Below are 230,686 nucleotides of genomic sequence, written 5' to 3'. Positions count from 1 at the left end.
CCACAACCCATCTGTTTGAGCCACCAGATTTTCATCACCAAAAACACTAGCCCATGGGAACAGGAAAACAAGTTCGGCTTCAAATAATAAGAAAATCAATGCCACTATATAAAATCGAACATTAAACTGTCCCCACGCTGAGCCAGCAGGTTCTTCTCCAGATTCGTAAGTTGTCTGCTTCTCAGGAGTTGGTCTGTTTGGACGTAGAATTTTGCCCAGCAGTAGTGTCACCAATAGAAAGGCGATTCCTCCAACAAAGAATAGTAGAACTGTTCCAAATCCACTGATTTCGATCATGATGGGAAATTACACGGAATCTATGAGATATCTAAAGCTACAGACTTAAATCAATCGCTAAAACTTCAATGGATCCAGATGTTTGAAATGTCCATTTTGCTTTATTCGTTCCTGCGCATTTTGGGCTCGTTCTAAAGCAGGAAGGAGATTTTCTAAATGTTTCAAGGCGTATCTCAGCCTGTCATTCTCAGTTAGCATTTCCAATAGGGAATATTCCTCCTCAGGTTTCAGACCAATCTTATGTCCAATATCATAGACGGAGGTGATGGTTGAAATGTCTGGCGCATCCAATTCTCCAAGCCAAACAAATAGCTTAGCTACCATTTCTTTGAATTGATAAAGCAAACTCAAATCGGTAGCTTCATCACTTGTAGGTATGTATTCAATTTTCCCTCCGGCGTATTCATTAATACCCCACGGATTCCAAAACTCATCCACTTTGAACACACTTAAAGCTTTTGTCTTGATGTCCATGCGACCATCATCATATTTTTTTGTCACTTCAACGATTTCCAGCTCTGTACCCAGATCGATTTTGTTTAATACAAAGGAAGGAATTCCAAATGTCAATTCTTTAGACAAACAATCATTAATCAATGCCTTATATCGAGGTTCGAAAATGTGCAAGTTGACCGCTTCATTTGGGAAGGCCACAATATTTAATGGAAAAAGAGCTAACTCCCTCATAGTTGAAAAAAACTGCCAACTACGAAAATAGTTTGGTACTTTCGATCATCAGTGAAAATTATTCGAATAAATAAAGGAAAAGCAGTAAGTCTGCCTATTCGGTTTGTAGCAGTGGTGGCTACAGTGGTCCTAACTATCAAGCTGATGGATTGGTTGCCAGAGCCATGGTCAATACTTGTGGCAATGGCTATTTCGACCATTCTCCCAGCCATATGGTTTGCCACTAATGTCATTATCATCAATGAGGATAATAAAACCATTTTTGATGGTGTTTGGACCATGGGACGTAAACTAGGTAAGCCATCCAAGTATGATAGTATTGAAAAGATTTTTATCAATAAAGTAAAGACCAAGCAGACCATGTATTCGCTTTCCAACAAGCAAAACATAATCGCAAATCATGAGTACAGAGCATATTTGAAGACAGGTGAGGGAGATAAGTATTATTTATTTAGCCATCCACTAGAAGAGCGTGTGGTGGAGAAGGTGACAAAAATCAAGCATAAGCTTGAGATAAATTGACCATAAAAATTACTTTCGATGGTTAGCTTTGCTCGATTCAAAAATTCAATATGGCAAAATTTCATACACTTAAGGTAAAAGAACTAACAAGGCCCACGGAAGAATCCGTTGCTGTGACATTCGAAATCCCGGACGAACTGCAGAATGATTTTTCTTTCACTCAGGGACAACACCTTACCCTAAAGAAAGACCTCAATGGAGAAGATACCCGAAGATCCTATTCCATATGCTCATGTCCGATAGATGAAATTTTGACTGTTGCAATCAAAAAACTGGAGGGTGGTGCTTTTTCTACTTTTGCAAACGATGAACTAAAAGTGGGTGATGAAATTGAGGTAATGCCACCTCATGGTCATTTTTATGTGCCTTTAGATCCTTCAAACGCCAACTCTTACGTTGCTTTTACGAGTGGGAGTGGGATCACTCCGATTATATCAATCATTGAAACAACTTTGCGAACAGAGCCTGAAAGTGAATTCACCCTATTTTATGGAAACAGAAGAACCAGCACTATCATTTTTCAGGAAGAACTTGAAGCCTTGAAAAATCGATACATGGGTCGATTCAGCTTATATCATATTCTCAGCAAAGAACGGCAAGAATCAGATCTATTTAATGGGAGGATTGATTCAGAGAAAATACAGGCATATTCTCGTTTGTTTTTCAGCACCGAAGCAGTAGATCACTATTTCACTTGTGGTCCTGAAGAAATGATGCTTGCGGTGCAAAGTGAGCTTAAAAAATTAGGTGTCCCGGACGATCGAATTCACCTCGAACTTTTCACTTCTCCTGTTGGTAAACTGGGTGCTAAAGAAAAGGAAATAACACATGAAAAAGCACGCGCGGAAATTACGGTTGTTTTAGACGGGAATAGCATGACCTTTCCATATGATTCAGACAAGTCTATACTGGATGTTGCATTTGACAATGGAGCTGATTTACCATACGCTTGCAAGGGTGGTGTATGTAGCACATGTGTGTGTAAAATTGAAGAAGGAGAAGTAGAAATGGATGTGAATTACGCATTGGAACCCGACGAACTGGAAAGGGGTTTAGTCCTCAGCTGCCAGTCTTACCCAAAAACAAACAAAGTAAAGCTGAATTTTGATGTTTGACAGTCTAACAAAGGGTAATTCAAACGTGTTAAGTAACTTTGAAACAAAGGATTAGAAGATGGATATTAAGAGTTTAGAAGATCGATTTAATGAGAAGATAGATCAGGACGTTCGAATAGAACCAAAAGATTGGATGCCGGAGAATTATCGCAAGACATTAATTCGTCAGATTTCACAGCATGCACACTCAGAAATTGTAGGCATGCTGCCTGAAGCCAACTGGATATCACGAGCGCCTACTTTGCGAAGGAAAGCAGCGGCATTAGCTAAAGTACAGGATGAAGCTGGACATGGCCTATACTTATATAGTGCGTGCGAGACACTAGGAGTAGAAAGAGATCAGCTCCTTCAAGACTTACATTCAGGTAAAGCCAAATATTCTTCCATTTTCAATTATCCAACCTTAACCTGGGCTGACATGGGTGCCATTGGTTGGTTGGTAGATGGTGCAGCTATCATGAACCAGGTGCCGCTATGTAGAGCTTCCTATGGACCATATGCAAGAGCTATGGTGCGTGTTTGTAAGGAAGAATCTTTCCACCAAAGACAAGGCTTTGAAATAATGCTCACGTTGTGCCGAGGCTCTGAAGAGCAAAAGAAAATGGCGCAAGATGCGCTGAACAGATGGTGGTGGCCGTCATTAATGATGTTTGGACCAACCGACGAAGCATCAACGCATACAGAGCAATCTATGCGCTGGGGAATCAAGCGATTTACAAATGACGAACTACGCCAAAAGTTTGTAGATGCTACAAAGCCGCAAGCTGATCTTTTGGGAATAACCATTCCGGACGAAGATTTGAAGTGGAATGAAGAAAGAGGTCATCACGATTTTGGAAAGATCAACTGGGAGGAGTTTTTCAATGTGATTAAAGGAAATGGACCATGCAATAAGCAGCGTGTTGACGCGAGAAGAGATGCCTACGACAAAGGTGTTTGGGTAAGGGAAGCTGCTGCTGCACACGCTGAGAAAAAAGCAAAACGACAAGCCGCCGCTTAATCGCTTGTTTGATATGCTGACTCAGTTTCTATCTTAAAGAATTTTTAAAACAGACCCTGAAACAAGTTTGGGGTGATCAAATATCAAGAAAATGAAAAATTGGCCACTTTGGGAAATATTCATACGTAGCAAAGCAGGACTCAACCACAAGCATGTAGGTAGCCTCCACGCCACTGACGAAGAAATGGCAATTCAAAACGCTAGAGATGTATATACTCGGAGAAATGAGGGAGTGAGTATATGGGTTGTAAAGTCTGAATACATCACGGCTTCAGATCCAGACGATTCAGATCCATTGTACGAACCAGCAAAAGACAAGGTGTATCGTCACCCCACATTTTATGATTTGCCAGACGAAGTGAAACACATGTAAAAAAAAGTAATAAGTTGATTAGTCAGTAGTACTCAGTGTGATTGCGACAGCTAATAACTTTTATGATAGGACTAGTTACTAATTAACTAATGACTGATTTAACTAAATATAACTACGTACTGCAACACGCAGACAATTGCCTTATCCTTGGTCAGCGACTCGGTGAATGGTGTGGTCACGGACCTATCCTTGAGCAGGACATTGCAATGACAAATATCAGTTTGGATCTGATTGGGCAGGCGCGCATGCTCTATCAATATGCAGCTGAGATTCAAGGTGACGGAAAGTCTGAAGACGATATCGCATACATGAGAGATGCCTGGGGATACCGGAATGTTTTACTTGTTGAACAACCAAACGGAGATTTCGCACAGACCATATTTCGACAGTTTCTATACGATACTTATAGCTGTTTTTTTCTAGAAGCACTTATGAGCAGCTCAGATGAGAGACTTTCAGCAATTGCAGCCAAATCGCACAAAGAGGCGCTTTACCACATTAAGTGGAGTAGCGACTGGGTAATCAGATTGGGAGATGGTACCGAAGAAAGTCACAATCGTATGAAAGCGGCGGTAGAAGAACTCTGGTCGTATGCAGGAGAGCTCATCAAACCCAATGAAACAGAAATTAAAGCACTTGAAGCTGGATATGGTGTGGACCTGACTGCCTTAAAGGAAAAGAGAGAAGCTAAAATCAAAGATGTACTTACAGAAGCTACTCTTGAGGTGCCTGAAAGCACGTATGCACATGAAGGTGGTAAAGACGGGCGACATAGTGAACATTTAGGCTATATCCTTGCAGATCTTCAGTTCCTACAGAGAGCATACCCAGGATTGGAATGGTGATATTTAGTTGATTAGTAATAAGTTGTATTTGTGAAGTAGACAACAGTACAATTCAACTATTAATGCTTTAACTAATTTCTGAAGAAGGTGAAATTCGAAATTTCAAATAATTTCCACGAACACGTCTCAAGAATTCCGGATCTGGCAGAAGGGATGAAAGTCCATTGTCTACCTCATCTCACCTATATAGATAGCGGCCTATCCTGCGATACATTTAACATCATCTACATTCACCATTCCGAGCTTACTGCAAAAGAACTCAGTGAGGCCCTTATTTATTTTCAATCGAGAGAACTAGATTACTGCATCTGGGCAAATGAAGAAAGTTTAAGGCAAAACGTAAAAACTCTTTTAAGCAGCAATGCGATTACCGAGCAAGCAAGTGAAGTTGGTATGGCTTTGAAGTTTGAAAACTATCAATACGTAGAAAATGTAAATCATCTAAATATCAGACGTGTTGACGATGAAGAATCTCTGACTACCTATTCTCGCGTCATAGCGCAGAATTGGTCTCCACCAGATCAGAATGTAATTAACTACTACAGTCGAACAGCAACGCACTACCTTGACCCTAACAATAACATCAAACTGTACATATACTATCACGAAGACAAGCCAGTCTCAAGCGTAGAACTGTTTCCTTCAGATCATGAAACCGTAGGTTTTTATGGATTCGCAACGCTCGAAGCATATAGAGGGAAAGGGATTGGAACTACCCTACTGACATTTGCATTAAATATGGCAAAGGATTTAGGTTACCGAAATGCCATTCTTCAAGGAACGGAAGATGGCCATAACATTTACAAGAAGTTTGGCTTTAAGGATTATACCACCTATTATGAATTCGTTTAATGGTACTTGATAAAGATCATATTCTCGATTTACTCCAAAATGTCACCGACCCAGAAATTCCGGTCATTTCCATCATGGATTTAGGGATTGTCAGAGACGTGATTATTGAAGAAGACACACTTGAAGTTATCATCACACCAACATATTCCGGTTGCCCGGCAATGCTTGAGATTGAAAAGGAGATTAATAACGCCTTGAAAAAAGAAGGCATTAATCAGTTTAAAATTACCACTGTACTTTCTCCTGCATGGACCACTGAATGGATGACAGAAGATGGTAAACGTAAGCTCAAGGAATATGGAATAGCTCCACCAAACCCAACCAATCCAGAAGAGATTGAGTGTCCACAGTGTGGGTCACAAAACACTCAGCTACTTAGCCAATTTGGATCCACCGCCTGTAAATCACTGTTTAAGTGCAATGACTGCCTGGAGCCTTTCGATTACTTCAAGTGCCATTAGTAGTGGATTAGTTAATTAGTTTTAACCTACCACCAGCCATTTAAACACTAAACAGGCTGATAATGAAACTTACGAACCTCGAAATCTGGAAAAAGTCCAGACTATTTCGAACTGAAATTTCACAACTTACCAAATGCTTCCCTTCATACGAAAAGTTCAAACTTGTTGATCAAATAATTAGGTCATCAAGGTCTGTAACCGCTAATATTGCAGAAGGTCATGGTCGATTTCATTTTCAGGAAAATATTCAATTTTGCAGAATTGCCAGAGGAAGTCTTCTTGAAACTTTTGATCACCTGACTGTCGCATTAGATGAAAATTACATTCAGCAAGATGTTTTCAATGAACTTGTTGCATTGTATGAGGAGTTAACTAAAATGATAAATGGTTATATCAACTATTTAAAGAAACGTAAATCAGAAACCTGAACTACTAATTACCTATCAACTAATTAACCATGTCACTAATCACTGAAAAAAAAGACAACCTCGGCATCCTGACATTCAACCGGCCGGATGTATTCAACAGCTTCAATAAAGAGCTTGCATTAGCGGTTCAAAAAGCACTGGACGATTATGCCAAAGATCCTCAAGTACGAGCCATTTTGCTTACAGGAAAGGGTAAAGCATTTTGTGCCGGACAGGACCTTCAGGAAGCTATAGCTGATAATGGACTGGAAATTGAGCAAATCGTCGACGAGCATTACAATCCTATCATCAGGCAACTTAGAAGTATTGAAAAACCAATCATTGCAGCTGTAAACGGAGTGGCGGCAGGTGCTGGCGCTAACATTGCTCTGGCTTGCGATGTAGTTGTGGCTGCCGAGTCTGCCTCATTCATCCAAGCCTTCAGCAAGATTGGTTTAGTACCAGACAGTGGAGGAACCTTCACCCTACCAAGAATCATTGGCTTTGGAAAAGCATCTGCGCTGATGATGCTGGGAGATAAAGTATCAGCAACTGAAGCTGAGCGAATAGGAATGATCTACAAAGTGGTGAGTGATGATACATTCATGGAGGAGGCACAGGGTGTTGCTCAGAAATTAGCCAACATGCCTACTAAAGGATTGGCTTATACCAAGCATTTGCTCAATCAATCATTTACAAATAATCTGGATCAGCAGCTGGAAATGGAGAAAGAATGGCAGTTTAAGGCCACAGAAACTTATGATTATAAAGAAGGTGTAAATGCCTTCATAGAGAAAAGAAAACCAGAATTTAGAGGAGAATAATGCCAAAATTAAGCGTGATAGGAGCTGGTACTATGGGTACTGGCATAGCACAAGTAGCTGCTACTGCAGGATGGGATGTAGTGATCAACGACACCAACCAGGAGATATTAGAAAAATCATCTGCTAGTCTGGTGAAAGTCATGAATCGACTGGTGGAAAAAGAAAAAATAGATCAGGCCACAGCTGATAAAATTTTGGGTCGAATTGACTTTACAGACGATCAACAATATTTCGAAGACTCAGACTTAGTCATTGAGGCAATTGTAGAGAATATTGACATTAAAAGAAAAGTCTTCGCTGCAGTAGAAAAAATCGTACGTGAGGATACCATCATAGCCTCAAACACAAGTTCTCTTTCCCTTGCTTCAATCGGAGCATCTTTGGAGAATTCGTCCCGGTTTGTAGGCATTCACTTTTTCAACCCGGCACCTTTGATGCCGTTGGTAGAAATCATCCCTGCTGTGCAGACAGCAGACGAAACCACCAAGCAGGCAAAAGAATGGGTAGATAGCTGGAAGAAGTTGACCGTTTTAGCTAAAGACACACCTGGCTTTATTGTGAATCGTGTGGCACGTCCATTTTACGGCGAATCTTTGCGGATGTACGAAGAAGGCATTGCAGACTTTGCCACCATTGACTGGGCGATGAAAGAATTGGGAGGCTTTCGAATGGGTCCTTTCGAGCTGATGGACTTCATTGGCAATGACATCAACTACACGGTAACCGAAACTGTATTCCAATCCTTCTTCTACGACCCTCGATACAGACCATCCTTCACACAGAAACGTATGTCAGAAGCCGGATTCCTTGGGCGAAAGTCCGGTAGAGGCTATTACAACTATGCCGAGGGGGCAACTAAGCCAGAACCTGCAAAGGACGAGGTGCTTGGAAATAAAATCCTCAATCGTGCATTGGTCATGCTTATTAACGAAGCAGCGGATGCATTATTCCTGAACATTGCCAGTCGCGAGGATATTGATACTGCCATGACCAAAGGTGTCAACTATCCAAAAGGTTTACTTAAATGGGCGGACGAAAAAGGTATCAACTGGTGTGTAGAAAAACTAGATGCACTTTATGAGGAGTATCGGGAAGATCGTTACCGGTGCAGTCCGCTGTTGAGGAGAATGAACAAAGAAAATCAAAGATTTTATAGTTGATTAGTAAATTAGTTAACGAGTCCAGCGCACAAGCCTGAGCGACTGATTTACTAGTTAACTGTTACTAATAAAGCAATCAACAAATGACCAAGTCAGAAAAAATAGTATCCGAAATGATGACCAAGGACACATTTAGCCAATGGCTCGGTGTGGAGGTGTTGGAGGTGAAAGAAGGGTTTGCTAAAATCAAAATGACAGTACGTAATGAAATGCTAAACGGTCACCTGGTAGCGCATGGAGGCATCTCATTTTCATTGGCCGATTCAGCTTTTGCATTCGCGTCCAATTCGCATGGACAAAAAGCAGTTTCAATTGAGACATCCATTAATCACGTCAAGCCTATTTTTGAAGGAGATGAACTTATAGCAACAGCTGAAAAAGAAAGCATATCCAAGAGTTTGGGACAGTACATTGTGAGAGTTACGCGAGGAGAAGAGCTTGTCGGCTTGTTTAAAGGAGTAGTCTTTCGAAAACAAGAGAATTGGGATATTAGTTAAATAGATAATAATTAATCAGCTGACCAGTAAATGCGTTATATAGATACACTAATTCACCAATCAATTGATTAACCAAAATCGCCAATCACTAAGAATGAACATACAGATACCTGATCACATCGCCGCGATTAAAAGCTACCAGCCTGGTAAAACCATCCCTCAGCTGAAAGAGGAATATGGATGGGACAAGGTGGCCATTTTGTGGAACAACGAAAATACACTCGGCTATTCACCAAAGTCTAAGCAAGCGGTGATTGATGCCTATGAATCTATCAATTACTATCCCGATCCAGTAAGTAGAGACCTGAAGGAGGCACTTGCAAAAAAGTACGACAAGAAACCTGAACAGATCTTCGTTGGAAATGGGTCTGAATCTGTGCTCATGCAAACCATTCGGGCTGTATGCACCGGCGAAGATGAGTTTCTTACTTCCGAAGGAGGCTTTGTCATTATCTACAACTGGGCACGGATCAACAATGTGCGATGTGTAGCCATGCCTATGACTCCCAATTATGCGTTTGACCTGGAAGCCATCAAGAATAGAATTACACGAAACACCAAAGTGATTTACCTGGCTAACGTCAATAACCCTACAGGTACAATGATCACCAAGGACGAGTTGGACAACTTCATGCAGCACGTTCCTGACCACATACTTGTGATCGTCGATGAAGCCTATTTCGAATATTCGGAAGCTTTAAATCCCGACTTTCCAAACTCACTGAAGATGGATTATCCAAACATCTTGACACTCCGCACATTCAGCAAAGCTTATGGTATTGCAGGCGTGCGTCTGGGTTTTGGGATTGGACATGAAAAAATCATTGATGCATTGAATAAGGTAAAGCTCACCTTCGAGCCTACGGCAATGGCTCAGGCGGCAGGCATGGGCGCGCTAAACGACACGGCATTTCTGAAGAAAACAATAGACAACAACACCAAGCAGCTCAAGTACCTTTACAAAGAGTTCGATCGCCTGGGCATCAAGTATGTGACTTCCTATGCCAACTTCATCATGACAGTCTGGAAAGACAAGGAAGAAGTGATGCAGATTTTTGAGAAGCTCATGCAGCGCGGCGTGCTCGTCCGTCCACTCTACGACCCAATCAGCCATTGCATACGCATCTCTGTAGGCAAGCCTGAGGAAAATGAGCATTGTGTAGAGGCCTTGGGGGAGATCCTCTAATTTGTAGTCCGCACTTATATTATGATGTGTCATACCTGACTTGATCAGGTATCTTTATCTAAGAAGTATCAGGGAGATTGTACTTGAAGATGCCGTCTCGAAGAACGGCATGACATAGAGCGCACCATCCAACAATTCAGTCATACCTGACTTGATCAGGTATCTTCATCTAAGAAACATCGGGGAAGTTGTAGTGGAAGATGCCGTCTCGGAGAACGGCATGACAGAAAAATTACTTGCTGCCGCCACGCGGCTTCACTCCTCTCACCGCATCAGCCGTCCAGGGATCGTCGGGCCAGTGGTGCTTGGGGTAGCGACCTTTGAGGTCTTTACGAACTTCGAAATAGGTTTCATTCCAGAAGTTTTTCAGATCGGATGTCACCTGCACAGGTTTGAAACCTGGAGAGAGCAAATGAATGAGTAGAGGTTGTTTGTCATCATTTACTGTCGGTGTTTTGGCCATACCAAACAGCTCCTGAATGCGCGCAGCTAAAACTGGAGCTTCGCCATTGTCCCGGTACATGATTTTGATACTGGAACCACTGGGCACTTCCATTTTGGCTGGAGCCAAACGCTGCAACTCTTGCTGCTTTTCATAAGACATGGAGTGAAGCAACACATCATAGAGATTGATCTTCTTCAGGTCTCTTGGGTTCTTTACATCATCCAGATATGGAGCCAACCACTCCTCATTGGTCATCAATAAAGTTTCTGTGCTGAGATCAGGCAATTCGTTTGTAGGCTCCCATTTTTTTAAGCTTTTAACCCTGTTTTGCAATTGCTCCACGTCTTCATTCCAATCCAGAAGTGTACGCCCTTCACGCTTGATTGCCTGAACGATGGCGTCTTTCAAGTGTGACGGGTCCGGATCTGGGAGCGGTACAGACTTGAGTACAATGCTGCCGATTCGTAAATCCATGCTGGCATTCAGTCCGCCATCTTCAGTGTCCCATTCTACTACTTCCACTTCTTTCACACGTGTTGCCAAATCTTTGGGATTAAGTGGAGAAGCCATGAAGATTTTACCCATGCCATCGCGTGCATCAAGGTTTGCAATGGCTAACCATGATTCATGAGCCAGGTCGTCTTTATGTCCAGCCATAGCAATGCGTCCATTGGCTAGTTTGAATTGGGCATTGTTGCCAGGACGTGCAAAAGCAATTCGTTCAGGAAAGGCGTGTGTGAGGAGTAGGCCTGTTTCATAAGAATCAAAGGAATCATTGTCGACTTCCTCATTAAACAGCTGACGGTACGAACTTGCAATCTTTTCGATACGGTCGAAGCGTCCTCCTTTGCGATCTTCTCTACGGTGTGTTCTCAGCGCTTCAATCCGACTGTTTATATCGATGCCTGCTTCCCTGCCCAGAGGATCTCGCTCTTCGAGCAACGCAGCTACATCTGCTGCCAGGCTGACCAATCCTTCATCTTCAGCCATTAGCATCATGTGAGCCAGCCTGGGATGACAAGGCAATCGATGCACTTCTTTGCCGTGCGCTGTGATTCGTCCATTTTCCAGCGCTTCTACTTCATGCAGCGTCTGCACAGCTGCTTGCCAGGCTCCTCTTGGTGGTGGAGATAGCCACGTTAGACTCAACGGATCAGTGATCCCCCAACTGGCCAGATCCAATGCTAAGGATGAAAGGTCTGACTCTAGTATTTCAGGAGTGCGATGTTCCTGGAGTCGACCATCTGCAATTTTTGACCACATACGGTAACATACACCCGGGCTGAGTCTGCCCGCTCGCCCAGCACGTTGGTCTGCAGAGTCTTTGGATACCTGAACCGTTTCCAGACGTGAAAGTCCGGATTTTGGGTCCCACTTCATCGTTCGTCCAAAACCCGTATCTACCACCACTTTGATTCCTTCGATGGTTAAGCTGGTTTCTGCAATATTGGTAGCCAGAACCACTTTCCTTCTTCCCTCTCTATCTGGAAGTATCGCTGCCTTTTGCTTGTTGTAAGGTAGCTGCCCATACAATGGATGGATGGAAAATCCACCTAGTTTGGACTTTAAAATACCTGCACACTTGGTGATCTCGCCTTGCCCCGGCATAAATACCAATATGTCTCCTTCATGCACTTTGGAAGCTTTGACAACCGTATTTGCGGTCATCTCTGGAATCATGAACTGATCCTGATCCCCAACGTACATGATATCTACCGGATATTGCCGGCCTTTACTTTCTACGACAGGTGCTTTCAAAGATTGCGTAAGCTGCGGCATGTTTAGTGTGGCAGACATGATCATGATTTTCAGATCTGGCCGAAGTACCTGTTGCGATTCGCGACAAAGCGCCAACGCTACATCCGCGTGGATGCTGCGTTCGTGAAATTCATCGAATATCACGAGGCCTACACCCTCGAGCGTATTGTCGCCATGAAGCATACGAGTAAGTATTCCCTCAGTAACCACTTCTACTTTTGTTGCCTCACTCACCTTTGTTTCAAAACGAATGCGGTAACCAACAGTCTCTCCCACTTTCTCTCCAATGAGTTCAGAAAGCCGCATGGCAATGGAACGTGCAGCCAGCCGACGCGGCTCTAGCATGATGATTTTTTGTCCTTTCAGCCAGGCCTCCTCCATGAGCGCGATGGGGATAAGTGTACTCTTTCCAGCTCCGGGAGGTGCATGCACAATGAGGGTGTTTTCCTGCTGAAGTTGACTTTTAACTTCAGCAAGAATTTCTACAATTGGGAGGTCTATGGATTTTGGATCGAAGGACATTTGGCGAAGTTAGTATGACTCTTACTGCCAAACGCACTTGATTGAATGAAGATGCCGTGTCAAGCACGGCATGACAAGTACTACATCCAACAATTCGGCTAAACCTGACTTGATCAGGTATCTTCATTTAAGAAATATAAAGGAGGTTGTACTGGAAGATACCGTGTCGGGGCACGGCATGACACAGAGTGCATTACCCAACAGTTCGGTCATACCTGACTTGATCAGGTATCCTCAGGTCTTCAATATCAATGTGTACAATGGGTCTACCTGGCAAGTATCAAATTGATTTTCGCAGCATGATTAGCTACTTTCAAAATACAGCTTATGCTTCCCGAAGATGCCGTGTCAAGCACGGCATGACACATTAAACAGAGATGTCCTACAATACCTATTACGTTTACATCCTTACAAACTATACAAGAACGGTTTTGTACATAGGTATGACTAATGACCTTGAACGCAGAATGTCCGAACACAAACAGAAGCTCAATTTAAAATCTTTTACAAGGAAATATCAGGTGAGTTTATTGATGTGGTTTGAGACTCACAACGATGTGAATGAAGCAATTCAACGTGAGGAACTCATTAAAAAGTGGAGAAGAAAATGGAAGATAGAATTAATTGAGAATGAAAATCCTGAGTGGAGTGATTTGTCCGAGGAGTGGTACGATTAGATTATGGGGAGGTGCCGTGTCAAGCACGGCATGACAAATGAGATCAAGGCAAATCTCTTTCTACTTAGACGGGATGGGAGCGAACACGAAGTAAAGCGTACAGCGCGAATATCATTTGATGTGAAAAGTTGGATGTTCTCTACGAAAACAAAAAAGGGCACAAGCCATGCTATCTCGTACCCTAAACACAACGCGTTTGTGTGTTTCCTAATCTTCCTTGGACTCTAAATTTCTTGTGATGAAAAAGCCGGTGACAAGTCCAAGGCCTCCAAAGATGAATAGCATCGATGGAATGGTTACTTCTTCTTCCATATTTAGGCTCTCTCCAAGTAGATCGCCAATGAATATACCTGCTCCGATTCCCATAAAGAGTAGCGCGATATTGAGGATAAACTTGGCAATGGAGAATTTTGAAGCTTTTGTTTTGAATAGTGAAGCTTCTACTCCTTTTTCAATAAGTGCGAGGCGTTCTTTATTTCTGGTAGTCAAAAACACATAGGCGATACCGAAGATGGTGCCGAAGAGTGCGAGGAAAACTATTAATGGTTCCATATCTATAATTTATATTGTTACTGTTTTGCTCCTTTGACTACCACTTGTCAAAACAGGTTACAAAAAATGAAAATATTTCGTAACCTATAGTAGGCTTTGGTAGTCAAAGCTGAAAATGAACATGAAAACCGAAGCTGAACTTATCGATCGCATACTGAAAGGTGAATGGCGGAATTTTGCTATTCTGGTGGATAAGTATGAAGCTAAGGTCTTTAATTATGTGAATTACCTGATGAATAATCGGGAGGATGCGGAGGAAATGGTGCAGGACACATTTGTAAAAGCGTATCGTTCGTTGAATCAATTTCGGGGTGAGGCTTCTTTTTCGACCTGGCTGATTCGCATTGCGCATCGCAACTGTCTCACACATTTCCGAAAGAAAGTACCAATCAAGGTTTCATTGGATAATGTGACCAACTCAAGCGCTGGCAATATGGTGAATTCACCTTCAAAGAGCCTTCACCTGGATGATCGACAGCAGGTGTTAAATCGTGCGCTTGCGCAGTTGAAACCAGATGAACGATCGGCAGTCACATTGTTTTATTATCAGGAACTGTCACTACAAGAAATTTGTGATGTGACAGACCTAACGCTTTCGAATGTGAAGATCCTTTTGCACAGAAGTCGGAAGAAATTACTTGAAATATTAAAAGAGATGGGTGTTAAACAATCAACGTTATGATGGACATGAATCAAGAAGATGAATTACTAAAAGGATTGTTTGAGTCAAGTGAGGTTCAACCAAGCTCTAACATTACTGAAAAGGTGATGCATCGCATCGATGTAAACCCAAAGGCTTTTGAATATGAGCCGGTGATCAGCAAAAAGGCATGGATTGTGATGGGAAGTGCTTTTGCGATTACGATGCTCTATCTGCTTGTAAACTCCAGCGGAGTTGCGATTGAAGCCCCAATAGCCTTTCAAGTGATAAAGGATGGAATGATAAAGTTTGGTACTGGGTTCTCTTTTGAGCTGCAGCGTCCGGCTTTACCTGAAATCCCTTCTACCCTGCTGATTTCAATTGCTGCTTTGAATGTCATTGGAATTTACCTTATTGCCTATATCCGCTGGAGAAAATCGATGTTTAGGTAGCAAAAGAAACCATCTACCGATTCGATAGATGGTTCATTTATCAGATTGCACTAGAATTAAACCTGGCTCAACCCTCCGTCTACTTCCAATTCAATTCCATTAACATATGATGCATCATCTGAAGCAAGGAACAGTACAGCTTTTGCCAGTTCATCAGCTGATCCAAATCTTCCAAGGGGAACTTGCTGTGCAAACCCTTGGCCCATTTGATTTACTTCCTCTTCAGACATTCCCAACTTGCTATAAATTGGTGTCTCAATTGGTCCTGGCGCTACACTCACTGTTCTGATTTTTCGTTCCTTCAATTCACTCGCCAATACTCTGGAAAGCGATCTGAATGCAGCTTTAGTTGCTGAGTATACACTTGATCCGTCAAATCCTTTTTGTCCTACAATAGATGTATTGCCAATAATTACGGCGCCATCATTTAAATGTGGAATTGCTTCTTTAATTAAAAAAAATGGGCCTTTCACATTCGTATTGAACTGAGAATCAAAAAACTCTTCGGTAATCTCTGTGTGAGGTGCAAAGTATGCAACGCCAGCGTTAACAAATAGAATGTCAATCTTTCCGAACGCAGCAACTGTTTGCTCCACCAGCTCTTTGGTCTTTGAAATATCCGCAGCATCTGCCAGGATGGTTTTCACATCCCCACCAATTTCTTTGGCGGCTTGATCAAGAGCCTCTTCTCTTCTGCCTGTAATTACCACTTTAGCTCCTTCGTCAATGAATGTTTTGGCTGTCGCCAATCCAATACCACTATTTCCGCCTGTAATCAAGGCTACTTTTCCATCTAATTTTCCCATTTTGATTTTAATATTTAGGTTTATTTGAAATGATCAGTCCAAATAACGGATATATTGAAATGAACGTTTCAAATAAGACGAAAAAAATTATAAAACTCCTAAGATTTCTTCTGTGACTGCCTCCAGATTAGGTTCAATCATGGAGGTAAGGCGTAATCCCTGTAAACTGGAAAATAAATAAAGAGCCAATGTCTCTGCATCTTTTCTGGAATCAACCTCACCTTGTTCCTGTGCATTTTTAATGAGTGTTGCAAAAGATTCAACCACCTTGTCTTTATTCTCCACCAGAAAATCATGTATTCGTGTATCCTCAGCCCCTAGTTCGGCAGTACAGCTGGTAAACATGCATCCTTTTTGATTTCCTGAACGTATATCATCGCTTATCCCTTTAAAAAGCGAGATTATTGCTTGTTTTGGCGTTTTGGCTTGAGTAAAAGATTCTTGCAACATTTCATTCTGCTGCTCCTGGTAGGCTTTCAGGGCCTCCTCAAATAGTGAGAATTTGTCTCCAAAAGAATTATAGAAACTTGATCGATTGAGTCCCGTCACATCGACCAAATCTTGCATGGATGTTCCATTGTAGCCTTTCTTCCAGAAAAGCTCCATCACTTTTTGAATGACGTGATCCCGTTCAAATGTGACTGACTTTGGCATGAGTTCCGCTCAACTAACTAATGAGCAATTTTCATCATATTTTTATAAAATGTACCAAATAGCCGATTGATTTGCTATTTATTGAAACAAACGTTTCAGATGCAAAGATAGTTTTCGTTTGGTTTATCCCAAATGATCGTCGAGGCGATCCAGTGCATCGTCCCAAAACTTATCGTAGAAGCCAAGCCAGTCGTAGACTATTTTCAGTGGTTTTGGATCCGCCAGACAAAAACGTTCTCTTCCTTGTGCGCTGATCGTTATCAGACCGGCATCTTCCAATGTCTTGATGTGCTTTGTCACTCCCTGCCTGCTGATATCAAATTGTTCGGATATCTGTGTAATTGGCATGGCCACACTAGCCACCACGAGGGCGTGAAAAATCTCACGCCTTGTGGGATCAGCAATGGCTTTGAATATTTGGCTAATGTGCTGGTTGGCTAATTTCATTTGTTAGGTATTCTATAAGTCCCGACATACATGCATCCCATCCTTTATCAAAATGACCCAGCATCTCGGTAGCTGCTTCGGCTGGGTAATTTGATATCCCGGAATGCTCCAACGTTAACTTGGTACCGCCATCAGCTTCTTCTAACATCCAGGAAACGGTGGTGTCAACTTCTGTATCTCCTACTCTCCATGAATATTTCAATGTGTATGGAGATACACTCAATACTTTGCCTCGGATTTGCGTTCCGCCATGCTCTTCCGCGGCAGTGAAGGTATACTCATACCCAACCTCAGGTTTGAAATCAGCCTGAATAAACCATTTTGAAATTTCTTCTCCCTGAGTGATCGCTTTCCATACTTTATCGATGGAGTGTGCAAATGTTTTTTCTTTCGTTAGTGCGTCTTTCATATCAATTAATTTTAATTATGCAACCTTATAGTTGCAAATATAAATCAATGATACTAATGTGCAACTTTTTAGTTGCATTTAATTGCGTTTTACTCGAATCCTTTTTTCAAAGCCTCGATTAATTGGTCTTTTAATTCGCTGTTTTTATCAGCCAATCGCTCAAAGAGTACAATAGCCTCATTGATCAGTTTATTGCGCTCTTCCTCATTTTCAGCATTTTTTGCATTTTGCAGTAGCTCTATTGCTCCTGATTTCCCATAGTGCTCGTCAGGTTCGCTTGCAATGGCTGGTCCCGAAGGATTGAAAAAAGTCTCGAAGTTTAAATCGTTCATCTCTAGTGTTAAAAATTTGCCCAGATTAAGATTGAATTGCTCCGAAAGCTTTTGGTGGAAGTCAGGCTTGGCCTGTGTCTCATAAAAATATCCTGCAACTTTTCCGCGCTTAAAATCAAGGAGATCAGCGAGCCGCTGCTGACTTAATCCCATTTTTTTGCACATAAATCGAAGATTGTTGTTGAATATAGTCAATTTGTCGTTAATTCGTAGATACTTGTTTCAATTGTAGTTAAAAACTACATTTTGTATGAGAATCTTAGACAAATATGTCAAAATCGCTGGTAAATACACATGACCTTGTGGAATCAGACTTTAGAAAAATTCAGCAACTGCTTTATCAAAAGTATGGGACGGAGTATACGCTGGATTACATTCGGAAAGTTTGTAAGGACAAGCGAAATAATATTGACATCAAAACCATGGCCACCAAATATTCAAAGCTGATGAATGAAATGAAATCTAAAATTGATAAACTCTCAAAATAGCCATGAGCCCACTCGAACAGTTTGAATCAGATCAAAAACTACTCAATGAATTAAAAGATATGTTTCTATTTGCCTCGCCAGCACATATTCGTCGCAATCTTGAAGACCTATTTTTTACACATCTTACTTCTGAAGACCCCAGCCTTCCCGACGAAAAGGAATTGACGAAATCTATTTATTACCTCATCAATTTTCTTAATGAGGCAGAATCCCAAAAACGGTTTTAGGCATCCTATTCGTTCTTAATGGCATCCACGGGATTAGAAGAAGCAGCCTTCCAAGTGGTCCTGCTTACGGTAATGCCTCCAATAAGAAAAATAACCAGGATGGTAGCCAGGTAAACCCAAATGGGTTGATCAATTCTATAGGCAAAATCCTTAAGCCATTTGCTCATCAGAAGAAATGTGATTGGTGCAGCGATAATTGATGATATCAGCAGTATTCGAACGAAATTCCTGTTTATCAATCCAATTACCTGCCAGGAACTTGCACCCAATACCTTTCTGAGACCTATTTCTTTGAATTTTCTTTCTGTCGTGAACAATACGAAACCAAATAAGCCCAACGCTCCTAAGGTGATTGAGATCATACTGAAAATGGAGAACAGCTGCATTTCATTATCCTCCTTCTGGTACATAGCTGCCGCTTGCTGATCCAGATAACTAAAGAAAAAAGGAACACCATCACCAAATATCTGCATCCAGGTTTCTTCCAGGTGATTGATGTTTTCCTGAAAATTATCTGATGCCAGTCTTACCGAGATATAATCCAGGCGATCCCAATTTACATACATCACAAAAGGTGAAATATCATGATGAAGTGATCTGAAATGGAAATCTTTAACTACCCCGACAATCTTACCTGTCTTTTCCAGACTGATATCTGTGATTGTTTTACCAATGGCTTCTTCCGGTGTTATGCTGATAGCTTTTACTGCGCTTTCATTGAGTATAAATGCTGTCGAATCTGACTGAATGCTGCCATCAAATGCTCTTCCAGCTACGATCTCCAGATCAAAAGTGGAAATGTAATCTTGCTCCACGGTGTATCGTTCCCATAGATTCTCTGCTTCAATCCCTTCAATATCAAATTGGGTGATGTAAGTGTAATCTGTCAGCATTTCATGCGATGCGGCAGTTACATTGCTAATACCTGCAAATGAGACTAACTCATTTCGAAATGTGTTGATTTTAGGAATTACTGCTTCATCATTATGAATGGGCATGTTTACAATCACAGAATCATCGAATCCAAGTTTTTTATTTTTTAAGTATTGTAGCTGCAGGTAAACAATTCCGGTACTGATAATCAAAGCGGTAGTAATCGTAAACTGTGCTGTCACCAGGATATTTCTTATTCCACCACCACCGTCTTTTGATGCTTGCTTCATTAATTGAATTGATTCAATTCTGCTAATGTATAGCGCTGGATAAGCTCCTGATATAGCTACAACAACAAGAAGAATAAGTAGAAATGGAACATAAAATTCCGGTCTCAGCAATTCTTCCAACAGATAGGTATGAGATGTCAGTACACCTAATTTCGGCAACATTAAATACACCAGCAGGACAGATAGCAAACCGGAAATTGTAACGTAAGTCAATGTTTCAAAAATGGTTTGCTGGGCGATATTCCGTCGGTGACTACCAAGTACTTTTCGTACACCAACTTCCTTTGTACGCTGGCCTGCCTGTGCAGTAATCATGTTAGTGAAATTGAAGCAACCCAGGCAAAGGATGATCACACCAATGACTCCCATGAGCATAAGTGTTTCCTCATCATTGTGACTACTCCACTCTCCAATGTCCATTGCTTCGCCCAAATGAATGTCCGTGAGTGATTGCAGAGATGCCTCCCATGTGGAAGTAGATTCAGCGTCAAAGTATGTTGTGGTAGCCTTTTGAATTTGCTCCCTCACTTCTTGTTCGCTTCCAGGCTTCACCATTATATATGCACTGACAAACATATTCCGCCAGTTATTCAAATGATTGGAAGACCACATGATCTGGCTACAGGTTTCAATGCCCGCAATCAGGTCGAATTGAAAACTCGTATTTGATGGGAAATCCTGGAACACTCCCACGACTTCCAAATTGTACTTTTCGGCAGAACCAAACTCAACAATTTGACCGATAGGATCTTTGTCACCAAAATACTTCTTTGCGGTGGTTTCGCTTAAAACAATTGTATTCGGTCGATCGAGTATGTTCTGTCTGTTTCCGTTGATAATAGGAAGATCGAATAATTCAAAAAAATTGGCATCAGCCCAGCCCAGTCGAGGCTCGTTAAACGATCTATCACTTGCAACCACCGTAATTGGTGATGCTCGTCTGTATTTAAATATTCTTGCACCATCCAATACAGCTTCAGAATTTTCAATCAGGTGTGGAGTCATCGGGAGCGGTGCATATGCATAAGACCTTCCTGATGTGACGCTCTTGTGATTAATTCTGAAAATCTGGTCTGCTTTACTGTAGATGCGATCAAAATTGGTCTCTTTCTGAATGTACAAGTGGATCAAGCTGGCACAGGTAATACCTAACGTCAAGCTAGCAACCGAAATCGAGGTATATACCTTGTGCTTTCTGGCCGTTCGGAATAACACCCTCGCGTATTGTTTTACCATGCTTAACCTGGCAAACAAATGCCAATTTTGATATTTCTCCATAATTCCGATGTTTCTCAGATTGAATGATTGTAGTACTTCCTTCCAGAGCCTAAACTTTGCTGATCGTGGGTTGGATTCAAACCGCTCTTTGTAGACTTCTATTAGGTCACCCTCTATTTCATCAATGAGTTCTTTTTTACAAAACCATCTTAAAAATCCCAGTGGGGATCTTGGTAAATTTTCGCTCACTTTCATACCGACATCTTTGGAATTAGTGACCACAATTCCTCGCGCTGATTGCGTAGCTCTGATGCGAGTGAATATCCAGATGTAGTAATTTCATACAGGCGCTTTTTTCTTCCGCCGCGTTCAGAAGTAGGTGCAGATTCGGTAGATCTCACAAAACCCTTGGTTTCCAATCGCTTTAATACGGTATGAATCGCTGGTATTGAAATCTCCTGAGAAGTCCTTCGTGTATACTCTCTCGCGATCGAAACAGCGTATGCTTCTTCCTTCATAGCCGCAGCTATCAAAATAACCATTTCTTCTAATGCACCCATTTATACATCTATTTAATAAACATTTGTATAAGTCATACGGAAGAAAAATTCAGAAGTTTTCCACATCTATATTTTTAATTCATTGCGTCTCCTATTTTTGATGCTCATTTTCAAGATCAGAATGAGACACGACGAAAGAATTGCAGAAGAATTAGGTATAAGCGTCCGACAAGTAACAGCAACTGTTGCTCTACTAGATGAAGGAGCCACTGTGCCGTTTATTTCACGATATCGTAAAGAAGTGACCGGGAGTCTGGATGACCTGCAGGTGGCTGGTGTAAGAGACCGTATACAGCAGCTTCGAGATTTGGACGCAAGAAGGGAAGCCATACTTAAGTCAATCAAAGAACAGGAAAAGCTTACACCGGAGCTTGAGAAGAAGATCAATGCGGCTGAAACCATGACAGCTCTGGAAGATCTCTACCTTCCATATAAACCAAAGCGTAAAACCAAAGCGAGTGTAGCCAAAGAAAAAGGTTTGGAACCATTGGCACTCAAAATATTGGCACAAGGCAATTTCGATCCTCAAACAGAAGCTGCACAATTCATTGATCCAGAAAAAGGAGTCGAATCAGAGGATGAAGCATTACAAGGTGCTCGAGATATTGTCGCCGAAACCATCAATGAGGATGCTGAAACGAGACAAAAAATACGCGAGCTCTTTATGAAGAAGGGAGTGGTTTCTTCTAAAGTCTTGAAAAGCAAAGAAAAAGAAACTGACGCTCAGAAATATAAAGACTACTTTGAGTGGGACGAGCCTATCCATAAAATTCCCTCGCATAGACTACTAGCTATTCGTCGTGGCGAGAAGGAAGGCTTTCTTTCTATGAATATTTCACCTGAGGAAGAAGAAGCTGTTGAAGTCCTTGAGAAGCAATTTGTGAAGGCCAATAATGAAGCCAGTGATCATGTAAAGGACGCAATTAAAGATTGTTACAAACGCCTGATGAGTGTGAGTATCGAAACGGAGGTCAGGATGGAAAGCAAGAAAAAGGCGGATGAAGAAGCGATAATTGTTTTTGCAGAAAATCTAAAGCAACTGCTTATGGCAGCTCCATTAGGTCAAAAAGCTGTGATGGCAGTTGATCCGGGATTCCGAACTGGATGCAAAGTTGTATGTCTGGACAAACAAGGGAAACTACTCGAGTTTACCGCTATCTACCCGAACGAACCGCAAAAAGACATTACTCGAGCCGGAGAGACCGTAAAGCATCTGGTCGAGAAGCATAAAATAGAAGCAATCGCCATTGGAAATGGTACTGCAAGCAGAGAAACTGAGTCTTTTGTGAAAAAATTAGGATTGCCTGCCAGTGTGATCGTGGCCATGGTGAATGAAAGTGGCGCTTCTATTTATTCTGCATCAGAAGTTGCCCGTGATGAGTTTCCAAATGAAGATGTGACCGTAAGAGGATCAGTATCTATCGGTCGACGAATGATGGATCCTTTAGCAGAATTAGTGAAAATTGATGCTAAATCCATTGGTGTTGGTCAATATCAACATGATGTAGATCAAAATGCGTTAAAGAAATCATTGGATGATGTAGTAATGTCCTGCGTAAACAATGTAGGTGTGGAGCTGAATACCGCAAGTAAACAGCTACTAACCTACGTTTCAGGGTTAGGTCCTCAAATTGCGGACAATATTGTAAAGTACAGAAATGAAAATGGCCCCTTCAATTCTCGAGAAGCGCTTAAAAAAGTCCCTAGGCTTGGCGATAAAGCTTTTGAGCAGGCAGCTGGGTTCCTTCGTATTGACGGAGCGAAAAACCCACTGGACAAGAGTGCTGTGCACCCAGAGCGATACAAAACAGTAGAACAGATGGCGAAGGATGCTCAAGCCTCTGTTCGGGATTTGATGACGAACGCTGAAATAAGAAAGCAAATAAAGCTTAATCAATATGTCAATGATGATGTTGGGCTTCCAACTTTGAAAGACATCATGAATGAGTTGGATCGTCCAGGACGGGATCCAAGAGACCAATTTGAAGCCGTGCAGTTTCAGGAAGGTGTGAATGAAATTACAGATTTAAAAGACGGCATGAGCTTGCCAGGCGTGGTGACGAACATTACCAAGTTTGGTGCTTTTGTAGATATAGGTGTTCATCAAGACGGATTGGTTCATGTTAGCCATCTTTCTAACTCATTTGTCTCGGATCCTACACAAGTGGTGAAATTGGGACAAAAAGTAACTGTGAAAGTGCTGGAAGTAGACGTTCCAAGAAAAAGAATCTCGCTTTCAATGAAAACCGATGCCCCTCAGGTAAAAAGAAGTGAGAAAAAATCACGTCCTAGAAATCAGCAAAAAAACCACCCAAAAGAAGAAAAAGTACCAGATGGAGATCTACAAGCTAAGCTAGCCATGCTGAAAGGTAAGTTTGGGAAATAAGGAATAGATTAAATCCACTACCTTTGTACTGTGCGGAAGGAGGTATGTTCAGAGGCGAGGGCTGATCGTACGGATAAACCAGTCATCATTGATGATTCTTCATTCCATGTACGATCTCTGAATCAGAGATCTATCTGAAACAATAAAAAACCAAATAACCATGCCTTCATATCCTGTCAATCATAGTCTTTACGTACTTCTTTGGAATAAGTACAAACCAGTACTTGTTAAACTCATGAGAGATGCTGCTGAATCTCCTCAAGAATATCAATTCATACCTCACGAATTTCGTGATCTCAACCCAAAAGAACGTGGTGGACATTCATTCACACTTGAAGCCTATAAGCGAAGAGCTCAGAACAATATTAAAATGTCTGTTGTTGCTCAGGATCTTTTAGAAATACTTTTGAAATCGAATACCGCTTACGAACTCATGGAAGAAGCTATGTATGAGTTCAAAATGGACAAGCAATTTAAACTTACAGTCACCCGTCATGCGATTGAGACTGCAGAGGAGGCTTCCGAAGAGGCTCAACCTGAGAGTGAGGTGAAAGAAGTAGAAGAAATCAAAGAGGAAGAGACGAAGGAAAACGCCTAGTTTTCAAATAACATTTCTTCCTTAGCTAATGCAATCGGAATATTTCCAATAGCATTTAGTGAATCAAAGAATTCTAGCAGAACAAATGATTTGTTCTGCTTTTCTTTTTTATGAGCAAAAGCCATCATCGCATCTTCTAACAAATACTTGCCCGTGATGTAACTTGTGCCATAGCCTGGCTGCCTCAGGTACAATTGCTGCTCGAAAATAAGTAAGTCTTTTTCAGTTTTCATCCAGCCTCTTGGTGTGTATTCGGAGTGAATCATTCCGGCCTCCTCCATCGTCATTTCATTGGCATGTGCATACAGTGATCCCAAACCTCTTGCCGCTCGCTGTGCAATCATGATATAGACTATCTCGCGAACCCTTGGATTATCATCGTATAATCCCGCATCCATAAACATCTCTTCAACAGCTGTTGCCGTTCCTTCATTTCTACTATCGAAGATATTGTAGAGCAGTGGTCCTTTTCGAATTGGACTGCTATTTGGTTCTATTTCCATGCGAGCCAACTCAAACCAATGATAGAAATGAGAAAACAATGGACGCGGATCGTGATGAGCGGTAATGGCAAAGAAATTTCGTGTTTCTTTTGGTGTGAATGATCCCAAGTGTTCCCTCAATGCAGGTTCAAAATACTCTTTCACGGTAACAATTTCTTGTTCATTAAGGAAGTTCATTAAACTGGATGCCGCTTTATCAGCAAGTGCATCATAGGCTGCTTCTGATTCCACGGATTCAATTTGGGGCAAACCTCTGTTTCTGTGTTCCTCCAGTTTTAGCGCAGACCATGCTCTTGCCAACTCGCGTTTCAAAATCATCACTTCATCGTCCCAGGTCAATGGTACCAAATGCACATTTTGTAAATACCAGGTATAATTCTCTTTCCCAATTCCTGAAGGGCCATTTTTTGAATCTACTTGCGCTTCCAGCCAACTTACAAAGTCATCAGTAGAGTTCTTAGCAGACTCAATTGCATCCATTAGTTGCTGATCGTCCGATACTTCTTCTGAATCCTTTAGCATTTCCAATACTTGACTTTGAAACCTGATTGTGCGAATGCCTGTAATCCACAAATCCTTTGCATTGCCAGTTAAGTTTGTTTTCGCTTGTTCATTGAGCGGTGGAATTACTGCAAGATCTGCCAGGAGTTGTGCTTTACCATTTTCATCCAATGGAAAATTATATTGCCAAATTTCAGTAGTTCTATGATGAGTAGGCCCTTCATGAGCGGGAACATCACTGCGATATGTCCACACGGACTTGTAAAAGGCGGGATCTCGTTCCCATGGTTTTAAAATACGTCGATTAAAATCATAGCCGTTCATTTCGGCCCTAGTGATTTTCCAATCTATTTGCTGTGGAACAGTCCAGTCGGAAGTATCCATAGCTAAGAGTCGTTGTTGAAGCATCGCAAACTCAGGTTGTCTGGAATCAAAAGTAGTTTTGGTATAATCAGGAGCTCCATTTAATAAAGGAGGGATTTCAAACTCGCGCCATTCAGCAAAGAGGGTGATGAGGTCGTCATAGGTAGCTTCTACTTTTTCAACAGAAACTTTTTCGGAGGGATTGGAAGTACATGCTGTACAAAAGATGGAAATAGCTAATAAACAATATAGAACTCTCTTCATCGGATAGACCTTTAGGTTTTCCTAAAGTTAGCACAAGCGATTTACTTATAGTCTTTCCACCATTTATCCAGGTTATTACTGTCGGACAGGAAAATCATTTGTCCAACTTCCGGAGTAAAAAGTCGGACATTCTCCTCTGCTGCCCTTTGAGATAGACGCTCCACAGATTCTTTCCATGAATGCAGGCTTAAATCAAATTTGCCCCAATGGATTGGCATTAAAAGCTTTCCTTTTACATCCAAATGTGCTTGTGCAGTTTCTTCGGGGAACATGTGAATTTCACTCCATCCTTCGTTGTACGCACCACATTCCATAAAGGTCAGGTCGAATGGCCCGTATTTTTCGCCAATTTCTTTGAATCCTTCAAAATACCCACTGTCACCACTGAAATACAGCCGTTTATTTTCTCCTATAATTACCCATGATCCCCAGAGTGTTTTAAATCGATCGCCAAATCCGCGGCCTGAAAAATGTCTAGTTGGCGTAAATGCGAGTTTCAATCCTTCTAACTCAATCTCATCCCACCAGTTTAGTTCCGTAATGTTATCAGCTGACACACCCCATTCTTCAAAATGAGCGCCAACTCCAAGAGGCAAGAAGAACCGACTCACTTTGTCATTTAATGCTTTGATAGTAGGGTAATCCAAGTGGTCGTAATGATCATGGGAAAGAATAACTGCATCAATATTGGGGAGATCATTGACACTGATATGCCGAGAGTAGTCAAACCGCTCTGGTCCCATAAATGAAAACATGGAAGCTCTTTGACCTTCGATTACCGGGTCTGCCAGGATTGTGACTCCATTGATTTTCATCAGAATCGTTGAGTGTCCAAACCACGTAAAAGCTATACTGTCATCCGGAACTTGTTCAAAGGCCTGGGCATTGAAAGGTTGTACACGAATCGGCTCTTGAGGATTTTTGAATGTTTTATCTGCAAACAAGTAATGAGCTAATGTTCGGCGAACATCTTTGAAGCTCATCTCCATTTTCGTTTCCACAGTGTTTTGAAACTTCCCGCCTACATAATTTTGAGCTTTTTCCATGCGAGCTAGCCTTTCACCAGAAGCCTTTCCTCCTATCTGAGGTGCAGCTTTGAAAAAGACAATAACTGATACAATGATTAATAGGATGATGGATACCAGAAGTAACATGATTCGCTTGAAAAGTTTCATATTGCTTGGTAAGTTAGAAAGATTTTTTAGATTTGTAAGTGATCACTCACTTTTATGACTGAAAAGCAAGAGAAAATATTAGCAGCAGCGCTTTCACTATTTGCTGAAGAAGGCTATCGAAGCACATCTACAAGCAAGGTAGCTAAGCGAGCGGAAGTATCAGAAGGGTTGATTTTCCGCCATTTCGGCAATAAGGACGGTCTTCTTGAAGCAATTATCCAGCTTGGCGAAGAACAAGCGAAACTCCTATTTGCAGACATCATCATGACTACTGAGCCCAAAGAGGTGATAAGAAAGTTTATAGAGATAATCACTAAAACAAGTCAAAATAAAGAAGCAATCGCTTTTTGGAAGCTCCAATTTAAGATAAAGTGGGAATTGGAAATCTATGGTAAACATAAAACAGAAGCTGTTGAACAGGCCCTTGTTAAAGCTTTTTCTGAACTCAGATATCTTCAGCCTGAAAAAGAGGCCAATCTACTTTTAACCTTAATGGATGGAATAGCTACGCGTTTTATCCTTCAGGAGAATTTTGATCTGGATGAAACAATCGAATTTTTAAAGCAAAAATACAAAGTATAAAAATTTTACATTCAAAATAAGTGATTACTCACTTATTATTAAAACTAACAACATGGAAAAGAAAACAGCGCTCATAACAGGAGCATCTTCAGGTATTGGAAAGGAGTTTGCACAAATTCATGCTGAGCAAGGTGGGAACCTGGTCATTGTGGCTCGAAGCGCCGACAAGCTTAAAGAATTGAAAGATGAGTTGGAAAAAGTACACGGCGTGTTAGTACATGTCATTGCTAAGGACTTGTCAGAACGCAATGCAGCAAAAGAAATACACGGTGAAGTAAAAAGTAAAGGCATAGAAATAGATTACTTGATCAACAATGCCGGGTTTGGTGGTGTTGGTAGATTTCATGAACGAAATCTTCAGGAAGATATAAACATGATTAATCTAAATATCTCTGCGCTCACCTCCCTCACTCATTATTTTCTACAAGAGTTTGTAGCACGAGATGAAGGTAAGATTCTGAATGTTTCATCAACAGCAAGTTTGCTTCCTGGACCGCTTCAGACTGTCTATTATGCATCCAAAGCTTACGTTACTTCCTTTAGCAATGCATTGGCAGAAGAGTTACATGATACAAATGTGACTGTTTCCAATTTGATGCCTGGAGCCACGGAGACAGAATTTGGCAAAGTATCCGGCATGGATAAAACCGAGCTATTCAAGAATACGGCTAACGCGCGGGTTGTTGCCGAAGGTGGATACAATGCTATGCTCAAGGGTAAACTGAATGTAATATCTGGTCTGAAGTTCTCACAGAGAATTATGATGGCTATGGTTCCGCTGACACCTAAAAAGATGATTCTCAAGCAAATAAGAAAGATGCAGGAAGTGAAAAATTGATCGATTAACGGACCACATAATCTTATCGATAATCACTTTATTCATCATAACTTTTTTACCCATTAATACATACTTTGGTAGCTTTGATTCATGTCTGCTGATCAAAGCTACCGCGTGTTATTTGTGATTCCTACTCAAGTACATTTGCTTGATATCTGTGGGCCAGCTCATCTTTTTTATGAAGCAAAGCAATTTGACCCTTCAATCAATCTTCATTTCGTTGGCTTAAATTCTCAGAAAGAAGAAATAACAAGTGCTGGTTTATTTTTTAGTCGTTTAGAGGCGCTGGATAGCTTCAAACTTTCCAAAAATGATATTGTCTTTATTCCAGGCTTGGAAGCAGAGCTTATTTTTGACGAGAAGTTCAACCAAACCAACCAGCCCTTTTTTAAGTGGCTCGTAGAGCAACATTGTAATGGTGCTAAAATTTGCTCTGTATGCACAGGAGCATATTTACTTGCACAGTCTGGACTTTTAAATGATAAAAGTTGTACCACACATTGGAAATATTTGGAGGATTTTAGGAACAGATTTCCAAAAGCTGACCTAAAGCAGGATAGACTATTTGTTAAAACTGGAAATATCTACACAAGTGCTGGTGTTTCATCCGGCATTGATTTAGCATTATTTGTCATAGAAGAACATCATGGTTCAATATTCGCTGCGAAAATTGCTAAAGAGATTGTGATCTATTTGCGGCGCACGGAAGACGACCCTCAACTCAGCGTTTTTCTTATGTATAGAAATCATTTAGAGAATCGTATTCATAAGACCCAAGATTATCTAGCTCAGCACCTGGATAAAAAAATGAAAATTGAACAACTCGCAGAACTTGTTCATATGAGTCCTAGAAATCTTACACGCCAATTCAAAAAAACTACCGGGATTACAATAGGTGAGTATGTCGACAAACTGAGGGTAGAGAAAGCCATCCAATTGTTACTTGATGGTCAAAAAGTTGACGCTGTAAGTCTAAGTTGTGGACTCGCAAGTTCAAATCAATTGCGCTCACTATTAAAAAAATATAAAGGAGTACTGCCTAATACTTTGTCCTAATCCTAAGTAAGGTTGTCCTTTTTATCACCATTGGAGGCCGGTAGCTTTGTCAAAAACAAAATGATGAAAAAAGTTATTTCAATCTTCTTTTTACTCTCGTTCTCTATGGCATTCACGCAAAATCCTGAATCTACTTACATCTGTCCTCCATGTGGAAGTGATTGTGATAAATTAGAACATACAGCTTCTGGTGTTTGCACACATTGTAACATGGTTTTGATTCGAAAAGACCTCTCAAAGACTATTGCGTTTTACCTTCAAGACGGTGTTGAGATACTTGATTTCGCTGGTCCAATGGAGGTATTCTCCTATGCAGGATATAATGTATTTACTGTATCTAAAAACAAAAATCCGATCAAGTCTCAAGGCATTTTGTCAATCGTGCCTGATTATAGTTTAGAGGAAGTGCCAAAAGCTGACATCTTGGCTTTTTTTGGTGGGAATGCTTCCGAGGCATTTAATGATAAGGATGTTATTAAATGGATTGTTGATCAGAAAGAAATACAGCATTATTTTTCAGTATGCACTGGGGCATTTGTACTGGCAGAGGCGGGGATTCTTGATGGCAACACTGCCACCACTTTTCACAATGCACTTGATGGTTTAGAAAAAAATTATCCAAAAATAAATGTTAAGAGAGATGTTCGATTTGTAGATAATGGAAGTGTCATTACCACCGCAGGAATATCGGCAGGAATAGATGGCGCTCTCCATTTAGTCGCAAAACTTCAAGGGTTAAACGCTGCAAAACGTACAGCTTTTTATATGGAATATGATAATTGGGTTCCTGGAGATGGGCTAATTCTTTCAATGGAAAAACCCTATGAAACCAGAATTTCAAAAGAAGACCTAATGAACTTTGTAGGATGGTATGAATACAAGGATGGTTCACAGTTTGAATTGAAACTGGACGATTCAACGAACGATCTTTATGCAAAAATCAATTCGATAAACTATCCTATCTTCTATGAAACTGATGACATTTTTTCTGATATAAACAGTGAGCCCTTGTTTTTTCATAGGAATGAAAGACAAGAGATCATAGGCTACTCATTCGAAAAAAATGGAAGAATGTTCAAAAGGATTAGCGATTAAGCTATTTCGCGAACTTCTCCATCATCTTTCCAAACTGCTTGGCAGCAAGGCTTGGTAACCATTTCTTAAAGAAGAAAGCTTTTCTAGCCTCTTTTGGGTGAATGATATGAAATTTCCCCGTCGCGGATTGTTCCAAAATGACTTGAGCCATTTCATCTGCATTGGTGGTAGAGTACTTCATCTGCTTCTCGGCAAAATGGACGAACTGTTCGGAACCACTTGCTTCGCTCATGATATTGGTTTTGAAAAATGTAGGAGTTACCACGCTGACATGAACACCTTTAGGTTTTAACTCATGAAAAAGTGTCTCTGCCAAAGCAAACACTCCTGCTTTTGTTACATTATAAGCAGACATTCCAGGTGCATTCATAAAGCCAGCAGCACTTCCAATATTGATGATCATCCCTTTTTGATTCTCAATGAAGGGAAGTAAATAATGAGTGCCGTAGTAGGTGCCGAGTAGATTGATTCTGATCATCCGTTCCCAATGATCGACTTTATACTCTCGAAACAATTCTGCATCGCCAATTCCAGCATTATTGATAAGCAAGTCTAAGCCATCTGTTATCCTTTTTAGTTTTTCACCTACTTTTTCAAAGGCCATTTTATTGCTTACATCCAATTGATAAATGTGTATATCTACGGCATTCGATAATTCAGGCTTAATGTTTTCTAATAAGTCCAGATTGATGTCCACCAGGTGTAACGTCCATCTATTTGCTGCTAAAAGCTTCGCAAAAGCTGCTCCCAAACCTGAACCTGCTCCAGTAATAAAAGCTGTTCGATTGGGGTAGTTCTTATTTAGTTTTTTCAGCTCTTTCATTTAGCGATAGGTGATTAAATCCGGATGGTGATCTAAGTGGCTGTATTCATTATAGGTACTTAATGAAAGTCTTTTTTTTCCAACTATCACTTTGGTAATACTGCAGTTCACCAATCGTCCCTGAAGCTCTACAAATTGTTCATCCTTCAAAGATAAAAGTTGAATAAGGACTGCAGATATAGGCCCTCCAGAAGAGAAGATCCAAGCGTTTTCACCTTTGCTCAATTGATTGCTAATATCATGCAGAGCTGTCCAGACGCCTTCTTTAAACGTGCTCCAACTTATTGAATAGCTATGTTTATTATCAATCCAATCCATGATTGAAACATTGAGTGACTCCTGCAAAGCACGCATTGGATGGTCTTGTTTTTTTAGGTATTCTCCGATTGCCACATGATCCGAGAATTCTGCATTATGCTTTGCCAAAAGTTCCATGTGATCATACTCATTCCAACGATGATCAATAACACCCTCTATGTTATGCCCGAAAGCTTTCAGGCAATGCTCCATCGTTTCCTGATGACGTACCAAATCACCTCGAACTATCACAGAAGTGAGCTGCTTTCTATCTTTGAGTGACTCTCCCAGAATTTTAGACTGTCTGACCCCCAGATCTGAAAGTTTATCGTAATCACTTTTCAAAAAGCTAGCTTGTCCGTGACGTATGAGGTAGATCATGGTCATGTCTTAGTTTTTCTGCTTGATAACATTTTCACAGGTTTTAATGAGATAGATCGAAATCATCCAAAAATTTTTAAAGGTCTTATTCTTGGTAAATCCTTTCGAATATCTATAATAGATCTGTTGTGCGATTCCGGCCAAGCGAAAGAGTCCATACACACGATAAAATCGAAAATCATCAATTGCAGTGGCTGTTTTGTTCGCGTAATAGTTGATGATTTCCTGTCTCGTCATCATACCTTCCACATTGCTTGCTTGGCGTCTCATTGACTTGATAAAAGAGTTGTCATCTTCATGCACCCAATAAGCCAAACTACAGCCTAAATCCATCAATGGATCGCCTAAAGCTGCTAATTCCCAATCTAAAACTCCAATAATTTTAGAGGAATCATTGAGATCGAGAACCACATTATCTAAACGGAAATCATTGTGAATGATGCACAAGTGTTCTTTTCTGGGCATATTTCCTTCTAGCCAGTTCATTACCTTTTTCCCGGCTGGCACATTCCAGGTTTTTGCGTCGGAATATCTTTTATTCCAGCCACTTACCTGCCGTTCCACATATCCATCACCTTTACCTAAGTCGTCTAATCCATGTTTTTGATAATCAACCTGATGCAGCTCTATCAGCTTGTCCCAAAACGATTGGCAGAGGGCCCTTACATTCTCTTTCTTCCAATCAATTTCTTTTGGTAGGTTCTTGCGAGGAATCATTCCTTCCAGTCGCTCCATGAGATAAAATGTAGAACCTAATACTGCCTCATCTTCACAAACCGCTATCATCTCAGGCACGTAATCATAATGTGGTTTCAGTTTTTTTTGCAAGTGATATTCTCGTGGCATGTTGTGAGCTCCAGCAGCTTTCTTGCCTAATGGTGCTCGTCTTAAAATAATATCCTGATTATCAAACCTTAGCCTGTACGTCCAATTGGAAGCTCCGCCTGCAAATTGCGTGACAATCGGATCTCCTCTAAAGTCTAGTTCTTTAGACTCAATCCATGGGAGAAGGTTTTCAAGGTCGAGCTCTTCCCCATGACGTTGCTGCTTCTCCAGATCTTTAACGACCATTTTGCTCATTGATCAGGTTAGGTATTTTTTAAATTCCAATCGTGAAATCATTCGCATGTGAACCTCATCCGGACCATCAGCTAATCTCAGCGCACGTGCTTGTATAAAAAAACTGGTAAGCGGGAAATCGTCTGAAAGCCCGGCGCCTCCATGAATTTGCATAGCCATATCTGTGACTTCTTGCAGTACATTCGGTGCGACCACTTTGATTGCTGATATCTCAGTCATGCTATCGCGGACGCCAACCTGATCGATTTTCCAGGCTGCATAATGTGTTAATAACCTCGCTTGGTCTATATTGATTCTCGCTTTTGCAAATCGTTCTGAATTTCCACCTAGTTGGGCTAATAGCTTTCCAAATGCCTGTCTGGTACCACTTCGAATAATCGCTAATTCAAGTGCTCTTTCTGCTGCTCCAATACAACGCATGCAATGATGAATTCTCCCTGGTCCCAGCCGGCCCTGCGCAATAGCAAATCCAGCACCAAAATCCTGAATTAGATTTTCTTTTGGCACACGTACATTTTCAAAATGCACTTCTCCATGGCCCGCAGGTGGATCATACGCTCCGAATGTATTCAGCATCCTTTGGATTTTTACGCCAGGTGTATTCAAAGGGACAAGTACCATACTATGCTGTTCATGCCTGCCTTTAGACTCGTCCTTTGTTTGCCCCATCACAATGGCAATTTTCGCCTCCGGATGTCCCAATCCGGTCGACCACCATTTCTTTCCATTTATTTCAATTTCGTCTCCATCAGGAACGATGGTGGTTTCGATATTGGTGGCATCAGAAGAAGCAACATCAGGTTCTGTCATACAAAAAACAGACTTTATATCTCCACTCAGAAGTGGCTTTAGCCATTGCTCTTTTTGTTGTTCACTTCCAAAGTGATAAAGGACTTCCATGTTGCCAGTGTCTGGAGCGTTGCAGTTGAATATTTCTGCGGCGTTGTACAAGCGTCCCATTTCCTCCGCTAGTGGAGCGTATTCCAATACGCTCAATCCCTGACCTGACTCATTATCTGGTAGGAACAAATTCCATAAACCTTCTTGCTTTGCCAGAGATTTTAGTTCTTCCAATTTTGGATGCTCCTTCCAATTTTCCCAATTGCCATCCGCATTATTCTTTTTGTGATATTCGATGTAGTCTCGCTCAAATGGGAAGACGTGTCCTTTCATAAATTCTTTGAGCTTTTGGAGATACTCGAGTGAGCGCTTGGATGGTGTGAAGTCCATGGTGAGTTAAAATTTTCTAAGCATTTTTAGTGTCATAAAAGGCATGAGTAATTTGAAGAAATACCATGGCCAGAACGGAACATATGCATTGCTTTTTTCTTTGTTAATTGCTTTTACCAACAGTTTAGATCCCCTGTCTAAGGAAACCATAAAAGGTGGTGGCTTACCTATCGAGTCAGTCATTTCGGACTGGATATATCCAGGGAAGATTGAGGATATTTTGATTGGTTTGTTAAGCACGTCAATTCGAACACCTTCTGCCAAACTCTTAAGACCTGCTTTAGTTGCAGCATACACAGTCATTGCTCGAGGATAACCTCTAAATGCCGACATGGATGAAATGGCCACCAAATGGCCATGATTTTGTGCTCGAAAGATTTCCATCGCAGCTTCCATTTGACTGATTGCTCCACAAAAATTGGTCATGGCCGTCTGCATGTTCTGATCTGCATAGCCTTTTCCGAAAGAAGCTCCTTTTCCCATCCCTGCGTTTACAATTATTCTATCTAGTTGCTCTCCAACGTCATGAAAGTCTTGATTGAATCCTTTGAATACGTCAAAAACTTCCTCAGATTTTGTCACATCTAAGGATCTGAGAAAGACCTTAATGTTAGGATTTGTATCACGAAGCTCTTTTTTGAGTGCTTCAAGGTTTTCCATTCTTCGCGCACACAATGCCAAATTGCATCCTTGATTTGCAAACTCAATGGCCATGCCTCTACCCAGACCAGAGCTGGCTCCGGTAATTAGTATGTTTTTACGTTTCAATCGATTCTCTTAAGTATACCTTAAGACGTAAGATAATTGAACCGTATGAAGCTTTTGGTTTTTTTGAAACTGAATACGTTTTTAGCGGGCTTGATGCAACCGAACGGTAAAATATTCCACCCAATCTTCTGGCAAGCTTGGCGAATCCACTGCTTTTTTCAACAGAACTGTATCGAATTTTCTGGTCGTATAGAGTTGAATGGTCTCCTGCACGGTCAGGTGATGTCCATCTTGACTTATTTTTTTTATTTCATCGCCAGCTTGAATAACTCCTTCTTGAAGTACTTTAAAATAGAACCCGTTTCTTTCAGCTTTCATGAAGTCACGTACAAATCCAGGATCTTTCATTCGAATACCCAGTTTGTAGCATGGCATACGTGGACTAGTGACGCTTAGCACAATTGAGCCAACTTCAAAGACATCCCCGATGCAGGTGTTGGTTTCATCAAGCCCTGAAGCCGATAGATTCTCACCAAAAAGGCCAGGTTCAAAGTGTAAATCGCTTCGCTCCTTTTTCCAAAAATCATAATGCTCTGCTGGATATAAATAAACTGCTTTATCAATTCCGCCATGAACTGTCAGATCCGCCTGCTTATCGCCTTCAATATTAAAAGATGAAACTTTAACCGGTCCAATGACTTTGTTTTTGAAAATACCGGTAGAAATGTCTCGGCCATGGTAGTCTGCCTTTACAGGTTTTCCTACAAAAATGGATTCTAAATGCATTTGACTATATTTTGATGCCGTATCCATGGAGCATCAACAGCCTCAATCCAACATACAAGACCAATATTGCTGTCAATAGTCCAATCAAACGGGTATTAAAGGTGCGATTGGATAAATATGATCCGATCACCCCACCTATTAACACTCCAATGGTTAATCGAATGGTCAGCTGTCCGTCAAATGTGAAGGTATTTGCTGATAATAGGCCCAGCAGGCCAGATAGGGAATTGAAAAGGATGAATACGGATGCTAGTGAAGCGATCTTTCGCGCATCTTTCCAGTTGGCCATGTTTAATATCGGTGAAAGGTAGATACCTCCACCTATACCGGACAAACCGGCAAAAAAACCAATTGCACCTCCCAACCCCATTCGCTTCCATGTACCGAACTCGCGCGGTTGAAAATTTAACTTGATGAACTTAATAAGCATGGAAGCGGATGACAATACCAGCAAGCCTCCAAGGATGAGAAAGAATGTTTGCTCCGATAAGCGCATTTGTGTGCCCAGATAGGCTAGAGGAACACTGGGCAATAAAAATGGCCAGAATAACTTCCAATCAAACACTCGGTGGCGTACATACATCAATGTTCCGATCGTCACCACGGTAATATTTAACAACAGTGCAATCGATCTGATTTCATAAAAATCTGTCAGGAAAATACTCATGATCGCTAAATAGCTGGAACCGCCACCAAAACCTACTGACGAGTAAAACAAGGCTATAAAGAAAAAAAGGATTGGAAGGAGTATTTCGATCTCCATACGTCTAGATTAACAAACAATCGACTAAATCGCCTTCTGTGAGCTTTATTGGCCCTTTTACAAAAACCAGAGCATTTCCCTGTGCCATCGAGTGTATCATTGAAGATCCTTGCCCATCGAGTATGGTGACATTCTTATTCTCAATTTTAGCTTTCAAGAAAACCGGTCGGTCAAATTCTATTTCATAGCTATGACTAATTGGGATATTTACATGCATTAGCCCATCGCCCTTCCCTCCGGATAGCCTTTGTAGGAGTGGAAGTGCATACACATAAAAACATGTCAATGAAGAAGCTGGATTGCCAGGTAGTGCAAACACAAACTGATTTTCTTTTCTACCGAAATAAAGTGGTTTGCCTGGTTTTTGAAAAATCTTGTAAAAGACTTCCTGAACTCCATTTTCTTCCAACGCTTGCTTTACATAATCATAGTCACCAACAGAAATTCCGCCAGAGATTAACAGCACATCGCATTGATTAAGACTATCAGAAATTCCAGCGGTGATGGCTTCAAGATCATCTTCAATTATTTTTCTACCTCCACAGTAAAAACCTTGATTCTGAAGTGCTGAAGCCAGTGTTTGACTGTTCGATTCATAAATCTGCCCTATTTTTTTTGTTTCACCTGGCTCAACCAGCTCATTTCCTGTGGCAATGATATGAATAGAAGGCTGTTGATATACCGAAACGGTACCAAAGCCGAGTGAGCTCAAAACCCCGATCGTAGCAGGGGTAATGCGATGACCTGTTTCAAAGACTACTTGTCCAGCGGCAATCTCTACTCCCTTTTTACGAATATTTTTACCTTTAACCGGCTCATCCTCAAGCTTTAATGTCTTCCCTTCAACTTCTATCTTCTCCTGCATGATTACGGCGGTCGTGTTTTCCGGCACCTTGCCTCCAGTGAAGATACGAATGGCTTGACCTTCCTTTAAGCGTGTGTCTACAGTATTTCCTGCTGCTACTTCCCCAATTATTTCGAAGGATTTCTGCTCCCCACAAACGGCATATCCGTCCATCGCTGAATTATCAAAAGACGGCAAATCAAAAGGAGATATTATCTGATCGGAGAGGTAACAATCCAATGACTGTGCCAGTGGTAATTCATCAGGAATTAAATCTACCTGCTGGTGATTAATCAATTTTAATGCTTCTTCAATTGATACCATTAGCCTCCAATTGAAATCATTGACCGGTTTTTCTCATAATGGTTTGCATCCATTTTCAATTCCATGCCGTCACGCGAATATTTTTTTTGCTTGATTGTATTCAGGATTAATTGATCAATGGTTTCCCCATTTCTATGTGGACTAAGTAAATCAATCTCAGAATTGGCGAAAAGACAGTTCATCATTTTACCATCCGCAGTTAAGCGAATGCGATTGCAGTCGGCACAAAATGGATTGGTTATGGTGCTTATGATTCCAAAACTCCCTTGATGTCCCTGGACCTGAAAGTTATTCGAAGTACTGTGTTTTGGATTTTTTAGCGTTTTCACCTCCCCATACTTTGCACGAACAATATTCAAAATCTCTGCTTCACTCACACCTTTGCTCCAATCCCATTTATTTCCTTTGAACGGCATGAACTCAATGAACTTCACATCTATATTCTGATCTTTTGTTAGGGCAATAAAATCATTGATTTCTTTGTCATTCACGTCTTTAATCAAGACAACATTCAGCTTGATTTGGAAGCCCTTGGCTATTCCTTCCCGAATGTTTTTCATGATGCGATCGTAATAGTCTCGCTTGGTGATGAAAGCATTCTTTGCCTTATCTAGTGTGTCCAGACTTATATTGATTTTATTCAACCCAATTTCTTCAAAAAGATCATAGTGTTGGTCCAATAAAATACCATTTGTAGTAAGCTTGAGCGCGACGCCTAAATTGGTTAGTTCTCTGGCTAAAAAGTCAAAGCCCTTACGCACCAATGGTTCACCTCCGGTCAATCGGATCGTATCTACACCTAAATCAACGAAGGTTTTAGAAATTCTAATAATTTCTTCAAGCGTCATGATGCTTGGCTTCTCCATCAGCTCAATACCTTCTTCGGGCATGCAATAAAAGCATCGAAGATTGCATCGATCAGTAAGTGATATCCTCAGGTATGAATGAGGTCGGCCAAAGGTGTCTATGATTTTTGATTCCATCAGTGCCCTCCTCCTTTTAAGACGTGAAACACATGGAAAAGATGAGGGAATATCGCATGAAGGCTGTCAGACACACCACCGGTTGAACCAGGGATTGCCAATATTACATTCCCATTTTTTATTCCCGCTACCGATCGGGATAGCATTGCATATGGCATACGTTCCTGACCATACCGGCGCATTTCTTCCTCCACTCCGTGCAATGTGGCATCAAGCAATGGTCTCACCGTATCTGGTGTCAGATCACGAGGACCCACACCTGTTCCCCCTGTGAAAATGAGTAAATCTGTAGAGAGACTAGTTATCTGTTTTTGGATTATTTCTGCATCATCAGGAATAACCTGATATGCTGTTTTAAGTCCAAATTCCTCCATTTTAGACAATAGGATTTTACCTCCTCTATCTTCTTTCTCGCCTTTGTTGACTGAGTCTGAACAGACCACTATTTTACAGGTAAGTCCTTTGGCTGGCTTCTTATAAGACGACTTGCCGCCTGTTTTCTTAAGCAATTTGATATTGCTTATTTCTACCTGCTTATCTACCGGTTTAAGCATGTCATACATATTCAAAGCAACAATACTTGCTCCATGCATGGCTTCTACTTCTACTCCCGTTTTATATATCGTTTTAACAGTCATTGAAATGGTAATCTCTAGTCCTTCAATCCGATATTCCACAGCGGTATACTCAATTGGAAGTGGATGACAGTCCGGAAGTAAATCTGGTGTTTTCTTTACACCCAATAAACCAGCAGCTCTTGACATCTCAAACACATCTCCTTTTGGAATATTTCCCGCATTGATCAGGTCAATCGTCTCCTGACCTCCTACCTTAACGATGGCCTGTGCAGTGGCTTCTCTGAGTGTATTCGATTTATGTGTTATATCAACCATTCACTGATTCACTTTCCATTGATGTGTTTCATCTTCAAACAGCTCCTTTCCAAACACTGGAACTCTAGCTTTAATTTCTTCAACCAGGAAGTTGCAAGCTTCGATGGCGACTTTACGGTGTGCCGAGGATGTGAAAACAAACAAACACAACTCTCCTGTCTTGACTGTACCCAGGCTATGATAAATATGACAACAGGTCATGTCAAATTGCTCAAAGGCAGATTCTCTGATTTCATGAAATACCGTTTCCGCCATCTCTTCATATGCTGAGTATTCAATGCCCTGAACTACCTTCCCATCAACCTTATCGGCTCGAATCTGACCAAGGAAAATACTGTGTGCACCAATGTTTGTTTTGGATTGGTGATTGGCAATTGATTTGGCAATCTTATCGGGAGGTATCGCTCCCCTCATGAATACTTTTTTTGGTTTCTTCTCGCTCATTTTAACAATTCTTCTATTCCTCCTGCTTCTACCAAGTTATCAAATCCATACTCTTTCTCCAGTAAGGTGATGGCTTTTTTACTTCGTATACCTGACTGACAATATACATGCACCTTTTCATTTCTCGGGATCTCATTGTAACGGTCTTTAAGCTGGCCCAATGGAATCTCCAATACACGTTCGTTTGTTGGCTTTGGCTGTTCAAAAGGTTCACGTACATCTAAGTACAACTGATCTTGATCTTTAATTGTACAAATTGCTGTTTCAAGTTTTAATGGGAGATCTTTAACTTGTTTTATCAGTGACTTATTCAATGGAAATGCTATCAATTGCTCTTGCATTGTCAGTGTATCAATGATCTTCAACTTACCTGAAAGTGGCTGACCCATGCTCAGAATTATTTTTAGTGTTTCTGCTGCTTGCATGGTACCTATTATTCCTGGTAATACTCCGAGCACTCCTGTTTCCTCGCAGTTATTATTGTCTTTGTAATGGTGCGTTGGATATAAACATCGGTATGTAGGCCCATTTTTATAATTAAATACAGATAGTTGCCCCTGATATTTGTAAATGGATGCTCCAACGAAAGGTTTATCCATTTTAACACAGGCATCATTGATCAAATACTTTGTCTGGAAATTATCTGTCCCATCAAGCACAATATCATAATCGCGGATCAGATCAAAAATGCTATTTTCATCCAGCCGATAGTTGTACGCTTGAATCGCGATGGTCGAATTGTGTTGAATCAATACTTCTTTGGCAGCCTCTACCTTAGACTTTCCTACATCTTTTTCAGTAAATAAAACCTGTCGGTGAAGGTTTGTCTCTTCAACTATGTCGTGATCGATTAATCCGATTGTACCGACACCAGCTACGGCTAAATACAATGCTGCCGGGCAGCCCAATCCTCCAGCTCCAACAATAAGGACGCTTGCTTTTTGTAGTTTTTCTTGTCCTTCAATGCCTACCTCAGATAGCTTGATTTGGCGATCATATCGTGAAGAATTCATCATTATCCGCCAGCAAATGGGGGTAAAAAAGCTACTTCATCACCATCTTTTAAAGCATCCTTAGAAGATAGCGATTGATTGACTGCCAATTGAAATGAGAGGTCACCGATTGCTTCATATTTTGCAAGACATATTGATTTGAGCTGTTCGATGCTATCAACATCTCCCAAATCAACTTTTTCCTCTGTTATTCCTGTGGCTTCCGCAATTGCTCCAAAATATTTGATTGTTATCGGCATACTAGTTTTTCCATTTGTTTAACCGTTCTAAATCTTCTGGTGTATCAATGTCAAAATTACCATGATCAAACATTACTATTGACTGCATTTTTTCATGATCTTTTATGATTTTCTGCGCCCCCTGATCTCCATTTAGCATTAGCAGTTCATTGAAATATTTGCTCCCAAATAGCACGGGAACACCTTTCACATTGTCATATTCACAAACCACAATGCTAGATTCTGACCTATATAATTGGATCATCTCCTGTAATAGTTCCTTACTAACAAACGGTTGATCTGAAACCGAAATCAAAATTGCATTCAAATCAGGAACCGATATCAGAGATTTTTTAATACCCAACCTTAAGCTACTGGCCATTCCTTGCTCCCAATTTTCATTTGTGAAAGACTGAAAAGAATTGATTGTTACTTTGCTCAACACTTGATCAGCATTCGCGCCAACAATTAATATGCTGGACTCAAATTCGAGCTCATTCGCAGTGTCAATCGTGTGCTGAAGAAGATTCTTACCCCTGAATTGAATCAACTGTTTAGGTTGTCCTAATCTACTTGATGCTCCTGCTGCGAGCAATACAATTCCGATTTTTAAAGATTCACTCAATGATTATTCGTTTGAATTCATTATTCTTCTTCAGGTGAATCGGCCCCTCTTTTTCTTTCAACTTCCCGCCTTTTGTTCCCGCCAATACCGATTGAATTTCCGATAAGATAGATAACCCAATCTCTGCGGGGGTTTCAGCACCAATTTCTAACCCTACGGGAGCGTGAATCTTGGCAAGTTGATCTTCATTTAATTCAATGCCTTCATTTGCTAAATCATCCAACATCCGCTGATACTTCTTTTTCGGACCTAAAATTCCAATGTATGGGATTTCAGATTTATTCAAAAGTGCTTTAAGCACCGAAAGATCATATGCATAATTATGGGTCATGAGCACAAAAGCCGTTCGGTTTGTTACTTCTATCTGATGCAACACTTCTTCAGGTTTGGCCACAACAACCTGACATGAACTTGCAAATCGATCGCTACTTGCATGTGTAGGACGACCATCTGTTACGACAATATCCCAACCTAGCACTTCTGCCATTTGAGCCAGCATTTGAGCATCATTTCCAGCTCCAACCAAGACGAGCATTGTTGGTCGCGAAAACACTTCTAAAAAAACATAGTGTCGTTCCTGATCGACGGCATATTCTCGGAATAGGGAGGCATTATCCTCAAAAGCAGATTTGCAATCTGCAGTAAGTTGATTATTTAACTTTGGCTCTAGTTCTTTACCATGGATCTGAAGGTCTTCATCAATCAAAAAGGTAGTTCCAATTTGATCTTTGGATTTTTCTAAATGAAAGAAAGTACCAATAATCATCAACTTCTTTTCTCTATTTGCCTGCTTCAGCAGCTCAATCGGGTTTTCCTCATATTTAAAATCAATGGGCTCGAAGAGTACCTGAATCACTCCATTACATCCCAGTTGAGCTCCGATAACTGCATCCTCTTCATCGCTTGTATCGTAAGTGACAAGCTTATTTTTACTTTTGTGTAAAGCGTGCAAGGCTTTCCTCAAAGCATCGCCTTCAAGGCATCCTCCGCTGATCGCACCTGTCATTAGACCATTTTCGTCTATCAACATTCTTGCTCCTGCTCTTCGATAGGAAGATCCTTCCACATGAACAACAGTGGCAAGTACGCATGGCACATCAGCTGACTTGGCTGTCTCATAAGAATCGATGATTACATCAATTTCTCTCATTGCAATTGCATCCTTAATTGCTCTACTGCACCACGTATGATTTGAACAGCTTTCCTTGCTTCTACTTCTGAGGTAAACCTGCCAAGTGAAATGCGTATGGAAGAGTAAGCCAGTTGATGGCTTAACCCCATAGCTTTCAAAACATGCGAAGGCTCAATCACTGATGAGTTGCACGCAGAACCCTGAGAAACAGCAATGCCTTTGAGTGCACGAATCAGCTTACTGCCTTCCACATCTTCAAACGATACATTGGAAACATGGGGCAGTCTTTCTGATTTGGCTCCATTAATATTTACACTTCCTAATTGAAGCAATTCCTTTTCAAGCCAATCTCTTAGGCTTTGAAGTCTTTCTCTATCTTTCTCCATCAGTTCACAAGCTAATTCACAAGCTTGTCCAAATCCCACAATTCCAGGGACATTCAATGTGCCAGACCGCATTCCTTTTTCATGTCCCCCACCAAAAATTTGAGGCTGAATGCTTGATGGCCTTCGAATGTAAAGGGCACCGACTCCTTTGGGGCCATACATCTTGTGTGAAGAGAAAGCTACCATATCCGTGTTCAGTTCATTTAGATTACATGGAATTTTACCCACAGCTTGAGTGGCATCAGAAAAAAATAGAATTCCTTTTTCCTCACATACTTCACCAATTTTTTGTATCGGTTGCATGATGCCAGTCTCATTATTGGCATACATGAAACTCGCTAATAATGTCTTATTCGTTATACATGCCCGAAATTCATCTATATCAATAATGCCATCAGTATTCACTCTTAGGTAGGTGATTTTGGCACCTCTTTTCTCCAATTGATCACACGTGTCGAGTACAGCTTTATGTTCAGTTTCGCAGGTAATGATATGATTTTTGTCGCCCTTATTCGCCTCAAAAGTCCCTTGCAGTGCCAAGTTAATCGCTTCTGTAGCACCTGAAGTAAAAATGACTTCTTTGGATTTAGCACCAATGACATTTGCCACTTGATCTCTTGCACGATCAACTGCTTCCTCTGCATCCCAACCAAACGTATGATAAACACTGGAGGCATTGCCAAATTTTTCTTTGAAAAATGGGAACATAACTTCCAGCACTCTCTCATCCACAGGAGTCGTGGAATTATAATCCAGATATATAGGTTGATGGCTCATTTCTGTTAATAGACCATGAATTTATTAATAATACAATGTTACTATCACTACCACTCGCGTAAAATCCTATCTTTTGATCAGAAATGACTAACGATTGTCTTTTGATTTTAGTAATTTGAAATATACTAACTCAATCAAAATATTATGGCGGCATTTACAATCAAGGTGAACGGAAAAAAGCATCAACTCGATGTGGATTCAGATACACCTATTCTCTGGGTTCTCAGAGATCACTTAAAATTAGTTGGAACCAAGTATGGATGCGGTATCGCTCAATGTGGAGCTTGTACTATCCACCTTGATGGCAACTCTATCCGATCTTGTTCAATCCCAATTTCAGCAGTTGGGGATAAAGAAGTAACTACGATTGAAGGATTGTCTGAGAATGGCGATCATCCTGTCCAGCAAGCCTGGCTCGAGCATGACGTTCCGCAATGTGGCTATTGTCAGGCAGGACAGATCATGAATGCAGCAGCATTTCTTGATAAGAATCCTAATCCTTCGAGTGGAGAGATTGCAACCGCAATGAATGGAAACATTTGCCGCTGCGGAACTTATACACGAATCAATAAGGCCATCCAAACGGCTGCCAAAAACTCATAACCTATCTAATTATGACACTCATAAAAACAGAAATTAATCGAAGATCTTTTTTGAAAGTATCTGCTGCTGGTAGTGCCGGAATCATGATAGGTTTTAACTGGCTGGCTTCATGTACATCTCCTGGTGAAGCCATAAGTATTCCTGAAGAATGGTTTAACATCAATGCCTTCATCACTATCGCTGACAATGGAGAAGTAACGATCCTATCACCTAATCCTGAAATTGGACAAAACGTGAAAACATCCATGCCACTTATAGTCGCGGAGGAGCTGGATGTAGACTGGGGCATGGTGAAGGTGGAACAGGCAGGACTAGACACTGATAACTTTAGGAGACAGCTGGCAGGAGGAAGTCAATCCATTCGTCAGGGTTGGCAAAGTCTTCGCATGGCTGGAGCCGCTGCGAGAAGACTGCTTATGGAAGCGGCCGCCAAAAAATGGCAAGTATCAATTGCTGATCTTTCTACTGATAAAGGTCAAATCACCAATAATAAAACTGGAGATACCATTGGATATGGGGAGATAGCTACTGAAGCTGTATCGATACCTATTCCGGAGGAGATTGAACTAAAAGATCCAAAGGATTTTAAGCTCATTGGCAAAGGTGTTAAAAATGTGGATGCTCCTAAGATTGTCACCGGACAGCCCCTTTTCGGTATAGACTATATGGAAGATGGAGCAACCATCGCGATGATAGAACATCCCCCTGCATTTGGCATGAAATTAAAGTCATTGGATGCTGAAGAAGCCAAAGCAATGCCGGGTATCAAGGATGTTTTCACTATTGATACAACTGTTGGTGAGCCTCAATGGTCGGATGTAAACGCATTTAATGAATTGGTAGTCATCACTGGCGAAAGTACCTGGCAAGTGATGAAGGCTAAGAAAAAATTGAAAATTCTATGGGAACAGGATACTCCAGCGGAAAGCAGTGCAGATCATGCCAAAAAATTAGTAGATGCCATGTCGCAAAAAGGAGAAGTGGCAAGAGAGGATGGAAACCCTGCCAAAGCTTCACAGTCAGCAGCCAAAGTAGTAGACCGAACGTTTAGTGCACCATTTCTCGCACACAACACCTTGGAACCAATGAATTTCTTTGCCAATGTAACCGCTGAGAAAGCAACACTGGTTGGCCCGATTCAAACTCCGGAATATCTAAGAAAGTCTGTTTCTTCATTGCTCGGAATGGCGGAAGAAAATATCACTATTGATATGACACGAATGGGTGGAGGCTTTGGAAGAAGACTATATGGTCATTTCGGAGTTGAAGCAGTGGCAATTTCTAAAAAGATAGGAGGACCAGTAAAACTGATGTACAAAAGAGAAGATGACCTTACTCAAGGCACCTATCGTCCGGCGTATCGTGTAAACTACAAGGCGGCTTTAGATGATAGTGGTCAGTTGATTGCATTTCAGGCAAAAGGTGCTGGCATCCCGGGAAGTCCCTTGTTCCAGGATAGATTCCCTGCCGGTACGGTCGACAACTTCAAAGTCGAAAATATCAACATAGATACCAACATATCTACCGGCGCGTGGCGAGCACCAAGATCAAATTTTGTTGCTGGTGCCGAACAAGCATTTTTGGATGAAGTAGCAGAAGCTGCCGGTAAAGATCCGATTGATTTTAGGCTGGAACTTTTTGATCGAGCACTCAGCAATCCTGTTGGCGATCGTAATGATTACGACGCAGCTAGATATGCTGGTGTTTTGAAACTTGTGAGAGAGAAATCCGGATGGGATAATAAACCGGCAGGTGTGTTTAGAGGCGTATCTGCCTACTACTGTCACAATTCATATGTGGCACAAGTTGTAGATGTGGTGAAAGACGGGAATGACCTGAAGCTGCAAAAAGTATGGTGTGCGGTGGATTGCGGAATAGTTGTGAACAAGGAGGGTGCAATCAATCAAATTGAAGGAGGCATCGTAGATGGCATTGGTCATACGATGTACAGCCAGGTTAACTTTAACCAAGGCGCTCCGGTTCAAAACAATTTTGATCAATACAGACTGATCAGACATACGGAAGCACCTCCTGAAATTGAAGTGTTTTTCGTTGAGAATGGGATTGACCCAACTGGTTTAGGAGAGCCTTCACTTCCTCCAATCGCTGCTGCTGTGGCTAATGCCATGTATCAGGCTACTGGTAAGCGCTGGTATCACCAGCCGTTTATGTTAGCAGAGCAGGAAGAAATGATTGAGGTAGGATGATATAATTGACCCAAAAAGGAAGTTAGCGCAAGCTGGCTTCCTTGCTTTCAAAAGAATAGGATTGGCTTTTCGGTTTTTAAAATAATTCTGATTAAGAAATGAAACAGTTTATATGGCCCCTTATGCTATTATTATCCATCGTAAGTTATGGACAAGAGAGCACCAAAAAATCATCATTCCTTTCGCGGAATAAACCCGTAGTGTTATTTCCAGAGATTTCATCAAATGATGCCATACCAAGAACGTTTCAACTGAAACTGCCTACTGAGGCTGCACTCAATCAACCGTATCAATCAGATTTTAAAAGCTTTATGGCAAATGATACTCGCTTGATGAACTATCCGGTGGGTGAATTGGGCCAGTTGAATAATGTTGTTTTTGGCAACTATATGAACACCTCCCTGAATCTAGGGAACAGCACTTTCAATACCGTTTACATCTTTGATCAGACCGGAAGATTTGTAAATAGCAGAACTAGCTTTTCTTTCGGCAGGAGGAACTGAAGAATTGATCACAATGTTATGATGCGCCAGTCATGATATTAACCATTCAATAGCATTTTCTCTAGTCTCGAATAGTTTCACATTTTTGATTCGTGTGATTGCCATTGTTGCATTTACAACCACACGTTTCAGCGTACTGTCAATTCCTAAGATTGCAACTCTTACTGAGACACTATCCTCGTAGAATTCCTTCCCATACCCTTTCAATAATTTATTAAACTCGGGGCATTTTGGTGTGCTGCTAAAATCAGATAGAATGTTTAGTTTATTTCCAGAGGTTTTACCGAGATTAACTGCTTTTATCAATAAGGAAATCATTTCTTGCTCACTTGATTTGCTATAGTCACACCACATTATTTTATGGTTATTGTGATCAAAGAAGTGTAAACGTTGTTCGTGCGTTAGGGTGGTTGTGGTCATTCACCTAAATTATCAAATGATAATTTATTTATTGATTTAAATCGATCAATCTCACCTAAAATAGGTTATAAATAATGATTTATTATCAATAGCTAATTACTACACATCAAGATCCATATTCAGAAATACCAAAGACCAATTTGCTGATTTCAAATTGAATCAATAATCTGATTCAAGGTCACACTTGCTCGCATAGCTGCAGTGGCCATTTTTTCATCTGGCTGATAATACCCTCCAATATTCACAGGTGCTCCTTGAGCTGCAATCAATTCCTCAGTGATCTTAGCTTCATTAGCTGCTAATTTGTGAGCCATAGTTTCAAACGTAGATTTTAATTCAACATCTTCATCCTGATCGGCTAGCATCTCTGCCCAATACATTGCAAGGTAGAAATGGCTGCCTCGGTTATCGATCTCGTTTACTTTTCTTGAAGGCGATTTATTCTCTTCCAAGAGCTTTGAAGTTGCATTATCAAGTGCCTCGCCAAGGACTTTTGCCCGCTTATTATTGTACTTTTCACCTAAGTGATCCAGTGAAACCGCCAAGGCTAGAAACTCGCCCAGAGAATCCCATCTCAAATGCCCTTCTTCTACAAATTGCTGAACATGCTTTGGTGCGGATCCCCCAGCGCCTGTTTCAAACAACCCTCCTCCGTTCATCAATGGAACGATTGAAAGCATCTTAGCACTGGTTCCAACTTCCAATATTGGAAATAAATCAGTTAGATAGTCTCTAAGCACATTGCCCGTTACAGAGATTGTGTCTTGACCTTTTCGAATTCTGTCTACTGAAAATTGGGTGGCCTCTATTGGAGACATGATGTGAATTTCCAATCCTGAAGTTTCATAATCTTGCAGGTATTTTTCAACTTTCTTGATCAACTCCGAATCGTGAGCTCGATTCTTATCTAACCAGAAAACAGCCGGCACGCCAGAGGCTTTGGCACGGTTCACTGCAAGTTTTACCCAATCCTGTACCGGTGCATCTTTCACCTGACACATTCGAAAGATATCGCCAGACTCCACGATTTGCTCTAAAAGAACATTTCCATCCGCATCCACCACCTGAACTTTTCCTGGTGTATCCAACTGGTAGGTTTTATCATGTGATCCATATTCCTCTGCTTTTTGAGCCATTAGACCTACGTTTGGCACACTCCCCATTGTAGTAGGATCATACGCACCATTTTTCTTACAATCTTCGATCACTGTTTGATACACACCTGAGTATGATCTGTCCGGTATCACTGCCTTAGTGTCTTGTGTCTTATTGTCTTTGTCCCACATCTGACCTGAGGTTCGAATCATTGCTGGCATGGAAGCATCAATGATTACATCACTCGGTACATGAAGGTTAGTGATGCCTTTATCGGAGTTGACCATGGCTAACGCTGGTCGTGTCTCGTAGACTTTTTCGATATCGGCTTCAACCTCTTTTCGCTTAGCTTCATCCAGTGACTGAATCTTATTGTAAACATCACCGATACCACTCGTGGCATCTACACCAAGCTCAACAAAAAGTGCTGCATGCTTCTCAAAAACATCGCTGTAGTAAACCTCAACAGCTGCACCAAAAATGATTGGATCAGATACTTTCATCATGGTTGCCTTCATATGTAATGAAAACAAAACATTCTTTTCTTTTGCATCTTCAATTTCAGCAGCTATGAAAGATTTTAACTTTCCCATATTCATCACTGAAGTATCAATAACTTCATCAGTCTGTATTGGGAAGCTATCTTTCAATAGTTTGGAACTACCATCTGCAGCTACAAAATTGATCTTCACTTGCGTCTTTTCCGAAACTGTGGCTGATTTCTCACTTCCATAAAAATCACCCTCACTCATGCTTGAGACATGTGATTTAGAACTTGAACTCCACTTTCCCATACTATGTGGAAACTTTTTAGCAAAGTTTTTCACCGCCTTGGGTGCTCTGCGATCTGAGTTTCCCTCGCGTAGTACAGGGTTTACAGCACTACCTTTTATTTTGTCATAGCGAGCCTTAATGTCTTTTTCTTTATCACTTGATGGCTCAACTGGATAATCTGGCAATGCGTAACCCAATAATTGAAGCTCCTTTATCGCTTCCATTAACTGAGGAATTGAAGCACTGATATTTGGCAGCTTAATGATGTTTGCTTCTGGAGTTTTGGCAATTTCTCCTAGTTCAGTAAGCGAATCACCAATGCGTTGATCTTCTGAAAGAAAATCTGGGAAAACTGCAATGATTCTTCCAGCAAGTGAAATATCTCTTGTTTCGACATTCACTCCAGCTTTTCCCGCAAATGCTTTTATGATTGGAAGTAGTGATTTGGTAGCTAAAGCTGGTGCTTCATCTGTGTGTGTGTAAATAATCTTCGCCATTTGAATCAGTGTAAGTTTTGCTTATTTAGTTTAATTCACGTTAATAGTTTCTACAACCTACGTTGTTAGTAACTCTCTTTTTTGTTGGGGAATTTTTGGGATTTAATGTCGGAAACGTAGTTTTCGAAAGCATCTTTCATGATGGTATTAAGATCAGCATACTGTCGAAGAAAACGTGGTTTAAAATCTTGGGTAATGCCTAACATATCATGAACTACCAGCACCTGACCGTCAGCATCTGGGCCAGCTCCAATTCCGATCGTAGGGATGGAAATAGATTCGGATACTTTCTTTGCCAATTCGGAAGGGATTTTTTCCAGTACAATGGCAAAACATCCAAGTTCTTCAAGGATTTTGGCATCCTCAATAAGTTTCTTAGCCTCCACTTCTTCTTTTGCTCGAACTGTATATGTTCCAAATTTATATATCGACTGTGGGGTCAGCCCTAAATGTCCCATCACCGGAATTCCGGCCGATAACACACGTGATACGCTTTCTTTGATTTCCACTCCACCTTCCATTTTCACAGCATGGCCGCCGGATTCCTTCATGATCCTGATGCACGAACGAAGTGCTTCAGACGAGCTTCCCTGATAGCTTCCGAAAGGAACATCCACAACGACAAGTGCACGGTTAACCGCTTTTACAACAGAGGTGGCATGCCAAATCATGTGATCCAGTGTAATTGGTAGGGTTGTTTCATTACCTGCCATGACGTTGGAGGCGCTATCACCAACCAGAATGACATCTACACCAGCTTGATCAATGATCTTAGCCATGGAATAATCATAGGCTGTAAGCATGGATATTTTCTCCCCCTTCGCCTTCATTTCCTGAAGCTGATGGGTAGTTACTATTTTAATGTTTCCGTGTATACTCATGGCATAAAATGGATGCGCAATTTACATAATTGGAACTTGACCATAAAATGATCGTGGAAGCCCTTTGGCATTTGATTTGATTGTAAATTGCTTTGAGCAATGATTTAAGGTATGAAACTGATTTCGCTAACGTTTGTGTTAATTTCTGTCTTAATTTCTAACTGTCAAGAGGAAGTGCAAAGTTCAGATATAGAAAAAATAGTCTTTGGAACAAGCTTTGGAATGTGTGCCGGCTATTGTACACAAACACTTGAAATATCCGATGGACAAGTCATCAAGACCGTTATCCCTAGATTGAATCCAGAGTTGGAAGAAAGAAGCTGTGAAAAGTCTTTCGACTCTTATGAGTCAATTGTTTCCAGCGTTGACTTAGTTGCCTTTGCTGAATTGGAGGAAACTATTGGTTGTCCAGACTGTACAGATGGAGGTGCTGAGTGGATTGAAATAACTACACCAGAGGGCTCTAAAAGAGTGACTTATGAGTTTGGCAAGGAACCCAGCGCTGTGAAGTCATTCATAAAAGACCTAAGAAAGCTATACGATGAAATGGGAGAATGTGGCTAATCACTTCCATTTAATGCTACATCCTATGCTAGGTTTTTGATCCTCAGCTTGGGGTTCATCTTCGAGATGTGCTTCCAGGGCATTTATTAAATCGTCACCAGTAACAGGTTCTGGATTTCCGGGGGTACTTGCGTCAAACCTGCCACGATAAATACATTTTAACTCCTCATCAAATAAATAAAATTCAGGTGTACACGCCGCCTGATAAGCTTTTGCTACCTCCTGAGATTCGTCAAATAAGTATGGAAAACAAAATTCAAACTCTTCTGCTTGTGCTTTAAGACCTTCCGGCGCATCGTCTGGGTATGCACTCGAATCATTTGAACTGATTGCTACAAAACCAATTTTTTGCTCTGTATACTGTCTAGCTACAACCGCTATCTCCTCTTCAATATTTTTTACATACGGGCAATGCGCACAGATAAACATTACAACAAGACCATATTCAAGCTGGACATCCTCTAATGTCTTATTTTCTCCCGAAACCACATCAGGTAAGTCAAAGTCTGGAGCTACCGTTCCTAAGGGCATCATATTAGATTCTACTGCGGCCATACTGTCGAATTGATTATTTTTAAATCTGAGCTAAAAGTTAATACATCACAAAACATGAAAAAATTCTTAACCACTCTTTTCGTTTTTTTTGTCTTAGACGTTTCAATGGCACAAATCACTCCTGCCCCATCAAGAACTGCTGGTGACGGTCCATTCGACATGACAATCATTCGGGGAGCTACTCTTATAAATGGTAATGGTGCTCCTCCAATTGGACCTGTCGATATTGTTATCGAAAAAAATAGGATTACGAAAGTTCAGGTTGTTGGTTACCCTGGAGTTGAAATAAATCCTGAAAGACGTCCCAAACTCGTAGGAAATGGAACAGAAATAGACGCAGAAGGAATGTATGTGCTACCCGGGTTTGTAGATATGCATGGGCACATAGGTGGAAGCAGCCAGGGCACTCCAGCAGAATATGTATTTAAGCTTTGGTTAGCTCATGGAATTACAACAGTAAGAGATCCTTCTGCCGGCAATGGACTCGATTGGGTGTTGTCACATAAAAATAGAAGTACAAATAATGAAATAACGGCGCCAAGGATTCTGGCCTATACCTCATTTGGTCAAAATCTTGAAGATGTTAAAATAACACGAAACTTGCCGGGCGAACGCTCAGTCTCTAGCGAAGTATTAAAGGGACCAATCATCAATGCAGAAGAAGCAATTTCATGGGTTAGAGCTAATTATCGTAGAGGAGCTGATGGTATTAAATTTTTTGGAGCTTCTCCTGAAGTAATGGAAGCTGCCCTCAAAGAAAATAAGCGTCTGGGCCTACGCTCGGCCTGCCATCATGCTCAGCTTAATGTAGGGTGGTGGAATGTCCTCAATTCTGCCGAAGCAGGATTAACATCCATGGAACATTGGTATGGTTTGCCGGAAGCCATGTTTGACGATCGGGTAGTTCAGGATTACCCAGTGGATTACAACTACCAGAATGAACAAGATCGATTTGGAGAAGCGGGAAGGCTCTGGCAGCAGGCTGCAAAGCCCTATTCTGAAAAATGGAATGAGGTTATGAATAGGTTGTTGGAATTGGATTTCACTTTAGATCCTACATTTAATATATATGAAGCTAGCCGTGACCTGATGCGATCGAGAAATGCCGATTGGCATCAAGATTATACGCTACCCTCACTTTGGAAATTTTATCAGCCAAGCAAAGTTTCCCATGGGTCTTACTGGCACTTTTGGGGGACTGAAGAGGAAGTGGCCTGGAAAGAAAACTACAAGCTGTGGATGACTTTCGTCAACGAATACAAGAATCGTGGCGGGCGAGTGACCACAGGATCTGACTCTGGCTTCATTTTCCAGCTTTATGGATTTGCCTACATCCGTGAACTCGAACTCCTCCGAGAAGCTGGCTTTCATCCGTTAGAGGTGATTCGATCGGCTACATTGATGGGCGCTCAAGCGTTAGGAATGGAAAAAGAAATTGGCACTGTGGAGGTAGGGAAAATGGCCGACTTAATCGTTTTAGAAGAGAACCCATTGGCTAATCTTAAGGTGCTCTATGGTACTGGAGCTATCAAGCTTACTGAAGATAATGAGATCACCCGTGTCGGTGGTGTGAGATACACGATCAAAGATGGCGTGATTTATGATGCCAAAGAGCTATTGAAAGAGGTGAGAGACATGGTGAAAGAAGCTAAAAATGGCGAAGAACTAAAACAACCTGGATATCCAAACTGGAAAGAATAAACCAATGAAAACAATCCACCTAATCTTAATCGCAGCACTATTTTTTCAATGTCAATCCGGCGGCAATTCATCAAATCATGAATCAATTGCCTCAGAAGTGAAAACTGAGAAAGATCCCACTAAGGTTTACAACTTCATGGGTGAGGAACTTCCTGAAAAACAACTCTCCGAAAGTGCTAAAAAGCAACTAGAAGTGAATCTTCAAGAGGCAAAAACAAGCCTTGATGCCAATCCTGATAGCCTTGAATTAATCATTTGGTATGGCCGAAGGCTAGCATACTTGGGAAGATATCTTGACGCTATTGCAGTATATACTGCTGGATTGGAAAAATTTCCTACATCGTATAAGTTAAGAAGGCACAGAGGTCACAGGTACATTTCAACGCGGCAACTGGATAAAGCCATTGAAGATTTTGAAATGGCCGCTTTTTACAGTGTTGGAGCACCTAATGCAATCGAACCAGATGGCATTCCAAATAAACTTAATAAGCCATTGGGTAATGATAAATTCAATATATGGTATCATTACGGGCTGGCACATTACCTAAATGGCAGGTTTGACAAAGCCATCTCTGCATACAAAAAATGCATGGAGTATAGTGACAATGACGATTTATTGGCAGCCACTTCTTATTGGCTTTACATGACTTATAAGAAAATTGGAAATGCTGAATTGGCCCAAGGACTTCTAGAAACCATTAGTAGCAAAATGACAATGGTAGAAAACGATGCTTACCTGGATTTGCTATTACTTTTTAAAGGTGAAAAAAATGATCAGAATTTATTGACAAAAGCATTTCCTGAAGGTGGCGATATCAATCCTACGTTAGGATACGGCATAGGTAATTGGTATCAGCAACAAGGGAATGTGGACAAAGCCAACGAAGTTTTCTTGAAAATTTTAGAAAGTCCGAGTTGGGATGCGTTTGGCTACATTGCAGCTGAAGCAGAATTAACTACTGCTTTTCCTGTCCCAGTCTCATAATCTCATTGCGAAGCTGAATTGCTACGTTGGGGAAATCTGTGATAATTCCATCAACACCGGCATTCAACATTTTGATCATATCCTCTCGTGTATTTACCGGGTATGCATGCACTTCATAACCTTTAGCGTGCATCTGAAAAACACGCCTTGGAGAAAGCGTCTCCCATTGAGGATTGATAGCCTTCATTCGGTTACTCTCTTTGGCTCTTCCCATGTGAATCCTTGTTTCTACATAAAAAGCTATAAGTGGAGCAGAATCTTCCCCGATAATAAGTGCCTTTGTCTGAATAAGAGGGTCAAGTTCATGTACCTCATCCAGGTATTTTGGTTCATACGACTGCAGGATAATCCAATCCTCACCATTCTCTTCACTTAGAACCACATCCACCAACTTCTCGGCAAAATCGTGATAATGTGGATGATCCATGTGCTTGATTTCTATCAACACCGTGACTTTGCCATCTACAAAATCTAATACTTCCTGAAGGGTAGGGATTTTTTCGTTTTTGTACTGAGAGTCAAACCATGAGCCTACCTCAAATTGCTTGATCTCTTCAAGTGTGTAATCATGGATGTCACCCGTCACCGGGTTGCCCAGAGAATCTCTCGTTACCCGATCTAACCTTTGATCATGAAATACCACGATTTCTTCATCTTTAGTATGGCGAACATCTAGCTCAATTTGATCTACACCAAGCTCGATTGCTTTTTTGAATGAAGCCATTGTATTCTCTGGTGCCAATCCAGAAGCTCCTTTGTGAGCAATCACTTGAAATTCTTTACCAGCTAAACGATCTATGTCTGTGCTTGCAAATAAATGTCGATACAAATACGGCTCGAAGAGCGATAATGCTCCGAATAGGATAAAAAACGGCGCGGAATAAAGTAAAAACTTCTTAGTCATTAGGGTGATTTTAGACTGGAAAAGTTAGTAAAAAAAGTACCAAAAGCTACGATTTTGTTGGTTCTACTAGTTTTAATCCTAACTCATCAAGTTGTGCATTGGAGATTTTAGATGGAGAATCGATCATCACATCTCTTCCGGCATTATTTTTTGGGAAGGCTATAAAATCCCTAATGCTTTGCTCACCTGCCATAATTGCACACAATCGATCAAATCCAAAAGCAACTCCGCCATGTGGTGGTGCTCCATATTCGAATGCGCCCATTAGAAACCCAAACTGAGCTTCTGCCTCTTCCTTACTGAAACCCAATATTTCGAACATTTTGGCTTGCATCTCTCGATCATGGATTCGAATAGATCCACCACCTGCCTCCACACCATTGATTACCATATCATAGGCATTGGCTTTAACAGCACCGGGATCTGATGTTAGCTTTTCTACATCTTCAGGTTTTGGTGCAGTAAATGGATGATGCATCGCGTGATATCTATTTGTTTCTTCATCCCACTCTAAAAGTGGGAAATCTAATACCCAAGCAGCAGCCACTTTGTTCTTATCTCTGAGACCTAATCGCTCGCCCATCTCTAAACGAAGCTCATTGAGTGCTTTTCTTGTTTGATTTGTTTCTCCGGCGAGAACTAATAACAAGTCTCCAGGCTTGGCATCAAATTTATCAGCCCAGCTCTTCAGTGCTGTTTGATCAAAGAATTTATCTACAGAGGACTTGAATGTCCCGTCCTCATTGCATTTCACATAAACAAGTCCCTTAGCCCCAATTTGAGGCTTCTTCACAAAATCAGTAAGTCCGTCCAGTTGTTTTCGGGTATATTCAGAACATCCTGGAGCATTGATTCCCACGACTAGTTCAGCGCTATCAAAAACTACAAAGCCTTTCCCTTGAGTCAAATCATTCAGCTCATGAAATTCCATTCCAAAACGCAAATCAGGTTTGTCAGAGCCATACTTTATCATTGCCTCATCATAGCTGATACGCTGGAAATCGTGTAATTCAATTCCTTTAATTTCCTTGTACAAATACTTCGTCATTCCTTCGAACGTCTGTAACACATCTTCCTGCTCTACAAAAGTCATTTCACAATCTATTTGCGTGAACTCAGGCTGACGATCTGCACGTAAATCTTCGTCTCGGAAACACTTTACAATTTGGAAATATCGATCCATCCCAGCCACCATAAGCAGCTGTTTGAATGTTTGTGGAGATTGTGGTAGTGCATAAAACTCATTTTCATTCATGCGAGATGGCACCACAAAATCACGTGCGCCCTCAGGAGTCGATTTTATCAGGTACGGAGTTTCCACCTCAAAAAATGCTTCTGTATTCAGGTACTCTCTCACTTTCTGCATCATGGTATGCCGCAGCTGGAGTTTTTCCCTGATGGGATTTCTTCTGATGTCGAGGTATCGATACTTCATCCGCAAATCTTCACCACCATCTGTCTCATCTTCAATAGTAAATGGAGGCACTTTTGATGCATTAAGTAATTCCAACTTACTCACTCGAATCTCAACATCTCCCGTCAGCATTTTGTCATTCTTTGAGTAGCGTTCTACTACTTCACCGGTAGCTTTTACAACAAACTCTCTCCCCATCTTCTTTGCCTGATCAATAATTGACGGTTCGGTCACACCCTCTTCAAAGATCAATTGAGTGATTCCGTATCGGTCTCGAAGATCAATCCATACCACACCACCTTTGTCTCTTTGCTTTTGCACCCATCCGCAAAGTGTCACGGTTTGTCCAACATGTTCTGAACGTAATTCTCCACAAGTATGTGTGCGTAGCATAAATCTCTTAAATTGATGAATTTGAAAATAAAGGCGCAAAGGTAGGATCATCGTCCCAAAATACCCGTCAAGTTTTTAGCTTTGAGCTCATGAAAAATTTCGCACTATTCTTATTTGGCATTTTACCACTGGTTGTCGCATCACAAGATAAGATGGTCAAGCACCAGATCAACGATGAAATATCTTATGAAGTCCCTTCTACATTCACTTTGATGAGTACAAGTGATCGGATGCAAAAATTTGTTTCTGCACGTGAACCACTGGCTATGCACTCAACCATGGACAGAGAAGTAGATCTCGGCATCAACTGGAACCCTATGCGATGGACTTCCAAAGATGATGAGATCGTTTATGGCTTTTACAAAGCCTCCATTCAGTCCATGTTTGATGATGTTGAATTTATTCAAGATGCGATTAAAGAAGTCAACGGTAAAAAATTCATAGTCTTTGAGTTTGTGTCTTCGTTGAAAAGCGAAAATGCTTTTTCTGGACCAAAATCTTCACGATACTACACTTATATCCAGTACACTTCATACAACAAGCAGGTGTTATTGTTCAATTTTGGATGCAAAGCCCGTCTAATGAACACATATCAGCCAATAGCCAAACAGATAATGAATAGCGTGAAAGTGGAGGAGAAATAATGAGCCTAAGTATCTACAGTGATGAGCACTTCATGAAACAAGCACTCAATGAAGCGCAAAATGCATATGAAGAGGGTGAAATTCCAGTGGGTGCAGTAATCGTATGTGAAAATAAGATCATTGCAAAAGATCACAACCGGACTGAGCGATTGAATGATGCCACTGCACATGCGGAAATGTTAGCGATAACAGCAGCGCAAAATCATTTAGGATCCAAATACCTAAACGAATGCTCCATGTTTGTCACACTGGAACCGTGCAGCATGTGTGCTGGGGGACTTTTTTGGACACAGATCGGCCGTATAGTAATTGGGGCTCTGGACAAAGAACGGGGCTTTTCCAACTTCAGCAAAGCCATTATTCACCCAAAAACTCAGCTAAAACTTGGAGTGATGGCAAGCGAAAGTGAAGTTTTACTAAAAGACTTCTTTAAAAAGCTTAGAGGCAACTAAACATGCCATACTCTTGTTATCTTCACAAATCATTTTTTTAAGGAACTATAAAATCACATAATTATGGCTTTTGAATTACCAAACCTACCGTATGCACACGATGCATTGGAACCACATATAGATGCAAAAACAATGGAGATTCACCATGGCAAGCATCACGCAGGATACGTTGCAAAACTGAACGGAGCAATAGAAGGAACTGATCTGGAGGGAAAGTCTCTGGAAGATCTGGTAAAAAATCATTCAGACAATGGAGCAGTAAGAAACAATGGCGGCGGTCACTGGAATCACTCCTTATTCTGGGAAGTGATGAGTCCTAATGGTGGCGGTGAACCTTCAGGTGCTTTAGCTGATGCTATCAACAGTGCATTTGGCTCTTTTGATAAGTTCAAAGAAGAATTCAGCAATGCTGCAGCTACTCGATTCGGTAGTGGTTGGGCGTGGCTTTGCAAGAATAATGATGGCACTGTTTCAGTTTGCTCAACACCAAACCAAGACAATCCATTGATGCCAAATGCTGGATGCGCTGGTACGCCAATCCTAGGACTTGATGTCTGGGAGCACGCCTATTATCTGAATTACCAAAACAGAAGGCCAGATTATATCAACGCATTTTTTAATGTGGTAAACTGGGATGCAGTAAGTCAAAGATTTGCTGGATAATCCTCAATAAAAAAATCGATATATATTTGCGATAGAAATGAGAACAAATACTCTACAGCATCATGTACATCATTACAACTTCACTCGAAGGAGGTGAGAAGATGATGCTATAGTATATAAAAAATAAATACAAAGGCCTGTCGGATTACCGACAGGCCTTTTTTTGTTACTACGGACAGAAAACCATTGAGTATGGTTAGCATTTCAAAAACAAAATAGAAGTCAAAGAACTAATTAATCAAAACAACCTCCACTTGGGAAGGTTCGGGAAAAGCAAAACGATCAAAGCATATGGATCAAATTCTAAAAATCGCAGTACAGAAAAACGGACGCCTGAATGAGAAAAGCATGGGTTTGCTAAAAGAATGCGGTATTAAAATAAACAATGGTGGCAAATTGATGTCTACCGCCTCCAATTTTCCTTTGGAGATCTTCTATCTCAGAGATGATGATATTCCGCAATATGTTGCCGAAGGTGTTGCCGATATAGGGATCGTTGGGGAGAATGAATACCTGGAAAAACAGCAGCCAGTAGAAATCATTAACCGAACCGGATTTTCTAAATGTCGCCTGTCACTGGCCATTCGAAGAGAAGAAGAATACCTCGGATTGGCTTGGTTTTCTGGCAAAAGAATAGCTACAAGCTATCCGGTAATTCTTAGGAATTTCTTAGAAAGGAATAAAATAGAAGCTACAGTTGAGGTGATAAGTGGTAGCGTAGAAATTGCTCCAGGCATTGGCCTTGCTGACGCTGTTTTTGACATTGTCAGCACTGGTAGTACCCTATTAGCAAATGGGCTTAAAGAAGTGGAAGTGGCACTGAAAAGCGAAGCGATATTGGTTGCCAATACCACGTTGACTTCTGAGAAAAAACAAATCCTGGATAAACTGTTATTCAGAATAGAAGCAGCAAAATCAGCAAAACAAAACAAATACATTCTACTGAATGCTCCAAACGAGAATTTAAAGTCAATTATTGAGCTACTACCCGGCATGAGAAGCCCGACTGTTCTTCCGCTCGCGGATGAAGGATGGAGTAGTGTTCACAGCGTAATCAAAGAAGATGACTTCTGGGAAGTGATTGATCAACTAAAAGAAAAGGGAGCAGAAGGTATTCTGGTTTGTCCTATTGAAAAAATGATTGTATAAATCGATTGAATTTAGAGATGAAGAAATACACATATCCTGACAAGTCCCAATGGCCTCAACTTTGCAAAAGGCCTGCCTTCGATCCAGCTGAGTTGGAGAATAAAGTAGCTTCTATTTTGAAAACAGTGCAAGTCAATGGAGATCAGGCGCTACTAAACTACAGTAGGGAATTTGATAAAGTTGAACTTGACAGCTTGTCCATTAGTCTAACTGACAAAACGTTTACAATTGACTCTAAATTGGCTGAGGCGATTAAGGTAGCCAAATCCAATATTGAAAAATTCCACGGCTCCCAAAAGGAAGAGACTCGAGTAATTGAGACAATGCAGGGCGTTGCCTGCTGGCGAAAAAGTATAGCTATACAAAAAGTCGGTCTTTATATACCTGGAGGCTCAGCTCCTTTGTTTTCAACGTTATTGATGTTAGTAATACCTGCACAAATTGCTGGATGCAATGAAATTGTGGTGTGTACTCCAGCTGATAAATCTGGAGGATTGAACGAAGTAATTGGCTGGACATGTAAACTCTTGGGAATCAAAAAAATATTCTTAACAGGCGGAGCTCAGGCTATTGCGGCGATGACTTTCGGCACAGCATCCATTCCAAAAGTAGATAAGATCTTTGGCCCTGGAAATCAATATGTAACAGCTGCCAAACAAATGGCACAAAAGATTGGAGTAGCAATTGATATGCCTGCCGGCCCTAGCGAGGTGTTGATTATTGCTGATGATTCTGCTTATCCAGCGTTTGTTTCAGCAGACCTACTCTCTCAGGCAGAGCATGGATCGGATAGTCAGGTTGTATTGGTAAGTGATTCTGAAAAATTGATTGCTGAAGTTGGGATAGAGCTTCAAAAACAAATTGAAGACCTCCCACGAAAAGAAATAGCAGAACAAGCAGTGGCAAGCAGCCGATCTATTCTTTTAGAGTCGCTCGATGTAGCTGTAGAATTCAGCAATGAATATGCACCAGAGCACTTGATTATTGCCACAGAAAATGTCGATGCAATTGCTGAAAAGGTCACTGTAGCAGGAAGTGTATTCCTAGGAAACTGGAGTTGTGAAAGTGCCGGTGATTATGCAAGTGGAACCAATCATACATTACCAACTAATGGTTATGCCAAGAACTACAGTGGAGTTTCTGTGGATAGTTTCGTAAAAAAAATAACCTTTCAAAAATTGACAGAAGAGGGCATAAAAAACCTAGGCCCACATCTAGAGAAAATGGCAGAAGCTGAGCAGTTAAAAGGGCACAAAAATGCAGTAAGCTTGAGATTAGAGAAGTTGAAACCTTCCTGAAATTCAAGTGATGGAGAAAATAATGCTGAACAATTCTCCCTCCAAAGAGGGAAATAAAGACGAAAAGAATGTTTGATATCAACAAAATTACCCGGCCAAATGTATTGGCAATGAAACCATACAGCAGTGCACGAGATGAATTCGATGGACTTGCTGATGTATCCCTGGATGCCAATGAGAATCCGTTTGGCTTTGGACTCAACCGCTATCCAGACAGATCACTAATTGATTTAAAGAAAGCATTTGCTGCTTTTCGAAATACGGATTCTAGCCAATTGATTTTTGGAAATGGAAGTGATGAGCTCATTGATCTCTTGATTCGTGCTTTTTGCGAGCCGGGGAAAGATAAGATTCTCACATTCACACCTTCTTTCAGCATGTATGCTGTTTGCGCTCAAATCAACAATGTGACGGAAATTCAAAAGTCTCTCAATGAAGATTTTCAAATTGACCCTGAATCAATAAAAGATGAACTTTCAAACCCAACCCTTAAGCTGATCTTCATCTGCTCTCCAAACAACCCAACGGGAAACAAAATTGATACCCAAACCATACTCTCTCTAGCTGACAATTTTAATGGTCTGGTTGTGGTAGATGAAGCTTATGTTGATTTCAGTGATGAGACACTTGTAGGGAACAATACACCCAACTTATTCATTCTGCAGACCTTCAGCAAAGCATTTGGACTAGCAGGAGCAAGACTCGGAGTTGGTATTGGAAGTAAGGAAGTAGTCGATATACTTAATAAAATCAAACCTCCCTATAATGTAAACTCCATTACTCAACAGCAAGCAATAGCAGCATTGGAGCGACCGGAGGAAATAAAAAAACAAGTATCTATTCTCATAGAAGAACGAACGAAACTGATCTCCGCTTTGAGAGAAATAGCAGCAATAAAAAAGGTTTACCCTTCAGCCGCTAACTTTCTTTTGGTAGAATTTAATGATTCAAAAAAGGCTTACGACGATCTTTTAGCAAAAGGTATTGTAGTAAGGAATCGCTCAAGATTAGTCGCGAACTGCCTAAGGATAACTGTAGGTACGCCTTCAGAAAATTTAAAGCTTATCGCAGCGCTGCAAAAACAAGAATATAAGTCTCACGGACGAATCGGACAGTGTATGCGCTCAACTTCAGAAACTAAAATCAAAATTGAAGTCAATCTGGATGACGCCAAAAGCAGCTCGATATCAACAGGAATAGCTTTCTTCGATCACATGCTGGATCAAATTGCCAGGCATGGATCCATAGGATTGAATGTTCTGGTAAAAGGAGATCTCAACATTGATTCACATCACACTATTGAAGACACAGCTTTGGCATTGGGCGCTGCTTTTAATGACGCGCTCAGGGAACGGAAAGGAATCGAGCGCTATGGATTCTTACTGCCAATGGATGATTGTCTTGCTCAAGTAGCTATTGACTTTGGAGGACGTCCATGGTTAGCGTGGAATGCTGAATTCAAGGCAACACATCTGGGAGAATTGCCCACTGAAATGGTTTCTCATTTCTTCAAATCATTTTCTGATACCGCAAGATGCAACCTCAATATCAAAGCAGAAGGTGACAATGATCATCATAAGGTTGAGTCTATCTTCAAGGCATTTGCCCGTGCAATAAAGATGGCTGTGAGGGCGAATGAGTCTGGCATTCTACCAAGTACAAAGGGAATTTTATGAATGGAAACAACATCCCCTTCCCCCCTTCAAAGGGGGATTTACTACTTATTCTATTCAGAGGAAATATCCCCTTGAGGGGACCGTGTGGGTGTTACGTTACAAATCACAATTATGATCGCAATAGTTAAATACAATGCTGGCAATATCCGATCGGTGAAAAATGCACTGGATCGTATTGGCGTAAAATCAAAACTTACAGATGATCCCGCTGAGCTACAAGCCGCTGAAAAAGTGATTTTCCCCGGAGTTGGTGAAGCTAAATCTGCTATGAGTTACCTCAAGGAACGAAAACTTGATCAGGTACTTCTTTCTCTTAAGCAACCTTTCCTGGGAATCTGCCTTGGCATGCAATTGATGTGTTCCTATTCGGAAGAAAGAGATACTGACTGTCTTGGAATCTTTGATGAGAAAGTGAAGAAGTTTCCGCCCAAAGGACTTGTTCCACATATGGGCTGGAATGACTTCAATGAAACAAAAGGTCCACTTTTCAAAGACATTGGAAATGATGAAAACATGTACTTTGTTCATAGCTACTATGTCGAAGTTGGACCAGATACGGTTGGCGAAACTGAATATTTAATCCCGTTCACCTCTGCTCTTCAGAAAGGTAACTTTTATGGTGTGCAATTTCACCCTGAAAAATCAGCAGATAGTGGAAGAAGATTGATTGAGAACTTTTTGAGAATATGAACCCAACTATAACTGTAATTTCTGCTCACGGAGTAATCTCATTAACTAAAGGAATTCCTGATTTAACCGCGCTGAAACAGGAATGACAATACCAAATAACAAGAACATATGCGAATAATACCAGCCATAGATATCCTTGAAGGAAAATGTGTACGCTTATCCAAAGGTGATTATAATACTAAAAAGATATACAATGAAGATCCACTTGAGGTGGCTAAATCATTTGAAGACGCAGGCTTGCAATACTTACACTTGGTTGATCTGGATGGTGCTAAAGCTGAGCACATTGTGAATTGGAAGGTATTGGAAAAATTAGCGACCAAGACGAAATTGAAAATCGATTTTGGAGGTGGCGTGAAGTCTGACCAAGATCTTCGAATCGTATTTGAATGTGGTGCATGCCAGATAACAGGAGGAAGCATTGCGGTAAAAGAACCTGTACTTTTTTCCTCTTGGATCACAGCATATGGAGCAAATAAAATCATTTTAGGAGCAGATGCGATGGAAGGCAAGATTGCAGTATCAGGATGGCAAGAAGGTACTGATCAAGAAATCGAAGCATTTATTTCTGCGTATGTTGAAAAAGGAATCGAATACGTCATATCAACCGATATCTCCAAAGATGGCATGCTGGAAGGACCTTCATTCGCACTCTATAATTCTATTCTAAAGAAAATACCAGATCTTAAGCTCATTGCAAGTGGTGGTGTTAGTTCTATTGATGACTTAATCAAATTGAAGGAAAATGGACTAGAGGGAGCGATCGTAGGCAAAGCCATTTATGAAAATAGAGTTACCCTAAAAGAATTATCCGAAATCAATGCTTAAAAAACGAATCATACCGTGTCTGGACATCAAAGACGGACAAACTGTGAAGGGCGTCAATTTTGTAGATATTCGTAATGCTGGCGACCCAATTGAGCTTGCAAAACGATACGTCAGCGAAGGAGCTGACGAGCTTGTTTTTCTTGACATTACAGCCACTGTGGATGGCAGGAAAACTTTCGCCGAGCTTGTAGAACAAATCGCATATGAAGTGAACATCCCATTTACTGTGGGCGGTGGGATATCCTCTATAGAAGATGTAAGTATTCTTCTCAATGCTGGTGCAGACAAAGTAAGTATCAACTCTGCAGCGGTTCGAAATCCTAATTTGGTAAAAGAAATAGCCGATGAGTTTGGCAGCCAGTTCGTGGTAATTGCTATCGATGCTGGTATGGTTGATGATGAGTGGAAAGTCTTCGTCAAAGGAGGAAGAGAAGCAACTGAATTGAACGTGGGTGAATGGGCGAAAAAAGTAGAAAAATTGGGTGCAGGCGAAATATTACTTACCTCCATGCTACACGATGGTACCAAAGCAGGCTTTGCTATCGAGCTCACCAATAAGCTTTCTCTAACTCTGAGTATTCCTGTAATTGCCTCAGGAGGTGCGGGAAGAAATGAGCACTTCAAGGAGGTATTTGAAAAAACCAACGCAACAGGAGCGCTTGCCGCAAGTGTGTTTCACTTTGGAGAGATTCCGATACCTACCTTAAAATCATTCTTAAAAGATCAAAACATATCAGTACGATGAATTTAATTCCAACAATCATCCAGCACGCACAAACCAACCAGGTACTTATGCTTGGCTATATGAATGATGAGTCTTTAGCAAAAACCAAAGCGAAAGGTAAAGTCACCTTTTACAGTCGAAGTAAGGATAGACTATGGACCAAAGGGGAAACATCCGGAAACTTCCTGAATGTGGTAAGCATCGCTGAAGACTGTGACAATGACACCTATCTCATCAAAGTAATACCAGAAGGTGAGACATGTCATAAGGGAACCTATACCTGCTTTGGCGACAAAGAACCAACAGGATTCTTGCATGAATTACAAGGTGTGATTCAATCGCGAAAAGAAAATCCATCGGAGAAGTCTTATACCACCGAACTCTTCAAAAAAGGTACAAAAAAGATTGCCCAAAAAGTAGGTGAAGAAGCTACTGAAGTGATTCTTGAAGCCATGGATGGTAAAAAAGATCTGCTAGTAGAAGAATCTTCAGATTTACTTTATCACCTCCTTGTTCTGTTATCAGATCAGGGATTAAATCTCGAAGATGTGGAAGCAAAACTGATGGAGAGGCATCTTAGAAAATAAAAAAAACTGCCCTCCCAGAGCCAGTATCGATGGTAAATATTTCTAGTATCTATGCCCAATATTGGATTTTAGATTGATCTATTAATCAATCGGATAGGGCACAAATACGAAATTCGTAAACTCATGATCTATTACGAAGAGGCAGCAAAATTCATCCGGATCTTTAAAATTTTCTTTGAAGATTTTTTCATCTGCAATTAAACCCCGTTGTGTAAACTCCTCCAAAAAAGAAGCATAGTAATGCCAGTCATTTTCTGCTTGAAACGCTTCAACTAAAACTTGCCCTATTGGCTGGCTCACCTGACACATAGGAAATATTGGATATTTGGAATAGTCTTGCTTCCGGATTGCATATGAGGCTTCTCTTAGTGGCTCAGCTACTTTCACAAAATCGGAAGAGACCCGGCCAAGCTGTTTTGGGTCTAATTCTGGATCATTTTGCATCTTCTTTCAATTTTAATAATACCACATTTCTACGCACTGAGTTTTTTTGGCCGCAACTTTTCCAACTAGTCTTTGAGAAAATTTTGACGTAGCGTATCTAAAGTGCAAAGATCAGACAAACTCGTGTGAGTTTCTCAGGTTTTTCTCATTTTAAAAGAGAAAAACTTATAAAGTAACTCTTGCTATTTAGAAACTGATGAAACAACCATCAAGTGGTTCCATATCAAAAAAACAGGTTAAAATTGACTGGCTGATAGTTTCTACTAATTTGGATTGGGCTATCTATCCTTTGTACTCCTTGTTCTTGTTATAAGCTGCGGCAATAATGTGTTCCAGAGTTTCGATATTCACATCGGCAAGCTTATTTATATAAAGACATATGTTCCCCGTTTTATGTTTACCCAAATCATTCAATAGCTCTTCTTGACTTTTAAATCCATTGAGCACGTATAAAACCAAATGTTGCTTTCTAGGCGAAAAGGAAATTAAAGGCAATCTTGTTTCCCTTCCACTTTCATATCTATGGACATAGCTACCGAAACCAATTATTGATGGTCCCCATCTGGCAGGTTCCAACTCAGTTATTCTTTGCATCATCTTAGTCAATTCAAATCCATCCTTTTGCCTGGTCTCATTTTGACGTGATCTAATGAATTCAATTACGTCGCTACTTTTTTCTTCCATATCGTGTATGATTTAATTCCAAATGCTCAATTTGTCACCCATCCTTCAATTTTCTATTAGCAATAAAAAATATCCAATCCTTTGCCCGTAAAAGAATTGTGTTTAAATTGAAACCCTAAGGTATCATTTTGATAGTTATAATTATCATAATGACACTATAATGTTACATAATTAATTAATTACAATGAGTAATCACAAAACTTCGAGTGCTGATAAGGTTGATACTTATCGACGACTGATATTTCTAACAATGTTGTTGCTGTCATTGATTTTTGCAGTGAAAACAGGATTTTACCTCGTTGAAAATGAGGTTAAAAGCATCTTGGAGATCATTGCTAAGGGCTTATTCGCATCGTTCGTCATAGTTCTTTTAGCCGCCATCTTTGTGAAGTGGAGATATATACTACCTGGTGAACGATCCGTTTTATCTGACACTGATAGTTATTCTTATCAGAAAATGAATGAAGCCTGTAAAGTATCTTGGATTCTAACTCTTTTATTGCTTGCTTTTATAACAACAATGACTACTAAACTCAGCTCAGCATTTCCTACTGAGTTTTACTTAAATCTTACACTCTTCTTCATGATGGCTGTTTTTAGCATTAGCTTTTTTATTTTGTTTCAGTGGCAGAATGAAGGTGAGTCATCAAATACAGATGTATGAATGTGAAACTCGAAAATCGCATCCATGTGTTTCGGGCAGAACATCGTCTGAGTCAAAGTGAGTTAGCAAACCATATTGGTGTATCTCGTAAAACCATCAGCACTATTGAAATTGGGAAATTCATTCCATCGACTATGATTGCACTAAAGATCGCGCGATATTTTCAGGTTCCAGTCGAAGAGATTTTTACACTGAAGGACATAGAGTGATCGATATCCATTTTACCTTTTAGAACAGTGAATCCAGATTGAAAAGAGAAATCTATATTATTCGAATATTACAAATAACTACCAACCAAAAAAGAGAAATACAGAATGAAGACTTTAGTACAGTGCATCAAAGCGTTAGGAGTTGCCATAGGCACATTGGCAATCACCGTCATTGCAAGCTATCCAATGGTAGCTTTCTATGCATACATTATTAATCCGGGACATGATAGGAAGTTTTATGAAGATGCTGCTCAATGGATCGCCCCTTGGTCTTCTTACCTTTTAGGACCGATTGTTTTTTTCGGATTCAATTACTGGCTTTCTAAACGAACTTCCAAAAGAAATGCCATGGCTTTCGCAATAATGAGCATCAGTTTTTATATTATTATTGAGATTGCTTTGTTATCCGCAATGTCCATCGATATTCAAGAAAAATTATTCAATCTGAGCGGTATAGCCTGGCTCTCGGTTAAGCTTGTTGGCGCATTGTTGGGTGCTTACTTAGGACAGCGAAGTGTCAAAACAGCTAATTAACGAATTACAAAAGCCTGTAGATTGTGAATAAATATTAGAAAATGATGCAACAGGTAAAATGGTTTGATAGAGTTTTTGATTTTACAACGGAACACAACATCCTTCCATCAATTATTGAGAGACTTGAAGGTACTCCATTGCGACTCGCGCATAAAATTACTGAGCTTCCCACCGAACAATTGACCATTAAGCACGATAATAAATGGTCCATTCAAGAAAATATTGGCCACCTTATTGACCTGGAGCCAATCTGGCATGGTAGGCTGGAAGATATACTGACCAATAAGAAATTTTTAAGATCCGCAGATTTAGAAAATAAAAAAACAGACTTGGCAGGTCATAACAATAGGGAAATTAACGACCTGCTAATGGAATTCAGAAACACCCGAAAAGCAACTATTAGTAAACTTAGATCTATATCAGAAAAGGAAGTTTATAAGTATGCTTTGCACCCTAGATTGAAAACTCCTATGCGTACAATGGATCTATTTCTTTTTGTTGCAGAACATGATGATCATCACCTCGCTCAGGTTAGCAGATTAATAGAACAGTTTAGCTGAAATTGTCAGTACTGACAACTATGATTCATTTCCGACAATTTGAAAAAAAGCAGGACATCTTCCATACTTTTAAGATTATCTAAATTACTAGGAAACTAAAGTTCTTATGAGCCAATGAGGTCAACTTCCTTCTTAAATCCCCTGAAAGGTATTGTGTTATTATTCAACCTAATATTCTTCAACCCACAGCCTATTAATGCACAAACTCAGTCATCTGAGATATCCTTTGAGGATAGAAAATCATTATTCAGTTATGACAAGTCGATTGACTTAGGCATTAAGGACATTGCGCTAGAACAAAGAGAGTCTGTAATTATTCGTGATATAACCTTCGTAGGAGTGCCTGGTACCGACTCAGTTGAAGCTTACATCGTTGAACCGAATGGTTCGGGCGTATTTGCAGGAATTTTGTGGGGACATTGGCTTGGTCATCATACATCAAATCGGGAGCAGTATCTGGCCGAAGCAGTAGCCCTGGCTTCCAGAGGAGTTATTTCAGTGTTAATCAATACTATGTGGTCAGACCCTGCTTGGTATGAGAGCCGGGTATTGGAAGAAGATTATGGAAATTCAATCCGGCAAGTCATTGAATTTCGACGCGCCATGGATCTGCTGATGTCTCATGAGAATGTTGACACTGCACGCATTGCATTTGTAGGACATGATTATTCAGGCATGTATGGTGCTATTGCAGCCGGCGTTGAACCCAGAGCCAAAACCTATGTTTTTATTGCCGTAACATCCAGTCTTTATGATTGGGCTTTTCTTGCCAATCAACCAAAATCAAAGTATGAGTATGTAAGACAGAATGCGGTTTTCGAATTGACTGATTTTGTAAGTCAGCTTAAGGGTAGCGTGTTTTGCCAGTTTTCTAATAGTGATCCATTCATATCAAAAATTGATGGAAATATTTTCTTTAATGCACTGACACCAAATGCTAAAGAAAAAAAGAGATATGACGCTGGCCATTTTATGAAAGGTGAAGACATTATCTCCGACCGTACTGCCTGGTTAATTAGGGAATTGAACCTAAATTAACTTGGTATATTATATCCGTATAAGAAAGATTACCAAATTAAGGTTGATATTGAATGTTTATCAATAGACTCTTATCACGTCTACAACCGCTTGTAGGGTTTTGACGAAGCTTATTATCTTAGAAATATGAGTGATGAATCTATTTCAGGAATCGAAGAAAGTAGCATTCTTCTTTTTTATGGGTGGTGGCAAATGGCTGTATGCTTTTTTGCCTTCCTGGGCTTGCTTGCAATCTGGTTTCACCTTGGAAGGAAACAAAAAGATTTTGGACAGGTTTGGCTGGCTTTATCAATTTTAGCGTGGAGCTTTTCAGGCACTTGTGAAATTATTTTCTCATTAGTGGAAAATGAAAATAAAGAGCTCTATCTAAATGGGACCAGAAGTATTTTCTCTCTTTTCAACAGTTTATTTATTCTACTTGCTCTGCCCTGGTTTCGTTATCTACCTTCTTTGCTCAAACCCTTGATTCAATCCAGATTTTGGAAACTATTTGTTGGCTTACCTTTCCTGTTTTCGCTACTACCCACACTCAATAGAATGTCAAGCTCCAACGAGCAATCGTTCATAAATGAGCTGGATGTCTATTATGCCGTTCTGACATTGATTTTTCTTGGCTATGTCCTTTGGGAATCATTTGCCAAACGTAGGCTGAAAATGCTTGCATGGCTATCTGTAGTGTGTATTTTGACGACATTAATTGCTCAGGGATACAAATTGATCGGTTCTGACATTAACCAGACACTCTTTTCTGCAATTTTTAAAACCTCTTTGATTATGCTCTTCTTCGCTCTGGCTTTAAGTTGGGTAAGGGAACTTTCATTCCAAATAATTCCAGAAGTAGAGAAATTATCACTATCACTTACTCGAGTCCGGAAGGTTGGTGGAAAATTTGATCATATTGTAAAGCTCTCTGGAATTGCTGGAAATAGTACATTTCCATTATCTCAAGCACTTTTTAATCTATTGCTAAAATTTGCCATGAGTAGAAAGAGTGGGAAGGACTGGCTGGAGATAAAACCCAAGAATGACCAACGAACCGATAAGCAATATGACATTAATGACCATAATGAAATAAGGCGTCTGAACATCGCAATTTTAGAAGGAGTTTTTGGGAAAGGGAACTGGACCAAAGACCTTCATGAAATACCGCTGAAATCCACGCTCTTTGAGACTGCTGATGATGAAGCTAGAAAAGTGCGCTTGTCCGTTTCTCCAGATCACATCCGGCTCTCTGAAGATTTGACAGTTCAGACAAACAAGATTGTCTGAATAATTTCTTCTGACCATTTCATAATTACTTTAGACAAATAACCGAATCAATTTCCAATAATTCTGAGATTGGCAACTCATAAAATTGTTGTCAAAATGAATAAAAGAGGAAACTTTTCGAATCGGTTGGGATTCATAGCTGCGACCGCAGGAGCTGCTGTTGGTTTGGGAAACATATGGGGATTTCCATACGAAGTAAGTCAAGGTGGTGGAGGTGCCTTTCTTTTCATATATCTCTTTTTTTGTTTCACCATCTGTATCCCAGTTATGCTAACTGAGTTGGCAATTGGAAGAAAGACAGGCCGCAATGCCGTCGGAGCCTTTAAGGCTCTTGGTTTTAAAAATTGGAAATTTGCCGGGCTACTTGGCATCCTGAGTAGTATCTTGATTCTATCATATTATAATGTGATAGCGGCCTGGGCATTCGGATACATCTTCGAAATAGCAACTTTCAATTTCAACATTCACCATGAATTCCAGAGCTATACTTCTGATCTTTTTAAGGTGGTTTCCTATGCCATAATTTTCATGGCACTAACCAGTTTTTTTGTTTCAAAAGGTGTCTCCGGAGGCATCGAAAAGCTGGCTAAAGTGCTAATGCCTGCTTTGATCATTATGATCATTTCGGTTTCCATCTATGCAATGACTCTTCCCAATGCAATCCAAGGGCTTGAATTTTATATTATTCCTGATTTCAATGAAGTTACATTAAGTACTGTGTTCAATGCGATGGGGCAGGCCTTTTTTTCTCTTTCACTAGGAATGGGAGCTTTAATAACTTACGGGAGCTATGTAAGCAAAAAGGAAAACTTAGTGAAAAGTGCTGTCATCGTTACTCTAGCTGATGTTGGGATAGCCTTTTTAGCAGGACTGATGATTTTTCCCCTACTTGGATTTATGTCAGAAGGACATTTAGACAATGTGGCCAATGGGCCTGACTTGATTTTTGTTTCATTGCCTGAGATTTTTGCCGAAATTGGGGGTAGTACTGGAGCGTTTATCGGTGCATTCTTTTTCCTCCTTTTATGCTTTGCTGCGCTTACCTCTACTGTTTCCATGATGGAAGTTCCTGTAGCTTTTCTGGTCGATGAATTTAACATAACCAGAAAGAAGGCCGTACTCACCACTGCTCTGGTAGTATTTTCAACTGGGATACCTTCTCTTCTTGGAAACGGGTATTCAGATCAACTGACTTCTTTTGTTAAATATATCGGATCAGATCAACCCATTAGCTTTTTAACATTCGTAATCAATCTGGCTAATGACACACTCCTTCCCCTGGTAGGCTTATTGATCACCTTATTTGCTGCTTATGCCTGGAAAAAAGCCAACCTCGATCAGGAGCTAGCTATTGGTTCTGATTATAAGGCCTCATTCCTTCAACGATATATGACAATAGCGCTGAAATATATATTGCCTATCGTGTTAACTACCATACTGATTATGAAATTACTGGTGACATTTTTTGGAGTGTAGCTAAGCAAGGTGTGATTCTTTCAATTTTTTCACGATTTACTCTCTTGGCGAGTTAAGGCCTACTTAGAAATTCTCCATAGATAGTATTAGCAATAGAAAGAATGAAAGCGAGAAACAAAGACAGTACGAAAATTCATTTAGTCTAGATTTTCTTAGTTTTCATTTCAGCCCTCCGTTAAGGTACATTTCAATTGCTCTACTTTAGTAGATGTTATATAAACACAGATGGACTGTCATCTTCAAATACCTGGTTTGCAACCCATGGATAACGACATACCAAAAAATGATGTACCCTCAGATTTTGAAAAGGCTGCTGGAAGGCCGCATAAGTCAGCTTTGGAATTATTAAGAACTTTAAAATGATAAAAAAGTGAACTTAGAAAAAAACAAAGAAAATGCCATTGCATACTACAAAATGGCCTACGAGGGAGATCCTCGCATCGCTATTGAATTGTACGTTGGGGATCAATACATTCAACACAATCCAGATGTAGCTGACGGGTTAAATGGATTTATCAATTATTTCGAACGGATGCAAAAAGAGTATCCTGAAAAAAGCATTGAATTTGTTAGATGCATTGCTGAAGGCGACTTAGTAGCCATGCACACTCATCAGATATGGCCTGACAATGATCAATACGTTACCATGGATTTCTTCAGGTTCGACGATAAAGGAAAAATTTGCGAGCATTGGGACTCCATTCAAAAAATCCCTGAGACGTCTGCAAATCCCAATTCGATGTATTGAAGGATTTTTAGTCGGTCAGGATTCTGCGCGCTCAAAATTCTAGCAAAACATGTATGTTTTCTTCAGATCTCTTGAACTTAGAATAGAAAAGGGCAGCTCCTCGAGCCGCCCATAATCGCTCCCCGACTGACCCAATCTCGTTGGATCAAGATCGGGGGCTGCCTTAGTTTGTCTTTACGATTCGTTTGTGAATTTTATGATTTCCGCTAGTAATTTCTATTAAATAGACACCTGGAATGATGTTCCTAACATCCATTTTTCCTGGTTGAGCAAGCTCATTCTTGAGTAGTTTCCCCCTTAGATCGAACAATTGTGCCGAGACTGCTTCATTGCTCTCGATGAAAATGAAATCTGAGACTGGATTTGGATAAATCTTAACTTCGATCAGCTTATTATCAATCGCAAGGGCAGTTTCTTCTGTAACCTCAAAAGTGATCGATTCGGAGGCAGCATTGTAGTTGCTATCACCTTCCTGACTGACTGTCACTGTTATGGTTCCTGCTGTTCCATCGAGTGTTACAGTTGCTCCTGCGATGGATGCTAGTCCAATTACCTCATATGAAAGTTGCAGCCCGGAATTCGTAGTTGCTGTGACATCAAAAGGGTCGTCAGTTGTCAGTTTATCAGCGACTGGATCTATCGAAATAATTTGATTTGCTTTGGTAATAGTAAATGACTGAGTGACTTCACTTGCAGCATTGTAATCATCATCACCAGTTTGGCTAGCTGCAAGAGTTACATCCCCTGCTCCATTGAGCGATACAGTTGATCCACTAATAGAAACGGGTCCACTGATGACCGACAACTGAACACTTAGTCCAGAGGAAGCTGAAGTTACCAACTCAAAAGAAGGATCACCATACGTTTTGTTTGCAATTGGATCGAAAGTGATTGTTTGATCCATTTTAGATGGATTGATGACATCAAATGAGATGGATTGCGAAGTTGAATGGTAGTTTTCATTCCCTAGTTGGCTAACGGTAACTGTCACCACACCACTTGACCCATCCAGTGAGATGGTTGTGCCACTGATTGAGGCTGGCCCGATGACCTCATAGGTGAGTTCCAGGCCAGTATCAACGCTGGCTGAAATATCAAATGGGTCATCTATAATCAGCTTGTCAGCCACAGGATTGATCGAAATGGTCTGATTTGCCTTGCCGATTGTGAAAGATTGAGTTACTTCATCGGCGGGCAGATAGTTTTCATTCCCAGCTTGATTAACAGCGATCGTAGCAACCCCAGCTCCGCTGATTGTAACCGTGGCGCCACTTACAGAGACAGGGCCGCTCACCACGCCGTATGTCACAGGCTGACCTGAAGATGCGCTTGCATTAATCGTAAAAGGATCATCATCAAAAATCTTGTCGGCAATCTCATTAAAAGAAATTGACTGAACGGCTTTGTTAATGATAAACGTTTGAGTCACTTCAGGGGCAGGATTAAATGTCCCATCCCCTGATTGATTTGCAGAAATAATTGCCGTTCCAGCTCCTGTAATCATCACCTCATTTCCAGTAATGCTAATCGGTCCGCTTACCACACTTAAGTCAACTGCAAGAGCGGAAGTGGCACTTGCCACTAAACCGAAGGAAGTGTCACCAAACGTTTTGTCTGCAATCGCGTCAAAGGAAATGGTTTGATCCGTTTTGGCTGGATCGGAAATATTGAAAGAAATGGATTCACTTGTGCCGTTGTAATTGACGTTACCAGCCTGGCTTACTTCAAGAATTACCATTCCGGAAACCGCATCGAGGGTAACAGTTGTACCAGAGATAGAAGCCGGCCCGCTTGCGATGGAATATTCGAGTGTTAATCCAGAGGTGGTTTGAGCATTGACAGTGAAGGGTCCATCCGTAGTTAGTTTGTCCGGTACCGGATCGATCGTTACCAGCTGATCAGCTTTAAGTACCGTCAGCACCTGCATCACATCTATGGCTGGATTGTATGTTGCATCGCCACTTTGAGAAGTGGTAATGTTTGTCGTTCCTGCACCGTGAATCGTAACGGTACTGCCAATAATGGTGGCAACCGATGGATTCAAACTCATGTAGCTTACTGCCAAACCTGACGAAGCAGTTGCTGATAAATTGAAGTCAGAATCTCCAAAAATTTTGTCATCCAGTAAATTAAAAGTGATGGTCTGATCCAGTTTCTCTTTGGTTGTGAAACTCCAGGAAGATTCATCGGTCCCTGCAAACGAATTCCCTGCCAGATCTTCGATTCCTCCTGAGATAATGAAGTAAACATCCGTGCTGCTAGGGAGGTCGATGGGGATATCATATGTCACTTGATTACCGGCTACTACTGCATTTCCAATGAATGACCAAGTGGCTCCAATCTGAGAATCATCCGATGCATCAAACATCTCAAACGTGCCAGAACTACCCAGCTGAACGTCTTCATCGAAAGTCAGCACTAAATCTGTATCAATAGCCACGCCCGTAGCTCCATGTGATGGATTTAGCGAGGTGATCGCAGGAGGGGTTGTATCAGGAGCTTCTTCCGTTGTAAAGTCCCAATCATCTTTTGAATGGCCGACAAATGGGTTGCCAGTCAAGTCTTCAAACGCACCATCTTCTATAGCGATGTAATACCTCGTTTCATGATTCAAACTAGCAGCATCCAGTGAGCCAAGGGCATTGAAATCGATGGTGGCCACATTCCCGCTGATTGAGACATGCTGCACGATATTTCCAAAAGCAAATGTTCCATCCGTGGAATACTGCTTTAAAATGACATTTTCACTGCCAGTCTGAATAGGTTCATCGAACGTCACAACATATACCCAATTGTCAACCGCAATATCCGATGCATCATCTACCGGATTCAATGACACGATAGAGGGAGCGGTATCATCAGCGACCGTTGTAAAACTCCAATCGAGCTTTGCTATTCCTTCTAGCTCATCACCCGAAAGATCTTCAAGCCTACCTTCAGCAATTTCTATGTAGTATTCAGTGGAGACATCCAGTGATGTCGCATCGAGGCTGGCATCTGCATTAAAATCAATGAGAACCTGAGAACCAGTGACGATCACTTTGGAGCCAAGAACATCGGCTGAAGCAAACACTTGATCATTGTCTATTCTTTTCAGATTTATTAAGCCATTGCCAACCTGAACAGGATTATCGTAATCGATAGTATAGCTCCATTGAGAGGTAGAGACATTGGTCGCATCATCAGCAGGGTATAAAGAAGAGATCATTGGGGTCGGTGGTTTAGTGGTAAAATCCCAATCATCTTTTGAGTGACCTGTGTAGGCATTGCCAGCCAGGTCTTCAAAAGTACCGTCTTCAACTTCTATGTAATACCTCGTCTCATTGTTTAGGCTAAAAGCGTTCAGATTTCCCAGGGCATTGAAATCAATGGTAGCTGTGTTCCCGGAGATTGATACATGCTGAGCAAGGCTACCAGTCGTGAAGGTCCCATCTGAGGAATAAATCTTCAACCGAACAGTGCCGCTACCGGCTTGAACCGCCTCGTCAAATGTGATGGTGTACACCCAATTGTCAACCGGAACGTCTGTTGCATCATCGAGTGGATCCAGGCTTGAAATAGCAGGCGCAGTTACATCTGCAGCTTCTGTTGTAAAGCTCCAGTCTGGTTTAGCTATTCCTGTAAACCCATTTCCTGACAGGTCTTCAATTGCTCCAGATGGAATTTCCAAATAGTGATCTGTGTCCATATCCATCTCCGAAGTTCCCTGGCTACCATCTGCATTGAAGTCAATACTTAACTGAGAACCAGAAATAATCGCTCTCGCAGAGCCTGGAGTAGCCACACCATAAACGGCATCATCGCTGCTCCTTTTTAGATAGATAAGGCCGCTACCTGCCTGGATATCTTCATCGAAATCAACAGTGTACATCCAATTCGTTACCGAAATATCAGTGGCGTCATCAAGTGGAGTGAGTAGCGTTACTGTTGGAGGCGTTACGTCGCCACCAGCTTCAGTAGTGAAATCCCAATCATCTTTGCTGTGACCTGTGAAAGCATTGCCTGCCATGTCTTCAAAAACACCGTCTTCAATCTCGATGTAGTATTGTGTACTTTCCGACATACTGATTGCATCTAAACTGCCAAGCGCATTGAAATCGATGGTTGCGGTGCTCCCGGAAACTGAAATATGCTGGGTGAGGTTCGCCGTAGCAAAAGCACCATCGTTTGAGTAGATTCTAAGCCTCACAAACCCGGTACCCTTAACCACCGCTTCATCAAAAGTGACTTCATAGAGCCAATTGTCCACTGAAATATCAGAAGCATTGTCTGTGGGGTTCAAAGTAGAAATGGATGGAGGCGTTAGATCAGCAGTCGATGCTGTGGTGAAACTCCAATCAGGCTTGACAATACCTGGGAACTTATTGCCCAACAGATCTTCAAAGGCATTTGGTCCAATCTCAATGTGATATTCTGTAAGTTCATCCAAACTAAAACCATTCAGACTGCCATCAAAATTGTAGTCGATCGTCACAACATTATCCACTATGGATACCTTATCTGTGTTAAAGGAGCCAGTAGAGAGTAGCGTTAAATCATCGGAAGATCTAATCAACTCCACGTTTCGAGTTCCCGAAGTACCGGTACTTACCTGAACATCCTCATCAAATGTTATGGTAAAAACAAAATTGTCCACCGCAATGTCGATGGCATTGTCTACAGGTAAAAGACTGCTGACTACAGGCGGATCTGTTTCTGCTGCCGCAGTGGTAAAATTCCAGTCAAAAGTGGAAGTAAGCCCCGCATGACTACTACCAGTGGCATCTACAAAAGATCCCGAAGCCACCGTAATGTAATGACCCGTTGAATTGTTCATTGTTACGGTGGGAGTAAATGAAGCTGTATTCCCTGAAATTGTGACGTCACTTGACGTAAAGGCTTCCAACAAAGTTGAAGGTGATTCGTAGAGTTCAATATCAATGTTGTGGGCGAAAATGGACTCGTCAAAAGTCACGGAGAATGTTTGGCCGCTGGCTTGCACGTCGACAGCTTCGTCGAGCGGTGACAAACTAGTTACCACAGGAGGTGTATTGGAACCTGTTGTAAAATTCCAGGTGTCTTTGTCACCAAGATTTCCAAACGCATTTCCTGCCAGGTCTGAAATAAGGCCTGAAGGAATTTCCACATAGTACTGTGTGTCGAACAAAATGCTTCCCGCTACGGCCTCCAGATCTATGATCAACTGATGTCCGCTATATGTTGCAGCCGACGAAGGGGTCGTGATGTCCACTACTTTCACAGTCGCATTGTTATCGTAACGTTTTACCACCAAAGAGCCAGAACCCGAGGGTTGGATGTCTTCATCGAATGTTAGGGTTAGGCCTGTAAGAATACTAATTCCGGTAGCATCATCTGACGGGAAAAATGATGAAACAATAGGTGGATCTGTGTCAAGAATGTCACCTGTGCTAAAATCCCATGTGTCTACATCTCCATTTGAAATTCCAGAAGCTTCATTTCCAGCATAGTCGATAAACATGCCGTCATCGAACCATACATACAGGTGTGTATCATCCGGCAGGTCGGCGGTGAGGTCGATTGTGATATCATTACCGGAAAAGGACACCTCACTGCTGTACACATTCACGTCCACCACAGATGAGTTGTCCGCTTTTTTACGAATGTGTAACTGCTTGTTTAGAGACGCAGAATTTGAAAGAGGGCGTACGGGCTCATCAAATGTTAGGACCAGATCAGCACCAACTGCTATGTGATCCGTGCCATCTGCTGGTGAAAAAGAGGTGAAGGAAGGTGCATTTGAATCTGTTGACGTATTGTATACAGCCAAAAATCGATCATCCGTGCTGCCATCTCGTGTTTTGTTGAAAATCCCAGCCCCAAAGTCAAAGTCCTCCGCTGCGCTACCGAGTGTCCCACCTACATAGACATTGTCACCAGCATCGATGAACAGATTGCTGGCTTTCAGGTTTTCGTCAATGACAAGGGAACCTGTCGAGCCATTGTATTTTTGAAAACTCCCCAGCCCTTCATCTACCACATAGATGTCGCTATTTGAATCCAGTGCGAAATCATCATTATTTACAGAAATACTGATGGCTGATTTCACACCTCCAGACGACCATTTTTCGATAGCACCTGATCCAGAAACCCAGGCGTTTCCATCAGAAGCAATTTTTAATTGTGAATTGACCGAATTGCCATCATCTGCCCACTGAAGGGCATAGCTGCTGTTGTACTTGGCGATAAAGAGACTACCGCCAGCACCTCCGTCAATTTGCGTTGATCCGGCACTCGGGTCAAACTCTGTGTTATTGAAAAATCTTCCGGTGAGATAAATATTGTCTGAGCCGTCCACGTCGATGGAAAAAGCTTCATTGTGATTAACTGATGAAGCAACTATTGCAGTAACGACTCGCTCAGAAGAAGAAAGGCTACCTGTTCCCTGATCGAAGGCAGCCACAAAGGTGTTGTGATTGTCTACGGTGGCCGGGCTGTTTGCAGGCAGGTTCATGGGAGTTCCGTTGGCATATCTTCCGGTAATCAACACATCTGATGACGAAAGAGCTAGATCATGAACGTTCACCTGTGTGACGGATGTAACAGGATTACTTGTCCAGACTTCCTGTCCGTTTGTGTCAATCTTAGTTATGAATGGAGACCGGTAATCATTGCCAAGGCTACTTGATCCTTGCACGCTTTGACTACCACTTGCAGCAAAATGGATCGTAGCACCCGGGATTCCATCCACATGGCCAACTAAGTAGATGTTTCCAGATGCATCGAGTTCAATTCCTGCAGCTCCAAGTTGTGGATCGACACCCGTGGAGTAGATGCCTACTACCCATTGGTAATTTCCAGCTGCATCATACTTTGCAAGAAAAACATCTGTCCAAGCATCAGTCGTAGGAGTGCCAGGTAGAGAGCTGGCCCCAGCAGATGGATCGAAATCTACACTTTCCGAGGCATCAAAGTGACCCAAAACATAGACGTTCCCACTTGCGTCTGCTAAAATTTGCTGAATAGACAAACCACTTGTGTTTGTTTGAGCAATGTTGTTGATAAACTCTAGATTTTGAGATTTGGCGGATACACCTAAAATGAGAAGGATCAGAAAAATAATGAATTCAATGACCCTCTGCTTATTTTTAAACTGTTTGAAAGACTGATCGTCTGTGCGAAATGTTTTCATGGCTTTAGCGATTTGTTTGATTCGAAATTCAGAATTGAACCAATGAAATCGCCCACCTACCCTGGGTAGAATTGGCTACCCGCCCCGGATAGTTTTCTAAGATGTGCCTTTATGACTTGGAAAGAAGCTTTTCAAGTGCCTCGCTTCGGTTGGAGACGCCTAACTTTTCGTAGATTTTTCTTAAATGAAATTTGACCGTATTGATAGAAACAAAAACCAAATCAGCAATTTCCCGATTGGTCTTGTCTGTAATCGCGTGTTGGAGTATCTCAAATTCTCGTTGCGACAGTGGTTTGATCAGTCCTTCGTTGAGCTGATGCAGGCTGATGTTCACCTCAGGAGGAAGGATTGTTTGGATGCGAACTCGTAAGGTGTCAATCTCTTGAGAGAGGAGTGCTTTCTTTAGTCGGAACTTTTGAAGTTGAACAAAAATGATGATCGCAGCAAAAACAACTACCAAAATAATCCCTGTGAGGAGGACTCGAGATTCCCTTCTTCGTCTTTCAATTTCACTTTCCTTCAGTCTGTTTTCCAGTTGCAACAATTCCACTTCTTTCTCATTTTGCTCGGTTATAAACTTTAATTCAAGGTTACTGACCTTTTGAAGTTGCTCATTTCTGCTTAGGGAATCTATGTAAATCTGATTCTGTTTGAGGTACCTAAAGGCTTCTTGAACATTATTCTGACGTTCATAAATTGCAATTAAATCAGCATGTGCTTTAATCAAATCTTCAAGTAAACCAGCCGACTTGCAAACCTGTATAACTGACTTTAGCTCGTTGAGAGCTCTTTCATATTCGCCTCCTTTTTCAAAGGCTTTTGCCAGATGAATCCTTGCTTTCACTTCAAAGAAGGCATTGTTCTTTTTCTTGAAAAATGCTACTGCTACTTGTCCGTTACGTTTCGCTTGGCCTAGTCGGTCCATCCGCGTGTACAATTGACACAGACCAATAGCTCGCTGCATCATTTTAATCGAATCTTTCAAACTAGCATGAAGTTCATAGGATTTTAGAATGTGGCTCTCTGCCTCTTCAAAGAGTGAAAGTTCCATTTCCATGGATCCAAGATTGTTGTATCTGACCGCCAGCCTACGGGTGTCTTTCTTGGTCACAAATGATAAGGACTGAGTGTAATAATCCAGCGCTTTCGTGTAGTCTTTCTTTGAGGCAAATAGATAACCAAGGGTATTTAGATCGGAAGAAATGGCCAGGGAATCTCCAGATTCCAAGTCTAAATCGTAGGCAAGTTGTATGTAATGGATACCACTGTCGTAATTCGTTAATCTCACATGATTAGTTGATAGGTTGAAATAACTCGCCGCTGTTTCTTCTTTATCGTTGGCAGCAATAGCTAGTTTCCTTGCAGCATGTTGAAATTTGTTTGCTTTTTCGAACAACCCTAACTGTGCGTAACACCAACCTATTTCCGAATATGACTTCATTTTTAGCTTAGAGTCCCTGATTTCACCAAATTCCAACTGTTCTATTACGTTTTTATAAAGCCCGATGGCTTCCAGGAATTGATTCTGATAAGAAATGATGTCGGCCTTAAGTTTTAATATCGGAGCAGGATAAGAGGGGGAGTTCTCCAAAGCCTTATCCACATAAAGAAGCGCACTATCGTAGTTTTCATCATCATAGAACATTTGGGCTTTTCGGGCATTATCCTGGGCAATAGCCACGAAGCAGTTCAGTATGAACAAAAGTTGCAGTGTATATTTTGCAACCATTTGATGAACACTAATAAACTGTTTTAGATCAGTAAATTTCATAATGGAATTTGTAGTGCAAATCTGGTTTTCCTGGACTTATTCACTCATATGAAGTTAAGGATATATTCACAATCGGCAGAAACTTGAATCACTTCGCTTTATTGACTTCTACCGATGTTTGAAAAAAACGGTGGTTTAATGTTTTTTTTTGCACTGAACACTTTCCCACGCTACACAGTCATTTTCTATCGATCAATATTTTAATTGTCAGCGAGGGATCGACTAAGGTTTGGAGTCTAAAGAGGAAATCAAAATTTAGAATCCAAATGAAAACACTTCAAAGCATCCTGTTTATCCTCTTTATCGGCCTTTCACTTTCTGCACTCGCACAACCTCCAGGAGGAAGAAGACCCGGTGGAAGTACCGACCAAATGATCGAACGGGAGAAACAAACCCTTTACAGTAAAGTCGAAAATCTGACAGATGATCAGAAATTGTTACTGGATGGCATCTATAAGGAGTTTGCTGTCACACTTCAGGAAACGATGGAAGAGATGCGACAAAGTAATGACAGAGCGGGCATCAGAGAGAAAATGGAGACTTTGAGAAAGGAGAAAGATGAGCTGATTGCCGATGTGTTGGACGAAGATCAATTTAAAATCTACCAAAGCATCACACAGACCAAAAGGGAGCGGAAAAGTGAAGATGATGGTAAAGGTCAAAACTAAGTAGATATGAAAGCAGCATTACTAACGTTGATCACTTTCTTATTCAGCATTTATTTTGCTTTTGCTCAGGAGCAAAACCTATCTGTATCCGGTGCGGTGGTGGATGCTACAGACAAATCTCCACTGATTGGGGCTACTGTCCTGCTGGTAAACGTCAAAGACTCCACACGATCCAGGTTTGCAGTGGCAGACGGAGATGGGCGGTTTACCATCACTGATCTTGAGCGCGCATTTTATCGGTTGCGAATATCGAATATAGGCTATAAACTATCTACTAAAATCCTGAGAGTCACTGTACCGGATCAGGCGCTGGGTGTCATCTCCATGGAACCTGAAATAACCAATTTAGATGAAGTGGTGGTGGAGGGCGAGGTGATCGCCGTTCAGCAAATAGGTGACACCACACAGTACAATGCGGTAGCCTACAAAACCAACCCGGACGCTTCCGCTAAGGACCTGGTGAGCAAAATGCCTGGTATTGTAGTGGATAGTGATGGAGTGAGCGCTAATGGCGAAAGCATTGAGCAAGTGCTCTTGGATGGAAAACGATTTTTTGGGCAGGATCCGCTGCTTTCACTCAATACCATACCGGCTGATATCGTGGATAAAGTGCAGGTGTATGATGAAGATAGTGATCAGTCCCAGTTCACAGGATTTGATGATGGAAACACCACCTGGACCATGAATGTGGTGACCAAAGTAGACAAACGAAACGGTCAATTTGGAAAAGTCTATGCCGGGTATGGTGAAAATGACTTGTACAAGGCAGGAGCAACGATCAACTCTTTCAACAAAGATCAGCGACTCACCTTTCTGGGCATGACCAACAACATCAACCAGCAAAACTTTGGCAGTGAAGATCTGATAGGTGTCAGTGGAGGTGGCGGCCGTGGTGGATTTCGCGGTGGAGGCAATCAGACGTTTATAACGGGTACACAGGGTGGCATCACTCGAACCAATTCGGTGGGGTTAAATCTGACCGATGACTGGGGAAGTAATACCTCATTTGAAGGGAGCTACTTCTTCAATCAGACACAAAACAACAACGACCAACTGCTGAATCGCGAATCATTTTTAAGGGGAGCAACCCAGTTTTATTCAGAGGACCTCCAGTCGGTTACAGACAACTCTAATCATCGATTGAACCTTCGTGCCAATCACAAAATTGATGAGAACAACAACCTTTTGGTACGGTCTTCATTTAGCTACCAGGACAATGAAAGTACAGAAGTAACTCTGGGTGCGACCACCAATCAAAGCGGTGAACTGCTCAGTGAGACATTCAATAATTACTCAAGTTCAAACACGTCGTTCAATTTCAGCAACAATCTTATTTTCCAGCATCAATTCAATAAGGTAGGCAGGACAATATCATTCGACCTCAATACACGAATCAACCCGACGACGAGAGAAAATTTATATGAGGACCTGTCACTTGATTCGCTCATCGAATACAATACCGATGAGGTAAATTATACGCTGGGGTCTAGGGTGACTTACACGGAGCCAGTAGGCACGTCTGGTCAGGTGTCGATGAGCTATGAGGTGAGCAATGCCGTAAGTAAATCTGATAAAGAGACGTTTGTGATCACAGAAGCCACAGGAGCTGAAACATTTAGTGAAGAGTTATCCAACAATTTTGAAAGTCGATACACGAAACACCTTCCGGGCATCCGCTATTCGAATAATAAGTTCGGAAACATCTTTGATGTATCCTTAAACTATCAGTATGCGACACTTGCAAACGAACAAGTGCTTCCCCTCACAGAGGATACTAAACGGAGTTTCAGCAATTTTCTCCCATCTGTCTTAGGGAGGATCGATCTGGGCGAGGGTAGTAATTTTTTTGCAAGGTATTCAACCTCTACCACTGAACCATCTGCTAGTCAGTTGCAGAATGTGATTAACAACAGCAATCCACTTTTCCTTTCGATAGGTAATCCAAACCTGAACCAAACCTATTCACATGCGTTGCAGATGCGTTTTCAGAAAAACTATTTTGATGCAAACGCCACTATTTCCAATCAGACTAGCGTAACAGCAAGGACGGATTATATAGGAAACAGTACTTCCATTATCGAGGCTGACTCTGTTACCAGTGGTGGTATCTCTCTGGCGGAAGGCGCACAATTGACTACACCGGTTAACCTAAACGGTTATTGGTCTGTCCGCAATAACACCACCTATGGCATATTAATCTCACCCATTAAAAATAACCTGAACGTATCTACAGGGGTGAGTTATACCCGACTTCCTGGGTTAACCAACGATGTGTTGAACATCGCAAAAACCTATTCAGCTGATGTTAAGGTTGCTTTGGTAAGCAATATCAGTGAAAATATCGACTACAATGTATACTATCAGCTTTCGGGAAGCAGGGTGTATAATTCCATCCAGGCAGAGACGAACAGTCAATACTATACTCAGACTGTTGGGTCTACCGTTAATTTGATTTTCCCCAAAGGATTTGTTTTCCGCAACGAAACTTTGTTTCAAAAGTACAATGGGGTGAACGATTCGTTTGATACGCAATACACCTTATGGAATATGGGCGTTGCCAAGAAATTCATGAAGGATAGTCGTGGTGAGCTGGAACTGTCAGTGTTCGATCTGCTAGGTGAAAATCAAAGCTTTAATCAGACGGTCACTGCGCAATATGTACAGGAGAGTCAGACACAGGTGCTGCAGCGTTATTTCATGCTGACGTTTACCTATCAGCTGAGGAGTTTTAAACAGTAGAGGTGCCTGTTCATTCGGGCCTTTTTCTGGTCGTAAGTCTGTTGGAAGCATTGACAAGCCTGGGAATGACGTCAGCCATTACCTCGTCAAATTTTGCAAGTTGTTCCTCATTACAAAGTGATTTGAGCTCTTCAAAATGATTGTAAGTGAGCACAATTTTATCCTCTTTCAGCTTCATAATTTGCTGAAGGAGCACTTGCCTTTCTTCGACGCTTGCCGTTGCTGAAAGTTGCTCAAAATAGGACTGAACCAACGTTCTTTCTTCATTTATGAGCGCTCGCACAGCTTTCCGATGGGTAGCTACCATTTCTCCGAACTGCTTTTCCTGCGCTTCGGTTAATGCCAGCTTCTTACTTATTTGCTCTCGTGCGCCCTTTTCTCGGATGGGAGGCTTAGGTCTGAAGACAAAAAGTGCCACTAGTCCAATATTGATTGCCAGCAAAACAAAAAACCCAATTTTATACAGCTTACTATTCATAGTCGTAAAGGTTAAAGTCCGTCATTAGTTGAGGGTAGCTACTAGAATCCTCAGTTGCCACACTTTCTGAAGTCCAGTAATTTGAAACGGCCCATACGTTTGAACAAATCACCAGTGCCACTACGGCAGCTACTTTCATCCAGCTACCCACAGGATGCTGTTCCTTCTGCATTCGGTGGTTGGCCAGTTTTTGCTGGATTTTCGCAAAGCCATCGGCAGGGGCTTTCGCTCCCTGTATGCCGTCCAGGCTATTCATTGCTTCGGTTATCCGGTTTTCTTGTTCCATATCCATTTTGACGTTTTTTAACATTATTTCCCTCGCTCAGGATAAAATTTTTCTAATTCCTTTTTCAAGTTGGCTTTGGCTCGTTGTACCAGAGACTCCACAGACTTTCTGCTTTGCTTCATAATATCAGCTACTTCCATCTGCGGGAGCCCTTCAATCTGCGTAAGTATAAACGCTGTTTTCTGGTTTTCAGAGAGCTTGTCAATTGTCCTAAAAAGGAGCTTTGCCTCCTCTTTGTTTTCCAATTTTACACCCGGATGAACAAAATCTGTAGATTCATATTTTACCTCAGCTGAGTCTTTCACATACAGCGAAGTAAAAAACCCCTTTCTTTTTTGACTATTTTTTTTTCTAAGAAAATCTAATGATTTATTTACTGCAATGCGATAAATCCAGGTGCTGATTGAAGAGTTGAATTTGAAACTTTTGGCTGTCTTGTAAACAGTCACAAAAACATCTTGAAGAAGTTCATCCGCATCCTCTGAATTTTTAGTATAACTGAGAATTGTATTATATACCTTATCACAATAATGATTGTAAACCTTCTCCAACGCCTGCTCGCTTCCATGGGCAATAGACTTAAGACAGTTTTCTTCGTCAATCATTTGCGTTAACTCGGTTTTGATAGGAGTTATTGGTGTAAAGATAGCCATTGCAAATTGTGGTGAGTAAAATCCTCTGCAAGGATTTAGCTATGACAAAACTTTTAGATTCTGCCTCTTTGGAAGAGATAGTTTTTAATGAAACTCACCAATTCATTCGAATTATTTCTGTTTAGTCCAATAAACTCGTCTCATTAATGAGTCTCATGAAATGATGTTTAATAACAATTGTTGTTAATCAGTGGATTCAAAAACTAACTTGAAACATTGGCAACATCTGAAAAATGAAAAAACTTCTAAAGTATGTTTTAAGAAGCTTTTCCTAATTCATGTCAGATATTTTTTGTTTGATTTCGACTCTATTTCTTCAACTCCAGCAGCACAACATTTTCTACATGCTGTGTTTGTTTGATCTAAAAATCGCCTTCATTGGAGCTGTGACGTTATTCGGCAAATATTTTTGGATCGGATCATCTAAGTTCATCTTGGCTTTGATCACTTAATCCGCTAGTATTATCCCAGTAAAGGATTTAGAAATGGATCCTATTTCAAAAACAGAGTTTTCATCTACGGGATCATTGGTGTTCAAAGACTTGACACCATAGCTAAAGTAGGTCGTGCCTCCTTCCTCTATAATTCCGATTACTATTCCGGTATTTTGCCCATTCAGTATTCTCAAACTTACATTGCTTTGACTTCATCCTGAGATGATGGTTTGAGCTGCGCAGCAAATCAAGGTTGCTGCCAGCATTAATATTGTTGTTATGAACTTTGACATCATTGTCGTTTTTAAAGTTTTACTGAATTGGTTTTAGTTTTTGACTCTTGGGTGCCGATGGTTTTTTTCTTCCAGTGTATTGATAAGCTCATTGACTTTGTTCAGTTTTGGTTCTACTACTTTCTTCGCAGATCGCCTGTTCAGAAAGTAAATCATATATCCAATGAATAAGCAGTAAACACCACCTCCTACGATGAGCTTCGTAGCTTCTGGATTTTCAAGAAAGAAACCAAGAGCGAAAACATAGCTAAATGTCATACACGGAAGTACATACCAAGTAAAAATACTTAGTCGCAATTTTATTTGCAGTTGCAGGTATTCTTTGGTCTTAAGTAGATACTGCAGATAGTTTTCGCTTAATTCCGCTGGCTTTTTCTTTTTTGTTCGCTTGATGACAAGTAAAATGTAAGTGGCCCAAAGCACCATCAATAAAGCGCCAATTTTAGTAAGCAGATAAGGAGCAGTGAATCCAAAGTATCCAAATATGGGTATAGCGATGATTGCTCCCAAAGCTTCGCGCAGGTGTAACCATTTTGTCTCCCCGTGAAATCGATCCAGATTAGAGTCGACTTCAAGTATGAGACGTGATTTCTTAAACTTCACCTGTTCCTGATGTGGTGAAGATTGCCAGATTTTAGATAATTCTTTTTCAATCATGACCTTTCATTTATACAATTCAACAATTTGTTTTTGATGCGTTTGATTTTTACAGCTACATGATTTTCCGTGATACCCGTAACCTCTGCGATTTCCTTATAAGGCAACTCCTCCAGAGCAAGGGTAATCAGCGCTTTGTCAGCTTCGTTTAACTTCTTGATGCAGCTGCGCAAATAGATGAGCTGTTGACTTTCCTCTTCTGGTGGTGGGGGTCCTTCGTATTGCAACAATTCAACACTATCCATATTGACGAATTGCTTCTTCTTTTTTGTCAACTTGGTTTGTGCATTGATGCATACATTAAGTGTCACTCGGAACATCCAGGTGCTCAGCGAAGAATTGGCTTTGAATGACGGCATGGATTTCCAGATGTTGATCACCACCTCCTGAAAAAGGTCCTTCTTGTCTTCGTCATCCGCAGCATACACTGAGCAGACACGAAGTAACTTCTGTTTGTTTTGTTCGAGCCCTTCTAAAAAGGCAGTTTCAAGCTCTCTGTCCATAGGAATTTTGTTAACTCTACTTATTTAGTCAAATGAGCATTCTCAATATGACAATTCCCTTAAATTATTTTAGAAGTTTCGTTGGACGAAATATTGAATCCTTATAGAATGGCTTTTGGTTAAGCTTTAACCTATTAACCTTTCAGCACTAATAAAACTACATTTTCTACATGCTGTGTTTGAGGAAACATATCTACAGGTTGGATTTTTACTACATCATAAACCTTGCCCAGCACTTCTAAATCGCGGGCTTGAGTTGCAGGATTGCAGCTCACATACACAATCCGATCTGCCTTTAGGTCTGCAAGTAATTGTGTCACTCTTGGGTGCATGCCTGCTCGCGGAGGATCTGTAATGATTACATCCGGTTTGCCATGCTTGCTAATGAATTCATTACCTAATAAGTCTTTCATGTCTCCTGCATAAAAGTCTGTATTAGTAATGCCATTGATCTCACTATTAACTTTTGCATCCGCAATGGCCTCTTCTACATATTCTATTCCAATTACTTTCTTGGCTGATCGCGCTACAAAATTTGCAATCGTTCCAGTCCCTGTGTATAGATCGTAAACCAATTCACTGCCATTTAATCCGGCAAAGGCTGCCGCAACCTTATACAACTCATGTGCTTGCTCCGAATTTGTTTGGTAGAAAGATTTTGGACCGATCTTAAATTTGAGATCTCCCATCTGCTCCATGATATGATCGTTTCCTGCAAAGAGTTCTACATCCAAATCACTGAATGAATCATTCCCTTTTTCATTTACCACATACATCAATGAAGTAATCTGCGGGAATTCCTTTTTAAGAAAATTCATCAGTAAATCAATCAGCTCCTGGTCTCGATAAAAGACTTGAAGGATAACCATCAGATCGCCTGTAGTAGTAGTGCGGATAATCAGGTTTCTCAATAATCCCACTTGTTTTTTCACATCGTAAAAAGGAAGCCCATGTGCATCTGCAAAGTCTTTTACCTTTAATCGAATTTCATTGGACGGATCAGCCTGCAGATGGCATTTATTCACATTGATAATCTTGTTGTATTGCTTTGGTATGTGGAAACCAAGCCCTGTCCGAACATGCTCTTCACCGGAATCAATTTCCTCTTTGGTGAGCCATCTAAAATTGGAAAAGGTGAATTCTAACTTATTCCTGTAAAAACTAGTCTGATCAGATCCAACTATTGGATTCATTGCAGGAAGTTCCAGACCACTCAGTTTGCTGAGATTGTCTTCTACATGACCCAGCTTATACTTGAGTTGAGCTTCGTAACTCATATGTTGCCACTTACACCCACCACACAATCCGAAATGCTCACAAAATGGCTCTGATCGTTCGTTCGATTTCGTAAGAATCTCTTCTGCATAAGCCTCTAGAAATTTCTTCTTTTTCCCAATCACCTTAGCTCTCACTACATCACCTGGCACTGTTTCTTTTACAAAAACTACCTGTCCATTTGTTCTGCCTACACCTTTTCCTTCAGATGAGATACCCGTGATCTCCAATGAATCTATCGTTGCTCCCTTTTTCATCGGCGCAAAATTACATCCACACCTTTGGTTTACAGGGTTTTTAGTAGTTTCATTGTTGTAGTATTTATTAGATGAAGAAGTTTCTACTCACCGGTTGCCTAATCTTGACTTTAGGGATATCTAATGCTTTCCACATTGTGGGAGGTGAAATTGAGTTTATCTACCTAAGCGATGGACTTTACCGCATCAATTTGATACAATACTTTGATGAAGCACAGAATGATAACCCGGGTCCTGATCCATTTGTCACAGTGTATATATTCAGGAATGGTGATAACCAGCTCATGTCTACGCAAGTGCTTCCACTCCTGCAAATTGAAAATGTGGAGTATACCAATATTGAATGCGCAAGAGATGAGCTTCAGACCTCTCGGGTTCTTTACTCCGCAGATGTGCAGTTAAGTCCAGAACAATACGATAACATTGATGGCTATTACATTCAATGGGAAAGATGCTGCAGAAATGCTGCCATTGATAACATTGTGAACCCTTCGGGCACAGGAATGAATTATGTATTAGAAATACCCCCACTAATGCGCAATGGTGAGATATTCGTAAACTCATCTCCGATATTGTTTAAACCTCTTAGTGACTATGCATGTATCAATCAACTATACTATGTAGAATTTACTGGTACTGATCCCGATGGAGATTCGCTAGTGTACTCACTTGCAACACCATTAAACAGTTCATCAGCAATAGCCCTTCCGCTTCCACAGCCCAAACCACATTTTGGAATCAACTTTCTTAGCGGGTTTTCCGAAAGCAATATGGTAGGAGGAACGCGACCATTAAAAATTAGCAGCAAAGGACTCTTGACAGTGACGCCAGACCAAACTGGACTCTATGTTTTTGCAGTCAGGGTTGAAGAGTTCAGAGATGGAGAGAAAATAGGTGAAGTAAGAAGAGACTTTCAAATGCTGGTCGTAGATGGATGTAACCCACCTGATCCACCCGTTGTTGATATCGATATACCGAGTAATCCCACATTCAATTCAGAAACTGACATCCTAACTTATGTAGCAAGTGATGTTGAAAAATGTTTTGATTTTATTGTTTCCAATGTGACTGTCGGTGAGACTATTTCATTGAAAGCCGAAGGAGTAAATTTTGATGAAACGTTTGATGAAATATTCTCTATCAATCAGATTCCAGTAGGTGATGGCACCAGTCAATTGCAAATTGAAGTATGTATTCCAGATTGCCCACCTATTAGAGATGCTCCTTTTATTTTAGACCTGATCGCCGCAGATAATGCATGTCCACTACCTCAGCTAGACACTTTAAGGCTTACCATTCAGGTAGAACCTCCCCCTAATAATGTGCCAGATGGTTCCACAAGCACTAATACAATTTCGCTTGCTGAGGACAGCCCACCATATTCACAAGTGGTCACCGCGACTGATAGTGATGGAGATGAATTAGAGATGACACTTTTTATTGAGGGAATAGAAGATCCGACATTAGCTGGTTTCGACCTTATTGATGTGAGTGGATCTTCAGGAAACATTCAGGGCACAGTGACTTGGGACACAGACTGTGAAGTTTATGATTTTTCAGATATTCAAAATTTCAAAGTAGGTGTCATTATAAATGATGCCGACATATGTGATGTGCCTGGGGATACCGTTTTTATCGATGCCACCGTGATCTTACCAGCAAACAGTGACCCTCAAGTTTCCTTTGCTTCTGCCCTTCCATCTCAAATCGATCTTGGCACTAACATCAATGTAGACGTCCTTGCGACGGATGCCGACGGTGATGATATTTCACTTTCATTTATAGCGGCAAACTTCGACGCTGGCTCTTATGGCGCCATGTTTACACCCGTTACCGGCAACACGAGCGTTAGTTCAAATTTTGCCTGGGATCTCAGCTGTGATGCCAATCGATTTAGTGATGGGCAGCAATTTGAATTAATTTTTGTAGCCGATGATGATGACAAATGCAAGGTGAAAAATTTTGATACACTCAGGCACTTCATACAAGTAAACTATCCGGAAAACTCTGGACCACAGTTTGATCCGATCGAACGAAATCAATCCTTGAGAGTCAATGAATACGCAGAGATTGAGGTTGGAGCCTTTGACCTGGATCCAAACGATGAGATCACTGTTCAGTTTGCACAAGGCATTCGACAGCCTGCCTCAGGATCACTGGAATTTGTACCGGTTACCGGCCAGGGTAGAGTGACCGCAATTTTGAAATGGCAACCGGAATGCTCATTACTCAGATTGGGTGAAACATCTACGCTACAGGATATAGTGTTTCAGGTTTCGGACAATGCTTGCCCAACACCAAATATTGATACACTCAAAATTACAGTCGAGGTATTTGATGATAGTGAACGCCAGGAAGAATTTTTACCACCTAATATCTTCACTCCAAATGGAGATGGGAAAAATGACACGTTTAGCCTTACTGGTCACTTTGACCCAAACCAAAATTTACCACCCGATAACTGCGACAATACTTTTGAAAATATCGTGATCACCAATAGGGCAGGTACACCAGTATTTCGTTCAACTACACGTGATTTTACCTGGACCGGAGGCCAGTTCCCGAGTGGGATTTACTATTATGCCATAACGTACACTAACACCGAATTTAAAGGTTTCGTGCATCTAATACGCTGATTAGTTAACATTGCCAAATCGGTATTGCAACCCCAAAGCAACAGCTACCTTACTAAAATGCGGGTGGACTCTTTTTACTGAATACGTCCCCTCCGGAAAATAGGAATATGAGAGTCTGGCATTAATCAAAAACCTACCCAGTTCATTATTCATTTCAATAAACGGATCCAGCGTTAAGGTTTGAAAGGCATCTGAAATCAAGTCTTTGTTTGTCTCGTAGTAGTATTTTTCAAAATCAATACTTCGAACTCGCATTCCTATAGATAATTCGGCATTGTCAGATTGATCGTAAAGATTGTAATTCACTTGACCACTTATTGTCTCGAATTCAGTATCTATAATAAACTCATCTTCAAATAAACTCAGATAGATTCGCCCAGTAGGATCTCCACCAAGTCTTGCTTCCGGGTTATGCTCCCCTCTTACAATACCAAATCCATAGCTTAGACTAAACTCAAGTCCAGAGCGATTTTCCATAGGAATGTAGTAGATGATAGAACTATTTAATGCGGTAAGCTTATCGAATGATCTCTTACTATTGAACAAATTCATTCGCCCCGAATATTCAAGATCCAGACCGATACGCTGAATCGGCGACCATGTTCCACCGATTTGAATGACTTGGTCTTTGCCTTTAAAATCTGAGCCAAGTCCCGCTCGAATGCTAGCATCACCAGCCTCCTTCAAACCGGACGATCTTGGAACGTTATTTACATAAGAAATTGGCGCCGAACAAGAGCTTATAATAAGAAGGAGAAAGAATGGATTGTATTTCATTGGATCAGGTTTATGCAAGTAAGTAGAACTCACTTACAAAAACCCCTAAAAACCTACACCAATCCTGAAACCACTTGCAACGAAATCACGATTTCTGAAGGCCCAGTAGTAATCCACCCGCATGAATTTAAAGATGTGCTCAATACCCGCACCCAACTCTACGTAATTACCTATCGTTTCTGTAGTGAGGTAATTAGCAGAGGCAACTGCCTGGAGGTTTAATTTCTTTACAAGCGGGATTTTATTGAAAATAAATTCATTGAAGTGATGCTCATAATGTGCCTCCAGATAAGGTTTTGTGGTACTGAACTGGTAAAATGGTAGTAGCTCAAATTTGAATGACTTGCCAACCTGACTCAATGAAGTTTGGTTACCTGCGAAATGCTTAAAATCAACAAATGAGAGTGCATCGTCATTTAAAAAAGCGCCCGCTCCTATTGCATATGTACTTGTTCCAACCAACCCAAGCTTCATATCATCCGTCACTCTTACCTGAACAAAGTCAAAATTTACATCACTTCCCAATGCTTCAACTCCTTTCTTATACGTCACGAATACTTCCGGGTATTTGGAGCTATAAATAAACTTCCGATCAGGTCGTGTGGCATATGTTTGTTTAAACCTAAATCGAAAAGTCGCTTGTAAAATCAAAGCTTGATGTGAGGGAAACCCTGTTTCTGCCAGCTCCATATTTGGGGGTTGATTGCTAGTGAAATCCGTACCATCACTTGCGTCCCAGGTAAAGTCAGAGGTATTCGTGAGTGTGTCCCTGGAAGCATACTCCATTCGTGTATTAAGTAGAATACCATTCTTCACTTCTTGCTGAAACCGGACATACCCAAATGACTTCTGAAAAATCTTGAGATAATTTTCACCATCTACTAATGTCACGTAGCTATTAATAAATGGCGTAATGGATTCATTCTCATCGAACTGAGAAATGTAGCGACCCCCACCTGCATAAAACCGAGTAAACTTATTGTCCAATTTTCGATAGCTGCCTTCCAGCTTCGCATTGAATTTTTCATTTGAAAACCCATACCTAAGTGATGGTCGTACCCAATATTTAGTTCTTCCATCCACTTGCTTCCACAAGGTCGGTTGAATTTCCGGGACAAATCCTTCTACTGTATTGAATTGAAAGATGCTAATGATTGCTGGTATTGACCAATACTTTTCTTCTACACTATTGGAATGAGTATAACCGCTCAGGAATATATTTCCAATCGTAAGTTTATTGGTTTCATTATCAACGGAATCTTTGTAAGGCACACTTTCTTTGACCAGTCTTATGCTATCTTTTGTGTGATAGTCTGCGACCTCAATTTCTGTAAGAGGCACCGGGCGTATGTTTTTCCAGTAAATACTATCTCGTTCGTTTGATCCTTCCTCGACTACTAAAACCTCTGCTGTAAAATCTGTTGGCTGAAACAAGTCTGCCTCTTCTTTTACACCAAATTTTTGCTCATAGAGATTTGCCTTACGATACGCTTCATAGTTTGGCTCTACCTTATAGTTTGAATAAACGCCGATGTAGTATCCGCTCCCTTTAAATCCAAAAGCCCCAAATTTGAATGAATACTTTTGAGAAATTGGCATCCAAATATCATACTCTGACGGAGCAAAGACCTGGTTAATCTTAAGAGAATCGATGAACTCCAATCCTCTTGCTTTGGTCACAAATAGATCTATCGTATGGAAGCGCCATTCATCCTCAACAATGTAAACGATCCCTTCAAAAACCGGATCAGTGGCACGCTTTGGCAGCACCTTTATTTTGTTAATTAGCTTCTCACCTTCTTCAAAAAAACCTAGCCATTCAAAATCATAAAATAGAAAAGCTTGTGGTGAAATTGGAGAGACGTATTCACGTTCCATGTCCAGATCAATAAACTTGCTGTAGGCATTAATGTTAAAATCTGAAGCCTTATTGAAACTGAAGCCTTGCTCATTACCACTCACTTTTGAGCTGATCATTCGCTCAGAAACTTTGTCTGGAAGTTCGAAAGAAAACTCCGAAACCGACTCTGAGAGATATAGGATGCCCGTGTCAATAGTGATTTTTTGGCCAAGAATTTTCTCAGGTTTATCATCCAGCCTGAAAAGTCCCTTTAAATAGGCGTCGGTTTTGAATGCACTAACCTCATTTTCATAAAACTTTCGCTTCTTGATGGCTTCTCGAATCACACGATAGGCAGGATCTTCGTCTCCCGCGGTGACTACTACTTCTTGCAACCTTAAGGCTTGTTCTTTTAGCTCAAAATCAAAACGAACAGACTGCCCCGCGCTAAGTGTTATCTGCTTTTCATAAACTTTAAATCCCACATGCTGTGCAAGAATAGTATGCGTGCCTGCTGGAGTCTTTAAAAAGAAATAACCTTCACTATTAGAGGTAGTTCCATTAGTTGTTCCTTTGATATATACGGTTGAAAAAGGGAGAATTTCTCCAGATGTACTTTTAGTAATCCCACGTATGCCTGTTTGGCTTAAAGACGAAAGTGACAGAAAAATGATGAAGGTGAAGGTGAATAATCTCATTAGGCTAGTGAAAAGGTTTTTATGTTAATGCATGACCGACTGATTAGGTTGCATCATGTTCATTTTTATCGAAAGTTTTTCAATGTGAGCTATCTTGGCAAAAGTTATACCAATTCATTTTCGTTTGTATGCAAAAGGTCGCAATTATTACTGGAGGTTCCTCTGGCATTGGTAAATCATTAGTGTTAAAGTACGCCAATGAAGGCTATGCAGTAGCATTTACCGGAAGGAACGGTGAGCGCATGGCACAAGTGGTATCAGAATTGGGCGAACGGCCACATCTAGCGCTTGAGTTAGATGCCGCGGACAAAGATCACAATCAGCAGATGGTAGAGGAAACCGTGAAAAAGTTTGGACGCATTGACGTGCTGATTTGTAATGCCGGTATCTCCATGCGTGCACTCTTCGAGGAAGTGGATTTGGAAGTCTTCAAGCAACTCATGAATATCAATTTTTACGGTTCAATCTATGCTACCAAGTTTGCCTTACCGTTTCTCTTAGAATCAAAAGGCACCATCATTGCAATCTCTTCAATAAACGGGTGGAGGTCTACTCCTGCTCGTACAGCATATTCATCGTCCAAGTTTGCGATGCAGGGCTTCTTCGAAGCATTGCGCACAGAAGTGATGACACGTGGTGTAAATGTGCTGGTGGTGTGCCCGGGGTTCACTAGCTCCAATATCAGGAATGCGGCATTAACTGCTGATGGAAAGGCTCAAGGTGAATCGCCTCGAGATGAGAAAAAAATGATGACTTCTGACGAAGTGGCCGAACGAACCTTCAAGGCAGCTAAGAAAAATAAACGCGATTTGATTTTGACATTTGAGGGTAAGATGGCAGTCATGCTAAACAAGATCATCCCTTCCCGCTTAGATAAGATGATTTACAGGATGATGAAGAAAGAGGCAGACAATCCGCTTAAATAAGTCTCAACTTTCCATTTCTTACGTACACTTCCCTTCCATCCCAAAGAATCTGCGTCCAAACTTCATCTCGTTTCAGAACTTTGACTTTATGACCCTTGGAAAGCATATCTATCGGCTCAGCACCAGCTGAAGGACCTGAGCGAAGTAAGGTGTTATTTGATACCACAATAGCCTTTGGAGGAGCCTTCATATTAAGAACCGCAAATAAACAAAGGATCACAATCAGCTGGATGATACCTGCGGCTATTGGCTTTTCTTTATCTTTTGACTTTTGGAAAATGTAAACACTGAGCATAATCATAATCGCGGATAGCAGTAGCGTGAAATGCAGTTGGTACTTCTCCAGTAGGGCAAGGAAGTAATCTGTATCATCATAGCTGTAGCCAGATAAATCATTAGCTTCAGAAAGCTCTCCAATCTTGCCGACTACATTTCTATCGGCAGACATCCGATAATATTTATCTAAAAAATATAGAGCTTCAGTATAATTACCCAACCCATCTTGTATAAAAGCCATCTTTAACAACATGGCGGCCGATGCCTGATCATTTTGAAACAAAGCACGATATTTATCATACGCCTCTGTATACTTTTGCTCAAGAAACAAAGAATCACCCTCAGCCAGATCAGTGTTTTGGGCCATTAAGCTGCCAAAAAAGCAGCTGAATAAAATTCCTAGAAATAATCTCACCTTTATTCTGTCAATCATGTGGTAAAATTGATTAAGATTTTTATTTTTGCATCCGCAATTTAAGACAGAGGTCTTGAATTGCACTTCTTTTTATACGAAAGGAAAATTTAAATGACTGGCTAGCTCAGTTGGTAGAGCAACGCCCTTTTAAGGCGTGGGTCCTGGGTTCGAGCCCCAGGCCAGTCACTCAAAAAAGCCTCAACAAATGTTGAGGCTTTTTTATTAGACTGATTTTGGAATTTTAATTTCAAACCGCGTCCCTTTATCCACCTCACTAACAACAGATATATTACAGTTATTCTTTTCAAGTAGCCCCAGACTTAAACTTAGCCCAAGTCCTGCACCCATTTCCTTATCTGTTCCGGCCGTAGATTTTTGAATTTCCTTTTTGATTATCGATTGAATTTGTTCTGTACTCATTCCGATTCCGGAATCTTCAATGCTCACAATGGTCTCTTTCTCTGTTTGATTACCTGTTACATGCACATGCCCTCCTCCATTGGTATACTTTATTGCATTATGTATTAAATTTCTAATAGCCACCTTAAAATGATTTTCATCAATCCAGGCTTCCATTTCTGAAGGCGCGTCAATTTTAAAGTCGATATTTTTTCGTTGGATTAAGGTGTGAAATAAATCGGCATTTTCACGTACCACAGAGCTTACATTAACCCTGGCAGGGTAAGCACTAATTCCACCAAGTTGCATTCTTGCCCATTCTAATAGCTCATTTACTGTTCCGGTAAGTGCTTCTAATCTTTGCTTTAAGCTATTTTGATAATCAATGAATTGCTCCTTCGAGATGACATCATCATGATTTAGGTTGAGAATGCTATGGAATAGGTTAAGTGGGCTTTTGATATCATGAGCAATGATTGAGAACAATTTATCCTTTGTTTCATTGGCTACTTTTAACGCTTTGTGCGCGCGTACCAGCTCCGTTACATCATCTACACAGATGGCTACAGATTCGACTACCCCATCGCTGCTTAAGATTGGCTCATACTTACCATTTGCAGAAATCATTGAGCCATCGGGAAGACTGGTTTCTTCTAAGAACGCAACTTGTTTACCAGATAATAAGGCATCCTGAAACATTGGCTCATGTTTTTCAAAAATAGATTCCGGCAAAACCTCTTTTCTATTTCTCCCTATCAAGTCACGCCTTTTATATCCAAATCGATTTGCGTAGTTCTGGTTTACTAAAATAAAATTTCCGTCTTTATCGACCAATGCCATGAGGATTGGTGTGTTATCCAGCAATGACCTCAGTGTTTGTTCATGTTGATCTGATCTGTCAAAGGCCTTAATTAGAATTGATCGGAAAACAAAAAGGAAAAGGTAGAGGATGGATGCAACAACTAGGTTATTCAGTAATGTCAAGGTATAGACAGTCCCTAATTCAACACCTTGTGCATTGAGTAAGTCAATTTTAATTGCAACAAAAATTAGAAATATCAACCAGTATGTAAGGTGCTTTTGCATTCCATCAATCAGCAGCATAGATATGGCCATGCCAATTACCAACATGTTTTCGGTATCAACATAAATTTCCTGATTGGTAAAGGTTAATGTAGCTGCTGAAACTAATGCAACTCCAGTCCAGATGAAGTAGCTTTTAGAAATTGGAATTTTTCCCCGTCTATTAAGAAACAATGAGAAGGACAGCAAAATAGCTGAGGTGAGACATAATCTTGCCTGAAGGTTTAAACCCATAGTTAGGGTTATAACACCAAGCACTAAACACATTGATACACTAAAAAGGATCAAATAATTGAATAGCGCTACCCTTCGTTTATCTAATGGACTCGTGGCATAATGCATGCCTGTCCTTAGTAAGTTTTTAACAAAAACAGATTTCATGGGGAATTAGGTGACGCTGATTTCAATAGTTAAATAAGACTTAGGATAAAAAAGTAACCTTCAAAACGAATGTTTATTGAATTTCTTACTTTATAGATTCATTTGCTTTTCAATTGAAGTGGAATAGATATTTTGATTTCTGTTCCGCGATTTGGTGCACTGTTTATCTCCACATCGCAATTATTTTTTTCCAAGAGTGCCAGGCTTAGACTTAAACCCAGACCGGTTCCCATCTCCCCAGAGGTTCCACTTCTGGAATTCTGAAGTTCCTTTTTCATAATGGAATGAATCTTATCCAAATCCATACCAACACCATTATCCTTTATTTTCATTGAAATATGATCTTCAACTTTCACTACAGATGTAGTCACTTGACCACCCTCAGGAGTAAACTTTAATGCATTATGAATCATGTTCCGGGTAGCAATTTTAAAATGGTTTTCATCAATCCATACCTCCAACCCTTCTGGGACTTCTACTTTTAGTTGGATATTTTTCCTTTTAATGAGATCCTCATATAATATTGAATTACTGCTAACTATCTTGCCAACATTAACTAAAGAAGGATTGGCATTTATACCATCAAGCTGTGTTCGAGCCCAATCCAGCAAGGTGTTTACCGTTTCTTTTAAGCCTCCCAACTTCCTCCTAACACTTTCCTGATGCTTTAAAAAATCTGTCTGTGAAATAGTCCCATCAGAAGAAACATTCAATAAACCTTCAAATAAATCAAGAGGCCCCCTGATATCATGTGAAACGATGGAAAAGAGTCTATCTTTTGTCTTATTCGCTTCCTCCAGCTTCTTTTTAGCTGATTCTAACTTTGTTACATCATTTACAAATACAGCTGCGCCTACAACCTCACCTTGATCAGATGTTATGGGTATATACTTCCCTCCTGCATAAAAAGAGCTTCCATCTGGCATTTCAGCCAATTCCAAAAATTCCTGAATTTCTCCACCAAGCGCTTTCTCAGCTAAGGGAAGCTGCATCTCTAATAGATTAGGAGCAAGAACGTCTTTCAAATGCGACCCAATAATATCCTCTCTTTTGATCCCAAAAGCTTTTTCATAATTAACATTGACCATCTTGTACCTTAAATCTTTATCAATAAGCCCTATAAAGAGGGGTACGTTATCAATCATTGAGTAGAGGACTTCATCTTTCTCCTGCAGGTTAAACATTGCTTTCATTAAAGATTTCCTAAAAGCATCAATGGTAAAGAACAAAATGAGACAAAGGATCGAAATATTTTGAAGGGTCAACCAAAAAGTAAAATCCAGAGTCCCTCCCAAATACTGTTGCTTTAGGAACTTAAAGCCAATTAATATTACAAACCCAAACCAGTAACCAATTACTTTCAGTCTATCCTGAAGTAATAGATACGATACAGTCATTAAGGCAATTATCACATTTTCTGTTTCATTGAATCTGCCTTCTTCATAGGCCACAACGGTGACCATTAAAAGTGCAAGAAGCGAGAAAAGCAGAAACAATCCACCTGCTATTTGATATCTACCCTTCTTATTTAGAAAAAGGATGAGGGTATAAAGCAGAAAGCACGTAAAGGTGACTCCTGACTGTAGGTATAAGTTCTCAAAGAATAGTAAGACACTATCAATCAAAGAGATTGTAACGCCTAATAATGAAAGTATGTTGATAAAAAATACTCTTTGAAAACTGAGAGGGTCACCCAATTTTTCAGTACCTACGTATGCTAGTTTTGAGAAAGGTATCTTCATAACAACAGGGATAATTCCCTGCTGATTCTTAATTACCTATTAATTTAAGGCATTTGTGAACAGCATTTACAAGTTGTTCAGCATTTTTCAGTGGTTTTTGGATAAATGCGACGTAATCAACTTCATAGTTCTCCATTACATCTTCCGGATGACTTGAAATAACGATGGTCATTGGCTTATGATCACTCAACTCAAGAACTTCAGGACCTTCTAATCCTGATATATTAATGTCCAGCAACAAAACATCAGGTTTATCTAAATCAATGCGTTTGGCAGCATCTAGTGTATTATCAGAATTTCCAATGAGTTTCATTTGCGGCACCTTGGACATAACCACTTTCAGGATTTCAACAAAGGCTGGGTCATCCTCTATGATTAAGTATCGGTACTCTCTATTGCTCAATTTATTTCTGTCTTAGTTTTAGTAAAGGACTTTAAAAATAGAACTTTTTAATTGATAGGAAAAAGCATTCCGTCTGTATCAAACGCTGCATGAGTTTTTAATTCAATTAAGCTATCTTAATAAATATTTTACAATGAAATGAAGCAACCTCTCGCATTAAGATTTGACCGCATAGTTAAAGAGAATTTACCTAAAAGGAAGAAGATGATGGAGGTGCTACGAGATAGCGCCCTGTCGGCTGAATTATTCAACAAAAAAGCGTTTGGGCTAAAATCAATACTTGATCTGACGGGTAGAATTACGGACTTTAAAGGCATTTATGGATTTATTGAAAATGATAAACTTGTATACATTGATGAGTCCTCGTATGTAATCAGAAGAATCATCCGTCAGTTTAAAGGAACCAGTAAGTATCAGAAAAAGCTTGCCAATACTATGGTTGAGTTACACTCCGCTGAACGACCTTTCTATACAATAAGTGATGCGTTGAACGCAATGGCCGAAATGAACATCATATTCATGGATTTACCAGATGACCTGGAACGTCAAATAACTACACTTTATTTACAATGCCAATTTGAATGCATATACAATCGTTTTGACTAAGCCTATATTTTGAATTTGCCTTTTACTTTCTCCAGCAAGCTTATTTCAGGCTGAGGCTTAACCTCAGTTATTCGATCTCCGATTAACGAAGCGACTGGCTCTAGCTCCACAAAGTGACTACATATCACTTTAAACATAGCGACCAGTGGCAAGAATAGAATCATACCCGCAATACCCCACAGAACACTCCCTGCAATCAGCGAAAAAATTGAAAATAGCGCGTTGATTTGCATATTCCCCCCTACAATCTTAGGATTCAGAAAATTGCCCTCAAGAAATTGTATAAACCAGAAAATAGCTATCACTCCCACTGGGTACCAATAGCTTTCAAAAGTCACAAAAGCGTATATCGTAGGAATCAAACCCCCGAGAGTTGTTCCGACATAAGGTATAATAGCGAGCAAAGCGGCCAGAAACCCAAAGAAAAAGGCATAATCTATACCCAAAATCAACAGTCCTACAGTATTCAAAACGCCGAGAACCAAAATCAAGAGAAGCATACCTGTGAAATATTGCTGGCCAACTTGCTGAACCTCCCTCAGCATCTGGATAAAAGATTCCTTCTTAGAGTTTGTCGTAAACCTGGCTATCGCCTCGGTGAGGTGTTCGCTGTAAAAAAGAAGCAAAAAAGTGTAGATAGAGGCAAGCATCACGAATGAAAGAAAGGAGCCTGTGACACTTACAGTATCCGAAATAATTAAAAAACTACTATCGGAAAACAAGTGAGAAAGTCTATCCAAAATTGTTTGCGACTCAATGTCAGGAATAATCTGAACTTTATTATTGAGAAAGGTGATTGAAGTCTCAAGCGTTGCTTTGAGTTTTTCGAGAAAGTTGGAGTATTGACTGGCCATATCAATAATCTGAGCTGAGAACAGAATAAGAACACCAGCCGCGAGAATAAATACACTTCCCATTGTCATAATTATTCCGAATACTTTTCGAACACCTTTTTTCTTTAGCCATTTAACTACAGGGTATAGGATAAAAGCAAAAAGCATGGCAAAGCAAATGGGTAAAAGCAATACTTTTCCAAAGTACATGATAGCTACAATACCAATGATTGATGCCAAGACATAAAAAAGTTTGCTGAAGGATAGGTTCATACTTTTTGATTAAACATTAAAGTTAGTTCCTCATCATCTTATTCTGCTGGTTAATAACAAAAAAAGCCTCTCAATGTTGAGAGGCTTTCGTACCTGAGGCCGGAGTATGCCGTTTTCTAAACCTACTTGACCTTTCTTTTTCTTATCTTAATTAGCTTATTATTGAACCCTGAAGCGGATTTAAATAGGTTTGAATCCGCTTTAACAAAATTTCTGACACCATTCTTGCCACCTGGCAACAGAGAGTATGATCAATATAAGCTTCTATTTAAACACCCAAAAGATAGATAAAAATGGGCAAAGTCCGGTCTATATGCTCCTTACCTACAAGGGTCAGCGAATACGAAAAGCCGTCAAGAATGTCAAAGTAAGTCCAGGGCTTTGGAATGATAAGAAAGGGAGAGTTAAACCGGCAAAAGACGATGCGCTTCGAATCCATGAGTCATTCAATAGCAAACTTGAATCCCTGGAGGAAGCAGCTCACAAAATAAATAAGGTGTCACTGAGGTATGAGATCCCATTGACAAAAGAATACATTTTAACCAGGCTTGAAAATCCGGAAAGCATTGAGCTAACCGGCCGAAATTTCTTCACCGTCTTTCAAGAATATATCAGTACACTATCAGGTCATAGAGCAAAGAGAACATTAACCGGAATAACCACGGTCATGAACTTTCTCAAAGCATTCCAAAACGAAACCAAATACTCCATATCATTCGCATCGATCGATCTAAGATTTTTTGAAGAGTTAAGAAGTTATGCATTTGAAAAAAGAGGAATTGCCAATAACTACTTTCTGAAAATTATCATGGTACTGAAAGCTTTTATGAACTGGGCTGCTGAAAGAGAGTATCATTCTACAGTTGCCTATAAGAAATTTAAAGTTCAGGAAGTTGAAAGAGAAGTGATCTACCTCACCATCAATGAGCTGACGGATCTGTTTAATTATAAATTCGACTCTAAAAGGTTATCGCATGTCCGAGACATCTATTGCTTTTCTTGTTATACGGGTCTTCGGTTTTCAGATGTGATCTCATTGAATGAATCTCACATTCAAGATGGTTATGTAGTAAAGACGATTGTAAAGACTGGCCAGGTCAATAACAAAATCCCGCTGAACAAACAGGCAAAAGCTATACTCGACAAATATCGAGACACTATTCATTATCCACTTCCCAAAATATCAAATCAAAAATTCAACTCCTATATAAAAGAGTGCTGTGAGAAAGTTGGTATTGATACCCCAATATCTATCGTCAGGTTCTCCGGAGGAAAAAGAGTAGAAACAACTCACCCAAAGTATGAGCTTATAACAAGTCACACGGCCAGGAAAACATTTGTCACCAACTCGCTGATCCTGGGCATGAAAGAAATGATAGTCCGAAATATTACAGGACACAAAAAGGAGGAGTCATTTAAAAAATATGTCAAAGTAGCAGAAGATGTTAAAAGAAAAGAAATGGAATCAACATGGGATTCGATTTAAGGGGGAAGAAAGTTTGTTTTCATCCATATCTAAGGAGCATTTATATGTTCTGGTAGAAAGAGGCTCCGACAAAGAGGTAATTAATCATTTAAGAGATTACCAAAAAAATTTCTTTGACCTCTTCATTGCGGAGCTCGAACTTATGTGTGCCAAAGATGAAACAGCATACTCAGCTGAAGAAACGCTTTCTTTTTTGAGACTTCACGCTTATTGCGCTCTACTCGAATTGTATCATAGGGCAAACGATCTACTTAAATTAGAGCAACTTCCAAGATCTCAAAGCCAAGATTCAATACTACTAGGGAAAAATTACCATTGTTTTTACCTGGACATTCTAGGCGATTACAAAGAAGAAAAAGTAGACCCAGCTCTCTTCTATCTTAACAGGAAATACCCTTCCTTATTCACTGATGAACTCTTTACCTCAGATGTAACAACTCAAGGTATCTCATCGATGCAATATGAGATTGCACTTGGCTTGAAAGAAAATGAAAGCTTAATTGGCTTATTAACTAAAGTCATAGAATTCAAAGAAAAGTTAGACTCTTGGAAAAGGTTTGCTAAGTCCATAAACGAAGGCTTTGGCAAGCTTGCTGAAAAATACTTGGGCATTAAATATGAGGATGTTTCGAACATACCAAAGATTCTGATGCATGATGCCATGCTAACTCGTCCTGGATCCAGATCTTTTGATGAAGTCATCAATGGCCTTGATAAATTCAAAAACATTCGTATTTATCATTCTGAAGAAGGCTCTCCAATCTCTATGAATAAACCTATAATTGTTAAAAAGTCCCTTGAGCTATTCAGAGATAAGGGGTTGATTGCAATTGATGATAAAGACATTCTCAAACTCATAAGGTGCATGTTCATGATACCTAAGAAATATTATGCTCAGTATCCTGATGGAATACCTGAGTTTACAATTACCTCAAATAAATTCAGTATTAACCTTAAGGCCTTACTTAAAGAGCTGAGAAACCAACGATTGATTGAAGGTGATCCATCCGATATCGGCATGGTGATAAACAAAATATTTCCTCATGAAGGCCTAAATCCAATTACAGTAAAGAACTCCTTAAAGCCAAGCTCTGACATACTATTCAATGGAATTTCCAGACCTGAGATAATTCGGGTTTTAAGTGGTGTTTAACTGGCTTTAATATTCAGCCTCTATCAACTCCGATTCATGGTCGCGTCGGCATAAATAGTTAAAATATTTATTCCTTTAATTGGTGTCAAGGGTCAGCATATTACGATTTATTATGGTCGTTCTTATGATTGTAGTTACTCGAATATTTCCATTCCAATCAATTTCGTAATCGAACAAACTGATTTAAATGGAATGGAACGAGCTGTAACAATTAGCCTTTCCCTAAAGGAATTCAAGGAGATCATAAGGGAATCAATTCAGGAACATCAAACTGGCACGGTGGAAGTCTCGGAAGATTCAGAGATTCTGAACCAGAAAGAGGCGGCTGAATTCTTAGGCATTAGTCAAACGACTATCATCAAATGGAAGAAGGAAGGTAAAATTCCTTACCAACAGATTCCTGGAAGTTCTAAAGTGAGATTCTACAAATCTCAACTACGGAGGACAGTCCAAAGGAACCCTCATTTACTTCAGGCGGCAAGAAACTAAAAAGCAACTCATTGCAGTGAGTTGCTTTTGATAGAAACATATATAAAATGCTCCTTAGTGTTCTTTCAAGACATCTAAGGTAGCCATTGTGAAACCTAATTACAAATCAATCAATGGAATCTACCCTACTTACCAATCAAAAAATTTACGAAATGAATATCTCACTAAGAGAGGCATTTCTAAACCTAAAATCTTTCAAAAACCAATTTAGAGGAAAAACCAAACTTAGAGGTCAACACCAATTACTTGCCAGGTACATCATGAAGCTATTCATAGAAGAGTGGAACTCTAGGAATATTGAAAAACGTCAGCAGGGTTTCTATCTGAACTCAAACCATACCTCACTTTCGACCCTTTGTGACTGCTCAAGTCGGAGTATTCGTAACCAGCTAAATAGGCTGATTGAATGTGGTATTATTCTGGAAACACAAAGAACCAGGAGGGGTATTCAAATTTGGATTAATCCGAAATCCATCATTGATTTTTCGACGTTAGATAGGAAAGATTTTCAGGGTTTAGTTCTTGAACCTTCTGTAAAAGAAGAAAGAACTAAGAATGTGGATTCGTTAGTAACTCAAAGAACTGACGAAAAGAACACTAAGGAGCAACATAGCACCGGGTCAAAACCAAATACAAGCTGGTTCTTAATGAGTGGCCCGGTGTGTTGTTCTGATTTGGCATCCAACCTTTGGGCGCATGCCAAGAAATACATCTACTCGGACAAGGAGTTTTCCGAATCTCGTGATCAGGCGATAGTTGATCTAATTTCTAGTTGCTATCAAAAGCGGCTGAAAAAAGAACACAGAGAACCGGCTAATCTACATAACGAGGTTTTGGCAAACCTGGAGCAAGCGAGAAAGTGGTTTAAGGATCACCCAAAGGTCAATCCCCCCGATCCTTACCACTTTTTTTCCAATGAGACTAGCGGGTTCCGATTCTGGAGGCTGTGGGATATGGGAAAACAAAAGTCGAAAAGCAAGCTCTTACAATTTGCACGAAGACGGATAAGATGGGACTGCTTTAGGTTTTCAAATGGCCAACTGACCCTTTCCAAACTTAAACTACTCGATAAACATCTGGATTGGATAAAATCTATTCAGGATAAAGAGCTGGCCACCTGGTTTGCAATCAATAGCCACAAACTCTATTCGATATGAGCATCCAGTTTTCAGAGAAAATGAAAGTCCAGGCACAGACAAAGCTTTGGGTGAAATGGAAGTACACGATCAATGGATATACTGACATGGTCTACTACAGCTTTGAAACTTCCAAATCATTGAGGGATAAAGATCTATCCTACGGATTGAAGAAGCTTCTCAAGCTAGCAGAGCATGAGCTGGTAGGTAAGTATGAAATAGCGATCATATACGACAATGTATCTGGTCAGGAGCTAAGAAGATACAAGGAAGGAAGAATGATCAATAATGTCCCTTAATCTCATTTAATAATCACATTAACCACATTATCAGACATTAAAAGACATTAATCAAATGGCAATAACAATCAGTATTTTAAATGAAAAGGGAGGCGTAGGAAAAACCACAACCTGCAGCTCATTGGGAAGCATTCTATCAAGCATGAGCTACAAGGTCGTGATGCTCGACTTAGACCCACAGAACGACCTAACACTATGTTCACCCATTGATCCAAACCCTGACATCAACTTATTTTCCTCATTGTTTGTGCATCACAAACCAAAAGGTGTCAAAATCAATGATCACTTAATCATGATCCCTGGGAGCAACCAGCTTCAGCCTCTCAACTTTGTTGACAAACTTAAACTTGATCTGGAGTATCAATTTGAAAATCCCAGATTGATCCTGCATCAATTCCTACAACCTCTCCAAGAGAAATGCGACTTCATTTTTATGGACTGCCCACCTAATCAGGAAATTGTAGTTCAGAATGCATTGGCAGCCTCTGATTACGCACTAATACCAACTGTACCGCACTCCTTTAGCCTCAATGGAATCAATTCCATTTTGCAGCTTATCCAACGATTCAGGAAGCTCAATAGCACCATCGAACCTTTGGGGATCTTAATGAACTGTTACGACCAACGAAACAGCATTGATCAAGCCGTTTGGGAGATGTGCCAGGAAGAGTATCCAAATCTCATTTTCAACACACCTATCCGGATCAATACTAAGATGAAAGAGCATACTCACTTAGGTATTGAAATAACCGAGTATGCTAAACAGCTCCAGGAGAAACGGATTCCACAGAAATTTTCGGGATATGAAGATTTCAAAGAGGTAATCAAAGAGATGTTGAACCGCTTAAAACTTGAAGTCCATGTCTGATAAGAATCAATTTAAAAATCCAAAAGCTCGGCATACTGGCGAGAGTTTGCGAGGGAAAGACAGGAACCTGGTTGACGAAATGGATTCAATCGGAAAAGAACGAACGATTGAAGAACCAAAAACTCATTCGCTAACAATCCTCCCTAGTCATATCGAGATGATTAGAAACTATGTCCATTTCAAGAAATTGAATGGAGATCCCTATTACACACAGGGTAAGATGCTCCAGGAAGCAATTGATCTCTTTCTGTCAACAATTAAGGAGGAGATCCCGGAGCGTCCGGAAGAAGTGAAGCGGTCAGAGCGAAAGAGGAAAGGGCGCACGCCAAAAGGAAAAGCCAATACATCACCAGATTTTAATTTCTGATATCCCTGATGAGAAAAATACAAAGTATAAACCTACTACGCTTTGCACATTTTATTCGCCCCAAAAGGCGAACAAAATGTGCAAAGCGAGTAGGCCCTTCGGGGATTCCATTGCAAAGATCCTCCACCAATTAAAGTTTGATATTTCAAAATGAGTTACGCAGTAATAAGAGTCGAGAAAAGAAAAAGTTTTGGAGGTATTGGTCGACATATTGACCGAACGGATTCAGAAGGTCATGCCCATATCCCAGAGAATGCACAATCAGACAAAGACAGTCTAAATATACACTGGGGACAAGATGGTAAATCCTATTCTCAGGACGAGTGGAGAGAAATAGTAAAAAAATCCACCCTGGGCAAAAGAGTAAATGACCGGATAAAAGAAGGTTATCAACTGACCAAAGCAATCCGAAAAGATGCGGTGAAAGGTTTGGAATATATACTCACTTCAGATCAAAAGAAAATGACCGATTTAGAAAGGAGTCCAGAGGCATTTAAGCAATGGATTATGGAAAACCGAAAGTTTATTGAAGATCGACACGGCAAGGAAAACATTGTTTCCTTTTCACTGCACAGGGATGAGACGACACCTCATCTTCATGTTGTGGTTGTCCCTTTAACCAAAGACGGAAGGCTATCTGCAAAAGATTTCATTGGAACACCAAGGCATCTTAGAAATCTCAACACAGAGTACGCACAACAAATGGCAATCTTCGGAATGAAAAGAGGAGAACCTGGTAGTAAAAGAGAACACGAAAGACCAAGCTTAAACAAAAAAAATGATATAGAAAGATGATGAAATTACTATTTAGAATTGTGCTAGCATCCATGTTTATCGGGTGGGCATGGGACGGAATTATGTTTGTCTACTACTTCCTTTTTGCATCGGAAGAACATTCTCTCTGGTATCAATACTTCCCAAGTATCAATCCGCAAATTCTAATCCTACTATTGATCATTCCTGGAGTGTTACTTTTTCTATTCATAAAAAAAAAGTTCGCGCCAAGAGAAAGGACACCAACGACTGGATCTTTTAGGTTTCCATTGATGGTCTTTAATCAAAAAAAGAAAATGTGGGTTGATGATAAGCCTCTTTATCTAAGGAACATAGATAATGGAGTGCTTATCATTGGACAACCAGGATCTGGTAAAACCAAGTCTATCATCACACCACTTTTACACCAACTTGTAAAACAGAGATGTACCGGCCTTGTGTATGATTTGAAAGGCAAACTCTGTGAAGATGTTCTATCAGCTTACCAGCAGTCCTCAGATAGTGATGTCACCCCATATTTTGTCAATTTTTTCAAGCCAGAATGTTCTCATCGGCTGAATCCAATTAGCCCTCGCTACATGAAAAACAAGGCTGAAACAATGGAATTTATGAGTTCCATGCTTTCCAACTTTATGAATGCCGAAGAAGGAGTAAAGGGATCTGATCCATTCTGGTTCAATACTGGCAAAACTGTATTGACAGCAATAACTTGGTTTCTTAAATTGAAGTATCCTCAGTATTGTACTCTCCCACATTTAATTGCATTCGTGCTAGCCAACGAACCGGAAAGAATCATTGATATTATAGATCAAGAGCCGGAAAGTTCAAGAATGCTAAATGTACTTAAAGCCTCTTCACAAGCAAAGGACAAAACTCTATTCATAAACATTCTTTCAACCCTATACGCATACCTTACGATACTTGATCTACCAGAGCTATTTTGGGTGCTATCAAAGGATGAAGTGGATCTTAATGTCAATGATCCGGGTCATCCAGCCTTACTAACCATCGCAAATCATGAGCCCCTGCAAAAGGTTTACTCTCCTATTGTTAGTCTTATTTGTTCTGTGGTACTTCAGCGAATGAATCAGGAAAACCGAAGGAGAGGAGCTGTTGTATTTGATGAGTTTGCTTCTATCAAGATCCCTGGCTTTCAACGGACACCTGAAACCATAAGATCCAGGAATGTTTCTACAGTTGTAGCTATTCATGACAAGCAGCAGCTCGTAACACAGTATGGCCAATCTATTGCCGAGACTATTTATAGCACGCTGGCCACAAAGTTTTTCTTTCGATCTACGAACAGAAAAACAGTTGAAGATGCAGTGGCTCTATTTGGCAAACGGGATCAATACTTTACATCAGTTACAGAAAGTAATTCATCCGGAGGGAGCTCCCGGGGTTTCTCTGAATCTTCGAATAAAGGAGTTTCTCAATCGATCCAGCAGAGAGACTACCTTAAAGTTGAAGAGATAACCAACTATCAAAGGGGTGAGTTTGCAGGGATCTTCAGTGATGCCAATTTTCTATATACAAAAGGTAGTAGGGTAAAACTATTTCCTATTGAAGGTGTCAAGCTTCCCGATAAGGGGATTTCAGGCGATCTCATAAGCTCTAATTATCTAAGTATATACAGAGACATTCAAAATATAGCTGATGGCATAAGTAACGCACCAAAGCCCTCAGCTAGGGAATTGAAAATAGACTTTTAAATAAAATTAATATGGACAGCAAAATCTATTACAACTTGGAAAGAGAGTTAAAAAATGCTTTGATAACTCCAAACAAAGAAGGTGAAACAATCCTAGAAAAGAAAATTCTAAGAGCGGTCATTAATGGGACAATAAATAACTGCTCTATTTATCAGGAGTTTGAAATTGACGAGACGAGAGCTGATATTCTAGCTATTTGTGAAGTTGAATACTACCGTAAAAAGTCGATTGAAATCCACATTATTGAACTGAAAAGAGGTGACATCAATATGGAGGCAGTGGGTCAGGTAATGAATTATAAGAGCCAGGTTGAAAAATACCTGGAGAGAGATGAGATCTTGAATCACGTTTCATCTTCAATTCCATCAAAAATTGTAGGCCACTTAATTGGATCAGAAACATCATGTTTTGATGATGAGTATTTCAGTATAATGGAACGTCTCATAAATACGAATCAAGAATTATTCGTTCATCAGTACAATTTCAATCCGCACTCCGGATTAGAATTTGAAAGTTATGGTAGATGTATTGCCGGGGAAACCAAAGCCAGTTCATGTATGCGAGAGGTTTTTGAAAATCTAGGAAAAAGATTAATAAAAGAAATTTGAACCTTTTCATTTCATATTCGTTTTATGTACTATGAGCAAAGAGATCTATTCTTTGGATGCCGGCATTAATGATCAACATCTGACAAGATTATTGACTGATAAGGTTTTAATAGAAAATACAATTGAAATCCTTGACAGAGTGGTTGATCCGGACTCAATTACTCGAGACTCACAACCTGATATTGATTATTCAATCTATCATGAAGGTGTTGAATATCAGAGTTATCAAATAAAACTACTTGTAGATAGCTTCTCACAATTGCATGGAGATCCAGATGGGATCACAAGATATTCAACGGATCTACTCACCCCTTGTTTAAAAACCTTTTTCTCCCGAGAGCCCGGCTTTTGTTATAGTGAGCAATCATTAAAAGCAATTAGGATAGCCTATGTCGAATATCTAAAAAAACTATTAAATAGGGTAGGTAGAAGAATTAAAGTAATCGAAAGATTAAAAAATGCACTCATTAAAAGTTCATTAACTGAATACAGTTTATTACCTAGATCAGTACGAAATAGGGCCGTTAGACATAGATCCAAAAAGTCTTCTGACGATGAGGTTGTTATTGAAAAAAGTATCATATCAAAACTTTTTTTAACAATAACAAACTTCAATAATGAAAACGAAAGACACAATACAAAGCGAGCTGCATAAAAGGATTGTAGATTTAAATATTCCAATTAATAAAAAAAGAGAGCTACTTGTTCTGCTAGATTTATATGAGAACCAAGTATCGAATGAGATCAAAAATCAGCATAAGAAAAACAAGGGAAAAATCGATAGCTGGAAGATGCTAAAAGAAATAATTAGATGGTTAATTCACTATGAAGATTGGTAGATCAATCAAGGTTATAAGAGAAAAAAGAGGAATGCTTCAGCAAGATCTTGCTGAGAAAGCAAACCTTGCTCAAAATGTAATTTCAAGAATAGAACGAGATGTTCATCAACCAAAGCACGAAACATTGGCTCGGATCGCTGATGCGTTAGAAGTTCCTCAAGACGTATTTTACTATTATGAACTATTGAATAGTTCAAGAGATGAACCAAAATTCAGAAAAGTCCATCCGGAATTATCGAAATTAATATCCAATGAAATCGATAAAATTTTTGATCTTTCATAGGTTATGAATCAAGCGGATATTCTGAGATTTGATAAAGTGACTAGGCTAGAAGGAATTTGTGTTGAAGAGCTTTTTCTTAATACCTTCCTAAGAAATAACGATCTGAAAATTTCAAATAGTTGGTGGGCTTCAAAGAAGATGAATTCATTTCACATTGTTAAGCATGTCCTTAACAAGCTCACAGAATTGGACGTGGAAGTTGCAACCAAGTTTGCCAAATACGCCGAGGTATATTTTGTAAAAAAAATTGATGATCAATTCAGATTCCATCACTTTTTACCGAATGATGAGATTCCAGATATTAATAATGGAATTTCCAACGGCAGATTACTTCCAATTCAAAGGAGTCAATTATCCAAGAAAATAGTTAGCAAAGAGCATGAGGAAAGAATGACAAAAGTATTATCCTTTCTAAAATCAATTGATGCTGATCTATCCAAAATTGTTGAGTCAAGAGAACTTGCTAATTATTACGGTAGTAATATCATGTGGGATATTGACTACTTTGTAAAATTTGAAGATCGATTAATTGCATTTGAGGTCAAACAAAAGTATCCTTCAACAAAAGAGACCTTTGGGTTAAACAAAGGATCATATAGTATTCTAAAATTCTTGTATGACATTGGATTCAATGTTCAGCATATCATTTTAACAAAGCCAATCAGAAACAGACATCATTCAGCAATAGAACTGTTAGAAGGAAGCTTTAGATCTCAATCCAAATGGCTGGCTCATACTTTCAATGAGACATCATTCAAATCAAATATTTCTAGTTCTCCAAAATATACAAGCTTTAGTCAAAAACGACCTCTGAATTATTACTCTGAAAGCAGTTCTAATTTTGTTGAGTTGGGATCCATTGATGACTCCAGTCCTAAAACTTTAAATGAGTACTTAGAGAGTCATTAACCTGACTGTATCTCTTTTAGAAAGGAGAGAAAATCTTCCAAATTGAATAACCATGATTTTTGCGCCTCTGAATACGTTTCATGAATTTTTTTGGGTAATACCAGTTGAAGGTTATTAAACTTCATTTCATCAGTTTGACTTTCGGTTATTCCAGGCTCTAATGTTAGTAGATGTTTGTTTTCAATTCTCTTAGCTTCTGAAAGAACTTGTCTCCATCTATCCTTACAACTTGTCTTCACCCCTAACATAGCTAGCTTTTCGGCATTATAGATCGGATTATGATATTCTTCCGAATTAGGAAATATAAAATCAGGGGATGAATTATTTTCAGTTTTTGCTCCTCTTTCAAATGCGATAGAATGAGATAACAAGATTGGCTCAAGATGATTTTCCAATGAAAGTCCAGCTCGCGATTTTCGCCTGTTCTGTACAGAAAGACTGAATTTGATAAAGCCATCTACATCTGTTTCCTCATTATCTACAAAGCCCTTTTCTATTCTTTCCGCTACAATATGCCTTTCTAATCTTCTAAATAAAGATTCCTCAAATTCCAGCCATGCCATTAATGTTGTGTCTGGTTCTTCAATTGAATTAACCTCGATACTAAGGTTATTTCGGGCGAATTCAGAAAACTCTCTAGTGCTCGGAAAAGCTGTTCCAAATTGCTGCAGTAAATCATCCAACCTGTCTGTCTCAGGTTCCTCAATGTCTATACCAAGTTCATCGAGTATAAACCTCACAGTAAAGTCTACTTCAACATCATCCTCTTCTACAAATTCCTGTAATGAAAAATTGAAGTTTTCCTGCTTGGATAAAGCAAAAAGCCAATGAAGTTGATTTTCAAGTGTTGTCCCTGAAGCTGTAATAATTAAGAGAAGGGTATCATCCGTCCTTCTTGCTATGAATAGTGAATCACCTGCTTGAGCCAAACTCATAACCTCATTGGAAGGAAAGTACAGCCTATACTCCGATCTTGTTGGGTGATTAAGCCTAGAATCATACCATGTTACATATCCGTCAGAAACAATCCCTTCGTTTTCACCACCAAACCATATAAATCTAGTTTCAAAAACTACTCTTTCACCAGTTCCAGTCCCTAGCACTCCTTTAAGTTCTGAAGAACCATTAAATTCATGTTGATGGGACCTTTCTAGATCCGTTTCGACGGCACTAAGCTTTTTAGCGGCTACTGATACAAAATATTGTGAGAGAAATCCCTGATTCAAGTTTATTTACCTGCTATTTCCAAAAAACGGTTTTTCGATTTTAACCAATTATCTGTAGTTTTCAAAATATCGATAAGTTCAATGCTCTTTTTACCTCTCAAAGCACACTCCCAAATAATAGCAATACGCCATCCCATCTTTGCAAGAATTTCCATATTCTTCTTATCATTAGATGTATTACTTTCAAACTTTTTCTCCCAAAAGGCACTTCGAGTCAAGGGCATTTTAAAAAGGTGGCAGTCATGCTTATGCCAGAAGCATCCATGAACAAAAACAACTGCATTATACTTCGTGAATTTTAAATCAGGCTTTCCTGGAAGAGCTCTATCATGCAGCTTGTACCGAAACCCTAAATTATGAAGACCAGATCTTATCATCATTTCTGGCTTGGTATCCTTACCACGAATACCTGACATCATTTCACTTCGTTTTTCAGGTGAAACAATATCACCCATTAGCAGCAATTTTAGACTCTATTTCATGCAAGGGAATTTCCAGTTGATTGTCTGGAATATTAATCGCTGCTTGAATATATGGCAACATCATTTCAGCAATTGACTTTGCAACAGGTACAACAACAGCGTTTCCAAATTGTCGATACGCCTGTGTATCAGAAACTGGAATTTTAAAATTTGATTCTCCAAAATTGTCAAACCCCATAAGCCTAGCGCATTCTCTTGGCGTCAATCGTCTTGGCCTTTTACCCTTTTGATCAATCAGTATTTCCGATCCATCTTTATAATATCTAGCAGATAGAGTCCTCGATACACCTTTTTCATTTGTAAGGCTGAACCCAAAACCATTTCCCTTTGCTCTATGCTTTGCTTTATAAGAAACAAGATAATCCCATAATTTAGGTGTTAAAGTATATTTGTCAGCGACATTTCCATCAATAAAAAAGGGAAGCTCGTCTTCTTCATTAGGATTATGAAGAATTGTCTCAAGTAAAGGGTTAAAGTCAGGTACTGAGAAATTATCAAAACCAAATCCAAGATCCTTCTTAAACCCAACAATGAATATTCTCTCTCTATGTTGAGGAACCCAGTACCTAGCATCAATTACTTTATGACTAATAAAATAACCAAGTTCCTCTTCTAAAGTTCTCTTGATTACTTTGAAAGTATTTCCTTTATCATGCGATACCAAGTTCTTAACATTTTCTAATAGAAAAGCTTTCGGTTCGTGGTATTCTATTATTTGAGCAAGATCAAAAAAAAGAGTACCCTGTGTATCGCATTTAAAGCCATGTGCTTTCCCAAGAGAATTCTTTTTTGAGACTCCTGCAATGGAAAACGGTTGACATGGAAAGCCAGCCACAAGAACGTCATGTTCTGGAATCAATTTTAAAGACTCTTCATCCTGAGTGAACCCTCTAATATCTCCAACCAAATCATGGTCACATTGATAGTTTGCTTGGTATGTGATTCGACTATTCTTATCCCATTCACTAGTAAATACACAATGCCCACCAATGCTGTCAAATGCCTTTCTAAACCCCCCTATTCCAGCGAACAAATCAATATACTTGAATTCGGCTTTTCTTTTTACGGATAGGGTATTGGCTTTTTCAGATAAGTCCTTAACTAATTTACAAGCTAATGACTTTGGTTTGCTATCACCATTAATCCACCTATAAATTGTTCTTTCACTAACATCAAGGATTTCAGATGCCTCTTTAGGAGATAAACCTGATTTCTCAAGTAGTTCGTTAAAGTTAGATTTCACTGGGTAGGTTTTTGACATTTTGTCAAAAATATAAGATCGTAATTCAACATCAAAGTAAATGCTAAAATTTTTAGCTAAACATTATTTGCTAAAATCGATGGAGACTATAACTTCAGCAACTAAAAATTCCAGCTGATTAACAAGTGTCTTTAGATCCTCTTGAATCAATATTCTTTGATTCTCTTCTTTATGAATGATTGTCCTATAGTTGTGAACCAATTGATTCCTGAGCTCATATAGGAGGTTACTCAGATCACTCTTTGAATTTATCAATTCAGAAAAATGCTTCTCAAAAAAAGCATAAATTTCAGCACCAATGTGGTAGTCAGATTCGAATTGATACGTGCAGTAGTGATTCAAAACCTTGTTTATCCTATATGATTCCTTACTAATTTCATAAACGGTATTCTTGATTTGATATCCAGTTCTGGAGCTAGATTCATTACATATTTTATTCTTAAGCTCGACACCCAAGAGTTTTCCAATAAGAATTTCCAAACATTGATATAGAGTGATGAATTTTTGAAAGAAATTCTGATCCTTGTTTATTAGGTTCTTTAAATAAATATTCAAGTATGGTTCGTCTTGTAAAAGAGCATCCAACTTCCTAACAGCTAATGTGGAGTAGTTATCTTGCAATAGGATATTGAGTGCATCAGATTGGTATCTAATATCCGGGGGGTTAAAATCTAGATTGCTTGTATTTAATTTGATAGAAGCCATATACATTCAGATTCACATAAATAGAGAGAAGAAACTCATCATTTAATTCATAACCCCTATCTTTTGAGAGAACGCATATAATTAAATCCTCATCATAAAAATCTGCAAGTTGATAATCATTTTGAGCATTTAAAGAGACTTCTCTATATGGAAAATATTCCTCATTGTTAAGTAGCCTTATCAATGCTCTTAGGGCAAAATGTTTCTTTACTGGGCTATCAAATTCATTATTTTCATCAAATATTGAATTTAAAGTGAACACAAATCCAATAGACTTACCTTCATATTGAACTTCGACAATTCGACTTTGAGGAAAGTGTTTATTTCGAAGTAGAAAGGCCACCTCTAAATCAGCTTTAGGATCAAAAAGTTTGGCTGGAAACTTTGAAAGAGACCAATCCAAATCAACTCTAACATTGGTAAGAGTAAAATTGTCTTTTACCTCTAAATAGTTATTCACCGTGCTGAATGAAAAAGCATCTAAATCTATTATTCCAGATGGTGATGTTATCCTCAAGGACATTGCCTAAAACTCTAGTCTTTCCTGAATTCTTGTATATGCTTTTTTAAGAGACTGATTTATATTGAGATTGCTTTCACTATCAGGGTCGAATAAAAATTGATAAAAATTTTTAAAGTAGTACCTCTGATCATTCCCCACCTTTTTAGACTTATTTCGGATATAGTCGAAGTGCTTATTCAATAAATAAATATCAACGTCAATTTCTACTTTTATCTCAGGTAGAGCCTCATCTATTTTCTGAAATCCAACACCCCTATTTCTCTTCAAGAAACTACAAGCAGCTCCGAACCCAGTAAAAGATTGCGATTTCCCAAAAATTCTAGAAACTGAGGTGCCAAATGAACTACTCCTATATTGAAGCTCCGGAGGTATTTCTCCTTCGTTGAATTCAAAAGATTTGTATTTCTCCTTCAGTGAAATGAGTAATTTTTGAAAGAGCTTAACGAAATGGCGAAAGCCTTCTTTATCATCATCTGTCTTTTCAAGATTATTAATAGTCTCCATATTTTGAAGGATATCCGCACGTTGAATTGGGACTTCTTTTCCCTCTATGAAAGAGTTATACCCTTCTATGGTGTCCTGAAACTTGAATTGTGAATATGGATCCTCAATCTTTTTTTCATCTTTATCTGCTACAAGCTCAATCCCATCTGTCTTAACATTGAGATAGTCATAATACAAAATTTCTAACAAATGTCTAGTTGACATAGTGGTCTGTCCTGTATTCAGGGTCAACATTCTGTAAAGAATACCTAGCTTATTGAGACCAATAAAGACTTCACATCTTAATTTTTGATTAATCCAATCACCCTCAGGGTCTTCTTCAAATAGTTCGAGTAGCACAAAGGTTCTCTGTAATCCATCCAGGATTATCAAATCTTTATGTTTAAAATACGATAGCAGCTTTTCTTCATCATTAAACTCCGCAAAGTGAAAGTCATCTGGAATGGCCTGATTTTTAATACCCAAAACGATGGCAGGTATTGTACACTTTTTTTTAAGATCCTCTTTCAGAGTTTTCTTTATAATAGAACTAATAACTTTTTTGCGTTGAAATTCATTTTTGTCAATTATTGAACCAGCAATTTCTAAATATTCTGATGTGGTTAATTCAACGCTAGCGTTGCAAGCTGCAATTCTCCAATCAGTGATAAATGACAGTATCTTCATAATCTTTAGTAATTCTACTGAATAAAGGTAATTGTAATTTTTATTCAAGTGCTATCAATTGACTTTGAGGATCGAAATTGTAAATTTTCATAGCATCTTCATTAGCTCCAACAATCCTAAGAAAAACAATTTTGCCATCCATCTTGCCACCTAAAAATCAAAAGCCCCTGAAAATCAAATGATTAACAGGGGCTTAAGTACCTGAGGCCGGAATCGAACCGGCACTCCTTGCGGAACACGAGTTTGAGTCGTGCGCGTCTACCAGTTCCGCCACTCAGGCAGCTTTCCGTAAACGGTGGGCAAAAGTATCTAAAGAAATATAAGATTGCAATGGATTCAACTAAAACAGCCAGACCTGGTATAAAACAAAAAAGCCCCCAACTGGAGGCTACTTAAACGTATGTTTATTAATTATTTAATTGGAAAATATATTTCAGTTCTCCATTGAGCTGTGTCTGGAACAAGGGTAGGATCAGTTGGGTAAACTTCCCAAGGATTTCCATTCGCCTCGTATCCATAGTAGCTCATGTAATCTACAAGATTCTCATACGCACTTTCCATCAAAGCATAATCTCCCATGTGTATGGTCTTTAACGCCTTGCCAGCATACGTCATTTCACTTATAATGTTGTCATCCTGAACTTCAATCACACTTTCTGTAGGTATACCACAGATCATCTCAGTTTCCTGTTCATCATAACTTAAAACTATCGATATGGGTGCTCCTGCCATAGCAACTTTATTGTTAGCCATATAGGCTCCAATTTGACCATATGCTTGCCCCATTACTTCACCAATTTCTGCCGGATCGCTAGACGAACTTGCTTTTACACCGATGTAAGGTTGAGCGGTTGTCTCCACCTCCTCAATATCATAAGTAAAATCAGGTCTTGATTCCACCCTGGTTTTCAATTTCTGCAATGTCTCATCATACATTGGTGAAAGCATACTCTCTGTTCCAAGTGCAAATAGTTTCATAATCCCAGAGATATCTGTTTCGTCGTAGGTATAAATAACTTTTGTTTTACCATCCTCCTCAGACAAAATCCATGAGGCGGTAGGCTCCCCAGGATACCCTTCAAATCTCATTTTAGATTTTATCATCATATTTTGATCTGACTCTATGATCTCAATACTTCCAGTCCCTAAATCAGGATTATCGCTTTGCCAGCTATAGCTAGCACCAACCCCTGCGGTTGGACCTTCAATGATGATTTTTGCGGTGGTGTCTACCGCAGACCAGGCAGAAAACTGATCGAAGGTTTTAAATCCATTAACTTCATCGAATACAGCCTCTACAGGAGCATCAATGGTTATACTTCTTTCCATGTGGGTCTCAGACGGGCCAAATATGACAACACCGGCTCCCAGAATAACAATCACCAAAATGATGATTCCAATAATTTTAAGAACTTTCATAATTAGAGTTGATTTTTGTGATGTTTAAAGTTAACAGTTTGATAGATATTAATACCAAATATGCCGGTTTCTGGCCAAGGCTTTTAGCTCATAACATTGACCTACTGCCCATCTTGCTCCTTTTCTATTTATTCTCATTTATTGTCCCACGAACTGACTTTGATTACCTAATGATTGGCGGCATTTATTTTGGGTATCACATTTTATTTGAGTGGATGTGGCAGGCAACTCCTGGTAAAAGGTGGGCTAAAATAAAGGTCAAAACAGTGCAAAATAGTAGGGTCCATTTTTTTCAATGCGTATTAAGGAATTTAGCAAAAATCATCTCGCTTATCATTTTTTTTGGTGGATTCGTAATGATCTTCTTTAATCGACAAAAAAGAGGACTTCATGACATAATCGGAGGTACTTTGGTATTATTTGATGAAGATTAACTTAATTTCGATTATTGACGGGTCATCCTATAAATTATCTTTTATATTTCAGGTCTAATTCTAAATTGGTCAGCAAATTATGAGTAACGAGAATTCACCCATAAATCGATTCGAAAGTTTTTTCGAAGGCTTTATATTCTGGAGTAGATGGGTTCAAGCTCCTCTTTATACAGGGTTAATAGTTGCCTCTTTCCTTTACCTCTATAAGTTCTTCCAGGAACTTCTTTACATGGTAAAATACATCAGCATCTGGGATGAAACAGAGGTAATGATCAAAGTTTTGGGCCTTGTGGATGTTTCGATGGTAATGAACTTAGTTGTTATGGTGACAATTGGGGGTTACTCCATTTTTACCAGTCGAATAGACGTAGACATGCATGAGGATAAGCCTTTGTGGCTGGAGGGACTAGATGCCGGTCAATTGAAAATTAAGTTAGCGACATCTTTAGCTTCCATCTCTGGGGTATACCTACTTAAAACTTTCATGAACTACAGAAATGAAGTTGAGAAAACCAGTACGGAAGGAGTAATTATTGAAATCGTAATTCACATGGTATTCATTGTTTCAGCCTTACTATTATCTCAAACAGAAAAAATCACGCATAGCTACCATTCTTCTCACACGCTTCCTGCCGGTGATGAGGAAGAAGAAGGAGAACACGGACATCATTAATAGCAAATCGAAAACGATTAAAGCCGGAATAAATATTCCGGCTTTTTTATTTCTATTCCGATTGGAATTATACTCAAAAAGTTATTTTTACCATCCCTTGCGCATGTGGTGGAATTGGTAGACACGCCATCTTGAGGGGGTGGTGGGAGCAATCCCGTGGAAGTTCGAATCTTCTCATGCGCACTTTTTATTTCCCGGTAGCGACCCACTTTTTTGGATTATTTTTCTTTTTCCCAAAGAATATCAGCAAACCATGATTCTTGATCATGAAATCCATTTAATGGCTTGAAACCAGATTTTTCTGCGAGTTCTTCCAGTTGGACTGCATCATATTTTTTTGATATTTCCATGAAAATAGCTTCCCATGCCCTAAAATGAATCTTTTCACCAGCAACAACAACCTCCTGCTCAACCTTACTTATTAAGTAACTACGACACTCGCCTGTGTGGGGGTTATAGTAAGGATAATGCTGAAATTGGTCACGCTCAAAATTTGCTTCCAATTCATCGTTAATTCGATCGAGTAAATTCAGATTAAACTCTTTTGTCACTCCTTCATGGTCATTGTAAGCATTGAGAATAATTGATGGATCCTTTTTTAAGTCAACACCGAGAAATAACATATCACTAGGCTTTAAAAAGCCTCTCAACTTTGACATAAAACCAATAGCTTCTTCTTCAGTAAAGTTGCCAATGGTGGACCCAAGAAAGAAAACAACGTCTTTCTCCGGATTAGTAGATATCTGAGCCAATGCATCAAAGTAATCACCTTGAAAAGATTCCATTTTCAAGTCAGGCATTTCCGCTTTCAGATTGGTCTCTAATATTTCCAAGACATTGCCAGAAATATCTACTGGCGTGTAGGTAAAGTCAATGCCCTGCTTTAAAAAATGCTTAAGTAAAATCTTAGTTTTAGAACCATCTCCTGCCCCCAATTCAATAATACGAAATGTCTCGCCATCGTATATCGACTGAAGGATGGCCTCCTTATGAGTGGTAAATATTTCGTGCTCTTTGCGAGTTAGATAATACTCATCCAGCTTCATAATCTGCTGGAATAATTCATCCCCCCTAGCATCATAAAAGTACTTAGAGGACAAAAATTTATTTCTGGCTTTTAATCCATTTAATATTTCTTCCTCGAAAATCGTTGTTGCTTCTGTCTGTGTCATTCAATATGTTTTGCCAGACGGATACCAGAAAACATCCATCTCAAATGTGGGTGAAAAAAATTACGATATGTGGGACGAATATGACTTTCTGGTGTTCCATAGGATCCTCCTCGAAGCACCATCTGGTTGACCATAAATTTTCCATTATATTCTCCGAGCGCACCTGCCGGAGGTTTGTAGTATGGATATGGTGTGTAAGGACTTGAGGTCCACTCCCACACATTTCCAAGGAAACTATAATCAACTAAACTGATTGCTTTGAAATTACGAGCTTCAACAAAGTTCATCTCCTTGGACACCTGGAATGAGAATGTGTTACAAGCTACCTCCCATTCTTGTTCGGTAGGTAGCCGGCATCCTTTCCATCGGGCAAATGCATCAGCTTCGTAATAGGACACGTGACAAACAGGCTCATCAGGATTGATTGGCTCATATCCACCAAGAGTATAGTGCCACCAATCTCCACCATCCTCATGTTTCCAGTATCTTGGAGCATTTACCTTATTTTCATTCACCCAATCCCACGCCTCTGAAAGCCACAGCATATGGTTTTCATATCCTCCGTCTTTGATAAATTCAATGAACTCACCATTTGTAACAAGTCCGGATGCTATTTGATACTCATGTAGATAAACTTTATGAAGACCCTCCTCATTATCAAAATGAAATCCTTCACCCTGAAATCCAATTTCATAGATACCTTCTTCAATGTTCAGCCAATTCTTTTTAGTGTTAGAACCACTTATTGGCTTTGGGGTTTCTCTATAGATTGGGTACAAAGGATTGTCCCCTAAAATTCGTTTGATATCGTATAAAAACAATTCCTGATGTTGTTGTTCATGATTGCATCCAAGAATAACCGCCTCACTTGTTTGGTCATCGATCTGACGGACACCCAGGTAATTATTCATATGATCGTCCACATAACTCCGATACTCAAACACTTCTTTAACTGTTGGTCGTGTCAACTGACCTCTATTTTCTCTACTCCACCGATCTCCAGCAGATATATAATAGCTGTTGAATAAGTACGGATACTTCGGATGAAATTCCTTATATCCTTTAACATTAGGTTTCAAAACGAAGGTTTCAAAAAACCAGGTGGTATGTCCCAAATGCCATTTAAGAGGACTCACATCCATAACTGGCTGAACCACAAAATCTTCTATTTCAAGAGGCTCACACAAAAATTGAGTCTGTGCTCTTACCTCTTCGTAAATTTTTAATATGTCTTTCTTAGCTGATATTGTCGAATGCAAAACAAAAAAGAGATTTTTTTCAATTTATAAATCTTAAACGACACAATCGACAAAAAAAGGACGTTAATTGAAAAAAGAAACCCTATCCGCCGGCTGGCAGACAGGGCTCTCAACTAACCAAAAAAGTCTAGAACAATATTTGTTCTATGCTATTACCGTAAGGGAATCAAATTTCCTGCCAGTTAGTTAATAAGCCTGTAAATCTTCATATATGATGCAAATTCTACCCTCAGATGGCGGTCCTATTTATGCAGAGACTGATCTAACAACCTTTATAGCAGAGCCATGGAATGCACTTTCTTCCCTGGCCATTGTGCTACCACCACTGTATTGGGCTTTCAAACTGAAATGGGATTTTAAGAACTACGCGTTTATTTATTTCCTCATTCCGCTTCTGGTATTAGGAGGTATAGGCAGCTTCCTATATCATGCGTTCAGGACTTCAAACTTTCTTTTATGGATGGATGTGCTTCCCACCGCCATCGTTACAGTGGCAGTTAGTATCTACTTCTGGGATAGGATATTACCAAAAAGATGGCTAGCTATTTCGATAGTAGTTCCCTTCATATTCATCCGATTTGCCATTTTAGCGTATTATGGTGGACAGCTCGCAATCAACATCAACTATTTCTTAACGGGGTTCATTATATTCTCTCCTATTCTCTTTTACCTTTCCAGACATCAATACAAGCACTTAAGCAGCATTGTCTTATCTGTCTTTTTTTTAATCCTGAGCCTCCTATTTCGACGACTAGATTTTTCAATTGCTGAATTTTTATCGATGGGCTCCCATTTTCTATGGCACATATTTAGTGGAATTGGAGCTTTTTATCTTGCGGAGTATCTTTATCTAATCAGGAACGATGAACTTCAGACAAACCAGCTATGAAAATCACATTATTCTTCTTGAGCCTAATTCTACTTGCCCCAGTCTCAGAAACAGAACCTCAGACAGCATTATCTGAGGAAGAAATCGAAATAATTTTGGAAAGACACAACTACTGGAGGGCAGATGTTGGGGTTTTAGAAAAACTTGAATGGTCTGATGAAATGGCTGAATTGGCTGCTGATTGGGCTAAGCAGCTTAAGGCAAATGACTGTGGTTGGGAACATAGGCCAAATAACAAATTTGGAGAAAACCTTTTTAAAGGCACTACCGGAGCATTTGATGCAAAGTATGTAGTTGATGCCTGGGCCAGTGAAAAGGAAGATTACAACTATAACAGAAACAAATGTAAGCCTGGAAAAATGTGTGGTCATTACACACAAATTGTATGGCAAACCACTAAAAAAGTCGGATGTGCCAAAATAAGTTGTGGTGGGATGGATATTTGGGTCTGTAATTATGACCCTCCCGGCAATTGGGTGGGTGAAAAACCATATTAAGTTTTTCCAATTATTAAGACGGCATGTTTATTGGTAAATTTGATTTAAACCATTTTACCAATGAAAAACATCTTCACACAACTTATCCTCCTTCTTTTTCTCGCGGGCGCTTGTTCAAGCGGAAGAAGAACCGTATCAATCAATTCTTCACGTCCGGCTGACATCACTGTAGATCAATCCATTCAATCGCTGGTAATACTTAATCGGACCAAATACTCAAAAGAGGCAGTTAATGTCCTTGAAGGTATTTTGACAGGAGAACTTCCCGAAGAAGATAAGGCTGCAATTCAGTCATTTATCATTGGTTTTCAAAAGCGATTGGCTAATTCCGGAAGGTTTGAAACCCGAGTAGCCAACGAGACCTTTATAGGTAATAGTTTGACACAGGCATTTCCTGATCCTTTACCATGGAGCACTATTCGAGTGGTTTGCGAGAACTATGATGCAGATGCTGTGATAGCAATCGAAATGTTTGATTCTGACTTTATTGTTACAGATGGGAAAAGTAAGAAAACTGTGAAAAATGAGGATGGAGAAGAAATTGAAATAGATGAATTCAGTACTTCCGGAGTAGCAAACATCACCATAGGCGTTCGTATTTACGACCCCATTTCCGAAAAAATTATTGATCAGGACCTATATCGTAGGACTAACGAATGGAATGCTCAAGCAGATACAAAATCAGGGGCTATTGCTGCTCTTATTAATAAAACAGATGCTACTCGTCACTTGACCAATCAAGTGGGATCCAACTATGCCTACAAAATCGCCCCAATGCCTGTGCAGATTACCCGTTCTTTTGTTGGGAAATCGAAAAAGTCACCGGCACTTGAGCAAGGATCAAGATACGCAGATGTAGGTAATTGGAAAGAAGCGGCCAGAATTTGGGAAAATGGATTAACATCTGTTCCAAGCAAAGAGGGAGGTTATTTAACCTACAATTTGGCAGTTGCAAATGAAATACTTGGTAACCTCAATGAAGCTAGAAAATGGGCCGAACGATCTTACACTCAGTATGGAAATAATGATGCCCGAAATTACATTCAGGCATTGGAACAACGAATAGAGAATGAACAATTAGCCGAAGAACAAATGGGTAATTAATTTCAATAGCTCATTTAATGCAACCTTTTTGTGCTAATCAAGTCTTTAAATAAAAAGCTTATGAAGACCTTACTTACTCTACTACTGGCCGCTATCGTAATCATACCATCAAACGCACAAAAAAGAAGTGTTGATGTTGGAAGTTTTTCAGAATTATCTCTTGGCATATCTGCTACATTGTACGTCAAGCAAGGATCAGATGACAAGATTGAGATTGAATGTGATGACGACATCTTTGAAAAGATTGAGTTTGAGATGAGGGGAGATAAACTTGTCATAAAGAAAGAAGGTAAATGGAATTGGAACGATGGATGGAGACGCTCTGCAGTGGATATTTATGTGACGATGCGTAAAATAGAAGGATTATCTGTGAGTGGAAGTGGGCTTATTGAAAGCGATGGTCAATTAGATACAGAAGACATTCGACTCTCGGTAAGCGGATCAGGTGACATGGATCTGGACATTAATAGTGACGAAATGGATTTACGCATTTCAGGATCTGGCAGTATTCGACTGGATGGAGAGGCTAATGAAGCAGAGGCTAAAATCAGTGGATCGGGTCGGGTGAAAGCAGAAGATTTAACCGTAAAATCGTTTGAAGCATCCATCAGTGGATCTGGGAGTTGTTACATCACTGCGACTGAAGAAGTGAGCGCCAAGATCTCAGGTAGCGGAAGCGTGTATTATGCTGGCGATCCAAAACGAATCAACTCAAACTCCTCAGGGAGTGGTAAGATCAGAAAGATGTGATGCAAGAAAGCATTACTATTAAAAAGGTCGGAATAATCCGACCTTTTTAATTTGATCTAGTTCTTATAGATTTTGCCCTCCTTCATCACAAACTTCACATCTTTCATTACCTCAATATCTTCTAATGGATTCCCGGGAACGGCTACAATATCTGCGATAAAACCAGCTTTAATCGTTCCAATCTGTTCTCCCATTCCAAGAAGTTCTGCGTTGTTTGAGGTAGCGCAAATAATTGCTTCAATCTCCGGCATACCTGCTTCTACCATATAGGTGAATTCTCTTGCATTTTCTCCATGTTTAAATACTCCTGCATCTGTACCAAAAGCGATAGGCACTCCTCTTTTATAAGCTCTTGCAAAAGTTCCCTGAATTTTTGGCCCGATAACCCGGGCTTTCTCCGCCACTACTTTTGGATAGTAGCCTGGCTTTTTAGCATTTTCTGCTACTTCCATCCCAGCTGTAATAGTAGGAACAAGATAGGCATCCTTCTGTATCATTAAATCCATTGTGGCATCACTCATGTATGTGCCATGCTCTATGGTCTTTACACCATTAGCTACTGCGCGTCTCATCCCTTCATCTCCATGGGCATGGGCTGCAACATGAAACCCTAAATCGTTAGCAGCATCCACAATGGCTTTGATTTCTTCCTCCTGAAAGTGAGCTCCCTGCCCATCTTTTGCTACACTCAAAACTCCTCCCGTTGCAGTAATCTTAATTAAATCAGCTCCATTCTTATATCGTTGACGTACGGCCTTTTTCGCATCGTCCACTCCGTTGACCACTCCACTTTCAGGCCCTGGATCTCCCATAAGATCATCTCGGAATCCATTGGTAGGATCTCCATGACCACCGGTTATAGATAGCCCCTTCTCAGAAGTGAAAATTCTTGGTCCATCAATTGTTCCCTTATTAATTGCATCTCGCAGAGACACATTGACTCCACTACCTCCAACATCTCTGACTGTAGTAAATCCAGCCATTAGGGTTCTTTTAGCTATGTCAACTGAAGCAAAAGCCTTATCTGCCGGGTTGTCGGTGAAGACACGAATATATCTATCAGGACTTGTTTCGCCTTCGATGTGCACATGCATATCAATCCATCCGGGCATGACCGAATGATTCTTGAGATCAATTATATTATCTTCTTCTTTTGCACTGATATATCCGTTTTCAATCGAGACAATTTTCTTACCTACTACAATGATTGATCTCTCAGCCACTGGCTTCTTAGATACACCGTCAATCAAAGTACCGGCGTAGATAATTGTTCGCTGCGCAAAAAGGGAGGCAGCAAACATGATTGTAAATAAGATTAGGGTTAGTTTCTTCATGGCTTAAATTAATTTCTTGTATTTGATACGTTTTGGAGTTTCATCTCCCAATCGTTTTTTCCTATTTTCCTCATACTCGCTGAAGTTTCCTTCAAACCAGTAGGCTTGCGAGTTACCTTCAAAAGCCAATATGTGAGTGGCAATGCGGTCTAAAAACCACCTATCGTGACTAATAACAACTGCACAACCTCCAAAATTCTCCAATGCTTCCTCAAGTGCTCTTAAGGTGTTGACATCCAAATCATTTGTTGGCTCATCCAATAGGATCAAGTTTGCGCCTCGTTTAAGGGTAAGAGCCAGATGTACCCTATTTCTTTCACCGCCTGAAAGGGTTCCTACTTTTTTTCCCTGATCCTGACCGGAAAAATTGAATTTGCTTACATAGGCGCGCGCATTCATCTCTTTCCCACCCAGGTCGATTATTTCGTTTCCTTCCGAAATGACCTCAAAAACTGATTTATTTCCATCTAGTTGATCATGCTCCTGATCTACATAGCTCATGACCACTGTTTCACCGACTTCAAAAGTTCCTTTATCAGGTGTTTCTTTGCCGGTAATCATCTTAAATAAGGTAGACTTACCTGCACCATTTGGTCCAATTACTCCTACTATACCCCCCTGAGGCAGACTAAATGACAAATCTTCATAAAGCAATTTATCTCCATACCCTTTAGCCACACCCTTTGCTTCTATCACTTTAGCACCTAATCGAGGACCGGGCGGGATATATAATTCAAGATTTTTTTCCTTTTCCTTTGCATCCTCTCCCAGCAGTTTATCATATGCACTCAATCTGGCTTTCGCTTTTGCCTGCCGTCCTTTTGGACTCATTCGTACCCATTCCAACTCCCGCTGTAAGGTCTTTTGTCTTTTGGATTCTTGTTTGTCTTCTTTTGCCAGTCTCTTCTCTTTTTGCTCAAGCCAGCTGCTGTAATTCCCTTTCCAGGGAATTCCTTCTCCTCTATCAAGTTCTAAAATCCATCCAGCTACATTATCAAGGAAATAGCGATCATGAGTGACGGCTATAACTGTACCTTCATACTGCTGGAGGTGTTGCTCCAACCAAAGGACTGATTCCGCATCCAGGTGGTTGGTAGGCTCATCCAGTAGCAATACATCTGGCTGTTCCAATAATAGTCTGCAAAGCGCAACTCGTCTTTTTTCTCCACCCGATAAATTTTTTATTACAGCATCTTCAGGGGGAGTGCGTAGCGCATCCATGGCGCGTTCCAATTTATGATCAATCTCCCAGGCCCCCGTAGCATCAAGTTTTTCTTGGATCTCTCCTTGCCTTTCAATCAACTTATTCATCTTATCGGGATCTTCTAAGATCTCCGGTTCAGAAAATTTGGCATTGACTTCCTCGTATTCTTTAAGAAGATCATTGACTTCTTTAACCCCTTCCCTAACAACTTCAATCACCGTTTTTTCTGCATCAAGCTCGGGCTCCTGTTCTAGCATCCCTACCGAATATCCGGGTGAAAACACGACTTCACCCTGATAATCCGTATCTTTTCCTGCAATTATTCGAAGTAATGAGGATTTTCCGGCTCCATTAAGGCCTAAGACTCCTATTTTAGCACCATAAAAAAATGATAAATATATATTCTTAAGTACTTGTTTCTGTGGAGGGTGAATCTTATTTACACCCGACATTGAGAAGATGATCTTTTCGTCTGACATGCTTAAGTTTGATTAGAAATCGAATATACCACGCATTTAAGAATTACACTCACCCTTGGACATCATACAGGTACCATTTGGATTTATAAAAGGCGATAAAGTCTTTCAGAGCGGCTGGGACGGAAACCCGGATCGAGAAATCGGAGAAGTTCGTGATGAAGATCATGAAAAGTCTACCCAGTTCTTTCAAGAACGATTTTCAGATTTAGAGAAAAAAATTACTGAAGTAACAGAAAAAATTGATGCTACAGAAAATAAAGGCTCTTTTCTGATGAAACTGGTGCACCTCCGTGAGCACCTACCACAACATGATGGATTAGGTGATTATCAGGCATTGCAAGATAAGATTTTGCAATATGAATCTCTTGTTCGTGATATCATCCAAAAAAATCGTGTCAGAAATACGGAAATCAAAAACGCACTTATTGAGGAAGCAAAACAGATTGTTGAAATTATCAACTGGAAGGAAGCCACCGAAAAAGTGAATGACATTAAGGGGAGATGGATAAAGACCGGAAGTGCAGAAGAAGATAAAAATGAACAATTAGAAACATCTTTTTGGGATATTATTAAGGAATTTTTTGATCGTAAAAAGCAATTTTTTGAGGATAAGCAAAAATTGACTGATCATCGAAAAAGGCAATATGAGGAACTCGTTGAAGAAGCAAAAAAGCTAGCAGACATTCATGGTCAGGAACGGTTTAATAAAGTGAAGGCTCTAAAAGAACAATGGCAAGAAGTTGGAGGAATTCCCGCTGAATTTTACAAACCACTTAATAACCAATTCAACCAGCAACTAAAAGGAAAAAGATTTATACCCCCTACTGACTACTCAGAAACGCTGAAAAGACTCATTGCAATAAAAAAGGGAAATGAATCCTTTAATAAGGAGGAATTAGATAAAACCAAAAAGGCACTTTTCAGAGATAGAAGTAGAAATCAGGAAAAGCAACAATGCCTTGAGCTTATTCAATTGCTAAACGAACGAGAGTTTGTAAAAAAATTATCCCTCAAACGGTTTCCTGATTTTTCAAAACTGGATTTAGAAAAGAAGAAGACCATCCGAAAGGGTATTATCAATGACCTAATCTCGAGAGATAGGGAAGACCTCAAGATTTATGAAGAAAATTCAGCAAATTTTTCATCCCCTGATGGAAAAATGAATAAAATGGTTGAGAGTAAGATTAGAGGTCAGAAACGAAAGATTGAGGTAAAATCAAAACTTCTGGAATGGGTTGATTCTGGAGAATTTTAATTTTTTGGCAACTTTTCCTTGAGTTTTCGTGTAAGAAAATTACCTTTCTATAAAGGATTATTTTAATTAAGTGCGTATACGATATAATAATATATATTTGCGCGCATTATTAAAACAGGACTTATAAACAGAGGCTAGATTATGTATTGGACACTAGAACTTGCATCGTATTTAGAAGACGCTCCTTGGCCCGCCACCAAAGATGAGCTAATCGATTATTCAATCAGATCGGGAGCTCCACTAGAAGTAGTGGAAAATCTGCAGGAACTAGAAGATGATGGACAACCATTTGAGAATATTGAAGAAATTTGGCCTGATTATCCTACAAAAGAAGACTTTTTCTTTAATGAGGACGAATATTAGTCTAATAAAAAAGATTTTATAAAAAAGCTTCAATCGAAAGGTTGAAGCTTTTTTTGTCATTTATCAAGAAAATTATCAACTGATAAAAATACCCCGAATCCAGTCTTGACTTTAAAGGTTTCCCTTACTAGGTTAGAGTAAATCAACTTTAACTTTCAGACATGAAGAAACTTTACCTTACCATTTCAATTTTTCTAATTGGCTTTGCAGCTTATTCTCAAAAATTACCATTTCAAGGTCGATTACTAGATGGTGGAAAACCGTTTACAGGAACGGCAACCATAGTGTTCGATATTGCAAGTCCTGCTTGGTCTGAAACTATTAGTAACGTGGCTGTTAATGATGGCTATTATGCGGTAGTGCTAGGTGAAATAACTCCATTACCTGACACTTTATTTCAAGACAATCCCGAGGTTCAAATGAATATCACGGTCAATGGGCAAGCGTTAAGCCCTGTAACACTTTATTCACCATTTCTCCCTTATTCTGATGGACCAGTGAATTTAGACTCACTGACTTCTAATTCCATCCAGGCTCTGGGACTAAATAATGATCTCAAAGTCAACATTTTTGCTGATAATAACGGATATGATGGAGCAATTGTCTTAAAAGATTCATTAAATCGAACGGGCGCCTTTATAACAACAGACCGAGGAACAGGTACAGGTGGATACCTTCAATTAAATGGAAGAGAGAATGCTGATGGCACACTCAAAAGTGCTATTGTAGCCGGAACGATTACTGATACACGACAAAACAGTTTTATGAATTTATATGGAGGTAATTCAATCGATGATGGAGCTCAATTGCTGGCTAACCTGTATGCTTCTGATCAAGACATAACAGGTACACTATTACCTGATGGGTATAGAAGAGGTGGTTTAGACCTGTATAATTATTATGGCAACACTACACATAATATATTCTCAGAGCATACAGGTACCTCAACAATCAGTAATATCAATTTAAATGCATCCCAGGATGGAGGAGGACCGCAATTCACTTTAAATCTAAATAGTGGAGATGGGGTCTCAACCGGCGGAAATATTTCGCTGAGAGATGCAGGAGAAACTGAAACCATTTTTTTGGACGGGTCGACCGGCACAATCGATGCACAACAGATTCTAATCAATGGATCGCCAATTGAAGGATCCGGAGGCGGCACGCTTGAACCAGATTCAGTGCGATCAAAGAGTGTCATTGTTGTAGGAAATTCCGGGGAAACGAAAGCAGATCTGAACTTTTTTGATCCAAATAATGCTGGTAGTCTCGTTCTATACGGTGCTAATGATTCCACCAAAGTAATTCTAGGTAGTTCCTCAGGAGGTTATGGTGGCTTTTTAGGCTTGTACGATTCCTTGAGAAATATTGGTGCACAACTGCGCGTAACTAACAAAGGGACAGGCAATCTCTATACAAGAAATGATGCGCATAATTCTGCTGGCTGGTTCGGAGGTCTGGGCAATGATGGATTTGTTCAGTTAATTTCTTACGATGATACCGAAACAGCTACAGGAGCGGCACTTATTGGATCTTTTGTTGATGGAAGCCTTCCGGAATATTATATTGAAGGATCCGCTCAATCAAACTTTGGTCTGGGTAGATTTAGAGTTACCCCTTTAGGAAATTCTACAGAAGAAACAGCGATGCTTGAAATCAACCGAAGCAATGGCGGTGGCCAAGCCGTAATGACTATCGCTCAAGATGATGCTGGTTCAGATCCTACAGGGACCAATGGTATGGTTGAGTTATGGGGTGATAGCAGCATTAATATTCAATTAGGATCAGAAGGGTATGAAGATCATGATATGGCATCCATTAATGTATATGGATCGATCGATGATGGTGGTGGATGGTGGTATAACTCTGGTCAACTGGCAACCAGAAGAACGAGTAGTGGTACCGATGAATTTGGAAACATTTCGCTTTTCAATAATTCAATTGGTAACAACATTCATACGATTGAATTAACAGGAAATATATTTGAATCTGGTTCAGGAGGTCTTATCATTCGCGATTCAACAGGAGTAGATCAAATTCTCCTCAATGGTGATGGTACGATAGATGCACAGCAGATATTTATTCAAGGCCAGCCATTAGCACAAGCTTCCGGAGGAAATATCTCACCTGATACGATTACTACTAGTTCCATTAGAGCACTGAATGGAGCAGGGAATGAAGGAGTTTATCTTCAAGGAAATACAGAAGGCGGAACTCTGCAAATAAGCAGCCCTGATGTCACGAACACCTTTAACAGAGCCACTTTCTTTGCAGGAACAACCAGTAATGGTGAAAATTCATTTGCCAGCCTATATGGCATGAATCCTACAGCAGACGGCCAAGAACTCTTGATTAGTAATTACAATACGGTGACTGATGTTTTTGGAGCTACGTTTTCGGGGGGTTATCGTAGGGGTGGCACAGACTACTTTGATAATGAAGGAACCTTCCTGGCTGCAATTGGATCAAATAGAAACGAAGCAGGTGGCGATCCAACAGGAAAAAGCGGTTTAGTTATGGTTAATGGCCCTGTCACTAGAAATGTTTATGTGTCAGGCCAATGGTGGACCAATTCAGAACTTGGAATCGTTCAGGTTTTCGGTCAGAATGATGATGGAGCTGGAGATTTCAGCTCGAATGTAGAGATCGTTGCTGATGACCAATCCGGAGAAACCTCAGGAAGAATTTCGGTCTTCAATACAGCTAATGGAGGAATAGTTGATGAGACAATCTATATCTCTTCACGCTCGGCATCAGGAGGTGGAATTATGGAAGTCAGGGATAGTATCTCGGCAACAACTATCACTTTAGATGGTGATCCCGGGAATCTGACTGCTTCAGGAACGATTGCTGCTGACATCCTTCAATCTACCTCTGGAGGTGTTCAAACCTCAGATAGAAGATTAAAGAAAAATATCAAGAACCTGGAGAAACCACTCGAGAATACCTTAAAAATGAGAGGGGTATCTTATCAGTGGAAGGATGAGTCTAAATCTCAGGCAAATCAAATTGGTGTCATTGCTCAAGAAGTCGAAGCGATCTTCCCAGAATTTGTTCATACAAATGAGCAAGGCATGAAAGCTGTTAATTATGCACAGATGACTGCCATTCTTATTGAGGCGATCAAGGAATTAAATGCAAAGGTTGAAAAACTTGAAAATGAAAATTCTTCGTTAAAAGCTTCATTGTCAGAAGTTGAGACTCTTCGAAAAGAGATGGACCTTTTAATGAAGATGTTAGGTTCAAGTAAAGCAGCAAGCAAATGAAAAAGCTAATGCAGAAAATAATAGCTTTTGGCTTTGCATTAGCTCTGTGCTTGACTTTACAGGCACAGCTAACCTTGCAGAGCTATGCAACAAATACGGCTGGTGGATCCATATCAGGAGGCAATCTTTCTACTGAAGTTGCTACCTCTACCTTTGGTAAGATTGGCAGAAGCAATACATTCAGTATACTGAATGGACTTCCTTCATTCAACCTTCAAAGTTCGGTGGTAAGTGTACAGACATTTGCCAATCAGAATCCGGTAACAGATGAAGTTGAAGCTATATTGTTAAGAGTTCGACCTTCAGGTAAGTATGACACAATGGACATAGTTACTAGTGCAGGTGGTGATTTCGCTTTTGATCCTGTTTTTCACTCGAACTATTTAGTCAATATTGATTCAGATCCTGAAAAATATGTGGCGACCTATTATGGCGATGCTTTTTTATGGCAAGAGGCCGAAACTCTTGAACTATCAAGCGATTCGTTGGTGCAGGTCCAATTGACTGCAGCACCGCCGGAAACATCTGGTGAAGGAGTGGTGAGAGGGACTATCGAAGAAGACCTAACGAGCGACGAGGGAAGGGTCACTGCCAGAAGACGTGCCGCCAATCGAAAGTGTGGACTTAGAAGAAAGCGTAGTGGAGGAAGAATAGGTCAGGACAATGATGAGTTCGAATTGATTGCCTATGGCGAAACAAATGAAAATGGAGAGTTTGAATATGGCTTCTTACCACAGGGGACTTACCGTTTCTTTGTTGAATACCCAGGAATACCGTTAGATGAATCCTCGTTTGTTGAGTTTGAAATAGGTGAAGCGGGAGTGTCTGATGATGAATTTGTACTTGCAGCTACCGTGACGGACGATGGAATTGTTGTCGAATTGGTATTGGGAATTACCGACGTGATATTTACCAATTTCAACATTTATCCTAACCCTACTGTTGGTACAGTTACTATTTCCTATGATAAAATCAGAGGAAATAATATGCACATGCAGCTAATGGATGCTAAAGGCAACACTTTACTGACCAAAGAAATAAACAAAAGAAACGGTTCAGAAGAGAAGGTTAGTCTGGAAGACTATCCGGATGGCCTTTACTTTTTAAAGTTCATCGATGAAAGATCTAAGAAAAATACGCTAACATTCAGAGTGATAAAACAATAATTCACTACCAAAATCATGAAAAATCCGCTCCTAAGGGGTGGATTTTTCTATTTAAGATCTTCGGGAGTGGTGATTTTGATGTTGTCATAAGTGCCATCTACCAAATTCACTGAGAATCCAGCTGCCTCATAAACACTGGCGTCATCCGTAAACAAGCCAGCTCCCGCTTTTTCATAAGCAAGTTTTAGTTCACTAACCCTAAATGTTTGAGGTGTTTGAACAAGCACATAGTTTGTACGATCTCTGGCAATTGACTCATCATTAATCAATTCACGAATAGAGTCTTTTAACGAAACCACAGCTACTCCTGAACCGTGCTTATCAGCTGATTTGAATGATTGCGTTATCGTCTCTTTAGAAACAAAAGGCCTTACCGCATCATGAACGGCAACCAAACCATCCTCATTGATTAATGCAAGTCCCGATAACACAGAAGCACTTCTGGTCATCCCACCAGTCGTAACCCTTATTTCAGTATCCGGGAAATATTGAAATTTTATTGCCTCCCATTGGGTGACATGAACCTCCGGAAGAACAACGATGACCTGAGTCTTATCATCGTATGTCAAGAATCTGTTTATGGATTGAACAATTATCGGCACACCATTAAGCAAAAGGAATTGCTTTGGCACAGCGCTTTTCATGCGTGTACCTATCCCTCCTGCCACTATGATGGCGTATTTTTTCAAGCGCTATTCTTAGATAATCAGCATTGCATCTCCATAACTGAAGAATCGATACTTTTCTTTAATTGCCAATTGATATGCTTCCTGAATTAAATCATACCCCCCAAAAGCAGAGGCCATCATTAATAAAGTAGATTCTGGTAAGTGGAAATTTGTGATTAGTGCATCGCAAATTTTGAACTCGTAAGGAGGGAAAATGAATTTATCAGTCCATCCTGAATTTTCCTTAAGTAGACCATTTGCAGAAACAGAAGATTCCAGGGTCTTCATTGCTGTTGTCCCTACAGCACAAATTTTAGATTTCTCAGAGAGGGCTCTGTTTACTCTATCTGCTGTAGGTTTTTCAACCCAGTAATTTTCAGAATCCATTTTATGCTTGGTCAGGTCTTCAACGTCTACTGGCCTGAAAGTACCTAAGCCCACATGAAGTGTAATCGGGGCAGTATCAATTCCGATCAACTCCATTTTCTTCATTAACTGTGGAGTGAAGTGCATTCCTGCAGTAGGAGCTGCAACAGCACCAATATTTTTGGCGTATATCGTTTGAAATCTTTCACGATCTTCAGGCTCAGCAGTTCGCTGTATTTCTTTTGGTAGAGGAGTCTCTCCCAGGGCGTCAATCATTTTGTAGAATTGTTCCTGATCGCCATCAAATAAGAATCTGATGGTTCTTCCTCTGCTTGTCGTGTTGTCTATAACCTCTGCAACAAGTTCACCTTCTCCAAAATAGAGTTTATTTCCTACTCGAATTTTCCGTGCAGGATCTACTAGTACGTCCCACAGTTTCATTTCAGTATTTAACTCCCTAAGAAGGAAGACTTCAATTTTGGCACCCGTTTTTTCCTTATTGCCATACAGACGAGCAGGAAACACCTTGGTGTCGTTTACTACGAAAACATCATCTTCTTTGAAATAGTCAACTACATCTTTGAAAACTTTATGCTCAATCTCTCCTGTGTCTTTATGAATGACCATTAGACGAGAATCGTCACGGTTGTCTGTTGGGTGAAGGGCAATAAGACTTGATGGTAAATCGAATTTGAATTCGGATAATTTCATTCCCATAGGAAAAAGGATCTATTTTAATGATCAAAAGTCCGCAAAATTAGCAAATATGTTTCACGTTTGTAACGTAAAAGCAGTTAAACTCGTCAACTTAATCAATTGACCGCTTGAAATACCCATTTGCCGATCGCTATTTATTTGGAAAAGCAGCAATGGTATTGGCTACATTTGTTTAATTAAAATACATACGTGAAAGTATTCAAATTAATTATTGAGAGTTTTCGATTCGCATGGGGAGCCCTACGGACCAACCTATTGAGAACTACACTTTCTTTACTCGGGGTAACAGTTGGGATTTTCTCAATCATTGCCGTATTTACGGCGGTTGATTCGCTGGAAAAAAGCATTAAAGACAGCTTGAACTTTCTGGGCACCAATAATATCAATGTTGAAAAATGGCCCTATGGTTTTGGTGGACCCTATCCATGGTGGACATACTTACGAAGGCCTTATGTCACTTTCGATGAATATCGATTCATAAAAGATAATGTTAACAATGCTCAGGCAGTTTCTATTTTCACCGTTAGGGGTGGTGTGCTGGCTAAGTATGAAAGTAGTAGTGTCGCCGACCTATCCTTGCTTGGAATCGTTTATGAGCACAAGGATGTCTATGAAATCCCAATAGAAAAAGGAAGGTACTTCACCAGAGAGGAGGCAAGTGGTGGTACCAATGTAGTAATCATCGGTCACCGGACGGAGAAAGAATTATTCCCTAACACATCCGCCCTGGGGAAAGACATAAAAATCAAAGGCCTCAAATACTATGTAATTGGAGTCATCAAAGAGGAAGGAGATAGCTTTCTGGGTGCACCAAGTAATGACGATAACATTTACATGCCATACAAATCCTTCCAGAAAATCTATTACTCAGGCAGGAGAAGTGGTGTTGAGCCAAGGATTACGGCCAAAGGTCTTACGACAGATGTCGGCTTGGTAGAACTTGAGGCAGAACTGAGAGGATTGATGAGAAAGAAACGATCGCTCAAACCAAAAGAGGACGACAACTTCGCGCTTAATAGACCGGAAGCTATAAGCAACTTCATTGGATCCACTTTCGATGCAATAGGCGTAGCAGGAGCAATTATCGGTGGCTTTGCAATTTTGGTAGGCGGTTTTGGTATCGCAAACATCATGTTTGTGTCTGTGCGTGAACGAACCAATATCATCGGTATTCAAAAATCTCTTGGAGCAAAGAACTATTTCATTCTTTTCCAATTCTTATTTGAGGCTGTATTTTTAAGTCTTATTGGAGGAGGTGTTGGTGTCATACTTGTTTATTTGATATCCTTTGCCAGCCTTGGGAGTCTTGATTTAGTGCTTACGACCGGGAATGTTATTCTTGGCTTAGGTATTTCGGCTATAATAGGAGTTTTATCAGGAATTGTGCCAGCACTCATGGCTGCAAGACTTGATCCTGTAATCGCCATTCGAACAACAGGCTAATAATACATACGAAGTGAAACTATTTAAATTAATCATTGAGAGTTTTCGATTTGCTTGGGGCGCATTACGAATGAATCTACTGCGAACGACCTTATCACTACTTGGTGTAACAATAGGAATTTTTGCCATCATCGCCGTATTTACACTTGTTGATTCTCTGGAACGGAGCATTAAGGATAGCCTAAGCTTTCTCGATGCAAACAATTTAGATGTAGGCAGATTTCCTTATGAATTTGGCCCCAACATCCCATGGTGGGAATATATAAAGCGACCGTATTCTAACTATGAGGAGTATGAGTACTTATATGCCAATCTCAAGAATGCAGAATCTGCTACTATTTTTGCTAGTGCGCGTACTACTGTCAAATATGAAAGTAGCAGTTTTAATAGTGCTGCGATAGTCGGTGTGGCCCAAAGTCATAATGAGGTGTACGATATGAGCGCCGATGTAGAAAAAGGTAGATACTTCACGCCTGCTGAGTCCTATACTGCAAAAAATGTAGCCATGATTGGATATAAGATTGCAAATGACCTTTTTCCGCGTGGAGACGCAATTGGCAAAGAAATAAAAATTAAAGGATTGAAATACGTAGTAATTGCGGTCTTTGAAGAAGAAGGGGAAGGGATTTTTGGTGATACAGGAAATGATCAGGTTGTGGTGATTCCATTCAAATCATTTCAAAAGATCTACTACATGGGACGAAATAGAGGCGTTGAGCCTCGTATCAGTGTCAAAGGAAAAGAAACAGATTTTGGTCTTGTTGAATTAGAAGCTGAAATTACTGGTCTCTTGCGTTCTAAAAGGGGATTAGGTCCGAAGGATAAAAACAACTTTTCGGTCAATAGACAAGATGCCATTATGAACATCATCGGATCAACATTTGACGTCATTGGTGTCGCTGGCTGGGCCATTGGAGGATTCTCGATTCTGGTTGGTGGTTTTGGCATTGCAAACATCATGTTTGTTTCTGTACGGGAGCGGACCAATATCATCGGTATTCAAAAATCACTCGGAGCAAAGAATTTCTTTATTCTATTTCAGTTCCTTTTTGAAGCAATCTTTCTGAGCCTGATTGGAGGAGGCGTAGGGCTTTTACTTGTCTGGCTTCTCTCACTCGTCAGCTTGGGCAACCTTGACCTGGTGCTTTCATTTAGCAATGTCGTATTAGGTTTAGGAGTCGCTGGAATAATCGGAGTGATTTCTGGCATTGTGCCTGCCTTGATGGCCGCACGATTAGATCCGGTTATTGCCATTCGAACCACAGGATAAAGTCCGAGATTATAATTCCTAATAACAAAAAAGGGAGAGCAAATGCTCCCCCTTTTTGTTATGATTAGGATTGAACTTCTAGCCGTTCAACTTTTCTTTGATACGTTTTTCCAACTCCTCCATCAGTTCTGGATTATCTTCTATCAGGGCCTTTACTGAATCCCTTCCCTGACCTAACTTGTTGCCATCATAGGAGAACCATGAGCCCGATTTCTGAATAACATCAAGCTCTACCCCTATATCCACTATCTCTCCGCTTTTACTGATTCCACGTCCATACATGATGTCGAACTCAACCACTTTGAATGGAGGCGCAACTTTGTTCTTCACTACTTTCACTCGCGTTCTATTACCCATCACATTATCTGCCGACTCCTTGATCTGCCCGATTCTACGAATATCTAATCTGATTGAGGCATAAAATTTCAATGCATTACCACCGGTGGTAGTTTCGGGATTACCAAACATCACCCCAATCTTCTCTCTCAGTTGGTTAATGAATATGCATGAGCACCCCGTCTTGCTAATGGTTCCTGTTAGTTTTCTTAATGCCTGCGACATCAAACGAGCTTGTAGCCCCATTTTACTATCACCCATCTCTCCTTCCAACTCACCTCTTGGTACCAAAGCAGCTACAGAATCTATTACAATAATATCCAGGGCTCCTGAGCGAATAAGATGCTCGGCTATCTCCAGCGCCTGTTCTCCATTATCCGGCTGGGAGATCAGCAGATTTTCTGTGTCTATCCCTAGCTTCTCAGCATAAAGCTTATCAAACGCGTGTTCAGCATCGATAATGGCAGCCATACCTCCGGCTTTTTGAGCTTCAGCAATGCAGTGCATGGCCAACGTTGTTTTACCAGAAGATTCCGGGCCATATACCTCAATGATTCTACCTCGAGGTATTCCCCCCACTCCAAGCGCCATATCCAGGCTTAAAGAACCTGTAGAAATCGTTGGAACGTCCATCACTTTCTCATCACTGAGCTTCATAACGGTACCTTTTCCGTAGGTCTTTTCTAGTTTATCGATAGTAATCTGGAGAGCCTTTAATTTTTCTTGTGCGTCAGCCATATGGAGTTGTCTATTTTTTTGAAATCAGACAAAAATAGTTCTTTCAATTCGAAGAAAAATGAATTTAACTAAAAATATTAGTAAAAATTTTCAACCCTTGAAATGGTTTTGGCTATAAAAGACAAAGAGTGCTTTTTACTGGATGAATTCTAAATTATATTGTCATTTTAACTAAGCCCCCTTTTATGGATAACTCCGGTTATGAAATGATCTATGGTCAACTGAAGCACCTGAAAACAATCATCACATTCAAAAAATTGATGACTGAATCGGATATTAATGTGGTGTATCATGGTAATGTGACCCAAGCCACCATTGAAGGTGTGACAGATATGATCTCCGAAGACCTAAGCGTCAGAAATGAAGATCGAAAAGTGACAAAACGAGTATATCATGTCATGATGGAATCGCTACAAAACATCTGTAAGCACGCAGATAGTCAATCTGATGAAGAATCAAACTCGCTGGAAAGCGGACTAGTCAAGCAAGGTATTTTCCTAATTGGCCATAACCAAAATGAATACTTCATCACAACAGGTAATAATATTGAAATAAAGAATGCGGTTATGCTAAGGGATATTTTAGATAAAATAAACTCCCTTGATGCCGATGGAGTAAAACAAATGTATCGGGATGCCATGATGAATTCCGAGCTTGGTGATACCGGCGGAGCTGGGCTCGGCTTTATTGATATGGCGAAGAAAACCGGAACAAAATATGAATACTATTTTGAACCGGACAATGAGTCATCCTGCTTCTTTATTCTTACCATGAGAGTATCAAAGGAAAAATAGTATTAGGCTAATTCATCACCATTAACTACTTGATCTTGTTTTGGAACATGGTGAATTGCATAGATCATATAGCCACCTAGTGCCGTTCCAATTGGAAATTTAAATAACAACAAAACCGCTGGTACGATTGCAAACTTCTTTCCCCAATCCTTTCGCATTGCCAACCCATAACCTGAGATTAAGAATACGATTGATGAAACCGTTTGCAAGATTGGGAACATATAAAGTAGGTTTTGAGGAGGGCGTATTTCGAGAAATAACACATCAAAATCTTTCATATCCATCCAAAAGTCACTGTGACTTACCATATCTACAAAAAAGAAGGTAGATAATGAGATGGGTACCAGAATTAGCCCAATCACAATAAATATCTTACCTATAATACGCAGGTTGTTGTCATGATCCTTTAAATCCATATCAATAGAGGTTAGTTATTACTATGTATTACAAGGTATCTTACGATAAACAATAAATAAAGTTGTAGCATGATTCGAAAAGCGATCTGGATTGTTCTGGCGATTATTTGCTTAATCATTATTACCAATTGGAGTCTGGTAGTTTATGGATTGAAGCAAGCAAAAGGCCAATTGACAATTACATTCAATACTGAACCAGTGAAATCCCTACTCAATGATTCAACCATTGCTGACAGTGTAAAGCAGAAAATAAAGATCATAGAAGAAGCCAGGGTCTTTTCCTTCGATCAACTCGGGCTAAAGCACTCAGATAATTACACCACTTTCTATGATCAAAAAGGAGCGGTTGCTTTATGGAATTTATCCGCATGTCAGGAATTTTCATTTGAGCCGAAGCTCTGGTCTTTTCCTCTTTTAGGATCTTTTCCATATAAAGGATTTTTTGACCTTGAAAGCGCGAAAAGTGAAATGGGGCAACTACAACAGGCTGGATATGATGCACGGATTCGACCAGTCAACGGCTGGTCAACACTTGGCTGGACAACAGACCCAATCCTTTCTAATATGCTAGCGCGTGAAGAAGGAGCTCTGGCAGAACTCATTATTCATGAGCTAACGCATTCAACGCTTTTTGTGAAAAATGACATTGAGTTCAATGAAAATCTGGCATCATTCATCGGTGAAAAGGGAGCAATTTTATTTCTAACCCAGAAATATGGGAAGAACTCTGAACCTTATTTTGATTATATACTTGCCGAAGAGGACAGCCGAACATTTAGAAATCAAATGCTGCTGGGGACGGGTAAGTTGGATTCGCTCTATCAGTCAATTGTGGATCTTCCGGACTCACTTAAGTCCATTCAAAAACACCTGATGATTGACCGGATTACCAGCTCAATAGATACGCTGCACTTTCACAACTCCAGGCATTACAGTGCCTTTAGCAAAGCCCGCCCAAACAATGCGTACTTTATGTCTTATTTAAGATATTATTCTTCAAAAGATTCTCTCGGAGAAATTTTTACAACTAAATATCAAGGTGATATGGAGTTATTCATTAAAGGAATGATAAGTTATCATAAATAAAAAAACGCCAAGGCAGTACCCTGACGCTTTTTGGTGAGTGAGAATTAATAATCTTTAATGATTCACTGCAGCTGCAGCATCCAAAGTTCCCCATCCAAATGAAGAGCTCCTGCCTGGATACAAATCCGCTGTTTGTTTCATTTTATTTAGGACCTGATCTCGGCTCATATTTGGGTTTTTAGCCCAGACCAGTGCGGCGATTCCAGCAGCTGTAGCTGTAGCCACCGAGGAGCCTCCAACTGTCGATGGTTGGTTCCCGCTCATTGCGAGTGACAATGGGTGATTTTCCGTGCCATTTCTTTCCATGATAACAGTGAAATCTACTTTACTGCCGGAATGACAAATATCACATCGCGTGTATCCGCTTTCTTTAATTCCTGTCACTGCCACTGTTTCATTCATAGATGCAGGGAAGATTACACCAAACCAATTGGTCCATGAGGTTGAGGTACCTGCAGCAGCGAATATCAATTTGCCTCGTCCATAAGCATAGCGAATGGCATCTGCCACTTTGGAATTCGAAAAAACATCCCCAATGGACATACTGATAATTTTCACATCACTTCTGTTTCCAAGATAAACCAGTGCATCTGCTACCCCTGTTTTTTCTTTTCCGCCATTAATCACCACATCACCAGTCCCTCTGACAGATACCAGATTTGCATTGTACGCGACCCCTACTGAAGAACCATCATTACTTCTTGGAGCTGCCATCACCCCTGCCATCGCCGTGCCATGCCCACAATCGTCATTCGGACCATCCGGGCTGGCCCACCACCACCAAGAGCTTACATAAAAGCCGTACTTGTTCACATATCTTCCGTTTGAATATCCGGAGTTGAAATTACTGTTTAGGTTATCCTGGTTTGGTGAGATACCAGTATCAATCAAACCAATACCAATTCCTTGCCCTGTACTGGAGTTCCAGGCGTTCACCACATTGTTTGCATAAAGATGCCACGACGCTTTAGCTCCAGGACTTATGTTGGTATAATCACTTGATGGAATGCTGTAATCAGGATCGTTACTGCACCCCGAATTACTTTCTATTCTTCCCCCGTCTGCTGCGGGAAAATCTACTTCATATCCCAGTGGTTCTACATATCTGACTGTTTCCAAAGATCTCAGATACCTGACCACCTCCAGACTACTTACTTTCATATCTATAAACGGTAGAACCTGATGTTTTTGAACATTCAGGTCTTGCTCCTGAATGGACTCATCAGCATTTTGCATGATGGATATGGTCTCATCCACTATACTTTCTGAAACCGCCATCCAGGCTTCTTGTGCAATATCAATTTCCGAGATTCTTCCATTAATGTTAGATTCATTTGCCGGTTGGTATCCGATAGTCAATACTGAGTCACTATGAATAAGTGCACTCCATATCATTTCATCAGATACTGATCCCCAATTAAATTCATCATTATTCTGTAGTGAGCCGATAATGGTTTCATCAATTTTAGATTTTGCGATTGGATCTGGTTGTTGAAATTCAGGTGTAATGTTGGTTTCATCATTACATGCTAGCAATAAGGCAGCCAGCAGTACCAAGCTGATTTTTGTGTACTTCATTAGGGTTAGGTTAAGTTGAAAATAAAACAAATTACTCAGCAAATATTTAGTATGCATGCAGAGTAATTGATTCCTAAATTAATTAAAAATTTATAAACGCTCCTAATATCATTTGGCGTACAAACCACTATCCAATAGATGTTGTAGATTTAATTAAAGTTTTACCAAATTGTTACTTTTTTCACTTAGCGTTGATTTCTGAGTAATTTTGAATAATGTTGAATCAATTGAGTTAAAAGGGATTATTTGACAGAGTAATGCATAGCATTATCATATTTATAAACTAGAAGATTAAGAGAACGTTATCGATTCAACCCTCTGAAAATGGCAAAAAACAATCAAAAAGTTCTTATTGTAGATGACGAAGCAGACATCCTTGAATTGCTGAAATATAATTTAAGCAAAGAGGGTTATGAGGTAAAGACTGCCAGTGATGGTATAAAGGGAGTAGAGGTTGCCAAAAGTTTTGTACCTGATCTGATCCTTTTAGATATCATGATGCCAAAACAGGATGGAGTTGAGACCTGTCGACAGATCCGGGAGCTACCCGAAATGGCTAATACTTTCGTTATTTTTCTTACCGCACGATCAGAGGAATACTCTGAAGTAGCTGCATTCGATATGGGGGCGGATGACTACATCACTAAACCGATTAAGCCCAGAGCGCTTGTTAGCCGAATTAATGCGCTATTCAGAAGAGAATCGAAGAAAAAGAAAGAGTCTAACACCATCACGATTGGCGATTTAACAGTTGATAGAACCAGTTACACCGTTAAAAATGGGGAGGAAAAAATTTCATTGCCGAAAAAAGAATTTGAACTACTCTATTTCTTAGCACAACATCCCGGGAAGGTTTTTAGCAGAGATGAGCTACTTCAAAACATTTGGGGTACCGACGTTTATGTGCTTGCGCGGACAGTTGACGTTCATATCAGGAAAGTGAGAGAAAAGATTGGAAACGATCACATAACTACGGTGAAAGGTGTCGGTTACAAGTACGACGCTAATTAATTACAATTAGCTATCATGCAATTTAACTCTCGAGCCATAGCGCTACTACTTGCATTTTGTATCGGTGCAATCACCACTGCGTTCCTTTACCTGGTGCCTAGTATTACCAAGACGGCAATTGTCATTGCCTTCTTACTATCATTCTCCTCATCCTACATCTTAGTAAGACTCGTGCTTGAGTTTCTGTTTTTCCGTCAAATCGAAACAATTTACGACTCCCTCAAACGAATCCGGGATAGTGAAATCATGCTGAAAGGAAGATTTTCATCTGTCAATCCCCTTAAACGAATCAATAAAGAGATTTCAAATTTTGCACTAAGCAAGGAAAAAGAAATTGAAGAACTGAAAGAAAGAGAAAATTTCAGAAGAGAGTTTATAGCAGACGTATCTCATGAATTAAAAACTCCCATATTCTCGGCACAAGGGTTTGTTCACACCTTGCTTGATGGTGCTATAAATGATAAAGAAGTACGCAAAAAATTTCTCAAGAAGGCAGCAAGAAGCCTGGATGCACTCGACCTTCTTGTACAGGATATATTGACCATATCTCAAATCGAGTCAGGAGAAATAAAGATGCATTTCGAAAATTTTGACATGAGAGGCATGTGTCGGGAAATTTTAGACCAGCTGGAGGATAAAGCAGAAAAAAAAGGTGTGGAGCTAAAGATGTCTAAGAAATATAAGGAGCCCATCATTGTTCGGGGTGATTACCGAAGGATATACCAGGTCATGTTAAACCTTATTTCAAACGCAATCAAATACACGAAAAAAGATGGACAGGCAAAAATTAGTTTCAAAGAAATTGAAGGCAGCAAAATTCGCATAACTGTTAGCGATAATGGTCGTGGAATTCCCGAATCGGATATTTCTCGTATTTTCGAGCGCTTTTATCGGGTAGATAAAAGTAGATCCAGAGAAAAAGGGGGTACCGGATTGGGACTTTCAATCGTAAAACACATCCTTGAAAGTCACAATTCTGAAATAATGGTTGAGAGTGAATATAAAGTTGGCTCGCAATTTTATTTCGATCTCAATAAAGCCACATTCATTGATAAGGTAGAGGAAGGCTTGGAAGAGGAAGAAGATTATGCATAAAAAACTTAAAAAGATTTCATTTAAAGATCTGATTATCTTAGATACCGATGATTATAGTGTAATCAATAAACCTTCATTTATTGCAAGTCTTGATGATCGTGCAGAAAGCAAAAATCTACTTAGTTTGGCTAAAGAGGTCGATGACGAATATCAAATTTGCCATCGTTTAGATAAGGAAACCTCAGGAATCCTTGTATTTGCTAAAAACCCTGAAGCCTACAGAAGCTTCGCCATGCAGCTAGAAAACCGAGAAGTAAAAAAAGTGTATCATGCCGTCATTCATGGGTTACACAAGTTTGAGGACTTTGAAGCTGATGAGCCCTTGCATACAACTTCAACAAAGTCTCGAGTTGACTTTCGGGCTGGCAAACCTGCATTCACACTTGTGAGTACACTAGAAGTTTTCAAAAGGCATTCCTTAGTTAAATGTTTTCCCGTAACAGGTCGCATGCATCAGATAAGAGCTCATCTCGCTTATCATGAAGCTCCTCTTATAAATGACCCTGGATATGGTGGAAAGCCTGCGCTACTCTCGGAGCTGAAAAGAAATTATAATTATAAAAAGTGGGAAGAGGAAAATCCCATAATTAATAGAGTAGCTTTGCATTCTCATCAGATCGCCTTTAAAGACTTATCAGGCGAGGTGGTTGAGGCTGAAGCTGAATATCCAAAAGATTTCTCGGTGCTAATCAAGCTCTTAAGAAAATTTAATTAGAGTCTTCAGTTTGTTTTCTAAAATGAAACTTCTATTTTTGTGTCCCTTTTTCAAGGGGATAGATTTTGACATTATAAAATCAATATAAAATTGGATACTAATAGCTTTAAAACTGTATCATTAAACAGTGCAACTGTAGAAAAGAATTGGGTCATCGTAGACGCTGATTCTCAGATACTTGGAAGAATGGCAAGTGAAGTTGCTAAAATGATACGTGGCAAACACAAGCCATCGTATACACCACATGTAGATTGTGGAGATAACGTAATTGTGATCAATGCTGATAAAATCAGATTGACCGGAAACAAATGGAGCGATAAGCAATATGTGCGTCACACGGGATATCCTGGTGGTCAGCGAATTGAAACTCCTAATAGCATTAAGGCTAAGTCCTCAACTATTTTAGTAGAAAAAGCAGTAAAAGGTATGCTTCCGATCAACAGACTTGGAAGACAGCTTTTTAAAAATTTATATGTATATGAGGGTGCAGAGCATCCACATGCAGCTCAAAAACCAAAAGAAGTTAAACTATAAACCTGAATGGATAGAATCAATACCATAGGAAGGCGAAAGACCTCAGTAGCTCGTATTTATATGACGAGTGGGAAAGGTGCAATAACCGTAAACGATAAAGAACTTAACGTTTACTTCCCTTCCGAAATTCTTCAAACAATCGTCAAGCAACCATTAGTAAAGGTGGAGCAAGACGGAAATTTCGACATTAATGTGAATGTGACCGGTGGTGGCCCTGCCGGACAAGCTGAAGCAGTTAGACTGGCAATTTCTCGCGCGCTCACTGAAGTAGATGCAGAGTTCAGAAGTCCACTTAAGTCTGAAGGTTTCTTAACCAGAGACTCAAGAATGGTGGAACGTAAGAAGCCAGGTCGAAGAAAAGCAAGAAGAAGATTCCAGTTCAGTAAACGATAATTTGAGATGCAAAAACTAGAACATAAAGATCTATTGGATGCAGGTGTACACTTTGGACACCTTACCAGAAAGTGGAACCCAGCCATGGCTCCTTACATATTCATGGAGAAAAATGGCATCCACATTATCGACCTTCACAAAACGCTGGCTTGTCTTGATGATGCTACAGAGGCAATGAAAGCCGTTGTAAGATCAGGAAGAAAAGTGATGTTCGTTGCTACCAAAAAGCAAGCGAAAGAAGTTGTGGAGCAAGAAGCACAGCGATTGAACATGCCATATGTCACTGAAAGGTGGCAAGGTGGAATGCTAACCAATTTCGCAACCATCAGAAAGTCATTGAAGAAAATGGCCGGTATGGAGAAGTTGATGAAAGAAGAAGCATACCAAAACATGGCGAAGCGTGAGCGATTGATGGTTAGCCGTGCGAAGGACAAGTTAGAAAAAGTATTGGGCGGAATTTCTGACCTTAACAGACTTCCTGCTGCTCTATTCGTAGTAGATATTAAGCGTGAGCACATTGCAATCGCTGAAGCTCAGAAATTAAACATTCCTGTTTTTGGAATTGTGGATACAAACTCTGATCCTTCAAAAATCGACTACCCTATCCCTGGCAATGACGATGCATTCAAATCAATCAAATTGATTACGAATTACATCGGTAAATCTTTGGAGGAGGGATTAGCCGAGCGCAAGAAAGATAAAGAAGATCAAGCTCAAACTGAAGAGCAGGCTGCTAAGAAAGCGGCTGACGAAAAGTCAGAAGTAGCAGAATAAATTTAACGACCATAGAATCTTAATATAAAGATTGAACATTGATATTATCGGTGTTCAATTTTTGTTTGTAGAAAATTAAAAATCAAGAAATAAAATGGCTATTACAGCACAAGACGTAAACAAACTAAGGCAAATGACGGGTGCCGGCATGATGGATTGCAAAAAGGCACTTACCGAAGCGGAAGGTGATTTTGATAAAGCAGTAGAGCTTTTAAGAAAAAAAGGTCAAAAAGTATCTGCTTCAAGAGCCGACAGAGAAACTTCTGAAGGTGTTGTTTTCGCAAAAACGAACGAGGCAGGAACTGAAGGAGCTCTTATTGCATTCACATGCGAGACTGATTTTGTAGCTAAGAATGATGAATTTGTTCAGCTTGGAAATCAAATCGCTGAGCTTGCTTTTGCTGAAAAGCCTGCGAATATTGAAGCGCTTAACGGAATGAAGCTTGGAGACCTTACCGTAGGCGAAAAGATCGTAGAACTTACAGGTAAGATCGGTGAAAAATTAGAGGTTAAAGCATTCGAAGTTGTGACTGGTGAGGCTGTTGTTCCATATATCCACTCTAATGGAAAACTAGGAGTTATGGTATCTCTTGCAAATACCAATGGAACAAGCGTTGAAGATGCTGGAAAGAACGTAGCGATGCAGATTGCAGCAATGAATCCTGTAGCTGTTGATAAGGATGGTGTAGATCCGGCTGTAGTTGAGAAAGAAATAGAGATTGGTAAAGAGCAGGCTAAAGCTGAAGGTAAGCCAGAAAACATCATCGAGAAAATTGCGATGGGTAAGCTTAACAAATTCTACAAAGAGAACACTTTGCTTAGCCAGTCATTTGTGAAAGACAGCTCTCAATCTGTTTCTCAATACCTTGATTCTATATCTAAAGGACTTACAGTAGCAGAATTTAAAAGAGTATCTATCGGTTAATAACCAAATAGTATTAAATAATATGAAAGCCACCTCTTAATTGAAGTGGCTTTTTTTTATGTGATAGAACATCAATATAAGTAAGCATAATGCTTATTCATATCTAGGAGTTACTCCTAAAAAGAAAAACCATAGGAAATATTGACTTTTACAAGAAAAACAATGGAAAAACAGGTGAACTATATCGATCCAGCCATACTAACTAGAAAGTTTGTGAAAACTGGAACTTTAGTAAGGATTGCATCGCTAGCACTTGCTTACCTTGCGATTATCGCAATGTCAATATAAAATCAAGGGTCTTTTCAACCAGCAAGACCTGACGAGCCAAGGATAATTATGCCTTGGCTTTTTTTATGCCCCTTTATCAATCTTTTTACTTCTAATCACTTCTTCGACAGGCCTGTCGTAAATTTTGCTTTCCAGCCATGATACAAGATCAAGGTAAAGCATAGGTCTTCTTTCAAATTTATCCTGTATTACTACAAGTAATTCCTCCCGCAACTCCTTGAAGTATGGTATCAAAGATTTTCTATCCATGTAAATTGATTTTCTCAAAAACTTGAAAATTGCTGCATGGACTTTCTGAAAATCTTTCAACTTAAGCATGAAGCGGTAGGTGGATTTAATCTGAAAGTAAACAAGATCATCATTGCCCAACTCATAGTGGACAATAAGACTTAAAAAACGAGCGTAAGATTGAATGTCTTCTTTAAGCGTGGATACTGGATTATTGACGATGATATTTAGATGCTTTAATGATCCGTGAAAATCACCACCCCCAAATTTTAGGCTTGCCATCTTGTATTGAAAAACCATTTTTCTGTGAATATCAATTCTAGATTCATAGGCTTTGAGCTTGTTTTCAAATACATCACAATACTTGGCTCCCTCTGTAAATTTCCCTTCTAAAAAAAATAGATTCAACTTTCCGGTTTCAAGGTATGTGAAAGCTTGAATCAATTGATTTTCATTAAATGAATCTTTCCTCAAATCAACAAACACCTCAAGCCTACGCAGCTCTTCACGAAATCTTTTCACATCATCGCAAAAGAACAAGGAAGAGAGCACATTGTGATACCCCCTAATATACATCTCAGGCTCGTCTTCAAGCAGTATTTTATTTTGATCAAATAGATTGCACCAGAGTTTAGCATACTTGTAGCATAGTGGAAAATTCTGAATGATATGATAATACCAAACATAGCTTTGATAATAAAAAATAGTGTCCCCGCCTAGTGCATTCTCTTGCATTGGAGCATTTTCAATAAACAGTGAAGTGACTTGCTCTTGTTGCTCTTTGCCTTTGACAGGGCCAAATTTTAGATAGTAGTCATATAGCTTGAGAGCTAAATCAGACCATGAACCACTGAAATAGAATTGATGCCTGAGCTCCTGTGATTCTTTAGTCAACTCGATGGCTCGATCAGGTGTGCTTCCTGTTACATACCTTGTCTCAATCTTCTTTTCAAGCTCAATTATTTCAAGCTTAAGAATATCCATCTTGTTTTTACTTGCAAGTTGCTTTGCCCTAGAAAGCTGTATTAAACTTTGCTCATAAAGTCCCTTATTGTGTAACACATCTGCATAGCTTATTAGCTCTTTTATTCGAATGCTTGGATCATCGTTGTGCAATAGTCGAATACTCGACAACAGCTGCTCATACAAGTGTGCTCGATGGTTAGAAAGTGTATTAGGTTTTAAATCAGAAAATACCTTGCTTATTTTTTCTTCATCAAACTCATTCTGTTTGTCAAAAGCATCAAACATTTTCACAATAATGGGCTCTTTCTCCGAACTATTTCTCTTGACATATAGCTTGAAGTGTCTCTTTTCGGCTTTAGTTAACCTTTTGATCAGGTGATAAAGTTGATATGAAAGCTGTTTGGACAAGTGTTTCTAGTAAATTTTAATAGCCTGATAATTAATTACTTACAAAAGAAGAAGTGAGATTGAACTAGTGAATAAAAAAAAATATAGATTTCAAGCTCTTATCTTTAAACCTCACTTTTGTCTATCACAAATAAAAATGTGATTGACGAATATGGACAAACTTTTTGTATTTGATACTACCCTCAGAGATGGAGAACAGGTGCCAGGGTGTCAATTAAAAAGCGATGAAAAGCTTGAGATTGCCTTTGGACTAGAGAGTCTCGGAGTTGATATTATTGAAGCAGGTTTTCCTATTTCAAGTCCTGAAGATTTCAAGTCAGTTTCACTTATTTCAAAGCACATTAGAAATACAACAATCTGTGGTTTATCCAGAGCTGTTGAGGAAGATATAGATGTGGCAGCTGAAGCTTTGAAAGCTGCAGCAATGGGAAGAATACACACAGGAATTGGAACCTCAGACTCTCATATAAAATACAAACTGAATGCTACCCAAGATGAAATTTTAGCGCGTGCAACACATGCTGTCAAATACGCAAGAAACAAAGTGGCAGAGGTAGAGTTCTACGCAGAAGATGCTGGAAGAACAGACAATGAATTTTTAGCCAGAATAGTTGAGGCCGCTATTAGTGCTGGAGCGACAATAATCAATATACCGGATACAACAGGATATTGCCTACCTGAGCAATTTGGAGAAAAAATTAGCTTCCTTGTAAACAATGTGCCAAACATTGATAAGGCGATAATATCAACTCATTGCCATAACGATCTAGGCTTAGCAACTGCAAATTCTATTGCTGGAGTATTGGCAGGTGCAAGACAAGTAGAGTGCACAATTAATGGCATAGGTGAGCGGGCCGGAAATACTTCTTTGGAAGAGGTAGTAATGATTATCAACCAGCACGAGCATATTCCAGTATCTCATAATATTGATACCAAGAAAATAATTCCGATAAGCACCACAGTATCAGAAATGATGAACATGCCAGTTCAGCCAAATAAGGCAATAGTAGGTGCAAATGCTTTTGCCCACTCATCTGGAATTCATCAAGATGGCGTAATTAAAAACAGGGAAACCTACGAAATTATTGACCCGGAAGAAGTTGGTGCTACGGGTTCTGAAATTATACTTACAGCAAGGAGCGGAAAAGCAGCATTAAATTTTCACGCAAAAAAACTTGGCTATGAGCTTGACAAAGAAGCTTTAAAGGCAGCATACAAAAACTTCCTCGAAGTAGCTGATAATGTCCGATGCATCGAGGAATCGCATCTGCATGATATTTTAAAAAAAGTAAAAGTATATGCCTGATGGGAAAGACACTATTTCATAAAGTATGGGATTTCCATGTGGTGAAAAATATCGCTGATGGTTTAGATGTGCTCTTCATTGATCAGCATTTTTTACATGAAGTCACAAGTCCACAAGCCTTCGATGGTCTAAGAAACCGTGACATAAAAGTGTTAATGCCTAATAGATGTGTAGCAACTGCAGATCACAACGTACCAACAGTTAATCAATCAAAGCCTATTAGAGATCCGCTCTCAGCAGCTCAAGTAGCTTCTTTGAAAACAAATTGTGAAGAATTTGGAATTGAACTGTTCGGGATTGGTCATGAAAATCAAGGCATTGTTCACATCATAGGACCAGATTTAGGAATTACACAACCGGGTATGACGATTGTTTGTGGAGACAGCCATACGTCAACACATGGAGCTTTTGGAACGATCGCTTTTGGTATTGGCACCTCTCAGGTTGAACAAGTTTTGGCTTCTCAAAGCCTGGTACTTAGCAAACCTAAGACAATGAAAATTGAAGTAAATGGAACACTGCCATTCGGATCTACTTCTAAGGATGTAATCCTGTACATCATATCTAAGTTGGGCACAGAAGGTGCAACAGGACACTTTGTAGAATATACTGGCGATGTATTTGAAAAAATGTCTATGGAAGAGCGAATGACGGTATGTAACATGAGCATTGAAATGGGTGCCCGTGGCGGCCTTATTGGAGTTGATCAAACCACAATCGATTACGTTTTAGAACGAAAAGAAATAAGTGAGGAAAAGATATCCTGGTGGACATCATTAAATACAGATCCAGACGCAAAATTTGATAAATCTGTGACCTATAGTGCAGAAAATATTTTTCCGATGGTGACCACAGGAACGGCTCCCGATACGGGTATTAGGTTAAATGAACGAATTGGAGCCGCTCCTCACCTATCGGAAAAATCCTTGAAATACATGCAATTCAGCTCAGATGAAAATGTAGCAGACCAAGCGGTTGACTATGTATTTATAGGCAGCTGTACAAATGGACGAATTGAAGATCTTAGAGCAGTTGCCAACCTCATTCGAGGCAAGAAAAAAGCAGATAGCGTAAATGCATGGGTAGTTCCTGGATCAATGAAAGTACGCTCTCAGGCAATAGAAGAGAATCTTGATCAAATATTTCGAGATAGTGGATTCGAATTTCGTGAGCCTGGTTGCTCAGCTTGTTTGGCAATGAACGACGACAAAATTCCTTCGGGTTCATTATGTGTTTCAACCTCTAATAGAAATTTTGAAGGAAGACAAGGAGATGGTGCTCGCACTGTATTGGCAAGTCCGCTGACTGCAGCTGCTTCGGCTTTAACTGGAAAAATCACGGACCCAACCATATTTCTCGATGCAAATTAGCTCAAAAGCCATACCGCTACCTATCAGTAATATCGATACAGATCAGATAATACCTGCTAAGTTTTTGAAACAAGTGGATAAGCTCGGCTATGGTAAAAATCTATTCTACAGCTGGAGATATTTGGACAATGGAGATTCTAATCCAGAATTTATTCTAAACCAGCCTGAAAGATCCTCAGCACAAATCTTAATCGCCGGTAACAATTTTGGTTGTGGCTCAAGTCGTGAACATGCTGCATGGGCTGTGGCCGACTATGGCATTAAAGCAATCATATCTACCCAGTTTGCTGATATTTTTAAAGGAAATGCCTATAACAATGGCATTCTGCCAATTGAGTTAGATAAGACCTCCGTAGATCAGCTGATGCAGAAGTCATTGGATTCCGCCAATGTGACGATAGAAATTGACCTGGAAAGTCAGGAGGTATCGTGCGATGATATTAACCTCAGACAAATTTTTGACATTCACCCATTCAAAAAACAATGCTTGATGCAAGGAATGGATGAAACAGAATTCTTAATCAATCTCAGGCCTGAAATACAAGCCTACGAAAACCAAAGAAGCATTCCTGTTTAAGCTCATGAAGAAGAAAATAACAATATTGCCCGGAGACGGCATTGGACCTGAAGTTGTAGATCAAGGATTGAAAGTAATCAATGCAATCAATCAATCATTTGATCATAAATTCGAATTAAAAGAAGCTGATTTTGGTGCAATTAGTATTGACAAGCATGGAACCCCACTGACTGACAAAACTCTTAAAGAGTGCCTATCCAGTGATGCCATATTTCTTGGAGCCATTGGCGATCCAAAATATGACAATAATCCGAATCTTCCTGTTCGCCCCGAACAAGGGCTATTGAAGTTGAGGAAATCTCTGGAATTATTTTCAAACATTCGTCCAATTAGTACCTATGATCTGCTTTTCAATGTTTCACCTCTCAAAAGCACCCTGCTGAAAGATGTTGATTTTGTAATCTATCGAGAGCTTACAGGTGGTATCTATTTCGGGGAGAAGAAGTTGTCCGAGGATAAGACGATTGCATCAGATCTCTGCGAGTATTCAGACAAAGAAATTAGCAGAATTGCATATCAGGCCTTTGAAGCTGCTGCTGCCAGGAGAAAAAAGTTAACCCTTGTTGATAAAGCCAATGTACTCGAAACCTCAAGACTCTGGAGGAGAGTTATCCAAGAGATTAGCCAGGAATATCCGGACGTTGAAGTCGATTATTTGTTTGTGGACAATGCCGCTATGCAAATTGTTCTCAACCCAGGCCAATTTGATGTAATACTTACTGAAAATATGTTCGGAGATATCATTTCAGACCTTGCGAGTGTTATCACGGGATCGTTAGGTATGCTTCCTTCTGCTTCAGTTGGAAAGAAAGTTGCCTTGTTTGAACCCATTCATGGCTCTTATCCACAAGCTCAAGGTCTGGACATTGCTAATCCTATGGCTGCCATACTTTCTGTGGCAATGATGTATGAGCATTTTGGTCTATTTCAAGAAGCCGACATGATAAAGAATGGGATTAAATGGGCACTGGCCAATGATGTTGTGACACAAGATCTCAGTGCAGATAAAGAAGCAAGTCCATGTTCTAAAATTGGAGATGTACTAGCGTGGTACATCGAAGAAAAAGGAGAACTTAAGATTAAAACTGATCCAGCCAACGTGTCTCTAAATTGTATCATCTAAACCAAACATTTTTCCATGCGCAGGCAATCAATAAATATTATCCTCTTCTACGTCATTATTATTCAAATATGAATTGAGAAGTGTATTGATATATAATCAAAACCCTTCTCAGAAAAGAGAAGGGTTTTTTCATACTTTTTTATGAAAGAACTAAACAAATACAGCAAAGTAGTAACACAGGATCCCTCACAACCAGCAGCACAGGCCATGTTGCATGCTATTGGTTTGAGCAAGGACGATCTTAAAAAACCATTGGTAGGTATTGGAAGCACAGGTTTCGAAGGGAATCCATGCAATATGCACTTAAATGATCTTGCTCTTCATGTAAAAAAAGGAGTAAATACATCTGGTGGAAATGGATTGATCTTCAACACAATTGGTGTAAGTGATGGAATATCAATGGGAACCCCCGGCATGCGCTATTCTCTCCCTTCTCGTGATCTGATAGCCGACTCGATGGAAACTGTTGTGAGAGGTATGAGCTATGATGGCCTGGTCACCGTAGTTGGTTGTGATAAGAATATGCCAGGAGCATTGATGTCAATGCTAAGATTAAATCGCCCATCAATATTAGTTTACGGAGGAACGATTGCTTCCGGCTGTGTAAATGATAAAAAGCTAGATGTAGTTTCAGCATTTGAAGCCTGGGGTGAGAAAGTATCGGGAAAAATTGAGGAAGAGGAATTCCAACAGGTAATTGAAAATGCCTGCCCTGGAGCTGGAGCCTGCGGAGGTATGTATACAGCAAATACGATGGCTTCTGCCATTGAAGCTCTGGGAATGTCCTTGCCTTACAATTCTTCTAATCCTGCTGTAGGGAAGGAAAAAATTAGTGAAAGTGAAAAGGCCGGTGAATGTATAATGACGCTTCTCGAAAGAGATTTGAAACCGTCAGATATAGTTTCAAAAACATCCATAGAAAATGCCGTGACCCTACTAACAGTCCTCGGCGGTTCCACAAATGCCGTATTACATTTTCTAGCTATTGCCGATGCAGCCGGAGTAGACTTTAGTCTTTCTGATTTTCAAAGAATAAGTGATCTTACGCCTTTTTTAGCTGACCTAAAGCCAAGCGGTAAATACCTGATGGAGGACATTCATAAAATGGGTGGAATGCCTGTCGTTCTAAAATATCTTATTGAGCTAGGTATGATAGATGGTAGCTGTATGACAGTGACAGGAAATACGCTCAGAGAGAATGTTTCTACAGTTCCTGACCTTTCTTTTGACCAGAAGATTATTCACCCTATAGATCAACCAATAAAATCTTCAGGTCACATCCAGATTCTGCATGGTAACCTGGCTGAAGAAGGAGCTGTCGCCAAGATCACCGGAAAAGAAGGCCTACAATTTACGGGTAAGGCGAAAGTATATGACGGGGAGTATTCGGCAAATGATAGCATCCAGAATGGAGATATAGAGAAAGGCGATGTGATAGTTATTCGGTATGAAGGTCCTAAAGGAGGTCCAGGTATGCCTGAAATGCTAAAACCCACTGCTGCCATTATGGGAGCGGGTCTAGGTAAAGAAGTAGCTCTAATTACTGATGGTAGATTTTCAGGAGGAACACACGGATTCGTCGTGGGTCACATCTCACCTGAAGCTCAAGAAGGAGGAGCCATTGCGCTTGTAAATACCGGTGACACCATTACCATAGATGCCGAAAAAAGAAGTATTCGATTGGAAATAAGTGATGAAGAGTTAGCGAAAAGGAAAGCCAACTGGAAAGCCCCTTCATTAAAAGTAGATAGAGGAGTCTTGTACAAATACGCCAAGGTGGTTTCATCCGCATCTCAAGGGTGCATAACAGATTATTGATATGGAAGTACTAGTAAAAAACTCAAAAAAGAAAGTAGAATCAGAAAGACTATCAGGCTCTGAAGCGATTCTGAGATGCCTTATCAATGAGGGAGTAAATACAATTTTTGGTTACCCAGGTGGTGCGATTATGCCTGTTTACGATGCACTTTATGATTATGAAGCTCAACTGAAGCACGTACTTGTGCGACACGAGCAAGGAGCCATCCATTCGGCTCAGGGGTTTGCTAGAAGCTCCGGGGAGGTGGGTGTTTGCCTTGCAACATCTGGCCCTGGTGCTACAAACCTCATTACAGGAATAACTGATGCTCAAATTGATTCAACACCAATTGTTTGTATCACAGGACAAGTAGCGAGTCACCTGCTTGGCAGTGATGCATTTCAAGAAACGGATATCATAGGTATATCTATGCCCGTCACAAAGTGGAATTTTCAGGTAACAAGACCAGAAGAAATCCCAGAGGCACTTGCCAAAGCTTTCTATATCGCTCAATCCGGACGCCCGGGACCTGTATTGATCGATATCACAAAAGATGCACAGCAAGCTTTTTTTGACTTTACTTACGAACCATGCGAGAGAATTAGAAGCTACCAGCCATATCCAGAGTTAAACGAAGAACCACTGAGAGCTGCTGCAGAGCTAATAAATAAAGCAAAGAAACCTTATCTCCTCTTTGGCCAAGGAGTGATTCTGTCAGGAGCTGAAAAAGAGCTTAAAGCGTTCATAGAAAAAACAGGTATTCCTGCAGCTTCTACCCTACTTGGTCTATCTGCTTTTTCAACTAGGCACCCACTCTATGTAGGCTATACCGGAATGCATGGAAACTATGGACCCAATCTAAAAACCAATGAATGTGATGTTTTTATCGCGATTGGAATGCGATTCGATGATCGAGTAACCGGAGATGTGAATACTTATGCCAAGCAAGCAAAAGTGATTCATATTGAATTGGACCCAGCAGAGATTAACAAGAACATTCCCGCTGATGTGGCCATCAATGGAGATGCCAAGCAAGCTCTTCAATCACTACTTCCTTTAGTAGACAAAAAATCTCACGATGAGTGGCTTAAAGAATTCCGCGAATGTGATATGGTTGAAATGGATAAGGCAATTAGGAAATCAATTCAGCCTAAATCCAAATTGATGACCATGGCAGAGGTGATTCATAAGCTATCTGAAAAAACTCATGGAAAATCAGTTGTGGTAACGGATGTGGGTCAGCATCAAATGATGGCGGGTAGATATTACAAGTTTGATCAAGTCAAAAGTCACATCACTTCAGGTGGATTAGGAACTATGGGGTTTTGTTTACCTGCTGCAATTGGTGCCAAAATAGGCAAACCAAATCGTGAAGTAATCGCAATCATAGGAGATGGTGGATTTCAGATGACCATACAAGAATTGGGAGTAATCATGCAATATCAAATAGGAGTAAAAATTCTAATTCTCAACAATAGTTTTCTAGGAATGGTACGTCAGTGGCAACAACTCTTTTTTGATAGAAGATATTCATTTACTGAGATGGATAACCCTGACTTTATAAAGATTGCTGAGGGCTATCGAATTCCTTCGCAACGAGTACACGAAAGAGAAGATTTGGATGACGCATTTAATCAGTGGCTAAATCCAGAAGGCGCGAGTCTCTTGGAAGTTGTGGTAGAAAAAGAGGAAAATGTATTTCCCATGGTCCCTTCAGGAAGTTGTGTATCCAAAATAAGACTGGACTAATGGAGCCTATAGAATATACCATATCTGTTTTGACAGAGAATAAACCAGGTCTTTTGAATAAGCTCACAATCATTCTGAGCCGAAGAAAGATCAACATAAATAGCCTCAATGTTTCAACTACTGAAGTTGAGGGCGTGAGTAGATATACCATAGCAGCCACGGCTAGCAAATCAGATTTAGAAAAAGTTATCAAACAGATTCGCAAGCTAGTAGATGTATTGGGTGCCTTCCTATATGATGAAGATCAGATCTACTATCAGGAAATAGCCCTATATAAACTTTCCCTTGAGGTATTTCAGAGAAACGGGCTTTTAGAGAAACTCATAAGACAGTATGGAGCTAAGATTATTGCAATTGAGGAAAATCAGATTGTAATAGAAAAGACAGGCACCAAGCAAGAAACACATGAATTGTATGAAATCCTGAAGCCTTATGACATCCTGGAATTTGCACGCTCTGGTAGAGTGGCAATTTCTAAATCTAAAAGGCGAACTGAGGCATTCATTCAAGAATTGGAAACCTCACAGTCTAACACTTTAAGTATCAAAGAATTTTAACACGAATAAAAATAGAGACATGGCAAAAATTGATTTTGGAGGAACACTAGAAGAAGTAGTTACCCGGGAAGAATTTCCCCTGGAAAAGGCAAGAGAAGTATTAAAAGATGAGACCATCGCTATTATAGGTTATGGAGTGCAAGGTCCCGGTCAGGCACTCAATCTGAAAGACAATGGCTTTAACGTTATCATAGGTCAAAGAAAAGGAGGTCAATCATGGGAAAAAGCTAAAAAAGATGGATTCAAAGAAGGTGTAGATCTATTTGAAATTGGAGAAGCCTGTGAAAAAGGTAGTATCATCCAATACCTCCTCTCAGATGCAGGACAAATTGCACAGTGGGAAACAGTCAAAAAAAATCTTACTCCAGGAAAAGCGCTCTACTTCTCTCACGGATTTGGCATTACTTATAAAGATCAGACTGGCATCATTCCTCCTCATGATGTAGATGTGATTCTTGTAGCTCCAAAAGGATCTGGCACTTCGCTCAGGAGACTGTTCGTTGCGGGAAAGGGTTTGAATTCTTCTTTCGCGATCCATCAGGATGCTACAGGTAAAGCTAGAGATCGGGTAATAGCTCTGGGAATTGGAGTAGGTTCAGGGTACCTGTTTGAGACTGATTTCAAAAGGGAAGTATATAGTGATTTAACCGGTGAGCGAGGTAGTCTTATGGGGGCAATCCAAGGATTATTTGCTGCTCAGTACGATTTACTTAGAAAAAAAGGCCACTCTCCTTCTGAGGCTTTTAATGAAACTGTAGAAGAAGCCACACAATCCTTATATCCGCTTATTGCAGAAAATGGAATGGATTGGATGTATGCCAACTGCTCCACCACTGCTCAAAGAGGAGCACTAGACTGGTGGAAAAAATTCCGAGATGCCGTATATCCGGTTTTTGATGATCTCTATGAAAGTGTGGCCACTGCAAATGAAGCAAAGATCACAATTGAGGCTAATGAGAGAGATGATTATCGTGTGGGACTTGAGAGAGAACTCAAAGAACTTAGTGAATCAGAAATGTGGAAGGCTGGTGCAGCTGTCCGCAAGCTTAGACCTGAAAACAAATAATTAGTGCAAGCAACCACTCAACACATCTCTCTTCATGAAGTGCAAAAGGCGGCCGGCTACTTAAAAGAAGTAGCTAGCCTTACACCTTTGTTGCCTAACCTCAATTACTCAGAGCAATATGAGGCTACTATTTTGCTGAAGCGTGAGGATTTGCAATCTGTGAGATCTTACAAGATCAGGGGAGCTTATAATAAAATGCGTTCATTATCGTCAAAAGAATTGGCTTCTGGAGTGGTGTGTGCGAGTGCAGGAAATCATGCTCAGGGAGTAGCGCTTTCCTGTCAAAAACTTAAAGTGCATGGCGTGATATTTATGCCTTCAACCACTCCTTTGCAAAAAGTGCAACAGGTTAGAATGTTTGGTAAGGAGTACGTTGAAATCCGGCTAATAGGAGACACTTTCGATCAATCCAAAGAAAACGCTCTTACATTTTGCGGAAAAAGTAATACTACATTCATTCATCCATTTGATGATCCAAAAGTGATCGAAGGACAAGGCACAATAGGCCTTGAATTAATAGAACAATCACATGAAGCAATCGATTATTTACTACTACCAGTTGGAGGTGGTGGACTTGCGGCTGGTGTGGGTAGTGTAATCAAAACACTTTCTCCTGCCACTAAAATAATCGGTGTAGAACCTGCGGGAGCTCCTTCTATGAAAACATCCCTGGAGAATGGTGAAAATATCGCTTTAGATCACATTGAAAAATTTGTGGATGGAGCGGCAGTTCAAAAAGTGGGTGATCTCACTTTTGAAATATGTAAAGAAGTGATTGATGAGATGTTGATCGTGCATGAAGGAAAGATTTGTGAAACCATGCTCGAATTGTACAACAGAGATGCGATTGTTGTCGAGCCAGCAGGAGCACTTACACTCTCAGCGCTTGATCAACTTTCCGATAGAATCAAAGGGAAGAATGTAGTATGCCTGGTAAGCGGTAGCAATAATGACATCACCCGCATGGAAGAAATCAAAGAACGGGCGTTACTCTACAAGGGGTTAAAGCATTACTTTGTTGTACGATTTCCACAGCGAGCAGGTGCACTTAAAGAATTTGTAGCGGACATACTCGGTCCTAAAGATGATATCACTCATTTCGAGTACACCAAAAAGAACTCCAGAGAAACAGGTGCTGCTGTGGTGGGTATAGAGCTAAAGGATAAACGAGACCTCTCGGTGCTCATGGAACGAATGAAAGAGAAACAGTTTTTTGGGGAGTATTTAAATGATCGATCGGATCTTCTTAACCTAATTGTCTAGGTCAATTATTTATTCCAGCTTCATGATTTCTTAGTTTAACCTCTGGTCTCACCACAAACACTGAGTCTTGAAGCTCTATACCATTCATGATTTGACCTAGATCCGGTTGCCCTGCCTTAACCCAACACGTAAACCAGAAGTCGCCAACCATTTTTATTGAAGCCCTCATTCTTCTTTCGACCATCCCATTCAATCTTCTGTGATAATCGGAAGAGAAATCAAATGTGTAGGTTCTGATTGTCGCATTACCTCTTTCTTCATATCCATATTTTTTTGATTCAGGATAGCGCCTTGTAAGTTGTTTCTCAAACATAAAAACAGAATCCAGCGCTTCATGAGCTTTCACTACCGCATCCCATGCATATAATTGCAAATTCTCAACGTATTCAGCTTTGCCGGAAAGCAAATCATAATTCTCAAAAAAAAGCTCTGGAAGCCTCGACTCCCAAAATCCATGGATTCCGTATTGATTGGTTAACTGACCATTATAATTTTCGGTAGTGTGCAACGGAACATTCGCATCCGCTATGTAATGGCCCACATCAGAAGAAAGTCTCAGAATTTGAGCCGCATCTTTATTCTGAAATGCTTTAATCAACCAAAAAGACATTCTATTTATATGATAGGGCACGATACCGTATGCTTGTAAGGTATCCTCTGAGTATTTTTCAACAGCCTCACTCCAGTAACGCGGCATCTTATAAACCGCTGAATCCCCATAGACATCTACATCTATGTAATGTCTGGCCGCCTCTTCCTTCACGGCATATCGCCTCATATCCGGATTTACTGCTTTTTCCGTGATGTACTGAATATTCTCCTTATAAAACCCAATCAATTCCGGAGGTAAGGTGAATACTGCTAGCCTATTGATTTTTTGATGAGCGAAAAAACCCCAGCTTTGTGAAAGAATGGGCATTATGATTAAAGCTGAAAGTAGCAAGATTCGCATGGGTGAAAGGTAGAAAAAATATTATTTCTCTCCTTGGGAATCAAATCATAAACTCTACCAGAATGGCAAGCAATGCTCCCGAAATACTTATCAGTATCTTATTTAATCCAAAATGATGCTCAGGGCTCGCTTCCACAAAAATGGTGGTAGAAATATGGAGAAAACTCCCACAAACGACTGCAAAAACTATGAGAACAGCTTCTTGTGATAACAACACAAAGTCACTTAATAAGAGACCAATTGGAGATGCCAGGCTAAATAGAATCAGCAGGTAAACCGCTCTTTTCCCTAAGCCCTGCATAGTTGCCATTAAAGCGAAGGCAGCTGGCATTTTATGCAATACGATTCCAAGCAATAAAGAATACGACTCGTGTTTTTCATGAAATGGTGAATCATGTGTTAGTAAAGTTCCTTCTAAAAGTGAATGAATCATTAAGGCAGTGATAATTGAAAATCTTCCGCTAGTCGATACCGCCTTATTCGTATGCACATGTCCATGTTCTACTCCGGAAGAAAAATATTCGAGAAACTGCTGCATAAAAAATCCCACCAAAACAAACAATCCGATTTTAGATGGATTTGCACTTACAGAAAACAGTTCGGGAATAATGTGAATGATGGTAATAGCAAATAAGTAGGAACCGGCAAAAATGAGTGGTAGCCTCAGGTTCTTTCGCATTCCGGGGATGAGGTTCAAGCTCAAGCCCCCTATAAGTGTGCATGCGATTAGAATGATTATTGTAAGAAGCATGTAGGGTTTAGGTTGTCAACTTTACAAGGGTTCTAACTACTTATTTACTTTTTTAATTCCCTGTAGCGGTGTTCATCTCCAAAAATGGTCGAATCCCCTCTGAAACAAAACTTTCAATACCATTTTTTGATCGATAGATTAATATAGCGTCCAAACCTTCAGCGGAAATTACCTCTTTTGAATACTCTAGTCCAAGTACCATAAAAGCCGTTGCATATGCATCTGCGGTCATGCAATTATTCGCAAAAACTGATGCACTCAGCAAATTATGTTTAGCTGTATACCCAGTCCGAGGGTCTATGATATGAGCATAAACCTCTCCGTCCTTTTCATAATAATTTCGATAATTACCTGAAGTTGCTAAAGATAAATTTCTAAGTCTCACAATAGCCATCAATTGCTGTTCTGATTGCGAGACTGTAGGATCTTCTATACCCAGCGACCATGGTTTATCATCTTCATTTCGACCCCTGCAGCGTACCTCTCCTCCTATTTCGACCAGGTAATCATCAATCCCTTTTGATTCTAATAATTCGCTAACAACATCTACAGCATATCCCTTCGCTATCGCACTGAAATCTATTTGAAAATTGGAAGGTAATTCTACTTGTTGCTCATCAAAACTCACTTTATCAAAGCCAATTATTGACTTCAGCGAATCAATTTGCGCAGAATCAAGATTAGGAAGCTGCTTGTTGGGGCCAAAGCCCCAGGCTTGAACCAAAGGACCAATACTCGGATCGAATGTACCATCTGTTGCTTCAAAAATTTCTTTGCTTTTTTCAAGCACGGGCCAGAAATACTTAGACTCATACCGCAACGTACCACTTTCATTAAGTCTTGAAATTTCAGATGAAGGGATGTAGGTGGAAAGCGATTCATTAAACGAAACCAACTCCTCTGCGATTTCTTCATCCAATCCCTCTTGCAGTGAGCCAATGTACTTGACATTGTAAATGATCGCACCCATGGTTTGCCCGGCAATATGATGTTGCCGAGGAGCATCTTTCCTGAGGTATGAGACAATTACAAATATGATGGCCAGTCCTATGCCAAAAATGAGTAGTCGCTTTTTATTCATTCGTCTTTATCTAATCACAAAACTAATTCAATCGCACTTCAATCGCTTTGTGAGTTATATTTGAGGCTCATGAGAGAAGACTATCTACAGGCAGACGGTGAGGGAATGGAATCCTCAGAAAAAGAATTTGAAAAGGCATTAAGACCCCTTTCATTTTCAGACTTCACTGGTCAGCATAAAGTAGTTGAAAACTTGAAAATATTCGTTGAAGCTGCAAAACAGCGAACAGAACCACTCGATCATGTTCTACTACATGGTCCTCCTGGATTGGGCAAAACAACGCTTTCATTCATTATCGCAAATGAACTGCAATCAAACATTAAAGTAACCTCCGGCCCTGTCCTCGATAAGGCTAGCGAACTGGCAGGTTTGCTGACCAACCTTGAACCGCACGATGTGCTTTTCATTGATGAAATTCACCGACTCAACCCGGTAGTAGAAGAATATTTGTATTCCGCAATGGAGGATTACCGGATAGATATCATGCTTGACTCAGGACCTAATGCGCGTTCTGTACAAATCGAATTAAATCCATTTACACTAATTGGCGCTACGACACGATCCGGGCTGTTAACCTCTCCTTTAAGAGCCAGGTTTGGAATCAATTCAAGGCTGGAGTATTATGATTCCAAGTTGCTAACAACAATTGTTGGCAGGTCTGCTGACATACTCAATTCAGTAATTGACCAGGAGGCTGCATATGAAATTGCCCGCAGAAGCAGGGGAACCCCTCGAATTGCAAATAATCTACTAAGGAGGACCAGAGATTTTGCACAAATTAAAGGAGATGGAGCCATAACATTGGATATTTCAAAAATGGCCCTTAAAGCACTGGATGTAGATGATCATGGTCTCGATGAGATGGATAATCGAATTCTCTCCACTATTATCAATAAATTCAAAGGTGGTCCTGTCGGGTTAAGTACAATTGCTACAGCATGCGGGGAAGAATCCGAGACCATAGAAGAAGTTTATGAACCTTTTCTGATACAAGAAGGATACATCAAACGTACTTCTCGGGGACGGGAAGCTACAGAACTTGCTTACAAACACTTGGATATTTTACCTCCTTCACAAACCGGATCATTGTTTTAATGGTTTAATTTTTATGAATTGTTAATCATAAAAGATTTTCAAATGAAATTAACGCGTATTCTGCTGTTACTGATTCTGACATCTATTGGTTGCAAAAGTGATGATCCGGCACCCGAGCCTGGACCCTTGGTTTTAGCTAATGCAGCTATATTCTGGGTAGACTCTGAAGACGGTGTAACCTATGAATCAGGCGAGCAAATGGGATTTGCAACATTCGCTTATCAGGATGGAATAACCACCTTTGAACTAAGAGTAAATGATATGGAGCCCAATACAGCCCATGCAATGCATCTTCATATGGGCACGCTAGAAGCGCCAGACCGACATTGGAATCAAGGCAAATTTGTTGCCTTTTGTGAAGTCGAGAGTATGGGTAGAGTATGGTTAAAACCATTTGCAGGCGATGTTGGGAACATTCAGGTTGATGAAAATGGTAATGGTGAGTTTGAGCTACAAACAGATTTATGGAGTGTGGGCACTCAGAATGAAACTGATATCTTAGGAACTGTTCTATTTATCCATCATAAATCACAAGATTTCGCTAACGAATGTGATCCCAATCATACACACAACCCGGGATCACACACCAATGCCAAGATTGCAGGCGGAACAGTTACACTTGCTCCAACTTTCGGGGTTCAGGAAACACCAAAGTGAGGAAGTATAAAATTGCGACTAAATAAACGTAGAAAGAACTAAAACTATCACGTAAAGCGCAATTATTAATACCTTACCCATATGATGTTCAGTTGTCCTGTGCATGGTTTTATTATTTTTATTTCAAAGATCTGAAAGCAATACTTAGCATTCTTGTCGAAATACTTATAATATCCGCATTATTCTATCTCAAATTTGTTGATTAACAGAGATCAAATAGTAATAAATCGAAGAGTATGGCCATAAACAAAGCTATAAGGTCACTTTTAATGATTGTTTGTATACTATCAGCCAGTCTGGCAAATAGTCAAGATTTTTCTGTGGCTCCTAGCTTCACGTTCGAGTCATTTTTTAAATCCGATGGATTAAATCAAAGCAGCACAAATAAGATTTTCCAGGATAGTGAGGATATGGTTTGGATTGCCAATTTTGGTGGGATCAATCGATTTGATGGATATGATTTTGAGTCTTTCACTCATCAATTTGGTGATTCCACAACCATTCCGGATAATTCTGTTTGGACATTTTTTGAGGATAACAGCAACCGTTTGTGGGTTGGAACGAAGGCAAGCCTGAGCTTATTCAATCGAAGTAGCAACAGCTTTGAAAATTACATTCTTAAAGAAGGGGCCTCTACCCTGGCTATCAAGACAATTGTTGAAACAGAAAGAGAAAAATTATTGGTTGGTACTGAAGGGGATGGCATCTATGAGTTTGATGCTAAAACTAAGGTTTTCAAAAAAATTAGCGCATTCCCCAATAGTAAAGTGATGGATATTGAGATTGACCCTAATGGATATCTATGGGTAGCTACTGAAGACAAGGGTGTGTTTCGATGGAATCAAAAACATTCTAAAGCTGAAAAGGTGCTAGCAGCAATAAATTCAGCATGGGACATTCTGGTGGATAGCAATGGGAATATCTGGTTGGGTACTGACGAAAATGGTCTATGGTTTAAAGAAAAAAATGAGGATTCTTTTCAGGAAATTAAAAACCTACACCCTTCCTATAGGGCTGGAGACCGAATTAAGTCTGTGACAGAAGCTAAAGATGGAAAAATATGGATTGGAAGCGCCACCGAAGGCATTTCCATTTTTGATCCTGACCAACGATTTTTTCATCATTATTTGCACGATCCTAATACGCAATTCAGCATTTCAGATAATGATGTTAGCACTGTTTTTCATGGCTCCAATGGCGTCACATATGTAGGGTATTATATGAAGGGTTTTCAAAAACTTGTAAGAAGTCCTTTTCACTTTATCAAAAATAATCCAGGTGATGAAGGCTCTTTGTCAAATAACAATGTCTACTGTATGTATAGGGACAAATCTGACAATTTATGGATGGGAACATTTGGTGGGGGATTAAACCTGATGGAGTCAAATAACCCGGCCAAGTTCAAACGATATGTACACGATCCTGATAACCCTCAAAGTGTCAGTCACAACTGGATAAGGATACTGTATGAGGATTCGAAAGGCCGGTTTTGGGTAGGAACCTGGGGTGGAGGTCTCAATATCTTCGATCGAAATAATGGAATATTTAAACGATATAAATCTTCGCTGTATGGCAATAAGTTAAGCATGAATATTATTACAGCTATTTTTGAGGATAGTAAAGGAACAATCTGGATTGGTACTTATGGAGAAGGTATTAATATTTATCAGCCAGAAACTGATGACTTCAAACACATACGAAGTATACCTGGAGATACTACCTCGCTTTCTGACAATCACATTACATCCTTCATAGAAGATGAAAGTGGATTATGGGTATGCACCTATGGTGGGGGACTAAATAGGTATAATTATGATACTAAAACATTTGAATCATTTGTTCCGGACGCTAAAAAAAAATCAAGCCTAAACAATTTCAAGGTACTTCATCTATATCCTGATGGCGATAATTACTGGTTAACCACCTTAGGAGGAGGACTTAATTACTTTAACCCTGCATCAAAAAGCTTTTCCCACTGGACAGAATCTGATGGGCTAAGTAATAATTCAACCATGGGGATGCTAAAAACAAAAGCAGGCACATATTGGATCTCCACGAATAATGGGTTAAGCCACTTCAACCCTGTAAACAATTCATTCAAAAACTACACAATGAAAGATGGATTAGGTAGTGATGATTATAACCTGGAGGCTTACATGGAGGATACGGACGGGTATTTCTACTTCGGGGGCAAAAACGGCATCACCTTTTTCAATCCAAATGAAGTAAAAGTGCAAGCTACTTTCCCTAGGTTGGTCTTAAGAAATATCCTGATAGAAGATAGGAAGCATGAATCTTTAGAAAAGGAAATAGTGCTTCCGTATGACCAGCGCCTGACCTTTCAATTCGCTGCAATAAATCCGGCAAGAAAATCTAATGTCTCATATTCTTACATGCTAGATGATGACCAAAATTGGCATCAGCTGAATAATCAAAACAGTTTGGAGTTTTTTGCTTTAGATCACGGCAGTCATATCCTCAAAGTTCGGAGTACTAATAGTGACAAAATATGGAATCCCGACGCTATAACAATAAACTTCTTTATCCCGCCCCCATGGTACGAAACATGGACATTTAGAATATCCTCCATTTTGCTGATCCTACTCGTTGGTATTCTTTATTACAAATCTCGGGTGAACGCTCTTAAGAGGAATCAATTGATTCTTGAGAAAAAAGTGGCAGACAGAACAAATACTATTGCACAGAAAAATAAGGATCTTCAAAAGGCCTACAATAAACAAAAAGAACTGGAGCATTTCAAAGAATCAATGGTAAGTATGATCGCACATGATCTTAAAAATCCTCTTGTCTCGATTATCAGAAGAGCGGATCGAGACAAGAACGATGACATCAAACAAATTGATCGTTCAGGCAAACACATGCTCAATCTGATAGAAAACATGCTCGATGTTCTTCGTTTTGAAAAATCAAAAATGAAGTTAGATATCACCGATTTTGAAATATCAGAAACCATCAATGAGGTTATAGATGAGCTAAAGCCCGTTGCAGAAGAACGAAATATTCAAATAATGAACAAAATGAATCGGAAATACAGGGTACAGGCCGATCAGCAACTCATTCATCGTGTGCTAAACAACCTGATATCGAATGCCATCAAATATTCTCATTTCAATTCCCCTGTTGAAATCCAGACAAGTGAATCCATTGCAGGAATCAAAGTATCTGTAAAAGATTATGGTGATGGCATCCCAACACAGGATCTAAAAAAAATATTTGAACAATTTGAACAATCTGAAGCTCGATCCTTTGGAGGAGCTTCTTCTACTGGACTGGGTCTATCATTTTGCAAGCTTGCCATTCATGCACATGGACAAAAAATGGAGGTAGATTCTACCAAAGGCAAGGGCAGTGTTTTTTCTTTTACACTACCTATAGTGAGTAAGGGCGCAAGCATGATCAGCGATCAATTAAACGATCAAACATTCTTTAATTTCAAAGATGAAGATTATCTTGTTTGGGAAGGAATAGCAGGAAAAATAAACGAATTAGAAGTTTATGAGGCAGGTAAGTGGTCAGAGTTAGTCGACTCACTTTTAGAAAAGAGCAGTAGCACTAAATCAATATGTGATCAACTCATGCAGCTGGTAACTGAATATGATCAAAACGGAATAGCTGTGTTTAAACAAAAGTTAGCTGAATTTTTAACCACCACATCGGCGCATGAATCAAACTGAGTTAAATACAAATATTCTGGTCATCGATGACAACCCTGACAATCTCAAGATTATTATCGATGAGCTAAAAGAATTAGGATTGCATAAACATGCACTCACGGCTCCAAATGGCAAAATTGGGCTGAAATTAGCCGAAAAATACATTCCTCAACTTATCCTGACAGACTGGGAAATGCCAGAGATGGATGGTTACCAACTGGTAGAAGCTGTAAAAGCCGATGAAGCTCTAGCTCATATACCCATCATTATGATCACAGCCATAATGAAAAAACCGGAAGATCTATCGGAATCTTTCAAAGCAGGCGTTCACGATTTCTTATCCAAGCCCTTCAGTAAACTCGAGTTTCAGGCGCGTATAAAAAATGTACTTCGCTTATCGGAGACAGAAAAAAACTTACGGGCTAGCTATGAAAAATTGCTCACACTGGATAAAGCAAAATCCACTTTTTTCGCGAATGTTTCACACGATCTAAAAAACCCCATCGCTATCATTTTAGGATTAACAGATATGTTGTTGGTAGAGCATGAAGACGTTTTACCCATAGATACGATTGATAAATTAAAAGCGATCCAACGATTCAGTCATAGTTTAAATAATCTTTCAAGTGAAATTCGAGAATTAATTAGGCTTGATGAGGGCTTGCTAAAACTTAACAAATCGAAATGCTATCTTAATGAATTCATTGATGAGTTCATTACTATTTTCAAACCAACAGCGGAAGCAAAAGGTGTTGCACTTGAAATGAAATCGTCATTGGACGATACTGAATGGATCATGCTGGATACCTGGCACTTTGAAAAAGTCCTTTTCAATCTCGTTTCAAATGCACTGGATTTTGCCGAAACTGATTCTAAAATTGAAATTGAATGTAAAAGAGACGAAGAGGATATCTGTATCCTGGTATCTGATGAAGGGCCAGGAATTGATCCTTCAAAGACTGAGCAAATGTTTAATCGCTTTTATACAAGTGATGAACTGAATACCAAAAGAGAGGGACTCGGCATTGGTCTTGCAATAGCCAAGGAAATTGTGACGCTTCATGAAGGTACCATTTCCGCTTATAACCGAAGCAAGAAGGGGGCTACATTCGAAGTGAGAATTCCCGTGCTTAAAAAAAACGGTAATCATGAAGTATTGAAAGATAGTTGGATAAAGGATCAACTTAAGCTCAATGAAGCATCAGAAGTACAAGCAGAGACATTGCCATCTGAGAATCAGAGCTCGGTTCTTATCGTAGATGATAATCCGGACATTAGATTACTTATTTCGGAAATATTAAGAAAGGATTTTCGAATTTATGAAGCTGCTGATGGCAGGCAGGCACTTGAAAAATTAAAGGAACGTGACATCAATTTGATCATCATTGACCTGGCTATGCCAGTGATGGACGGGTTTGAGTTAATTGAAAAAATGCAAGAGACTAAATACAAAGACATCCCTTGTCTTATTGTTTCTAGCAGAGTAGGCAAAGAGCAACTTAAGAGAGCATTAGACCATGACGTAGAACATGTTCTTCCTAAACCTTTTGACACAAAAGAGCTCAAAATCCGAGTACATCACCTATTAAAAAAGAAAGGCGAGGAAAACAGTGTTGCTAGAACATTCTCCCATTTTGACCCGGAAAATACCAGAAAGGAGATGATCAGGCAGTTAGAAACATTAGTGATAAAAAACATTGACAACACCCTGTTTGGAATTCAGGATCTGGCAAGTGAAATAGCAGTAAGCCAAAGGAAACTCTTTCAGGTATTCAAAGTAGCATTGAATATTACTCCTCTTGAGTTCGTAAAAAAAATCAAATACCAATATGCAGCTCAACTAATCAATCTGAATAAAGTTGGGACACTAACAGATGCTGCAAAAGCAATTGGTATGACCAATGTAACCATGTTCAAAAAGCAGTATGAAAAATATATTGGTGAAGAGCCGGTTTTGAATAAATAAAAAAGTCCCGACACACCACTGTCGGGACACCATCGCGCAAGTTTACTTGCTTACTCACCATTATTATCTTTCTAATAAAGCACCTGGGTCCCCAAACCCAAGGTGCTAAGAGCTTAACGCTCCTTTACTCGCCTAAATAATTAGTCTTATGTCTTTAGGAAGTTCAAAATTGACGGAATCATACTTTATAATTTTGCATTAATACTTCAATATTTTGCATTAATATATAAGAATTGATTGCTTCTAATTGAACAGATTAAGCTCCTATTTCAAGCTTTCAGATAGTCTTAAATGGATTGAATTAAGGTATGTAAAGCAAAAGTAACCAGTGTGTAGTAGGCGAGTACAGCTGCATTTGCTATTAGTATATCCATTTTTGATAGGGTAATTTCTGCTTCCTTAATTTTTGATATGTATTTCATCTCTAATTATTTAATTATCGATGCAAACATCCGGCACTCAAGATTACTGATCCCGCATAGATACTTCAATTTCCTGCAACAGAATATTAGCGAGCAACCATGCTGAAGTCTAGCATATAGATTTAAAAAAAACCTATCATTTCCGACAGGCTTTTTTGTAATCCTATAAAATCACTTTTTGAGTAAATCTCTGATTTCACCTAGCAAAACCTCCTCATTGGATGGTGCCGGAGGCGCAGCAGGAGCTTCTTCTTTTTTCTTCTGCATGGAATTATAAGCCTTTAATACCATGAAGATCACAAAAGCGATGATTAGAAAATCAATCAATGTCTGTGTAAAAGCTCCATAATTAATAGCTACTGCTTCCACACCGTCCGATGCTTCCTGTATGGTATATCTTAGATCAGAAAAATCCACGCCCCCTAGCGCCATCCCAATTGGAGGCATTAAAATATCATTGACAAATGAGCTTATAACGGTTTTGAAGGCAGCTCCAATAATAACAGCAACAGCCAAATCAAGGATGTTGCCTTTCATGATAAATTCTTTAAATTCTTTTAACATAATTATTAGGTTTAATTTGATTATCAATTTAACTACGAGGATATTTCCATAAATGGCTTATTAGATGAACAGTTCGTCATTCACGCCAGACACACAAAAGGTTAAGGTGTGGGCAAAAGAAATTGGATTTAGCTTTTGTGGAATTTCCAAAGCGGAATTCTTAGAAGAAGAAGCGGATAAGGTAGAAGAATGGCTGAAGCGTGGCTATCAGGGAAAGATGAGTTACCTGGAAAATCATTTTGACAAACGACTGGATCCTACTAAGCTCGTGCCTGGAGCAAAATCTGTAGTCTCATTAATCTATAATTATTATCCTCAAAAAGAACGGTCAGATAATTCTCCTAAGATCGCCAAGTACGCTTACGGTCAAGATTACCATTTTATAATGAAGGATAAGCTGAAGGCTTTCATGAATAAAATTCAGGAGGAGATTGGAGAAGTAAATGGCCGGGTCTTTGTGGATTCTGCCCCGGTGCATGAACGTGCATGGGCAGCTAAAAGTGGGTTAGGATGGGTTGGTAAAAATTCATTACTCCTAAATCGGGAGATGGGAAGCTTCTTTTTTTTGGCTGAACTCATCATTGATCTGGAATTGGAACCAGATGGACCAATGAAAGATTACTGCGGTACTTGTACGGCATGCCAGGATGCGTGCCCCACGGACGCAATACCAGAACCCTATGTTGTAGATGGCAGCCGTTGTATTTCTTATCTAACAATAGAGCTGAAGGAAGAAATACCTCTTGAGTTTAAAAACAAAATGGAAGGATGGGCTTTTGGTTGTGATATTTGCCAGGATGTATGTCCATGGAATCGGTTTTCAAAACCACACTCAGAACCTGCATTTCAGCCACAAGGCTGGGAAGATTTCTCGAAAAAGGACTGGCAGGAAATGACAAAAGAAGTCTTTCAAAAAGTCTTTAAGAAGTCCGCAGTAAAGCGGACAAAGTTTGAGGGTTTGAAAAGGAATATTAGGTTTTTGGACTAACGAACTAAATAATATCGTATTTAATTCAATTTGATAAAATCACCCAATAGTATGAGTCCATTAAGGAAACATTGTACGATAATTGAGTCCTAATCAAATTATTAAGCAAATGGATTTAGGACAATTCTCTTTAAGTCTTCCAGTTAAAAATATGGAAGTAAGTCTAGGTTTTTACCAAAAACTAGGATTTAAGGTCATTGACGGAGGTCATATGAATGAAGGGTTTCCGGATGGGGAAAGTACCTCGTGGAGAATTCTAAAATCAGATAGCGTAGTAGTTGGGCTCTTTCAGGGCATGTTTGAAGAATCTATTATGACTTTTAATCCGAAAGATGTTCGAAGCATTCAAAAAGAGCTGAAAGCAAATGGGATAAAGTTGACCAAAGAGGCAGATGAATCAACTAAAGGGCCCGAACATATTATTATGATGGACCCAGATGGCAACCAAATTATGATGGATCAGCATAACTAGAATTTTGAAAGTAGCTACTTTTGCCATGTGACTATTCTCTATTTCATAGACATTGTCGGAACAATGGTATTTGCCATCTCAGGAGCTCTTGCCGGGAGAGACAAGAAACTTGATTTCTTCGGAATTGCTGCCGTTGGTTTAATAACTGCTATTGGAGGTGGTACTGTCAGAGATGTATTGCTGGGAAGCACTCCCGTTGGCTGGATGGAAGACCTTATATATATCACCATGATCGGTTCTGGCATCCTAATCTCCTTACTATTTGGCAAAGTAGTGTTGAAATTGAGAAGAACCTTCTTCATGTTTGATACCGTCGGGATTGCAGTCTTCACCGTCTTAGGTCTTCAAAAAGCATTAACACTTGGCGTTCATCCCATCATTGCTATTCTGATGGGGATGGTATCCGCCGTTTTTGGTGGTGTTCTACGGGATATTGTCTGCAACGAAATACCACTTATTTTCAGAAAAGAAATATATGCACTTACGTGTCTTTGTGGCGGCATTCTGTATGTAATCATGCAAAAAATAGGGCTAGAACAAGGATGGAATATTCTAATAACTGTCGTATTTATTGGTTCATTCCGAATACTTGCAGTCAAGTTTAAGTGGCAATTACCTGATATTTCCTAACTTCCCACTCTACCTATTACCAATTTCAATTTTCTATGAAAAAGCTATTTATAGTTCTTTTAGGAACGTTATTTCTAATTACTTCTTGTCAAAAAAGACAAGAAACTCAGGTTTCACAGGATGCCAGATTTATGGATTACGTTGTGGGGTTCACCACAGGCATTATTTCTAAAAAAGATAACATAACCATCCAGTTGGCCAATGATGTTGTTTTCCCTCAGGAAGTAGCTGATAGTTGGATATCAATCTCCCCATCTGTTAAAGGTGAAGTTGTACGATCGGGTCAATCATTGGTTTTTAGCCCAAGTATTCCGCTAAAATCCGGTCAGGAATACGCAGTTAAATTAAGTCTATCATCCATGGTAGAAGTTCCTGAGGCACTCAACGAATTTGTTTTTAAGGTACAAACCATTCCTATGGACTTTGAGGTAGACTATGAAGGCCTGCGCACGACTGACAATGAAAATCCGAAGGTGCTGGAACTCAACGGTGAGCTAAGCACCTCAGACTTTGTAGCAAATGAGGAAGTAGAAAAAATGATCAATGCCGGAGGCAAAAAGGTAGAGTGGGTTCACCGAACCAGCACCTCGCATAGATTTACTGTAAAAAACATTGAACGAACAGACGATGGATATGACTTAAAAGTGGCTGTTTCAGGACAAGCAATTGGAATTGAGAAAAAAGACGAAGAAACGCTATCTATCCCTTCTACCAAAAATTTTTCATTGACCTCCACAAGCGTACAAAAAACGGGCACTCCATATGTTTCTCTACTGTTCTCCGATCCGCTACAACCTAACCAGAACCTAAAAGGACTAATCACCATAGATGGAGAACCTAATCCCAAATTTGTAATAGATGGAAATCAAGTACAGGTTTATTTGACCCGTATGCTGGCGGGAAGCAGGCCGATTAAGATAGAGAGTGGAGTTAAAAATGTTTTTGGTCATCCGCTTCAAGAAACACTCAATCGCTACCTCGCTTTTGATCCTGAAAATCCCAAAGTCAGATTAATTGGGAAAGGAAGTATCCTGCCATCTACTGATGGCTTGGTATTGCCTTTTGAATCCATCAATCTCAAAAGTGTTCAGGTAGATATAATTCAGGTCTTTGAACAAAACATCCCGCAATTCTTACAAGCCAACTCGATCAATGGCAGTAACCAAATGCTAAGAACAGGTAGGCATATTATGTCTAAATCAATTGACCTTTCTGAGTATTCAAATGACCTTTCTAATTGGAATCGATTCACACTTGATTTGGCTTCACTTTTTGAAACTGAAAAAGGAGCGATCTATCAGGTTCAATTAGGTTTTGGACCTGAGGATTCAGTCTTTCCATGTGAGGACATCCCTACAGGTAGCATAAAATCTACCCCAAACGACTCGTGGAGCATTTATGATAATGATGGCTTCAATAATTACTATTCTAACTACTACTACCCTCGAGGGTATCGATGGAACGAAAGAGATAATCCATGTCATATTTCTTATTACCACAGTGATCGGTTTGCCACACGAAATCTAATCGCTTCAGATATTGGGTTGATAACCAAGATCGGTGGCGATAATTCGCTAAATGTGTACGCAACAAATATGATATCAGCTTCTCCAGTAGAAGCTTCGGTCAAGGTACTCGACTTTCAACTTCAACTTTTGGATGAAGCAAAAACAGATGCTAATGGAATGGTCACCTTCAATCCTGTAAGAAGGCCATTTCTGATCATAGCAGAGGCAAACAATCAAAAGTCCTATCTCAAGCTCGATGATGGGTCATCTCTCACCATGAGCAATTTTGATGTTTCAGGAAATAGAGTTAGAAATGGCATTAAAGGATTTATTTATGGGGAAAGAGGCGTGTGGAGACCAGGAAATGACATCTTTCTTTCATTCATGCTGGAAGATACCGATGATCGTGTGCCAGCGGATCAACCGGTTATTTTTGAATTAAGAGATCCACAGGGAAACCTAAAAGATCGACAGGTAGCAAATGCCAGCGTGGAAAACCTGTATTCTTTCATTACCAAAACCGACCCTACAGACATTACTGGTAATTGGAATGCTACCATTAAAGTCGGAAATGCCTCTTTTAACAAGCAGGTAAAAGTGGAGACAATCAAACCGAACCGATTAAAAATCAATTTGGATTTTGGGGCTGATAAAATTGCATTCGATAAACGAACACTATCTCCTAATATGTCAGTGAACTGGCTAACGGGAATCAAAGGAAATAATCTAAAAGTAGAAACATCGATAAGCTACCGCCCAGTCAAAACCACGTTTGATGGATTGGCAAATTTCACGTTTGATGATCCGGTAAAAAATGTAATCCGTGAGAAAAAAATTGCTTTTACCGGACGAACCGACGCAAGCGGAAGCACCACATTTAATTACACGCTTCCTAAACAAAAAGAAGCAGGAGGTGCTGTCAGAGCAACTTTCGAAACTAAAGCATTTGAACCAGGAGGAGATTTCAGCATCAACACCCAATCATTAATCTATTACCCGTTTGAGTCTTTTGTTGGACTTCAACTACCCGAAGGGGACAATTGGGGTAGGTTACAGCGTGACGTAGATCACAAGGTCAACATCGCATCTGTCGATAGTGAAGGTAACCCAATTGCCTCCAAAAGAATTAAAATGAAAATCTACGAAGTGAACTGGCGTTGGTGGTGGGACGAATCGGAGGATAACTCAGTAAACTACATCCGCAGTTCCAATAGAAATCTGGTCACAGAAAAGTGGGTGGACATTACCAATGGACGAGGAGTGGGAACATTTAATATTGGTAATTGGGGAAGATACCTAATGGTGCTTGAGGATCCCATATCGGGTCATACTTCGGGCGACTATTTTTATATGAGCTGGAGAGGTGGAGAACAAGGTGAGCTGGGAGCTACTTTCATGTCCGTCTCAACGAATAAAACAGCGTTCGAGGTGGGTGAGGAAATTGAACTCACTATTCCTGGCACTTCTGGTGCCCAGGCATTAGTTAGTATTGAAAATGGCAGCAAGGTATTGGAGCATTTCTGGACTAAAACTGCTGACGGAAATACGACGATTAGAATAAAAGCCACTGCCGAGATGGCACCAAATATTTATGCACATGTAACATTGCTTCAGCCGCATGCTCAAACCAAAAATGACTTACCGATCAGACTCTACGGCATTGCCCCAATCAAAGTCGTAGACAATGAGACCATCCTTGAACCTGAAATTGCCATGAATGATGAGCTTGCACCCAGTAAAGAGGTGACTATCAAGGTTTCTGAGAAAAATGGTAAGGCTATGGCTTATACAATTGCAGTGGTCGACGAAGGACTTTTAGATATTACCAACTTTAAAACCCCTGATGCCTGGAATCATTTCTACAGCAGGGAAGCAATAGGAGTAAAAACCTGGGACCTGTACGATGAAGTCATTGGAGCTTACGGGGGTAGATTAGAAAAGGTACTTACAGTAGGTGGAGATGGTGAGGGCTCAGATGGTGAAAAAGGAAAGAAGCCTGATGAACGCTTCAAACCGGTAGTTCAGTTCATGGGGCCTTTTTTTACCACGGGAAAAGCACAATCTCATACGTTCACCATGCCGCAGTACATTGGCTCAGTTAAAACAATGGTTGTAGCAGGGATGAATGGAGCGTACGGAAAAGCTGATAAAGCTACTCCGGTTATTAAACCTTTGATGGTCTTGGGTACACTTCCTCGAGTGACCGGTCCCGGTGAAAAAATCAAGCTGCCTGTAAATGTTTTTCGATATAAAGAAAATATTAAAAATGCTACAATTACCATTGAAACAGAAGGATTATTATCCGTCTCCGGTAATAAATCTGCATCAGTTGATTTGTCCTCCTCGGAGAATGTAATTCAATATTTTGATCTGGAGGTGGCAAAAAGACTAGGAAGTGGTAAAGTCAAAATCATTGCGAAATCAGGAAAAGAAGTTGCTACCCATGAAATATATCTGGAAAGTAGAGCGCCGAATGCCGAGCAAACACAGGTAGAGCTCTTCACGCTTGAAAAAGGAAAGACGTATGAAGCAGAGCTAGCCACCTTTGGCATGGAAGGGACCAATACGGCCACTCTTGAAATAGCAACCGTACCATCATTGAACCTGGAGAAAAGATTACAGTACCTCATCCGATATCCCCATGGATGTATAGAGCAGACTGTTTCTGCTATATTTCCTCAGCTATTTCTGGGTGACATCACTGAGCTTACAACCACACAAAAGATTAGAATTGAGCAAAATGTAAAATCAGCCATTGAAAGACTGAAAAAGTTCCAGGCTATTGAGGGTGGATTGGCCTACTGGCCAGGACAGAGTGAGGTAAACGACTGGGGGACTAATTACGGCTATCACTTTCTTCTTGAAGCAGAAGCTAAAGGCTATTTTGTTCCAAAAGAGCTGATGAACAGTATAAAAAAATATCAAAGTAGACGTGCGAAAAACTGGAGCAAAGGGGACACCCGGTATAATGATGATCTCATTCAAGCCTACCGATTGTTTACTCTTGCATTAAGCGGAAACGCTTCCCTTAGCAGTATGAACCGCATGTTGAATACTCCAAATCTTAAGAGTCAGTCGCTTTGGAAATTGGGAGCAGCGTATAGTCTAATCGGAAAGAAACAAATCGCCCTCGATTTGCTAAAAAAAGCGGGGACGCAACCTTCACGTTATAATTATTGGTATTCCTATGGCTCATCTATGAGGGACAAAGCCTTGCTTTTAGAAAGCTATACGTACCTGGATCAAAAAAAAGAAGGCTTCAAATTACTGAGAGAGCTTGCAGACAATTTGGCTAGCAAAAACTGGTATAGCACACAAACGACCGCCTATACCCTACTTGCAATCAGTAAATATCTGGGACAAATGGCTGCCTCTGACCTGACAGCTAAAGTTACGTACGCAGGCAAATCAGAAAACTGGGAGAGTGAGCTGCCGATTATTCGATCCTCTATCAATGCAGAATCTAAAGACAAAAAGCTATCCATAAGCAATGAAGGGGATGGAATGTTATTCATCACACTGACCACTACCGGAACCCCTTATCCGGGAGAAGAACCAGCCACCAGTTCCGGTTTGAAGATGAATATCAATTATTTCAATCAGCGTGGAGAGAGTGTCAGTGTGACAGATATTAAGCAAGGGCAAACCTTCACGGCAGAAGTAAAGATTGCAAATGAATCAACCTCTGCGGTAAGAGATGTGGCACTGACTCAAATCTTTCCTTCAGGATGGGAGATCAATAATGACCGTCTAAATGATACAGACGCTTTCAGTAATTCTCGTTTTGATTATCAGGATATCAAAGATGATCGGATATACACGTATTTCTTTCTGAAAAGAGGTGAATCAAAGACCTTTAAAGTCAATTTGACTGCCACTTATGGAGGAGAATTCTATTTACCCGGCCCTTATTGTGAAGCCATGTATGATGCAAGTATCAATGCAAAAGGCAAAGGTCAGTGGATCATTGTTGAGTAGAAGAAATATGAGTTGAGAAATTGTCTCTGAGCTCTTTACTACATTTACCTATTCAACCTAAAGACTCTATACTATGAGAAAACTACTTTTTGTCCTGGCTGGAGGAGTACTATTCAGCTGCCAAACTCAATCAGAAAATACCGAAATGCAAACAGAAAATCCATTCTATAAGGAATGGGATACACCCTATGAAGTACCTCCATTTGAACTGATCAAAGACGAGCATTACACGCAGGCTTTTGAAGATGGAATGGCCGAACAAATTGCGGAGGTTGAGGCAATTGCCAATAATGAAGAGGCTCCAACCTTCGAAAATACCATTACCGCTTTCGAAAAGTCCGGAGACTTGCTAAATAAAGTAAGCAACGTATTCTTCAATTTGACTTCCGCACATACCAATGATTCGCTACAGGGAATTTCAAGAGTCATTAGTCCAAAGTTATCTGCCCATGGAGATAATATTTTCCTCAATGCAAATTTCTACGAGCGCGTTAAGACGCTTTACGACCAAAGATCAGAATTGGATCTTACGATTGAGCAGAATAAGCTTTTAGAAGATTATCATACCGGATTCGTACGGGCGGGTGCTGCATTATCTGATGAAGAAAAAACAAAAATGCGAGAACTGAATGAGCAGCTTTCTTCCCTCTCAGTAGCATTTGGTGAAAATGTGCTGGCAGAGACGAATAAGTTTGAGATGGTGCTGGAAGAAAGCGACTTAGATGGTCTCCCAGAAAGCCTCATCAATGCGGGAGCAGATGCTGCTGCAGAAAGGGGCTATGAAGGGAAATATGTTTTTACCACTCATCGCCCAAGCCTCTACCCTTTCATTACTTACTCGACTAGAAGAGACTTGAGAGAAACGTTGAAAAAAGGATACATCAATCGAGGCAATAATGATGATGAGAACGACAATAAAGATCTGGCTGTACAATTAGCCAATGTAAGACTAGAAAAAGCAAAACTTTTAGGCTACAACACTTGGGCGGATTATGTTTTAGCAGAGCGTATGCTTGACACTCCTGATAAAGTTTACAACTTATTAGATAAAGTCTGGCCAGCTGCTATTGAAGCTGCAAAGAATGAGCGAGACATGATGAAAGAAATGGCTGTCAAGGAAGGCTTTGACATTGACATCATGCCGTGGGACTGGTGGCACTATGCTGAAAAAATTAAGATAGAAAAGTATAACCTGGATGAAAATGAAATCCGACCATACTTAAAAGTGGATAATGTAATCAATGGCACTTTCACCCTTGCAAACAAATTATTTGGAATGACATTCGAGGAACAAACCGATATTCCGAAGTATCATGAAGATGTCAGAGCATATACAGTTAAGAATGAAAAAGGTGAACTGATTGGTATCTATCTGTCTGACTGGTTTTACAGAGGAAGCAAAAGAGGTGGTGCATGGATGAATACCTACAGAAGTCAAAGCAATATGGATGGCAACCGTATCATTCCAATTGTTACCAATGTAGGAAACTTTACCAAACCATCAGGGGATACACCATCACTTCTTTCACAGGGTGAGGCAACAACACTTTTTCATGAATTTGGCCATGCGCTCCATGGCTTACTTTCCGATTGTACCTATCCATCTATTTCAGGAACGTCAACACCTCGAGATTTTGTAGAATTCCCCTCTCAGGTTATGGAAAATTGGGTTTTTGAACCTAAAATGCTGGAGCTCTATGCTTTCCACTACGAAACAGGTGATGTAATGCCAACTGATCTGGTTGAAAAAATAAAAAATGCAGGTCAATTCAATCAGGGTTTTGGTACTGTTGAATACATGGCTGCCTCCTATTTGGACATGGCCTACCATACGATTTCCGAACCAATCACCATAGGAGCAGATGAATTTGAAGAAGCTGAAATGAATCGAATTGGCATGATTGACGCGATTGTACCTCGTTACAGAACCGGTTATTTTTCGCATGCATTCTCAAGCCCGGAAGGATATTCGGCTGGGTATTATAGCTACTTAAACTCTGAAGTGATGGATGCAGATGCATTTGGTGCTTTCAAAGAAAATGGTCTCTTTGATAAGGAAACGGCCAATGCATATCGTGAGCATATACTATCTAAAGGAGGTACACGAGATGCCATGGAAATGTACGTGAATTTCCGGGGAAGAGAACCAAAATTCGAAGCTATCCTGGAAAGAAGAGGTTTTAATTAATCACCACTTCATAACAAGTATGAGCAGGCTTTTCAAACTCAATCGAACGAAGAAAAGCCTGCTTTTTTTATTTCTGGGGATTGGTTTCCTATTTTTTATCTATCCCTTGAATGAGCCTGCTTATTCATATTCCACGGTTCTAAATGATCGAAATGGCAATCTTTTAGCCGCCACCATTGCGAAAGACGGACAGTGGCGGTTTCCCGAACCGGATTCTATTGCTCAAAAACTAAAACTTTGTATTCAATACTTTGAGGATCGCCATTTTTATAAACACCCGGGGGTGAATCCACTCGCGATTGGAAGAGCTACTATTCAAAATATCCGGGCAGGAAAGGTCGTTAGTGGAGCCAGTACGCTGACCATGCAGATTGCCAGAATGATGAGAGGTCGGGATCGAACGGTCTGGCAAAAACTCATCGAGATAGGTCTGGCGATTAAGCTTGAGTTGAAATATTCGAAAAAAGAGCTCATGACCAAATACCTATCCATGGCTCCATTTGGGGGGAATGTAGTTGGGATTGAAGCCGCAAGCTGGCGATATTTCAACAGACCACCATACCTATTAAGTTGGGGAGAATCCGCAGCACTGGCAGTCTTACCTAATAATCCTGGGGCCATATACCCGGGTCGATCCAATGCGCAATACCTGGCTAAAAGAAATCGACTGCTTGAAACCTTAAAAGAGCATCAGATAATCGATCAAAGAACCTACGAATTAAGCCTCTTAGAGGAGCTGCCCGAAAAGCCTTATCCTATTCCACAAAAAGCTCCGCATTTGCTAACTACCATTCAGGAAACTAACCCTGAATCCATTGTTCAATCTACACTGGATCCTTTTTGGCAATCGAGAGCAACACAAATTTTGGAGCGCCATCATGCGCAACAAATGGGAAATGGTGTCGACAATTTAGCTACAATTGTTATTGATCTTCAAACTGCCAAAGTGCTGGCTTATATAGGAAATACCTCCGATCCCAATGCCGAGGGCTATCAGGTAGACATTATTCAGAAATCGAGAAGTCCCGGCAGTAGCTTGAAGCCCATCCTTTACGCTCATGCACTTTCCGAGGGTGGAATTTTACCTGAAACTCTACTTCCCGATATCCCTACCTTTTTTGGAGGCTTCAGTCCAAAGAATTTTTCCGGGGGCTATGAAGGTGCTATTCCGGCAAATCAGGCACTGGCCAAATCACTCAATATTCCATTCACTTACATGTTAAGAGATCATTCCTATGAAAAATTTCATTTCGACCTTAAAAAATTAGGGATATCTACATTGGATAAACCACCTGGACATTATGGATTGTCTATGATACTTGGAGGAGCAGATGTGAAGATGTGGGACCTGGCGAACGTTTATGTAAAGATGTATCAGCGCTTGGCTGGTGTTTCAGCGCAAGACATCTCATATACAAGCAGTTCAATTCAATCTCAAAAAGTGAACCTGGATCCAGCTGCCATTTGGCACACTTTTGACGCAATGACAGAATTATCACGCCCATCGGAAGAACAGGAATGGAGGTCATTTTCGTCTTCCCAGCTTATCTCATGGAAAACCGGTACGAGTTTCGGATTTAGAGATGCTTGGGCTGTCGGGTTAAATGGAAATGTGTTTGTGGGGGTTTGGGTCGGTAATGCAGATGGTGAAGGACGGGCAGGATTGACGGGCATCAATGCAGCTGCTCCCGTTTTGCTTGAATTGATACGGCTGGCTTATCACGATACAAATTGGCTTGAAAAATTGAAGCCACGCATGAAACAAAGGATGATTTGCACAAAATCAGGAATGATCGCCAATGCCCTCTGTCCATCAGAGCAAAAAATGGTGCCTCTCAATGCGGAAAATAGTGGAGTATGCACCTACCATCAGGAGTTTCAAATGGATAAAAGCCTAACCTTCCGAGTAAACAGCTCTTGTTATTCATTGGCAGAGTCGGTTCCTCAAACCCATTTTGTTTTACCTCCATCTATGGGCTATTATTATTCAAAAAACCATGCTGATTACAATGGTATTCCGCCATTATTCCCATCCTGCAAAGCAGGAACCAGAAACCCCATCGAAATTATCTATCCAAATGCTAACAGTAGGGTGTTTATTCCAGTAACACTCGATGGTGAAAAAGGCAGAGTCGTGTTAGAGGCTTCTCATCAGAATGCGTCTTCAACCTTATTTTGGAGTATTGGAGAAGAATTTTATGGAAAAACCAGCTCCGATCATCAGTTAGAAGTCTTTCTCTCAAAAGGCATGCATGTCCTGCGACTTACAGATGAAAAGGGAAATGAAAGAAGAGTGACATTTGAGGTGATAAGTGAATCCTGATAGCTACCGCTCACATAAAACCAAATCCTTTTCACACACTTGGTGGTTAAGTTGCCAATAAATTTAACCCCAATAGTATGAGACAACTATTTACACTCATGTTGGCTTTGGTTTTTGTAGGATTTTCTATAGAGACTCAAGCTCAAAAAAAGAAAAAAAAGAAAGGTGATGATACCGAACAGGCAGCACCCAAGAAAAAGAAGAATGGCCTGAAGGATTACTCGGAGGTAATAACCGATGAGGCCATTTCTGATGAAGGCTTAATTACTTCACATCAAGTTGCTGACGATTTCTATTTTGAAATTCCTTCAGATCTTTTGGAAAAGGAAATACTGATTGTTTCAAGAATTGCAGGACATGTCAAAGGGCTCAATTTCGGTGGGGCAGGCATGAAATCAAGACCACAACAAGTGATCAGATTTCAAAAAATGGGAGGCAAAATTCTTATGCGTTCCGTTTCATTCAACAATGTAGCTGATGAAGATGAGCCTATTTACACCTCAGTAAAGAACAACAACTTTGAACCAATTATAGAGACTTTTTCATTAGAAACGATGAAAGAAGACTCTTCAGCCTATGTAATCAAAGTAACCGATTTCTTTTCCAGCGACATCCCGATGATCGGCGGATTGAGAGACTTTGAAAGAAAGCGATTCAAAATCAAAGGAATCGATAAATCAAGATCACTAATCACCTCAGTAAAGTCGTTTCCGGAAAATGTGGAAGTACGTCACATACTTACGTACAGAGGTGATGAACTACCGGCAAATGGCCTAACTGAAACATTGTCGATAGAAATGAATCAGTCCATGATTCTTCTACCAGATGATCCGATGGTTCCCAGGTATCATGACGAACGAGTTGGTTTTTTCTCCCTTAGACAAATTGACTACAGCTCTGATGAACAAAAGGCTGCTCAACGCAGATTTATTACTAAGTGGAGATTAGAACCTAGTGATTGGGATGCATTTAACAATGGCGAATTAGTTGAACCCGTAAAACCTATTGTTTATTACATTGATCCTGCTACTCCTGAGAAATGGAGAAAATATATCAAACAAGGAGTTGAAGATTGGCAAGTTGCATTTGAAGCTGCCGGATTTAAAAACGCCATTCTTGCGAAAGACCCTCCCAGTAAGGAAGAAGATCCGGAATGGAGCCCGGAAGACGTTAGATATTCGGTAATTCGATACATCGCTACAGACATTCAAAATGCACAAGGTCCTCACGTGCACGATCCTCGTACAGGAGAAATTCTCGAAAGCGACATCTTATGGTATCACAACGTAATGAACCTACTTAGGAATTGGTATTTCGTACAAACAGCTGCGGTAAATCCTGAGGCTCAACGAGTGAAATTTGACGATGATTTAATGGGTGAACTCATTCGATTCGTTGCTGCACACGAGGTAGGTCATACACTAGGATACCCTCATAACATGGGGTCTTCTCCAGCCTATACGGTGGATCAACTTCGTAACAAGGAATTTACGGACACTCATGGGGTAGCGCCTTCCATTATGGATTATGCACGATTCAATTACGTGGCACAGCCGGAGGATGGAATTACTAATTTCTTCCCAAGAATCGGGGAATACGATCTATGGGTTACTCAGTATGGCTACCAACCTATAGCTAATGTGAGTTCGCCGGATGATGAGGAAGACATCCTAAATACGTGGATCAAAGAAAAATCCGATGAACTTATTTACAGGTATGGCCAAGCCAACGGAGTAGATCCAACATCCCAAACGGAAGATATTGGGCATGATGCGATGATTGCTAGTGAATTGGGCATTAGAAACCTGAAACGGATTACCGACAGGTTAATGGAATGGACTACAGAAGACGGTAAAAACTATGATAACCTGGAAGAACTTTATGGAAATGTCGTAAATCAATTCAACAGGTATAATGGTCATGTTGTCACGAATGTGGGTGGTGTTTATCAATACTTCAAAACCTCAGATCAGGATGGGGCAGTATATACCCATGTTGAGAAAGACAAACAGCAACGAGCTGTAAAGTTCTTAAATGAGCAACTTTTCGCCACTCCTAATTGGCTGGTCGATGCTGAAATCCTCAGCAGAATACAGCAGGATGGTTTGGTTGATCGAATGCGAGGCATCCAGGTTCGAATACTAAATCGATTGACCAGAGAAGAGATGCTTATGAGAATGATCGAAAATGAGGCATTAAATGGGAATGAGGCATACACCATCACCAGTCTTTTCACCGACATGCGTCAGGGAATCTGGAGTGAGTTGTACAATGGCAGAACCATCGACACTTACAGAAGAAACCTTCAAAAAGAGCATGTAGATCGATTAGGTGAGTTGATGAATTTAGACAATGATGAATTTTCAAATTCAGATATTCCATCTATTGCCAGAGCTACATTAAGTAGGTTGGAGAGAGACGTAAGAAGTGGGCTGGCAAGGCAAAACAATGCAACCTCGCGTTTCCACCTCCAGGATATTCAGAAACGCATCGATGCAATTTTGAATCCGAAATAAGTAGATAAGAAGATTCAAGGTGTCATTCTGAGTGAAGTAAAGATTTTTTAAAACTCACTCAGGATGACATTTTTTAATTAAATTCCTATATGAAAAAGCTACTTCTTACTACCCTTCTTTTCGTTTTTGCCTTAATCACTTTTGCTCAAGATCCAACCACATTTATTTTGGTCCGACATGCAGAAAAGGCTGATGATGGCACACGAAACCCTCCACTAAATGAAGAAGGGGTGAGCAGATCCGCCGACCTGGCTGAAATGCTTTCCAAGCAAGAAATTACCGCACTCTACTCCACCCCATTTAAGCGCACACAGGAAACACTGCAACCGATAGCTGACTTGAAAGGATTGGATGTTCTGGATTACGATCCTTATGCCAAAGGTGAATGGCTAAGCTCTCTAGCAGAAAAGCATGCAGGTGGAACAGTAGTAATATCTGGTCATTCTAACACCATTCCCTTATTAGCAAATGCGTTACTAGGCAATGAAACTTTTGCGCAATTTGATGAAAGCGACTACACTAACCTGATCATCATCGTGACAGATGAAGTAGGAAAAGGAAAGTTGGTCAGGTTGAAATTTTAATACAATTCATATTTGCAGAAATCGCATTCAAGCTTACCATTGTAAAGCTTGATTCTTTCGGAATCTTTCAGTCCGATTTGTTTCAATGCCTGCTTATTAGAACTGATCAGCCAGGCGTCATATCCAGTAAAATTTTGCTTAAATGCATCTCCCAGGGTTTTATAGAATTCCAGAATATCATCACCAATTCGTTCTCCATATGGAGGATTTGTGATAATCATGCCCTTATCATTGATCGGTTTAAACTCTCTGAAATCCATTGTTTTGATTTTCACTTCACGTCGCAAGCCAATCTTCCCTAATGCTTTTCGTGCCAGAGTTATTGCACTATCATCGATATCAATTCCGGTGATATCCATACTTGGCTTACGCATCTTGTTCAATTCCTCCGTTTTAACATTATTGAACAGGATGGGACTGTATTCCGGCCAGGTTCTGAATCCGAACTCTTTACGTTTCAAATTAGGCCCCATATTCATGGCAAGCATAGCAGCCTCGGTTAGAATTGTACCGCTACCACACATTGGGTCAACCAATGGTGACTTCTTATCCCATCCGGACAAAATAACCATTCCGGCAGCCAGCACTTCGTTCATCGGAGCTCGGTGACCCTCCTCACGATATCCCCGCTGATTTAAAGCAGCACCTGAGCTATCCATGGAGATCGTGAAAAAATCATTAGCACAATGTACATTGAATAGTACATCCGGTTTATCCGTATCGATTGATGGTCGCCTTCTATACTTGTTGCGATACTGATCAACCATTGCATCTTTTGCTTTCAGACCTACATATTTGGAATGGGTAAATACCTCAGAAAAAATAACAGGATCAATGGCAAACGTTTGGTCTACATCCAAAAAATTGGACCAATCAAATTCCATCATTTTGTTGTACAACTGCTTCTCATCCCGAGCATGAAATGTATAGATCGGTACAAGTATTTTTAATGCTGTTCGTAGAGATAGGTTTGCTCGGTATAAAAAAGCAGGATTCCCTTCGCATTTTACACCCCTCGTGATTTTTTCAACTTTTTCTCCGCCCAGAGCTTTGACCTCCTCCGCAAGTATATCTTCAAATCCGAAAAGTGTTTTGATGGTTAGTTTCACGCCTCTGTATCTTATTTATGCTCGCAAAGATGCGCTAAAAATCATGCCTGATAGAAATAATTAGCCATTGATTTGAATTCGCTTTATGGAAAGTAGACGGAAAGAATTCTAGTAAAAAAGCTCTCAAATTCCTCCATATTAGGTTAATTTAAGTATGCTATGGAGGTTAATTGGAGGATTAATTCTCATATTTTCTTATGAGTTTTGTTTTGGGCAAGCACCAAAGTCAGGACAATTAAACCTAATCAGTCATGATTTTCAACGTCAGGAATCATTGAGCCTCAATGGCGAGTGGAAATTTTATCAATCACAATTTATAGATCCGAAAACAGGAATTGGGGAGAATCCCATCCTCATTCAAGTACCTAAAAGATGGGATCAAAGTGGCTTATCCGCGATGGGGTATGGATCGTACTCCCTTACAATTATCAAGGATACTGACATTCCACTAGCACTAAAAGTTCCTGATCTCTTTAGTGCATATCAGCTATACATAAATGGTCAACTTTTAGCTAACATGGGTGTCCCGGGCATCAGTAAGGAAGATGAACAGCCCGGACGAAAACACAACATGGTAGCATTCGGTCATATTAAAAGTGATACGCTGCACCTGGTCATTCACATTTCAAATTTTGTCCATAGTAAGGGCGGTCTTGGATCCACAATCACACTCGGCACGCTAGACTATATGATGAATGAAAAGTTCATCAACGACGTATACGATGTGTTTATGGCGGGGTGTTTAATCATGGGCGCATTCTTTTTTCTAGGCCTCTACCTGTACGGTAGACATGAAAAAATGGTGCTGTACTTTGCACTCTTTTGCCTGGTATATGCTTATCGGATTATTGGTTGGGGCAACTACGTTTTGCATGACCTGATAGACATTCCTTATCGACTTGGAATGACCATCGAGTACAGTACTTTTTACCTCACCGCCTTCTTTTTCTGCTTGTATCTGAAGCACCTGTTTCCTGAAGAAACCCCAAGGAAAGTTGCGAATTTTTTCATTTACCTATCCTTGATTTGGGCTTTGATGACACTTTTGCCAGTGCGAATCTTTACTCGATTGAATGAGCCTTTTTTACTGCTCGTTTTGCTGGGAATGTTTTTCGCTGGGTCTGTTTTCTTTAGAGCCATAATCAGAGGCAAAAAGGGAGCAAGATATTCCATTTACAGTACCATCGGCATCTTAGTGGTCTTCTGCATGAAGTCCATGGCCTACCTCAATATCGTGGAAGAGATATTGTGGGTATCCATGATCGGACAACTCATTTTCTTCCTCTTCCAATCACTTATACTTTCTCAACACTTTACTGAATCCTGGAGACTGGCACAACGTGAAGCTGAAAATGCCGCAAAAGCAAAAACGGACTTTTTATCCATTATGAGTCATGAGATACGTACCCCTCTAAACTCCATCATTGGAACCACATATCACCTCATTGAAGAGAAGCCAAGAAAAGATCAGCAAGTAGACCTGAACAACTTAAGAAATTCCTCCGAATACCTACTTACACTTATTAACAACGTGTTAGACTACAGTAAGATTGATGCCGGTAAGCTTGAATTAGAGCTTGTAAACGTAGATTTAAGACAATTTTGTTCTAATATTCATAACGTCTTTAAATCCATTGCAGAAACCAGAAACATAACGCTCAATTTCAATTATGATGACAGTCTGCCGGCAATTGTTGAAATGGATAAGACACGAGTCAATCAGATTCTCACCAACCTAATTGGAAATGCAATAAAATTTACGGAACAAGGAAGTGTGAATTTCATTGTCTCAAAAGGAATACTTGAAGATTCAACAATCGAGGTAATCTTTAAAATTGAGGATACGGGGATTGGAATCAGTGAAGGCCTAAGAGAGAGGATTTTTCAGTCGTTTCAGCAAGCCAGCTCATCAACAACAAGAAAATATGGAGGCACTGGCTTAGGTCTTTCTATCACCAAACAGCTTGTTGAGCAAATGGGATCCAAAATTTATCTGAAAAGTGAACTCAATAAAGGGTCCGTATTTTACTTCTCACTAAACCTTGAAATAAAAGATGAATTGGAGGTAAGTGAAAAAAGAGATGCGCTAAAACTTACTGATCATAAAGTCCTTTTGGTAGAGGATAATCAGATGAATGTACTTATTGCCAAGAGACTACTTGAGAAATGGGAAATGCAAGTCGATATAGCCAGCAATGGCAAAGAAGCAATAAGCATGGTAGAATCGTCAGATTATGACATTATTTTGATGGACCTTCAGATGCCAATTATGGATGGATATGAGGCTACCCGGATTCTTCGAAAGAAAGGCTATAAAGTACCTATTCTCGCACTAACCGCTTCTGCCATGTTTGAAAAAGCGACCAAAACAAGCAAAGCCGGACTTGATGGCGTGGTGACCAAACCTTTTAATCCGCATGATCTTTTCGATGCGATCAGCGGTCAGCTGAAAAAATAAGCGAATATGAGAGATTGTTTGGTTTAGGTTCAGATCCTTCACTGCGTTCAGGATGACACTTCGATTTTAATTCAATTTAAGACCTTAATCAATCCGCAATCAAGCCCTGTGCTGTCATGCTGAGGTACGAAGCATCTCAAAAAACCCTCCCCGATTTCTCAGAGAGGACCTATCACTACCTAAATTAAAACTGCTTCTAAATGATCTTGTTTAGATTGTTGATAGGTTTTTCGTTCTATCACAAATAGATTTCCATAGTGCTGTCATTATGTGATTAAACTATGAAGTCGGCGAAATACGTCTTTGTTCTATTTACGAAAACAAAACATCCCAATAGATTATGGATCAAAACCATAAAGTCAAGCTATATTCCCCTGAGAGGATGACCAAAGGAGAATCTGAATCATGGGAATCTTTGAGTGAAAGTTTTTGGCTTTGAGATCCCCAAGTCGCGCTCCTCCGTCGCATCGCAAGGGGATATGGATGGAACATAAAAAAACCCTCCCCGATTTCTCGAGAAGGGCATAATCTATATCCAGGGTAAAATCAGAGCCAAAAGCTAATCGCTAAAGGCCAATAGCCAACGGCTATTTTTTCTCCTCTTCTACCTCTTCGAATTCTACATCAGACACATCATCTGCAGAACCATTTTCTGAAGCTCCGGCTCCCGGATCAGCTCCTTCTGCGCCAGCGTCAGCTCCTCCGGCTTCCTGCTGTGCTGCATACATTTCCTGAGAAGCTGCCTGCCATGCTGCATTTAGTGCTTCCATTGCAGAGTCAATCTCAGCAAGATCTTGCTTACCATGCGCTTCCTTTAGCTTTGTTAACGCACCTTCAATGGCCGTTTTATTGCCTTCCGAAAGTTTGTCCCCAAACTCTTTCAGCTGCTTCTCCGTTTGGAAAACCAATGAATCTGCCTGGTTGATTTTCTCTACTTTCTCTTTGGCTTGCTTATCCGCTTCAGCGTTTGCTTCAGCTTCCTGCTTCATTTTTTCGATTTCCGCATCAGTCAATCCTGAAGATGCCTCGATTCTGATTTTCTGTTCTTTACCAGTGCCTTTATCTTTTGCACTCACATTCAGGATACCATTCGCATCGATATCAAATGTTACCTCAATCTGAGGAACACCTCTAGGCGCTGGTGGTATTCCATCCAGGTGGAACTTACCGATTGACTTGTTGTCTTTCGCCATTGGTCGCTCACCTTGTAGTACATGAATCTCCACAGATGGCTGATTGTCTGCAGCAGTCGAGAATGTTTCAGACTTCTTCGTAGGAATCGTCGTATTTGACTCGATCAGCTTCGTAGACACACCACCCATGGTTTCGATACCAAGTGATAGTGGAGTCACGTCAAGAAGAAGTACATCCTTCACTTCCCCAGTCAATACACCACCCTGAATTGCAGCACCAATTGCTACAACCTCATCCGGGTTAACTCCTTTTGAAGGCTTCTTACCGAAGAACTTTTCAACCTCCTCCTGGATCTTAGGGATTCGCGTAGAACCACCCACCAAGATCACCTCGTCGATATCAGAAGTAGAAAGACCTGCATCTTTCAAAGCTGCCTCTACCGGCTTCATTGATCTTCTTACCAGGTCATCTGCCAACTGCTCAAACTTTGCTCGCGTCAATTTTCTTACCAAGTGCTTTGGTACTCCGTCTACCGGCATAATGTATGGCAAGTTGATCTCTGTTTCAGAAGAACTGGAAAGTTCAATTTTAGCTTTCTCTGCAGCCTCTTTCAATCGCTGAAGTGCCATCGGATCTTTTCTAAGATCGATGTTCTCATCACTCAAAAACTCCTCTGCCAACCAGTTGATGATCACACCATCAAAATCGTCTCCACCTAAGTGAACGTCTCCGTTTGTAGACTTCACTTCAAATACACCTTCTCCAAGTTCTAATATTGAAATATCGAATGTACCACCTCCAAGGTCATACACTGCGATCTTCATGTCCCGATCTTTCTTGTCCAACCCATAAGCCAAAGCAGCTGCTGTTGGCTCGTTGATGATTCGTTTCACATCAAGGCCGGCTATCTGTCCCGCTTCTTTAGTAGCCTGACGCTCTGCATCGTTGAAGTATGCAGGTACAGTTACTACTGCCTCTTTCACTTCCTGTCCAAGGAAATCCTCAGCAGTTGATTTCATTTTTTGAAGAATCATCGCAGAAATCTCCTGAGGAGTATATGTTCTGTCACCGATCTTCACTCGAACTGTGTCGTTACTTCCAGACTCTAGCCCGTAAGACACATTCTTCATTTCAGCTTTAACCTCAGAAAATTTCTTACCCATGAATCGCTTCACTGAGCTTACTGTGTTCTGTGGGTTGGTAATCGCCTGTCTTTTGGCTGAATCACCTACTTTTCTTTCACCCTTACCGCCATCGAGAAACGCTACGATGGATGGGGTCGTTCTTCTTCCTTCACTATTCTGGATCACTACCGGCTCATTCCCCTCCATTACCGAGACGCAAGAGTTGGTAGTTCCTAAGTCGATACCTATGATTTTTCCCATTTCTATGATTTATCTGTTATTCGTTAATTCAAATTTCACTTTTGAATTATCAATGGATGTGCCAAAGGAAAAATTATGACACATTGACAGGGATAAATAGTTAGTCTGGATTATTTCTTGCCAAAATGCTGGGAAATTAACGTTTTCAGAAAGATATGGCAGTTAAACAGCGCATCTTGAGGTCATTCCTCTCCTCTATTATCGTATCTATTTTTGATAATACGGACTATCAGAAGGAGAATAAAAACAATCACCATCCCGATGATTAAAGTGGTTTTCACTTCCGAATGTGTAAATCCTGTTTCTCCTGAATCAATGATTTGGTAGATCAAAAATCCGATAACTATGTAAAGAACATATCTGAATGGCGCTCTCATTACTCGAAAGTAAGAAACACCAACCACATTAGGCCAGGTTTCCATAAAATCATTGACGCCTGCCGGAGACAGATCTATCCAACTGATAGAATACGATCTTATCTTCCAGGATCTTTAATTTGGCAGAGTTTTCACCATAAGGCAATCCATCGAGGTAATACAAGTTATTTCCAAGTGGATATGCCAGCATTGACAACTTATTATCTAGCTCATACTTCCCATGCTCAAAGATTCCCTGAATCAGACCCTCCGAATCAAAGTAAACGATTAGGTCAAGAATCCTTTCCGTACCTTTCATACGTAGCAACCCATGACTTTCATCTACATAGTAGGGTATAATGTTCGTCATTTTTCCCACCTGATTCATCATCATTCTCATGCCTATAGACATCATCCCTGAGTACATAACAAACTTCATTTCTCCATCACAATGACCTGCCAGACTCCAATATTTTCCTTTTTCGAGAAAGCGTGCAATCTCAACCATTTTCAAGGACTGTTGATCATTTGCCTCCAAAGTAGTGTTGATAATAATTCTTGAAGGCGGCATTTCAGATGTTGAAACCCAAAGACTTGTGTCATTTTCGCTTACTTCTACACTTATCTCATCTATGGTAAAGCTCCCGGTTGTCAATGGCCATCGCGCCAACGCTGGTAACACTTCAATATCTTCCCCTTTAATCGAGCTCCAGGATTTGGTTACTAGCTCTCTTACATAATCTGCACTTTTACCAAACATGGTGATATCCTCGAAACTTCGATTGGTCAGAACAACAATGTGATCTTTTGTTTTTGGATGAAAGCTTAGAAAACTAATGAAACCTGCGTTTCCTCCATCGTGTTGAATATATGCCCCATCAAACTGCCATCCATACCCGTAACCTAAAGGAATATGTGGCTTTAAAAACAAAGCTCTCAGCTCTTCATTTAAAAACTCATATGATGTAATTATTTCAACCCATTTAGAAAGATCACCGACTGTAGAATAAACACCTCCTGCTCCTTTGAACCATGAATAATGGTAAATAGGTGCATTTTTTAATAAATCACTACGATATCCATAAAACGGAAAAGCTGAATCGGAATCTCGTGAAAAAGAAGTCTCCTGCAATTCATACTTGCTAAACATTTCAAGCATATAATCCTGATAGGTAAGTCCTGATACTTGTTCGATGATGGCAGCAAGTAGAATATATCCGGAATTGCTGTAGCTAAATTCTTCCCCTGGAGAGAAGAGTAACTTTGCTTCCCTAAATCTTGAGATTAATTCGTCCAGCGATATCTCTTTTGATTCAGGAAAAAATACTTCCAGTCCCTGCTCCGTTTGATACAGGCTTGATATACCAGAGGTATGTGTGAGAAGTTGATGTATTGTAACCTTCTTCCATCGCTCGGAACGGTACTCTCCTAAATGTGGATTAATAAAATCATGCAACTTAATTTTATTATCCATTACCAAATGGAGAATTGCTGCTGCTGTAAACTGCTTGGTGATTGAGCCAATATCAAATCGGGTATGTAACTCGTTTGGCACCTGACCATCAGAAGTCCCATAACATTCTGCCATCCTAATGCTATCATCAGATTGGATTAGGACTACTCCGTTGAAGTGTTGATAAGCAGCCTCCCGACCATATAGTTTTTTTAGTTGTCCATGGCATATGGTAGTCCAAGCCATCATTAAAATTAATATTGTCTTTTTCATTTAGTTAATTTTTGACTGTGCAACATTCGTGATAATGATGCACGCAAATAAGCTTGCGGACCAGGGTTGTGACAAACAACCGAAATTTGTATATGATCGACTATTATTGCGATAAATGAAGCTGAATAACTTATTTCCCATTCTATCAGCTAAGGAGAAAAAAGTGCATGCCATCATTTGGTTGGTGGGGCTGATCATGATTAACATACCCGATTGGCGTGTGACTATGGGTCCTTTTCACAGTGATGATTATTCACTGCTTATCCCAAGTTTTTATGGAGTAATCCTAAACATTTATCTGTTTTATAACAGTAGCACTCATATTAGGGATAACGCCAGAGAGGACCTTTCAAAAGCATTAAAAAAATCATCAATCACCTTGCTGAAGGTAAGTCTTATTGAAGCTGTTCTTGACATTATTTTCTATGCGCTATTCTACTGGAGTTTATCAAAAGAACTTTCGATGGAGATTCTTTGGGGTCAGATTTTGATGAACGGAATTTTCTTTTATCTCCCTTCCATTATGTTCGGACTTATTAAGGCCTGGCAAAAGGAAGAGCCTGAAAAGCAATCGGAAGCTAAAATAATCCTGAAAGATGGGGCGCAGACCATTCACCTCAATCCGAATGAATTGACTCATGTAGAGAGCAATGGAAATTATTGCATTTACCATGCTGAGAAAAAACATCTTATTCGTCAAAGCCTTTCTCAAGCAGAAGTTTTACTTCCGCATTATTTTGCAAGATCTCATAAATCCTTCATTGTGAATTTAAGAATGGTAGAGAAGCACACTTATAATGACCTGATAGTAGGAGGTTTTATCATTCCGATTGGAAGGAAATACCGAAAGGAATTGAAAGCTATTTTAGATAATTGATACTGACAGTCGCCAATTCTGAATTTGGAAATTTATACCGATACCTGGGATCTATTGAGAGACCTGCTTCATTTATCACCTTATCGAAACTATCGATTTCCAGGATATATTGATCCGAAAAACCATGTGTTGCTTCATATGCAGTACTCGCAGTTTTACCAAGGTTTGCAGCAGTCAGCTTTGGATCTAGCCCGTGCAATTCGATTACAATCAATCCAAATTTTTGAATATAAGGCTTCCATTTATTCAAATGGTTTCTGAGATTTGATTCAACAACATTGTTGCTAAGCAACCTACCCTTTGTTGCAAATGCTCCGGTGGAAATACTTGCATTATCAACTTGCTCATCAGCTTCTTCCCACATGCGGTTATGATCTAAAAAGGTTCGTACATTCAATAAATCAGCCAGATTCATTTCGAAATTCGAATTTAGATCCCTGTCCAGTTGCTGAGGATTTCCAATATCACCCCAGACTACTTTAGCCCACACGTCAGCATTAATTAAGTTTTCTCTGGTCACCTTAAGCGCGGCTTCATTATAGTCTGCTCCAACTAGAAAGAGTGGATATTCTTCCAGTAGCTTACCTCGCTTGGTTTTATGATAAACCACATCAAAAATATGAATAAGAAATGCGCCATTGCCACAGCCCATATCCAATATTCCTTTTGGCTGCTCATCAATCGGCTTGTTAAACAAGTCAATGATGATATCATCGACTTTTTCAAAATAAGCAACATGAGCTCCCCCACTTCCCCATACATTCATTTCTCGATCTACCCCTTTCTCTTTTTCCCCTTTGCCAACCTTCAAAACTTCAGGATTTCCAAAGATGAGTTCATCCAGACTTCTGAATGTAGGGATGTAAGAAACCGTCACTCCGTAAGCGGGAGATCGCTTGGCAAAAAACAGACCTTTTTCAGTGAATTTATAGGTATTTGTTTTTTTCTGAAACCATCCCAAATGAGTGAAAAAATCCAATATATGTTCAAAGCTTTCTGGATCCTGATGATACTCAGACGGACTAAAGGACATATCCATAAAGTACTTATGAAACATCCCACCCATACCCAGTTGTACAGTACTTGGACCTACCAATACACCCTCTATGTGTTTAAGAACCTGTTCTTGAATGACTTTCGTGCTTTGATTATCAGAGATTGGGAAATGGCCATGCATAAGTTTCTTTGCTATTCCATTCCAAACTTCAAACGGCTCTTTTTCAAACTTTCTGGTATGGAAGCTGGCTGAAAACTTCATTAAGTCTACAACTTCCTTGTAATGAATGGCCAAGTTGAAAGCACTCTCGCTTTGCTCATTTGTTTCAATGGTAATTGTTTTCTCGGGATTGTTTACGCTGTAGCTCAGCCAACCCTGAGAAGCCAAAAGTCTAAGTGCGACATTTAAATAACCGTCATTCGCGTTGAATTTTGATACTAGATCTTGAATGGGTAAAGCTTTTACTTCAAGTAAATGAGACAATACCCCATGATCATGCAGTTCATGGGCTACCGGAGCTATTGCTATTCCATCCAGATGTCTAAAAAGCTCCTCACGGTAAATTTTGTTTCTCTCTTTTATTGAATCCATAGGTGACATTTAGTAAGTGAAATATATTTCAATTCTTACACATAAGGATCATTCTTTTAGTGAGTGATGCGATGCTGGTACCTATTGGCTAATTTTGCGGTTCAATTTGATCAATATGACACTGGAGCAGGAAATTGGTAGACGTAGAACTTTCGGAATCATTGCCCACCCGGATGCGGGAAAAACAACATTGACAGAAAAGCTTCTATTGTTTGGAGGGGCTATTCAAACTGCCGGAGCAGTGAAATCAAACAAAATCGATATGGGCACTCGCTCAGATTGGATGGATATTGAAAAACAAAGGGGTATCTCGGTTGCGACCTCTGTCATGGGATTTGAATACAAAGATCTTAAGATCAACATTCTCGATACTCCTGGCCACAAGGACTTTGCGGAAGATACTTACAGGACACTTACTGCCGTAGATAGTGTAATCATGGTGATCGATTGTGTGAAAGGTGTGGAGGAACAGACAGAAAAACTCGTGGAGGTGTGTCGGATGAGAAATACTCCGGTGATCTGTTTTATCAATAAGCTCGATCGGGAAGGTCAGGATGCCTTCACGTTACTTGATGAAATTGAAGAAAAGCTTGCCATTAAGGTTAGACCCATGAGTTGGCCAATAGGAATGGGAAAATCACTGAGAGGTGTTTACAACATTTACGAAAATAACCTAAACCTCTATGAGCCCAACAAGCAAAAGCGAGTGGACGATGTGGTCGAGATTAAAGGGGTTGATGATCCTGAATTAGATAAAAGATTGCCTGAATCCTTGGTGAAAGAGCTGAGAGAGGAAATAGAGTTGGTGAATGGGGTTTATGATGAATTTAATGCTGAAACGTATTTAAAAGGTGAGGTTGCACCTGTATTCTTTGGTAGTGCTGTTAACAACTTCGGGGTTCGCGAACTTCTTGACTGCTTTACCGATATCGCTCCCCCTCCTAAACCAAGAGAAACCGAAGAGCGAGAAATTACTCCTGACGAAAAGAAATTTTCCGGCTTCATTTTTAAGATTCACGCAAACATGGATCCGAAGCATAGAAACCGAATTGCCTTTGTGCGGGTTTGCTCGGGGAAGTTTGAACGAGGAAGTAACTATTATCATGTAAGAGACGATAAGAAGATTCGATTTTCAAATGCCACTGCATTTATGGCTCAGCAAAAAGAAACGGTGGAAGAAGCTTTTCCCGGAGATATAGTTGGGCTTTATGACACAGGTAATCTTAAAATCGGAGATACACTAAGTGAAGGTGAAAAAGGATTGTACAAAGGAATCCCATCCTTCTCTCCGGAAATGTTCCGTGAAGTGATAAACATGGATGCAATGAAATCCAAGCAGCTGGATAAGGGATTGAACCAACTAATGGATGAAGGTTTGGCGCAGTTATTCACCTTTGAGCTCGGCTCTAGAAAAGTAGTCGGTACTGTGGGTGCCCTCCAATTTGAGGTATTACAGCATAGGCTGCTGAATGAGTATGGGGCAAATGCCAAATTTGAATCCGTCAATATTTACAAGGCATGCTGGATAAGCTCTGCTGATCCATCTAAGTTAGATGCATTTATCAAGGACAAACAGCGTCATATAGCCAAAGACAAGGAAGGTAAACTGGTTTTTATGGCAGAGTCTAAAGCATGGCTTCAAATGGTAGAGGACAATTTCCCGGATATTGAGTTCCACTTTATCAGCGAGTTTTAACCTCTCAATCTTCTGATCGTTTATGGATGGAATGACTAAGAAAAAAATCTTTTGGTTTTTAGCATCTATCCTCATTTCCTTTTTTTTGGTACTGATAGCAGTTGGTATTCTATTTATAGTAAATGATTTTTCAATTTCTGAATACCTCGATAGAATGCCTTCTATGTTAAAGCAGTTTATATCCGCGCCGCTTTTCTGGATTTTTCTTTGCCTACCCTACCTAATCATTCGTTTGATAGGTTTTTGGGTACAAGGCTACAAAAAAGGGAGATTTAGCGGATTAGCTAAGCGTTTTGGCTACTCTTTCATACTTCCTGTAACCATCATTTTTCTGCTTGTCAGGTGGTCAACCTGGTATCAGAATAGTGAACAATTCGAATACAAATGGGATGAAGCTGCATACAATACATCCGACATCAGCAATCGTTATCACCTTGAAGATCAAAAGGTCCGAGGAATACACGTATTTGGAAGAATCGACTCTGTCCATTTACAAAAACTGAATTCAGCTAATATTGAACACATCATTTTGGTGCCTTATGCCTATCAGGAAGATTATAACTCACCTGATGTAGTATACAATAGCACAAATTCACGCAGAGACTCTGCTTATGCTGAATTTATTTCAGCCAGTAAAAGCTTGGGATTGGAGGTGATCATTAAACCCCACATCTGGATTTCAAATCCGAGTGATGGAAAATGGCGGGCAGATATAGCGATGGCAACAGAATCAGAGTGGCAGCAGTGGGAAAAAAGCTACACGGAATTTATTCTACATTATGCTCGACTGAGCGATGAACATCATTTGCCGTACTTCTGCATGGGAAACGAATTTTATATTTCCACTACAAAACGTCCTCAATTCTGGGTTTCGCTGATTGATACAGTCAGAAGTGTATATTCTGGAAAGATCACCTATGGAGCCAACTGGGACAAAGAGTTCAAGGAGATCACTTTCTGGGATAAGTTGGACTACATAGGAATTCAGGCCTATTTTCCAGTAGCTAATACAAATTATCCTAAATACAATGAAGTGCTTTCCGGATGGGATCCACACCTTTCTGAAATTGATTCAATCAGCAAAGCATTTGACAAAAAAGTCATTTTCACAGAGCTGGGTTATAAAAGCACACCGGATGCTGCACGATATCCATGGGGATGGGAGAATTTTACTGAGAATATTTTTCAACAGATATCTACAAGAACCCAAGCCTACTGTTATCAAGCTTTCTTCGAAAAACCTTGGAAGCAAGAATGGATGGCTGGGGTCATGATATGGCAGTGGCAAACAAGTGAGCGAGACGATGATGGTAATCATAATTTTACGCCCGAGGGTAAACCCGCCATAAATGAGCTTGCAAAAGGTTTTAAATCCAATTAGCCATATCCATAGGATTGATTAATTTGATTGATCCTTTTAAGATGAAATACATAGCCATCATTTTTATACTGATCTGCTTTTCGGCATTTGGTCAGAATTCTACATTGATTGACAGCCTTAAACTGCGCCTAAAGACCAGCACTTTAGATCAACAACATTCCATTCTTATTGACCTTTCCTGGGAGTATTCCTATTCTGATATTGATTCCGCAGAATACTACGCTGTGAGAGCACTGGAGCTCGGGGAGGAGAGAAATATCGCTTTGGAAATCACTCGGGCTAAGAGTATGCTGGCGATCGTTTATGACATAAAAGGCGAAGTAGAAAAAGCTGCGGAAACGTACTTAGAAGTTGCTACATTTTACGAATCCTCTGGAAATAAGTCTGAACTCAGTCGCGTGTATAATAACCTTGGCGTGCTATTCTTTTATAACGGAGATATGGATCAATCCTGGAAATATTATAGAAAAAGCATCACCCTCGATAGCATATTAGGTGATTCAATTGGAGTAGCTGCCTCACTTATTAATCTGGCTGCCATTTCAAATAAATGGGAAAAGCTGGACAAAGCCCATCAATACCTAAAACGCGGAGAGCGAATCGCTGAAAAGAGCGGTGATGAATGGATTATACGATCAATCTATGAAGGTCTCGCCAACAATTATTTGTATAAAGGGGAATACGATAGCAGCTTAAAATACATTAACAAAGCACTACCACTCTTCAAAAAAATAAGTGATCATCACAGTACGCTCACCAACCTCAATGGGCTTACAATAGCATACATTGGACTAGAAGATTACGGAAAGGCTGAAGCCGCCTTATTAGAAGCTCAAAAACTGGCTAAAGTTTATGATGATATAAATATTCGAAGCAAGAGAAATAGTACAGCTGCTCGACTATATGCTGTCCAAAATAATTTTCAAAAAGCCTATAAGTATCAGAAATTATATCAAGCAGATCATGATTCAATTACAAATCAAGAGCGATTGCGTATAACAAGTGATTTGGAGAAGAAATATCAAACGGAACAAAAGGAAAATGAAATTGTAAAACTTCAAATCCAGCAGCAGCAATCGCAAAACCAACGAAATATATTGTTACTTATATCAGCACTTGTCATTCTTGGATCAGTCATGTTATTCATTTTATTTAGATCTAAAGCCAAAGCCAACGCAATTATTTCTAAGTCTTTGTCTGAAAAAGAAACGTTGCTTAAGGAAATTCATCATCGTGTGAAAAATAATCTACAAGTTGTATCCAGTCTACTCAGCATGCAATCCAGATTCATCACAGACGAAAGTGCACTGGGTGCGGTGAATGAAGGGCAAACACGGGTTGAGTCCATGGCCCTTATTCATCAAAAGCTCTACCAGGAAAACAACCTGTCGGGTGTCAATGCCAAGGAATACATCGAAGATTTGGCTGAGATACTCAAGCAATCTTACGCCACAGATACCAACGTAGAGTTCGAGTACGATGTGGACGAGTTGATGATTGATGTAGATACAATCATCCCAATCGGATTGATCTTGAATGAATTGATTTGCAACTCGCTGAAGCATGCCTTCCCCGAGTCAGAAGAAGGATTAATTAAGGTTGGTTTGAAGGAGGTTGATAATGAGTTGAAACTTGAAATCAGTGATAATGGTATAGGCTCAAAAAGTGCACCATCTGAAAAATCTTTTGGAATGGTCCTGATCGATTCGCTGGCAATGAAGCTAAAAGCAACACTGCAAATAAATACTCAAAGCGGTACTTCAGTGATGCTTAATATTAGCAAGTATAAACTGGTCTAGATGGATAGAAAGATACTTATTGTCGAAGATGAGCCATTAATTGCCAAGGACCTGAGTTTCATTTTGGAAGATTTAGGTATCGATACCATCGAGTTTGCCATGAGCTATGAGGATGCTCAACAAGCGCTTGAAAAAAGAGAATTTGATTTGATTCTCCTGGACATTAATCTTTCCAGTGAAAAAGATGGAATTGACCTGGCTCATGAGATCAATGAGTCTCAGAAGACACCATTTATTTTCATCACCTCCTATTACAATCCTACAACAGTAACTCGGGCAAAAGTCACCAATCCATTGGCCTATTTGCTCAAACCATTCAACCAGCATGATATAAGAATCAATGTGGAAATGGCTCTTTACAAGTCGGATCAAAGCAAGGAAAACTCAACCATATATATACGTGAAAAAAGTGGAACCATCCAGCTAGAGTTGCCTTCTGTGATATTCCTGGAAGCCCAGGACAATTACACAAAAATTGTATGCTCAGATAAAGCGTTATTAATTAGCCAGACATTAAAATCTATGTTGGAGAAGCTTCCCGAATCGGATTTTGTACGAACTCATAAATCCTTCGCGGCTCGAATTGATCATATCACTATGATCAAAGGCGGGTATGTTTTTTTAGGAGATGAAAAAATACCTATCGGAAGGACATACAAAACAGAGTTTCAAGAACGAATAGCTATCCTCTAATGTCGTTCACTCACAATTTCGGTTGTTCACTTAAAATATTATTAATCTAATTTTTAATTGGATAATTTGGTTAGATAGTCTCTAAAAGTTCTTAGAAATGAAACACCAAATCATACGCTATTTAGGAGTAGCACTGCTATTTCTATGCATAAAATCCTATTCTCAATCCGTTGGCATAGGAACTGAAACCCCCAATTCAAATGCCATATTGGAACTCGCAGCACCTGACGCGAATCAGGGTCTTCTTGTTCCGCGACTAAGCACTTCAGAAAGAACGGCTGCTACGTTCACGAGTAATCTTGCAGCTACGGACAATGGCTTGCTTGTATATGATTCGGACGAGCAAAAGTTTTACTTCTGGATGACGGATCAGTGGGTTGAAATTGCCTCTGGAAACTTGGATGCACTTCCAGATCAAATCGGACAGGCAAACAGATTCCTGACCACAGATGGCACAAATGCTCAATGGTCAGATATTGATTTTACTAGTCTTGCAAATGTCCCGGCTGACCTTGCAGATGGCGATGATGACACTCAGTTGTCCGACGCAGACATTACAGCTCTTGGTTATATAAAAAGTGCAGATGATGCAGATGCAGATGCATCCAACGAATTTCAGGATCTTACGCTTTCAGGTAATACACTTTCACTCACTAGTAGTGCTATTGAAATCGATCTATCTCCCTTATCAGGTACCAATACTGACAACCAAACTTTAAGTCTTTCAGCTAATGATCTCTCCATTTCTGGAGGTAATACCATTGATATTTCTAGTATTAATACAAATCTGACAGAAGTTGAAGTAGATGCATTTGTAAGTGATAATGGATATTTAACTTTTGAGGTGGATGGAAGCATATCCAATGAAATCCAGGACATCAGTACGGATGGAACAGCAGGAGACATTACACTCTCAAATGGATCATCACTCACCTTGAACGTCGACGATGCAGATTCGGATCCAACTAATGAAAATCAGACGGTTTCAGCAGGAACCGGCATCTCTATCAATAATGTGGGTGAGGATTTTGAAGTAACCAATACAGCTCCCGACCAAACAGTATCACTTACTAATGGTGGAAATGTAACTGTAACAGGCACCTATCCTAATTTCACTCTGTCTGTCTCTGACAACCTGGACAATGATCCTACCAACGAAAATCAGACCGTTACAGCAGGAACCGGCATCTCCGTAAATAATGTAGGCAAGGATTTTGAGGTAATTAACACTGCACCCGACCAAACAGTATCACTCACGAATGGTGGAAATGTAACCGTAACAGGTACCTATCCTAATTTCACTCTGGCTGTCCCTGACAACCTGGACAATGATCCTACCAACGAAAATCAGACCGTTACAGCAGGAACCGGCATCTCTGTAAATAATATAGGCGTGGATTTTGAGGTAACTAACACTGCACCCGACCAAACAGTATCACTCACTAACGGTGGAAATGTAACCGTTACAGGAACTTACCCCAACTTCACCCTAACAGTCCCCGACAATCTGGACAATGATCCAAACAATGAAATTGAACTTCCCACTCAAACAAGTCAAAGCGGCAACTTCTTAACAACAGATGGCTCCACCCCTAGCTGGTCAGCCATTAACGAAACTCAATGGAACACCAATGGCTCAAGTATTAATTATACAACCGGAAATGTAAACATTGGAGCAGGAACTATTCCTTCTTCAAAATTGCAGCTTAGCACAAATAATGCCAGTAGTACTTCGCCTCAACTGACCATACTAGAATCAGATGCTACTTCTGATGCTTCCCTCTACTTTAACAGATCTGGTACGAATATTACCATGGGTATCGATGCTACTGACGGGTTTTTCAAAATAAGTGGTGCGAGTTCCCTGGGCAGCAACGATCGAATCATCGTGGACAATCAGGGAACGCTCGGTATAGGAGTTTCACCTAATGCTCAATTTCATGTACAAACTAATTCAATAGAATCAACCACGGCGAGGTTAACCAATACTACAACCAGTGCTGCATCCAAAATTGGGATTATGAATGAGCTCGACAATCAAGGAACTGCCAACAAAACGGGTCTATGGAATGATATTGATGGTACGGCAAGTGAAACCGGAGATGTAAAAGGGATTTACAACATAATAACTCCTACGGACGGAACTACTTATGGTGTCCACTCTCAAGTTAATTCAGCTGGAACAGGCGTGAGATACGGTACTTTTTCCGATGTAAGAGGGGCCGGAGGCAATAGTTCCATCATCTATGGTTTCAGAGCCAATGTTGATCATGATGGCTCAGGAGATGCTTTTGGACTTCAGCTCAATATGCTTGGTACCACCTCTGGCCGACAATACGGCCTTTATTCTTCAGGAGAAGATTTCAATTATTTTTCTGGAAATGTTGGTATTGGAGATGTAGAATCTGACGTGGAATTAACCATTCAGTCATTTAATATTAATTCAATTTTACCATTACTAAGGCTCAACTCAGGTGCAGCAACAAGCGATGCAGGTGTTAGCTTTAGTATTCCCGGTGGTAATGAATTTGTTGTTGGTGTGGATGCTACAGATAATTCTTTTAAAATCAGCGATAATGCTTCCTTAGGGTTTGGCAATCGTCTAACAATTGATGCAACTGGTAATATGGGTGTGGCCCAGCCTTCCCCAAGTGCTCGTTTGGATGTGGTAGGTACTACTGAATTAAACGGTGCAGTAGATGTGCAAAGTTCCATGGATGTTACCGGGCTTCTAACTGTAACAAATGACATAGAAATACCAGAAACAAATGCCTATACTTATGCATCAGCTCAAACACGCTACATCACGTATCATCCAACAGATTTTAAGTTGATGAAATTTGACGGTGGATCTGTTGATTTGGTTGTTGGAAATTTCACAAATCCATATACGTATTACTCGGGAGGTGGTGGAAGCCTAGGGTACGCAACAGCACCAGTTAAACTTCCAAATGATGCAGTCGTCACGGAAGTTGAAGCGTGGATCCTAGACAATGATGCTACCGCAAGCAACTTTGCCAGAGTGAACCTTTACAGAAGTCAAATTGGAGTAATAAACTCGAACAATAATATGGCTCAGATGGAGACCTCTACTGAAAGTGCTACTGTACAGGCGCTCAATGACAATACTGTATTTTCTCAAACTATAGACAATAATAATTACACTTATCGATTGCTTTTTACCGCCAGGGATAACTCTTCTACGTTGCAACTCCATGGGGTTAGAATCACTTACACTGTACTTCAGGTAGACTAGGAACATGAAAAGATTTAAAATCCTTCTTCTGCTCATTATGGCTTGCTTTTTTAAGCTAAGTGCACAAAACCTTTTGACTAATGATAACAGCCTAGTAGTAGTGAATACCGGTGTTCCCTTCACAATTGAGGGTGATTTATCAAATAGCGGTATAATCCGAAACGAAGGAGCAATGAGACTACACGGAAACTGGGCAAATAGTGGTGACTATAGCTCAGTTTCTGGCTCCTTCTACCTAATCGGTCAAAATCAATTATTTGCGCCTGGAGAATCAACTTATAGCCAACTATCCGTAAAATCAGGTGGGGTGGTAATATTGAGCGATTTACATATTACTGAATCATTGGAATTGATTGATGGAATTGTATCTATTGTTGCAGGTTCGAAAGTTTTACTTCAGTCTAATGCACGTATTTCTGGTGGTGATGTAAATAGCTACATAGACGGATCACTATTCACAACAACTCAGGGAGACTTTACTTTTACCATAGGAACAGAAGCTGAATATCTTCCAGTAACGCTAAAAAACATTCGGACAACTGATTCTGTCGGCGTAAAAGCATTTAATTCATCCTTAAATGCAAGTATTTCTTCTGAATTGGATGCTTTCTCAGAGACCCGGTACTGGGAAGTAATGGGGGGTAGTTCATTTGAGGCACAAAGTATAGGTCTGCCGCTATTGAATGAGTCATTCATTGAAAGTGAAGATGAAGCTGTCATTGCATTTACAACAATAGATGACCAAATTCTTAATGTTCTTGGCATTCCGGAAATAGTCGGATCTCTGGAATCAGGCACTATAAATACTCCTGGAAATATTTTAGCGGGTTATTATGTCTTAGGAGACCAAAGTATGATTGGACCTCCTATTACAGTAATCAATGTAGTCACTTCCCTTCAGGATGGTAAACATGATTTTCTAAGAATTGATAACATTGAATTCTATGAAAATAATCTAGTCGAGATATTTGATAGACAAGGTGTCAAAGTATTTGAAATGACCAGATACAACAATTCCGATCGGGTATTCAAAGGCAGTGCCAATGTCGGTTCCAGAGGAGTCTTACAAACAGGTAATTACTATTACACTGTAAAGCTTACCAATAGCAAGCGAGAGTCGGGTTTTGTTTACATAAAAAATTGATGCCATGAAAAAAACCTTAGTCATTTTACTTGCGTGTTTTTCACTGGCATCTTATGCTCAGCAAGATCCTTTATACAGTCAGTACCAATTCAACCAGCTAATGGTAAATCCGGCCTATGCAGGTATATACAATCGACTTTCAGTTGGCGTCATCAGTCGATTTCAATGGGCAGGAATTGAAGGTTCTCCAAAAACAAATACGATCACAGCACAATCCGCTCTTGCTGATGGGAAAATTGGACTGGGTACTATGATTTTAAATGATCGATTTGGTGTAAGTAACAATTACGAATTGCAGATCGCTTCTTCCTACAATATCAAATTCAACAATACTACGAGGCTAGCAATGGGAATACAGGGTGGTTTCGTTCAATTTGCCTATGACTTCAGTAAAGTCGATTTAGATTTCTTTGATGACGCTGAGCTAATCAATGGCCATGATAATATCACAAAGCCTAATTTCGGTGTAGGTTTTATGCTCATGAATCCAAACTTCTTCATCGGAGCATCTGTCCCTCGCATTCTTAATGTGTCAGTTACTGATGGATCTACACAGTCCCAACGCTACCGAAGGCATTATTACCTAACTGCAGGTGTTGCCGCAGAAATCCAAGGAACACCGGTAAAAGCCACAACTTTGATCCGATCCATGGCGGGCGAAACCTACTCATTTGACATCACGATGAGTACTTTTTTAGATGATGTTTTGTGGGCTGGTGTAACCTTAAGGGATTTTAAACACTTTGGTGTCCTTGGTATTTTTGAAATTGGGGAGAGCTTGAAGCTAGGGTATTCGTTTGAACTACCAACTAATAATCTAGTCTATGGGAATTATGGCACGCATGAGGTATCCGTATCATACAGCTTGAGGTATGGATATGGGAGACAAGAACCGATATTCTTTTAAGCTTTTCTACTAAGACATGTATGGCACGACGCAATGGTTTAATTTTGCGGCTTTATGGCAAAGCCGATTATAATACATGAAGACAATCACCTGCTGATTGTGGAAAAACCGACGGGATGGTTGGTACAAGGAGATGAAACCGGGGATGGCACGCTTACAGGTTGGGCCACCGAATACATTCGTAGGAAATACAATAAACCTGGAAACGTTTTTTGTCAACCGTGCCACAGACTGGATCGACCGGTAGGAGGACTTGTGATCTTTGCCAGAACATCAAAGGCACTTGAGCGGATGAACAAGCTCTTCAGGGACAGAACCATTAAAAAAAGTTACTTAGCTATAGTGGAAGGTGTCCCGGAAAACCCAGAGAAAACCCTCAAACATTGGCTGGATAAAGACTTTCAGAAAAATAAGGCTCACGCCTATACTAAGCCCAAAGGCAATGCAAAAGAGGCTATTTTGTCCTACCGTATGATCGCCACTCACAGCAAGATTTCATTGTTGGAAGTAAACCCGGAGACAGGCAGACCTCATCAGATACGTATCCAAATGCGGGAGAACAAAACCTCCATTAGAGGTGATTTAAAGTATGGCAACTCAAAAGCAAAACAGGATAAAAGCATTGACTTATACGCCTATAAGCTGGAGTTTGAGCATCCGGTAAAAAAAGAGCCGATTAAAGTAATTTCAAAACCTAAATGGCCAGATTTTCAGGCCTTTATTAATGAGTTGGATTGAGCGATTAAAAGAAAAGTGGGAGCTTGAGAATAACTGGCAGTTTCTGATTATCATGGTTGTTTTTGCATGTACAGGAACCACCGTAGTTTTAATTAAGAAGCCACTAATTAATTTACTGTTTGAAGATGGCGTTCGTCCACTCTGGTTCCAGATTGCATACTGGGTGTTGATACTCCCATTTTACAATATCATTCTGCTTTTCTACGGATTCCTATTTCGTCAATTTGACTTCTTCTGGAAATACGAACAAAAAATGTTGCGGAGATTCGGTATTAAGATGAATGCTGACAAAGAGTGAAGCGATATCGAAGATAAATAATCTTGGGGCGGCTGGTAAGCCGTTTTCTTTTTATTGCGATTTTTTAGGAGAGGAGTGGTGTGTTGAGACAGGTAGCCAGCCAAATAAATTTCAACTTGAAATCTCAGAAAGTAATTCTAATAATCAGTCGACAATTGACAGTCGACGGCTATTTTTCAAAAAGAACCCTATCTCTATTACTGATTTTAAATCAGCTTATAATTATGTCATTCATCAAATCAATATCGGCAACTCCTTTTTGACTAACCTCACCTTTGAAACTCCTATTGAAACAGACCTTTCGCTCGAAGAAATATTTCAACATTCTTCAGCTAAATACAGACTCTTAGTTCCAAATCAGTTCGTGGTTTTTTCTCCTGAGACGTTTGTGAAAATTCAAGATAATCACATCTACTCTTACCCCATGAAGGGGACCATCGATGCGGATATTTTGAATGCTGAAAAAATAATATTAGAAGACGTCAAAGAAAAAGCGGAACATGTCACCATTGTGGACTTAATCCGAAACGACTTGAGTCAAGTAGCTGAAAAAGTAGAAGTGGTCAAATTCCGCTACATCGATGAGTTAGAAACCAATGATAAAAGGCTTTTACAGATAAGCTCAGAGGTAAAAGGGATTCTAAATCCGGATTGGAAATCTGAGCTAGGAACAATTCTTTCCCAACTAATACCTGCGGGCTCAATTTCCGGAGCTCCGAAACCTGAAACGATAAAAATTATCCAAAAAGTTGAGAACTACAATCGTGGGTTTTACACAGGAATTTGCGGTCACTTTGATGGTGAATCACTGAATACTGGGGTAATGATTCGGTTCATCAAGAAAGAAAATGATCAACTATTCTATTGCAGCGGTGGAGGTATTACTTTCTTTAGCAAACCTGAAAAAGAATATTATGAGATGGTGGATAAGGTGTATTTATCCTTGTAAAAGGAATAAAAAGGCATATCCCAATCCAAGTTCAGCCTATTTATTCGCCCCCGTTCCACCTTGGATGTTTACCATTTCCCAAAACTCGCACTAGTATAAAAAAGTGGAACGTCACTTTCAATTTTCAAAAACAATATTTAGTACCTAATCCTACATCAAAATGAAAAATTCAATTCCCATTTTATTAGCTATTGTGTTATTTGTCACAGGCTGCCAATTGAACGAAAAAAAATTGGACCTAATTGTTGATTCTGGTCCTGCTATTCTTAATTTCCAATCAGAACAAGAAGCTGATGATTATCTAAATCGTGTTCAAAATCTCAGTTTGCAAGAATTGATTGCGTTTGAAGAAGCTCGTGGTTTCACATCGCTTCAGAGAAAAGCAGATATGGTTATGGACAAACTGGCCGATACAGATTTTAGCACAGAAGAAGAGCTTGAAAGCTTTATTTCGAAAAATTCGAAATTTATAAAAATCATTGAAGAAAATGGTGAGAGGAGAATCGTACGTGCCATTGATGAAACATCTATTCATTTGCTGGCAAACGAAGAAGGCTTATTTCAAATTGAAGATCAGAGATACAAACTATTCAATAATGGAATTATAAGTTCACCCATATCAAAAGCAGATCAACTCGATCAAATAATTAGTATTCCTACTTCTAGTAATGATGAAATTAACATTGTATTTCAAAAAGACAATTCAATTACTCCAAACACGGAATCAGTAGATTGTTTGAATATCAACACTGCTGTAGATGTTAGCTACAACAATAGAACAACCACTTCCTTATATACAAAAACAGAATACGCTATCAATCCATGGAGACAGACACTAATATCACAAAGTCATGTTTACTCTGAATACAAAGTTTTAGGTCTTGTATGGAAACCTGTTAAAAGAAGTTTGACAGGTTTCTTCAAATACAATGTATCGTACTCAATCGATTTAGGTCCAAAAACAACCGTCCCAAAAAGATCATATAGACCTGTTGGTGTTCTGGATTATAGATGGATAAATAAAGTCACGCTAGCTAGCACTACTCAACAACTAACATTTTATACTTCTAATTATGAAAACCTTTGGGCTTGGGGCGACAGCCCTTCCACCGGCACCAAGTATTTGAGCTGTAACGCAGATGAAATTTGTACCAATTCAGATTGTGAAGGACCATCCGAAAACAGATGTGCCTGGGTAGCGTGTCCATCAGGTCAATACTGCAGTGGAGGCCAATGTATTCCAATCCCTCCTGATCCGTGTTTTGGAGTAATCTGTTCTGGAGGGGAAACATGCATAGATGGGACATGTCAAGATGACCCTACAATTTGTGGAGTAATTATTTGTGATGGAATTTGCGTAGATGGTGTGTGTGTTTCAAACTAATATGCTGAACAAATAATAAAGAGGCCAGCTTTTCAAAGGCTGGCCTCTTTTTTTTCCATTCTATCTTATTGTCCTTCAATCCAGGAGCCTCCTGCAACTTTGACCTGCTCAGCCAAGCTTGAAGCCTTCGCTCTTTGAGCTTGAAGTTTCGTATTCATCGCGCCCAGTTGATCTTTAATGATCTGCATGGTTGCCTTATGAGTTTCTGTTGGTCCATAGGTTGAAATTGAAATTCCTCGATTCAGAGCAAATAGACGTCCACCTATATTTGGCTTACTACGTTCACCAATTTGGTTTTTGGCCGGATGACCGTTAAGCTCGGTATCCAGTTTGTCAAGCTCCATTTTCATGGTCACAATTTCGCTCATCACATCATTTCCAACATTAGCTTTCCTAGCAGCTATAAATAGTTTTTCTGCCGTTTTACGTGCATTAGAAAGCTGAATGGCTGCTGTTCCAACATCTCGCCCCAAATTTTCATAGGCTCTCCAAAAAGCGACTACCTCATTCATCGGACTACCTTCGAGTGTTCCATCCCTCAATGGTGTAACCTCTACATCTACTGGGCCGGCAAGCTGAGAAAAGGTTCCTCGCTCATATTTGTTGAGTGTAGCGGTATACATCCCGGGGGCGCAAAGCAATCCATTAAGTTCCTGCGTATTTCCATTCAGTGTGAGTGCCTCTGTACCACCTATTCTCAGGTTCCAGGCTACCCTATTAAATCCTTTCTTATTCGGTGCTTGTACTCGATTCACCACATTGCCCTGCTGATCTTTGATCTCGACATAGACAAACGGATCAATCTCACGGGTTTCATTTTCCAGTGCATCCCATCCCGGAAATGGAATATTCCCATTTTGGCCTTTCTCTCTTGCCTGACGTTGATCTTCCAGACTCTTGAGTTCCTCCTTCAAATAGTAGGTAAAAACAGCTCCGAAATCCGGGTTAGGCGCAAGGTATAGTTGAGAACCCTGCGACCCTCTTGCATCATCAAAATCCAATGTTGAACGCTCAATGTACCACCAGGCTTTTCTTGGTGTAAATAGTGTCGCAGATTCGTTGATCTGATTCTTATTGACATTTCGTAGCGCAGTATAATCATCCAAGACATAAAACCCTCTACCAAAGGAAGCTGCTACTAAGTCATTTTCTCTTCGCTGAATAGCTAAATCTCTAAAGGAGATAGTTGGAATACCGGCCGCTAGTTTAGTCCAACTGGCAGCACCATCAACCGTTACATATACCCCAAATTCTGTCGCCGCGAACATCAGGTCTTTGTTCACGTGATCCTGTACAATTCGCCATACCAGATTCTGAGTACCAAAACCATTTTCTATGCGAGTCCAGGTTGCTCCCTTATCTGTACTCTTTACCAGGTATGGCCGATAATCACCTTCTTTGTGATTGTCTAATGCTACATATAGCGTATTTTCATTAAATAAGTCCGCTTTGACATCATTTACATAACACCTTGAAGGAACACCCATTGCGCTCACTTCTATTTTCTTCCATGTTTGACCTTCATCACTCGTGACCTGAATGAGTCCATCATCTGTGCCTATGAAAATTACTTGTTCATTTTGTGGAGAAACCGCGATGGATGTGATCGTGTTGAAGTTGGACATGGCACCTACATCCCATGGTGAATCCCAACTTTGAGTGCGTCCCATAATTGGTAGCGTTAAACGCTCCTGATCTCTGGTCAAATCGTCTGAGAGAGCAGTCCAGCTATCTCCCCGATTGGTTGACTTCCATAGTCGTTGTGAACCGTGATAAATAGTGGCAGGATCATGTGGCGAAACTAAAATAGGTGCATCCCAATTATAGCGTTCATAGTCATCGTCAGCTCCCGGTTGCGGCATCACATCAGTCACCTCTCCTGTAGCCAAATCAATTCTTGATAGCGTTCCTTGCTGGCGCTGGCCATACATGATATTCGGATTGCCAGGTTCGGTGGCTGGCTGGTGTCCATCCCAATTTAGCACTACTTTCCAATCTGCGTTTCTAATGCCGTGATGGTTATCCGTTCGCACCGGTCCACCTTCGGTGCTGTTGTCCTGAGTACCTCCATACGCATTGTAAAATGGCTCAGCATCATCTACTGCCACCTTATAGAATTGAGTTAGCGGCAGATTTTCCATAAATCTCCAGCTGGCACCCAAATCAAAAGTCTCATAAACTCCTCCATCTGTTCCTACCAGCACATAATTTGGATCAGAATTTTTGAAAGCAATAGCATGATTGTCTCCATGCTTTGCGGTCTCATCCATATTTTCGAAGGTCTTTCCACCATCTTCAGATTTCATGAGGCGATTGTTCATCATGTACAGACGATCAAACTTATGAGGAGACGCGTATATCTCTTGGTAATAATGTGGCCCTGTAGCTCCAGCAACTGCATCAGACATCTTTGTCCAGCTGCCTCCGCGATTTTCCGACCTCCACAGGCCTCCTGTGGTTCTGTTTAGCTCAATTGCAGCATAAAGCACATCCGGGTTAATTGGAGAAATTGCTAAACCAGTTTTTCCCCATTTTCCTTCCGGCAATCCGGTTTTTAGCTGCTTCCATGTGTCCCCCGCATCGTCACTGACATAGAGTCTGGATTTTTCACCCCCACCCATCCAGGCAGCTATGGTTCTATGATGCTCCCATGTCACAGCATATATTCTGTCAGGATTTCTCGGATCTACAACCATATCAGTCACTCCAGTGTACTGATCATCTCCCAGGGTTTTTTTCCAGGTCCTACCGCCATCGGAAGATTTGAAGAATCCTCTTTCACCTCCCGGGCTCCACAATGGCCCTTGCGACGCGACCATAATCACATCAGAATTTCTGGGATGCACAATGACTTTTGAAATGTGTTCGGAATCTTTCAATCCCATATTGGTCCAACTGGCACCTCCATCGTCACTGCGATAAATACCATCTCCAAATCCTGCATGCCTGCCACCTACATTTTCTCCTGTTCCTACCCAAACGGTGTAGGGGTTGTTTGGGTCCAGATTGACACAGCCAATGGAATAAACTGGTTGATCATCGAATATCGGTTCGAAAGTCGTGCCTGCATTGTTTGTTTTCCAAACGCCTCCAGATCCTACAGCCACATACCATACATTTTCATTGGTAGGGTCTATTGCTAAATCTGCTATTCGACCAGACATAAAAGCAGGACCGATATTTCGGAATTTAAAATTTGAAAACAGCTTAGAATCGATAGGTAGAACGGTACTTGAATTTCTTCTTTGTGCAGCAACATGCACTGCAAGCATCAACAATACCAGACTGAATAAGGTGAGGAATAAACGTTTCATGATGTTAGGATTTAGGTTTCTTCTAAATTTAGTCAAGAAAATAATTAATTATTTATCTCCATTGATGGAAGGTGACTCTGCTTTTAGAGCGGTCAATACTCGTTATATCTTCAATTTGCTCCGATGTATCAGGTTGGCGCTCAGATCTTTTGTTGGTAACTTTGCGGTTTCAATTAAAACCCTCTTGGGATTAGGGGTGTTGTAATGAAAATGAAACAATAAGAGCATGATCAGATACAAATTTGAAAATAAGCTTGACAGAGAATTTGCGGCCGCTATGAGGAAGCGGGTGAATGATTATTTTCAGGATAATGAGATTCAGCGAAATGCAAATTCTAAAATGATCGTAAAAACCATCGTAATATTATCGATGTATTTGATTCCTTTCTTCCTGTTAATATCTGCAGGATTTACCAATCTATTTCTGCTAATGGGGCTCTGGATGATTATGGGGATTGGGAAGGCTTTTATAGGCACTACCATCATGCATGACTCCATACATGGATCTTATTTTAAGAAAAAATCCATGAACGCCATTATGGAGTTTTCGGCTGCTATCATAGGAGTAGATAGATTGATTTGGCACATTCAGCACAATGTACTTCATCATACATACACCAATATTGAAGAAACAGACGAAGACATCCTACCTCGATTCGTATTCAGGTATTCTAAGAACCAGCCCCATAAGTGGTTTCATCGCTTTCAGCATATTTATGCTCCTATTTTCTATTGTGTGCCACTTTTGGAGTGGATTACCACCAAAGATTTTATAAAAGCTTTTGACTACAGGAGAGAAGGCTTAATAAAAAAGGCTGACTTCCCTAAAGAGTTTACATTGATTGTTCTTCGAAAGGTTTTTTATTGGGTAGTCTTTTTGGCAGTTCCTGTTTTATTGATTCCAATTCCAGCCTGGATTACCATACTGATGATTTTTGTATCCCATTGTATTACGGGTATCATGCTTGCCATGATTTTCCAAACTGCACATGTGGTGGAGCCAGCCGAATTTTTCAAAGGGGAGTCTGAGCATGTTAAGCATAGTTGGGTAGTACATCAACTAAGAACCACTTGTAATTATGGCATGGATCACAAAGTCCTTTCCTGGTTTTTAGGAGGCCTCAATTTCCAGATTGAGCATCACCTATTTCCAGATGTATGCCACGTTCACTATCCTGCTATTTCCAAATTCGTTCAAGAAACTGTGAAAGAATTTGATTTACCATATTATGCATTTCCTTCTTTCGGAGCTGCAGTAGCAAGCCACTTTAAGCATATGAAAGAGATGGGGAGTGCAAAAGACCTTAAGGTTGGAACTGTTCAGGCAGCTTAGTTTAGCATTACAAAAGCACCCCAATAATACGGCTCAGGGAATGACTCTCTGAGCTTTTTTTGTGCTACAAAGAATGCTTCTTCTTTGGGTTTACCTCCCATCCATTCCTTATAGAAATTAGTCATAAGCTGCATGGTTGCTTCATCGCTTACCTTCCACAAGCTCATAATTACTGATTCAGCGCCCGCCACCTGAAAAGCTCGCTGCAAGCCATAGACGCCCTCCCCGGCTTTGATTTCACCGAGTCCGGTTTCGCAGGCGCTCAAAACCACCAAATCCGTGTTTTTCAAATCTAATGTGATTACTTCGTAGGCAGTCAATACACCATTGTTAGCTGTATTCACCTCAGTACCTTTAGTAGCTGCCCCCATCGTCTGCTCAGCGTCTGCCAACATCAGCCCAGAGCGTAGTAGTGGATTATCTTTTGCCTGGTTCACTTCCACACCAAATACCTTTTCTCCGGAGGCTTTGCTTTCAGGCAAGAAAAATCCATGTGTGGCGATATGCAAAAGCGAAGGAGATGTAATTTCCTTGAACTTGGCTTCTGTGGCCTGGCTTTGCATGTAGATATTCGTCGCAAACCCCTTCGTTCTGGTGATTTGACTTGCTGCTTCTATCTCAGCTTTAGTGCCTGGAAGAGCTGCTAACAATCCTTTAGCACCAAAATCCGGGTAGCCGAAAAAATCGGCTTTCTTTGATGCGAATCCAGCGCTCTTTGGTTTAACTAAATCTCTGGTGCTTGTATAAAGATGTAGGTCAAATGCATCCGAAACAAACGAACCATCCGGTCGCTGAAGTGCTCCCACATTTACCTGAAAGTAGATGCCATCCAGGCTTAAGTAAACATTTTGCTTACCACTCAATTCTATATCTACTGATTTCCAAAATTTATCATAAGTAATCCGGTCCTGGGCCTTCAATCTGACCATATTTAAGTATGCCTTGGCATACTTTGTATCCAAATCTTGACCTCCCTCGATAACGACCAATTTTGGATGGATTGAACTTGGATCAGCAATTAAAAAAGCATAATTCTTATCTGCTGTGAAGCTTCTGTCAAAAACCGGATATCCAATTATTTCTATGGCAGCATCAGTGGGTCTTAATTTTGACTTAGCATCAGCAAGTGTAGTGGTCGGCAACTTATTAGAATTTGCAAATGCAGCCGATAGTGAATTAAGTTTTTTCTCTAGCTGATTTGCTTCTGATTCAAGTTTTTCCAGATCTATTTTCTGTTCGCTAAGCTGCTCTTTTGAAAAGGAGTAATAATGAATCAGGCTTTCTTTTGCTTCTACCCATTTTTTATAAGTAGTTTTCAATTGCTCATCATTGCTGTTCAAAATCTGCTCTCTTACTTTAGTGGAGGCACTTAGCAGTATTCCTTTGGTCTTTAAGTGAATATTGTACATTTCAGTTAAGAGGGCAGGGTTTTCGGTCCCATTCTCAACAGCAAAGGAGAAAAACTTCAATAAAGATGGTCTTACCTTAGCCCAATATTGACCTTTCTCATATTCGCTCATTGCTCCAAAATAGTCTTCAACCAATTGCAGGTTTGAAGCTATTACCTGTTCAAATCTAGTCGTAGCTTGAGCAACATTATTCTGTTTCCATGCGACAACTGCCAGGTCCTCGACTGAACTTAGATAGTCTGGATGCTTTTCTCCAAAAAGTTGCTCATACTTGAGATTGACTTCTTTGAGTAGCCTTTCTGCTTCTGGTAGGTTACCAACAAAGAGTTGATACCTGGCCAGGTTATGAGCGGTCTTGATGTATGCAGGGTGATCTGTATTGTATTTTTTCTCGAAAATTCTTAATGCATCTGAAAGAAGTTCAGCCACTTCGGACGGCTTACCAGACTCCATCAACGTTGATGCTAGATAATTTTTAACATTTCCCACATCCGTTTGATTTTTTGCAAACCGCTTCTCTTTCAATTCAATGATCCCTCTGAAGATTTGCTCAGAGGTTTCATATTCTCCTGCACTGTAGTGAATAAGACCCTGATTGATTTGAAAACTCACATTATCTCTACCTTTGCTCCGCAATTCTCCTGAAGCCATATCTATGGCTTTTGTAATTGCCGATTTTGCCTCTTCATATTGACCGACTTCATTGTAAAGTAAGGCACGATTGCTGGTGATTATTGCATGCGATATGGATCCAACTCGTTCATTTGACCGTATTATTTCCTCTGATTGATCAAAGTAGTTTTCAGCTTCAGTGTAGCGCCCCTGTGATTGCGCAATTACTCCATGATTATTGTAAAGTGAAGCTAATGCGATGCTTCTTTCCCCAATCTCTTCTTGAAAGTATTTTGTTGTTTGATTTATAAAAGCTTCTGATAAATCATACTTTCCCTCTGCATGAATCACAATAGAGATATTTGCTATGGTTTTTCCGAGTGCATACTTCTCTGGCAGATTTAGCGTGTCCATGTTGACAAGCTTTGTAATATCAAAAGCTGAATCCAATAATGCTTCAGACACCCCGAATTCATTCGTTAGTAAACTCAATGCCTCAATGAAGTTGGTATTGGCCACAAATGGATTTATGTAAATGGACATTTCGCCTGCTCGGTTGGCATCAAATGCCTGCTCATATATTTCCAGGTCAACAGCTTCAACGCCCTCTTCTTCATCTTCATAATTTTTTGCGAATGTGAGTAGTAGACTTTCCTTTCCTTCTCTGTTAGCAAAAAAAGAGGCTCTATTTCCCTGAGAAAATATGTAGTTATAATTAGAGGTGTCTTTTTCGAGCTGTTTTGCCCGAAATTCTGCCATCCGATCATCTTTATTCATCAATGATTCAGCGTCAACTTCCTCTACCTGCTCCTCTACTGCTTCTTTCAACTTCTTAAGGAACCCTTGAGAATAGGTGGTAAATGATATTGATAGCAGAACCAAAAGAAATACAATACGAATCATGTCAATTAGGAATATTTTTATATAAAGTTAGAGTTTTGCAGGGAGACAGAAAACTATGAGATTCATTGAAAGCATACTTTTTAAAAATGGAGAGTACCACAACTTGCCACTGCACCAAAATAGGATGAATGGGGCCTTTAGTCACCATGGTTTAGCTGATCATTCTCATGATCTCAAGCGCATACTTCCTGACTTAAAAATGAAGGGTACTTTTAAGGTTAGACTTGTCTATGACATGGATTCTGAGGATGCAGAATATGACATTGAGTTTTCAGAATATCACCCTCGTAAAATTCAGACACTGGAAATAGTACGCTCACCACCATTCGATTACTCAATGAAATTTGAGGATCGGTCAGAAATAAATAAATTGGTCAAATCTTCAATGGCAGATGACATCATCATTGGAATAGACAACCACCTGACTGATGGGTCATACTTTAATCTGGCTTTCTGGGATGGGGATAATTGGCTTACTCCAAATACTCCGCTGCTCAAAGGAGTAAGAAGAATTAAACTATTGTCAGAGCAAAAAATAAGAGAAGCTTCTATTCAGATTTCTGATCTGAGTTCTTTTGAAAAAGTAAGCTTGATCAATGCGATGCTTGATTTGGGTGAGCTAGAAATACCATGTAGTGCTATTGGTATTTCCAAAAACGACGATTAATCTTGAATACCTCTTTTCTTCTTTCTTTAGAAAAAAGATTTTTAACTACCCCATGATAGACTTCTAAAGAATCTCCAGAAAGAGCGATAACGATCATTGCCAGTGTAAAATCAGCTTTATAATTAAAAACCAACAGCAGATAGATCATCAAGGTGGCAAGTCCTGCAACTTCAATCAATTGAAAGATCTTAGTAATTCCATCATACCATCTGGGCATAGCTCCATAAATGATTTTGAAGAGGAAAACATTGAACAGACAGAAAAATATAGCAAGGGCTATTTGAGCTTTTTCAGACATCTGATCAATGGGTTCATCGTCCAAAATCTGAGAGACAATATTGGCATGAACGACTCCCCCGAACATATCATTTTTAGCCTTCCCAACATAATTTTCATTCATAGGGGTGAAGTAAAAATCCTCAGTAGTTTCTGTGTCACCAATGTATTTCCCTAAAAAACACATAATGACAATTTTGTCTTTAAAAAGATCCTCAGTGAAGTTTTCATCAATCACATCATATACATCTAGTGCGAAATACTTCATTCCATATTGGGCTGAAGAAAAGCTGATAATGTTTCCTTTATAATTAACGACTTCTAAATCGTTTCCTCTAGCTAAGAATTTCTCTGTCATTGCTGAATCATACGCATACGCCAATCGTACCGGGAAAGAATATCGTGTCTCTCCTGCTACCATTTCATAAGGAGTAAACTCCCGACACATCTTTAAATCTTCTTGAGTTCTTGCATCTGTAATCATATTGACATACCCTAATGCTGACTCTTGTACGATATGGTCTTCAGGCTTGATGGTCGTTTCAAACTCTCCCAATACCTCATTGTAGTTAATTAGTTTCTCCCCAATGATAATATTTGGTGTTTCAGATAAAACCCGTGTGAGCGCGCTATCCTCAGGCCATTCCTTCGGAGCATCCAGCATAACATCCAGTCCTATAACTTTCGGATTGTATTTATTAATTATCTCAATTTGACGTGCTATTCCTTCTCTGGGTATTTCACCAATATTCACTATCACGATTCGCTCATCTGCAATAGGATCATCCTGTAGCTGAGAAAAGACAATATCAGTCAATTCAAAATCTGAGAACATTTCACCTATTGGATCAAATGCATCAAATATTTTCAAAAAAGTAAGCGAAGCAAATGCCCCCATAATTCCGAAAATGAATAGGGAGCACAAGATGGTGTCGGTGATGAATCGTTTCATCCACTAAAAATAATTCATCACTGCATTTTTCAGAAATAGATTAAAACGACAAACCAAATTTCAGCGCTGGAATTACTTGCTTAAAGTCATCTGTGAAAATAAGTTCAGGGGTGAAGTTGATCTTTGAGTCTCTGCGCTCAGTATAAAGCGAGACCTTATATGTATTTCCTTTATAAAAATTCCCGTTTTGTTGAATTAAAGCTCCAATACCTGCTCCTATTTTGTATTGATCAGAAAACTCAATAGAAAAGAATCCCGTGAGAAATCCATTGATATCCAAATCGTATTCTTGCTCAGGTTTTCTCTCAAAGAAGTATTGTTGTGTGTACAAGAAGCCAAATTGAAGATCTTTATTTCCTAATCTATCGGGAAAATTAACCGCTAGCTTGAAGCTGAGATCCGGTACGAATCGATCTCTATAAAAACCAATTCCTACTCCTGCCGAAAGCTCCAGGTTGTCAAGTTTTATAGGACCACCTTTCGTCGGATCCAAATTGGCATTGCCGTATTTAAATACTCCGGTTCCCGTGTATAGATTCCTTTTACCTTCATTTTCAAATTTCTTATCTATTTGGTCCCATACTGACTCAACACTAAGCTCTTTGATTGACTGTAATTCTGATAGATCATTTATTGAAAAAGTGATAGACATTTTAGGTTGATAAATCACAAAGTCTATTCGATTAGAAAGCACCTCCTTCATCCCATCATTTCCAATTAAGTAAACATCCGCTTTACTTTTTAAAGGTTCAACACTCACTTGTGCAAGTTCCTCATCTTCCTTTTTAACCTTTTGATAGGAAACAACAATCCCGCTTTGATTAGATGAAGATTCAACAGCTGACTCCATCACATTTAATATTGATGCCCAGAGGTCATCTGTCAAGTAATCTTCTTTGTTACTCATGCGATAAAAAGAGAAAATAACCTCAACTTGAGCATCCGTCTTCATCCTAAGCGTATCCGGATATGGATTTTCTACATGCTGTGCTTTTGTTAAAAAAGTACTGAGTAGGAGCATCCCTACGACTAATATTTTATTCGTTTTCATAGTCTATTTTATTTAATCTTTGAAATCAATAGTGACTATACCACACTAATTATTTGAACCTTCAAAGAGTTTGATTTTTACAGATTGATTATTGAATTGTAAAGGCTGAGAAGAGGTGTGCAACTGAGCTCTCACTGTAATGTTCTTCTCTTTTTCAATCGAAGGCCTCCCGAGACTGGCTTGAATGATCGAAATATCTTTTGATGAAAAAACGGACTTATTTCTTTCATTTTGAACTGGCTTGATAATTGGCTTCAGTAATAATTTAACTGAAGCCACTTCGGCCAATGCTGGTGAAACACCTTTCCGACTCACACGATTGGGAACTATTGCTGTCCTTTTCTCATGACTCTGCACCGGTATTTCAACAACTTTTTTCTCAATCACCACAGGTTCCAAATCATTTATAATCGCTCCTGTGTCAGTGATCATTGACGGATAGGTGCTGGTTTCTTTTAAAAGACCAATAGGTAATATGGTAAATCCTATCAGAAAACATGCTGCAGCTATCCACCAGTTCGCGTATGCCCTCTTAGAGCCAAGTCGTTGATCCAGCGCTGACCACACAGCAGCATCATCAAATTCAAATCCCAAATCATGCTGGGAGATATTATCCAATTTTTCTGAAAGTTTACTACGAACCATAATCCTGATTTTTTTCAATTAAATGATCTCTCAAAAGCTTCTTCGCCTTAAATAACTGCGACTTGGAGGTGCCAATGGATACACCTAGTTTATCCGATATTTCCTGATGAGAATAGCCTTCTATTTCGAACAGATTAAAAACCGTCCTATATCCAACCGGAATTGACCGAATCAATTTCAATAAATCTCTAGTCTCCAACTCTTCCAAAGGAGAAACATCTACTTCCTTATCTAAATCTTCATTGATGGCTAAGATTTGAATCTCTTTATTCTTTCTTAGCTTCATCAGTGCCTCGTTAATCATAATTCGCTTCACCCACCCGAAAAATGCATGCTCATTTTCATAAGTAAATTTTTTCAAATTCTTAAATACCTTATGGAACCCTTCCAATAACACATCTTCCGCATCTTCCGTATTTTTCATATACCTAATGCAGACTCCCATCATAGGCGCATTAAGCCTCGTATAAAGTTTCTGCTGAGATACACGATCCCCCGATTTGCTTTTATCTATTAAGTCTTTGGTGTTCAAGTGAAGCATTTGGTAGTAGAATGCGATTAAATAGCAGAAGGTTGTCCGCAGCTAAATTTTATTGAATAATAAGTTAGATCAGCTTTTCAGGAAAATCTGAATTTATCAGTTAAAGCTTGTTAAACAAAAAAAGCCATCCGCTGTTAGCAGATGGCTTTTAAAACTCTTTGTTCTATTTCTTATTCGGAAATAATTTTTTCGACAAGTACATTCACTTTGTTATTCATTACCTCAACTACTCCTCCTTCAACAAGTATATGAACTTCCTTCTCCTTTTCTTGCTGATAACGAATATCCCCTTTGCCCAGTGTAGAGACCATTGGAGCGTGATTGTTTAAAAGCTGGAACGAACCATCGCTTCCGGGAAATGATGCGCTGACCACTTCTCCTTCAAATACTTTCTCGTCTGGTGTTACTATTTCTAGAAACATAATTTTATTTTATTTCCTCTCTTAACCCCTCCAAAGGGTGATGATAAATTTATCCTTGAGATGAACTGTATATAGAAATCAATCCGTCTCAAATATTTCCTACCACGTAGTGGTTAGGCGTTTGCTTCAGCCATCAGCTTTTCACCTTTCTCGATCGCTTGCTCTATTGTACCCACAAGGTTAAAGGCTGCTTCCGGCAGGTGGTCTAACTCACCATCCATGATCATATTAAATCCTTTGATTGTGTCTTTGATATCAACCAATACTCCTTGAAGCCCTGTAAACTGCTCAGCCACATGGAAAGGCTGTGAAAGGAATCTTTGTACCCTTCTAGCTCTATGTACTACTTCCTTATCCTCGTCAGAAAGTTCATCCATTCCAAGAATAGCAATGATATCCTGAAGCTCTTTATATCGCTGAAGAATTTCTTTTACTTGTTGTGCGCAATCATAGTGCTCATCACCAAGGATATCTGCACTCAAAATTCTTGAAGTAGAATCCAATGGATCCACTGCTGGGTAAATACCTAGCTCAGCAATCTTCCTTGAAAGTACAGTCGTAGCATCCAAGTGAGAGAATGTTGTAGCTGGTGCCGGGTCAGTCAAGTCATCCGCTGGTACATAAACCGCCTGTACAGAGGTAATTGATCCTCTCTTAGTGGAAGTAATACGCTCCTGCATCAGCCCCATTTCTGTAGCCAATGTTGGCTGGTAACCTACCGCTGAAGGCATACGACCAAGAAGGGCCGATACCTCAGAACCCGCTTGGGTAAATCGGAAGATGTTATCTACGAAGAAAAGAATGTCTTTCCCTTTTCCCTCGCCATCACCATCTCTATAATGTTCAGCAACTGTAAGTCCTGACAATGCTACCCGCGCTCTTGCCCCAGGAGGTTCGTTCATCTGACCGAATACGAAGGTTGCTTTAGAACCTTTCAGTTTTTCTTTATCTACTTTAGACAGATCCCATCCGCCTGCTTCCATGGATTCTTTAAATTCTTCACCGTAATCAACAATACCGGCTTCAATCATCTCACGGAGAAGGTCATTACCTTCTCTTGTTCGCTCACCAACACCTGCAAATACAGACAAACCACCGTGCCCTTTTGCAATGTTGTTGATCAATTCCTGAATCAATACGGTTTTACCAACACCTGCACCACCAAATAGACCAATTTTACCTCCTTTGGCGTATGGCTCAATCAGGTCAATTACTTTAATACCTGTAAATAGTACTTCAGTTGCTGTAGATAGATCTTCAAATGGCGGAGCATCTCTGTGAATAGACATACCA

The 230,686-nt window shown here is 40.1% G+C and carries 210 protein-coding genes, 3 tRNA genes and 2 pseudogenes (2 of these 215 only partly in view); 126 read left to right on the top strand and 89 right to left on the bottom strand.

Annotation, left to right across the window (positions count from 1 at the left end; genetic code table 11):
• On the bottom strand, positions 1–297 hold the 5' portion of the coding sequence (locus tag ABJG98_RS15005) for an NADH-quinone oxidoreductase subunit A (protein ID WP_348280355.1). The gene continues 162 nt to the left of window position 1, outside the view; only the first 297 of its 459 coding nucleotides appear in the window; it begins with the start codon at positions 295–297; its stop codon lies beyond the left edge, outside the window.
• 57 nt (positions 298–354) lie between these two features.
• The gene (locus ABJG98_RS15000; protein ID WP_348280354.1) at positions 355–984 is read right to left on the bottom strand and encodes an LON peptidase substrate-binding domain-containing protein; all 630 of its coding nucleotides are present in this window, start codon (positions 982–984) and stop codon (positions 355–357) included.
• 51 nt (positions 985–1,035) lie between these two features.
• Between ABJG98_RS15000 and ABJG98_RS14995 the strand changes: the two genes are divergently transcribed.
• From ABJG98_RS14995 to hisC (ABJG98_RS14940), 12 genes are all read left to right on the top strand, one after another.
• On the top strand, positions 1,036–1,506 hold the full coding sequence (locus tag ABJG98_RS14995) for a hypothetical protein (protein ID WP_348280353.1): 471 nt from the start codon (positions 1,036–1,038) through the stop codon (positions 1,504–1,506).
• 50 nt (positions 1,507–1,556) lie between these two features.
• Complete coding sequence (gene paaE, locus ABJG98_RS14990) at positions 1,557–2,621, top strand: 1,2-phenylacetyl-CoA epoxidase subunit PaaE (protein WP_348280352.1); 1,065 nt, start codon at positions 1,557–1,559, stop codon at positions 2,619–2,621.
• A gap of 58 nt (positions 2,622–2,679) precedes the next feature.
• Positions 2,680–3,621, top strand: a complete 942-nt coding sequence (gene paaA, locus ABJG98_RS14985) for a 1,2-phenylacetyl-CoA epoxidase subunit PaaA (RefSeq protein ID WP_348280351.1) — start codon at positions 2,680–2,682, stop codon at positions 3,619–3,621.
• A gap of 91 nt (positions 3,622–3,712) precedes the next feature.
• Positions 3,713–3,994 (top strand): 1,2-phenylacetyl-CoA epoxidase subunit PaaB, encoded by a 282-nt coding sequence (gene paaB / locus ABJG98_RS14980; RefSeq protein ID WP_348280350.1) that lies wholly within the window; start codon positions 3,713–3,715, stop codon positions 3,992–3,994.
• Positions 3,995–4,083: 89 nt separating this feature from the next.
• Positions 4,084–4,839, top strand: a complete 756-nt coding sequence (paaC, locus tag ABJG98_RS14975; RefSeq protein ID WP_348280349.1) for a 1,2-phenylacetyl-CoA epoxidase subunit PaaC — start codon at positions 4,084–4,086, stop codon at positions 4,837–4,839.
• Between the two features lie 87 nt (positions 4,840–4,926).
• Complete coding sequence (locus tag ABJG98_RS14970; RefSeq protein WP_348280348.1) at positions 4,927–5,691, top strand: GNAT family N-acetyltransferase; 765 nt, start codon at positions 4,927–4,929, stop codon at positions 5,689–5,691.
• The gene (gene paaD / locus ABJG98_RS14965) at positions 5,691–6,152 is read left to right on the top strand and encodes a 1,2-phenylacetyl-CoA epoxidase subunit PaaD (RefSeq protein WP_348280347.1); all 462 of its coding nucleotides are present in this window, start codon (positions 5,691–5,693) and stop codon (positions 6,150–6,152) included. The genes ABJG98_RS14970 and paaD overlap by 1 nt, the downstream gene beginning before the upstream one ends.
• A 62-nt stretch (positions 6,153–6,214) precedes the next feature.
• Complete coding sequence (locus ABJG98_RS14960) at positions 6,215–6,580, top strand: four helix bundle protein (protein WP_348280346.1); 366 nt, start codon at positions 6,215–6,217, stop codon at positions 6,578–6,580.
• A gap of 29 nt (positions 6,581–6,609) precedes the next feature.
• A complete protein-coding gene (locus ABJG98_RS14955) occupies positions 6,610–7,383 on the top strand; it encodes an enoyl-CoA hydratase-related protein (protein WP_348280345.1) in 774 nt (257 codons plus the stop codon).
• A complete protein-coding gene (locus ABJG98_RS14950; protein ID WP_348280344.1) occupies positions 7,383–8,543 on the top strand; it encodes a 3-hydroxyacyl-CoA dehydrogenase NAD-binding domain-containing protein in 1,161 nt (386 codons plus the stop codon). The genes ABJG98_RS14955 and ABJG98_RS14950 overlap by 1 nt, the downstream gene beginning before the upstream one ends.
• Before the next feature lie 83 nt (positions 8,544–8,626).
• Positions 8,627–9,040, top strand: coding sequence for a hotdog fold thioesterase (locus tag ABJG98_RS14945; protein WP_348280343.1), 414 nt, complete (start codon positions 8,627–8,629; stop codon positions 9,038–9,040).
• A gap of 94 nt (positions 9,041–9,134) precedes the next feature.
• The gene (gene hisC / locus ABJG98_RS14940) at positions 9,135–10,226 is read left to right on the top strand and encodes a histidinol-phosphate transaminase (RefSeq protein ID WP_348280342.1); all 1,092 of its coding nucleotides are present in this window, start codon (positions 9,135–9,137) and stop codon (positions 10,224–10,226) included.
• A 232-nt stretch (positions 10,227–10,458) separates the two neighbouring features.
• Here the strand turns inward: hisC (ABJG98_RS14940) and hrpB are convergent, their stop codons facing one another.
• Positions 10,459–12,951: an ATP-dependent helicase HrpB gene (gene hrpB / locus ABJG98_RS14935; protein ID WP_348280341.1), complete on the bottom strand. Its 2,493-nt coding sequence runs from the start codon at positions 12,949–12,951 to the stop codon at positions 10,459–10,461.
• 70 nt (positions 12,952–13,021) lie between these two features.
• On the opposite strand from hrpB, the gene ABJG98_RS14930 reads away from it, so the two are divergent.
• Positions 13,022–13,240, top strand: a complete 219-nt coding sequence (locus tag ABJG98_RS14930; protein WP_348280340.1) for a hypothetical protein — start codon at positions 13,022–13,024, stop codon at positions 13,238–13,240.
• An 88-nt stretch (positions 13,241–13,328) separates the two neighbouring features.
• Positions 13,329–13,628, top strand: coding sequence for a GIY-YIG nuclease family protein (locus ABJG98_RS14925; protein ID WP_348280339.1), 300 nt, complete (start codon positions 13,329–13,331; stop codon positions 13,626–13,628).
• 207 nt (positions 13,629–13,835) lie between these two features.
• Here the strand turns inward: ABJG98_RS14925 and ABJG98_RS14920 are convergent, their stop codons facing one another.
• A complete protein-coding gene (locus ABJG98_RS14920; protein WP_348280338.1) occupies positions 13,836–14,180 on the bottom strand; it encodes a DUF6249 domain-containing protein in 345 nt (114 codons plus the stop codon).
• A gap of 121 nt (positions 14,181–14,301) precedes the next feature.
• On the opposite strand from ABJG98_RS14920, the gene ABJG98_RS14915 reads away from it, so the two are divergent.
• Together ABJG98_RS14915 and ABJG98_RS14910 are read left to right on the top strand one after the other, a co-directional pair.
• Positions 14,302–14,862 carry an RNA polymerase sigma factor gene (locus ABJG98_RS14915; RefSeq protein ID WP_348280337.1) on the top strand — a complete coding sequence of 187 codons (561 nt, stop codon included), beginning with the start codon at positions 14,302–14,304 and terminating at the stop codon, positions 14,860–14,862.
• Positions 14,859–15,272, top strand: a complete 414-nt coding sequence (locus tag ABJG98_RS14910) for a hypothetical protein (RefSeq protein ID WP_348280589.1) — start codon at positions 14,859–14,861, stop codon at positions 15,270–15,272. Before ABJG98_RS14915 ends, ABJG98_RS14910 begins: the two co-directional genes overlap by 4 nt.
• A 56-nt stretch (positions 15,273–15,328) precedes the next feature.
• Here ABJG98_RS14910 and ABJG98_RS14905 read toward each other — a convergent pair whose 3' ends face one another.
• From ABJG98_RS14905 to ABJG98_RS14885, 5 genes are all read right to left on the bottom strand, one after another.
• Complete coding sequence (locus ABJG98_RS14905; protein WP_348280336.1) at positions 15,329–16,078, bottom strand: glucose 1-dehydrogenase; 750 nt, start codon at positions 16,076–16,078, stop codon at positions 15,329–15,331.
• Between the two features lie 87 nt (positions 16,079–16,165).
• Complete coding sequence (locus ABJG98_RS14900) at positions 16,166–16,732, bottom strand: TetR/AcrR family transcriptional regulator (protein ID WP_348280335.1); 567 nt, start codon at positions 16,730–16,732, stop codon at positions 16,166–16,168.
• A gap of 123 nt (positions 16,733–16,855) precedes the next feature.
• Complete coding sequence (locus ABJG98_RS14895; RefSeq protein WP_348280334.1) at positions 16,856–17,179, bottom strand: metalloregulator ArsR/SmtB family transcription factor; 324 nt, start codon at positions 17,177–17,179, stop codon at positions 16,856–16,858.
• Positions 17,154–17,588: an SRPBCC domain-containing protein gene (locus tag ABJG98_RS14890; protein WP_348280333.1), complete on the bottom strand. Its 435-nt coding sequence runs from the start codon at positions 17,586–17,588 to the stop codon at positions 17,154–17,156. Before ABJG98_RS14890 ends, ABJG98_RS14895 begins: the two co-directional genes overlap by 26 nt.
• A gap of 89 nt (positions 17,589–17,677) precedes the next feature.
• Positions 17,678–18,085, bottom strand: a complete 408-nt coding sequence (locus tag ABJG98_RS14885; protein WP_348280332.1) for a hypothetical protein — start codon at positions 18,083–18,085, stop codon at positions 17,678–17,680.
• 104 nt (positions 18,086–18,189) lie between these two features.
• Here ABJG98_RS14885 and ABJG98_RS14880 point away from each other — a divergent pair, with 104 nt between their 5' ends.
• The gene (locus tag ABJG98_RS14880; RefSeq protein WP_348280331.1) at positions 18,190–18,408 is read left to right on the top strand and encodes a hypothetical protein; all 219 of its coding nucleotides are present in this window, start codon (positions 18,190–18,192) and stop codon (positions 18,406–18,408) included.
• Between the two features lie 2 nt (positions 18,409–18,410).
• Complete coding sequence (locus ABJG98_RS14875; RefSeq protein ID WP_348280330.1) at positions 18,411–18,635, top strand: hypothetical protein; 225 nt, start codon at positions 18,411–18,413, stop codon at positions 18,633–18,635.
• Positions 18,636–18,640: 5 nt separating this feature from the next.
• Here the strand turns inward: ABJG98_RS14875 and ABJG98_RS14870 are convergent, their stop codons facing one another.
• Together ABJG98_RS14870 and ABJG98_RS14865 are read right to left on the bottom strand one after the other, a co-directional pair.
• Positions 18,641–21,271, bottom strand: a complete 2,631-nt coding sequence (locus ABJG98_RS14870) for an ABC transporter permease (protein WP_348280329.1) — start codon at positions 21,269–21,271, stop codon at positions 18,641–18,643.
• The gene (locus ABJG98_RS14865) at positions 21,268–21,576 is read right to left on the bottom strand and encodes a helix-turn-helix transcriptional regulator (RefSeq protein WP_348280328.1); all 309 of its coding nucleotides are present in this window, start codon (positions 21,574–21,576) and stop codon (positions 21,268–21,270) included. Before ABJG98_RS14865 ends, ABJG98_RS14870 begins: the two co-directional genes overlap by 4 nt.
• Before the next feature lie 121 nt (positions 21,577–21,697).
• Between ABJG98_RS14865 and ABJG98_RS14860 the strand changes: the two genes are divergently transcribed.
• Positions 21,698–23,962, top strand: a complete 2,265-nt coding sequence (locus ABJG98_RS14860; RefSeq protein WP_348280327.1) for a Tex family protein — start codon at positions 21,698–21,700, stop codon at positions 23,960–23,962.
• A gap of 160 nt (positions 23,963–24,122) precedes the next feature.
• Positions 24,123–24,560, top strand: coding sequence for a hypothetical protein (locus ABJG98_RS14855; protein ID WP_348280326.1), 438 nt, complete (start codon positions 24,123–24,125; stop codon positions 24,558–24,560).
• Here ABJG98_RS14855 and ABJG98_RS14850 read toward each other — a convergent pair.
• Entirely contained in the window at positions 24,557–26,191 is a 1,635-nt protein-coding gene (locus ABJG98_RS14850; RefSeq protein WP_348280325.1) for a hypothetical protein, read from the bottom strand. The genes ABJG98_RS14855 and ABJG98_RS14850 overlap by 4 nt on opposite strands.
• Before the next feature lie 41 nt (positions 26,192–26,232).
• The gene (locus ABJG98_RS14845; RefSeq protein WP_348280324.1) at positions 26,233–27,366 is read right to left on the bottom strand and encodes an MBL fold metallo-hydrolase; all 1,134 of its coding nucleotides are present in this window, start codon (positions 27,364–27,366) and stop codon (positions 26,233–26,235) included.
• Positions 27,367–27,420: 54 nt separating this feature from the next.
• Between ABJG98_RS14845 and ABJG98_RS14840 the strand changes: the two genes are divergently transcribed.
• From ABJG98_RS14840 to ABJG98_RS14825, 4 genes are all read left to right on the top strand, one after another.
• Positions 27,421–27,948 (top strand): TetR/AcrR family transcriptional regulator, encoded by a 528-nt coding sequence (locus ABJG98_RS14840; protein WP_348280323.1) that lies wholly within the window; start codon positions 27,421–27,423, stop codon positions 27,946–27,948.
• 52 nt (positions 27,949–28,000) lie between these two features.
• Positions 28,001–28,786 carry an SDR family oxidoreductase gene (locus ABJG98_RS14835; RefSeq protein ID WP_348280322.1) on the top strand — a complete coding sequence of 262 codons (786 nt, stop codon included), beginning with the start codon at positions 28,001–28,003 and terminating at the stop codon, positions 28,784–28,786.
• Between the two features lie 90 nt (positions 28,787–28,876).
• Positions 28,877–29,842: a helix-turn-helix domain-containing protein gene (locus ABJG98_RS14830; RefSeq protein WP_348280321.1), complete on the top strand. Its 966-nt coding sequence runs from the start codon at positions 28,877–28,879 to the stop codon at positions 29,840–29,842.
• Positions 29,843–29,905: 63 nt separating this feature from the next.
• On the top strand, positions 29,906–30,937 hold the full coding sequence (locus ABJG98_RS14825) for a DJ-1/PfpI family protein (RefSeq protein WP_348280320.1): 1,032 nt from the start codon (positions 29,906–29,908) through the stop codon (positions 30,935–30,937).
• 1 nt (position 30,938) lies between these two features.
• Here the strand turns inward: ABJG98_RS14825 and ABJG98_RS14820 are convergent, their stop codons facing one another.
• From ABJG98_RS14820 to ABJG98_RS14745, 16 genes are all read right to left on the bottom strand, one after another.
• The gene (locus tag ABJG98_RS14820) at positions 30,939–31,760 is read right to left on the bottom strand and encodes an SDR family NAD(P)-dependent oxidoreductase (protein WP_348280319.1); all 822 of its coding nucleotides are present in this window, start codon (positions 31,758–31,760) and stop codon (positions 30,939–30,941) included.
• Complete coding sequence (locus ABJG98_RS14815) at positions 31,761–32,438, bottom strand: histidine phosphatase family protein (protein WP_348280318.1); 678 nt, start codon at positions 32,436–32,438, stop codon at positions 31,761–31,763. It lies immediately after the preceding gene.
• 9 nt (positions 32,439–32,447) lie between these two features.
• Positions 32,448–33,518: a phosphotransferase family protein gene (locus ABJG98_RS14810; protein WP_348280317.1), complete on the bottom strand. Its 1,071-nt coding sequence runs from the start codon at positions 33,516–33,518 to the stop codon at positions 32,448–32,450.
• A 3-nt stretch (positions 33,519–33,521) separates the two neighbouring features.
• On the bottom strand, positions 33,522–34,748 hold the full coding sequence (locus tag ABJG98_RS14805; protein ID WP_348280316.1) for an acyl-CoA dehydrogenase family protein: 1,227 nt from the start codon (positions 34,746–34,748) through the stop codon (positions 33,522–33,524).
• Between the two features lie 6 nt (positions 34,749–34,754).
• Positions 34,755–35,516, bottom strand: a complete 762-nt coding sequence (locus ABJG98_RS14800; RefSeq protein WP_348280315.1) for an SDR family oxidoreductase — start codon at positions 35,514–35,516, stop codon at positions 34,755–34,757.
• Positions 35,517–35,597: 81 nt separating this feature from the next.
• Positions 35,598–36,242, bottom strand: a complete 645-nt coding sequence (locus ABJG98_RS14795; protein ID WP_348280314.1) for an MOSC domain-containing protein — start codon at positions 36,240–36,242, stop codon at positions 35,598–35,600.
• Between the two features lie 4 nt (positions 36,243–36,246).
• On the bottom strand, positions 36,247–37,005 hold the full coding sequence (locus ABJG98_RS14790) for a sulfite exporter TauE/SafE family protein (RefSeq protein WP_348280313.1): 759 nt from the start codon (positions 37,003–37,005) through the stop codon (positions 36,247–36,249).
• A 4-nt stretch (positions 37,006–37,009) separates the two neighbouring features.
• Positions 37,010–38,173 (bottom strand): gephyrin-like molybdotransferase Glp, encoded by a 1,164-nt coding sequence (gene glp, locus ABJG98_RS14785; RefSeq protein ID WP_348280312.1) that lies wholly within the window; start codon positions 38,171–38,173, stop codon positions 37,010–37,012.
• Complete coding sequence (gene moaA, locus ABJG98_RS14780; protein WP_348280311.1) at positions 38,173–39,156, bottom strand: GTP 3',8-cyclase MoaA; 984 nt, start codon at positions 39,154–39,156, stop codon at positions 38,173–38,175. The genes glp and moaA overlap by 1 nt, the downstream gene beginning before the upstream one ends.
• A complete protein-coding gene (moaCB, locus tag ABJG98_RS14775; RefSeq protein WP_348280310.1) occupies positions 39,156–40,049 on the bottom strand; it encodes a bifunctional molybdenum cofactor biosynthesis protein MoaC/MoaB in 894 nt (297 codons plus the stop codon). Before moaCB ends, moaA begins: the two co-directional genes overlap by 1 nt.
• Positions 40,050–40,493: a molybdenum cofactor biosynthesis protein MoaE gene (locus ABJG98_RS14770; RefSeq protein ID WP_348280309.1), complete on the bottom strand. Its 444-nt coding sequence runs from the start codon at positions 40,491–40,493 to the stop codon at positions 40,050–40,052.
• Positions 40,490–41,506, bottom strand: a complete 1,017-nt coding sequence (locus tag ABJG98_RS14765) for a HesA/MoeB/ThiF family protein (RefSeq protein WP_348280308.1) — start codon at positions 41,504–41,506, stop codon at positions 40,490–40,492. The genes ABJG98_RS14770 and ABJG98_RS14765 overlap by 4 nt, the downstream gene beginning before the upstream one ends.
• Before the next feature lie 2 nt (positions 41,507–41,508).
• Positions 41,509–41,745: a MoaD/ThiS family protein gene (locus tag ABJG98_RS14760; RefSeq protein WP_348280307.1), complete on the bottom strand. Its 237-nt coding sequence runs from the start codon at positions 41,743–41,745 to the stop codon at positions 41,509–41,511.
• A 1-nt stretch (position 41,746) separates the two neighbouring features.
• Positions 41,747–42,349, bottom strand: coding sequence for a nucleotidyltransferase family protein (locus ABJG98_RS14755; RefSeq protein ID WP_348280306.1), 603 nt, complete (start codon positions 42,347–42,349; stop codon positions 41,747–41,749).
• The gene (locus tag ABJG98_RS14750) at positions 42,342–43,499 is read right to left on the bottom strand and encodes an XdhC/CoxI family protein (protein WP_348280305.1); all 1,158 of its coding nucleotides are present in this window, start codon (positions 43,497–43,499) and stop codon (positions 42,342–42,344) included. The genes ABJG98_RS14755 and ABJG98_RS14750 overlap by 8 nt, the downstream gene beginning before the upstream one ends.
• A complete protein-coding gene (locus ABJG98_RS14745) occupies positions 43,496–44,644 on the bottom strand; it encodes a cysteine desulfurase family protein (RefSeq protein ID WP_348280304.1) in 1,149 nt (382 codons plus the stop codon). The genes ABJG98_RS14750 and ABJG98_RS14745 overlap by 4 nt, the downstream gene beginning before the upstream one ends.
• Before the next feature lie 144 nt (positions 44,645–44,788).
• On the opposite strand from ABJG98_RS14745, the gene ABJG98_RS14740 reads away from it, so the two are divergent.
• The 3 genes from ABJG98_RS14740 (at position 44,789) to ABJG98_RS14730 (ending at position 47,957) form a co-directional block, all read left to right on the top strand.
• Positions 44,789–45,247, top strand: a complete 459-nt coding sequence (locus ABJG98_RS14740; protein WP_348280303.1) for a (2Fe-2S)-binding protein — start codon at positions 44,789–44,791, stop codon at positions 45,245–45,247.
• Positions 45,248–45,258: 11 nt separating this feature from the next.
• Positions 45,259–47,454, top strand: coding sequence for a molybdopterin cofactor-binding domain-containing protein (locus ABJG98_RS14735; protein ID WP_348280302.1), 2,196 nt, complete (start codon positions 45,259–45,261; stop codon positions 47,452–47,454).
• A 98-nt stretch (positions 47,455–47,552) separates the two neighbouring features.
• Entirely contained in the window at positions 47,553–47,957 is a 405-nt protein-coding gene (locus tag ABJG98_RS14730; RefSeq protein ID WP_348280301.1) for a hypothetical protein, read from the top strand.
• A gap of 30 nt (positions 47,958–47,987) precedes the next feature.
• On the opposite strand, the gene ABJG98_RS14725 is transcribed toward ABJG98_RS14730, so the two are convergent.
• From ABJG98_RS14725 to panB, 3 genes are all read right to left on the bottom strand, one after another.
• Positions 47,988–48,377: a hypothetical protein gene (locus tag ABJG98_RS14725; protein WP_348280300.1), complete on the bottom strand. Its 390-nt coding sequence runs from the start codon at positions 48,375–48,377 to the stop codon at positions 47,988–47,990.
• Positions 48,378–48,526: 149 nt separating this feature from the next.
• Entirely contained in the window at positions 48,527–50,743 is a 2,217-nt protein-coding gene (locus tag ABJG98_RS14720) for an NADP-dependent isocitrate dehydrogenase (protein WP_348280299.1), read from the bottom strand.
• A gap of 65 nt (positions 50,744–50,808) precedes the next feature.
• A complete protein-coding gene (gene panB, locus ABJG98_RS14715; protein ID WP_348280298.1) occupies positions 50,809–51,624 on the bottom strand; it encodes a 3-methyl-2-oxobutanoate hydroxymethyltransferase in 816 nt (271 codons plus the stop codon).
• A 111-nt stretch (positions 51,625–51,735) separates the two neighbouring features.
• On the opposite strand from panB, the gene ABJG98_RS14710 reads away from it, so the two are divergent.
• Positions 51,736–52,188 (top strand): hypothetical protein, encoded by a 453-nt coding sequence (locus ABJG98_RS14710; RefSeq protein WP_348280297.1) that lies wholly within the window; start codon positions 51,736–51,738, stop codon positions 52,186–52,188.
• On the opposite strand, the gene ABJG98_RS14705 is transcribed toward ABJG98_RS14710, so the two are convergent.
• Entirely contained in the window at positions 52,189–52,743 is a 555-nt protein-coding gene (locus ABJG98_RS14705; RefSeq protein ID WP_348280296.1) for a thioredoxin family protein, read from the bottom strand.
• Positions 52,744–52,797: 54 nt separating this feature from the next.
• Between ABJG98_RS14705 and ABJG98_RS14700 the strand changes: the two genes are divergently transcribed.
• A complete protein-coding gene (locus tag ABJG98_RS14700) occupies positions 52,798–54,444 on the top strand; it encodes an amidohydrolase family protein (RefSeq protein WP_348280295.1) in 1,647 nt (548 codons plus the stop codon).
• A 4-nt stretch (positions 54,445–54,448) separates the two neighbouring features.
• Entirely contained in the window at positions 54,449–55,429 is a 981-nt protein-coding gene (locus tag ABJG98_RS14695; protein ID WP_348280294.1) for a tetratricopeptide repeat protein, read from the top strand.
• Here the strand turns inward: ABJG98_RS14695 and ABJG98_RS14690 are convergent.
• Both ABJG98_RS14690 and aspS read right to left on the bottom strand, forming a co-directional pair.
• On the bottom strand, positions 55,401–56,333 hold the full coding sequence (locus ABJG98_RS14690) for a glycerophosphodiester phosphodiesterase family protein (RefSeq protein ID WP_348280293.1): 933 nt from the start codon (positions 56,331–56,333) through the stop codon (positions 55,401–55,403). The two genes, ABJG98_RS14695 and ABJG98_RS14690, sit on opposite strands and share 29 nt — an antisense overlap.
• Before the next feature lie 46 nt (positions 56,334–56,379).
• The gene (gene aspS, locus ABJG98_RS14685; protein WP_348280292.1) at positions 56,380–58,140 is read right to left on the bottom strand and encodes an aspartate--tRNA ligase; all 1,761 of its coding nucleotides are present in this window, start codon (positions 58,138–58,140) and stop codon (positions 56,380–56,382) included.
• Positions 58,141–58,229: 89 nt separating this feature from the next.
• On the opposite strand from aspS, the gene ABJG98_RS14680 reads away from it, so the two are divergent.
• From ABJG98_RS14680 to hisIE, 11 genes and pseudogenes are all read left to right on the top strand, one after another.
• Complete coding sequence (locus ABJG98_RS14680) at positions 58,230–58,784, top strand: hypothetical protein (RefSeq protein ID WP_348280291.1); 555 nt, start codon at positions 58,230–58,232, stop codon at positions 58,782–58,784.
• Positions 58,784–59,236, top strand: coding sequence for a nucleoside deaminase (locus ABJG98_RS14675; protein WP_348280290.1), 453 nt, complete (start codon positions 58,784–58,786; stop codon positions 59,234–59,236). The genes ABJG98_RS14680 and ABJG98_RS14675 overlap by 1 nt, the downstream gene beginning before the upstream one ends.
• Before the next feature lie 63 nt (positions 59,237–59,299).
• On the top strand, positions 59,300–59,899 hold the full coding sequence (locus ABJG98_RS14670) for a superoxide dismutase (protein WP_348280289.1): 600 nt from the start codon (positions 59,300–59,302) through the stop codon (positions 59,897–59,899).
• A 291-nt stretch (positions 59,900–60,190) separates the two neighbouring features.
• Positions 60,191–61,048, top strand: a complete 858-nt coding sequence (gene hisG / locus ABJG98_RS14665; RefSeq protein ID WP_348280288.1) for an ATP phosphoribosyltransferase — start codon at positions 60,191–60,193, stop codon at positions 61,046–61,048.
• Positions 61,049–61,065: 17 nt separating this feature from the next.
• Positions 61,066–62,346, top strand: coding sequence for a histidinol dehydrogenase (gene hisD, locus ABJG98_RS14660; protein WP_348280287.1), 1,281 nt, complete (start codon positions 61,066–61,068; stop codon positions 62,344–62,346).
• A 68-nt stretch (positions 62,347–62,414) separates the two neighbouring features.
• Positions 62,415–63,416: pseudogene (gene hisC, locus ABJG98_RS14655) on the top strand (histidinol-phosphate transaminase); the annotation flags it as partial.
• A 42-nt stretch (positions 63,417–63,458) separates the two neighbouring features.
• Positions 63,459–64,022: pseudogene (hisB, locus tag ABJG98_RS14650) on the top strand (imidazoleglycerol-phosphate dehydratase HisB); the annotation flags it as partial.
• Positions 64,023–64,133: 111 nt separating this feature from the next.
• On the top strand, positions 64,134–64,712 hold the full coding sequence (gene hisH / locus ABJG98_RS14645) for an imidazole glycerol phosphate synthase subunit HisH (RefSeq protein WP_348280286.1): 579 nt from the start codon (positions 64,134–64,136) through the stop codon (positions 64,710–64,712).
• A gap of 108 nt (positions 64,713–64,820) precedes the next feature.
• Positions 64,821–65,540, top strand: a complete 720-nt coding sequence (hisA, locus tag ABJG98_RS14640; protein WP_348280285.1) for a 1-(5-phosphoribosyl)-5-[(5-phosphoribosylamino)methylideneamino]imidazole-4-carboxamide isomerase — start codon at positions 64,821–64,823, stop codon at positions 65,538–65,540.
• A complete protein-coding gene (hisF, locus tag ABJG98_RS14635; protein ID WP_348280284.1) occupies positions 65,533–66,285 on the top strand; it encodes an imidazole glycerol phosphate synthase subunit HisF in 753 nt (250 codons plus the stop codon). The genes hisA and hisF overlap by 8 nt, the downstream gene beginning before the upstream one ends.
• Positions 66,282–66,851: a bifunctional phosphoribosyl-AMP cyclohydrolase/phosphoribosyl-ATP diphosphatase HisIE gene (hisIE, locus tag ABJG98_RS14630; protein WP_348280283.1), complete on the top strand. Its 570-nt coding sequence runs from the start codon at positions 66,282–66,284 to the stop codon at positions 66,849–66,851. Before hisF ends, hisIE begins: the two co-directional genes overlap by 4 nt.
• A gap of 81 nt (positions 66,852–66,932) precedes the next feature.
• On the opposite strand, the gene ABJG98_RS14625 is transcribed toward hisIE, so the two are convergent.
• Positions 66,933–67,295: a hypothetical protein gene (locus ABJG98_RS14625; protein WP_348280282.1), complete on the bottom strand. Its 363-nt coding sequence runs from the start codon at positions 67,293–67,295 to the stop codon at positions 66,933–66,935.
• Positions 67,296–67,577: 282 nt separating this feature from the next.
• On the bottom strand, positions 67,578–67,979 hold the full coding sequence (locus ABJG98_RS14620) for a DUF1801 domain-containing protein (protein ID WP_348280281.1): 402 nt from the start codon (positions 67,977–67,979) through the stop codon (positions 67,578–67,580).
• 184 nt (positions 67,980–68,163) lie between these two features.
• Between ABJG98_RS14620 and ABJG98_RS14615 the strand changes: the two genes are divergently transcribed.
• The 8 genes from ABJG98_RS14615 to ABJG98_RS14580 all read left to right on the top strand — a co-directional run bounded on the left by ABJG98_RS14615 (position 68,164) and on the right by ABJG98_RS14580 (position 74,477).
• Positions 68,164–68,643 (top strand): hypothetical protein, encoded by a 480-nt coding sequence (locus tag ABJG98_RS14615; protein ID WP_348280280.1) that lies wholly within the window; start codon positions 68,164–68,166, stop codon positions 68,641–68,643.
• The gene (locus ABJG98_RS14610; RefSeq protein WP_348280279.1) at positions 68,640–68,852 is read left to right on the top strand and encodes a helix-turn-helix transcriptional regulator; all 213 of its coding nucleotides are present in this window, start codon (positions 68,640–68,642) and stop codon (positions 68,850–68,852) included. Before ABJG98_RS14615 ends, ABJG98_RS14610 begins: the two co-directional genes overlap by 4 nt.
• A 105-nt stretch (positions 68,853–68,957) precedes the next feature.
• The gene (locus ABJG98_RS14605) at positions 68,958–69,386 is read left to right on the top strand and encodes a hypothetical protein (RefSeq protein ID WP_348280278.1); all 429 of its coding nucleotides are present in this window, start codon (positions 68,958–68,960) and stop codon (positions 69,384–69,386) included.
• A 41-nt stretch (positions 69,387–69,427) separates the two neighbouring features.
• The gene (locus ABJG98_RS14600) at positions 69,428–69,946 is read left to right on the top strand and encodes a DinB family protein (RefSeq protein WP_348280277.1); all 519 of its coding nucleotides are present in this window, start codon (positions 69,428–69,430) and stop codon (positions 69,944–69,946) included.
• A 114-nt stretch (positions 69,947–70,060) separates the two neighbouring features.
• Entirely contained in the window at positions 70,061–70,984 is a 924-nt protein-coding gene (locus ABJG98_RS14595) for a hypothetical protein (protein WP_348280276.1), read from the top strand.
• 126 nt (positions 70,985–71,110) lie between these two features.
• Positions 71,111–72,253 (top strand): hypothetical protein, encoded by a 1,143-nt coding sequence (locus ABJG98_RS14590; protein ID WP_348280275.1) that lies wholly within the window; start codon positions 71,111–71,113, stop codon positions 72,251–72,253.
• 96 nt (positions 72,254–72,349) lie between these two features.
• Positions 72,350–73,729 carry a sodium-dependent transporter gene (locus tag ABJG98_RS14585; protein ID WP_348280274.1) on the top strand — a complete coding sequence of 460 codons (1,380 nt, stop codon included), beginning with the start codon at positions 72,350–72,352 and terminating at the stop codon, positions 73,727–73,729.
• Between the two features lie 370 nt (positions 73,730–74,099).
• Entirely contained in the window at positions 74,100–74,477 is a 378-nt protein-coding gene (locus tag ABJG98_RS14580; protein ID WP_348280273.1) for an ester cyclase, read from the top strand.
• 163 nt (positions 74,478–74,640) lie between these two features.
• Here ABJG98_RS14580 and ABJG98_RS14575 read toward each other — a convergent pair whose 3' ends face one another.
• Complete coding sequence (locus ABJG98_RS14575) at positions 74,641–81,627, bottom strand: Ig-like domain-containing protein (protein WP_348280272.1); 6,987 nt, start codon at positions 81,625–81,627, stop codon at positions 74,641–74,643.
• Positions 81,628–81,736: 109 nt separating this feature from the next.
• Entirely contained in the window at positions 81,737–83,398 is a 1,662-nt protein-coding gene (locus ABJG98_RS14570) for a LuxR C-terminal-related transcriptional regulator (RefSeq protein ID WP_348280271.1), read from the bottom strand.
• A 266-nt stretch (positions 83,399–83,664) separates the two neighbouring features.
• On the opposite strand from ABJG98_RS14570, the gene ABJG98_RS14565 reads away from it, so the two are divergent.
• Together ABJG98_RS14565 and ABJG98_RS14560 are read left to right on the top strand one after the other, a co-directional pair.
• A complete protein-coding gene (locus tag ABJG98_RS14565) occupies positions 83,665–84,066 on the top strand; it encodes a hypothetical protein (protein WP_348280270.1) in 402 nt (133 codons plus the stop codon).
• A gap of 6 nt (positions 84,067–84,072) precedes the next feature.
• On the top strand, positions 84,073–86,805 hold the full coding sequence (locus tag ABJG98_RS14560) for a TonB-dependent receptor (RefSeq protein WP_348280269.1): 2,733 nt from the start codon (positions 84,073–84,075) through the stop codon (positions 86,803–86,805).
• A gap of 10 nt (positions 86,806–86,815) precedes the next feature.
• On the opposite strand, the gene ABJG98_RS14555 is transcribed toward ABJG98_RS14560, so the two are convergent.
• The 7 genes from ABJG98_RS14555 to rlmD all read right to left on the bottom strand — a co-directional run bounded on the left by ABJG98_RS14555 (position 86,816) and on the right by rlmD (position 91,641).
• Positions 86,816–87,283: a hypothetical protein gene (locus ABJG98_RS14555; protein WP_348280268.1), complete on the bottom strand. Its 468-nt coding sequence runs from the start codon at positions 87,281–87,283 to the stop codon at positions 86,816–86,818.
• The gene (locus ABJG98_RS14550) at positions 87,276–87,593 is read right to left on the bottom strand and encodes a hypothetical protein (protein WP_348280267.1); all 318 of its coding nucleotides are present in this window, start codon (positions 87,591–87,593) and stop codon (positions 87,276–87,278) included. Before ABJG98_RS14550 ends, ABJG98_RS14555 begins: the two co-directional genes overlap by 8 nt.
• Complete coding sequence (locus ABJG98_RS14545) at positions 87,593–88,222, bottom strand: RNA polymerase sigma factor (RefSeq protein ID WP_348280266.1); 630 nt, start codon at positions 88,220–88,222, stop codon at positions 87,593–87,595. Before ABJG98_RS14545 ends, ABJG98_RS14550 begins: the two co-directional genes overlap by 1 nt.
• Before the next feature lie 448 nt (positions 88,223–88,670).
• Positions 88,671–88,850 (bottom strand): serine hydrolase, encoded by a 180-nt coding sequence (locus tag ABJG98_RS14540; RefSeq protein WP_348280265.1) that lies wholly within the window; start codon positions 88,848–88,850, stop codon positions 88,671–88,673.
• A gap of 132 nt (positions 88,851–88,982) precedes the next feature.
• Positions 88,983–89,606: a hypothetical protein gene (locus tag ABJG98_RS14535; protein WP_348280264.1), complete on the bottom strand. Its 624-nt coding sequence runs from the start codon at positions 89,604–89,606 to the stop codon at positions 88,983–88,985.
• On the bottom strand, positions 89,603–90,109 hold the full coding sequence (locus ABJG98_RS14530; protein ID WP_348280263.1) for a sigma-70 family RNA polymerase sigma factor: 507 nt from the start codon (positions 90,107–90,109) through the stop codon (positions 89,603–89,605). The genes ABJG98_RS14535 and ABJG98_RS14530 overlap by 4 nt, the downstream gene beginning before the upstream one ends.
• A 134-nt stretch (positions 90,110–90,243) precedes the next feature.
• Positions 90,244–91,641, bottom strand: coding sequence for a 23S rRNA (uracil(1939)-C(5))-methyltransferase RlmD (gene rlmD / locus ABJG98_RS14525; RefSeq protein WP_348280262.1), 1,398 nt, complete (start codon positions 91,639–91,641; stop codon positions 90,244–90,246).
• Between the two features lie 71 nt (positions 91,642–91,712).
• Here rlmD and ABJG98_RS14520 point away from each other — a divergent pair, with 71 nt between their 5' ends.
• On the top strand, positions 91,713–94,277 hold the full coding sequence (locus ABJG98_RS14520; RefSeq protein WP_348280261.1) for a gliding motility-associated C-terminal domain-containing protein: 2,565 nt from the start codon (positions 91,713–91,715) through the stop codon (positions 94,275–94,277).
• Here ABJG98_RS14520 and ABJG98_RS14515 read toward each other — a convergent pair whose 3' ends face one another.
• Positions 94,278–95,054: a hypothetical protein gene (locus tag ABJG98_RS14515; RefSeq protein ID WP_348280260.1), complete on the bottom strand. Its 777-nt coding sequence runs from the start codon at positions 95,052–95,054 to the stop codon at positions 94,278–94,280.
• Between the two features lie 45 nt (positions 95,055–95,099).
• Entirely contained in the window at positions 95,100–97,592 is a 2,493-nt protein-coding gene (locus ABJG98_RS14510; RefSeq protein ID WP_348280259.1) for a DUF5686 and carboxypeptidase regulatory-like domain-containing protein, read from the bottom strand.
• A gap of 128 nt (positions 97,593–97,720) precedes the next feature.
• Between ABJG98_RS14510 and ABJG98_RS14505 the strand changes: the two genes are divergently transcribed.
• Positions 97,721–98,518: an SDR family oxidoreductase gene (locus ABJG98_RS14505; protein WP_348280258.1), complete on the top strand. Its 798-nt coding sequence runs from the start codon at positions 97,721–97,723 to the stop codon at positions 98,516–98,518.
• On the opposite strand, the gene ABJG98_RS14500 is transcribed toward ABJG98_RS14505, so the two are convergent.
• Positions 98,511–99,227: an SH3 domain-containing protein gene (locus ABJG98_RS14500; RefSeq protein ID WP_348280257.1), complete on the bottom strand. Its 717-nt coding sequence runs from the start codon at positions 99,225–99,227 to the stop codon at positions 98,511–98,513. The genes ABJG98_RS14505 and ABJG98_RS14500 overlap by 8 nt on opposite strands.
• Before the next feature lie 95 nt (positions 99,228–99,322).
• Between ABJG98_RS14500 and ABJG98_RS14495 the strand changes: the two genes are divergently transcribed.
• A tRNA-Lys gene (locus ABJG98_RS14495) sits at positions 99,323–99,395 on the top strand.
• Positions 99,396–99,431: 36 nt separating this feature from the next.
• On the opposite strand, the gene ABJG98_RS14490 is transcribed toward ABJG98_RS14495, so the two are convergent.
• The 3 genes from ABJG98_RS14490 to ABJG98_RS14480 all read right to left on the bottom strand — a co-directional run bounded on the left by ABJG98_RS14490 (position 99,432) and on the right by ABJG98_RS14480 (position 103,217).
• Positions 99,432–100,925, bottom strand: a complete 1,494-nt coding sequence (locus ABJG98_RS14490) for a PAS domain S-box protein (protein WP_348280256.1) — start codon at positions 100,923–100,925, stop codon at positions 99,432–99,434.
• 245 nt (positions 100,926–101,170) lie between these two features.
• Positions 101,171–102,814, bottom strand: coding sequence for a HAMP domain-containing sensor histidine kinase (locus ABJG98_RS14485; RefSeq protein ID WP_348280255.1), 1,644 nt, complete (start codon positions 102,812–102,814; stop codon positions 101,171–101,173).
• Positions 102,815–102,842: 28 nt separating this feature from the next.
• Positions 102,843–103,217, bottom strand: a complete 375-nt coding sequence (locus tag ABJG98_RS14480) for a response regulator (RefSeq protein ID WP_348280254.1) — start codon at positions 103,215–103,217, stop codon at positions 102,843–102,845.
• Between the two features lie 138 nt (positions 103,218–103,355).
• Between ABJG98_RS14480 and ABJG98_RS14475 the strand changes: the two genes are divergently transcribed.
• Positions 103,356–103,823 (top strand): hypothetical protein, encoded by a 468-nt coding sequence (locus tag ABJG98_RS14475; protein WP_348280253.1) that lies wholly within the window; start codon positions 103,356–103,358, stop codon positions 103,821–103,823.
• 2 nt (positions 103,824–103,825) lie between these two features.
• On the opposite strand, the gene ABJG98_RS14470 is transcribed toward ABJG98_RS14475, so the two are convergent.
• Positions 103,826–104,929 carry an AI-2E family transporter gene (locus ABJG98_RS14470; protein ID WP_348280252.1) on the bottom strand — a complete coding sequence of 368 codons (1,104 nt, stop codon included), beginning with the start codon at positions 104,927–104,929 and terminating at the stop codon, positions 103,826–103,828.
• A gap of 247 nt (positions 104,930–105,176) precedes the next feature.
• Between ABJG98_RS14470 and ABJG98_RS14465 the strand changes: the two genes are divergently transcribed.
• The 13 genes from ABJG98_RS14465 to ABJG98_RS14405 all read left to right on the top strand — a co-directional run bounded on the left by ABJG98_RS14465 (position 105,177) and on the right by ABJG98_RS14405 (position 115,852).
• Positions 105,177–106,415: a phage integrase SAM-like domain-containing protein gene (locus ABJG98_RS14465; protein ID WP_348280251.1), complete on the top strand. Its 1,239-nt coding sequence runs from the start codon at positions 105,177–105,179 to the stop codon at positions 106,413–106,415.
• Entirely contained in the window at positions 106,372–107,568 is a 1,197-nt protein-coding gene (locus ABJG98_RS14460) for a hypothetical protein (protein ID WP_348280250.1), read from the top strand. The genes ABJG98_RS14465 and ABJG98_RS14460 overlap by 44 nt, the downstream gene beginning before the upstream one ends.
• Before the next feature lie 192 nt (positions 107,569–107,760).
• On the top strand, positions 107,761–108,057 hold the full coding sequence (locus ABJG98_RS14455) for a helix-turn-helix domain-containing protein (protein ID WP_348280249.1): 297 nt from the start codon (positions 107,761–107,763) through the stop codon (positions 108,055–108,057).
• 152 nt (positions 108,058–108,209) lie between these two features.
• Positions 108,210–109,214 (top strand): hypothetical protein, encoded by a 1,005-nt coding sequence (locus ABJG98_RS14450; RefSeq protein ID WP_348280248.1) that lies wholly within the window; start codon positions 108,210–108,212, stop codon positions 109,212–109,214.
• The gene (locus ABJG98_RS14445) at positions 109,211–109,492 is read left to right on the top strand and encodes a hypothetical protein (protein WP_348280247.1); all 282 of its coding nucleotides are present in this window, start codon (positions 109,211–109,213) and stop codon (positions 109,490–109,492) included. The genes ABJG98_RS14450 and ABJG98_RS14445 overlap by 4 nt, the downstream gene beginning before the upstream one ends.
• Positions 109,493–109,547: 55 nt before the next feature.
• Positions 109,548–110,360, top strand: a complete 813-nt coding sequence (locus tag ABJG98_RS14440) for a ParA family protein (RefSeq protein WP_348280246.1) — start codon at positions 109,548–109,550, stop codon at positions 110,358–110,360.
• Complete coding sequence (locus tag ABJG98_RS14435; protein ID WP_348280245.1) at positions 110,353–110,727, top strand: hypothetical protein; 375 nt, start codon at positions 110,353–110,355, stop codon at positions 110,725–110,727. The genes ABJG98_RS14440 and ABJG98_RS14435 overlap by 8 nt, the downstream gene beginning before the upstream one ends.
• A 150-nt stretch (positions 110,728–110,877) precedes the next feature.
• Complete coding sequence (gene mobV / locus ABJG98_RS14430; RefSeq protein WP_348280244.1) at positions 110,878–111,522, top strand: MobV family relaxase; 645 nt, start codon at positions 110,878–110,880, stop codon at positions 111,520–111,522.
• Complete coding sequence (locus tag ABJG98_RS14425) at positions 111,519–113,213, top strand: type IV secretion system DNA-binding domain-containing protein (RefSeq protein ID WP_348280243.1); 1,695 nt, start codon at positions 111,519–111,521, stop codon at positions 113,211–113,213. Before mobV ends, ABJG98_RS14425 begins: the two co-directional genes overlap by 4 nt.
• An 11-nt stretch (positions 113,214–113,224) precedes the next feature.
• Complete coding sequence (locus ABJG98_RS14420) at positions 113,225–113,821, top strand: hypothetical protein (RefSeq protein WP_348280242.1); 597 nt, start codon at positions 113,225–113,227, stop codon at positions 113,819–113,821.
• 31 nt (positions 113,822–113,852) lie between these two features.
• Positions 113,853–114,476: a hypothetical protein gene (locus tag ABJG98_RS14415; RefSeq protein WP_348280241.1), complete on the top strand. Its 624-nt coding sequence runs from the start codon at positions 113,853–113,855 to the stop codon at positions 114,474–114,476.
• A gap of 170 nt (positions 114,477–114,646) precedes the next feature.
• Positions 114,647–114,943, top strand: coding sequence for a helix-turn-helix transcriptional regulator (locus ABJG98_RS14410; RefSeq protein ID WP_348280240.1), 297 nt, complete (start codon positions 114,647–114,649; stop codon positions 114,941–114,943).
• 3 nt (positions 114,944–114,946) lie between these two features.
• The gene (locus tag ABJG98_RS14405; protein ID WP_348280239.1) at positions 114,947–115,852 is read left to right on the top strand and encodes a hypothetical protein; all 906 of its coding nucleotides are present in this window, start codon (positions 114,947–114,949) and stop codon (positions 115,850–115,852) included.
• On the opposite strand, the gene ABJG98_RS14400 is transcribed toward ABJG98_RS14405, so the two are convergent.
• The 8 genes from ABJG98_RS14400 to ABJG98_RS14365 all read right to left on the bottom strand — a co-directional run bounded on the left by ABJG98_RS14400 (position 115,849) and on the right by ABJG98_RS14365 (position 122,638).
• Entirely contained in the window at positions 115,849–117,078 is a 1,230-nt protein-coding gene (locus ABJG98_RS14400; protein ID WP_348280238.1) for a type II restriction endonuclease, read from the bottom strand. The two genes, ABJG98_RS14405 and ABJG98_RS14400, sit on opposite strands and share 4 nt — an antisense overlap.
• Before the next feature lie 2 nt (positions 117,079–117,080).
• Positions 117,081–117,533, bottom strand: a complete 453-nt coding sequence (locus tag ABJG98_RS14395; RefSeq protein ID WP_348280237.1) for a very short patch repair endonuclease — start codon at positions 117,531–117,533, stop codon at positions 117,081–117,083.
• Entirely contained in the window at positions 117,526–118,821 is a 1,296-nt protein-coding gene (gene dcm / locus ABJG98_RS14390; protein ID WP_348280236.1) for a DNA (cytosine-5-)-methyltransferase, read from the bottom strand. Before dcm ends, ABJG98_RS14395 begins: the two co-directional genes overlap by 8 nt.
• Positions 118,822–118,884: 63 nt before the next feature.
• On the bottom strand, positions 118,885–119,526 hold the full coding sequence (locus tag ABJG98_RS14385; protein ID WP_348280235.1) for a hypothetical protein: 642 nt from the start codon (positions 119,524–119,526) through the stop codon (positions 118,885–118,887).
• The gene (locus tag ABJG98_RS14380) at positions 119,486–120,049 is read right to left on the bottom strand and encodes a hypothetical protein (RefSeq protein WP_348280234.1); all 564 of its coding nucleotides are present in this window, start codon (positions 120,047–120,049) and stop codon (positions 119,486–119,488) included. Before ABJG98_RS14380 ends, ABJG98_RS14385 begins: the two co-directional genes overlap by 41 nt.
• Before the next feature lie 3 nt (positions 120,050–120,052).
• The gene (locus tag ABJG98_RS14375) at positions 120,053–121,219 is read right to left on the bottom strand and encodes a hypothetical protein (protein WP_348280233.1); all 1,167 of its coding nucleotides are present in this window, start codon (positions 121,217–121,219) and stop codon (positions 120,053–120,055) included.
• A 198-nt stretch (positions 121,220–121,417) separates the two neighbouring features.
• A tRNA-Leu gene (locus ABJG98_RS14370) sits at positions 121,418–121,499 on the bottom strand.
• A 131-nt stretch (positions 121,500–121,630) separates the two neighbouring features.
• Complete coding sequence (locus ABJG98_RS14365; RefSeq protein WP_348280232.1) at positions 121,631–122,638, bottom strand: SRPBCC family protein; 1,008 nt, start codon at positions 122,636–122,638, stop codon at positions 121,631–121,633.
• Positions 122,639–122,658: 20 nt separating this feature from the next.
• Between ABJG98_RS14365 and ABJG98_RS14360 the strand changes: the two genes are divergently transcribed.
• The 3 genes from ABJG98_RS14360 (at position 122,659) to ABJG98_RS14350 (ending at position 123,928) form a co-directional block, all read left to right on the top strand.
• Entirely contained in the window at positions 122,659–123,072 is a 414-nt protein-coding gene (locus ABJG98_RS14360) for an RDD family protein (protein ID WP_348280231.1), read from the top strand.
• A 79-nt stretch (positions 123,073–123,151) separates the two neighbouring features.
• Positions 123,152–123,745: a TIGR00645 family protein gene (locus ABJG98_RS14355; RefSeq protein ID WP_348280230.1), complete on the top strand. Its 594-nt coding sequence runs from the start codon at positions 123,152–123,154 to the stop codon at positions 123,743–123,745.
• Between the two features lie 99 nt (positions 123,746–123,844).
• Positions 123,845–123,928 (top strand) — tRNA-Leu (locus tag ABJG98_RS14350).
• A 35-nt stretch (positions 123,929–123,963) separates the two neighbouring features.
• Here the strand turns inward: ABJG98_RS14350 and egtD are convergent.
• Positions 123,964–124,917 (bottom strand): L-histidine N(alpha)-methyltransferase, encoded by a 954-nt coding sequence (gene egtD, locus ABJG98_RS14345; RefSeq protein WP_348280229.1) that lies wholly within the window; start codon positions 124,915–124,917, stop codon positions 123,964–123,966.
• The gene (gene egtB / locus ABJG98_RS14340) at positions 124,914–126,176 is read right to left on the bottom strand and encodes an ergothioneine biosynthesis protein EgtB (RefSeq protein ID WP_348280228.1); all 1,263 of its coding nucleotides are present in this window, start codon (positions 126,174–126,176) and stop codon (positions 124,914–124,916) included. The genes egtD and egtB overlap by 4 nt, the downstream gene beginning before the upstream one ends.
• 211 nt (positions 126,177–126,387) lie before the next feature.
• Here egtB and ABJG98_RS14335 point away from each other — a divergent pair, with 211 nt between their 5' ends.
• The 4 genes from ABJG98_RS14335 to ABJG98_RS14320 are packed head-to-tail and all read left to right on the top strand — an operon-like array spanning position 126,388 to position 129,416.
• Positions 126,388–127,065 (top strand): ceramidase domain-containing protein, encoded by a 678-nt coding sequence (locus ABJG98_RS14335; protein WP_348280227.1) that lies wholly within the window; start codon positions 126,388–126,390, stop codon positions 127,063–127,065.
• On the top strand, positions 127,062–127,562 hold the full coding sequence (locus tag ABJG98_RS14330) for a CAP domain-containing protein (RefSeq protein ID WP_348280226.1): 501 nt from the start codon (positions 127,062–127,064) through the stop codon (positions 127,560–127,562). Before ABJG98_RS14335 ends, ABJG98_RS14330 begins: the two co-directional genes overlap by 4 nt.
• 60 nt (positions 127,563–127,622) lie before the next feature.
• Positions 127,623–128,666, top strand: coding sequence for a DUF6340 family protein (locus ABJG98_RS14325; protein ID WP_348280225.1), 1,044 nt, complete (start codon positions 127,623–127,625; stop codon positions 128,664–128,666).
• Positions 128,667–128,726: 60 nt separating this feature from the next.
• Positions 128,727–129,416 carry a head GIN domain-containing protein gene (locus tag ABJG98_RS14320; protein ID WP_348280224.1) on the top strand — a complete coding sequence of 230 codons (690 nt, stop codon included), beginning with the start codon at positions 128,727–128,729 and terminating at the stop codon, positions 129,414–129,416.
• A 56-nt stretch (positions 129,417–129,472) separates the two neighbouring features.
• On the opposite strand, the gene ABJG98_RS14315 is transcribed toward ABJG98_RS14320, so the two are convergent.
• Positions 129,473–130,750 carry an amidohydrolase family protein gene (locus tag ABJG98_RS14315; protein WP_348280223.1) on the bottom strand — a complete coding sequence of 426 codons (1,278 nt, stop codon included), beginning with the start codon at positions 130,748–130,750 and terminating at the stop codon, positions 129,473–129,475.
• Positions 130,751–130,753: 3 nt separating this feature from the next.
• Positions 130,754–132,433: an energy-dependent translational throttle protein EttA gene (gene ettA / locus ABJG98_RS14310; protein ID WP_348280222.1), complete on the bottom strand. Its 1,680-nt coding sequence runs from the start codon at positions 132,431–132,433 to the stop codon at positions 130,754–130,756.
• A gap of 55 nt (positions 132,434–132,488) precedes the next feature.
• Between ettA and ABJG98_RS14305 the strand changes: the two genes are divergently transcribed.
• From ABJG98_RS14305 to ABJG98_RS14290, 4 genes are all read left to right on the top strand, one after another.
• Positions 132,489–133,688 carry a DUF349 domain-containing protein gene (locus ABJG98_RS14305; RefSeq protein WP_348280221.1) on the top strand — a complete coding sequence of 400 codons (1,200 nt, stop codon included), beginning with the start codon at positions 132,489–132,491 and terminating at the stop codon, positions 133,686–133,688.
• Between the two features lie 141 nt (positions 133,689–133,829).
• Positions 133,830–134,051 carry a DUF2795 domain-containing protein gene (locus ABJG98_RS14300; RefSeq protein WP_089356648.1) on the top strand — a complete coding sequence of 74 codons (222 nt, stop codon included), beginning with the start codon at positions 133,830–133,832 and terminating at the stop codon, positions 134,049–134,051.
• 161 nt (positions 134,052–134,212) lie between these two features.
• Positions 134,213–137,317 (top strand): tail fiber domain-containing protein, encoded by a 3,105-nt coding sequence (locus tag ABJG98_RS14295; RefSeq protein ID WP_348280220.1) that lies wholly within the window; start codon positions 134,213–134,215, stop codon positions 137,315–137,317.
• Complete coding sequence (locus ABJG98_RS14290; RefSeq protein ID WP_348280219.1) at positions 137,314–138,483, top strand: T9SS type A sorting domain-containing protein; 1,170 nt, start codon at positions 137,314–137,316, stop codon at positions 138,481–138,483. Before ABJG98_RS14295 ends, ABJG98_RS14290 begins: the two co-directional genes overlap by 4 nt.
• Positions 138,484–138,530: 47 nt before the next feature.
• On the opposite strand, the gene ABJG98_RS14285 is transcribed toward ABJG98_RS14290, so the two are convergent.
• Both ABJG98_RS14285 and queA read right to left on the bottom strand, forming a co-directional pair.
• Positions 138,531–139,172: a 2-C-methyl-D-erythritol 4-phosphate cytidylyltransferase gene (locus ABJG98_RS14285; protein ID WP_348280218.1), complete on the bottom strand. Its 642-nt coding sequence runs from the start codon at positions 139,170–139,172 to the stop codon at positions 138,531–138,533.
• 9 nt (positions 139,173–139,181) lie between these two features.
• Complete coding sequence (gene queA / locus ABJG98_RS14280; RefSeq protein ID WP_348280217.1) at positions 139,182–140,228, bottom strand: tRNA preQ1(34) S-adenosylmethionine ribosyltransferase-isomerase QueA; 1,047 nt, start codon at positions 140,226–140,228, stop codon at positions 139,182–139,184.
• 195 nt (positions 140,229–140,423) lie between these two features.
• On the opposite strand from queA, the gene ABJG98_RS14275 reads away from it, so the two are divergent.
• Positions 140,424–141,677 (top strand): ABC transporter permease, encoded by a 1,254-nt coding sequence (locus tag ABJG98_RS14275; RefSeq protein WP_348280216.1) that lies wholly within the window; start codon positions 140,424–140,426, stop codon positions 141,675–141,677.
• Between the two features lie 70 nt (positions 141,678–141,747).
• Positions 141,748–142,947, top strand: a complete 1,200-nt coding sequence (locus tag ABJG98_RS14270) for an ABC transporter permease (RefSeq protein ID WP_348280215.1) — start codon at positions 141,748–141,750, stop codon at positions 142,945–142,947.
• A gap of 78 nt (positions 142,948–143,025) precedes the next feature.
• Here the strand turns inward: ABJG98_RS14270 and recA are convergent, their stop codons facing one another.
• Positions 143,026–144,021 (bottom strand): recombinase RecA, encoded by a 996-nt coding sequence (gene recA / locus ABJG98_RS14265; RefSeq protein ID WP_348280214.1) that lies wholly within the window; start codon positions 144,019–144,021, stop codon positions 143,026–143,028.
• Between the two features lie 185 nt (positions 144,022–144,206).
• On the opposite strand from recA, the gene ABJG98_RS14260 reads away from it, so the two are divergent.
• A complete protein-coding gene (locus tag ABJG98_RS14260; protein WP_348280213.1) occupies positions 144,207–144,815 on the top strand; it encodes a SiaB family protein kinase in 609 nt (202 codons plus the stop codon).
• 2 nt (positions 144,816–144,817) lie between these two features.
• Here the strand turns inward: ABJG98_RS14260 and ABJG98_RS14255 are convergent, their stop codons facing one another.
• Positions 144,818–145,231: a hypothetical protein gene (locus ABJG98_RS14255; protein ID WP_348280212.1), complete on the bottom strand. Its 414-nt coding sequence runs from the start codon at positions 145,229–145,231 to the stop codon at positions 144,818–144,820.
• A 69-nt stretch (positions 145,232–145,300) separates the two neighbouring features.
• Between ABJG98_RS14255 and ABJG98_RS14250 the strand changes: the two genes are divergently transcribed.
• Complete coding sequence (locus tag ABJG98_RS14250; protein ID WP_348280211.1) at positions 145,301–146,317, top strand: aminopeptidase; 1,017 nt, start codon at positions 145,301–145,303, stop codon at positions 146,315–146,317.
• Between the two features lie 54 nt (positions 146,318–146,371).
• Here the strand turns inward: ABJG98_RS14250 and ABJG98_RS14245 are convergent, their stop codons facing one another.
• Positions 146,372–147,895 carry a S8 family serine peptidase gene (locus ABJG98_RS14245; protein ID WP_348280210.1) on the bottom strand — a complete coding sequence of 508 codons (1,524 nt, stop codon included), beginning with the start codon at positions 147,893–147,895 and terminating at the stop codon, positions 146,372–146,374.
• Between the two features lie 324 nt (positions 147,896–148,219).
• On the opposite strand from ABJG98_RS14245, the gene ABJG98_RS14240 reads away from it, so the two are divergent.
• The 7 genes from ABJG98_RS14240 (at position 148,220) to tsf (ending at position 153,342) form a co-directional block, all read left to right on the top strand.
• Entirely contained in the window at positions 148,220–148,906 is a 687-nt protein-coding gene (locus ABJG98_RS14240) for a response regulator transcription factor (protein ID WP_348280209.1), read from the top strand.
• 15 nt (positions 148,907–148,921) lie between these two features.
• Positions 148,922–150,001: an ATP-binding protein gene (locus tag ABJG98_RS14235; RefSeq protein WP_348280208.1), complete on the top strand. Its 1,080-nt coding sequence runs from the start codon at positions 148,922–148,924 to the stop codon at positions 149,999–150,001.
• Entirely contained in the window at positions 149,994–150,716 is a 723-nt protein-coding gene (locus ABJG98_RS14230) for a pseudouridine synthase (protein ID WP_348280207.1), read from the top strand. Before ABJG98_RS14235 ends, ABJG98_RS14230 begins: the two co-directional genes overlap by 8 nt.
• 90 nt (positions 150,717–150,806) lie before the next feature.
• The gene (gene rplM, locus ABJG98_RS14225) at positions 150,807–151,250 is read left to right on the top strand and encodes a 50S ribosomal protein L13 (RefSeq protein ID WP_348280206.1); all 444 of its coding nucleotides are present in this window, start codon (positions 150,807–150,809) and stop codon (positions 151,248–151,250) included.
• A 6-nt stretch (positions 151,251–151,256) separates the two neighbouring features.
• Positions 151,257–151,643: a 30S ribosomal protein S9 gene (rpsI, locus tag ABJG98_RS14220; protein ID WP_348280205.1), complete on the top strand. Its 387-nt coding sequence runs from the start codon at positions 151,257–151,259 to the stop codon at positions 151,641–151,643.
• Positions 151,644–151,649: 6 nt separating this feature from the next.
• On the top strand, positions 151,650–152,417 hold the full coding sequence (gene rpsB, locus ABJG98_RS14215) for a 30S ribosomal protein S2 (protein WP_348280204.1): 768 nt from the start codon (positions 151,650–151,652) through the stop codon (positions 152,415–152,417).
• A 94-nt stretch (positions 152,418–152,511) separates the two neighbouring features.
• Positions 152,512–153,342 carry a translation elongation factor Ts gene (gene tsf / locus ABJG98_RS14210; protein WP_348280203.1) on the top strand — a complete coding sequence of 277 codons (831 nt, stop codon included), beginning with the start codon at positions 152,512–152,514 and terminating at the stop codon, positions 153,340–153,342.
• A gap of 351 nt (positions 153,343–153,693) precedes the next feature.
• Here the strand turns inward: tsf and ABJG98_RS14205 are convergent, their stop codons facing one another.
• Positions 153,694–155,232: a hypothetical protein gene (locus ABJG98_RS14205; protein WP_348280202.1), complete on the bottom strand. Its 1,539-nt coding sequence runs from the start codon at positions 155,230–155,232 to the stop codon at positions 153,694–153,696.
• Between the two features lie 151 nt (positions 155,233–155,383).
• Between ABJG98_RS14205 and ABJG98_RS14200 the strand changes: the two genes are divergently transcribed.
• The 9 genes from ABJG98_RS14200 to ilvA all read left to right on the top strand — a co-directional run bounded on the left by ABJG98_RS14200 (position 155,384) and on the right by ilvA (position 166,041).
• Positions 155,384–156,538 carry a 2-isopropylmalate synthase gene (locus ABJG98_RS14200; protein WP_348280201.1) on the top strand — a complete coding sequence of 385 codons (1,155 nt, stop codon included), beginning with the start codon at positions 155,384–155,386 and terminating at the stop codon, positions 156,536–156,538.
• Positions 156,538–157,908 (top strand): 3-isopropylmalate dehydratase large subunit, encoded by a 1,371-nt coding sequence (gene leuC / locus ABJG98_RS14195; protein ID WP_348280200.1) that lies wholly within the window; start codon positions 156,538–156,540, stop codon positions 157,906–157,908. The genes ABJG98_RS14200 and leuC overlap by 1 nt, the downstream gene beginning before the upstream one ends.
• Entirely contained in the window at positions 157,898–158,485 is a 588-nt protein-coding gene (leuD, locus tag ABJG98_RS14190) for a 3-isopropylmalate dehydratase small subunit (protein ID WP_348280199.1), read from the top strand. The genes leuC and leuD overlap by 11 nt, the downstream gene beginning before the upstream one ends.
• Positions 158,486–158,489: 4 nt before the next feature.
• Positions 158,490–159,608 (top strand): 3-isopropylmalate dehydrogenase, encoded by a 1,119-nt coding sequence (gene leuB / locus ABJG98_RS14185; RefSeq protein ID WP_348280198.1) that lies wholly within the window; start codon positions 158,490–158,492, stop codon positions 159,606–159,608.
• A gap of 141 nt (positions 159,609–159,749) precedes the next feature.
• Entirely contained in the window at positions 159,750–161,426 is a 1,677-nt protein-coding gene (ilvD, locus tag ABJG98_RS14180) for a dihydroxy-acid dehydratase (protein ID WP_348280197.1), read from the top strand.
• A gap of 1 nt (position 161,427) precedes the next feature.
• The gene (gene ilvB / locus ABJG98_RS14175) at positions 161,428–163,155 is read left to right on the top strand and encodes a biosynthetic-type acetolactate synthase large subunit (RefSeq protein WP_348280196.1); all 1,728 of its coding nucleotides are present in this window, start codon (positions 161,428–161,430) and stop codon (positions 163,153–163,155) included.
• Positions 163,155–163,712 carry an acetolactate synthase small subunit gene (gene ilvN / locus ABJG98_RS14170; protein ID WP_348280195.1) on the top strand — a complete coding sequence of 186 codons (558 nt, stop codon included), beginning with the start codon at positions 163,155–163,157 and terminating at the stop codon, positions 163,710–163,712. The genes ilvB and ilvN overlap by 1 nt, the downstream gene beginning before the upstream one ends.
• A 19-nt stretch (positions 163,713–163,731) precedes the next feature.
• Entirely contained in the window at positions 163,732–164,778 is a 1,047-nt protein-coding gene (gene ilvC / locus ABJG98_RS14165) for a ketol-acid reductoisomerase (RefSeq protein WP_348280194.1), read from the top strand.
• A gap of 3 nt (positions 164,779–164,781) precedes the next feature.
• Positions 164,782–166,041 carry a threonine ammonia-lyase gene (gene ilvA / locus ABJG98_RS14160; protein ID WP_348280193.1) on the top strand — a complete coding sequence of 420 codons (1,260 nt, stop codon included), beginning with the start codon at positions 164,782–164,784 and terminating at the stop codon, positions 166,039–166,041.
• A gap of 1 nt (position 166,042) precedes the next feature.
• On the opposite strand, the gene ABJG98_RS14155 is transcribed toward ilvA, so the two are convergent.
• Genes ABJG98_RS14155 through ABJG98_RS14145 form a run of 3 tightly spaced genes read right to left on the bottom strand, consistent with a single transcriptional unit; the run spans position 166,043 to position 168,825 of the window.
• Complete coding sequence (locus tag ABJG98_RS14155; RefSeq protein WP_348280192.1) at positions 166,043–166,993, bottom strand: zinc dependent phospholipase C family protein; 951 nt, start codon at positions 166,991–166,993, stop codon at positions 166,043–166,045.
• A 40-nt stretch (positions 166,994–167,033) separates the two neighbouring features.
• Positions 167,034–167,744, bottom strand: a complete 711-nt coding sequence (locus ABJG98_RS14150) for a zinc permease (protein WP_348280191.1) — start codon at positions 167,742–167,744, stop codon at positions 167,034–167,036.
• A 52-nt stretch (positions 167,745–167,796) separates the two neighbouring features.
• Positions 167,797–168,825: an FAD:protein FMN transferase gene (locus tag ABJG98_RS14145; RefSeq protein ID WP_348280190.1), complete on the bottom strand. Its 1,029-nt coding sequence runs from the start codon at positions 168,823–168,825 to the stop codon at positions 167,797–167,799.
• A gap of 69 nt (positions 168,826–168,894) precedes the next feature.
• Between ABJG98_RS14145 and ruvB the strand changes: the two genes are divergently transcribed.
• The 4 genes from ruvB to ABJG98_RS14125 all read left to right on the top strand — a co-directional run bounded on the left by ruvB (position 168,895) and on the right by ABJG98_RS14125 (position 176,217).
• Complete coding sequence (ruvB, locus tag ABJG98_RS14140; RefSeq protein ID WP_348280189.1) at positions 168,895–169,920, top strand: Holliday junction branch migration DNA helicase RuvB; 1,026 nt, start codon at positions 168,895–168,897, stop codon at positions 169,918–169,920.
• A gap of 42 nt (positions 169,921–169,962) precedes the next feature.
• Positions 169,963–170,577: a superoxide dismutase family protein gene (locus ABJG98_RS14135; RefSeq protein ID WP_348280188.1), complete on the top strand. Its 615-nt coding sequence runs from the start codon at positions 169,963–169,965 to the stop codon at positions 170,575–170,577.
• 236 nt (positions 170,578–170,813) lie between these two features.
• Positions 170,814–174,272 (top strand): two-component regulator propeller domain-containing protein, encoded by a 3,459-nt coding sequence (locus tag ABJG98_RS14130; protein ID WP_348280187.1) that lies wholly within the window; start codon positions 170,814–170,816, stop codon positions 174,270–174,272.
• Positions 174,259–176,217, top strand: coding sequence for a response regulator (locus ABJG98_RS14125; RefSeq protein ID WP_348280186.1), 1,959 nt, complete (start codon positions 174,259–174,261; stop codon positions 176,215–176,217). Before ABJG98_RS14130 ends, ABJG98_RS14125 begins: the two co-directional genes overlap by 14 nt.
• A 287-nt stretch (positions 176,218–176,504) precedes the next feature.
• On the opposite strand, the gene ABJG98_RS14120 is transcribed toward ABJG98_RS14125, so the two are convergent.
• Positions 176,505–176,639, bottom strand: coding sequence for a hypothetical protein (locus ABJG98_RS14120; RefSeq protein ID WP_348280185.1), 135 nt, complete (start codon positions 176,637–176,639; stop codon positions 176,505–176,507).
• A gap of 171 nt (positions 176,640–176,810) precedes the next feature.
• A complete protein-coding gene (gene mscL, locus ABJG98_RS14115; protein WP_348280585.1) occupies positions 176,811–177,209 on the bottom strand; it encodes a large-conductance mechanosensitive channel protein MscL in 399 nt (132 codons plus the stop codon).
• Between the two features lie 58 nt (positions 177,210–177,267).
• On the opposite strand from mscL, the gene queG reads away from it, so the two are divergent.
• From queG to ABJG98_RS14075, 8 genes are all read left to right on the top strand, one after another.
• Positions 177,268–178,191 (top strand): tRNA epoxyqueuosine(34) reductase QueG, encoded by a 924-nt coding sequence (gene queG, locus ABJG98_RS14110; RefSeq protein ID WP_348280184.1) that lies wholly within the window; start codon positions 177,268–177,270, stop codon positions 178,189–178,191.
• Between the two features lie 109 nt (positions 178,192–178,300).
• Positions 178,301–178,663, top strand: a complete 363-nt coding sequence (locus ABJG98_RS14105) for a VOC family protein (protein ID WP_348280183.1) — start codon at positions 178,301–178,303, stop codon at positions 178,661–178,663.
• A gap of 27 nt (positions 178,664–178,690) precedes the next feature.
• Complete coding sequence (locus ABJG98_RS14100) at positions 178,691–179,293, top strand: trimeric intracellular cation channel family protein (RefSeq protein WP_348280182.1); 603 nt, start codon at positions 178,691–178,693, stop codon at positions 179,291–179,293.
• 35 nt (positions 179,294–179,328) lie between these two features.
• On the top strand, positions 179,329–184,779 hold the full coding sequence (locus ABJG98_RS14095; protein WP_348280181.1) for an MG2 domain-containing protein: 5,451 nt from the start codon (positions 179,329–179,331) through the stop codon (positions 184,777–184,779).
• A gap of 73 nt (positions 184,780–184,852) precedes the next feature.
• Positions 184,853–186,967, top strand: a complete 2,115-nt coding sequence (locus tag ABJG98_RS14090) for a M3 family metallopeptidase (protein WP_348280180.1) — start codon at positions 184,853–184,855, stop codon at positions 186,965–186,967.
• A 19-nt stretch (positions 186,968–186,986) separates the two neighbouring features.
• Positions 186,987–189,290 (top strand): penicillin-binding protein 1C, encoded by a 2,304-nt coding sequence (pbpC, locus tag ABJG98_RS14085; RefSeq protein ID WP_348280179.1) that lies wholly within the window; start codon positions 186,987–186,989, stop codon positions 189,288–189,290.
• A 77-nt stretch (positions 189,291–189,367) separates the two neighbouring features.
• Positions 189,368–191,806, top strand: coding sequence for a zinc-dependent metalloprotease (locus tag ABJG98_RS14080; protein ID WP_348280178.1), 2,439 nt, complete (start codon positions 189,368–189,370; stop codon positions 191,804–191,806).
• A gap of 89 nt (positions 191,807–191,895) precedes the next feature.
• Entirely contained in the window at positions 191,896–192,390 is a 495-nt protein-coding gene (locus ABJG98_RS14075) for a phosphoglycerate mutase family protein (protein WP_348280177.1), read from the top strand.
• On the opposite strand, the gene ABJG98_RS14070 is transcribed toward ABJG98_RS14075, so the two are convergent.
• Positions 192,387–193,499, bottom strand: a complete 1,113-nt coding sequence (locus ABJG98_RS14070) for a THUMP domain-containing protein (protein ID WP_348280176.1) — start codon at positions 193,497–193,499, stop codon at positions 192,387–192,389. The two genes, ABJG98_RS14075 and ABJG98_RS14070, sit on opposite strands and share 4 nt — an antisense overlap.
• Positions 193,500–193,653: 154 nt before the next feature.
• Between ABJG98_RS14070 and ABJG98_RS14065 the strand changes: the two genes are divergently transcribed.
• On the top strand, positions 193,654–195,957 hold the full coding sequence (locus ABJG98_RS14065; protein WP_348280175.1) for a response regulator: 2,304 nt from the start codon (positions 193,654–193,656) through the stop codon (positions 195,955–195,957).
• A gap of 587 nt (positions 195,958–196,544) precedes the next feature.
• Here ABJG98_RS14065 and dnaK read toward each other — a convergent pair.
• The 3 genes from dnaK to ABJG98_RS14050 all read right to left on the bottom strand — a co-directional run bounded on the left by dnaK (position 196,545) and on the right by ABJG98_RS14050 (position 200,558).
• The gene (dnaK, locus tag ABJG98_RS14060) at positions 196,545–198,476 is read right to left on the bottom strand and encodes a molecular chaperone DnaK (RefSeq protein ID WP_348280174.1); all 1,932 of its coding nucleotides are present in this window, start codon (positions 198,474–198,476) and stop codon (positions 196,545–196,547) included.
• Between the two features lie 182 nt (positions 198,477–198,658).
• Positions 198,659–198,898, bottom strand: a complete 240-nt coding sequence (locus ABJG98_RS14055) for a hypothetical protein (protein ID WP_348280173.1) — start codon at positions 198,896–198,898, stop codon at positions 198,659–198,661.
• A gap of 4 nt (positions 198,899–198,902) precedes the next feature.
• Positions 198,903–200,558, bottom strand: coding sequence for a serine hydrolase domain-containing protein (locus tag ABJG98_RS14050; protein WP_348280172.1), 1,656 nt, complete (start codon positions 200,556–200,558; stop codon positions 198,903–198,905).
• Between the two features lie 115 nt (positions 200,559–200,673).
• Here ABJG98_RS14050 and ABJG98_RS14045 point away from each other — a divergent pair, with 115 nt between their 5' ends.
• The gene (locus ABJG98_RS14045) at positions 200,674–201,435 is read left to right on the top strand and encodes a LytTR family DNA-binding domain-containing protein (RefSeq protein WP_348280171.1); all 762 of its coding nucleotides are present in this window, start codon (positions 200,674–200,676) and stop codon (positions 201,433–201,435) included.
• Here the strand turns inward: ABJG98_RS14045 and ABJG98_RS14040 are convergent.
• Positions 201,419–203,023, bottom strand: a complete 1,605-nt coding sequence (locus tag ABJG98_RS14040) for a class I SAM-dependent methyltransferase (protein WP_348280170.1) — start codon at positions 203,021–203,023, stop codon at positions 201,419–201,421. The genes ABJG98_RS14045 and ABJG98_RS14040 overlap by 17 nt on opposite strands.
• Before the next feature lie 115 nt (positions 203,024–203,138).
• On the opposite strand from ABJG98_RS14040, the gene ABJG98_RS14035 reads away from it, so the two are divergent.
• The 11 genes from ABJG98_RS14035 to ABJG98_RS13985 all read left to right on the top strand — a co-directional run bounded on the left by ABJG98_RS14035 (position 203,139) and on the right by ABJG98_RS13985 (position 217,268).
• Entirely contained in the window at positions 203,139–204,719 is a 1,581-nt protein-coding gene (locus tag ABJG98_RS14035; protein WP_348280169.1) for a peptide chain release factor 3, read from the top strand.
• 31 nt (positions 204,720–204,750) lie between these two features.
• Positions 204,751–206,100, top strand: coding sequence for a hypothetical protein (locus tag ABJG98_RS14030; protein WP_348280168.1), 1,350 nt, complete (start codon positions 204,751–204,753; stop codon positions 206,098–206,100).
• A 41-nt stretch (positions 206,101–206,141) separates the two neighbouring features.
• Positions 206,142–207,899, top strand: a complete 1,758-nt coding sequence (locus ABJG98_RS14025) for a histidine kinase dimerization/phosphoacceptor domain -containing protein (RefSeq protein WP_348280167.1) — start codon at positions 206,142–206,144, stop codon at positions 207,897–207,899.
• A complete protein-coding gene (locus ABJG98_RS14020) occupies positions 207,900–208,592 on the top strand; it encodes a response regulator (protein WP_348280166.1) in 693 nt (230 codons plus the stop codon).
• Between the two features lie 97 nt (positions 208,593–208,689).
• Positions 208,690–211,848 carry a hypothetical protein gene (locus ABJG98_RS14015; RefSeq protein WP_348280165.1) on the top strand — a complete coding sequence of 1,053 codons (3,159 nt, stop codon included), beginning with the start codon at positions 208,690–208,692 and terminating at the stop codon, positions 211,846–211,848.
• Between the two features lie 4 nt (positions 211,849–211,852).
• Positions 211,853–212,992, top strand: a complete 1,140-nt coding sequence (locus ABJG98_RS14010) for a gliding motility-associated C-terminal domain-containing protein (RefSeq protein ID WP_348280164.1) — start codon at positions 211,853–211,855, stop codon at positions 212,990–212,992.
• Positions 212,993–212,996: 4 nt separating this feature from the next.
• A complete protein-coding gene (locus ABJG98_RS14005) occupies positions 212,997–213,899 on the top strand; it encodes a type IX secretion system membrane protein PorP/SprF (RefSeq protein WP_348280163.1) in 903 nt (300 codons plus the stop codon).
• Positions 213,900–213,953: 54 nt separating this feature from the next.
• Positions 213,954–214,637: an RluA family pseudouridine synthase gene (locus tag ABJG98_RS14000; protein ID WP_348280162.1), complete on the top strand. Its 684-nt coding sequence runs from the start codon at positions 213,954–213,956 to the stop codon at positions 214,635–214,637.
• Positions 214,624–214,935 carry a DUF6787 family protein gene (locus ABJG98_RS13995; RefSeq protein WP_348280161.1) on the top strand — a complete coding sequence of 104 codons (312 nt, stop codon included), beginning with the start codon at positions 214,624–214,626 and terminating at the stop codon, positions 214,933–214,935. The genes ABJG98_RS14000 and ABJG98_RS13995 overlap by 14 nt, the downstream gene beginning before the upstream one ends.
• The gene (locus tag ABJG98_RS13990) at positions 214,919–215,884 is read left to right on the top strand and encodes an aminodeoxychorismate synthase component I (RefSeq protein ID WP_348280160.1); all 966 of its coding nucleotides are present in this window, start codon (positions 214,919–214,921) and stop codon (positions 215,882–215,884) included. Before ABJG98_RS13995 ends, ABJG98_RS13990 begins: the two co-directional genes overlap by 17 nt.
• Before the next feature lie 160 nt (positions 215,885–216,044).
• On the top strand, positions 216,045–217,268 hold the full coding sequence (locus ABJG98_RS13985; RefSeq protein ID WP_348280159.1) for a hypothetical protein: 1,224 nt from the start codon (positions 216,045–216,047) through the stop codon (positions 217,266–217,268).
• A gap of 65 nt (positions 217,269–217,333) precedes the next feature.
• Here ABJG98_RS13985 and ABJG98_RS13980 read toward each other — a convergent pair whose 3' ends face one another.
• The gene (locus ABJG98_RS13980) at positions 217,334–220,582 is read right to left on the bottom strand and encodes a glycosyl hydrolase (RefSeq protein ID WP_348280158.1); all 3,249 of its coding nucleotides are present in this window, start codon (positions 220,580–220,582) and stop codon (positions 217,334–217,336) included.
• Positions 220,583–220,808: 226 nt separating this feature from the next.
• On the opposite strand from ABJG98_RS13980, the gene ABJG98_RS13975 reads away from it, so the two are divergent.
• On the top strand, positions 220,809–221,915 hold the full coding sequence (locus ABJG98_RS13975) for an acyl-CoA desaturase (protein WP_348280157.1): 1,107 nt from the start codon (positions 220,809–220,811) through the stop codon (positions 221,913–221,915).
• Here ABJG98_RS13975 and ABJG98_RS13970 read toward each other — a convergent pair.
• A complete protein-coding gene (locus ABJG98_RS13970) occupies positions 221,912–224,839 on the bottom strand; it encodes a CHAT domain-containing tetratricopeptide repeat protein (protein ID WP_348280156.1) in 2,928 nt (975 codons plus the stop codon). The genes ABJG98_RS13975 and ABJG98_RS13970 overlap by 4 nt on opposite strands.
• A 55-nt stretch (positions 224,840–224,894) precedes the next feature.
• Between ABJG98_RS13970 and ABJG98_RS13965 the strand changes: the two genes are divergently transcribed.
• A complete protein-coding gene (locus tag ABJG98_RS13965; protein ID WP_348280155.1) occupies positions 224,895–225,506 on the top strand; it encodes an aminotransferase class IV in 612 nt (203 codons plus the stop codon).
• Here ABJG98_RS13965 and ABJG98_RS13960 read toward each other — a convergent pair.
• From ABJG98_RS13960 to atpD, 6 genes are all read right to left on the bottom strand, one after another.
• A complete protein-coding gene (locus ABJG98_RS13960; protein WP_348280154.1) occupies positions 225,478–226,734 on the bottom strand; it encodes a CHASE2 domain-containing protein in 1,257 nt (418 codons plus the stop codon). The two genes, ABJG98_RS13965 and ABJG98_RS13960, sit on opposite strands and share 29 nt — an antisense overlap.
• Positions 226,735–226,774: 40 nt before the next feature.
• A complete protein-coding gene (locus ABJG98_RS13955) occupies positions 226,775–227,785 on the bottom strand; it encodes a hypothetical protein (protein WP_348280153.1) in 1,011 nt (336 codons plus the stop codon).
• 45 nt (positions 227,786–227,830) lie between these two features.
• A complete protein-coding gene (locus tag ABJG98_RS13950; protein ID WP_348280152.1) occupies positions 227,831–228,430 on the bottom strand; it encodes a hypothetical protein in 600 nt (199 codons plus the stop codon).
• Positions 228,420–228,971, bottom strand: coding sequence for a sigma-70 family RNA polymerase sigma factor (locus ABJG98_RS13945; RefSeq protein WP_348280151.1), 552 nt, complete (start codon positions 228,969–228,971; stop codon positions 228,420–228,422). Before ABJG98_RS13945 ends, ABJG98_RS13950 begins: the two co-directional genes overlap by 11 nt.
• A gap of 170 nt (positions 228,972–229,141) precedes the next feature.
• Positions 229,142–229,393, bottom strand: coding sequence for an ATP synthase F1 subunit epsilon (atpC, locus tag ABJG98_RS13940; protein WP_348280150.1), 252 nt, complete (start codon positions 229,391–229,393; stop codon positions 229,142–229,144).
• Between the two features lie 113 nt (positions 229,394–229,506).
• Positions 229,507–230,686 carry the 3' portion of a F0F1 ATP synthase subunit beta gene (atpD, locus tag ABJG98_RS13935; protein ID WP_348280149.1) on the bottom strand. 329 nt of this gene lie beyond the right edge of the window, so the window shows 1,180 of its 1,509 coding nt (coding positions 330–1,509); its start codon lies off the right edge, out of view — the gene reads right to left on this strand; the stop codon is at positions 229,507–229,509.

Source organism: Ekhidna sp., assembly GCF_039960695.1.
Taxonomy (GTDB): Bacteria; Bacteroidota; Bacteroidia; order Cytophagales; family Cyclobacteriaceae; genus Ekhidna.
Note: the sequence above shows the minus strand (reverse complement) of the source record. Positions and strands in the feature narration are given on the sequence as shown.

Bases quoted from the DNA above. Each gene is read 5' to 3' on its own strand.
- ABJG98_RS15000 (WP_348280354.1), bottom strand. From the start codon at position 984: ATGAGGGAGTTAGCTCTTTTTCCATTAAATATTGTGGCCTTCCCAAAT.
- paaE (WP_348280352.1), top strand. From the start codon at position 1,557: ATGGCAAAATTTCATACACTTAAGGTAAAAGAACTAACAAGGCCCACG.
- paaA (WP_348280351.1), top strand. From the start codon at position 2,680: ATGGATATTAAGAGTTTAGAAGATCGATTTAATGAGAAGATAGATCAG.
- paaB (WP_348280350.1), top strand. From the start codon at position 3,713: ATGAAAAATTGGCCACTTTGGGAAATATTCATACGTAGCAAAGCAGGA.
- paaC (WP_348280349.1), top strand. From the start codon at position 4,084: ATGACTGATTTAACTAAATATAACTACGTACTGCAACACGCAGACAAT.
- paaD (WP_348280347.1), top strand. From the start codon at position 5,691: ATGGTACTTGATAAAGATCATATTCTCGATTTACTCCAAAATGTCACC.
- ABJG98_RS14960 (WP_348280346.1), top strand. From the start codon at position 6,215: ATGAAACTTACGAACCTCGAAATCTGGAAAAAGTCCAGACTATTTCGA.
- ABJG98_RS14955 (WP_348280345.1), top strand. From the start codon at position 6,610: ATGTCACTAATCACTGAAAAAAAAGACAACCTCGGCATCCTGACATTC.
- ABJG98_RS14950 (WP_348280344.1), top strand. From the start codon at position 7,383: ATGCCAAAATTAAGCGTGATAGGAGCTGGTACTATGGGTACTGGCATA.
- ABJG98_RS14945 (WP_348280343.1), top strand. From the start codon at position 8,627: ATGACCAAGTCAGAAAAAATAGTATCCGAAATGATGACCAAGGACACA.
- hisC (WP_348280342.1), top strand. From the start codon at position 9,135: ATGAACATACAGATACCTGATCACATCGCCGCGATTAAAAGCTACCAG.
- hrpB (WP_348280341.1), bottom strand. From the start codon at position 12,951: ATGTCCTTCGATCCAAAATCCATAGACCTCCCAATTGTAGAAATTCTT.
- ABJG98_RS14930 (WP_348280340.1), top strand. From the start codon at position 13,022: ATGACAAGTACTACATCCAACAATTCGGCTAAACCTGACTTGATCAGG.
- ABJG98_RS14925 (WP_348280339.1), top strand. From the start codon at position 13,329: ATGTCCTACAATACCTATTACGTTTACATCCTTACAAACTATACAAGA.
- ABJG98_RS14920 (WP_348280338.1), bottom strand. From the start codon at position 14,180: ATGGAACCATTAATAGTTTTCCTCGCACTCTTCGGCACCATCTTCGGT.
- ABJG98_RS14915 (WP_348280337.1), top strand. From the start codon at position 14,302: ATGAAAACCGAAGCTGAACTTATCGATCGCATACTGAAAGGTGAATGG.
- ABJG98_RS14910 (WP_348280589.1), top strand. From the start codon at position 14,859: ATGATGGACATGAATCAAGAAGATGAATTACTAAAAGGATTGTTTGAG.
- ABJG98_RS14905 (WP_348280336.1), bottom strand. From the start codon at position 16,078: ATGGGAAAATTAGATGGAAAAGTAGCCTTGATTACAGGCGGAAATAGT.
- ABJG98_RS14900 (WP_348280335.1), bottom strand. From the start codon at position 16,732: ATGCCAAAGTCAGTCACATTTGAACGGGATCACGTCATTCAAAAAGTG.
- ABJG98_RS14895 (WP_348280334.1), bottom strand. From the start codon at position 17,179: ATGAAATTAGCCAACCAGCACATTAGCCAAATATTCAAAGCCATTGCT.
- ABJG98_RS14890 (WP_348280333.1), bottom strand. From the start codon at position 17,588: ATGAAAGACGCACTAACGAAAGAAAAAACATTTGCACACTCCATCGAT.
- ABJG98_RS14885 (WP_348280332.1), bottom strand. From the start codon at position 18,085: ATGTGCAAAAAAATGGGATTAAGTCAGCAGCGGCTCGCTGATCTCCTT.
- ABJG98_RS14880 (WP_348280331.1), top strand. From the start codon at position 18,190: ATGTCAAAATCGCTGGTAAATACACATGACCTTGTGGAATCAGACTTT.
- ABJG98_RS14875 (WP_348280330.1), top strand. From the start codon at position 18,411: ATGAGCCCACTCGAACAGTTTGAATCAGATCAAAAACTACTCAATGAA.
- ABJG98_RS14870 (WP_348280329.1), bottom strand. From the start codon at position 21,271: ATGAAAGTGAGCGAAAATTTACCAAGATCCCCACTGGGATTTTTAAGA.
- ABJG98_RS14865 (WP_348280328.1), bottom strand. From the start codon at position 21,576: ATGGGTGCATTAGAAGAAATGGTTATTTTGATAGCTGCGGCTATGAAG.
- ABJG98_RS14860 (WP_348280327.1), top strand. From the start codon at position 21,698: ATGAGACACGACGAAAGAATTGCAGAAGAATTAGGTATAAGCGTCCGA.
- ABJG98_RS14855 (WP_348280326.1), top strand. From the start codon at position 24,123: ATGCCTTCATATCCTGTCAATCATAGTCTTTACGTACTTCTTTGGAAT.
- ABJG98_RS14850 (WP_348280325.1), bottom strand. From the start codon at position 26,191: ATGAAGAGAGTTCTATATTGTTTATTAGCTATTTCCATCTTTTGTACA.
- ABJG98_RS14845 (WP_348280324.1), bottom strand. From the start codon at position 27,366: ATGAAACTTTTCAAGCGAATCATGTTACTTCTGGTATCCATCATCCTA.
- ABJG98_RS14840 (WP_348280323.1), top strand. From the start codon at position 27,421: ATGACTGAAAAGCAAGAGAAAATATTAGCAGCAGCGCTTTCACTATTT.
- ABJG98_RS14835 (WP_348280322.1), top strand. From the start codon at position 28,001: ATGGAAAAGAAAACAGCGCTCATAACAGGAGCATCTTCAGGTATTGGA.
- ABJG98_RS14830 (WP_348280321.1), top strand. From the start codon at position 28,877: ATGTCTGCTGATCAAAGCTACCGCGTGTTATTTGTGATTCCTACTCAA.
- ABJG98_RS14825 (WP_348280320.1), top strand. From the start codon at position 29,906: ATGAAAAAAGTTATTTCAATCTTCTTTTTACTCTCGTTCTCTATGGCA.
- ABJG98_RS14820 (WP_348280319.1), bottom strand. From the start codon at position 31,760: ATGAAAGAGCTGAAAAAACTAAATAAGAACTACCCCAATCGAACAGCT.
- ABJG98_RS14815 (WP_348280318.1), bottom strand. From the start codon at position 32,438: ATGATCTACCTCATACGTCACGGACAAGCTAGCTTTTTGAAAAGTGAT.
- ABJG98_RS14810 (WP_348280317.1), bottom strand. From the start codon at position 33,518: ATGAGCAAAATGGTCGTTAAAGATCTGGAGAAGCAGCAACGTCATGGG.
- ABJG98_RS14805 (WP_348280316.1), bottom strand. From the start codon at position 34,748: ATGGACTTCACACCATCCAAGCGCTCACTCGAGTATCTCCAAAAGCTC.
- ABJG98_RS14795 (WP_348280314.1), bottom strand. From the start codon at position 36,242: ATGCATTTAGAATCCATTTTTGTAGGAAAACCTGTAAAGGCAGACTAC.
- ABJG98_RS14790 (WP_348280313.1), bottom strand. From the start codon at position 37,005: ATGGAGATCGAAATACTCCTTCCAATCCTTTTTTTCTTTATAGCCTTG.
- glp (WP_348280312.1), bottom strand. From the start codon at position 38,173: ATGGTATCAATTGAAGAAGCATTAAAATTGATTAATCACCAGCAGGTA.
- moaA (WP_348280311.1), bottom strand. From the start codon at position 39,156: ATGGAATCAAAAATCATAGACACCTTTGGCCGACCTCATTCATACCTG.
- moaCB (WP_348280310.1), bottom strand. From the start codon at position 40,049: ATGGTTGATATAACACATAAATCGAATACACTCAGAGAAGCCACTGCA.
- ABJG98_RS14770 (WP_348280309.1), bottom strand. From the start codon at position 40,493: ATGAGCGAGAAGAAACCAAAAAAAGTATTCATGAGGGGAGCGATACCT.
- ABJG98_RS14765 (WP_348280308.1), bottom strand. From the start codon at position 41,506: ATGAATTCTTCACGATATGATCGCCAAATCAAGCTATCTGAGGTAGGC.
- ABJG98_RS14760 (WP_348280307.1), bottom strand. From the start codon at position 41,745: ATGCCGATAACAATCAAATATTTTGGAGCAATTGCGGAAGCCACAGGA.
- ABJG98_RS14750 (WP_348280305.1), bottom strand. From the start codon at position 43,499: ATGAGAGAAATTGATGTAATCATCGATTCTTATGAGACAGCCAAGTCA.
- ABJG98_RS14745 (WP_348280304.1), bottom strand. From the start codon at position 44,644: ATGAGCCATCAACCTATATATCTGGATTATAATTCCACGACTCCTGTG.
- ABJG98_RS14740 (WP_348280303.1), top strand. From the start codon at position 44,789: ATGGCGGCATTTACAATCAAGGTGAACGGAAAAAAGCATCAACTCGAT.
- ABJG98_RS14735 (WP_348280302.1), top strand. From the start codon at position 45,259: ATGACACTCATAAAAACAGAAATTAATCGAAGATCTTTTTTGAAAGTA.
- ABJG98_RS14730 (WP_348280301.1), top strand. From the start codon at position 47,553: ATGAAACAGTTTATATGGCCCCTTATGCTATTATTATCCATCGTAAGT.
- ABJG98_RS14725 (WP_348280300.1), bottom strand. From the start codon at position 48,377: ATGACCACAACCACCCTAACGCACGAACAACGTTTACACTTCTTTGAT.
- ABJG98_RS14720 (WP_348280299.1), bottom strand. From the start codon at position 50,743: ATGGCGAAGATTATTTACACACACACAGATGAAGCACCAGCTTTAGCT.
- panB (WP_348280298.1), bottom strand. From the start codon at position 51,624: ATGAGTATACACGGAAACATTAAAATAGTAACTACCCATCAGCTTCAG.
- ABJG98_RS14710 (WP_348280297.1), top strand. From the start codon at position 51,736: ATGAAACTGATTTCGCTAACGTTTGTGTTAATTTCTGTCTTAATTTCT.
- ABJG98_RS14705 (WP_348280296.1), bottom strand. From the start codon at position 52,743: ATGGCCGCAGTAGAATCTAATATGATGCCCTTAGGAACGGTAGCTCCA.
- ABJG98_RS14700 (WP_348280295.1), top strand. From the start codon at position 52,798: ATGAAAAAATTCTTAACCACTCTTTTCGTTTTTTTTGTCTTAGACGTT.
- ABJG98_RS14695 (WP_348280294.1), top strand. From the start codon at position 54,449: ATGAAAACAATCCACCTAATCTTAATCGCAGCACTATTTTTTCAATGT.
- ABJG98_RS14690 (WP_348280293.1), bottom strand. From the start codon at position 56,333: ATGACTAAGAAGTTTTTACTTTATTCCGCGCCGTTTTTTATCCTATTC.
- aspS (WP_348280292.1), bottom strand. From the start codon at position 58,140: ATGCTACGCACACATACTTGTGGAGAATTACGTTCAGAACATGTTGGA.
- ABJG98_RS14680 (WP_348280291.1), top strand. From the start codon at position 58,230: ATGAAAAATTTCGCACTATTCTTATTTGGCATTTTACCACTGGTTGTC.
- ABJG98_RS14675 (WP_348280290.1), top strand. From the start codon at position 58,784: ATGAGCCTAAGTATCTACAGTGATGAGCACTTCATGAAACAAGCACTC.
- ABJG98_RS14670 (WP_348280289.1), top strand. From the start codon at position 59,300: ATGGCTTTTGAATTACCAAACCTACCGTATGCACACGATGCATTGGAA.
- hisG (WP_348280288.1), top strand. From the start codon at position 60,191: ATGGATCAAATTCTAAAAATCGCAGTACAGAAAAACGGACGCCTGAAT.
- hisD (WP_348280287.1), top strand. From the start codon at position 61,066: ATGAAGAAATACACATATCCTGACAAGTCCCAATGGCCTCAACTTTGC.
- hisH (WP_348280286.1), top strand. From the start codon at position 64,134: ATGATCGCAATAGTTAAATACAATGCTGGCAATATCCGATCGGTGAAA.
- hisA (WP_348280285.1), top strand. From the start codon at position 64,821: ATGCGAATAATACCAGCCATAGATATCCTTGAAGGAAAATGTGTACGC.
- hisF (WP_348280284.1), top strand. From the start codon at position 65,533: ATGCTTAAAAAACGAATCATACCGTGTCTGGACATCAAAGACGGACAA.
- hisIE (WP_348280283.1), top strand. From the start codon at position 66,282: ATGAATTTAATTCCAACAATCATCCAGCACGCACAAACCAACCAGGTA.
- ABJG98_RS14625 (WP_348280282.1), bottom strand. From the start codon at position 67,295: ATGCAAAATGATCCAGAATTAGACCCAAAACAGCTTGGCCGGGTCTCT.
- ABJG98_RS14620 (WP_348280281.1), bottom strand. From the start codon at position 67,979: ATGGAAGAAAAAAGTAGCGACGTAATTGAATTCATTAGATCACGTCAA.
- ABJG98_RS14615 (WP_348280280.1), top strand. From the start codon at position 68,164: ATGAGTAATCACAAAACTTCGAGTGCTGATAAGGTTGATACTTATCGA.
- ABJG98_RS14610 (WP_348280279.1), top strand. From the start codon at position 68,640: ATGAATGTGAAACTCGAAAATCGCATCCATGTGTTTCGGGCAGAACAT.
- ABJG98_RS14605 (WP_348280278.1), top strand. From the start codon at position 68,958: ATGAAGACTTTAGTACAGTGCATCAAAGCGTTAGGAGTTGCCATAGGC.
- ABJG98_RS14600 (WP_348280277.1), top strand. From the start codon at position 69,428: ATGATGCAACAGGTAAAATGGTTTGATAGAGTTTTTGATTTTACAACG.
- ABJG98_RS14595 (WP_348280276.1), top strand. From the start codon at position 70,061: ATGAGGTCAACTTCCTTCTTAAATCCCCTGAAAGGTATTGTGTTATTA.
- ABJG98_RS14590 (WP_348280275.1), top strand. From the start codon at position 71,111: ATGAGTGATGAATCTATTTCAGGAATCGAAGAAAGTAGCATTCTTCTT.
- ABJG98_RS14585 (WP_348280274.1), top strand. From the start codon at position 72,350: ATGAATAAAAGAGGAAACTTTTCGAATCGGTTGGGATTCATAGCTGCG.
- ABJG98_RS14575 (WP_348280272.1), bottom strand. From the start codon at position 81,627: ATGAAAACATTTCGCACAGACGATCAGTCTTTCAAACAGTTTAAAAAT.
- ABJG98_RS14570 (WP_348280271.1), bottom strand. From the start codon at position 83,398: ATGAAATTTACTGATCTAAAACAGTTTATTAGTGTTCATCAAATGGTT.
- ABJG98_RS14565 (WP_348280270.1), top strand. From the start codon at position 83,665: ATGAAAACACTTCAAAGCATCCTGTTTATCCTCTTTATCGGCCTTTCA.
- ABJG98_RS14560 (WP_348280269.1), top strand. From the start codon at position 84,073: ATGAAAGCAGCATTACTAACGTTGATCACTTTCTTATTCAGCATTTAT.
- ABJG98_RS14555 (WP_348280268.1), bottom strand. From the start codon at position 87,283: ATGAATAGTAAGCTGTATAAAATTGGGTTTTTTGTTTTGCTGGCAATC.
- ABJG98_RS14550 (WP_348280267.1), bottom strand. From the start codon at position 87,593: ATGTTAAAAAACGTCAAAATGGATATGGAACAAGAAAACCGGATAACC.
- ABJG98_RS14545 (WP_348280266.1), bottom strand. From the start codon at position 88,222: ATGGCTATCTTTACACCAATAACTCCTATCAAAACCGAGTTAACGCAA.
- ABJG98_RS14535 (WP_348280264.1), bottom strand. From the start codon at position 89,606: ATGATTGAAAAAGAATTATCTAAAATCTGGCAATCTTCACCACATCAG.
- ABJG98_RS14530 (WP_348280263.1), bottom strand. From the start codon at position 90,109: ATGGACAGAGAGCTTGAAACTGCCTTTTTAGAAGGGCTCGAACAAAAC.
- rlmD (WP_348280262.1), bottom strand. From the start codon at position 91,641: ATGAAAAAGGGAGCAACGATAGATTCATTGGAGATCACGGGTATCTCA.
- ABJG98_RS14520 (WP_348280261.1), top strand. From the start codon at position 91,713: ATGAAGAAGTTTCTACTCACCGGTTGCCTAATCTTGACTTTAGGGATA.
- ABJG98_RS14515 (WP_348280260.1), bottom strand. From the start codon at position 95,054: ATGAAATACAATCCATTCTTTCTCCTTCTTATTATAAGCTCTTGTTCG.
- ABJG98_RS14510 (WP_348280259.1), bottom strand. From the start codon at position 97,592: ATGAGATTATTCACCTTCACCTTCATCATTTTTCTGTCACTTTCGTCT.
- ABJG98_RS14505 (WP_348280258.1), top strand. From the start codon at position 97,721: ATGCAAAAGGTCGCAATTATTACTGGAGGTTCCTCTGGCATTGGTAAA.
- ABJG98_RS14500 (WP_348280257.1), bottom strand. From the start codon at position 99,227: ATGATTGACAGAATAAAGGTGAGATTATTTCTAGGAATTTTATTCAGC.
- ABJG98_RS14490 (WP_348280256.1), bottom strand. From the start codon at position 100,925: ATGGGTTTAAACCTTCAGGCAAGATTATGTCTCACCTCAGCTATTTTG.
- ABJG98_RS14485 (WP_348280255.1), bottom strand. From the start codon at position 102,814: ATGAAGATACCTTTCTCAAAACTAGCATACGTAGGTACTGAAAAATTG.
- ABJG98_RS14475 (WP_348280253.1), top strand. From the start codon at position 103,356: ATGAAGCAACCTCTCGCATTAAGATTTGACCGCATAGTTAAAGAGAAT.
- ABJG98_RS14470 (WP_348280252.1), bottom strand. From the start codon at position 104,929: ATGAACCTATCCTTCAGCAAACTTTTTTATGTCTTGGCATCAATCATT.
- ABJG98_RS14465 (WP_348280251.1), top strand. From the start codon at position 105,177: ATGATCAATATAAGCTTCTATTTAAACACCCAAAAGATAGATAAAAAT.
- ABJG98_RS14460 (WP_348280250.1), top strand. From the start codon at position 106,372: ATGTTAAAAGAAAAGAAATGGAATCAACATGGGATTCGATTTAAGGGG.
- ABJG98_RS14455 (WP_348280249.1), top strand. From the start codon at position 107,761: ATGGAACGAGCTGTAACAATTAGCCTTTCCCTAAAGGAATTCAAGGAG.
- ABJG98_RS14450 (WP_348280248.1), top strand. From the start codon at position 108,210: ATGAATATCTCACTAAGAGAGGCATTTCTAAACCTAAAATCTTTCAAA.
- ABJG98_RS14445 (WP_348280247.1), top strand. From the start codon at position 109,211: ATGAGCATCCAGTTTTCAGAGAAAATGAAAGTCCAGGCACAGACAAAG.
- ABJG98_RS14440 (WP_348280246.1), top strand. From the start codon at position 109,548: ATGGCAATAACAATCAGTATTTTAAATGAAAAGGGAGGCGTAGGAAAA.
- ABJG98_RS14435 (WP_348280245.1), top strand. From the start codon at position 110,353: ATGTCTGATAAGAATCAATTTAAAAATCCAAAAGCTCGGCATACTGGC.
- mobV (WP_348280244.1), top strand. From the start codon at position 110,878: ATGAGTTACGCAGTAATAAGAGTCGAGAAAAGAAAAAGTTTTGGAGGT.
- ABJG98_RS14425 (WP_348280243.1), top strand. From the start codon at position 111,519: ATGATGAAATTACTATTTAGAATTGTGCTAGCATCCATGTTTATCGGG.
- ABJG98_RS14420 (WP_348280242.1), top strand. From the start codon at position 113,225: ATGGACAGCAAAATCTATTACAACTTGGAAAGAGAGTTAAAAAATGCT.
- ABJG98_RS14415 (WP_348280241.1), top strand. From the start codon at position 113,853: ATGAGCAAAGAGATCTATTCTTTGGATGCCGGCATTAATGATCAACAT.
- ABJG98_RS14410 (WP_348280240.1), top strand. From the start codon at position 114,647: ATGAAGATTGGTAGATCAATCAAGGTTATAAGAGAAAAAAGAGGAATG.
- ABJG98_RS14405 (WP_348280239.1), top strand. From the start codon at position 114,947: ATGAATCAAGCGGATATTCTGAGATTTGATAAAGTGACTAGGCTAGAA.
- ABJG98_RS14395 (WP_348280237.1), bottom strand. From the start codon at position 117,533: ATGGGTGATATTGTTTCACCTGAAAAACGAAGTGAAATGATGTCAGGT.
- dcm (WP_348280236.1), bottom strand. From the start codon at position 118,821: ATGTCAAAAACCTACCCAGTGAAATCTAACTTTAACGAACTACTTGAG.
- ABJG98_RS14385 (WP_348280235.1), bottom strand. From the start codon at position 119,526: ATGGCTTCTATCAAATTAAATACAAGCAATCTAGATTTTAACCCCCCG.
- ABJG98_RS14380 (WP_348280234.1), bottom strand. From the start codon at position 120,049: ATGTCCTTGAGGATAACATCACCATCTGGAATAATAGATTTAGATGCT.
- ABJG98_RS14375 (WP_348280233.1), bottom strand. From the start codon at position 121,219: ATGAAGATACTGTCATTTATCACTGATTGGAGAATTGCAGCTTGCAAC.
- ABJG98_RS14365 (WP_348280232.1), bottom strand. From the start codon at position 122,638: ATGAAAGTTCTTAAAATTATTGGAATCATCATTTTGGTGATTGTTATT.
- ABJG98_RS14360 (WP_348280231.1), top strand. From the start codon at position 122,659: ATGTTTAAAGTTAACAGTTTGATAGATATTAATACCAAATATGCCGGT.
- ABJG98_RS14355 (WP_348280230.1), top strand. From the start codon at position 123,152: ATGAGTAACGAGAATTCACCCATAAATCGATTCGAAAGTTTTTTCGAA.
- egtD (WP_348280229.1), bottom strand. From the start codon at position 124,917: ATGACACAGACAGAAGCAACAACGATTTTCGAGGAAGAAATATTAAAT.
- ABJG98_RS14335 (WP_348280227.1), top strand. From the start codon at position 126,388: ATGATGCAAATTCTACCCTCAGATGGCGGTCCTATTTATGCAGAGACT.
- ABJG98_RS14330 (WP_348280226.1), top strand. From the start codon at position 127,062: ATGAAAATCACATTATTCTTCTTGAGCCTAATTCTACTTGCCCCAGTC.
- ABJG98_RS14325 (WP_348280225.1), top strand. From the start codon at position 127,623: ATGAAAAACATCTTCACACAACTTATCCTCCTTCTTTTTCTCGCGGGC.
- ABJG98_RS14320 (WP_348280224.1), top strand. From the start codon at position 128,727: ATGAAGACCTTACTTACTCTACTACTGGCCGCTATCGTAATCATACCA.
- ABJG98_RS14315 (WP_348280223.1), bottom strand. From the start codon at position 130,750: ATGAAGAAACTAACCCTAATCTTATTTACAATCATGTTTGCTGCCTCC.
- ettA (WP_348280222.1), bottom strand. From the start codon at position 132,433: ATGTCAGACGAAAAGATCATCTTCTCAATGTCGGGTGTAAATAAGATT.
- ABJG98_RS14300 (WP_089356648.1), top strand. From the start codon at position 133,830: ATGTATTGGACACTAGAACTTGCATCGTATTTAGAAGACGCTCCTTGG.
- ABJG98_RS14295 (WP_348280220.1), top strand. From the start codon at position 134,213: ATGAAGAAACTTTACCTTACCATTTCAATTTTTCTAATTGGCTTTGCA.
- ABJG98_RS14290 (WP_348280219.1), top strand. From the start codon at position 137,314: ATGAAAAAGCTAATGCAGAAAATAATAGCTTTTGGCTTTGCATTAGCT.
- queA (WP_348280217.1), bottom strand. From the start codon at position 140,228: ATGAAATTATCCGAATTCAAATTCGATTTACCATCAAGTCTTATTGCC.
- ABJG98_RS14270 (WP_348280215.1), top strand. From the start codon at position 141,748: ATGAATCTACTGCGAACGACCTTATCACTACTTGGTGTAACAATAGGA.
- recA (WP_348280214.1), bottom strand. From the start codon at position 144,021: ATGGCTGACGCACAAGAAAAATTAAAGGCTCTCCAGATTACTATCGAT.
- ABJG98_RS14260 (WP_348280213.1), top strand. From the start codon at position 144,207: ATGGATAACTCCGGTTATGAAATGATCTATGGTCAACTGAAGCACCTG.
- ABJG98_RS14255 (WP_348280212.1), bottom strand. From the start codon at position 145,231: ATGGATTTAAAGGATCATGACAACAACCTGCGTATTATAGGTAAGATA.
- ABJG98_RS14250 (WP_348280211.1), top strand. From the start codon at position 145,301: ATGATTCGAAAAGCGATCTGGATTGTTCTGGCGATTATTTGCTTAATC.
- ABJG98_RS14245 (WP_348280210.1), bottom strand. From the start codon at position 147,895: ATGAAGTACACAAAAATCAGCTTGGTACTGCTGGCTGCCTTATTGCTA.
- ABJG98_RS14240 (WP_348280209.1), top strand. From the start codon at position 148,220: ATGGCAAAAAACAATCAAAAAGTTCTTATTGTAGATGACGAAGCAGAC.
- ABJG98_RS14235 (WP_348280208.1), top strand. From the start codon at position 148,922: ATGCAATTTAACTCTCGAGCCATAGCGCTACTACTTGCATTTTGTATC.
- ABJG98_RS14230 (WP_348280207.1), top strand. From the start codon at position 149,994: ATGCATAAAAAACTTAAAAAGATTTCATTTAAAGATCTGATTATCTTA.
- rpsI (WP_348280205.1), top strand. From the start codon at position 151,257: ATGGATAGAATCAATACCATAGGAAGGCGAAAGACCTCAGTAGCTCGT.
- rpsB (WP_348280204.1), top strand. From the start codon at position 151,650: ATGCAAAAACTAGAACATAAAGATCTATTGGATGCAGGTGTACACTTT.
- tsf (WP_348280203.1), top strand. From the start codon at position 152,512: ATGGCTATTACAGCACAAGACGTAAACAAACTAAGGCAAATGACGGGT.
- ABJG98_RS14200 (WP_348280201.1), top strand. From the start codon at position 155,384: ATGGACAAACTTTTTGTATTTGATACTACCCTCAGAGATGGAGAACAG.
- leuC (WP_348280200.1), top strand. From the start codon at position 156,538: ATGGGAAAGACACTATTTCATAAAGTATGGGATTTCCATGTGGTGAAA.
- leuD (WP_348280199.1), top strand. From the start codon at position 157,898: ATGCAAATTAGCTCAAAAGCCATACCGCTACCTATCAGTAATATCGAT.
- leuB (WP_348280198.1), top strand. From the start codon at position 158,490: ATGAAGAAGAAAATAACAATATTGCCCGGAGACGGCATTGGACCTGAA.
- ilvD (WP_348280197.1), top strand. From the start codon at position 159,750: ATGAAAGAACTAAACAAATACAGCAAAGTAGTAACACAGGATCCCTCA.
- ilvB (WP_348280196.1), top strand. From the start codon at position 161,428: ATGGAAGTACTAGTAAAAAACTCAAAAAAGAAAGTAGAATCAGAAAGA.
- ilvN (WP_348280195.1), top strand. From the start codon at position 163,155: ATGGAGCCTATAGAATATACCATATCTGTTTTGACAGAGAATAAACCA.
- ilvC (WP_348280194.1), top strand. From the start codon at position 163,732: ATGGCAAAAATTGATTTTGGAGGAACACTAGAAGAAGTAGTTACCCGG.
- ABJG98_RS14155 (WP_348280192.1), bottom strand. From the start codon at position 166,993: ATGCGAATCTTGCTACTTTCAGCTTTAATCATAATGCCCATTCTTTCA.
- ABJG98_RS14150 (WP_348280191.1), bottom strand. From the start codon at position 167,744: ATGCTTCTTACAATAATCATTCTAATCGCATGCACACTTATAGGGGGC.
- ABJG98_RS14145 (WP_348280190.1), bottom strand. From the start codon at position 168,825: ATGAATAAAAAGCGACTACTCATTTTTGGCATAGGACTGGCCATCATA.
- ruvB (WP_348280189.1), top strand. From the start codon at position 168,895: ATGAGAGAAGACTATCTACAGGCAGACGGTGAGGGAATGGAATCCTCA.
- ABJG98_RS14135 (WP_348280188.1), top strand. From the start codon at position 169,963: ATGAAATTAACGCGTATTCTGCTGTTACTGATTCTGACATCTATTGGT.
- ABJG98_RS14130 (WP_348280187.1), top strand. From the start codon at position 170,814: ATGGCCATAAACAAAGCTATAAGGTCACTTTTAATGATTGTTTGTATA.
- ABJG98_RS14125 (WP_348280186.1), top strand. From the start codon at position 174,259: ATGAATCAAACTGAGTTAAATACAAATATTCTGGTCATCGATGACAAC.
- ABJG98_RS14120 (WP_348280185.1), bottom strand. From the start codon at position 176,639: ATGAAATACATATCAAAAATTAAGGAAGCAGAAATTACCCTATCAAAA.
- queG (WP_348280184.1), top strand. From the start codon at position 177,268: ATGAACAGTTCGTCATTCACGCCAGACACACAAAAGGTTAAGGTGTGG.
- ABJG98_RS14105 (WP_348280183.1), top strand. From the start codon at position 178,301: ATGGATTTAGGACAATTCTCTTTAAGTCTTCCAGTTAAAAATATGGAA.
- ABJG98_RS14095 (WP_348280181.1), top strand. From the start codon at position 179,329: ATGAAAAAGCTATTTATAGTTCTTTTAGGAACGTTATTTCTAATTACT.
- ABJG98_RS14090 (WP_348280180.1), top strand. From the start codon at position 184,853: ATGAGAAAACTACTTTTTGTCCTGGCTGGAGGAGTACTATTCAGCTGC.
- pbpC (WP_348280179.1), top strand. From the start codon at position 186,987: ATGAGCAGGCTTTTCAAACTCAATCGAACGAAGAAAAGCCTGCTTTTT.
- ABJG98_RS14080 (WP_348280178.1), top strand. From the start codon at position 189,368: ATGAGACAACTATTTACACTCATGTTGGCTTTGGTTTTTGTAGGATTT.
- ABJG98_RS14075 (WP_348280177.1), top strand. From the start codon at position 191,896: ATGAAAAAGCTACTTCTTACTACCCTTCTTTTCGTTTTTGCCTTAATC.
- ABJG98_RS14065 (WP_348280175.1), top strand. From the start codon at position 193,654: ATGCTATGGAGGTTAATTGGAGGATTAATTCTCATATTTTCTTATGAG.
- dnaK (WP_348280174.1), bottom strand. From the start codon at position 198,476: ATGGGAAAAATCATAGGTATCGACTTAGGAACTACCAACTCTTGCGTC.
- ABJG98_RS14055 (WP_348280173.1), bottom strand. From the start codon at position 198,898: ATGGAAACCTGGCCTAATGTGGTTGGTGTTTCTTACTTTCGAGTAATG.
- ABJG98_RS14050 (WP_348280172.1), bottom strand. From the start codon at position 200,558: ATGAAAAAGACAATATTAATTTTAATGATGGCTTGGACTACCATATGC.
- ABJG98_RS14045 (WP_348280171.1), top strand. From the start codon at position 200,674: ATGAAGCTGAATAACTTATTTCCCATTCTATCAGCTAAGGAGAAAAAA.
- ABJG98_RS14040 (WP_348280170.1), bottom strand. From the start codon at position 203,023: ATGGATTCAATAAAAGAGAGAAACAAAATTTACCGTGAGGAGCTTTTT.
- ABJG98_RS14035 (WP_348280169.1), top strand. From the start codon at position 203,139: ATGACACTGGAGCAGGAAATTGGTAGACGTAGAACTTTCGGAATCATT.
- ABJG98_RS14030 (WP_348280168.1), top strand. From the start codon at position 204,751: ATGACTAAGAAAAAAATCTTTTGGTTTTTAGCATCTATCCTCATTTCC.
- ABJG98_RS14025 (WP_348280167.1), top strand. From the start codon at position 206,142: ATGAAATACATAGCCATCATTTTTATACTGATCTGCTTTTCGGCATTT.
- ABJG98_RS14020 (WP_348280166.1), top strand. From the start codon at position 207,900: ATGGATAGAAAGATACTTATTGTCGAAGATGAGCCATTAATTGCCAAG.
- ABJG98_RS14015 (WP_348280165.1), top strand. From the start codon at position 208,690: ATGAAACACCAAATCATACGCTATTTAGGAGTAGCACTGCTATTTCTA.
- ABJG98_RS14010 (WP_348280164.1), top strand. From the start codon at position 211,853: ATGAAAAGATTTAAAATCCTTCTTCTGCTCATTATGGCTTGCTTTTTT.
- ABJG98_RS14005 (WP_348280163.1), top strand. From the start codon at position 212,997: ATGAAAAAAACCTTAGTCATTTTACTTGCGTGTTTTTCACTGGCATCT.
- ABJG98_RS14000 (WP_348280162.1), top strand. From the start codon at position 213,954: ATGGCAAAGCCGATTATAATACATGAAGACAATCACCTGCTGATTGTG.
- ABJG98_RS13995 (WP_348280161.1), top strand. From the start codon at position 214,624: ATGAGTTGGATTGAGCGATTAAAAGAAAAGTGGGAGCTTGAGAATAAC.
- ABJG98_RS13990 (WP_348280160.1), top strand. From the start codon at position 214,919: ATGCTGACAAAGAGTGAAGCGATATCGAAGATAAATAATCTTGGGGCG.
- ABJG98_RS13985 (WP_348280159.1), top strand. From the start codon at position 216,045: ATGAAAAATTCAATTCCCATTTTATTAGCTATTGTGTTATTTGTCACA.
- ABJG98_RS13980 (WP_348280158.1), bottom strand. From the start codon at position 220,582: ATGAAACGTTTATTCCTCACCTTATTCAGTCTGGTATTGTTGATGCTT.
- ABJG98_RS13975 (WP_348280157.1), top strand. From the start codon at position 220,809: ATGATCAGATACAAATTTGAAAATAAGCTTGACAGAGAATTTGCGGCC.
- ABJG98_RS13970 (WP_348280156.1), bottom strand. From the start codon at position 224,839: ATGATTCGTATTGTATTTCTTTTGGTTCTGCTATCAATATCATTTACC.
- ABJG98_RS13965 (WP_348280155.1), top strand. From the start codon at position 224,895: ATGAGATTCATTGAAAGCATACTTTTTAAAAATGGAGAGTACCACAAC.
- ABJG98_RS13960 (WP_348280154.1), bottom strand. From the start codon at position 226,734: ATGAAACGATTCATCACCGACACCATCTTGTGCTCCCTATTCATTTTC.
- ABJG98_RS13955 (WP_348280153.1), bottom strand. From the start codon at position 227,785: ATGAAAACGAATAAAATATTAGTCGTAGGGATGCTCCTACTCAGTACT.
- ABJG98_RS13950 (WP_348280152.1), bottom strand. From the start codon at position 228,430: ATGGTTCGTAGTAAACTTTCAGAAAAATTGGATAATATCTCCCAGCAT.
- ABJG98_RS13945 (WP_348280151.1), bottom strand. From the start codon at position 228,971: ATGCTTCACTTGAACACCAAAGACTTAATAGATAAAAGCAAATCGGGG.
- atpC (WP_348280150.1), bottom strand. From the start codon at position 229,393: ATGTTTCTAGAAATAGTAACACCAGACGAGAAAGTATTTGAAGGAGAA.